At 61.3% G+C, this 229950-nt stretch carries 207 protein-coding genes, 4 tRNA genes and 5 pseudogenes (2 of these 216 cut by a window edge); 104 read left to right on the top strand and 112 right to left on the bottom strand.

Annotated elements, in window-relative coordinates:
• Both ACIQAL_RS06075 and ACIQAL_RS06070 read right to left on the bottom strand, forming a co-directional pair.
• On the bottom strand, positions 1–4 hold the 5' end (the start) of the coding sequence (locus ACIQAL_RS06075; protein ID WP_401143558.1) for an MDR family oxidoreductase. Its footprint begins 980 nt before the window's first position; the window shows 4 of its 984 coding nt (coding positions 1–4); it begins with the start codon at positions 2–4; its stop codon lies off the left edge, out of view.
• 47 nt (positions 5–51) lie between these two features.
• Positions 52–690, bottom strand: a complete 639-nt coding sequence (locus tag ACIQAL_RS06070; RefSeq protein WP_401143556.1) for a TetR/AcrR family transcriptional regulator — start codon at positions 688–690, stop codon at positions 52–54.
• A gap of 163 nt (positions 691–853) precedes the next feature.
• Between ACIQAL_RS06070 and modA the strand changes: the two genes are divergently transcribed.
• The 8 genes from modA to ACIQAL_RS06030 all read left to right on the top strand — a co-directional run bounded on the left by modA (position 854) and on the right by ACIQAL_RS06030 (position 8200).
• The gene (modA, locus tag ACIQAL_RS06065) at positions 854–1621 is read left to right on the top strand and encodes a molybdate ABC transporter substrate-binding protein (protein ID WP_401143553.1); all 768 of its coding nucleotides are present in this window, start codon (positions 854–856) and stop codon (positions 1619–1621) included.
• Positions 1622–2302, top strand: a complete 681-nt coding sequence (gene modB, locus ACIQAL_RS06060; RefSeq protein ID WP_401143550.1) for a molybdate ABC transporter permease subunit — start codon at positions 1622–1624, stop codon at positions 2300–2302.
• A 6-nt stretch (positions 2303–2308) separates the two neighbouring features.
• Positions 2309–3397 carry a molybdenum ABC transporter ATP-binding protein gene (modC, locus tag ACIQAL_RS06055; protein ID WP_401143547.1) on the top strand — a complete coding sequence of 363 codons (1089 nt, stop codon included), beginning with the start codon at positions 2309–2311 and terminating at the stop codon, positions 3395–3397.
• Positions 3398–3495: 98 nt separating this feature from the next.
• Positions 3496–4554, top strand: a complete 1059-nt coding sequence (locus ACIQAL_RS06050) for a DNA topoisomerase IB (RefSeq protein ID WP_401143544.1) — start codon at positions 3496–3498, stop codon at positions 4552–4554.
• Positions 4551–4715, top strand: a complete 165-nt coding sequence (locus tag ACIQAL_RS06045; protein ID WP_166594671.1) for a hypothetical protein — start codon at positions 4551–4553, stop codon at positions 4713–4715. The genes ACIQAL_RS06050 and ACIQAL_RS06045 overlap by 4 nt, the downstream gene beginning before the upstream one ends.
• Before the next feature lie 42 nt (positions 4716–4757).
• Positions 4758–7322, top strand: coding sequence for an excinuclease ABC subunit A (locus ACIQAL_RS06040; protein WP_401143540.1), 2565 nt, complete (start codon positions 4758–4760; stop codon positions 7320–7322).
• A 344-nt stretch (positions 7323–7666) separates the two neighbouring features.
• Positions 7667–7873 carry a DUF6434 domain-containing protein gene (locus ACIQAL_RS06035; protein ID WP_401143537.1) on the top strand — a complete coding sequence of 69 codons (207 nt, stop codon included), beginning with the start codon at positions 7667–7669 and terminating at the stop codon, positions 7871–7873.
• A 93-nt stretch (positions 7874–7966) separates the two neighbouring features.
• The gene (locus ACIQAL_RS06030) at positions 7967–8200 is read left to right on the top strand and encodes a hypothetical protein (RefSeq protein WP_401143760.1); all 234 of its coding nucleotides are present in this window, start codon (positions 7967–7969) and stop codon (positions 8198–8200) included.
• Positions 8201–8376: 176 nt separating this feature from the next.
• Here the strand turns inward: ACIQAL_RS06030 and ACIQAL_RS06025 are convergent.
• From ACIQAL_RS06025 to ACIQAL_RS05985, 9 genes are all read right to left on the bottom strand, one after another.
• A tRNA-Leu gene (locus ACIQAL_RS06025) sits at positions 8377–8463 on the bottom strand.
• A 311-nt stretch (positions 8464–8774) separates the two neighbouring features.
• Positions 8775–9296 (bottom strand): hypothetical protein, encoded by a 522-nt coding sequence (locus tag ACIQAL_RS06020; protein WP_401143534.1) that lies wholly within the window; start codon positions 9294–9296, stop codon positions 8775–8777.
• Entirely contained in the window at positions 9254–9538 is a 285-nt protein-coding gene (locus tag ACIQAL_RS06015) for a DUF1778 domain-containing protein (protein WP_166594724.1), read from the bottom strand. The genes ACIQAL_RS06020 and ACIQAL_RS06015 overlap by 43 nt, the downstream gene beginning before the upstream one ends.
• 394 nt (positions 9539–9932) lie before the next feature.
• Positions 9933–10006: transfer RNA gene (locus ACIQAL_RS06010), tRNA-Cys, on the bottom strand.
• 45 nt (positions 10007–10051) lie between these two features.
• Positions 10052–10127: transfer RNA gene (locus tag ACIQAL_RS06005), tRNA-Gly, on the bottom strand.
• 61 nt (positions 10128–10188) lie between these two features.
• Positions 10189–10749 (bottom strand): CDP-diacylglycerol--glycerol-3-phosphate 3-phosphatidyltransferase, encoded by a 561-nt coding sequence (gene pgsA, locus ACIQAL_RS06000; protein WP_166594725.1) that lies wholly within the window; start codon positions 10747–10749, stop codon positions 10189–10191.
• A 32-nt stretch (positions 10750–10781) separates the two neighbouring features.
• On the bottom strand, positions 10782–12605 hold the full coding sequence (gene uvrC / locus ACIQAL_RS05995; RefSeq protein WP_401143757.1) for an excinuclease ABC subunit UvrC: 1824 nt from the start codon (positions 12603–12605) through the stop codon (positions 10782–10784).
• 1 nt (position 12606) lies between these two features.
• The gene (gene uvrY / locus ACIQAL_RS05990; RefSeq protein ID WP_341958204.1) at positions 12607–13251 is read right to left on the bottom strand and encodes a UvrY/SirA/GacA family response regulator transcription factor; all 645 of its coding nucleotides are present in this window, start codon (positions 13249–13251) and stop codon (positions 12607–12609) included.
• 191 nt (positions 13252–13442) lie between these two features.
• Positions 13443–13808: a helix-turn-helix transcriptional regulator gene (locus tag ACIQAL_RS05985; RefSeq protein ID WP_341958206.1), complete on the bottom strand. Its 366-nt coding sequence runs from the start codon at positions 13806–13808 to the stop codon at positions 13443–13445.
• An 82-nt stretch (positions 13809–13890) separates the two neighbouring features.
• On the opposite strand from ACIQAL_RS05985, the gene ACIQAL_RS05980 reads away from it, so the two are divergent.
• On the top strand, positions 13891–14118 hold the full coding sequence (locus ACIQAL_RS05980; protein WP_401143529.1) for a DNA-binding protein: 228 nt from the start codon (positions 13891–13893) through the stop codon (positions 14116–14118).
• A gap of 18 nt (positions 14119–14136) precedes the next feature.
• Here ACIQAL_RS05980 and ACIQAL_RS05975 read toward each other — a convergent pair whose 3' ends face one another.
• On the bottom strand, positions 14137–14598 hold the full coding sequence (locus tag ACIQAL_RS05975) for a GNAT family N-acetyltransferase (protein WP_401143526.1): 462 nt from the start codon (positions 14596–14598) through the stop codon (positions 14137–14139).
• On the bottom strand, positions 14599–15372 hold the full coding sequence (locus ACIQAL_RS05970; RefSeq protein ID WP_401143523.1) for a carbon-nitrogen hydrolase family protein: 774 nt from the start codon (positions 15370–15372) through the stop codon (positions 14599–14601).
• A gap of 669 nt (positions 15373–16041) precedes the next feature.
• Here ACIQAL_RS05970 and ACIQAL_RS05965 point away from each other — a divergent pair.
• A complete protein-coding gene (locus tag ACIQAL_RS05965; RefSeq protein WP_401143520.1) occupies positions 16042–17127 on the top strand; it encodes a 3-deoxy-7-phosphoheptulonate synthase in 1086 nt (361 codons plus the stop codon).
• Here ACIQAL_RS05965 and ACIQAL_RS05960 read toward each other — a convergent pair.
• On the bottom strand, positions 17118–17261 hold the full coding sequence (locus ACIQAL_RS05960; protein ID WP_401143517.1) for a hypothetical protein: 144 nt from the start codon (positions 17259–17261) through the stop codon (positions 17118–17120). The two genes, ACIQAL_RS05965 and ACIQAL_RS05960, sit on opposite strands and share 10 nt — an antisense overlap.
• Before the next feature lie 167 nt (positions 17262–17428).
• Between ACIQAL_RS05960 and ACIQAL_RS05955 the strand changes: the two genes are divergently transcribed.
• From ACIQAL_RS05955 to ACIQAL_RS05915, 9 genes are all read left to right on the top strand, one after another.
• On the top strand, positions 17429–18313 hold the full coding sequence (locus tag ACIQAL_RS05955) for an esterase/lipase family protein (RefSeq protein ID WP_401143514.1): 885 nt from the start codon (positions 17429–17431) through the stop codon (positions 18311–18313).
• A 105-nt stretch (positions 18314–18418) separates the two neighbouring features.
• Positions 18419–18700 carry a peptidylprolyl isomerase gene (locus tag ACIQAL_RS05950; protein WP_166594734.1) on the top strand — a complete coding sequence of 94 codons (282 nt, stop codon included), beginning with the start codon at positions 18419–18421 and terminating at the stop codon, positions 18698–18700.
• Between the two features lie 325 nt (positions 18701–19025).
• A complete protein-coding gene (locus ACIQAL_RS05945) occupies positions 19026–20894 on the top strand; it encodes an extracellular solute-binding protein (RefSeq protein ID WP_401143510.1) in 1869 nt (622 codons plus the stop codon).
• Positions 20894–21958, top strand: a complete 1065-nt coding sequence (locus ACIQAL_RS05940; protein WP_341958217.1) for a microcin C ABC transporter permease YejB — start codon at positions 20894–20896, stop codon at positions 21956–21958. Before ACIQAL_RS05945 ends, ACIQAL_RS05940 begins: the two co-directional genes overlap by 1 nt.
• Positions 21958–22980: an ABC transporter permease gene (locus ACIQAL_RS05935; RefSeq protein WP_401143507.1), complete on the top strand. Its 1023-nt coding sequence runs from the start codon at positions 21958–21960 to the stop codon at positions 22978–22980. The genes ACIQAL_RS05940 and ACIQAL_RS05935 overlap by 1 nt, the downstream gene beginning before the upstream one ends.
• Position 22981: 1 nt before the next feature.
• Positions 22982–24565, top strand: coding sequence for an ABC transporter ATP-binding protein (locus ACIQAL_RS05930; protein WP_401143504.1), 1584 nt, complete (start codon positions 22982–22984; stop codon positions 24563–24565).
• 70 nt (positions 24566–24635) lie between these two features.
• The gene (locus tag ACIQAL_RS05925) at positions 24636–26054 is read left to right on the top strand and encodes a sigma-54 interaction domain-containing protein (protein WP_401143501.1); all 1419 of its coding nucleotides are present in this window, start codon (positions 24636–24638) and stop codon (positions 26052–26054) included.
• 395 nt (positions 26055–26449) lie between these two features.
• Complete coding sequence (locus tag ACIQAL_RS05920) at positions 26450–27841, top strand: GntP family permease (RefSeq protein WP_401143498.1); 1392 nt, start codon at positions 26450–26452, stop codon at positions 27839–27841.
• A gap of 10 nt (positions 27842–27851) precedes the next feature.
• Positions 27852–28622 carry a 3-hydroxybutyrate dehydrogenase gene (locus tag ACIQAL_RS05915; RefSeq protein ID WP_401143496.1) on the top strand — a complete coding sequence of 257 codons (771 nt, stop codon included), beginning with the start codon at positions 27852–27854 and terminating at the stop codon, positions 28620–28622.
• Positions 28623–28778: 156 nt separating this feature from the next.
• Here ACIQAL_RS05915 and ACIQAL_RS05910 read toward each other — a convergent pair whose 3' ends face one another.
• Positions 28779–29945, bottom strand: a complete 1167-nt coding sequence (locus ACIQAL_RS05910; protein ID WP_166598663.1) for a PilT/PilU family type 4a pilus ATPase — start codon at positions 29943–29945, stop codon at positions 28779–28781.
• 180 nt (positions 29946–30125) lie between these two features.
• Between ACIQAL_RS05910 and ACIQAL_RS05905 the strand changes: the two genes are divergently transcribed.
• Entirely contained in the window at positions 30126–30401 is a 276-nt protein-coding gene (locus ACIQAL_RS05905) for a peptidylprolyl isomerase (protein ID WP_401143492.1), read from the top strand.
• 75 nt (positions 30402–30476) lie between these two features.
• On the opposite strand, the gene ACIQAL_RS05900 is transcribed toward ACIQAL_RS05905, so the two are convergent.
• The 8 genes from ACIQAL_RS05900 to ACIQAL_RS05865 form a co-directional block, all read right to left on the bottom strand.
• Positions 30477–31418 carry a sugar kinase gene (locus tag ACIQAL_RS05900; RefSeq protein ID WP_401143490.1) on the bottom strand — a complete coding sequence of 314 codons (942 nt, stop codon included), beginning with the start codon at positions 31416–31418 and terminating at the stop codon, positions 30477–30479.
• Between the two features lie 12 nt (positions 31419–31430).
• Positions 31431–32654: an amino acid deaminase gene (locus ACIQAL_RS05895; protein ID WP_401143487.1), complete on the bottom strand. Its 1224-nt coding sequence runs from the start codon at positions 32652–32654 to the stop codon at positions 31431–31433.
• Between the two features lie 42 nt (positions 32655–32696).
• Positions 32697–33461: an IclR family transcriptional regulator gene (locus ACIQAL_RS05890; RefSeq protein ID WP_166598660.1), complete on the bottom strand. Its 765-nt coding sequence runs from the start codon at positions 33459–33461 to the stop codon at positions 32697–32699.
• 137 nt (positions 33462–33598) lie between these two features.
• Positions 33599–33991: a RidA family protein gene (locus tag ACIQAL_RS05885; RefSeq protein ID WP_166598659.1), complete on the bottom strand. Its 393-nt coding sequence runs from the start codon at positions 33989–33991 to the stop codon at positions 33599–33601.
• Positions 33992–34015: 24 nt separating this feature from the next.
• Positions 34016–34807 (bottom strand): amino acid ABC transporter ATP-binding protein, encoded by a 792-nt coding sequence (locus tag ACIQAL_RS05880; protein ID WP_341958237.1) that lies wholly within the window; start codon positions 34805–34807, stop codon positions 34016–34018.
• Positions 34804–35466 carry an amino acid ABC transporter permease gene (locus ACIQAL_RS05875; protein WP_341958239.1) on the bottom strand — a complete coding sequence of 221 codons (663 nt, stop codon included), beginning with the start codon at positions 35464–35466 and terminating at the stop codon, positions 34804–34806. The genes ACIQAL_RS05880 and ACIQAL_RS05875 overlap by 4 nt, the downstream gene beginning before the upstream one ends.
• A gap of 9 nt (positions 35467–35475) precedes the next feature.
• Positions 35476–36138, bottom strand: a complete 663-nt coding sequence (locus ACIQAL_RS05870; RefSeq protein ID WP_166598656.1) for an amino acid ABC transporter permease — start codon at positions 36136–36138, stop codon at positions 35476–35478.
• A 65-nt stretch (positions 36139–36203) separates the two neighbouring features.
• Positions 36204–37052 carry a transporter substrate-binding domain-containing protein gene (locus ACIQAL_RS05865; RefSeq protein ID WP_401143482.1) on the bottom strand — a complete coding sequence of 283 codons (849 nt, stop codon included), beginning with the start codon at positions 37050–37052 and terminating at the stop codon, positions 36204–36206.
• A gap of 508 nt (positions 37053–37560) precedes the next feature.
• Here ACIQAL_RS05865 and ACIQAL_RS05860 point away from each other — a divergent pair.
• Both ACIQAL_RS05860 and ACIQAL_RS05855 read left to right on the top strand, forming a co-directional pair.
• Positions 37561–37929 (top strand): NUDIX hydrolase, encoded by a 369-nt coding sequence (locus ACIQAL_RS05860; protein ID WP_401143479.1) that lies wholly within the window; start codon positions 37561–37563, stop codon positions 37927–37929.
• Between the two features lie 58 nt (positions 37930–37987).
• Positions 37988–39004, top strand: a complete 1017-nt coding sequence (locus ACIQAL_RS05855) for a hypothetical protein (RefSeq protein ID WP_401143476.1) — start codon at positions 37988–37990, stop codon at positions 39002–39004.
• Between the two features lie 36 nt (positions 39005–39040).
• Here ACIQAL_RS05855 and ACIQAL_RS05850 read toward each other — a convergent pair whose 3' ends face one another.
• From ACIQAL_RS05850 to ACIQAL_RS05825, 6 genes are all read right to left on the bottom strand, one after another.
• Positions 39041–39331 (bottom strand): DUF6388 family protein, encoded by a 291-nt coding sequence (locus ACIQAL_RS05850; RefSeq protein ID WP_166598652.1) that lies wholly within the window; start codon positions 39329–39331, stop codon positions 39041–39043.
• A 145-nt stretch (positions 39332–39476) separates the two neighbouring features.
• A tRNA-Asn gene (locus tag ACIQAL_RS05845) sits at positions 39477–39552 on the bottom strand.
• A 115-nt stretch (positions 39553–39667) separates the two neighbouring features.
• Positions 39668–40372 (bottom strand): tRNA (adenine(22)-N(1))-methyltransferase, encoded by a 705-nt coding sequence (locus tag ACIQAL_RS05840; protein WP_401143473.1) that lies wholly within the window; start codon positions 40370–40372, stop codon positions 39668–39670.
• A 107-nt stretch (positions 40373–40479) separates the two neighbouring features.
• The gene (locus ACIQAL_RS05835) at positions 40480–40716 is read right to left on the bottom strand and encodes a hypothetical protein (RefSeq protein WP_401143470.1); all 237 of its coding nucleotides are present in this window, start codon (positions 40714–40716) and stop codon (positions 40480–40482) included.
• Positions 40717–40757: 41 nt separating this feature from the next.
• Positions 40758–42059, bottom strand: coding sequence for a translesion error-prone DNA polymerase V subunit UmuC (gene umuC / locus ACIQAL_RS05830; RefSeq protein ID WP_401143467.1), 1302 nt, complete (start codon positions 42057–42059; stop codon positions 40758–40760).
• The gene (locus ACIQAL_RS05825) at positions 42046–42477 is read right to left on the bottom strand and encodes a S24 family peptidase (RefSeq protein ID WP_341958256.1); all 432 of its coding nucleotides are present in this window, start codon (positions 42475–42477) and stop codon (positions 42046–42048) included. The genes umuC and ACIQAL_RS05825 overlap by 14 nt, the downstream gene beginning before the upstream one ends.
• Before the next feature lie 97 nt (positions 42478–42574).
• Between ACIQAL_RS05825 and ACIQAL_RS05820 the strand changes: the two are divergent.
• Positions 42575–43258, top strand: a pseudogene (locus ACIQAL_RS05820) (SOS response-associated peptidase); the annotation flags it as partial.
• Between the two features lie 18 nt (positions 43259–43276).
• Here ACIQAL_RS05820 and ACIQAL_RS05815 read toward each other — a convergent pair.
• On the bottom strand, positions 43277–44299 hold the full coding sequence (locus tag ACIQAL_RS05815) for a hypothetical protein (RefSeq protein ID WP_401143465.1): 1023 nt from the start codon (positions 44297–44299) through the stop codon (positions 43277–43279).
• A 189-nt stretch (positions 44300–44488) separates the two neighbouring features.
• Complete coding sequence (locus ACIQAL_RS05810; protein ID WP_401143462.1) at positions 44489–44917, bottom strand: hypothetical protein; 429 nt, start codon at positions 44915–44917, stop codon at positions 44489–44491.
• Between the two features lie 491 nt (positions 44918–45408).
• Between ACIQAL_RS05810 and ACIQAL_RS05805 the strand changes: the two genes are divergently transcribed.
• Positions 45409–46995, top strand: a complete 1587-nt coding sequence (locus tag ACIQAL_RS05805; RefSeq protein ID WP_401143460.1) for an ABC-F family ATPase — start codon at positions 45409–45411, stop codon at positions 46993–46995.
• Positions 46996–47130: 135 nt separating this feature from the next.
• On the opposite strand, the gene ACIQAL_RS05800 is transcribed toward ACIQAL_RS05805, so the two are convergent.
• The 6 genes from ACIQAL_RS05800 to ACIQAL_RS05775 all read right to left on the bottom strand — a co-directional run bounded on the left by ACIQAL_RS05800 (position 47131) and on the right by ACIQAL_RS05775 (position 56748).
• Positions 47131–48549 carry an efflux transporter outer membrane subunit gene (locus ACIQAL_RS05800; RefSeq protein WP_401143458.1) on the bottom strand — a complete coding sequence of 473 codons (1419 nt, stop codon included), beginning with the start codon at positions 48547–48549 and terminating at the stop codon, positions 47131–47133.
• Positions 48549–51737, bottom strand: coding sequence for an efflux RND transporter permease subunit (locus tag ACIQAL_RS05795; protein ID WP_401143455.1), 3189 nt, complete (start codon positions 51735–51737; stop codon positions 48549–48551). The genes ACIQAL_RS05800 and ACIQAL_RS05795 overlap by 1 nt, the downstream gene beginning before the upstream one ends.
• Positions 51738–51749: 12 nt before the next feature.
• Positions 51750–52994: a multidrug efflux RND transporter periplasmic adaptor subunit MexE gene (mexE, locus tag ACIQAL_RS05790; protein ID WP_401143453.1), complete on the bottom strand. Its 1245-nt coding sequence runs from the start codon at positions 52992–52994 to the stop codon at positions 51750–51752.
• Positions 52995–53157: 163 nt separating this feature from the next.
• Positions 53158–54093 carry a LysR family transcriptional regulator gene (locus ACIQAL_RS05785; RefSeq protein WP_401143450.1) on the bottom strand — a complete coding sequence of 312 codons (936 nt, stop codon included), beginning with the start codon at positions 54091–54093 and terminating at the stop codon, positions 53158–53160.
• Positions 54094–54490: 397 nt separating this feature from the next.
• Positions 54491–54688: a YbdD/YjiX family protein gene (locus ACIQAL_RS05780; protein WP_166598714.1), complete on the bottom strand. Its 198-nt coding sequence runs from the start codon at positions 54686–54688 to the stop codon at positions 54491–54493.
• Positions 54688–56748, bottom strand: a complete 2061-nt coding sequence (locus ACIQAL_RS05775) for a carbon starvation CstA family protein (protein ID WP_401143446.1) — start codon at positions 56746–56748, stop codon at positions 54688–54690. The genes ACIQAL_RS05780 and ACIQAL_RS05775 overlap by 1 nt, the downstream gene beginning before the upstream one ends.
• 421 nt (positions 56749–57169) lie before the next feature.
• Between ACIQAL_RS05775 and ACIQAL_RS05770 the strand changes: the two genes are divergently transcribed.
• Both ACIQAL_RS05770 and ACIQAL_RS05765 read left to right on the top strand, forming a co-directional pair.
• The gene (locus ACIQAL_RS05770; protein WP_401143754.1) at positions 57170–58528 is read left to right on the top strand and encodes a cache domain-containing protein; all 1359 of its coding nucleotides are present in this window, start codon (positions 57170–57172) and stop codon (positions 58526–58528) included.
• 33 nt (positions 58529–58561) lie between these two features.
• The gene (locus tag ACIQAL_RS05765; protein WP_166598717.1) at positions 58562–59194 is read left to right on the top strand and encodes a response regulator transcription factor; all 633 of its coding nucleotides are present in this window, start codon (positions 58562–58564) and stop codon (positions 59192–59194) included.
• Between the two features lie 305 nt (positions 59195–59499).
• Here ACIQAL_RS05765 and ACIQAL_RS05760 read toward each other — a convergent pair whose 3' ends face one another.
• Positions 59500–60993 carry a sensor histidine kinase gene (locus ACIQAL_RS05760; protein WP_401143442.1) on the bottom strand — a complete coding sequence of 498 codons (1494 nt, stop codon included), beginning with the start codon at positions 60991–60993 and terminating at the stop codon, positions 59500–59502.
• A complete protein-coding gene (locus ACIQAL_RS05755) occupies positions 60990–61706 on the bottom strand; it encodes a response regulator transcription factor (RefSeq protein ID WP_341958283.1) in 717 nt (238 codons plus the stop codon). The genes ACIQAL_RS05760 and ACIQAL_RS05755 overlap by 4 nt, the downstream gene beginning before the upstream one ends.
• A 177-nt stretch (positions 61707–61883) precedes the next feature.
• Here ACIQAL_RS05755 and msrB point away from each other — a divergent pair, with 177 nt between their 5' ends.
• The 5 genes from msrB to ACIQAL_RS05730 all read left to right on the top strand — a co-directional run bounded on the left by msrB (position 61884) and on the right by ACIQAL_RS05730 (position 67973).
• Positions 61884–62402: a peptide-methionine (R)-S-oxide reductase MsrB gene (gene msrB, locus ACIQAL_RS05750; protein ID WP_401143439.1), complete on the top strand. Its 519-nt coding sequence runs from the start codon at positions 61884–61886 to the stop codon at positions 62400–62402.
• A gap of 151 nt (positions 62403–62553) precedes the next feature.
• A complete protein-coding gene (locus ACIQAL_RS05745) occupies positions 62554–64374 on the top strand; it encodes a cytochrome c biogenesis protein DipZ (protein ID WP_401143437.1) in 1821 nt (606 codons plus the stop codon).
• Between the two features lie 81 nt (positions 64375–64455).
• Positions 64456–65127, top strand: coding sequence for a peptide-methionine (S)-S-oxide reductase MsrA (gene msrA, locus ACIQAL_RS05740; RefSeq protein ID WP_341964557.1), 672 nt, complete (start codon positions 64456–64458; stop codon positions 65125–65127).
• 357 nt (positions 65128–65484) lie between these two features.
• On the top strand, positions 65485–66921 hold the full coding sequence (locus tag ACIQAL_RS05735) for a catalase (RefSeq protein ID WP_401143434.1): 1437 nt from the start codon (positions 65485–65487) through the stop codon (positions 66919–66921).
• Positions 66922–67022: 101 nt separating this feature from the next.
• Positions 67023–67973 (top strand): VTT domain-containing protein, encoded by a 951-nt coding sequence (locus ACIQAL_RS05730; RefSeq protein WP_401143431.1) that lies wholly within the window; start codon positions 67023–67025, stop codon positions 67971–67973.
• Here ACIQAL_RS05730 and ACIQAL_RS05725 read toward each other — a convergent pair whose 3' ends face one another.
• Positions 67974–68960, bottom strand: a complete 987-nt coding sequence (locus tag ACIQAL_RS05725; protein WP_401143752.1) for a zinc-dependent alcohol dehydrogenase family protein — start codon at positions 68958–68960, stop codon at positions 67974–67976.
• Between the two features lie 133 nt (positions 68961–69093).
• Here ACIQAL_RS05725 and ACIQAL_RS05720 point away from each other — a divergent pair, with 133 nt between their 5' ends.
• Entirely contained in the window at positions 69094–69987 is an 894-nt protein-coding gene (locus tag ACIQAL_RS05720; protein WP_401143428.1) for a LysR family transcriptional regulator, read from the top strand.
• Between the two features lie 203 nt (positions 69988–70190).
• Here ACIQAL_RS05720 and ACIQAL_RS05715 read toward each other — a convergent pair whose 3' ends face one another.
• Genes ACIQAL_RS05715 through ACIQAL_RS05695 form a run of 5 tightly spaced genes read right to left on the bottom strand, consistent with a single transcriptional unit; the run spans position 70191 to position 74646 of the window.
• Entirely contained in the window at positions 70191–70931 is a 741-nt protein-coding gene (locus ACIQAL_RS05715; RefSeq protein WP_306167766.1) for an amino acid ABC transporter ATP-binding protein, read from the bottom strand.
• Complete coding sequence (argH, locus tag ACIQAL_RS05710) at positions 70928–72430, bottom strand: argininosuccinate lyase (protein WP_401143425.1); 1503 nt, start codon at positions 72428–72430, stop codon at positions 70928–70930. Before argH ends, ACIQAL_RS05715 begins: the two co-directional genes overlap by 4 nt.
• Positions 72431–72441: 11 nt before the next feature.
• Positions 72442–73119, bottom strand: a complete 678-nt coding sequence (locus ACIQAL_RS05705; RefSeq protein ID WP_401143422.1) for an amino acid ABC transporter permease — start codon at positions 73117–73119, stop codon at positions 72442–72444.
• Positions 73120–73125: 6 nt separating this feature from the next.
• The gene (locus ACIQAL_RS05700) at positions 73126–73788 is read right to left on the bottom strand and encodes an amino acid ABC transporter permease (protein ID WP_166598726.1); all 663 of its coding nucleotides are present in this window, start codon (positions 73786–73788) and stop codon (positions 73126–73128) included.
• 12 nt (positions 73789–73800) lie between these two features.
• Positions 73801–74646: a transporter substrate-binding domain-containing protein gene (locus tag ACIQAL_RS05695; protein ID WP_401143419.1), complete on the bottom strand. Its 846-nt coding sequence runs from the start codon at positions 74644–74646 to the stop codon at positions 73801–73803.
• A gap of 219 nt (positions 74647–74865) precedes the next feature.
• Here ACIQAL_RS05695 and ACIQAL_RS05690 point away from each other — a divergent pair, with 219 nt between their 5' ends.
• Positions 74866–75771 carry a LysR substrate-binding domain-containing protein gene (locus ACIQAL_RS05690; protein ID WP_401143416.1) on the top strand — a complete coding sequence of 302 codons (906 nt, stop codon included), beginning with the start codon at positions 74866–74868 and terminating at the stop codon, positions 75769–75771.
• A 233-nt stretch (positions 75772–76004) separates the two neighbouring features.
• Here the strand turns inward: ACIQAL_RS05690 and hemB are convergent, their stop codons facing one another.
• Complete coding sequence (gene hemB, locus ACIQAL_RS05685) at positions 76005–76979, bottom strand: porphobilinogen synthase (protein WP_401143413.1); 975 nt, start codon at positions 76977–76979, stop codon at positions 76005–76007.
• Between the two features lie 232 nt (positions 76980–77211).
• On the opposite strand from hemB, the gene ACIQAL_RS05680 reads away from it, so the two are divergent.
• Positions 77212–78468, top strand: a complete 1257-nt coding sequence (locus tag ACIQAL_RS05680) for an MFS transporter (RefSeq protein ID WP_401143410.1) — start codon at positions 77212–77214, stop codon at positions 78466–78468.
• 6 nt (positions 78469–78474) lie between these two features.
• On the opposite strand, the gene ACIQAL_RS05675 is transcribed toward ACIQAL_RS05680, so the two are convergent.
• Positions 78475–79005: a GNAT family N-acetyltransferase gene (locus ACIQAL_RS05675; RefSeq protein WP_401143407.1), complete on the bottom strand. Its 531-nt coding sequence runs from the start codon at positions 79003–79005 to the stop codon at positions 78475–78477.
• A gap of 106 nt (positions 79006–79111) precedes the next feature.
• Between ACIQAL_RS05675 and ACIQAL_RS05670 the strand changes: the two genes are divergently transcribed.
• Positions 79112–80050 (top strand): class I SAM-dependent methyltransferase, encoded by a 939-nt coding sequence (locus ACIQAL_RS05670; RefSeq protein ID WP_401143404.1) that lies wholly within the window; start codon positions 79112–79114, stop codon positions 80048–80050.
• 84 nt (positions 80051–80134) lie between these two features.
• Here the strand turns inward: ACIQAL_RS05670 and ACIQAL_RS05665 are convergent, their stop codons facing one another.
• Positions 80135–81754 (bottom strand): methyl-accepting chemotaxis protein, encoded by a 1620-nt coding sequence (locus tag ACIQAL_RS05665; protein WP_401143401.1) that lies wholly within the window; start codon positions 81752–81754, stop codon positions 80135–80137.
• 566 nt (positions 81755–82320) lie between these two features.
• Entirely contained in the window at positions 82321–83160 is an 840-nt protein-coding gene (locus tag ACIQAL_RS05660; protein WP_401143398.1) for an IclR family transcriptional regulator, read from the bottom strand.
• A gap of 261 nt (positions 83161–83421) precedes the next feature.
• On the opposite strand from ACIQAL_RS05660, the gene ACIQAL_RS05655 reads away from it, so the two are divergent.
• The 10 genes from ACIQAL_RS05655 (at position 83422) to moaA (ending at position 93893) form a co-directional block, all read left to right on the top strand.
• The gene (locus ACIQAL_RS05655; RefSeq protein WP_401143396.1) at positions 83422–84450 is read left to right on the top strand and encodes an ABC transporter ATP-binding protein; all 1029 of its coding nucleotides are present in this window, start codon (positions 83422–83424) and stop codon (positions 84448–84450) included.
• The gene (locus ACIQAL_RS05650; protein ID WP_166597740.1) at positions 84447–85310 is read left to right on the top strand and encodes an ABC transporter permease; all 864 of its coding nucleotides are present in this window, start codon (positions 84447–84449) and stop codon (positions 85308–85310) included. The genes ACIQAL_RS05655 and ACIQAL_RS05650 overlap by 4 nt, the downstream gene beginning before the upstream one ends.
• Positions 85311–85313: 3 nt before the next feature.
• Positions 85314–86108, top strand: a complete 795-nt coding sequence (locus ACIQAL_RS05645; RefSeq protein ID WP_401143392.1) for an ABC transporter permease — start codon at positions 85314–85316, stop codon at positions 86106–86108.
• A 43-nt stretch (positions 86109–86151) separates the two neighbouring features.
• Positions 86152–86442 (top strand): (2Fe-2S)-binding protein, encoded by a 291-nt coding sequence (locus ACIQAL_RS05640; RefSeq protein ID WP_401143389.1) that lies wholly within the window; start codon positions 86152–86154, stop codon positions 86440–86442.
• Positions 86439–87800, top strand: coding sequence for an FAD-dependent oxidoreductase (locus ACIQAL_RS05635; protein WP_401143386.1), 1362 nt, complete (start codon positions 86439–86441; stop codon positions 87798–87800). Before ACIQAL_RS05640 ends, ACIQAL_RS05635 begins: the two co-directional genes overlap by 4 nt.
• The gene (locus ACIQAL_RS05630) at positions 87797–88993 is read left to right on the top strand and encodes an NAD(P)/FAD-dependent oxidoreductase (protein WP_401143383.1); all 1197 of its coding nucleotides are present in this window, start codon (positions 87797–87799) and stop codon (positions 88991–88993) included. Before ACIQAL_RS05635 ends, ACIQAL_RS05630 begins: the two co-directional genes overlap by 4 nt.
• A 5-nt stretch (positions 88994–88998) precedes the next feature.
• Positions 88999–90051 (top strand): ABC transporter substrate-binding protein, encoded by a 1053-nt coding sequence (locus ACIQAL_RS05625; protein ID WP_401143749.1) that lies wholly within the window; start codon positions 88999–89001, stop codon positions 90049–90051.
• Between the two features lie 326 nt (positions 90052–90377).
• A complete protein-coding gene (locus ACIQAL_RS05620) occupies positions 90378–91727 on the top strand; it encodes a cation:proton antiporter (protein WP_401143380.1) in 1350 nt (449 codons plus the stop codon).
• Positions 91728–91989: 262 nt separating this feature from the next.
• Positions 91990–92817: a formate/nitrite transporter family protein gene (locus tag ACIQAL_RS05615; protein ID WP_401143377.1), complete on the top strand. Its 828-nt coding sequence runs from the start codon at positions 91990–91992 to the stop codon at positions 92815–92817.
• Between the two features lie 77 nt (positions 92818–92894).
• Complete coding sequence (gene moaA / locus ACIQAL_RS05610) at positions 92895–93893, top strand: GTP 3',8-cyclase MoaA (RefSeq protein ID WP_401143375.1); 999 nt, start codon at positions 92895–92897, stop codon at positions 93891–93893.
• On the opposite strand, the gene ACIQAL_RS05605 is transcribed toward moaA, so the two are convergent.
• Entirely contained in the window at positions 93890–95176 is a 1287-nt protein-coding gene (locus ACIQAL_RS05605) for a nitrate- and nitrite sensing domain-containing protein (protein WP_401143372.1), read from the bottom strand. The two genes, moaA and ACIQAL_RS05605, sit on opposite strands and share 4 nt — an antisense overlap.
• A 398-nt stretch (positions 95177–95574) precedes the next feature.
• Between ACIQAL_RS05605 and ACIQAL_RS05600 the strand changes: the two genes are divergently transcribed.
• Both ACIQAL_RS05600 and ACIQAL_RS05595 read left to right on the top strand, forming a co-directional pair.
• Positions 95575–96672, top strand: a complete 1098-nt coding sequence (locus ACIQAL_RS05600) for a tetratricopeptide repeat protein (RefSeq protein WP_401143369.1) — start codon at positions 95575–95577, stop codon at positions 96670–96672.
• Between the two features lie 369 nt (positions 96673–97041).
• Entirely contained in the window at positions 97042–97404 is a 363-nt protein-coding gene (locus ACIQAL_RS05595; protein WP_166597733.1) for a histone-like nucleoid-structuring protein, MvaT/MvaU family, read from the top strand.
• Positions 97405–97873: 469 nt separating this feature from the next.
• On the opposite strand, the gene ACIQAL_RS05590 is transcribed toward ACIQAL_RS05595, so the two are convergent.
• Positions 97874–98425, bottom strand: coding sequence for a DUF4946 domain-containing protein (locus ACIQAL_RS05590; RefSeq protein WP_401143365.1), 552 nt, complete (start codon positions 98423–98425; stop codon positions 97874–97876).
• 148 nt (positions 98426–98573) lie between these two features.
• Between ACIQAL_RS05590 and gloA the strand changes: the two genes are divergently transcribed.
• Complete coding sequence (gene gloA / locus ACIQAL_RS05585) at positions 98574–99101, top strand: lactoylglutathione lyase (RefSeq protein WP_341958332.1); 528 nt, start codon at positions 98574–98576, stop codon at positions 99099–99101.
• Positions 99102–99255: 154 nt separating this feature from the next.
• On the opposite strand, the gene ahpF is transcribed toward gloA, so the two are convergent.
• Positions 99256–100818 carry an alkyl hydroperoxide reductase subunit F gene (gene ahpF, locus ACIQAL_RS05580; RefSeq protein WP_401143362.1) on the bottom strand — a complete coding sequence of 521 codons (1563 nt, stop codon included), beginning with the start codon at positions 100816–100818 and terminating at the stop codon, positions 99256–99258.
• Between the two features lie 146 nt (positions 100819–100964).
• Positions 100965–101528: an alkyl hydroperoxide reductase subunit C gene (ahpC, locus tag ACIQAL_RS05575; protein ID WP_166597729.1), complete on the bottom strand. Its 564-nt coding sequence runs from the start codon at positions 101526–101528 to the stop codon at positions 100965–100967.
• A gap of 313 nt (positions 101529–101841) precedes the next feature.
• Between ahpC and ACIQAL_RS05570 the strand changes: the two genes are divergently transcribed.
• Positions 101842–102558, top strand: coding sequence for a DNA-binding protein (locus tag ACIQAL_RS05570; protein ID WP_401143359.1), 717 nt, complete (start codon positions 101842–101844; stop codon positions 102556–102558).
• Here ACIQAL_RS05570 and ACIQAL_RS05565 read toward each other — a convergent pair.
• From ACIQAL_RS05565 to galU, 3 genes and pseudogenes are all read right to left on the bottom strand, one after another.
• A pseudogene (locus tag ACIQAL_RS05565) lies at positions 102555–104189 on the bottom strand (response regulator); the annotation flags it as partial. The gene ACIQAL_RS05570 and the pseudogene ACIQAL_RS05565 overlap by 4 nt on opposite strands.
• A gap of 170 nt (positions 104190–104359) precedes the next feature.
• Positions 104360–105715, bottom strand: coding sequence for a glutathione-disulfide reductase (gene gorA, locus ACIQAL_RS05560; protein WP_401143356.1), 1356 nt, complete (start codon positions 105713–105715; stop codon positions 104360–104362).
• Positions 105716–105824: 109 nt separating this feature from the next.
• Positions 105825–106694 carry a UTP--glucose-1-phosphate uridylyltransferase GalU gene (galU, locus tag ACIQAL_RS05555; protein WP_401143353.1) on the bottom strand — a complete coding sequence of 290 codons (870 nt, stop codon included), beginning with the start codon at positions 106692–106694 and terminating at the stop codon, positions 105825–105827.
• Between the two features lie 363 nt (positions 106695–107057).
• On the opposite strand from galU, the gene ACIQAL_RS05550 reads away from it, so the two are divergent.
• Together ACIQAL_RS05550 and ACIQAL_RS05545 are read left to right on the top strand one after the other, a co-directional pair.
• Positions 107058–107243: a hypothetical protein gene (locus ACIQAL_RS05550; protein WP_401143351.1), complete on the top strand. Its 186-nt coding sequence runs from the start codon at positions 107058–107060 to the stop codon at positions 107241–107243.
• A gap of 161 nt (positions 107244–107404) precedes the next feature.
• Complete coding sequence (locus ACIQAL_RS05545) at positions 107405–107686, top strand: hypothetical protein (protein ID WP_401143349.1); 282 nt, start codon at positions 107405–107407, stop codon at positions 107684–107686.
• A 36-nt stretch (positions 107687–107722) separates the two neighbouring features.
• On the opposite strand, the gene ACIQAL_RS05540 is transcribed toward ACIQAL_RS05545, so the two are convergent.
• Positions 107723–108079, bottom strand: a complete 357-nt coding sequence (locus tag ACIQAL_RS05540; protein ID WP_401143346.1) for a hypothetical protein — start codon at positions 108077–108079, stop codon at positions 107723–107725.
• Between the two features lie 169 nt (positions 108080–108248).
• On the opposite strand from ACIQAL_RS05540, the gene ACIQAL_RS05535 reads away from it, so the two are divergent.
• From ACIQAL_RS05535 to alkB, 3 genes are all read left to right on the top strand, one after another.
• Entirely contained in the window at positions 108249–108554 is a 306-nt protein-coding gene (locus tag ACIQAL_RS05535) for a DUF1883 domain-containing protein (protein WP_166597721.1), read from the top strand.
• Between the two features lie 81 nt (positions 108555–108635).
• On the top strand, positions 108636–108815 hold the full coding sequence (locus ACIQAL_RS05530) for a hypothetical protein (protein ID WP_166597720.1): 180 nt from the start codon (positions 108636–108638) through the stop codon (positions 108813–108815).
• Between the two features lie 16 nt (positions 108816–108831).
• Positions 108832–109509 (top strand): DNA oxidative demethylase AlkB, encoded by a 678-nt coding sequence (gene alkB / locus ACIQAL_RS05525; RefSeq protein WP_401143747.1) that lies wholly within the window; start codon positions 108832–108834, stop codon positions 109507–109509.
• Between the two features lie 91 nt (positions 109510–109600).
• On the opposite strand, the gene ACIQAL_RS05520 is transcribed toward alkB, so the two are convergent.
• The 4 genes from ACIQAL_RS05520 to gnd form a co-directional block, all read right to left on the bottom strand.
• Complete coding sequence (locus tag ACIQAL_RS05520) at positions 109601–111421, bottom strand: glycoside hydrolase family 15 protein (RefSeq protein ID WP_401143342.1); 1821 nt, start codon at positions 111419–111421, stop codon at positions 109601–109603.
• Positions 111422–111510: 89 nt separating this feature from the next.
• Positions 111511–112329, bottom strand: a complete 819-nt coding sequence (locus ACIQAL_RS05515) for an HAD family hydrolase (protein ID WP_401143339.1) — start codon at positions 112327–112329, stop codon at positions 111511–111513.
• The gene (zwf, locus tag ACIQAL_RS05510) at positions 112326–113849 is read right to left on the bottom strand and encodes a glucose-6-phosphate dehydrogenase (RefSeq protein ID WP_401143337.1); all 1524 of its coding nucleotides are present in this window, start codon (positions 113847–113849) and stop codon (positions 112326–112328) included. Before zwf ends, ACIQAL_RS05515 begins: the two co-directional genes overlap by 4 nt.
• Entirely contained in the window at positions 113849–114826 is a 978-nt protein-coding gene (gene gnd / locus ACIQAL_RS05505) for a phosphogluconate dehydrogenase (NAD(+)-dependent, decarboxylating) (RefSeq protein WP_401143335.1), read from the bottom strand. The genes zwf and gnd overlap by 1 nt, the downstream gene beginning before the upstream one ends.
• A 314-nt stretch (positions 114827–115140) precedes the next feature.
• Between gnd and ACIQAL_RS05500 the strand changes: the two genes are divergently transcribed.
• The gene (locus ACIQAL_RS05500; RefSeq protein WP_401143333.1) at positions 115141–115311 is read left to right on the top strand and encodes a DUF6026 family protein; all 171 of its coding nucleotides are present in this window, start codon (positions 115141–115143) and stop codon (positions 115309–115311) included.
• Positions 115312–115654: 343 nt separating this feature from the next.
• Positions 115655–117400 (top strand): phosphoethanolamine transferase CptA, encoded by a 1746-nt coding sequence (locus tag ACIQAL_RS05495; protein ID WP_401143330.1) that lies wholly within the window; start codon positions 115655–115657, stop codon positions 117398–117400.
• Positions 117401–117478: 78 nt separating this feature from the next.
• Here ACIQAL_RS05495 and ACIQAL_RS05490 read toward each other — a convergent pair whose 3' ends face one another.
• Positions 117479–119038, bottom strand: a complete 1560-nt coding sequence (locus tag ACIQAL_RS05490; protein WP_401143328.1) for a transporter associated domain-containing protein — start codon at positions 119036–119038, stop codon at positions 117479–117481.
• A gap of 466 nt (positions 119039–119504) precedes the next feature.
• A complete protein-coding gene (locus ACIQAL_RS05485) occupies positions 119505–119996 on the bottom strand; it encodes a GNAT family N-acetyltransferase (RefSeq protein WP_401143326.1) in 492 nt (163 codons plus the stop codon).
• Between the two features lie 600 nt (positions 119997–120596).
• Between ACIQAL_RS05485 and glgA the strand changes: the two genes are divergently transcribed.
• From glgA to glgX, 6 genes and pseudogenes are all read left to right on the top strand, one after another.
• Positions 120597–122183, top strand: coding sequence for a glycogen synthase GlgA (glgA, locus tag ACIQAL_RS05480; RefSeq protein WP_401143323.1), 1587 nt, complete (start codon positions 120597–120599; stop codon positions 122181–122183).
• Positions 122184–122209: 26 nt separating this feature from the next.
• Positions 122210–124024: a malto-oligosyltrehalose trehalohydrolase gene (treZ, locus tag ACIQAL_RS05475; RefSeq protein ID WP_401143320.1), complete on the top strand. Its 1815-nt coding sequence runs from the start codon at positions 122210–122212 to the stop codon at positions 124022–124024.
• Positions 124014–126086 (top strand): 4-alpha-glucanotransferase, encoded by a 2073-nt coding sequence (malQ, locus tag ACIQAL_RS05470; protein ID WP_401143317.1) that lies wholly within the window; start codon positions 124014–124016, stop codon positions 126084–126086. The genes treZ and malQ overlap by 11 nt, the downstream gene beginning before the upstream one ends.
• Positions 126083–128881, top strand: coding sequence for a malto-oligosyltrehalose synthase (locus ACIQAL_RS05465; protein WP_401143315.1), 2799 nt, complete (start codon positions 126083–126085; stop codon positions 128879–128881). The genes malQ and ACIQAL_RS05465 overlap by 4 nt, the downstream gene beginning before the upstream one ends.
• Positions 128882–128898: 17 nt before the next feature.
• A pseudogene (locus ACIQAL_RS05460) lies at positions 128899–129291 on the top strand (DUF2934 domain-containing protein); the annotation flags it as partial.
• Positions 129292–129476: 185 nt separating this feature from the next.
• Positions 129477–131663, top strand: coding sequence for a glycogen debranching protein GlgX (glgX, locus tag ACIQAL_RS05455; protein ID WP_166597706.1), 2187 nt, complete (start codon positions 129477–129479; stop codon positions 131661–131663).
• Between the two features lie 367 nt (positions 131664–132030).
• Here glgX and ACIQAL_RS05450 read toward each other — a convergent pair whose 3' ends face one another.
• From ACIQAL_RS05450 to ACIQAL_RS05435, 4 genes and pseudogenes are all read right to left on the bottom strand, one after another.
• On the bottom strand, positions 132031–132294 hold the full coding sequence (locus tag ACIQAL_RS05450; protein WP_371928607.1) for a hypothetical protein: 264 nt from the start codon (positions 132292–132294) through the stop codon (positions 132031–132033).
• 294 nt (positions 132295–132588) lie between these two features.
• Positions 132589–133416: pseudogene (locus ACIQAL_RS05445) on the bottom strand (methyl-accepting chemotaxis protein); the annotation flags it as partial.
• Positions 133417–133579: 163 nt separating this feature from the next.
• The gene (locus tag ACIQAL_RS05440) at positions 133580–134548 is read right to left on the bottom strand and encodes a threo-3-hydroxy-L-aspartate ammonia-lyase (RefSeq protein ID WP_401143313.1); all 969 of its coding nucleotides are present in this window, start codon (positions 134546–134548) and stop codon (positions 133580–133582) included.
• A 209-nt stretch (positions 134549–134757) separates the two neighbouring features.
• On the bottom strand, positions 134758–135390 hold the full coding sequence (locus ACIQAL_RS05435; protein WP_401143310.1) for a transcriptional regulator: 633 nt from the start codon (positions 135388–135390) through the stop codon (positions 134758–134760).
• A gap of 656 nt (positions 135391–136046) precedes the next feature.
• Here ACIQAL_RS05435 and ACIQAL_RS05430 point away from each other — a divergent pair.
• Positions 136047–136376: a hypothetical protein gene (locus tag ACIQAL_RS05430; RefSeq protein WP_341958372.1), complete on the top strand. Its 330-nt coding sequence runs from the start codon at positions 136047–136049 to the stop codon at positions 136374–136376.
• A 60-nt stretch (positions 136377–136436) separates the two neighbouring features.
• On the opposite strand, the gene ACIQAL_RS05425 is transcribed toward ACIQAL_RS05430, so the two are convergent.
• The 10 genes from ACIQAL_RS05425 to ACIQAL_RS05380 all read right to left on the bottom strand — a co-directional run bounded on the left by ACIQAL_RS05425 (position 136437) and on the right by ACIQAL_RS05380 (position 147532).
• Entirely contained in the window at positions 136437–137009 is a 573-nt protein-coding gene (locus tag ACIQAL_RS05425; RefSeq protein WP_401143307.1) for a GNAT family N-acetyltransferase, read from the bottom strand.
• Positions 137009–137641 carry a LysE family translocator gene (locus ACIQAL_RS05420; protein ID WP_401143305.1) on the bottom strand — a complete coding sequence of 211 codons (633 nt, stop codon included), beginning with the start codon at positions 137639–137641 and terminating at the stop codon, positions 137009–137011. The genes ACIQAL_RS05425 and ACIQAL_RS05420 overlap by 1 nt, the downstream gene beginning before the upstream one ends.
• Before the next feature lie 92 nt (positions 137642–137733).
• On the bottom strand, positions 137734–138519 hold the full coding sequence (locus ACIQAL_RS05415) for a sulfite exporter TauE/SafE family protein (RefSeq protein WP_166597700.1): 786 nt from the start codon (positions 138517–138519) through the stop codon (positions 137734–137736).
• A gap of 473 nt (positions 138520–138992) precedes the next feature.
• Positions 138993–139496: a cupin domain-containing protein gene (locus ACIQAL_RS05410; protein WP_401143302.1), complete on the bottom strand. Its 504-nt coding sequence runs from the start codon at positions 139494–139496 to the stop codon at positions 138993–138995.
• A gap of 100 nt (positions 139497–139596) precedes the next feature.
• The gene (gene tam, locus ACIQAL_RS05405; protein WP_401143299.1) at positions 139597–140361 is read right to left on the bottom strand and encodes a trans-aconitate 2-methyltransferase; all 765 of its coding nucleotides are present in this window, start codon (positions 140359–140361) and stop codon (positions 139597–139599) included.
• A gap of 147 nt (positions 140362–140508) precedes the next feature.
• Complete coding sequence (locus ACIQAL_RS05400) at positions 140509–142167, bottom strand: GMC family oxidoreductase (RefSeq protein WP_401143297.1); 1659 nt, start codon at positions 142165–142167, stop codon at positions 140509–140511.
• Positions 142168–142216: 49 nt separating this feature from the next.
• Positions 142217–143434 carry a mandelate racemase/muconate lactonizing enzyme family protein gene (locus tag ACIQAL_RS05395; protein ID WP_401143295.1) on the bottom strand — a complete coding sequence of 406 codons (1218 nt, stop codon included), beginning with the start codon at positions 143432–143434 and terminating at the stop codon, positions 142217–142219.
• A gap of 1 nt (position 143435) precedes the next feature.
• Positions 143436–144755: a nitrate/nitrite transporter gene (locus ACIQAL_RS05390; RefSeq protein WP_401143294.1), complete on the bottom strand. Its 1320-nt coding sequence runs from the start codon at positions 144753–144755 to the stop codon at positions 143436–143438.
• 278 nt (positions 144756–145033) lie between these two features.
• Positions 145034–146458, bottom strand: a complete 1425-nt coding sequence (gene aldA, locus ACIQAL_RS05385; RefSeq protein ID WP_401143292.1) for an aldehyde dehydrogenase — start codon at positions 146456–146458, stop codon at positions 145034–145036.
• Between the two features lie 132 nt (positions 146459–146590).
• Positions 146591–147532: a LysR substrate-binding domain-containing protein gene (locus ACIQAL_RS05380; RefSeq protein ID WP_166597693.1), complete on the bottom strand. Its 942-nt coding sequence runs from the start codon at positions 147530–147532 to the stop codon at positions 146591–146593.
• Between the two features lie 194 nt (positions 147533–147726).
• Here ACIQAL_RS05380 and ACIQAL_RS05375 point away from each other — a divergent pair, with 194 nt between their 5' ends.
• Complete coding sequence (locus tag ACIQAL_RS05375; RefSeq protein ID WP_401143289.1) at positions 147727–148905, top strand: hypothetical protein; 1179 nt, start codon at positions 147727–147729, stop codon at positions 148903–148905.
• 11 nt (positions 148906–148916) lie between these two features.
• Here the strand turns inward: ACIQAL_RS05375 and ACIQAL_RS05370 are convergent, their stop codons facing one another.
• On the bottom strand, positions 148917–149324 hold the full coding sequence (locus ACIQAL_RS05370; protein WP_401143286.1) for a hypothetical protein: 408 nt from the start codon (positions 149322–149324) through the stop codon (positions 148917–148919).
• A gap of 98 nt (positions 149325–149422) precedes the next feature.
• Positions 149423–150505: a glycoside hydrolase family 3 N-terminal domain-containing protein gene (locus ACIQAL_RS05365; protein ID WP_401143283.1), complete on the bottom strand. Its 1083-nt coding sequence runs from the start codon at positions 150503–150505 to the stop codon at positions 149423–149425.
• Between the two features lie 463 nt (positions 150506–150968).
• Here ACIQAL_RS05365 and ACIQAL_RS05360 point away from each other — a divergent pair, with 463 nt between their 5' ends.
• The 4 genes from ACIQAL_RS05360 to ACIQAL_RS05345 all read left to right on the top strand — a co-directional run bounded on the left by ACIQAL_RS05360 (position 150969) and on the right by ACIQAL_RS05345 (position 154385).
• Complete coding sequence (locus ACIQAL_RS05360; RefSeq protein ID WP_166597689.1) at positions 150969–151304, top strand: hypothetical protein; 336 nt, start codon at positions 150969–150971, stop codon at positions 151302–151304.
• Positions 151305–151436: 132 nt separating this feature from the next.
• A complete protein-coding gene (locus tag ACIQAL_RS05355) occupies positions 151437–152000 on the top strand; it encodes a type 1 glutamine amidotransferase domain-containing protein (protein WP_166597688.1) in 564 nt (187 codons plus the stop codon).
• A 305-nt stretch (positions 152001–152305) separates the two neighbouring features.
• Positions 152306–152971, top strand: a complete 666-nt coding sequence (locus ACIQAL_RS05350) for a glycosyltransferase (RefSeq protein ID WP_401143279.1) — start codon at positions 152306–152308, stop codon at positions 152969–152971.
• Positions 152972–153110: 139 nt separating this feature from the next.
• Entirely contained in the window at positions 153111–154385 is a 1275-nt protein-coding gene (locus ACIQAL_RS05345; protein ID WP_401143744.1) for an Nramp family divalent metal transporter, read from the top strand.
• A gap of 58 nt (positions 154386–154443) precedes the next feature.
• Here the strand turns inward: ACIQAL_RS05345 and ACIQAL_RS05340 are convergent, their stop codons facing one another.
• The 3 genes from ACIQAL_RS05340 to ACIQAL_RS05330 all read right to left on the bottom strand — a co-directional run bounded on the left by ACIQAL_RS05340 (position 154444) and on the right by ACIQAL_RS05330 (position 156033).
• A complete protein-coding gene (locus ACIQAL_RS05340; protein ID WP_401143277.1) occupies positions 154444–154935 on the bottom strand; it encodes a copper chaperone PCu(A)C in 492 nt (163 codons plus the stop codon).
• Positions 154935–155543, bottom strand: coding sequence for an SCO family protein (locus ACIQAL_RS05335; protein ID WP_401143274.1), 609 nt, complete (start codon positions 155541–155543; stop codon positions 154935–154937). Before ACIQAL_RS05335 ends, ACIQAL_RS05340 begins: the two co-directional genes overlap by 1 nt.
• A gap of 112 nt (positions 155544–155655) precedes the next feature.
• The gene (locus ACIQAL_RS05330) at positions 155656–156033 is read right to left on the bottom strand and encodes a DUF2946 domain-containing protein (protein WP_401143271.1); all 378 of its coding nucleotides are present in this window, start codon (positions 156031–156033) and stop codon (positions 155656–155658) included.
• Between the two features lie 229 nt (positions 156034–156262).
• Between ACIQAL_RS05330 and ACIQAL_RS05325 the strand changes: the two genes are divergently transcribed.
• The 3 genes from ACIQAL_RS05325 to ACIQAL_RS05315 are packed head-to-tail and all read left to right on the top strand — an operon-like array spanning position 156263 to position 158657.
• Positions 156263–157294, top strand: coding sequence for an acyl-CoA dehydrogenase family protein (locus tag ACIQAL_RS05325; protein WP_401143268.1), 1032 nt, complete (start codon positions 156263–156265; stop codon positions 157292–157294).
• Positions 157291–158058, top strand: a complete 768-nt coding sequence (locus ACIQAL_RS05320; protein ID WP_401143266.1) for a PIG-L deacetylase family protein — start codon at positions 157291–157293, stop codon at positions 158056–158058. Before ACIQAL_RS05325 ends, ACIQAL_RS05320 begins: the two co-directional genes overlap by 4 nt.
• Positions 158055–158657 carry a class I SAM-dependent DNA methyltransferase gene (locus tag ACIQAL_RS05315; RefSeq protein WP_401143263.1) on the top strand — a complete coding sequence of 201 codons (603 nt, stop codon included), beginning with the start codon at positions 158055–158057 and terminating at the stop codon, positions 158655–158657. Before ACIQAL_RS05320 ends, ACIQAL_RS05315 begins: the two co-directional genes overlap by 4 nt.
• A gap of 75 nt (positions 158658–158732) precedes the next feature.
• Here ACIQAL_RS05315 and ACIQAL_RS05310 read toward each other — a convergent pair whose 3' ends face one another.
• The 5 genes from ACIQAL_RS05310 to ACIQAL_RS05290 form a co-directional block, all read right to left on the bottom strand.
• Positions 158733–159413 carry a GNAT family N-acetyltransferase gene (locus ACIQAL_RS05310; protein ID WP_401143261.1) on the bottom strand — a complete coding sequence of 227 codons (681 nt, stop codon included), beginning with the start codon at positions 159411–159413 and terminating at the stop codon, positions 158733–158735.
• A gap of 718 nt (positions 159414–160131) precedes the next feature.
• Positions 160132–161136, bottom strand: a complete 1005-nt coding sequence (locus ACIQAL_RS05305; RefSeq protein ID WP_401143258.1) for a succinylglutamate desuccinylase/aspartoacylase family protein — start codon at positions 161134–161136, stop codon at positions 160132–160134.
• 82 nt (positions 161137–161218) lie between these two features.
• Positions 161219–162529 (bottom strand): MFS transporter, encoded by a 1311-nt coding sequence (locus tag ACIQAL_RS05300; RefSeq protein WP_401143255.1) that lies wholly within the window; start codon positions 162527–162529, stop codon positions 161219–161221.
• Positions 162530–163420: 891 nt separating this feature from the next.
• On the bottom strand, positions 163421–164320 hold the full coding sequence (locus ACIQAL_RS05295; RefSeq protein WP_401143252.1) for a LysR family transcriptional regulator: 900 nt from the start codon (positions 164318–164320) through the stop codon (positions 163421–163423).
• Positions 164321–164431: 111 nt separating this feature from the next.
• Positions 164432–165337: a LysR family transcriptional regulator gene (locus tag ACIQAL_RS05290; RefSeq protein ID WP_401143249.1), complete on the bottom strand. Its 906-nt coding sequence runs from the start codon at positions 165335–165337 to the stop codon at positions 164432–164434.
• Positions 165338–165434: 97 nt separating this feature from the next.
• Between ACIQAL_RS05290 and ACIQAL_RS05285 the strand changes: the two genes are divergently transcribed.
• Positions 165435–165641 (top strand): hypothetical protein, encoded by a 207-nt coding sequence (locus ACIQAL_RS05285; RefSeq protein ID WP_401143247.1) that lies wholly within the window; start codon positions 165435–165437, stop codon positions 165639–165641.
• A 37-nt stretch (positions 165642–165678) separates the two neighbouring features.
• Here the strand turns inward: ACIQAL_RS05285 and ACIQAL_RS05280 are convergent, their stop codons facing one another.
• Entirely contained in the window at positions 165679–166515 is an 837-nt protein-coding gene (locus ACIQAL_RS05280; protein WP_401143244.1) for a hypothetical protein, read from the bottom strand.
• 408 nt (positions 166516–166923) lie between these two features.
• Here ACIQAL_RS05280 and ACIQAL_RS05275 point away from each other — a divergent pair, with 408 nt between their 5' ends.
• A complete protein-coding gene (locus ACIQAL_RS05275; RefSeq protein WP_401143742.1) occupies positions 166924–168150 on the top strand; it encodes a carbohydrate porin in 1227 nt (408 codons plus the stop codon).
• A gap of 176 nt (positions 168151–168326) precedes the next feature.
• On the opposite strand, the gene ACIQAL_RS05270 is transcribed toward ACIQAL_RS05275, so the two are convergent.
• Positions 168327–169688, bottom strand: a complete 1362-nt coding sequence (locus ACIQAL_RS05270) for a 2-hydroxycarboxylate transporter family protein (protein WP_401143241.1) — start codon at positions 169686–169688, stop codon at positions 168327–168329.
• Between the two features lie 60 nt (positions 169689–169748).
• Positions 169749–170612, bottom strand: a complete 864-nt coding sequence (locus ACIQAL_RS05265) for an HpcH/HpaI aldolase/citrate lyase family protein (RefSeq protein WP_401143238.1) — start codon at positions 170610–170612, stop codon at positions 169749–169751.
• Here ACIQAL_RS05265 and ACIQAL_RS05260 point away from each other — a divergent pair.
• From ACIQAL_RS05260 to ACIQAL_RS05240, 5 genes are all read left to right on the top strand, one after another.
• Complete coding sequence (locus ACIQAL_RS05260; protein WP_401143236.1) at positions 170611–170763, top strand: hypothetical protein; 153 nt, start codon at positions 170611–170613, stop codon at positions 170761–170763. The genes ACIQAL_RS05265 and ACIQAL_RS05260 overlap by 2 nt on opposite strands.
• 51 nt (positions 170764–170814) lie before the next feature.
• Positions 170815–171690 carry a LysR family transcriptional regulator gene (locus tag ACIQAL_RS05255; RefSeq protein ID WP_401143234.1) on the top strand — a complete coding sequence of 292 codons (876 nt, stop codon included), beginning with the start codon at positions 170815–170817 and terminating at the stop codon, positions 171688–171690.
• A gap of 131 nt (positions 171691–171821) precedes the next feature.
• Positions 171822–173012: a CaiB/BaiF CoA transferase family protein gene (locus tag ACIQAL_RS05250; RefSeq protein ID WP_401143232.1), complete on the top strand. Its 1191-nt coding sequence runs from the start codon at positions 171822–171824 to the stop codon at positions 173010–173012.
• Positions 173013–173249: 237 nt separating this feature from the next.
• The gene (locus tag ACIQAL_RS05245; protein WP_401143230.1) at positions 173250–174614 is read left to right on the top strand and encodes a short-chain fatty acid transporter; all 1365 of its coding nucleotides are present in this window, start codon (positions 173250–173252) and stop codon (positions 174612–174614) included.
• 159 nt (positions 174615–174773) lie between these two features.
• Positions 174774–175607, top strand: a complete 834-nt coding sequence (locus tag ACIQAL_RS05240) for an amidohydrolase family protein (protein ID WP_401143228.1) — start codon at positions 174774–174776, stop codon at positions 175605–175607.
• Positions 175608–175766: 159 nt separating this feature from the next.
• Here the strand turns inward: ACIQAL_RS05240 and ACIQAL_RS05235 are convergent, their stop codons facing one another.
• Positions 175767–176651: a LysR family transcriptional regulator gene (locus tag ACIQAL_RS05235; protein WP_401143225.1), complete on the bottom strand. Its 885-nt coding sequence runs from the start codon at positions 176649–176651 to the stop codon at positions 175767–175769.
• A gap of 118 nt (positions 176652–176769) precedes the next feature.
• Positions 176770–177426, bottom strand: coding sequence for a peroxiredoxin-like family protein (locus ACIQAL_RS05230; RefSeq protein ID WP_401143222.1), 657 nt, complete (start codon positions 177424–177426; stop codon positions 176770–176772).
• A gap of 339 nt (positions 177427–177765) precedes the next feature.
• Between ACIQAL_RS05230 and ACIQAL_RS05225 the strand changes: the two genes are divergently transcribed.
• Positions 177766–178617, top strand: coding sequence for a CAP domain-containing protein (locus tag ACIQAL_RS05225; RefSeq protein WP_341958414.1), 852 nt, complete (start codon positions 177766–177768; stop codon positions 178615–178617).
• Between the two features lie 389 nt (positions 178618–179006).
• On the opposite strand, the gene ACIQAL_RS05220 is transcribed toward ACIQAL_RS05225, so the two are convergent.
• Positions 179007–179591, bottom strand: coding sequence for a cell wall hydrolase (locus ACIQAL_RS05220; protein ID WP_341964563.1), 585 nt, complete (start codon positions 179589–179591; stop codon positions 179007–179009).
• 500 nt (positions 179592–180091) lie between these two features.
• The gene (locus tag ACIQAL_RS05215; protein WP_401143218.1) at positions 180092–181246 is read right to left on the bottom strand and encodes an ABC transporter ATP-binding protein; all 1155 of its coding nucleotides are present in this window, start codon (positions 181244–181246) and stop codon (positions 180092–180094) included.
• 232 nt (positions 181247–181478) lie between these two features.
• On the opposite strand from ACIQAL_RS05215, the gene ACIQAL_RS05210 reads away from it, so the two are divergent.
• The 6 genes from ACIQAL_RS05210 to ACIQAL_RS05185 all read left to right on the top strand — a co-directional run bounded on the left by ACIQAL_RS05210 (position 181479) and on the right by ACIQAL_RS05185 (position 187864).
• Positions 181479–182510 carry a zinc-binding dehydrogenase gene (locus tag ACIQAL_RS05210; RefSeq protein WP_401143215.1) on the top strand — a complete coding sequence of 344 codons (1032 nt, stop codon included), beginning with the start codon at positions 181479–181481 and terminating at the stop codon, positions 182508–182510.
• Between the two features lie 68 nt (positions 182511–182578).
• Positions 182579–183925 carry an ABC transporter substrate-binding protein gene (locus ACIQAL_RS05205; RefSeq protein WP_401143212.1) on the top strand — a complete coding sequence of 449 codons (1347 nt, stop codon included), beginning with the start codon at positions 182579–182581 and terminating at the stop codon, positions 183923–183925.
• Positions 183926–184157: 232 nt separating this feature from the next.
• Positions 184158–185063 carry a carbohydrate ABC transporter permease gene (locus tag ACIQAL_RS05200; RefSeq protein ID WP_401143208.1) on the top strand — a complete coding sequence of 302 codons (906 nt, stop codon included), beginning with the start codon at positions 184158–184160 and terminating at the stop codon, positions 185061–185063.
• 1 nt (position 185064) lies between these two features.
• Positions 185065–185931, top strand: a complete 867-nt coding sequence (locus ACIQAL_RS05195) for a carbohydrate ABC transporter permease (RefSeq protein ID WP_401143206.1) — start codon at positions 185065–185067, stop codon at positions 185929–185931.
• Positions 185932–185962: 31 nt separating this feature from the next.
• On the top strand, positions 185963–186943 hold the full coding sequence (locus ACIQAL_RS05190; protein ID WP_401143203.1) for a sugar-binding transcriptional regulator: 981 nt from the start codon (positions 185963–185965) through the stop codon (positions 186941–186943).
• Between the two features lie 201 nt (positions 186944–187144).
• Positions 187145–187864, top strand: coding sequence for an SDR family oxidoreductase (locus ACIQAL_RS05185; RefSeq protein WP_401143200.1), 720 nt, complete (start codon positions 187145–187147; stop codon positions 187862–187864).
• Here the strand turns inward: ACIQAL_RS05185 and ACIQAL_RS05180 are convergent.
• Positions 187851–189383 carry an FGGY-family carbohydrate kinase gene (locus ACIQAL_RS05180; protein WP_401143197.1) on the bottom strand — a complete coding sequence of 511 codons (1533 nt, stop codon included), beginning with the start codon at positions 189381–189383 and terminating at the stop codon, positions 187851–187853. The genes ACIQAL_RS05185 and ACIQAL_RS05180 overlap by 14 nt on opposite strands.
• Positions 189384–189897: 514 nt before the next feature.
• Complete coding sequence (locus tag ACIQAL_RS05175; RefSeq protein ID WP_401143194.1) at positions 189898–190356, bottom strand: REP-associated tyrosine transposase; 459 nt, start codon at positions 190354–190356, stop codon at positions 189898–189900.
• Positions 190357–191074: 718 nt separating this feature from the next.
• Here ACIQAL_RS05175 and ACIQAL_RS05170 point away from each other — a divergent pair.
• Positions 191075–191488: a PaaI family thioesterase gene (locus ACIQAL_RS05170; protein ID WP_401143192.1), complete on the top strand. Its 414-nt coding sequence runs from the start codon at positions 191075–191077 to the stop codon at positions 191486–191488.
• 19 nt (positions 191489–191507) lie between these two features.
• On the opposite strand, the gene ACIQAL_RS05165 is transcribed toward ACIQAL_RS05170, so the two are convergent.
• From ACIQAL_RS05165 to ACIQAL_RS05145, 5 genes are all read right to left on the bottom strand, one after another.
• The gene (locus ACIQAL_RS05165) at positions 191508–193964 is read right to left on the bottom strand and encodes a TonB-dependent siderophore receptor (protein ID WP_401143189.1); all 2457 of its coding nucleotides are present in this window, start codon (positions 193962–193964) and stop codon (positions 191508–191510) included.
• A 240-nt stretch (positions 193965–194204) separates the two neighbouring features.
• Positions 194205–195167, bottom strand: a complete 963-nt coding sequence (locus ACIQAL_RS05160) for a FecR domain-containing protein (protein ID WP_401143186.1) — start codon at positions 195165–195167, stop codon at positions 194205–194207.
• Positions 195164–195700: a sigma-70 family RNA polymerase sigma factor gene (locus tag ACIQAL_RS05155; protein WP_401143183.1), complete on the bottom strand. Its 537-nt coding sequence runs from the start codon at positions 195698–195700 to the stop codon at positions 195164–195166. The genes ACIQAL_RS05160 and ACIQAL_RS05155 overlap by 4 nt, the downstream gene beginning before the upstream one ends.
• 263 nt (positions 195701–195963) lie before the next feature.
• The gene (locus ACIQAL_RS05150) at positions 195964–196686 is read right to left on the bottom strand and encodes a dienelactone hydrolase family protein (protein WP_401143181.1); all 723 of its coding nucleotides are present in this window, start codon (positions 196684–196686) and stop codon (positions 195964–195966) included.
• Positions 196687–196847: 161 nt separating this feature from the next.
• Entirely contained in the window at positions 196848–197387 is a 540-nt protein-coding gene (locus ACIQAL_RS05145) for a sterol desaturase family protein (RefSeq protein WP_401143178.1), read from the bottom strand.
• 492 nt (positions 197388–197879) lie between these two features.
• Between ACIQAL_RS05145 and ppnN the strand changes: the two genes are divergently transcribed.
• The 5 genes from ppnN to ACIQAL_RS05120 all read left to right on the top strand — a co-directional run bounded on the left by ppnN (position 197880) and on the right by ACIQAL_RS05120 (position 205905).
• Positions 197880–199253, top strand: coding sequence for a nucleotide 5'-monophosphate nucleosidase PpnN (ppnN, locus tag ACIQAL_RS05140; RefSeq protein ID WP_401143175.1), 1374 nt, complete (start codon positions 197880–197882; stop codon positions 199251–199253).
• Positions 199254–199384: 131 nt separating this feature from the next.
• Complete coding sequence (locus ACIQAL_RS05135; protein ID WP_401143172.1) at positions 199385–199978, top strand: GNAT family N-acetyltransferase; 594 nt, start codon at positions 199385–199387, stop codon at positions 199976–199978.
• A gap of 78 nt (positions 199979–200056) precedes the next feature.
• Positions 200057–204823 carry an AvrE-family type 3 secretion system effector gene (locus ACIQAL_RS05130; protein WP_401143169.1) on the top strand — a complete coding sequence of 1589 codons (4767 nt, stop codon included), beginning with the start codon at positions 200057–200059 and terminating at the stop codon, positions 204821–204823.
• A 45-nt stretch (positions 204824–204868) separates the two neighbouring features.
• Positions 204869–205282, top strand: coding sequence for a type III secretion system chaperone (locus ACIQAL_RS05125; RefSeq protein ID WP_401143167.1), 414 nt, complete (start codon positions 204869–204871; stop codon positions 205280–205282).
• Between the two features lie 176 nt (positions 205283–205458).
• Complete coding sequence (locus ACIQAL_RS05120; protein ID WP_401143165.1) at positions 205459–205905, top strand: CBS domain-containing protein; 447 nt, start codon at positions 205459–205461, stop codon at positions 205903–205905.
• Positions 205906–205974: 69 nt separating this feature from the next.
• On the opposite strand, the gene ACIQAL_RS05115 is transcribed toward ACIQAL_RS05120, so the two are convergent.
• Positions 205975–206724 (bottom strand): hypothetical protein, encoded by a 750-nt coding sequence (locus ACIQAL_RS05115; RefSeq protein ID WP_401143162.1) that lies wholly within the window; start codon positions 206722–206724, stop codon positions 205975–205977.
• Positions 206725–207228: 504 nt separating this feature from the next.
• Here ACIQAL_RS05115 and ACIQAL_RS05110 point away from each other — a divergent pair.
• The 4 genes from ACIQAL_RS05110 (at position 207229) to ACIQAL_RS05095 (ending at position 210929) form a co-directional block, all read left to right on the top strand.
• Positions 207229–208386: a murein transglycosylase A gene (locus ACIQAL_RS05110; RefSeq protein ID WP_166597017.1), complete on the top strand. Its 1158-nt coding sequence runs from the start codon at positions 207229–207231 to the stop codon at positions 208384–208386.
• Between the two features lie 6 nt (positions 208387–208392).
• The gene (locus tag ACIQAL_RS05105) at positions 208393–208998 is read left to right on the top strand and encodes a GNAT family N-acetyltransferase (RefSeq protein WP_401143159.1); all 606 of its coding nucleotides are present in this window, start codon (positions 208393–208395) and stop codon (positions 208996–208998) included.
• A gap of 103 nt (positions 208999–209101) precedes the next feature.
• A complete protein-coding gene (locus ACIQAL_RS05100; RefSeq protein ID WP_401143156.1) occupies positions 209102–210316 on the top strand; it encodes an MFS transporter in 1215 nt (404 codons plus the stop codon).
• A 133-nt stretch (positions 210317–210449) separates the two neighbouring features.
• Positions 210450–210929: a MarR family winged helix-turn-helix transcriptional regulator gene (locus ACIQAL_RS05095; protein ID WP_401143738.1), complete on the top strand. Its 480-nt coding sequence runs from the start codon at positions 210450–210452 to the stop codon at positions 210927–210929.
• Positions 210930–211015: 86 nt separating this feature from the next.
• On the opposite strand, the pseudogene ACIQAL_RS05090 reads toward ACIQAL_RS05095, so the two are convergent.
• The 4 genes and pseudogenes from ACIQAL_RS05090 to ACIQAL_RS05075 form a co-directional block, all read right to left on the bottom strand.
• Positions 211016–211147 (bottom strand): annotated as a pseudogene (locus ACIQAL_RS05090) (DUF2934 domain-containing protein); the annotation flags it as partial.
• Between the two features lie 223 nt (positions 211148–211370).
• Complete coding sequence (locus ACIQAL_RS05085) at positions 211371–211724, bottom strand: hypothetical protein (RefSeq protein ID WP_401143154.1); 354 nt, start codon at positions 211722–211724, stop codon at positions 211371–211373.
• 110 nt (positions 211725–211834) lie between these two features.
• Positions 211835–212416, bottom strand: coding sequence for a DapH/DapD/GlmU-related protein (locus tag ACIQAL_RS05080; protein WP_401143152.1), 582 nt, complete (start codon positions 212414–212416; stop codon positions 211835–211837).
• A 186-nt stretch (positions 212417–212602) separates the two neighbouring features.
• Positions 212603–212896: a DUF6021 family protein gene (locus ACIQAL_RS05075; RefSeq protein WP_166596985.1), complete on the bottom strand. Its 294-nt coding sequence runs from the start codon at positions 212894–212896 to the stop codon at positions 212603–212605.
• 332 nt (positions 212897–213228) lie between these two features.
• Here ACIQAL_RS05075 and ACIQAL_RS05070 point away from each other — a divergent pair, with 332 nt between their 5' ends.
• Positions 213229–213432: a hypothetical protein gene (locus ACIQAL_RS05070; protein WP_401143150.1), complete on the top strand. Its 204-nt coding sequence runs from the start codon at positions 213229–213231 to the stop codon at positions 213430–213432.
• 33 nt (positions 213433–213465) lie between these two features.
• Here the strand turns inward: ACIQAL_RS05070 and ACIQAL_RS05065 are convergent, their stop codons facing one another.
• Complete coding sequence (locus ACIQAL_RS05065; protein WP_401143147.1) at positions 213466–214569, bottom strand: alkene reductase; 1104 nt, start codon at positions 214567–214569, stop codon at positions 213466–213468.
• 110 nt (positions 214570–214679) lie between these two features.
• Here ACIQAL_RS05065 and ACIQAL_RS05060 point away from each other — a divergent pair, with 110 nt between their 5' ends.
• Together ACIQAL_RS05060 and ACIQAL_RS05055 are read left to right on the top strand one after the other, a co-directional pair.
• Positions 214680–215591, top strand: a complete 912-nt coding sequence (locus ACIQAL_RS05060; protein ID WP_401143145.1) for a LysR family transcriptional regulator — start codon at positions 214680–214682, stop codon at positions 215589–215591.
• Positions 215592–215715: 124 nt separating this feature from the next.
• Positions 215716–216945 carry an MFS transporter gene (locus ACIQAL_RS05055; RefSeq protein ID WP_401143142.1) on the top strand — a complete coding sequence of 410 codons (1230 nt, stop codon included), beginning with the start codon at positions 215716–215718 and terminating at the stop codon, positions 216943–216945.
• Between the two features lie 9 nt (positions 216946–216954).
• Here ACIQAL_RS05055 and ACIQAL_RS05050 read toward each other — a convergent pair whose 3' ends face one another.
• Positions 216955–218139 (bottom strand): M20 aminoacylase family protein, encoded by a 1185-nt coding sequence (locus ACIQAL_RS05050; RefSeq protein ID WP_401143139.1) that lies wholly within the window; start codon positions 218137–218139, stop codon positions 216955–216957.
• A 48-nt stretch (positions 218140–218187) separates the two neighbouring features.
• Positions 218188–219513, bottom strand: coding sequence for an MFS transporter (locus tag ACIQAL_RS05045; RefSeq protein WP_401143136.1), 1326 nt, complete (start codon positions 219511–219513; stop codon positions 218188–218190).
• 163 nt (positions 219514–219676) lie between these two features.
• Here ACIQAL_RS05045 and ACIQAL_RS05040 point away from each other — a divergent pair, with 163 nt between their 5' ends.
• The 3 genes from ACIQAL_RS05040 to ACIQAL_RS05030 all read left to right on the top strand — a co-directional run bounded on the left by ACIQAL_RS05040 (position 219677) and on the right by ACIQAL_RS05030 (position 222991).
• A complete protein-coding gene (locus tag ACIQAL_RS05040; RefSeq protein WP_401143133.1) occupies positions 219677–220585 on the top strand; it encodes a LysR family transcriptional regulator in 909 nt (302 codons plus the stop codon).
• A gap of 109 nt (positions 220586–220694) precedes the next feature.
• A complete protein-coding gene (locus ACIQAL_RS05035) occupies positions 220695–221663 on the top strand; it encodes an aliphatic sulfonate ABC transporter substrate-binding protein (protein WP_401143130.1) in 969 nt (322 codons plus the stop codon).
• Positions 221660–222991 carry an LLM class flavin-dependent oxidoreductase gene (locus tag ACIQAL_RS05030; protein ID WP_401143127.1) on the top strand — a complete coding sequence of 444 codons (1332 nt, stop codon included), beginning with the start codon at positions 221660–221662 and terminating at the stop codon, positions 222989–222991. The genes ACIQAL_RS05035 and ACIQAL_RS05030 overlap by 4 nt, the downstream gene beginning before the upstream one ends.
• A gap of 22 nt (positions 222992–223013) precedes the next feature.
• On the opposite strand, the gene ACIQAL_RS05025 is transcribed toward ACIQAL_RS05030, so the two are convergent.
• Positions 223014–223931 (bottom strand): LysR family transcriptional regulator, encoded by a 918-nt coding sequence (locus ACIQAL_RS05025; RefSeq protein ID WP_401143124.1) that lies wholly within the window; start codon positions 223929–223931, stop codon positions 223014–223016.
• A gap of 350 nt (positions 223932–224281) precedes the next feature.
• On the opposite strand from ACIQAL_RS05025, the gene ACIQAL_RS05020 reads away from it, so the two are divergent.
• Genes ACIQAL_RS05020 through ACIQAL_RS05010 form a run of 3 tightly spaced genes read left to right on the top strand, consistent with a single transcriptional unit; the run spans position 224282 to position 227586 of the window.
• A complete protein-coding gene (locus ACIQAL_RS05020; protein ID WP_401143121.1) occupies positions 224282–224536 on the top strand; it encodes a DUF485 domain-containing protein in 255 nt (84 codons plus the stop codon).
• Positions 224529–226112: a sodium/solute symporter gene (locus ACIQAL_RS05015; RefSeq protein WP_401143118.1), complete on the top strand. Its 1584-nt coding sequence runs from the start codon at positions 224529–224531 to the stop codon at positions 226110–226112. Before ACIQAL_RS05020 ends, ACIQAL_RS05015 begins: the two co-directional genes overlap by 8 nt.
• A gap of 19 nt (positions 226113–226131) precedes the next feature.
• On the top strand, positions 226132–227586 hold the full coding sequence (locus ACIQAL_RS05010; RefSeq protein ID WP_401143115.1) for a CoA transferase: 1455 nt from the start codon (positions 226132–226134) through the stop codon (positions 227584–227586).
• Positions 227587–227611: 25 nt separating this feature from the next.
• Here the strand turns inward: ACIQAL_RS05010 and proB are convergent, their stop codons facing one another.
• Together proB and phnN are read right to left on the bottom strand one after the other, a co-directional pair.
• Positions 227612–228709 (bottom strand): glutamate 5-kinase, encoded by a 1098-nt coding sequence (gene proB, locus ACIQAL_RS05005; protein ID WP_401143112.1) that lies wholly within the window; start codon positions 228707–228709, stop codon positions 227612–227614.
• Between the two features lie 48 nt (positions 228710–228757).
• Positions 228758–229950: the 3' portion of a phosphonate metabolism protein/1,5-bisphosphokinase (PRPP-forming) PhnN gene (gene phnN, locus ACIQAL_RS05000; protein WP_401143110.1), read on the bottom strand. 853 nt of this gene lie beyond the right edge of the window; 1193 of the gene's 2046 nt are visible here — the last part of the coding sequence; its start codon lies off the right edge, out of view — the gene reads right to left on this strand; it ends in the stop codon at positions 228758–228760.

The following is a 229950-nucleotide window of genomic DNA, read 5'->3' as shown; positions in this document are numbered from 1 at the left end:
ACATGCTCTTCTCCCGTATAGACCGATCGTCTATAAATAGAGCCGAAGAAATCAGCGTGGCAGCCCACGCAGAAATCCGGCGATGAATGTATTGAGGGGGGTGTCGCTCTGAACGAGCCGTGCGCGCAACACGGCGCCTTCCCAACCGATCCAGAAATACGCGGCCAGCTCGCCACAATCCGCACGCCCTGGCAGTTCTCCAACGGCCTTTGCCGCATCGAAGCAAGCACACAAGCGCCGTTGCCAGTCGAGGAACGTCTGCTCCAGCGCGTCGCGAAATCCTTCCGGCAGCACGCTGACTTCCTGGCCCATGTTGCCCACGAGGCAGCCGCGCCTGAAATCATAGCGGGCCATGCTCGCCTTGGAGTGCTGTACGAAACCGGCCAGGCGTTCCAGCGGCGACAGCGACTCATCCAGCAACCAGCGGTCCAGGCGCCTTGCGAAATAGCCTGCATAACTGTCCAGCACAGCGAGCCCGAACGCCTCTTTACTGGCGAAGTAATGGTAGAACGAGCCCTTGGGCACGCCCACGCGTTTGAGGATGCCGTCGATGCCTGTGGCCATGAAGCCCTGCTCGGTCAGCACTTCCACGCCGCAGCGAATAAGGGCTTCACGGGTGTCGAAGTCATCGGGGCGGGCCACTTTCGGAGGACGCCCTGGGCGTCGGGGCTTTGCGTTCAGATCAGTCATGGGGTGCCATATTAGACCGACCGTCTAATAAATCAACCGAAACCGAACAACGCAATCTGGCTTCCTTGCCACGCGCTATCGCTATATATTCCGCTGCATAGCGTTTGGCCGGTATGACCCGGGCCTGCGCTCACTCACATAAAAACCATCATGGAGCTGCTTCATGCCCGCAACGTCCCTCCGCGTCACCCTGAAATCCCTGGCCCTCGCCGTCGCGGCCCTGTCCGCAAGCGGTGCGTTCGCTGATGAAGTGCAAGTCGCCGTCGCAGCCAACTTCACCGCCCCGATCCAGGCCATCGCCAAGGATTTCGAAAAGGACACCGGCCATAAACTGGTCGCATCGTTTGGCGCCACGGGTCAGTTCTACACGCAGATCAAAAACGGCGCGCCTTTCGAAGTGTTCCTCGCCGCCGACGACACCACCCCGGCCAAACTGGAAAGCGAAAACGAAATCGTCAAAGGCTCGCGCTTCACCTATGCCGTCGGCACGCTGGCCCTGTGGTCGGCCAAAGAAGGTTATGTCGATGACAAGGGCGAAGTGCTGAGAAAGAACGCGTACCAGCACCTCTCCATCGCCAACCCGAAAGCGGCGCCTTATGGCCTGGCTGCCACTCAGGTGCTGGAAAAGGAAGGCCTGACTGAAGCGACCAAGGCCAAGATCGTCGAGGGCCAGAGCATCGCCCAAGCGTTCCAGTTCGTGCAGACCGGCAACGCCGAGCTGGGTTTCGTCGCGCTGTCCCAAGTGTATAAAGACGGCAAATTGACCAGCGGCTCCGCGTGGATCGTACCGGCCAACCTGCATGAGCCGATCAAACAGGACGCGGTCATCCTCAACAAAGGCAAGGACAGCGCCGCCGCCAAGGCCCTGATGGACTACCTGAAAGGTCCAAAAGCAGCTGCCGTCATCAAATCCTACGGGTATCAGCTGTAAATGCCGCTGGGCAGTGCCGACCTCGCGGCGATCTGGCTGACGCTGAAGCTGGCGTCGTTGACCACCGTGATTCTGCTGATCGTCGGCACCCCCATCGCGTTGTGGCTCGCCCGGACGCGTTCATGGCTCAAGGGCCCGGTGGGGGCTATCGTCGCCTTGCCGTTGGTGCTGCCGCCCACGGTCATCGGCTTCTACCTTTTATTGCTGCTGGGGCCGAATGGCGCGTTTGGACAATTCACCCAAAACCTTGGCTTGGGCACGCTGACGTTCAGTTTCAGCGGCCTGGTACTTGGTTCGGTGCTGTATTCAATGCCCTTCGTGGTTCAGCCGCTGCAGAATGCGTTCGTGGCGATCGGCCCGCGCCCGCTTGAAGTCGCCGCCACCCTGCGTGCCACCCCGTGGGACACCTTCTTTTCCGTCGTCCTGCCCCTGGCTCGCCCCGGCTTCATCACCGGTGCCATCCTCGGCTTCGCCCACACCGTGGGTGAGTTCGGCGTGGTGCTGATGATCGGCGGCAACATCCCCGAAAAAACTCGCGTGGTCTCGACGCAAATCTACAACCACGTCGAGTCCATGGAGTACGCGCAGGCCCATTGGCTCGCGGGCTCCATGCTGGTGTTCTCTTTCCTGGTTCTGTTGGCCCTTTACTCCAGCGGCAAGACCAAAGCGACCTGGAGCTGATCCGTCATGACCTCGACCATCGACGTCCGCCTGAACGTGGACTTCCCCGACTTCACTGTGAACGTCGATCTGTCCCTGCCAGGACGCGGCGTCACGGCGCTGTACGGCCATTCCGGCTCCGGCAAGACGACCTGCCTGCGCTGCATCGCGGGGCTGGAAAAAGCCTCGACCGGCTTCATCTCGATCAACGGCGAGGTGTGGCAGGACAGCGCCAACGGCGTCTTCCTCCCGCCGCACAAACGCTCGCTGGGCTACGTGTTCCAGGAAGCCAGCCTGTTCCCGCACCTTACCGTCCGGGGCAATCTGGAATTCGGCCTCAAACGCATTCCGGCCCGGGAACGTCATGTGAATCTGGAACAGGCGACCACCCTGCTCGGCATCGATCACCTGCTCGCCCGTCAACCGGACAAGCTGTCCGGTGGCGAACGGCAACGAGTCGGTATCGCCCGGGCCCTGCTGACCAGCCCTCGCCTGCTGCTGCTCGATGAACCGCTCGCTGCGCTGGACGCCCGGCGCAAGGGCGAAATCCTGCCATATCTGGAACGCCTGCACGACGAGCTGGACATTCCGATGCTGTACGTCAGCCACTCGCAGGACGAAGTCGCTCGACTGGCCGATCATCTAGTGCTGCTCAGCGGTGGCCAGGCGCTGGCCAGCGGTCCCATTGCTGAAACCCTGGCGCGACTCGACCTGCCACTGGCCATGGGCGATGACGCGGGCGTGGTCATCGAGGGTGCCGTAGTCGCCTACGATGCCGCCTACGACCTGGTCACCGTCCGCCTTCCCCGTAGCGATCTCACGATCCGCGTCGCCCATTCCGTGCTGGAAATGAGCAAGCCCCTGCGCCTCAAGGTGCAAGCGCGGGATGTCAGTCTGACCCTGCAAGCCGACGACCAGACCAGCATCCTCAATCGTCTGCCGGTCACCGTCATCAGCGAAGTGCCTGCCGACAACACGGCCCACGTGCTGGTCCGTCTGGACGCGTCGGGCACGCCGCTGCTGGCGCGCATCACGCGTTATTCGCGGGATCAGTTGCACCTGCACACGGGCCAGACGCTCTGGGCGCAGATCAAGTCGGTGGCCCTGCTGGCTTGAGCTGCGCCTGAGCCGTGCGCTGATCGCCGAAGCAAATAATCGGCACGACTGTGCAGTGGGAAGGTCAATGCAAAGACCAGCCCTCAGGATTGCCCTTCATGTCGGACGCCCTTACCCGCGAAGACCTTCCCAAAGACCTGCATTATGTCGATGACAGCCAGCCGGGCTTCACGCGCAAGATCCTGCGCGGCAAATTCGCCTATTTCGATACCGACGGCGAACGCATTCGCGACGAGGCGGAAATCAAGCGCATCAACGCGCTGGTGATCCCGCCCGCGTACGCCGACGTGTGGATCTGCGCAGACCCGCGAGGCCATCTACAAGCCACCGGCAAAGACGCCCGAGGCCGCAAGCAATACCGCTATCACCCTCGTTGGCGCGAGATTCGCGACGAGAACAAGTACGCGCGCATGATTGCGTTCGGCAAGGCATTGCCCAAGGTGCGCAAGCAACTGGAGGCGCAACTGGCCGCCCCCGGCATGGGCCGCGAAAAAGTCATGGCGGCGGTGGTGTCGCTGCTGGACCAGACCCTGATCCGCATCGGCAACAGCCAATACGCCCGGGACAACAAGTCCTACGGGCTGACCACACTGCGCAACAAACACGTGGATGTTCATGGCAGCAAAATCCTGTTCCAGTTTCGCGGCAAAAGCGGCGTCGAACACGAGGTCAGCGTCACCGACCGACGCCTGGCGAACATCATCAAGCGCTGCATGGAGTTACCGGGGCAGAACCTTTTTCAGTACCTGGACGAAGACGGCCAGCGCCACACCGTCAGTTCGTCGGACATCAATCACTACCTCCACGACCTGACCGGCGCCGACTTCACGGCCAAGGACTACCGCACCTGGGCCGGCAGCGCCATGGCACTGACCACCCTGCGCAAACTGGACTGGGAGCCCGAGGCTGACGCGAAGAAACACATCGTCGCGATGGTCAAGGAAGTCGCCCGGCTGCTCGGCAACACCCCAGCGGTGTGCCGAAAATGCTACATCCACCCCGCCGTGCTGGAGGCCTTTGTCGTGGGCGAACTCGCCAAGCTGCCTCGTTCGCGTCAGCGCCAGGGTTTACGACTTGAAGAAGCCGCATTGGCCGGATTTCTCAAAGGCTTGCAGGCTGCCGAAGCCCTGCGTGACGTCACAGGAGACAAACCATGACCGCCCATACCCCCGGCGAAAAAATCAACGACCCTGACGCCAAACCCGCCGATGTGGCGGATGATCGCGACCGCACCCAGGAAACCCGCAAAGAGCAGCCCTTGACCGGAGGCGAGCACGACGACGCAGGCCATACCCCCAAAGTCCCTGATGCCCGGTAAGCTCTGCACCCAGACCGATTCGAATCACGCCAAGGCCCGCCCATGACCACAGCGCCACACCCTCCGCAAGACGCCGACACCCAATCCCCTGTTTCCTTCAAAGTCGCGCCGGATCAACCCGGCTTTGTCAGGGTGCGCGGCGCGCGTGAACATAACCTCAAGGACGTAGATGTGGACATCCCGAGGGATGCCTTGGTGGTGTTCACGGGGGTGTCGGGTTCGGGCAAATCCTCCTTGGCATTCTCGACGCTCTACGCGGAAGCCCAGCGCCGGTATTTCGAATCGGTCGCGCCCTATGCTCGCCGCCTGATCGACCAGGTTGGCGTACCCAACGTCGATTCCATCGAGGGCCTGCCGCCCGCCGTCGCCCTGCAACAGCAGCGGGGCACGCCCAGCACACGCTCGTCGGTGGGCAGCGTTACTACTTTGTCGAGCCTGATTCGCATGCTGTACTCGCGGGCCGGCCACTACCCGGACGGCCAGCCCATGCTGTACGCCGAGGACTTCTCGCCCAATCTGCCCCAAGGCGCCTGCCCCGAATGCCATGGTTTGGGCCGCGTGTATGAAGTGTCGGAAGCGCTGATGGTCCCGGACGACTCGCTGACCATCCGCCAGCGCGCCGTCGCCTCTTGGCCGCTCGCATGGCAAGGGCAAAATCAGCGCGACATCCTCGTGACCCTGGGCTATGACGTCGACATCCCTTGGCGCGACCTGCCGAAAAAACAGCGGGATTGGATTCTGTTTACTGAAGAGCAGCCAACCGCACCGGTGTACGCCGGGCTCACCCCGGAAGAAACCCGCGTCGCCGTCAAACGCAAGCTGGAGCCAAGCTATCAGGGCACGTTTATCGGCGCCCGACGCTACGTGCTGCACACCTTCACCCACTCCCAAAGCGCGCTGATGAAGAAACGCGTGTCGCAGTTCATGCGCGGCAGCCCGTGCCCACTCTGCGACGGCAAGCGCCTGAAACGTGAAGCCCTGTCGGTGACCTTCTCCGGTCTGGACATCGGCGAGCTGTCGCAGATGCCGCTCCTGCGCCTGGCCAACGTGTTGAAGCCGGTAGCTGATGGGTCGACCAAGGCCGACATGTCTATCGAAAAACGCCTTGCCGCCCAGCGCATCGCCCAAGACTTGCTGGCTCGCGTAACGACCCTCACCGACCTCGGCCTCGGTTATCTGGCACTGGAACGCAGCACGCCGACCCTGTCGTCCGGCGAACTGCAACGCCTGCGCCTCGCCACGCAACTCGGTTCGCAGCTGTTTGGTGTCATTTACGTGCTGGACGAACCGTCCGCTGGTCTGCATCCCGCCGACAGTGAAGCCCTGTTCGCCGCGTTGCAGCAGCTCAAAGCGTCGGGCAACTCACTGTTCGTGGTCGAACACGACCTGGAAACCATGCGCCGCGCAGACTGGCTGATCGATGTCGGCCCTGCGGCGGGCGAACAGGGCGGACGCGTACTGTACAGCGGTCCTCCCGAAGGGCTTGCGCAGATCGAGGCGTCTCGCACTCGTCAGCACCTGTTCGCGGAGCACAACGATTTGCGCATCGAGCGCCGCACACCCTCAGGCTGGCTGCGCCTCGAAGGCATCACCCGCAACAACCTCGACAACCTGAACGCAGAGTTTCCGCTGGGGTGCTTCACGGCCGTGACCGGCATTTCCGGCTCCGGCAAATCAAGCCTGGTCAGTCAGGCATTGCTGGAACTGGTGGGCGCCGATCTGGGTCGTCCCACCGCCGCAGGCGATCAGGACGAGCCGAGCCTCGAAGACGACGCCCCGCAATTCACCGGCGGGCGCATCGCCAGCGGGCTGGAAACGATCAAGCGCCTGGTGCAAGTGGACCAGAAACCCATCGGCCGCACCCCGCGCTCGAACCTCGCGACCTACACGGGACTGTTCGACAACGTGCGCAAACTGTTCGCCGCCACCGAGGACGCCAAAACAGCCGGCTACGATGCAGGACAATTCTCCTTCAACGTCGCCAAAGGCCGCTGCGATGTGTGCGAAGGTGAAGGCTTCGTCAGCGTCGAATTGCTGTTCATGCCAAGCGTCTACGCACCCTGCCCGACCTGCCACGGCGCCCGCTATAACCCGCAAACACTGGCCGTTAAATGGCAAGGCCTCAGCATCGCTGAAGTGCTGCAACTGAACGTCGATCAGGCCGTTGAAGTGTTCGCCGAACAACTCACCGTCCTTCGCTCATTAACCGTGCTACGGGACATCGGCCTCGGCTACCTGCGTCTCGGCCAACCCGCCACCGAACTCTCCGGAGGCGAGGCCCAACGCATCAAACTCGCCACAGAACTGCAACGCAACGCCCGTGGCGCCACCCTCTACGTCCTCGACGAACCCACCACCGGCCTGCACCCCAGCGACGTCGACCGCCTTCTCGTTCAACTGAACGCACTGGTCGACAACGGCCACACCGTCATCGTCGTCGAACACGAAATGCGCGTCGTGGCCCAGAGCGACTGGGTCATCGACATTGGGCCTGGTGCAGGTGATCGAGGCGGAAAAATCGTGGCCAGCGGTACGCCGGAGAAAGTCGCCAAAGCGAAGGCAAGCCGGACCGCGCCGTTTTTGAGGAAGGTGTTAACAGGGTTCTAACTTCACCTTGATCGAAGACAAGGCCGCGAGCAGACTACGCCCTCCCAACAAGGACGAATCTATGAAAACAGGACTCGTGATACTGCTGGCTGGCCTGATCGGTGGATGTGCGAACTACACCGACCGGGGAACTGGCGAGGGTGGGAGGGAAACAGGCAAAAACGGCTACACCGTCCGGTGCGACGCCTCACCGCCGAATCAGCCAGGCTGCTATTCGCCACCGCCGTCATGGTCGTGGGGCTTTCTGGACAGGGTCAAATTCGGAATTGGCGCGAAGTAAGGCGAGGCAATCTCGAAAAGGGTGCTCAAGTGGTGCTCTCACTACCCTGATCAAAGGAATGACCATGGCACTCGATTGGCACTCAGCCCCCCTCACCCGGGCCACAGCGCTAGACAAACACTACCGCAACACCCAGAACGTTCGGCGCTTCCTCATTTCGCAATGTGGAGAGGCGTTCAAATTCGATCGAGCATTCATGGCTTGGATAAAAGAACAATCCTCGCTGACGCTGGGCGACGTGGCGGATGAATGGTTGCGGCGGAATGCGTAAGCGGAAGATTTTCGGAACCGGTTGGCGGCCCACTACAAAGCCACGCACGAGTGTCACATCACGGTGGCGCTACTTAGTAAGGATTAACGAATGCTGCAAGAACGAATCGCTGCACTGCGCCTCTCGAAACCCCTGCAAGGGGAAATCGATGACCTGGTGCGCGCACTTAACGCGGCGGATGGGAAAGAATCGGTCGAACGCGAGGGGGAAATGCAGATCGCGTTCATTCTCGCGCTGGAGAAAACGAAGAAAATGCGCCCAGCGGACATTGAGGCGCTCTACATGATGTTCGACGACGCGGTGCAGGAACGGCTGGCCAATCTGTAGGTTTCGCAGTGTCCGCTACGCGGTATTGAAATGGATGCCGGAGCGACGCTACAGCGCGTGGCCGAGGACGCAAAAGCACGAAACCACATTGAGGGGTGAGTTGCGGAAAATGCGGGTTTTCAGAGCGCTAGAACGACTCAGGCGCTTCGGAAGATTCCGTAAGCGCCTGATCTATATGGTGCCCCGAGCCGGAGTCGAACCGGCACATCCTTTCGGACGACGGATTTTAAGTCCGGTGTGTCTACCAATTTCACCATCAGGGCGGTGTTGCAGTTTCCAGTCCGACCGCGGCCTTTGGAAGCAGGCAGGCCGACAAGAGGTGGGAATATATACATCCCTACCCTGTGAAGCAAGCGCGAAGCGTTGCAAAAGGCGTGAAAAATGTAACTGTGGGCTCTGTGAAAAATCTCGATAAATCATGGGCCTGCGACATTCGCATCACAGATATTGCGAACATCAGGGCGATACGACCGTCCTCTTTACGGGTCGCTGCGGTGGCAACGCTGATGATGCTCCGTTTGCCACGCACCTCTAATCATCATGAAGCCCGCAGCTGCGGGCTTCTTGGTTTTTACTATCTAAGCGAAAGCATCATGGTCATCGGAGAAAGGTCTGGGCACGGAATAAACCCAGCGTGCTTGGCATAGTAAGCCGCGAGCCTTTCGTTCAACGGATGCACGATGATTGCCACGGATCCGATGACTTCGGAGGCGATTATGCAACGCTCAATCGCGTCAGCCAGCAATCCAAGCGATAGACCCCGCCCGCTAGCCTTAGCGGTGACCCCCATGCGCCCCAGAACGGTTACAGGCAACGGGTCGGGCGCATTACGTCTGAGCTTCGCCGTCGCGCCGTGCCGCCGATCTACGGCGCTGTTAGATAACGTGTAGTAGCCCGCGATAACATTCGTGTCTTTGAAGCAAACGACATAAACCACCGCATGTTTTGCCTGCTGTGCCTTTAAAGCCTTGTTGCGTATGTAGTCGTCGATTGAATTTTCACCGGATTCAAATTCATTGGCTACGTGACGCACCTCCAGCTTTTCCGGAGGACTCAGCTCCAAGGTTTCGGCTTTGCAAGCAGTTTCCTGACGCATTCGTTATTCCCTAATGAATTGTCGTTGAGCGCCTGCTCAAATCGGTCAAAGGCTTCATCACTCAACAAGAACAGTCTGCGATCCAAAAGCACTTCTTCGGCGCGTTTGCACGCAGCCTCAAGGATGAAGCTGGTCCGGTCTGTTCCAAGTATCTCGACAGCGGCGTCAATCAAGCTGCGTTTTTTGGTATCGACCCGCATGTTGATCGGAACGGGTTTATCGCGTTCTAAGATTTGGTTCATGTCACGGTCCCTAAATATTGATTGCTGAGCCTTGCCCACCAGGTGGGTCCATGGCCCGAGAATGTTGGTTCGCTGTCACAAAAATAGTGCCTCCAGTCCTTGGTTTCTTCGACGGTGAGCGTACCCAATGCACCCGAGAAGCCTATCACTCTGTATAGCTAACGTATAGTCGTATATCTAATGCACTTACACAACTCAGATTGGCACGGTGGCGCGTGCGCTCTCCTGAGCGATGACTGCCTCAAACGAGGACCGAGAAGAGACAGTGCTTGGAGAATAGATCTGCGAGGCAACGAGCTTAGGTTGCGGAAACGATCTTGAAAGTTGCGGAAACTTTGGCGTTTCAAAAAGCACAAAAAAACCCGCAAGACGTTGATCTTGCGGGCTTTAAATGTGGAGGCCGAGGTCGGAATCGAACCGGCGTAAGCGGATTTGCAATCCGCGGCATAACCATTTTGCTACTCGGCCCCAAACGTCCAGCGCCCCTACAACTGACCCTGAACGCGTACAAACTGGAGCGGGAAACGAGACTCGAACTCGCGACCCCGACCTTGGCAAGGTCGTGCTCTACCAACTGAGCTATTCCCGCTTGGTGTGGGCGCCATTCTATAGATTCAAATGACCCCGTCAACCCCTTGATTTAAAAATACTTATTTTTGCTCTGTGGTAGTGCGCAGATGCGGCCACGCCGCTCTGAGGTACTGGACCATCGACCACAGGGTCAGCCCCGCCGCGACCATCAGCAACACATAACCCAACACCACCCAGAAGGTGAAAGCGGGTGGATTGGCCAGCAGAATCACTAACGCCAGCATCTGCGCGGCGGTTTTCCACTTGCCCAGATTGGACACAGCGACCTGAGCACGGGCGCCCAACTCGGCCATCCATTCGCGCAAGGCCGAGATGACGATCTCTCGCCCAATGATGACCGCCGCCGGCAAGGTCAGCCAGAAATTGGCATGGGCCTGCACCAGCAGCACCAGCGCCACGGCCACCATCAGTTTGTCCGCGACGGGGTCGAGAAACGCGCCAAATGGCGTGCTTTGCTCCAGGCGTCGGGCGAGGTAGCCGTCCAGCCAGTCGGTGGCGGCCGCCAACGCGAAAACCGAACTGGCAGCGGTATAGCTCCAGTGATAAGGCAGATAAAACAGCAGAATGAAGATCGGAATCAGCAGGACACGTAATACGGTGATCAGATTAGGGATATTCATCGGCACAACTGGCTACGAGGTGAGCGGGCATTCTACTCGCTGTGCAGGCTGGCATAAATCGACTCTGCGAGCTTTTTACTGATTCCGGGTGCCTTGGCGATTTCTTCGATGCTGGCGCGGGACAATTCCTGCAACCCACCGAAGTGCTTGAGCAAGTCGCGACGCCGCGTCGGGCCCACGCCTGCCACGCCTTCGAGGGTCGACGTGCGGCGGGTCTTGCCACGCCGGGCGCGGTGGCCGGTGATGGCGAAGCGGTGAGCTTCGTCCCGGATCTGTTGAATCAAGTGCAACGCAGGCGAATCGCCCTTCAGCGTGAATTCGTGAGCAACGTCGTTTAAATACAGGGTTTCGAAACCGGCCTTGCGGGTCGTTCCTTTTGCCACGCCGAGCAAAATGAGGTCCGGCACGGCGAGCTCATTGAGCACATCACGCGCCATGTTCAACTGGCCTTTACCACCGTCCACCAACAGGATGTCCGGGAGTTTGCCGGCACCGTCGTTGATTTTGCTGAAGCGTCGGGTCAGCGCCTGATGCATGGCGGCGTAGTCGTCGCCCGCCGTCACGCCTTCAATGTTGTAACGGCGGTAATCGGACTTGATCGGACCTTCCGGGCCGAACACCACGCAGGACGCAACCGTCGCCTCACCACTGGAATGGCTGATGTCGTAGCATTCGAGCCGCTGCGGTGGTTCATCCAGCTTGAGCACCTCGGCCAGCGCTTCGAAACGCGCCGCGACGTGCTGACGGTTTGCCAACCGCGCCGCCAATGCCTGTTCAGCGTTGGTCACGGCCAACTGCTGCCAGCGCGCCCGGGTGCCGCGCACCCGGTGGCTGATGGTGATTTCCTTGCCGCGAGAGGCATCGATGGCATCGATCAGCGCCGGGAAGTCGTCGTTGACCACGTTCACGATCACTTCGCTCGGCAACTCGCGTTCGCCGCCCCCAAGGAAATACTGGGCCAGGAACGCGGACATAACCTCCCCGACCTCCTCCTCGATCCCGACCTGAGGAAAGAAATTCTTGCTGCCCAACACGCGACCGGCACGGACGCTGATGAGATGAACACAGGCGCCGCCAGGGTTGACGAAAGCCGCGACCACGTCGACGTCGCCACTTCCGCCTTCCATGCTTTGCTGGTCCTGAACCCGCCGCAGCAGGCCGATCTGATCACGCAATTCGGCGGCCTGCTCGAAATTCAGCGCCATCGCTGCCTTTTCCATGAGCATGTTCAACTCATCGGTCAACGCATTGCTGCGCCCTTCCAGAAACATCACCGAGTGACGTACGTCCTCGGCATACACCTGAGGTTCGACGAAATTCACGCACGGCGCTTTGCAGCGTTTGATCTGGTATTGCAGGCACGGACGGGTGCGGTTTTTGTAGAAGCTGTCCTCGCACTGACGCACGTGAAAGGTCTTTTGCAGGATGCTCAGGCTTTCGCGAATAGCCCCGGCGCTCGGATACGGTCCGAAATACCGGCCTTTGGCCTTTTTCGCCCCGCGATGAATGCTCAGACGTGGAAACTCACCGTCTGACAGGTGCACGTAAGGGTAGGATTTGTCGTCGCGCAGCAAAATATTGTAGGGCGGCCGCGATTCCTTGATCAGCGTCTGCTCCAGCAACAGTGCCTCGGTTTCGTTGGCGGTGATGGTGGTTTCGACCGACGCGATGCGCGCGACGAGTGCGCCGGTCTTCGGCGCATGGCCGGTCTTGCGGAAATAACTGGCGAGGCGTTTTTTCAGGTTTTTGGCCTTGCCGACATAAAGAAGCCGCCCGTCGATATCGAACATGCGATAGACACCGGGACGGCCACTGCAGGTGGCAAGAAACGCGCTGGGATCGAACGGTTGGGTCATTTCAGGCGCTGGCATCGACCATGCCGTGACGAACGGCCAGCAAGGCCAGCTCGACGTCGCTGCCGATCGAAAGCTTCTCGAAAATGCGATAGCGGTAGGTGTTGACGGTTTTCGGCGACAGACACAGCTTGTCGGAGATGGTTTGCACTTTCTGGCAACCGACGATCATCAGGGCAATCTGGATTTCCCGCTCGGACAGCAGGTCGAACGGCGAATTGCTGGTCTGCGGCTGGAACGATTTGAGTGCCAGTTGCTGGGCAATCTGCGGGCTGATGTAGCGCTGCCCTGCGAAGACCAGCCGAATGGCCTGAACCATTTCAGTCAGGCCCGCACCTTTAGTCATGTAGCCCGCCGCGCCCGCTTGCAGCAGACGCGTCGGAAACGGATCTTCTTCGCAGACAGTGACCGCCACGACCTTTATGTCAGGGTGACTGCGCAGCATTTTGCGCGTGGCCTCAAGGCCGCCGATACCCGGCATCTTGACGTCCATGAGGACGACGTCGGGCTTGAGCTCTCGCGCCTTCTTCAAAGACTCTTCGCCGGAGTCGGCCTGGCCGACCACCTGCAGACCGTCGATGTCGGCAAGCATGCGTGTGATACCTGTCCGAACCAGATCATGGTCATCGACAACCAGCACCCTAATCAAGCAGACACCTCACAAAAAACAATTTATGGCGATTGCCCGCCACCTTAACAAAAAGAAAGCGCATGACCTAGGACGAAGCAACGTTCGAACGGCCCTGACAGAGAATCGATAACGAGACCGACACGCTATCATCATCGGCCGGGAAACTTGCAAAAAATCTTGAGGCGCACGCTCACACGTGCAACGGAAGGTCAATCTTCTTGCGGGGCGGATTTCTTTTCAACGGCGTAGGTCGCCTTGTATTCCGCCAACGCAGTCGTCAACCGGAGAATGGCATCCTGATCTTCCTTGACCAGTGTTCTGTAGCTGCCCAGCACCCACTCTTCAACCTCACTGAGGTTTTCGATCGGCACCGGGGTGGGCGAACCGGTCAACACATAGAGCACGTCTACACCTTTGGCAGCCACTGCCGCCAGGTAATCGGCTTTCGGCGTACGGTCACCGTTTTCGTACTTTCCTTGCGCATTGGGTTCGACACCACCAATTTCGCCGAACGCTCGTTGCGACAGCCCCAAGCGCTCGCGTTCTTCCCTAAGCCGGGCACCTATTCCACTCATTTGAATGCGTAACCTTGTTGACCCCATCCTTACGAATGGTAGAATCCAGATAAATTTGTACAGACTTGAACGGTTTTGAACTATGCCCGGAATACGCACCGCAGCACAAGCCAAGGCCTGGCTCGAAGAGCAAGGCAAATCCGTTCAAGAATTTGCCCGAGAAAATTGTGTGGACGCGGCCACGACCTATCAGATTCTCTCCGGCCGAAAAAAAGGTCGACGCGGCGAGTCCCACAAGGTGGCGGTGCTGTTGGGGATGAAAATCGGGGTGATTCCGGACTCGGTTTCGCCCGCTGAACCCAAGATATGAAAAGCGCTGGGGCCAACTTCACGTCTCCAGCACATACTCCATCCAATACAGTGCAGGCTCCTCCCCCACGTGGCGATAACCGAGCCGAAGGTACAGGCCTGTCGCCGGATTATTCTTGAACACTTTCAGCCGAACCCTCGTACCCCCCCGCGCCCTGGCCAGTTGCAACACCCACACCATGACCCATTCCCCCACGCCTTCGCCGCGATAGGCTTCGATCAGTTGAATGTCGCGGATATAGAGGTAATCACTCTCCAGGGTCAGACTGAGAAAGCCGATCGCCTTGCCCGCCTGCTCCACCACATAACTCTCTCGGCTGGGCCATTCCGTGTCGAAGGCTTCGGGCTGCCAGACCAGACCGTAGTGGCTGTAATAGTCACGCATGTTGACCCGCGTCAGCTCTCGAGCGAACGCAAGCGTCTCATCGGTGGCGGGCTGCAGCTGTAACCGTTTGCCCTCGGGCGCGATGAGCGGCGTCATCTACAGCGCGACCCGGTGTGAACGGGTCTCCCACCCGCTTCCCGAACGCTGCGCAACCAATAGCCCCTCTTCCGCGTCAGGGAGGGCAGCTACTTGCTCGCCCTGTTCATCCCACAGCGCGCTGCGCCCTCCGGAATGCCAACCGCCGGTGACGCCCGCATAGTTGGCCATCAAAACAGCCATCCGATAGGTGCGGGCATGGCCGCTGAGCAACGCAGCGTCGTGTGCGTACCCGCCTTCCGAGATCAACACGCTGGCCGCGTAAATTGACGCGCCTGCCTCGGCGGCCCGCCGTGGGTGAGAGGCCTGGCTGAAATCGGCACAGATCGCCAGCCCAAAGCATTCACTCCCCAAGTTGAACGCTTCGCCGCCCGCTCCGGCCGTAAAGACCGCTTCCTCGCCACTGTGCAAATGCTGCTTGTGCTGGACGGTCATGCCGCCGTCGGGATGAAGAATGAAGGCAGCGATCGATAGGTCGTCACCGGCGGATGAACGGACTGGCGCGCCCACAACAGTGGTCATGCCCCATTCACGCGCCTTCGCCAGCAACGGTCGCAGCCGAGTATCATCCGAAGTGATAGCCATCCCCCAGGCCGATTCGGGTTCATAACCGGTCAGCGACAGTTCGGGAAACATCAAGAAACTCACCCCGAGCCCCGCCGCCTGCTCCATGAACGCGAGGTGCCGAGCGATATTGGCGGCGATATTTCCCGCGTCCGACCGGGACTGAGCGACGGCCAGCACCGCTGCACCGGGTGTTTCATTGACATGCATGGCTGTTCCTCCTGAGCGCCGTTTCTTCGATGATTGATGCGCCGGGGCATTCTACGTGAAGCGTTCGCCGCGCCCGTATACGCCAATCGTCAATGGCTGCCCGAAATCGACACGATTGAAATTTCCAATTGAATAGACGCTTAAGCCTGAAGTAAGCTCGGCGACATTCCACGGAGACGCATCATGTTGCCATCCATTCATACATCGCTTATGCGCACTGCCGACGTCTCGCGTCAGGTAGCGGGCATGACTATGTGGGATGCAACGACGATCGCCTCCCCGGCTTCTTATTTTTATGGGTATTGGTTTAGCCACTGGCGCGCCTGATACCCAACCGGCGCCCACGAATCACGGGACGCCAACCAGAGATAACTCTACCCCCGGTCGGCCTCCCGACCGGGGGTTTTGTTTTTTAGCCCCTTTGGTTTTCGCCCGTTTGAAAAACCGACTAACGCTTCGAATCGAGGAACACGACATGAACTACAGCACCTATTACCGCAACGACATCGACTTCGCCTGGCGATTTACCACCCTCCGTTCGGGACAGCCTGCCGCCTCCGATCGGTCACTGACAGGTGGCGCATCAACACTCACGGCCAGTACGGCCCTTTGTCGAACACCCCAGTAGGTCCGCGCGGGAAAATGCCCGCCGACCAGGAAGCCCGAACCATGAATTCGTCCGTCGCCGCAACACACCTGTCCGACATGCCGTCCAGCCCTGTGACCCTGATCGACAGCCACCCTGCCCCACAACGGCTGCCCAGCACCCTGGCATTGAAAAACCAGTTGCCGCTGAGCCCGGCCCTCGCCGCCCAAGTGGCTGCTCATCGCCAATCGGTACGCGCCATCCTCAACGGCGAAGACACCCGCCTGCTGGTGGTCGTCGGCCCCTGCTCCATTCACGACCCGAAATCCGCGCTGGAATACGCTGAACGCCTGGCCAACCTCGCCACCGAAGTCAGCGACCAGATGCTGCTGGTGATGCGTGCATACGTGGAAAAGCCCCGCACCACCGTGGGCTGGAAAGGCCTCGCCTACGACCCGCATCTGGATGGCAGCGACGACATGGCCGCGGGCCTGACCCTGTCCCGACATTTGATGCGCGAGATGATCAGCCTCGGCCTGCCAATTGCCACCGAGCTGCTGCAACCGATGGCCGCCGGTTACTTCGATGACCTGCTGAGCTGGGTCGCCATCGGCGCCCGCACCACCGAATCGCAGATTCACCGGGAAATGGCCAGCGGCCTGCACATGCCGGTGGGCTTCAAGAATGGCACCGACGGTGGCATCGCCGTGGCCTGTGACGCGATTCGTTCGGCCGCTCACGCCCATCGTCACTTTGGCATCGACCGCCACGGTCATCCGGCGATTATCGAGACCCAGGGCAACCCGGACACCCACATCGTGCTGCGCGGTGGCCACGCCGGTCCCAACTACCACCAGGCCAGCGTGGCCACGGTCAACGCCAGTCTGGACAAACACCGCATGGCGGCCCGGATCATGGTCGATTGCAGCCACGCCAACAGTGGCAAAGACCCGCTGCGTCAGCCCCACGTCTTCAACGACGTCCTGCAACAGCGGCTGGCAGGTGACCAAACGCTGATTGGCATGATGCTGGAGAGCCATCTTTTCGAGGGTTGCCAGCCACTGAGTGATTCAATGCGTTATGGCGTATCGGTCACTGACGGCTGCCTGGGCTGGGACGGCACGGAACAGCTGCTGCGTGACGCCGTGAACAAACTCCGTTACAGGTAAGTGATCCGTGTGGGAAAGCTGGCTCGCATTCCGCGGCTGGCTTCCCATAACCGCGTCATCATTGACAGCACGCCGTTGTCGATTTCCAGAGCGATGCCGTAGGAAATGCAGGCGATGCCCATCGGATCGGTCATCTCATCTTCAGCGCCCTGCGGCAGCCCCCTTTAATTCGAGGGTTTCGGACGCTCGCCACCAAATTTCAGCCTTGCATACCCCGCCTCAATCGCCTCAGATGGCGTTGCTCACTGATTCATTTGACTGGCTAACCTCGCTCGTCTCATCCAGCGACGGGCTGCCTGCCATGAATGACCTACGCATCACGACCAAATATCCGCTTCTCCTGATCCACGGGCTGTTCGGGTCTGATCGCATCGGTGCTTTCGACATATTTCACAGTATTGTTCCGGCATTGGAGAACGCCGGTTGCCGTGTATACGTACCCGTGTTGTCCGGCGTGTTTGAAAACGAGGCGCGCGGCGAACAGTTGCTCGATCAAATCGAGCGCTTCATGAAACGCACGGGCTACTTGAAAGCTAATCTCATCGGTCATGGGCAAGGGGCGCTGACCGCTCGTTATGCCGCAGCCATTCGCCCGGACCGGGTGGCGTCGGTGACATCGGTGTGTGGTCCGAATCACGGCTCTGAAGCCATCGACGCCCTCGCTCTCGCCATGACCCCAGGTGAGTTGCCTGAGCCTCGCTCAATCCAGATGTTGGCCGACTACGACCGCTTGCTCAGGCTCATCAACCTGGAGTCACGAGGTTCCGGAGCCTCTCTGTATTTACTGAGAGAGCTTTCAACCTATACGGTTGCGCAATTCAATCGTCGCTACCCGCAGGGGCTGCCCGCCGAATGTGGCGGCGAAGGTGCCGAACAGGTAAATGGTGTGAATTACTATTCCTGGAGCGGGTGCCTTCAAGGGGCATTGCCTGACGAAAGGCAAAACACGGTCGACGCACTACACTTGGCACTGCGCAGCCATGCACAGCTTTTCGAGCGGGAAATCGAACAGAACGACGGCCTCGTCGGCCGCTACAGCTCCCATCTGGGCAAGGTTATCCGTTCCGACTACCCGCTTGATCATCTGACTGCCATCCACCCGACAGCAGCAGGGGTGCGCAGCGGTATCGATCCCGTACAGCTTTACGTCGATCATGCAGGCTTGTTGTTTCGCAAAGGCTTGTAGTTTCCGTGACGGCTCACCCGCTCACCCTGCGAGCCGGAACTTTCTCGGGAAAAGCGTCCCTTAATCCGGTAGGCTCGTTCCTTTTTTTGACAGGAGTACTTTCAAATGGCTAAAGCCACTGCCCGCCACATCCTTGTTTCCAGCGAAGCGAAATGCAACGAACTCAAGGCAGAAATCGAAAATGGCGCTGACTTTGCCGAAGTCGCAAAAGCCAATTCCAGCTGCCCTTCCAGCCGTCAGGGCGGCGACCTGGGTTCGTTCGGTCCCGGCCAGATGGTCAAGGAATTCGACACCGTGGTCTTCAGCGCGCCGGTCAACGTCGTTCAGGGTCCAGTGAAAACCCAGTTTGGCTACCACCTGCTGGAAGTGACCAGCCGTCAGGACTGATTCTGAAGGTTGTCTCTTCAAACGGCTCGCCTTCTAAAGCGGGCCGTTTGCGTTTAATGCCCTCAAAAAAAGATTCTTGCCTATTCCGGCAAAGAAATTGCTTCGTTTTGTCTGGTTCACGGTGGTGCACAGGCTTGAGCCCCGGCCGCCCGCGCCGCACTGTAGAGATGTCATCAACCACAGGAATAGTGCGGTTACAAAGATCACAGCGTTGCGGTACCTTGCCACCGGAGGTAACGAATAAAAACCACAGGACAGACAGCACCTTCCCGTCCATGACCTTCAACCCTGACATTGCCCGCCAATGTCAGTCAGGATTCGTGTAATGCGTTTTGTTTTTTCATCGCTGATCGTTGCAACACTGGTCCTTGTCTCAGGTCTTCAATCCCTGTCCGCTGCACCTCAACACGCCCTGACCGTCTACGGTGAAGCTCCCCGCTACCCGGCCGATTTCAAACACTTCGACTACGTGAACCCGGATGCCCCAAAAGGCGGCAGCATGCGCCGGTCCGCACAGGAAATCGGTCAATACGATCACATCATGCCGTACCTCGACAAAGGCACCGGCGTGTCGCAAGTCAACGGCCTGCTCTACTCCCCGTTGGCGGTGAAATCCCTGGACGAGCCTTACACGGTGTACGGCCTGATCGCGGAAAAAATGGAGCGTGCACCGGACGGCATGTCGCTGCGTTTTTTCCTCAATCCCAAGGCACGTTTCTCCGACGGCACGACCATCACCGCTGAAGACGTGCGCTTTACCTATAACCTGCTGATGACTCAAGGCAGCCTGTCCTACCGCACCGAGTTCGGCGACGTAAAAGGCGTCGAGGTGGAATCGCCCACCCAGATCCGCTTTGACTTCAAGAGCAATGAAAGCCGGACCTTGCCGCTGGACCTGGCCTCGTTGCCGGTGTTCCCCGAGCATTACTGGAAAGACAAAGACTTCACCAACGGCGGCGGTTTCGATGTTCCCGTCGGCAGCGGACCGTATCGGATCGGCAAAGTCGATCCAGGCCGCAGCATCACCTTCGAGCGGGACCCTGACTGGTGGGCGAAGGACCTGCCGGTGAATCGCGGGGTTTATAACTTCGATCACTTCAGCGTCGAGTATTTCGGCGACATCGACGTCGCCCGCCAAGTGCTGCGCGGCGGCGGCTACGACTACAACCGCGAATATTCGGCCACTGGCTATTCCATCCTGTATGACAGCCCGGCACTGACCGAGGGTCGCCTGCAACGCGCGCACCTGGCCAGAGGCGCCGTTCAGAGTTCGCAAGGCTTCGTGTTCAACCTGGACCGGCCGAAATTCCAGGATCGCCGTGTACGCCAAGCGCTGGCGATGCTGTGGGACTTCGAATGGACCAACAAGCAGATGATGCGCAACGTCTACGTGCGCCAGAACAGCTACTTCTCCAACAGCGACCTGGCTGCCACCCAGCTTCCCACCGAGTCTGAGCTGAAAATTCTCGAACCGTTGCGTGGCCAGGTTCCTCCGGAAGTCTTTACCACGGTGTTCCAGACGCCCAAGACCGACGGCACCGGTTTCATCCGGGACAAACAGTTACAGGCGTTGGCGTTGCTGGAAGAAGCCGGCTGGATGCCGAAAGGCGACAAGCTGGTCAATGCCGAAGGCGAGCCGCTGAGTTTCACCTTCCTCAACGGCCAGAGCGGGTTCGAGAAGATTCTGCTGCCTTATAAGCGCAATCTGGCGCAGATTGGCGTCGATTTCGAGATCCGTCGCATCGATTCCGCGCAATACCTGAACCGGGTCATGGCGCGGGACTACGACATGATCGTGACCGGCTACGGCGTCTCGACCTCCCCCGGCATGGAGCTGTACAACAATTTCGGTTCCAGTGTGGCGCGCGATTCCGGCTCCAGCAATTACATGGTGTTGCGTGACCCGGCGGTCGACACTCTGATCAACGGCCTCGCCAAAGCCGACACCAAACCGGCGATGGTCGATTACGCCCATGCGCTGGATCGTGTGCTGCAATGGGGCTTTTACTGGATTCCCAACTATTATCCGCCGGGCTCCTCAACCGTCTGGTGGAACCGCTTCGGCATCCCCAAGGTGCAAGCCAGCAACAGTGAAGCCATAGAAACCTGGTGGGAAATCAGCCCGCAGGCGCTGACCACCGAACAGTTCGCCCAGCAACGGGGCGCCTCGGCCATTCCTTCGGAGGTGAAGTAATGCTTGGCTACCTGACGCGACGCCTGCTGCTGATCATCCCGACGCTGCTGTGCATTTTGCTGGTGAACTTCTTCATCGTGCAGGCTGCGCCCGGCGGTCCGGTGGAACAGGCCATCGCCAAGCTGCAAGGCGTGGCGGGCGGCACCATCGGCGCGGGCCACACCGAAACCATGAACGTCGGTCAATCCCGCGCCAGCCGGGGCCTGGACCCCAAGCTGATCAAGGAAATCGAGCACCAATACGGCTTCGACAAGCCCTTGCATGAGCGTCTGTGGCTGATGCTGTCCAACTACGCGCGGCTGGACTTCGGCAACAGCTTCTTTCGCGGCGCCAAGGTCACCGACCTGATCCTGCAAAAGATGCCGGTGTCGATTTCTCTCGGCCTATGGGCGACGCTGATCACCTACCTGGTGTCGATCCCGCTGGGCATTCGCAAGGCGGTGAAACACGGCAGCCATTTCGACATCTGGAGCAGCACCGCGATCATCATCGGCTACGCGATGCCCGCATTCCTGTTCGCCATGTTGCTGGTGGTGTTGTTCGCGGGAGGCACGTACCTGAACTGGTTCCCGATCCGGGGGCTGGTGTCGGAAAACTTCGATCAGATGACCACCTTGGGCAAGATCGCCGATTATTTCTGGCATTTGGTGCTGCCCGTCGCGTCGCTGGTGATCGGCGGTTTCGCGACGCTGACCATTCTCACCAAGAACTCGTTTCTCAACGAAGTCACCCGCCAATACGTGGTCACGGCTCGGGCGAAAGGCCTGAGTGAACGCCGCGTGCTGTACGGACATGTGTTTCGCAACGCCATGCTGCTGGTGGTCGCGGGCATACCACAGGCGTTTATCAGCGTGTTCTTTGCGGGTTCATTGATGATCGAGGTAATTTTCTCCCTTGATGGTCTCGGCCGCATGAGTTACGAGGCGGCTGTGTCGCGGGATTACCCGGTGGTGTTTGGTTCGCTCTTCATCTTTACCCTGTTCGGGCTGCTGATCAAACTGGTCGGGGACATCTGCTACACCCTCGTGGACCCCCGAATCGACTTCAGCGCGAGGAATGCCTGATGCGCAGACTGTCTCCGGTGGCTCGCCGACGTTTCGAGCATTTTCGCAATAACCGCCGTGGCTGGTGGTCGCTGTGGCTGTTTTGCGGCCTGTTCGTCATTAGCCTCTGTGGCGAACTGGTCGCCAACGACAAACCGTTGGTGCTCAGTTATCAACACAGCTTGTACTTTCCTGCCTTCAAACGGTACACCGAGCAGGCGTTCGGCGGTCAACTGCCCTTCCAGCCGGACTACCGCAGCGATTACGTGCGCCAGCTCATCAGCAAGGGCGACGGCTGGATGTTGTTCCCCCCCATACCGTTCAGCGACGACACGCCGAACTATGACCTGAACAAACCTGCCCCCAGCCCGCCGTCGGCGATCAACTGGCTGGGGACCGACGATCAGGCGCGGGACGTGCTGGCGCGGGTGATTTTCGGGGCGCGGGTGTCGATTCTGTTCGCACTGGCGTTGACCGTCATCAGCGCATTGATCGGCATCGCCGCAGGCGCGCTGCAAGGCTATTACGGCGGCTGGGTGGATTTGATCGGTCAGCGCTTGCTGGAAGTCTGGTCGGGACTGCCGGTGCTGTACCTGCTGATCATCCTGTCGGGGTTCGTCGAGCCGAATTTCTGGTGGCTTCTGGGCATCATGGCGCTGTTTTCATGGCTCGCACTGGTGGACGTGGTGCGCGCCGAGTTCCTGCGCGGGCGCAACCTGGAATACGTCAAGGCGGCACGCGCGTTGGGGCTGGACGATCGCAAAGTCATCCTGCGCCACATTCTGCCTAATGCCATGAACGCGACCCTGAGTTACCTGCCGTTCATCCTCACCGGGGCGATTTCGACGCTCACCGCCCTCGACTTCCTCGGCTTCGGCATGCCCGCAGGCAGCGCCTCGTTGGGGGAGTTGATCGGTCAGGGCAAACAGAACCTGCAAGCCCCTTGGCTCGGCTTCACAGCCTTTTTCACGCTGGCACTCATTCTCTCGTTGCTGGTGTTCATTGGCGAGGCGTTGCGCGACGCCTTCGACCCGAGGTCCTGACGTGGCTGAAAATCTCATTGAAATCCGCGACCTGTCGGTGTCGTTCAGCGGCAATACCGTGGTCAAGCACCTGAGCCTCGACATTCCGGCCGGAGAATGCCTCGCGCTGGTAGGCGAGTCCGGTTCGGGCAAGTCGGTGACGGCGCATTCGATCCTGCAACTGCTGCCCCAGGCGGGCACGGTTAGCACCGGCAGCATCCGTTATCGCGGGCAAGAATTGCTGGGTGCCGATGGGAAGACGATGCGGCAGATTCGCGGCAACCAGATCGCGATGATTTTCCAGGAGCCGATGACCTCGCTAAACCCGTTGCACACGGTCTCCAAGCAGATTGGTGAAACGCTGTTGGTGCACAAGGGCATGACGGGCAAGGCGGCGCAGGCACGCATTCTCGAATTGCTGGAACTGGTGAGCATTCAGCACCCGAAGAAGCGCCTGAAGGCCTACCCCCACGAATTGTCCGGCGGCCAGCGGCAGCGCGTGATGATCGCCATGGCGCTGGCCTGCGAGCCGGAACTGTTGATTGCCGACGAGCCCACCACCGCCCTTGATGTCACGGTCCAGCGCAAGATTCTGTTGCTGCTGAAAGAGCTGCAACAGCGCCTGAACATGTCGCTGCTGCTGATTAGTCACGATTTGAACCTGGTGCACAGCATCGCCCAAAAGGTCTGCGTGATGCGGGCCGGAGAAATCGTCGAGCAGTCCAACTGCCACACCCTGTTCAAACACCCGCAGCACCCGTACAGCCAGCTGTTGCTCGACGCGGAGCCTGCGGGCGAGCCGCTGCCTCGGGACACCCGCGAGAAGGTCCTTGAGGTCGAAAACCTGCGGGTCTGGTTCTCGCTGGGCGGCGGCATCTTCAACCGCCACCACGAATACCTGAAGGCGGTCGATGACATCAGCCTGAGCATCGAGCGTGGCAAGACGCTGGGGATCGTCGGCGAATCGGGGTCGGGAAAATCGACACTTGGTCAGGCAATTCTGCGCTTGCTGGAATCCCGTGGCAGTATCCGCTTCAAGGGTCACGCGCTTGACTGCCTGAACCAGAAGCAGATGCGCCCATGGCGCAAGCAGATGCAGGTGGTGTTTCAGGACCCTTACGGCAGCCTCAGCCCGCGCATGTCGGTGGCGCAGATCATCAGCGAGGGGCTGGAAGTGCACAGCGAACTGGACAAGGTCCGCTGCGATGCCGAAGTGATTCGCGCCCTGGAGGAAGTCGGCATCGATCCGCTGAGCCGGCATCGCTATCCCCACGAGTTTTCCGGCGGGCAACGGCAACGTATCGCCATCGCCCGCGCCCTTGTGCTCAAACCTGCCTTGATTTTGCTCGATGAACCGACGTCGGCACTGGACCGTACCGTGCAGAAACAGGTGGTGGCGTTGTTGCGTCAACTCCAGGAGAAACACGGGCTGACGTACCTGTTCATCAGTCACGATCTGGCGGTGGTCAAGGCCCTCGCCCACGACCTGATCGTGGTCAAGGACGGCAAGGTGGTCGAGCGCGGCGCGAGTCATGATGTCTTCGATGCCCCGCAACACCCCTACACCCGGGAGCTGCTGGCAGCGGCGCACCCTGGTTACAACTGATGGGTTACAACTGATTGGCAACAGCAGTCTGAGCGGCCAGATGCCCGGGACGGAAACGACGGAACAGTGCATGAAAGACAGTGACAGCCTCAAGGATTACCGACGCGTTCGGCGCTTAGCGATCCGTTCGTTGTTCGAAATCATCGAGCAGTCCAGTGAAGGTACTGTGATCGTGGACAAGGACGCACGGATCGTCTGGATCAACGAGCGTTACGCGCGCCGTTTCGGTCTCGAAGATGCCAGCCACGCGGTGGGTCAGCCCTGCGAAAAGGTGATTCCCGGTAGCCTGCTGCGGCAGGTGGCAAGCAACGGCCAGCCCATCTTGCTGGACATGATGGACACCGCCAAGGACCCGCTGGTGGTGATGCGTCTGCCGATCCACGACGACGTGGGCGGCGTGATCGGCGCCATCGGCTTTGCACTGTTCGACGAGCTGCACGCCCTCTCCCCCTTACTCAAGCGCTACCTGAGCATGCAGCAGGAACTGGCCTCGACCCGCTCGCTGTTGCGGGCGCGACAGGCCAAATACAGTTTTGCGCAGTTCATTGGCACCAGCGCCGCGAGCCTGGAAGTCAAACGCCGTGCGCGTCGCAGCGCCAGCACTGACTCTCCCGTTCTGCTGATGGGGGAGACGGGCACCGGCAAAGAGCTGCTCGCTCATGCGATTCACAACACCTCGCCCCGGGCGCACAAACCTTTCGTCAGCATCAACAGCGCGGCCATCCCGGAAACGCTGCTGGAAGCCGAATTTTTCGGCACCGCGCCTGGGGCGTTCACCGGCGCAGACCGGCGCGGGCGTCAAGGCAAGCTGCGTTTGGCCGAGGGCGGCACGCTGTTTCTCGATGAGATCGGCGACATGCCGCTGCCCCTGCAAAGCAAATTGCTGCGGGTGTTGCAGGAAAAGGAGTACGAACCGGTCGGCTCCAACGAGATGATCAAGACCGACATCCGGCTGATTGCGGCAACGTCCATCGATCTTGAGGCGGCGATCAAGCGCGGGGAGTTTCGCGCCGATCTGTATTACCGCCTGAGCGTGCTGCCGATTGAAGTTCCGCCCTTGCGCGACCGGCTGGATGACATGCCCGCGCTGACCGAAGCGATTCTCGAAGAGTTGCACAGCCAGCACGAGCTGGAACCCGGGGCGATGACGATGCTCGGTCACCATGCCTGGCCAGGAAACATCCGCGAATTGCGCAACGTGCTGGAACGGGCGGCGCTGCTCAGTGATGACACGCAATTGACTGCCGACGACATTCGCGTGGCCATTGGCACAGTCGTTCCTCATAGCCCTGCAGCCTCTCAGCGGCGGACGGCGCCGGTCCTCAACGAAACCTACAACGACGCACGGCAGCGGTTCGACCGGGAATTGATCCAGGCCAAACTGGCGCAATGCCGGGGGAACGTGATCCTCGCGGCCCGGCAATTGGGGTTGGGGCGCTCGACGTTGTACAAGAAGATGGCGGCATTGGGGATTGCGGAGTCTCAGTAAAGAGACAGGCTGTCTCTGAACGAGGACGTCGATGGCTGCATTGCCATAGCTCGGCGCACCGCACTCCTGTGGGAGCGAATTCATTCGCGAAACGGTATTCCAGACGACACATTTTCAGTGCCTGCACTGGCCATTCGCGAATAAATTCGCTCCCACAGATCTTGCGGCGCTCAAAAATATGGCAATCGCCTCGGGACTTCTGAGCACAGTTCGCGGATGGAGGGTTCTGTGCGGCTGTCCGATGTCTCAAAAGCGAGACACGCGAACACCCGACACCGCTTTGAAAATAATTAAAGCCATACAATTCAACCAGTTATGCATATGGCACGTTAATCGCTATAGCTCCTGCCAAGCGGCTCGACCGCGTCGATAACAAAAACAACAGGAGACACTCGATGAGTGTGATCATCGCCTTGGCAGCCCTCGCGCTGTTGATGCTCGCGGCCTACCGTGGTTACAGCGTCATTCTTTTTGCCCCCATCGCCGCCCTTGGTGCGGTGTTGCTCACCGATCCGTCTGCCGTGGCCCCCGCGTTCACGGGGGTGTTCATGGACAAGATGGTGGGCTTCGTCAAGCTCTACTTTCCCGTGTTCTTGCTCGGCGCCGTGTTCGGCAAGCTGATCGAGTTGTCCGGCTTTTCCCGTTCTATCGTGGCCGCTGCTATCAAACTGCTGGGTACGCGTCAGGCGATGCTGGTGATCGTGCTGGTTTGCGCGCTGCTGACCTACGGCGGCGTGTCGCTGTTCGTGGTGGTGTTCGCGGTCTACCCGTTCGCCGCTGAGATGTTCCGCCAGAGCAACATCCCGAAACGGCTGATCCCGGCGACCATCGCGCTGGGCGCGTTTTCGTTCACCATGGACGCTCTGCCCGGCACGCCGCAGATCCAGAACATCATCCCCTCGACCTTCTTCAACACCACCGCGTGGGCGGCGCCTTGGCTGGGATTGATCGGCACGGTGTTCGTCTTCTGCGCAGGCATGCTGTTCCTGCAACGCCAGCGCAACAAGGCGCAGCGTGCAGGTGAAGGCTACGGCACGGAATTGCGCAACGAACCGGAAACGCCTGCTGACATTCAACTGCCCAACCCGTGGATCGCCCTCGCGCCGCTGCTGTTGGTTGGCGTGATGAACCTGCTGTTCACCCAGTGGATTCCCCAGTGGTATGGCAAAACTCACACCCTCTCGCTGCCCGGCATGGCGACGCCGGTGCAGACCGAAATCTCCAAGATCACCGCCATCTGGGCGGTGGAAGCCGCGTTGCTGGTGGGGATTGTCTTCGTGTTGCTGTTCGCGTTCAGCGCCGTGAAATCCAAACTCGCTGAAGGCAGCAAGGGCGCGGTCAGCGGCGCGTTGCTGGCGGCGATGAACACCGCGTCGGAATACGGCTTTGGTGCCGTCATCGCTTCGCTGCCGGGCTTTCTGGTGTTGGCAGACGGCCTCAAATCGATCCCCAACCCACTGGTCAACGAGGCGATTACGGTCACCCTGCTGGCGGGCATCACCGGCTCGGCCTCAGGCGGCATGAGCATCGCGCTGGCGGCGATGTCAGACAGTTTCATCGCCGCTGCCCACGCGGCCAACATCCCGTTGGAAGTCCTGCACCGGGTGGCGGCGATGGCCAGCGGCGGCATGGACACCCTGCCCCACAACGGCGCCGTCATCACCCTGCTGGCCGTCACCGGCCTGACGCACCGCGAGGCGTACAAGGACATTTTCAAGATCACCCTCATCAAGACCCTGGCGGTTTTCGTGGTGATCGCTACTTTCTATGCAACCGGCATCGTATGAGGAATCCAACATGAGTCTGCACGGTAAAACCGCACTGGTCACCGGCTCCACCAGCGGCATCGGCCTGGGCATCGCCCTCACCCTGGCGAAAGCGGGCGCCAATCTGGTGCTGAACGGCTTTGGTGACGCCTCGGCCGTGATCGACCAGGTCAAGCAGTTCGGTGGCAAGGTTGGCCATCACCCGGCGGACGTCAGCGACGTGGCGCAGATCGCCGACATGATCGCCTATGCCGAGCGTGAGTTTGGCGGCGTGGACATTCTGGTGAACAACGCCGGGATTCAACACGTCGATGCGGTGGAAGATTTCCCGGTCGAGAGCTGGGACAAAATCATTGCGATCAACCTGTCGTCGGTGTTCCACAGCACCCGTCTGTGCCTGCCCGGCATGCGCGCCAAGGGTTGGGGGCGGATCGTCAACATTGCCTCGGTACACGGGCTGGTGGGTTCGACCGGCAAGGCGGCGTACGTCGCGGCGAAGCACGGCGTGATCGGGCTGACCAAAGTGGTGGGGTTGGAGACGGCGACCAGTAACGTGACGTGCAATGCAATCTGCCCGGGCTGGGTACTGACGCCGTTGGTGCAGAAGCAGATTGATGATCGCGGCGCGGAAACGGGCGACATCGAACAGGCCAAGCATGACCTGCTGGCGGAGAAGCAGCCGTCACTGGAGTTCGTCACCCCATCTCAACTGGGCGAATTGGCACTGTTCCTGTGCAGCGAAGCCGGTGCGCAGGTGCGTGGCGCGGCGTGGAATATTGATGGGGGTTGGTTGGCGCGGTAACGACGTGCGAGTGGGTCACACTGTGGGAGCGAACTCATTCGCGAAAGGATCGGCAGGCGACACAGCTGCGTCGGATGTACCGCCTTCGCGAATAAATTCGCTCCCACAGGGATCGTGACAGTCTTGCGAAATGTGTTCGACGCTCACACCAGGACTTCAGGCGCCCGGCTCATCCCGCTCATCTACCAGCCCCCAATCCTTGACGTTTGCTTTCGCGGCGGGCTGTGGAGGCGGCGGAGGCGTCGAGATCGTGTTCGCGTCGCCCTCGGCGTGCAGTTTCAGGCGCAAACGTACGTTGTTTGCCGAGTCAGCATTTTTCAGCGCCTCTTCTTCGGTGATCGCCCCCTCCACCGCCAGGTCGAACAGCGCGTTATCAAAGGTCTGCATCCCCAGGTTCACGGATTTCTCCATGATGCCTTTGAGCTCAGTCAGTTCGTTGCGGTGGATCAGGTCGCGGATGGTTGATGTGCCGAGCATCACTTCCACGGCCGCTCGACGCTTGCCATCCGTGGTCTTGACCAGCCGCTGGGAAACGAACGCCTTGAGGTTGTTGCCCAGGTCATGAAGCAACTGCGGGCGTCGTTCTTCGGGGAAGAAGTTGATGATGCGGTCCAGCGCCTGGTTGGCGTTGTTGGCGTGCAGGGTCGAAATCGCCAAATGCCCGGTGTCGGCAAACGCCAGCGCATGCTCCATGGTTTCCCGGTCGCGGATTTCGCCGATCAGGATCACGTCTGGCGCCTGACGCAGGGTGTTCTTCAGGGCGGCGTGAAAGCTGCGGGTGTCGACCCCGACTTCCCGCTGATTGATGATCGAGCGCTTGTGTTTGTGGATGAACTCCACCGGGTCTTCAATGGTAATGATGTGCCCGCTGGCGTGCCGGTTGCGGTGGTCGATCAGCGCGGCCAGCGAGGTGGATTTGCCCGAGCCCGTGGCTCCGACGAACAGCACCAGCCCGTGCTTTTCCATGACCACGTCGAGCAGGATCGGTGGCAGGTGCAGGTCTTCGAATTTCGGGATGTCGAGCTTGATGTTCCGCGCCACGATGGACACTTCGTTGCGCTGTTTGAAGATGTTGATCCGGAACCGTCCGACGCCTGACAAGGAGAACGCCAGGTTCATCTCCAGCTCACGCTCGAAGTCCAGACGCTGCTCGGCGTCCATGATCCCGTCGGCAATCAGCGCGACGTCGCCGGGTTTGAACGCCTCAGTGCCCAATGGCTTGAGGACGCCATTGAATTTCGCGCAGGGCGGCGCACCGGTAGACAGGTAGAGATCCGATCCATCCTGGGTGGCCAAAACCTTCAACAACGCCGGAAAATCCATAAATCACACCGCACATAAAGGTTTAAGAAGACTGCAGGTCGACATTAAGTGCGACCATCGACCCGTACCAACGTTCGCTTGAAGGCCGCGCAACGCTCGTCCGACCAAGTGAAGGAAATTACCTGAAATTCTGTGACAAAGGCATAATGCGCGGCTTTTTTATCGAGGGGTTCATTCCGCATGAAGGCTCAAGCCCGCCATATTCTGGTCAAGACGGCCGAAGAGGCCGAACAGTTGAAGCAGCGCATCGCCAAGGGTGAGGCATTCGACGTGCTGGCGAAGAAATATTCCACGTGTCCGTCAGGCAAGCGCGGCGGGGATCTGGGAGAGGTTCGGCCGGGGCAGATGGTCGGAGCAATTGATCAGCTGATCTTCAAAAAGCCGCTGCGCACGGTGCACGGGCCGGTGAAGAGCAAGTTCGGCTATCACCTGGTGCAGGTGTTTTATCGGGATTAAGGCGGATGCCGGGTTAAGCAATTCCCGTAGAAGCTCACGAGCCGCGCGAGCTCCCACAGGAATCGTGTAGGTGATTCAGACCGGCATCACGCTCCGTGGAATCACTGCCCCCGGATGCTGAATCACCAGCCCCGCCAAGCGATGCCCGGCGTCCGCTGCCTCTTCCGGGCTGCCGCCACGCAGACGTTTCGCGAGGTACGCTGCGCTGAATGAATCCCCCGCCGCCGTGGTGTCCACGACCTTCCGCACCGCATGCGCCGACACCTCATAACGCCGCTCGCCCGCACGCACTAGACAGCTTTGCGCACCCCGCTTGATCACCACTTCGGTCACACCCAGTCCGCGATAGGCGTCCATGATCTGCTCGCTGTCGGTGTAGCCGAACAATGCCTGTTCGTCGTCCTCAGTGAGCAAGGCAACGTCCACTTCATGCATCACGGTCCGATACGCCTGTCGCGCCTGATCCACGCTACGCCACAGCCGCGGCCGGTAGTTGTTGTCGAACACCACCCGTGCGCCGCGATCACGGGCATCGCCGAGGCTCGACAGCAACCGCGCACGGCCCACCTCCCCCAGCACCGCCAGGGTGATGCCACTGAAATACAGCACGTCGTATTCCGGCAGCGCTTCCAGAATCGGGTCGGCCGATGGCGTTGTGAAGCACTCGCGCACCGCCGCTTCGTTGCGCCAGTACAGGAAACGCCGCTCGCCGTTGGCGTCGGTCTGAATGCAATACAACCCCGGCAAGCGGCCCGGCAGACGCTGGACCCGGCTCAAGCCGATGCCTTCGTCCGCCCAGATGCCGCACATGGCGTCGCTGAAGCTGTCATCGCCCAGTGCCGTGACGTAATCCACCTGCGCCGCCGAACCCAACAGGCGCGACAGATACACGGCCGTGTTCAAGGTGTCGCCGCCGAAGCTCTGCTTGAGCGCACCGTCGGCGTGCTGTTGCAGCTCGATCATGCATTCGCCAATCAAGGCGACGCGGGGATGACTGTGGCTGACCAGTTCGCTCATCACAGGCTCCCGTCAGAAAAAGGTTTCGAAGGTTTCGATGACACTCAAGTCGTCGCCCACCAGACAGCCGGCGCGCCACTTGTCGAAGGTCAGGCAAGGGTGCGAGGTGCCGAAGGAAATGATGTCGCCGATCTTCAGCTCGACGCCTGGCGCGACGGTCATGAATGCGTGCTGGTCCATCACGGCAGTGACCTTGCAGGCACTGACGTCATCGCCTTGCGCGGGCACCACGCCCGGTGCGTAGCGTTTGATCGGGTTGGGCATGCCAGCGTCGAACGCCACGTCACGCTTGCCCAGCGCAATCACGGCAAGCCCCGGCTCCGGCATCGATTGCACGTGGGCCCAGACTTCCAGGGCCGGTTGCAGGCCTTCGCTCAGGTCGTGGCGGCGGTCCAGCACGCAGCATTGGGCTTCTTTATAAATGCCGTGGTCGTGCACCACATAGCTGCCAGGGCGCAAAACAGCGAGGAAGCGGTCGCGCACCTGCTGTTTGTCGAACTCTTCGGCGATCAGGTCGTACCAGGCCGAACCCGAAGCGGTGACGATTGGGCGATCCAGCGCGAACGCACCTTTGTCTTGCAGGGTTACCGCCAGACGCACCAGCGAGGCGGCAAATGCGCGAATACCGGCGATGGCCTTGTCGCCATGAATCACGCCCTCATAGCCTTCAATGCCAGTGAGCTTGAGTGCCGGTTGCGCGGCAATCGCGTCGGCCAGGGCCATGACTTCTTCTTCACTGCGGCACCCGCAACGGCCGCCGACCACGCCGTATTCAATCATCACGTTGAGGTGCAGGCCTCTGGCAGCAAAGAACTCGCCGAGGGCTTTGACGTTGTCCGGATGATCGACCATGCAATGGAAGTCGAACATCGAGTCGCTGAGCATCTCTGCGATGATCGCCATGTTCGGCGCGCCCACCAGTTGGTTGGCCATCAGCACCCGGCGCACGCCGTGGGCGTAGGCTGCACGAGTCTGGGTGGCGGTGGCCAGGGTCATGCCCCAGGCGCCGTGCTGCAGCTGACGCTGAAACAGCGCGGGAACCATGCTGGTCTTGCCGTGGGGGGCCAGCTCGGCGCCGCTGTCACTGACGAATCTCTGCATCCAGCGCAGGTTGTGTTCCAGCGCTTTATCGTGGATGACCAGCGCGGGCAGGCTGACGTCGCGAACCAGCTGGTCGCCCGGGTTGGCGGCGCCTTTCTCGACGACGGCGTCCTTGTTTATGGTGGCAGTGGTCATGTTTGTTCTCCGGAATTCTTGTGTGTGTGAAAGGACGAACCGTCAGTCGTTGACCCGGCGGGCCAGGCCGTTTGCGCTGTCGATCAGCACGCGTCGGTAGTCGTCGTAATGCGCGGTCGCGTCGGCCCGTGGCGCGACGATGCACAGGGTGGCGATGCAAATGCCCTGCTTGTCCTTGACCGGCGCGGCGAAGCAATGGGTAAACGTGTCGGCGATGCTGTTGAAGGAAAAGAAGCCTTCTGCATGGGCCTTGCGGATTTCCGCGAGGAAGGTCTCCAGCGGCAGTCGCGTGCCGTCCGGCAGGATGAAATCCTCGGGGTCGATCAGGTCGGTGATCGCCTGATCGCTCAGGTGGCCCAGCAGCAGGCGGCCCGAGGCGGTCCACGGGATGGGCGCGTCTTCGCCGATGTCCGAGGAAATGCGGAAATGCCGGGCGCCCTCTTTCATCAGCGCGACGGTGTATTTGCGGCCGTTGAGCAGGCACATCTGCGCGGTTTCACGGGTCTGGTCGACGATCTCGCCCAGGCTGGTTTCGGCCTCGCGGGTGAAGTCGAAATGCCGCAAATGCGCCTGCCCGAGAAAGTACAGCTGACGCCCCAGATAGACGTGGCCGTCCTTGCCGACGTTTTCCAGAATCCGCCGCTCCAGCAGGGACGCGACCAACTCATAGACCGTCGATTTCGGGCTGCCGATGCCGCTGGCAATTTCGTTCGGACGCAGGGGCGTGCCCGTTTCCTTGAGGAAATCGAGAATATCGAACGCCCGGTCCAGACCACGGGCCCGGCGTTTGATGGTGTCTTCGGTCATAAGAGCGGTTCCGAGCTGAGCGGCGGGGGTGCACAGCACACCGCACGCCTGTAAAAAGAGGCGCCAGTTTCAAGCTGCAAGCGCCGAGCTGCAAGTGGCGCAACGACGCGCTCAGCTTGCCGCTTGAAGCTCACCGCTTATAGCTGCTTCTTCTTGTACGCAATGCAGTCGATCTCGACCTTGCAGTCGACCATCATGTTGGCCTGTACGCACGCGCGAGCCGGGGCGTGTTCGGGTTTGAAGTATTCGCCGAACACCTTGTTGAAGCTCCAGAAATCCCGTGGGTCTTCCAGCCACACGCCGACGCGCACGACATCTTCCAGACCGTAACCGGCCTCTTCCAGAATCGCCACCAGGTTCTGCATCGTCTTGTGGGTCTGCTCGACGATGCCGCCGTTGATAATTTCGCCATTCTCGGCGGGCACCTGACCGGACACGTGCAGCCAGCCATCAGCCTCTACAGCGCGGGCGAAAGGACGTGGCTGGCCGCCACCTGCGGTGCTGCCTGCGCCGTAACGAGTAATGCTCATGAAATATCTCCTTCGGTTGAGCGTTTAAAAACGGATGTTCTTGAGGAATTCTGCCAGACGCGCCGATTTCGGCTGCTCGAACAGGGCTTTGGGAGGGCCTTGTTCCTCGATGCGGCCCTGATTCATGAAAACGATTTGGTCGGACACTTCATAGGCGAAGCGCATTTCGTGGGTCACGAGCAGCATGGTCATGCCCTCTTCGGCCAAGCCCTTGATCACGCTGAGCACTTCGCCGACCAGTTCAGGGTCCAGCGCCGAGGTCACTTCGTCGAACAGCATCAGGCTCGGGTTCATGGCGATGGCGCGGGCGATGGCCACACGCTGTTGCTGACCGCCGGACAATTGCCCCGGATAGTGATTGCGACGCTCCAGCAACCCCACCCGCTCCAGCCATTTTTCGGCCAGCGCAACGGCCTGATCCTTGGGCAGCTTCTTCACTTTCAACAGGCCCAGGGTGACGTTCTGCAACGCCGTGAGGTGCGGAAAAAGGTTGAATTGCTGGAACGCCATGCCAGTCATGGCACGGTGCTGGGCGATGACTTTTTCAGGGTGGCGCACGCGCTTGCCGTTCACGTCGCTGTAGCCGATGTCCTGGCCTTCAAGGCGAATGTGCCCACCCTGAAACTCTTCCAGCAGGTTCACGCAACGCAGCAGCGTGGTTTTGCCCGAGCCGCTGGAGCCGATCAGGGTCACCACGTTGCCCTTGTTCATTTTCAGGTCCACGCCCTTGAGCACCTCAACGGGGCCGTAGGATTTGTGCAGCCCTTCGATGCTCAGCAGAGCCGGGGCGGCGGTCGCGGTTTGAGTCTGTGTCATGGCAAGGCCACCCGTTTTTCGATTTGCCGCCCGAGAAGCTCGATGGCGTAGTTGATGACGAAGAAAAGGAATCCGGCGAACAGGTAAAACTCAAGGGTCATGAAGTTGCGGGCGATCACCTGTTGCGTGCTGAGCAACAGCTCCGCCACGCCAATCACCGACAGCAACGTAGAGGCCTTGACGATTTCGGTGGACGAGTTGACCCAGGTCGGCAGGATCTGGCGCAGGGCCTGAGGCAGCAGCACGTAGCTCAGCGATTGGCTGAACGTCAGGCCAATGGCCTTGCCCGCTTCCAGTTGCCCGCGAGGAATCGCCTGAAGCGCGCCGCGCACGATTTCCGCGACGTGGGAGCCGCAGAACAGCGTCAGGCCCAGTGCCCCGGCGTTGAAGGCGGTGATCTGCCAGCCCATGGCCGGTGCCATATAAAAGCAGGCCAGCACCAGCACGAAGACCGGCGTGCCGCGAATCAGATCGACGTAGGCGCGAAACGGCAAGCGTGCCCACCATTTGCCGTAGGTCAGGATCAGACCGGCGAACACGCCAATCACGGTGCCGCAGATGATGGCAAGGCCCGCGCACTGCACGCTGGTCAGAAAGCCGTTCCACAGGGCTTCGCGGGCGATCCACAGTTCATGCAGCCAGGTCGGTTGTTCGTACATGTCGGCCTCCTAGCGGCGAATCGCCAAGCGCTGTTCGAGGTAGCGCAAGAGCATGGCGATGAGGTAACAGGCCGCGACATACAACGCCGTGGTCACCATCCAGGTTTCGATCACCCGGTAGCTCTCGACGTTGATCTTGCGCGCGTAATAGGTCAGTTCCGGCACAGCGATGGCGGCTGCCAGCGAAGTGTCCTTGAACAGCGAAATGAAGTTGTTCGACAGCGCCGGCAGCACGTTGCGCAGCATCACCGGCACGATGATGTACGCCCTCACCTGCCATTCGCCCAAGCCAATCGCCAATCCCGCTTCGCGCTGGCCTTTATGAATGCTCAACAACCCGGCGCGAAACACTTCGGTCAGGTACGCCCCGGCGTACAGCGACAGGGTGACGATGAACGAAGGGATCTTGTCCAGGCGAATCCCCAGGCTTGGCAAAGCGAAGTAGATCAGCAGGATCAGCACCAGAATCGGCGTGTTGCGGATCACCGTGACGTACACCGACGACACCACCCGCAGCGCGCGGTATTTCGACAACATCGCAAACGCCGCCATCAGGCCAATCACGCAGCCGATGGCGATGGAGATCAGGGCCAGCTCAAGGCCCAGACCCAATCCCGCCAGCAGGCTGGGGAAATCCCGCCAGACTGCCGCAAAATTCAACTGATAATTCATGGTCAGGAGTACCTGGGACAGGAAGGCGCCATGGCCTCCCCTGCCCCGTCAATTGCCGGTTGCGTTTACTTGTATTCCATCGGGAAACCGATTGCCGGGCTCGGCAGATCGACGCCGAACCACTTCTTGAAGGATTCCGCGTAGGCCGGGAATTCCACGCCGGTCATGGCTTCATGCAGCGCGGTGTTGACGAAGTTCAGCCAGTCCTGATCGCCACGTTTGACAGCACAGGCGTAGGTCTGCGGGCTCCAGGCAAAGGCTGGCGAGCGATAACGGCCAGGGTTCTGCACCATCAGGTATTTGACCGAAGACTGGTCGGTGGCTGCGGTGTCGGCGCGACCGGAGTTGATGGCCTGGTACATCAGGTCAACGCTGTCGTATTGATCGACCTTCGCTTTGGGCAGCGCCTGGTGCACCAGTTCTTCGGCGTACACGTTCTGCAGCACGGCCACGGTCACGCCATCGCCCGCGGCTTTCAGGTCGTCGATTTCCTTGTACTTGCTGTTGGCTGGCAGCAGTAGCGCCACGCCTTCGCGGTAGTACGGCAGGGTAAACGCCACCTGTTGCGCCCGGCTGGCGGTGACGGTGATGAACTGGCAGCTCATGTCCACTTTGTCGGTGAGCAGGTTGGGAATCCGCGCATCGGAAGACTGCACCACGAACTCGACTTTGCTCGGGTCATTGAACAGACCCTTGGCGACGATGCGCGCAATGTCGATATCAAACCCCTGCAATTTGCCGTCCGCGCCCTGAAAGTGCCACGGGGCATTGGTGCTGCCGGTGCCGACGACCAGATGGCCACGTTGCAGCACGCTGTCGAGCTTGCTGTCAGCCGCTTGCGCGGTGGTCGCCAGTGTCGCCGTCGCTGCCAGGACGAATGCACAAGCTTTCAGAAAAGAAGGTCCGCGATGCATGTGATGAACTCCGCCGAGAAAGTATTGATTCCGCTATACCGGAACCGTGTATGTAACAACGGAATGAACAGCAGAAAGTGTGCCACAGAACCCTGATGAAATCCCAGTGGCAAAAAAGCAACGAATATCAAAGGGCTAGCAATGCGTGTCGAAGCGGAGAAAGTGAAGGGACGTAGCCTTGCGCGCTACCGATCACCCCAAGTGCTGTGTATCCAGGCCCCACGTGCGTGCACGCCGCGCCACAACCGTGCACTGAAGGCGCAACATCACGCCGCACGCTTGAATAAGGTGGGGGGCAATAAAAACGTAACGGGATTGCAGCCTTAGACTCGCGGCGTTTAGCTACGCTCCACAGCATCCAGGACGGACCTGCCCCTACCCGCCTGACAGATCAGGGGAACATTGGCACCGTAAGTGCTTCGAAGCTGTATATGAAGCTTTTATGACAACCACGTGACCAAGCGTCCATGGGACGCATCTCACCGGTTGTGCGGTGGAGGAACAGCCAATGAAAGAACGCGCCACAGTCATTTGCCGACGGGAAGATCAGATCCTGTACGTGCGTAAACCCAACGCCCGCTGGACGCTGCCCGGTGGCAAGGTCGAAGCCAATGAATCCCCGGCTCAGGCTGCCGTGCGTGAGTTGCGCGAAGAAACCGGGCTCATCCTCAATGAACTCTCCTACGTCAGCCGTTTCGAAGGTGGAAGCGTGTTGCATCACGTGTTCGAAGTCTCGGTGACCTTTATGGCCACCCCGACACCTAAAAACGAAATTGCCGATTGCAAGTGGTTCACCGCCAAGCAGCTCAATGCGCTGAAGGTCAATCCCTCGGTGAAGTCCATCGTCAAAGCTTTCCTGAGCGATGCGATTCCCTAGCCTCCGCTGGCAATCGTGCCCCTGACCGAGCCGCGAGGCTTCGGAAGGAGTCATGACCATGTCACTCGATCCCATTTTTCTCGTCGGCGGTTCAGGCGTCGTTGGCCGCCAGACTGCTCGCTGGTTGCGCGAACGACGTCCTGAGCTCCCCCTGTTGATCGGCGGCCGTAACCCCGTAACCGCCGCCGAGGTCGCGACGCTTGTGGGCGGCGCGCACCCTGTGGTGGTCGATTTAGCGACATCGGGCCTTGGCTTGGCGCAAGGGCAACGTGTCAGCGCGGTGGTGATGCTGGCACCGGATGACGGGCTTCATGGCCTGAAACTTGCGCAAGGACAGGGCGTTCCGTACCTCACTATCGTCAATGGTGTGGTGGAAGTCGGCCCCGAGCTGGCTTTTTTCGCCCACCACCCAAGCCAGGCGCCGATCATCTTTGCCAGCCACTGGCTGGGCGGCGCGGCCACATTTCTGGCGATAGACGCCGCGCGGCGCTTCGACACCGTGACCTCGATCCGGCTCGGCTCGATCATCGATGATCAAGACCTCGCAGGCCCCACCGCGCTGGAAGACATGGAGCGCGTTCACGACACCGCCCCCGCCGCGCTGGCCATCGCCAACGGGCGCCGCACCTGGCTGATCAATGACGCCACCGACGGGACGTTTCGGACCATTGATGGGCGAACACTGGACGCCAAGGCGTTCTCGACCTTCGACACCGCCAGCCTTTACGCCCTCACCGGCGCGCCGGACATTCGCTTCGACCTGGCGACAGGCGCCTCGTCGAGCCGGCTTGGCGGCGGCCGCCCCGCGGCTGAAATCGTGGTCGAGGTGGAAGGCGAAAAGGCGGGCCAAGCGCTGCATGCCCGCTCGACCCTATCATTCGAGGAAGGCCTGGCATCGCTGACCGGGCTGTGTGTCGCGTTGCTGCTTTCCCCCGCGTCGGGTCAGAGTGGGCGCCCGCTTCCAACGACGGGCGTCCTGCTGCCGGAGTTCCTGTGGGAGGCCGACGCCTTTCTGGATCAACTGTCTCGATCGGGCGTGGTATTGACCCGGCAGGATCCCCGCCCTGCCGGCTGATGCCCGGTAGGGCAGTGATTCATGGGCTAGCGCTTTTCAGGCATTCAGCGTCTGGGTTTGCTGGCGCAACTCATGCCGACGCTCTTCTCGCATCGCCTCCAATTCCGCTGGCGACCGGGCCAGGAATCGAAGCGCAAAGTCATAAGGGTTGGTGCCGTGGTCCTCGACTGCGTTCAGATACGCGGTCTGCGCGTGCTGCTGACGGCGCTCTTCCACATACAGCCCGCCCGGATGCTGACTCAGGCTCGCCAGCTCTCGCTGCAGTTTCTCGTTGCGATGGATAAAGATTTCAAGCGCCTTGGCGACGCGTTGATCGTTGAAGGGCATGGGTTTCTCTCCTTGATTTGCCTGCGACCGTATCGGCCGCCTTCCTGAAATGTTGCGCGCAGTTCGTCGCTTTTCCGTTTTCGCGACACAAAACCCGCACACACAAAAAAGGCCAGCGATACGCTGGCCTTTTCGATGTTTCGTATGGCTCCACGACCTGGACTCGAACCAGGGACCCAGTGATTAACAGTCACTTGCTCTACCAACTGAGCTATCGCGGAATGCGAGCTATCTTACTGATTGAAAAAGAGAAGTCAAGCGAGCGGATAAAAAAATCTTCTATTCCACCGCCGTCCAGTGCAACTCCCTTTTCCTACACTTCGTGGCGGAATGGACCTACGACGACTCCGCGAGCAACGCCGTGATCCAGGTCACCTGACGCTCAAGCTCCTGCACCTTTTCAGCGGGTAAGGCCTGTCTCGCCCGAGCAAGGTTGAGTAATGTCCGCTGTTTGAGATTAAGAAGGCGCTCCCATTTAGCCAGAAACGCGGCGCTACGGGCCTGCATCAGCAAGGGACCGAAGAACAGTTCTTCCTCGCGATACGCCACCGGGCCACTCCGTTCCGCCACGATGATTTCGTAGTCGAACCGGTTCTCCCGCAACACCTCTTCGCTGAGAATCCGGTAGTCGTGCTCCATCAACCATCGACGCAGAGGTTGCTCGCCGCCGTTGGGTTGCAGGATCAGACGCTCTTCACCGGTCAATCGCGACTGGCCGCTCTCCAGAATGTCGCGAATCGTCTCCCCGCCCATGCCGCACAGGCTGACAGCAGTGATGCGGTCGTGGGCTTCGATAGCCTGCAGGCCATCGGCTCGGCGCACGATGATCCGTTCGCTGAAATCGTTTTCACGCACCGTACGCGTCGCGGCCTGAAACGGCGTCAACGCCACCTCACCCGCTACGGCGAATTGGATCAGGCCACGACGCATCAGCGCCACCGGCAGATAAGCATGGTCCGAGCCGATATCAGCCAGCCGCGCGCCTGTCGGCACATGCGCCGCCACGCGCTCAAGGCGCTCGGACAATGTCTGTTCGTTCAATGTCGGCCTGCTTCGTACGTACTTCCGGCCCCCATGAGCCGGATTGGGGCGCGATTGTGTCGGGTGTGACGTTGTATTTCAAATGCAGACGCTGGTGACGCCGTGAATCAGTCTGCCCCGTCAACGACATGGATGTCTCTCAACCCTACGCGTGCAGCCTGCCCGATAATCTCGTCAGGCGACGCCTCACCGTTGGGCATGAACAGGCTGTTTTCAGCGTAGCCGAAATGCAGTTGAAGCAGATGCATCGCGGCCTCATGGACCGGCAGACGGGCCTGTTTGAGCTCGAACCGATGGGTCCGGGCCTCGTCGCTGAAAACATATTGAACCGTGTAAATACGCATAGATGAGCCCTCGTAAAGAAAGAATCGGCGAACATCCTGACTTAATAGTCAGTTTTTAGTTCAGCCTTATTCCCGACTTTCCACAACTCATCGAGCTTGGTCGTGTAGCTCTGACTCATCATTTCCCGCCGCATGGCCCACCCCGGGTCCTGCGGAACACTGGCGCAGCGCAACGTGCCCCTGCCCCATCGGCCGTTGATGGCATCCAGCACTTCCATCACCTTGCTCGCGGTTGCCGGTTGCGGGGCGGCGAACAGGTCGTCGGTAAACTCCCCCGGCTGCCGCAGGTCCATCAGCAACACTTCGGCCTTGCTGTAGCGATACCCTGGCCGAAACAGGCGATTGACCGCTTCGGTCGCCGCCTTGCTCATCAGGCGCACGTCATTGGTGGGATAGGGCAATTCCACCAGCGCGGCATTGGCGTAGCGGACCTCATCGGGGTTGAACATGCCCGTGCGGATGCTGACCCGAATCTTCTTGCACAAGGAATTCTGAGCACGCAGCTTTTCCGCCGCTCGCTGGGTGTAAGCGGCCACGGCTTGCTGGATCGACTCGATGTCGGTGACCCGGTCACCGAACATGCGGCTGCAGCAGATTTCCTGCCGGGGCGCTTCGGTTTCCTCCAGCGCCAGGCATGACGTTCCAGCCAGCTCCCGGGCGGTCTTTTCGATCACCACGCTGAATGTCTGTCGCAGCATCCAGTAATCGGCCCGCGCCAGGTCCATGGCCGTCTGGATACCTATCGCGTTCAAGTGCGCCTTCATTCGCTTGCCGATGCCCCAGACCTCGCCGACATCGCTGGTGCGCAGCACCTTGTCCCTCAACGACGGGTCGCACATGTCGAACACGCCTTCGTTACGTCCCACACGCTTCTTGGCCACATGATTCGCCAGCTTGGCCAGCGTCTTGGTGCGCGCAATTCCGATTCCCACCGGCAGGCTGGTGCGCTTGAGAATTGCCTCGCGAATCTCACGGCCAAATGCCGTCAGGTCGCCGGGGATGCCGGTCAGGTCGGCGAACGCCTCGTCGATGCTATACACCTCAAGGGCGGGCACCTTCGACTCGATGATGGTCATCACCCGCTCGCTCATGTCGCCGTACAGCGCGTAATTGCTGCTGAATGCCACCACCCCGTGACGCCGCAGTTCGTCCCTTATCTTGAAATACGGCGCGGCCATCTGCACGAACGGCTTGGCGTCATAACTGCGCGCGATCACACAGCCGTCGTTGTTCGACAGCACCACAATCGGCGTCTTGACCAGATCGGTGCGAAACACCCGCTCGCAGCTGGCGTAAAAGCTGTTGCAGTCGATCAGCGCGAAAACCGGCTCAGGCTTTGCCATGGGCGCGAATGCTGTGCTTGACGACACCCCAGATCATCAGGTCATCGCTTTCCAGCACGCGACGAGGCGGATAACTCGGGTTTTCCGACTTCAGCATGACGTCCGCCCCGCGCATGTGCAGGCGCTTGCACACGGCTTCGGTATTGAGCGACGCCACCACGATGTCACCGTGTTCGGCGTAAAGGCTTCGGTCGACGATCACCAGGTCGCCGCAGAAAATCCCGGCACCCTGCATGCTGTCGCCTTCGATCCTGACCAGATAGACGTGGGGCGCACGGATGTCGAACAGCTCGTCCAGCGACAGGTGTTTTTCAATGTGATCGGCCGCAGGCGACGGGAATCCCGCAGCGGCATGGGAAGAAAAATAGGGCAAGCGTTCGCCGCCAGCCTTCAACGGACCCAGTACGGTAAGACTCATGATGTGTGCCTTGTTTGAATAACTGTATGCATATACAGTTAACGCCGTGACCGAGCTTTTGGTCAATCTCACGACACAACATTTCGACGGGTGACACATGTGCGGGCGATATTCGATTTACGAGTCGATGGATCACTACCTCAAGGAGCTGGCGCCCACGCAGTTGGTGATCAATGGCTACGACCTCTGGCCCATCGAACGCTACAACGTTGCGCCGACCAGCCGGGTCGAAATCATTCGGGCCACCAATGACGGGCTGAAAGTGGACAAGGTGCGCTGGGGATGGTCGCCGTCGTGGGCCAAAGGCAAACGGCCCGATCCGTTCAATGCCCGGATCGAAACGGTTTTGGAGGGTACATTCTTCAACACGCTGTGGCCGAAACGGCGCGTGCTGGTGCCCGCCAATGGCTGGTTTGAATGGGTGAAGGATGCACAAAACCCGAAAACCAGACAGCCCTTTTTAATCCGGCTGAAAAACTCGGCGCCGCTGTTCTTTGCCGGTCTGGCGGACGTCGAAGAAGGCCCGAACGCCGATGAATACAACGGTTTCGTGATCCTTACTACCGCCAGCGATCCAGGCATGATGGCCTTGCACGACAGACGCCCTGTCGTGTTGACACCGGAGCATGCACGGGAATGGATCGACCCGGCGACCTCCAGCGAACGGGCCGAACAGCTCGCCCGAGAAAGCTGCCGCTCGACCGACGACCTGACATGGGACGCCGTCAGCAAGGACGTCGGGCGCTCGGACGCTCAAGGCCCGCACCTGATCAAACCGCTTGGGAAATGGCCACCTGCTTCATACGACGTCCCCAGCCACAGGCGGGACGCCAACCAGCTCGACTTTGTGTTCGATGACGGTGCCCATGTCATTGGTCGCGAAAATCACACTGCCGTGGCTCAAGCCTTCACGGACGTCACCCTTGAACAGGATTTCGAAGCTGCGCCCCTGCGCATCAACGTCCAACGAGCGAAGTGAGGTCTGATTTCCTGCCGCATTGACGCTGAGCTTCAAGGTGCCGTGATGGCCGTCGCCCAGACCGCTAAACCCCAGCAGCGACAAGTCGACCAGATCACCGTCGGCGGCGTTGAAGTCAGTGACGACATCGCGGTTGCGCACATCGGTGCCATCGACGCGGTAGCTGTCCTCTGCATGGGCAAAAAAGAAGATGTCCGCGCCGCTGCCGCCGGTCAGCGTGTCGCCGTCTTCCCCACCGTCGATGCGGTCATCGCCGCCCGCACCATTGAGGGTGTCGCGCCCTATGTCACCGAACAGGGTCTCCTGCCCCGCGTCAGTGCCGGTTAACGTGTCGTCAAAACGGTCGCGGGCTTCGAGGTTCCAGAAATTGGCGTTGGTCAGGCTCGTGCGGTAGTCGCCTTGCAGCGCCACCTGAAAATACTTGAGGTCCTCGCCGGGAATGAACGGGTGTTCGTAGCTTCTCAGGTAAGTGCGGTCGAGGGTCTCGTTGTAAACCACGTCGACTTTTCCGCCGTACCCCTGCCCTATGCCGTCCAGCCCCAACGTCGTCAGATCGAGCATGTCATGCGCGGGATCGAAGCCCACGATCAGGTCACTGTGGCCACCCGTGCTGTCGACGTAGCTGTCGCTTTCGGTGACGTACCGAAACGTATCGCTTTGGCTGCCGGCCACCAAACGGTCCTGCCCTTCGCCGCCGACCAGCACGCTGACACCCTCACCGCTACCTGCGGTGAGCACGTCGTTGCCCGCATTGCCGAACAACATGTTGTTCCCGTCCCCGCCCGTGATCGCATCACTCTTGGCAGTGCCGTACCAATCGGTTCGTTGGACTGATGAAGTCATCCTGGCTTCCCCTCGATCAATGTGATTGAGGGGGCAAGGGTAGAAAATGACAGGGATATCGCCAGAAGGAATGGACGAATGGTGCCCACGAAACGAAGGGCGACCCAGTACAAACGAGGCTCGCCTGCGCTGATTTGATGCCCTCGCAGGGATATCAAATGCTCCCTCTTTCCCTTTACAGAGGGCAGATCACGCGTCTGATGGGGTAACGCGATTCAACTCGGCAGACACCTTGTCCGGCAGCGAAAACATCGCGCCCGTGACCGGATCGATGATGAACAACCCGATCACGCCACCGACCAGGATGTTTCCCCAATACCAACCGTCGATGCCTGAATCCAGCACCTGCGTGCTTGGGGCGTAACCGTCCTTGCGAAACGCCACTTTGTACGTTTCACCGTCGAAATAGCCCGCGCCAGCGTCCAGGGTCACTTGAGCCGGGGTCTGCCCCTGCATCACGCGAAATCCGTTTTGATCAATGATCTCGTAAGACGCGCCCGGCGGGTTCGACTGGATCGACACCGGGTACCGAGACTCGCTGACGATGCTCGCGCAACCGGTGGCAGTTATCGCGGCAACGACGGTCAGGGCGAGTTTGAAAGGTGTGGCGAAAGGCATTAAGCAGCTCCATGGCTCGATGAATGTCGGGCCGGAGTCTAGTGAGATCACCCCCGCAAATCTGCGCGCAAAGCCGATAAATACGGGGCTCTACGACTAATCCCTACAAATCGGAATCGGCGTTTGGGTTACCCCGCGCGAGCGCTTTCTCATCTTCTTGTAGGAATGATGAGTTATCGACAGAAAGGTCCGTTTGAACCGCTGCCCGCTGAGAAGGACAGGGCCCGATTGATCACCACAGGATTTTCGACCGGCCATAGGTCCGCCATACAACTGTCGTCCGACTTATGCGACAATGCGCGCCAATTCCGGTCTGAATCCCGCGTTCAATTCCCCAGCAGCTCTGCCCACCCGCGCAGACGTTGCTGTTTACGTATGCGTGTTGAGTCGACTCCCTCCGTGATCAGCGCGTGACGGGAGCGACCGGCATGGGTCGAACTCTGGTCCAAGACCCAAACCAGTAACCTGTAACTCCTTGATAGGTAAACGCTTTGATTTCCACAGCTAACATCACGATGCAGTTCGGCGCCAAGCCACTGTTCGAGAACGTTTCGGTCAAATTCAACAACGGCAATCGCTATGGCCTCATCGGCGCCAACGGCTGTGGCAAATCCACGTTCATGAAGATCCTCGGTGGCGATCTGGACCCATCGGGCGGTCAGGTGATGCTTGAGCCGAACGTGCGTCTGGGTAAATTGCGTCAGGATCAGTTTGCCTATGAAGAATTCACGGTCATCGACACCGTGATCATGGGGCACGAGGAGCTGTGGAAGGTCAAGGCCGAGCGCGACCGCATTTATTCGCTGCCGGAAATGAGCGAAGACGACGGCATGGCTGTGGCCGAGCTGGAAACCGAGTTCGCCGAGATGGATGGCTACACCGCCGAGTCCCGTGCCGGTGAGCTGTTGCTGGGTCTGGGCATTCCGCTGGAACAGCACTTCGGCCCGATGACCGAAGTCGCGCCGGGCTGGAAGCTGCGGGTGTTGCTGGCGCAGGCGCTGTTCTCCGATCCGGAAGTGCTGCTGCTCGACGAACCGACGAACCACCTGGACATCAACACGATCCGCTGGCTGGAAACGATTCTGACGGCGCGTAACAGCACCATGATCATCATTTCCCACGACCGTCACTTCCTGAACAGCGTGTGCACCCACATGGCTGACCTGGACTACGGTGAGTTGCGTCTGTTCCCGGGCAACTACGACGAGTACATGACCGCCGCGACCCAGTCCCGCGAGCAGTTGCTGTCGGACAACGCCAAGAAGAAAGCCCAGATCGCCGAATTGCAGACCTTCGTCAGCCGCTTCTCGGCCAACGCCTCGAAAGCCAAGCAGGCCACCTCCCGCGCCAAGCAGATCGACAAGATCCAGCTGGCCGAGGTCAAGCCGTCGAGCCGAGTCAGCCCGTTCATCCGTTTCGAGCAGACCAAAAAGCTGCACCGTCAGGCCGTGACCATCGAGCACATGTCCAAGGGCTTCGACGGCAAGACGCTGTTCAAGAACTTCAGCTTCACCGTCGAAGCCGGCGAGCGCGTCGCGATCATCGGCCCGAACGGTATCGGCAAGACCACCCTGCTGCGCACGCTGATGGGTGAGCTGACCCCGGACGCCGGTTCGGTGAAGTGGACCGAAAGCGCTGAGTTGGGCTACTACGCGCAGGACCACGCCCATGACTTCGAAGACGATGTCAGCCTGTTCGACTGGATGGGTCAGTGGACGTCGGGCGAGCAGATCATCCGTGGCACCCTGGGCCGGATGCTGTTCTCCAACGACGAGATCCTCAAGTCGGTCAAGGTCATCTCCGGTGGTGAGCAAGGGCGCATGCTGTTCGGCAAGCTGATCCTGCAAAAGCCGAACGTACTGGTGATGGACGAACCGACCAACCACCTGGACATGGAATCCATCGAAGCGCTCAACCTGGCGCTGGAGAACTACCCGGGCACGTTGGTGTTCGTCAGCCACGACCGCGAGTTCGTGTCCTCCCTGGCCACGCGCATCATTGAGCTGAGCCCGAACGGCGTGACCGACTTCAGCGGCACGTACGACGATTACCTGCGCAGTCAGGGCGTCGTGTTCTAAACTGCCCAGCGTGATCCAAAGCCCTGTCCACGTGACAGGGCTTTTTTGTGGGCGGCAAAAATCCCGAGGAAGACGCCGTTACCTCTGACGTCTCCTACAGGGTTGATGGGGAGAACAGACAGGCCGTGCCCAACGTTATTTCTGCGCCACCTGAGGACTCTCGGTGGCATCCCAACCGCCGCCCAGTGCCTTGTAGATCGCCACGATTCCTCGGTACTGATCGGTTTCGCCCTGGGCCTGTGCGTCTTCGGCCGTCAGTCGTTCGCGTTGCGCGTCGAGCAGCACCAGGTAATCGGCGGTGCCTTCGCGGTACTGAATCGCGGCGAGGTCTGCGGCCTTGCGGCTGGAGTCGCTTTGACGGACCAGTGACAGCAACCGTTGTTGGCGCTTGCTGTAATCGCTGAAGGCATTGTCCGATTCTTCCAGCGCCAGCAACACGGTCTGCTCGTAGGTCGCCATCGCGCCTTCGGCGTTGGCCTTGGCCCCGCGCAACCGAGCCCTGACGCTGCCCAGGTCGAACGCCGCCCAGCTGATTTGCGGCCCCAACCCCCACGCTTGCGCCGCCGACGACCCGATCTGCGAACCACGGGCAGCCGTGAAACCGAGGAAGCCGCTCAGGCTCACCCGGGGAAACAGATCCGCCGTGGCCACGCCGACGTTGGCCGTGGCCGCTGCCAGTTGCCGCTCTGCGCTGCGCACATCGCTGCGCCGTTGCAGCAGTTGAGCGGGGTCGCCAATGGGCAAATTCTTCGAGATGGCGGGCAGGTCTTTCGGCTGCAAATCCACGCTCAACTGGTCAGGGCGCTCCCCGAGCAAGGTCGCGATGCGATTGCGCTGATGCACCTGTTCGGCCTGCAACGCGGGAATCGTCGCTTCCACCGCCGCCAGTCGTGCGTCGGAGCGGACCACGTCGATTTCGTTGCCCAGGCCTTCGTCTCGCAACTGCGCCGTCACGCCTCGGGAATCCTGCTGATTCTTCAGGTTGTCCCGGGCAATGCGCTCACGCAGTTGCGCGCCTCTCAGTTGACCGTAAGCGTCGGCCAGTTCGGCGATCATGCTCACTTTCAGCTGTTCAAGATCGGCCAGCGCCGCGTCCTGTTGCGCCGTACTCGCTTCCAGTTCGCGCTGGATACGCCCGAACAAGTCAATCTCCCAAGCCATGTCCAGGCCCAGGTCATAACGCTCGATGTTGACACGGTGCTCGGTCTGGCCCGGCACTTGCGCCCGGCCAAGGTCGCTGCTGGCATGGCTGGTGACCACCGGCAGCGCGTCGTTGCTGATGTCGTCGCGAATCGCCCGGGCGGATTTCCAGCGGGCAAAAGCCACGCGCAAATCCCGGTTACCTTGCAGCGAACGACTGACCAGTTGATTAAGGGTCGGGTCGTCGAATTGCTGCCACCAGACGCTTTCGAAATGGCTGCGGTCGTACTGGCCGACTTGCGCCGACGTCACGTTGGCGGCCGCCGTTTCAGGCGTCTTGTAATCCGGGCCGACCGCACAGGCCGCCAGCGCCAGAACCAACAGGCTTGGCATAAACAGTTTCAAGGTTTTCATCAATGGGCCTCCGGTTTCAGCGAGCGCACGGCATGAGGCCGGGCCGCCTTGCGCGCTTTGCCACGCTCGACGAAGTTACGAATCAGGACGAAGAACACCGGGGTCAGCAGCAGCCCGAAGAAGGTCACGCCGAGCATGCCGGAGAACACCGCGACGCCCATGGCATGGCGCATTTCCGAACCCGCGCCCGTGGAGGTCACCAGCGGAATAACGCCCATGATGAATGCGAACGAGGTCATCAGAATCGGCCGCAGACGCATGCGGCAGGCTTCCAGCACGGCGTCCAGCGGCGAAAGCCCTTCATCCTGTTTGTCCTTGGCGAACTCGACGATGAGGATCGCGTTCTTACACGCAAGGCCCACCAGTACGATCAGGCCAATCTGCGTGAAGATGTTGTTGTCGCTCCCGGCGATGATCACCCCGGCAATGGCCGACAGCAGCGTCATGGGCACGATCAAAATCACCGCCAGCGGCAGGCTCCAGCTTTCGTATTGAGCGGCCAGCACAAGGAACGCCAGCAGCACGCAAAGCGGGAAGACGAACAGCGCGGTATTGCCCGAGAGGATTTGCTGATAAGTCAGGTCGGTCCACTCGTACGTCATGCCGTGGGGCAGTTCCTCGGCCAACAGTTTTTCCATCGCCGCCTGGGCCTGGCCCGAGCTGTAACCCGGTGCGGGGCCGCCGTTGATTTCGGCGGTGATGAAGCCGTTGTAGTGCATCACGCGGTCTGGTCCCGACACGTCGCTGACCTTAACGAAGGTCGCCAGCGGGATCATCTCGCCTTTGTCGTTGCGGACCTTCAACTGGCCGATTTGCTCAGGGTCCTGACGGAATTGTTGTTCGCCCTGAACGTTGACTTGATAGGTGCGGCCAAAGCGGTTGAAGTCGTTGGCGTACAGCGAACCGAGGTACACCTGCAGCGTGTCGAAAATGTCGCTGATCGCCACGCCGTGGGTCTTGGCTTTTTCCCGGTCAATGGCGGCGTCCACTTGGGGCACGTTCACGGTGTAACTGGTGAACAGGTTGGCCAGTTCCGGGATGCTGCGGCTCTTGCCGATGATGTTCATCGTCTCTTTGTAGAGCTCTTCGTAGCCCAGGTTGCCCCGGTCTTCGATTTGCAGGCGGAACCCGCCAATCGTGCCGAGGCCCATGACTGGCGGCGGTGGGAACACGGCCGTGTAGGCTTCCTGAATCCCGGCGAATTTGTGGTTCAGCGAACCGGCGATGGCGCCAGCGGACATGCTTGCGTCTTTACGCTCGTCGAACGCACTCAGGCCAATGAACACCACGCCGTTGTTGGGGCTGTTGGTGAAGCCGTTGATCGACAGGCCGGGGAACGCCACCGCGCTGTCGAAGCCCGGTTCCTTCATGGCGATGTCGCCCATGCGCTTGATCACGTCTTCGGTGCGGTCGAGGCTCGCGGCGTCCGGCAGCTGGGCGAAGGTCACCAGGTATTTCTTGTCTTGGGTCGGGACGAAGCCGGTCGGTGTCGTGGAAAAACCGAGGTAGGTCAGCGCGATCAGCCCGGCGTACACCACCAGCGCGACGCCACTCAGGCGCACCACCCGTTTGACGGTGCCGACGTAGCCGTGGCTGGCCTTCTCGAAGACCCGGTTGAATGGCCGAAACAGCCAGCCGAACAGCGAGTCCAGCACCCGCGAGAAGCGGTCTTTCGGCGCGTCGTGGCTTTTGAGCAACACGGCGGCCAACGCAGGCGACAGAGTCAACGAGTTGAAAGCCGAGATCACCGTCGAGATGGCAATGGTCAATGCGAATTGCTTGTAGAACTGCCCCGTCAGGCCGGAAATGAACGCCGCCGGGACGAACACTGCGCACAGCACCAGCGCCGTGGCGATGATCGGGCCGGTCACTTCGCCCATGGCCTTTTTGGTCGCGGACACAGGGTCCAGACCGAGTTCGATGTTTCGCTCGACGTTCTCCACCACCACGATGGCGTCGTCCACCACGATGCCAATGGCGAGGACCAGCCCGAACAGCGACAGCGCATTGAGCGAGAAGCCGAACGTGTGCATCACGGCGAAGGTGCCGATCAGCGACACCGGCACGGCCACCAGCGGAATGATCGAGGCGCGCCAGGTTTGCAGAAACAGGATCACCACCAGCACGACCAGAATCAGCGCTTCGAACAGCGTGTGCACCACCGCTTCGATGGAGCTGCGCACGAAGATCGTCGGGTCATAGACGATGCTGTAGTCCATGCCTTCGGGGAAGCTTTTCTTCAGCTCGGCCATCTTCGCGCGAACCTGATTCGACACGTCGATAGCGTTGGAACCGGGGCGCTGGAAGATCGGCATTGCCACTGCCTGTTCGTTATTCAAGCGGGAACGCAGCGCGTAGGCACTGGAGCCCAGCTCGACCCGGGCGATGTCTTTCAGGCGTGTGATTTCGCCATTGGCACCGGCGCGGATCACCACGTTCTCGAACTCTTCTTCGGTGACCAGACGGCCTTGGGTGTTGATCGACATCTGAAAGCTGGTGGCGCTCGGCGACGGCGGCGCCCCCAGTTGCCCGGCCGCGACCTGACGGTTCTGCTCACGAATCGCGTTGACCACGTCGGTGGCGGTCAGGTTGCGCGAGGCGGTCTTGTTCGGGTCCAGCCAGACCCGCAGCGAATACTCGCCGAGACCCCAGACCTGCGCATCCCCTACCCCGTTCAACCGCGCCAGTTCGTCCTTGACGTTCAGCGTCGCGTAGTTGGACAGGTAAAGCATGTCATAGCGTTTGTCCGGCGAAGTCAGGTGCACCAACAACGTCAGCTCCGGGGACGCCTTGTCCACCGTGATACCGATGCGTGTCACCTCTTCTGGCAATTTTGGCTCGGTGCGGGTCACGCGGTTCTGCACCTGCACCTGCGCGTTGTCCAGGTCGGTGCCCAGCGCAAAGGTGATAGTCAGGGTCAGCTTGCCGTCCGCCGTGGATTGCGAGGACATGTACAGCATGTTCTCGACGCCGGTGATCGCCTGCTCCAGCGGTGCGGCCACGGTTTCACCGATGACCTTGGGGTTGGCGCCGGGGAAGTTGGCTTTGACCACCACAGTGGGCGGCACGACTTCGGGGTATTCGCTGATCGGTAACTGGAACAGCGAGATCGCACCCGCGATCAGGATCAGCAGCGACAGCACCGCTGCGAAGATCGGGCGCTGAATGAAGAATTGGGAGAATTTCATCGTCGTCGGCCTTTATCCGCGTGGGCCGGAAGCGCTGGCGATTTTCGCCGGCGCTGCGGATTTGGCCGAGGGCTGATTGCTCGCTTCCAGGGCCTGACGTTGTTGCGCAAGGGCGGCGAGGGTTTCGTCACTGGCCATCGGGCGGTCCTGAGGGTCGATGGGCGAACCCGGACGCACGCGCTGCAGGCCGTTGATGACGATGCGATCGTCTTTCCCCAGACCGCTGCGCACGATGCGCAACCCTTCCAGCTTCGGCCCCAGTTCGACGCTGCGGTAGGTAGCCTTGTTGTCCTTGTCGACCACGAGCACAAATTTCTTGCCAAGGTCAGTACCGACCGCCTCGTCCTTGATCAGCGTCGCGGCGTAGGTCCCGCTTCCGACCAGCTTCAGACGTGCATACAGGCCGGGGGTGTAGCGCCCGTCGGCGTTGTCGAACACGGCGCGACCGCGAATGGTGCCGGTGCGCGGGTTGACCTGGTTGTCGACGAAATTCATCTGGCCGAGGTGTTTGTTGTCCGCTTCGTTGGACAGGCCCATGTACACCGGCGTCGAGGCACCGCGCTTGCCGTCGCGGGAGAGCTGGTTGTATTTGAGGAACACGCGCTCGTCGGCGTCGAAATAGGCGTAGACCTTATCGGTGGAGACCACACTGGTGAGGATGCTTTGGTCGGCGGTCACCAGGTTGCCGGCGGTGATCTCGGCGCGGCTGACACGGCCGGTGATCGGCGCAGCGACATGGGTGAAACTCAGATTGAGACGCGCCAGGTCCAGCTGCGCCTGGGTTGCCGCCACAGCGGCCCGGGCCTCTTGCGCGGTGGTGGTGCGCGACTCGGCGATCTCGGCGGAAATCGCGTTGTTGGTGCGCAACCGCTCGCCGCGCTGGGCTTCGGCGTCCGTACGCACGACGGTGGCTTTCACCTGTTGCAACTGCGCTTCGAGGCGATGCACTTCGGCTTCGAACGGACGCGGGTCGATCTGGAACAACAGGTCGCCCTTCTTCACCAATGCCCCATCGACGAACGCCACGGAATCGATCTGCCCGGAGACCCGAGGCCGCACTTCGACGGTTTCGGGGGCTTCGAGACGGGCGGTCACTTCGTCCCATTCGATCACCGGTTGCTGCAGCACGTTGGCGACATCCACCTTGGGCGCACTCGGCGCCTGGGCTGTGGCCGCGGGGCCTTTGTCGCAGGCGCTGAGTAATACGAGCGCCAGTCCGGCAAGGGGATAACGAAAACGGGTCAATGGCTGTTGCATGGGAAAAATCCGCCGAAGGTTATAAGAATTGCCGCGGAGTGTGTGGGACGCCACACCGGTCCACGAATTGAATGGATTCAATGTTGATATCAACTCAAATGATAGTTGTAATATTAATTGACGAAACGGGATTAGACGCTCTGTCACGGGGCTTACAGACGATTCAAGAACAAGGGCCTGACACGTGGGTGGACGACCCGTCGCTGAGAAACAGGCCGATTCGCGAACGCAACCACCGTTCGGATTCGTCGTTGTCCTTGGCCGTGGTCCAGACCATGTGCAGCGGAAAATCAGCCAGTTGCACCGGCAACGGCTGGCTGCGTAACCGACCACTCGCGGTCAGCACATCGGCGGCGTATTCCGGCACGGCCGCCACCAGATCGGTGTCCTCCAGCAGCGCGCCAAGGCTGTTGAAATGCGGCACCGCGAGGACCACTCTGCGCTGACGCCCGATCAGACGCAGCGCCTCATCGACGAACCCCACCGTGCCGCCACCAAACGACACGAGGGCGTGTGGCCGTTCGCAAAAATCATCCAGGCTCAAGTCGCCAGGCACGTCATCACCGCGCAATAGCACGATGCGGGTGCTGAGCAAGGTCCGACGTTTGGCGTTGGCCGGCAGCTCAGTGGTGAAGCCAACGCCCACGGTCACCTCGCCGCTGGCGAGCAACCTCGGCATTTGCAGATAACTTGCACGGCGAACCACCAGCGACACCCCCGGTGCTTCCGCCCGGATACGCTTGAGCATCGACGGCAGCAAGGCAAACTCAACGTCGTCGTTCAAACCGATGCGAAACACTCGGTCGCTGGTCGCGGCATCAAACGCCTTGGGCCGCTTGACCGCCATGGCGATGGATTCGAGCGCGGGGCCAAGCAGCAACGCAATTTCCTGCGCCCTCGGCGTTGGCTCCATGAAACGACCGGCACGCTGGAACAGCGGGTCGTTGAACAGCAGCCTCAATCGGCCGAGCGCAGAACTCACGGCGGGCTGGCCGAGGTACATGCTTTCAGCGGCCAGACTCACGCTCCGGGCTTTCATTAACGCTTCAAAGATCAACAACAGATTGAGGTTGATATGGCGCAGGTCGCTGCGATTCATGGGGGAGAAACCTGCTTTAGATTACATGTGTAATACTTGCAAATTCCAAGTCGTTAAGTCAAAGGTTAAAAGCGGTGGGGTTGGCTTTGGAGAGTGACTCTGTTGCCCTGCCGGGCCTGATCACGGGCAAGCGCGCTCCTATCTCTTTTGCAATGTGCCGCATCCTTGGAGACCGAGTGTGCAGCCTTAGATGCAGTAGCGGGAAAACCTGAGTCAAGCAACAGGGCTACCAACGCGGTCCATCAGGCCATTGCACGTTTCAACAAATGTAGGAGCGCGCTTGCCCGCGATCAGGCCCGCCAGGGCAACAGAGTAGCCATCCAGAGCCAACCAAAAAAAAACGCACCAGGGATCACCCATGGCGCGTTTTTACGATCAAAAGCTCTGGCTCAGCAGCTCAACAGCACTTAGGCCCGGCCTTCCCGCCATAACGCGCATCCTGGCGCTCCCGAAAGAACACCTCGTACGACATCACCGGCTGGTCCGGATGGGTCTTCTGCATGTGCTCGACGTAATTGTCGTAGTCAGGCATGCCCACCATCAGGCGGGCGGCCTGCCCGAGGTATTTGCCGAGGCGACTCAGGTCATTGAACATTAGTGCGCTTCCGGCATCGCCTGGAACGGCGCTTCCTTGTCGCTACGCTCTTTCTTGACCCACGCCGCACGGCCCACTTTCACGGCGTAGAACAGAATGCTCAGCACCACGAACAGGAACAATGTGGTCAGCGCTGCGTTGGTGTACGCGTTGAAGATCACGTGCTGCATCTGATCCACCGTCTTCGCCGGAGCGATGACCTGGCCAGCCTCAGCCGCTGCACTGTATTTCTTGGCCAGGGCCAGGAAGCCAACGGCCGGGCTCGGGTCGAACAGCTTGATGAAGCCTGCGGTCACGGTGCAAATCAACAGCCAGGACGCTGGCAAGATCGTCACCCACACGTACTGCTGACGCTTCATTTTGATCAGCACGACGGTTGCCAGCATCAGCGCGATACCCGCCAGCATCTGGTTGGAGATACCGAACAGCGGCCACAGGGTGTTGATGCCGCCCAGTGGATCGATCACGCCCTGATACAGCAGGTAACCCCACAACGCCACGCAGCCGCCGGTGCCAATCACGTTGGCGGTCCAGGATTCGGTGCGTTTCAGTGCAGGGACGAAGCTGCCCAGCAAGTCTTGCAGCATGAAGCGACCGGCGCGGGTACCGGCATCGACAGCGGTCAGGATGAACAGCGCTTCGAACAGGATCGCGAAGTGGTACCAGAACGCCATGGTGTTCTGGCCTGGCAGCACTTGGTGCAGGATTTGCGCGATACCCACGGCCAACGTTGGCGCACCACCGGCGCGAGCCAGTACGGTGTTTTCGCCGATGTCCTTGGCCACAGCGGTCAACGCTTCAGGCGTGATGGCAAAGCCCCAACCGGTGATGGTCTGAGCGACTGCAACGACGTCGCCGCCGACCACTGCCGCCGGGCTGTTCATGGCGAAGTACACGCCTGGGTCGATGACCGAGGCCGCGACCATCGCCATGATAGCGACGAAGGATTCCATCAGCATGCCGCCGTAACCGATGTAACGGGCGTTCTTCTCGTTATCCAGCAGTTTCGGCGTGGTGCCCGAGGAGATCAGCGCGTGGAAACCCGACACCGCACCGCAGGCGATGGTGATGAACAGGAATGGGAACAGCGCGCCTTTCCAGACCGGACCGGTGCCGTCGGTGAACTGAGTCAGGGCTGGCATTTTCAGCTCAGGCGCGAGAATCAGGATGCCGATCGCCAGGGCGACGATGGTGCCGACTTTCAGGAAGGTCGACAGGTAGTCGCGTGGCGCGAGCAGCAGCCAGACCGGCAGCATCGCCGCGACGAAACCGTAGCCGACGAGCATCCAGGTGATCTGCACACCGGTGAAGGTGAAGACGTGCGCCCACTCAGGGCTGGCAGCCACCTGGCCACCGGCCCAGATCGACAGCAGCAACAGCACGACGCCGATGATGGAGATCTCGCCAATGCGGCCCGGACGGACATAGCGCATGTACACGCCCATGAACATCGCAATCGGGATGGTCGCCAGCACAGTGAACATGCCCCACGGGCTTTCAGCCAGAGCCTTCACTACGATCAGCGCCAGCACCGCGAGGATGATGATCATGATCAAGAAGCAGCCGAACAAGGCGATGGTGCCGGGAACGCGGCCCATTTCCTCGCGGACCATGTCGCCCAGCGACCGGCCGTTACGGCGAGTGGACAGGAACAGGATCATGAAATCCTGCACCGCACCGGCCAGGACCACACCGGCGATCAGCCAGAGCGTGCCGGGCAGGTAGCCCATTTGCGCGGCGAGCACCGGACCGACCAGCGGACCTGCGCCTGCAATGGCTGCGAAATGGTGACCGAAAAGGATGTGTTTGTTGGTGGGGACGTAGTCCAGGCCGTCATTGTTGATCACCGCCGGGGTGGCCCGGGTCGGATCGAGTTGCATGACGTGATTGGCGATGAACAAGCTGTAGTAGCGGTACGCAACCAGGTAAATGGCGACGGCAGCGACGACGATCCAGAGAGCGTTAATGGCTTCGCCGCGACGCAGCGCGACGACACCCAAGGCGCAGGCCCCAAGGGCTGCAACGGCGAACCAACCCAGATGTTTGGTCAGTCGGGTCATTGTGGGTCTCCTGCCGAAGCTCATGGCTTGCGGCGTAATTGTTATTGTGTGATCCGGGGTAACGGAGCGTTGCCACTATCCGCGCAGTTGTCAGCAAGAGAAATTCGTACTACTACGGTTTCGTCTGCGTAGTTCTACGCAGAGGCGAGTTCGCTACGCGTTTGTGATTCTGGCCGCAGGTCGTGGGAGCTGGCTTGCCTGCGATCTGCCGGGAACCGGCAGCAAACCCTGTGCATGCGGTCTGCCTGAGACAACCTATTCTCTGGTTTGGCTGCCGCTGCGCGTCAGATCGCAGGCAAGCCCGCTCCCACGGCCTGCGGCCAGAAGCGTTTGCGCTTGAACATGAGGGATGCTTCTGGCCACCAATACCGTGTCTAATACCTCCCACAACAACACCCGCTCCCGCCGGACATCCCACGCCATGCAACTCAAACACAAGATCGTCGCCCTGGGCATCCTGCCGCTGATCCTTGCCGTGTGCGTGATTTGCGCGCTGGTAATCGTGCAGAACCAGCGTCTGGGCGAGCAGCAGGCGCAGTTGATCGAGGACAGCATTCTGTCCAGCAAGCGCGCCGAGTTGAAGAACTACGTGGAGATGGCCATGAGCGCCCTCGCCCCGATCTACGACAGCGGCCGCAATGACGAACAGACCAAGCAGCAGGTATTGGAAGAACTGGCCAAGCTCAGCTTCGGCATCGATGGCTATTTCTTCGTCTACGACCAGAGCGGCCGCAACCTGATGCATCCACGGCAGGCGGCGCTGGTGGGCAAGGACTTGTGGAACATGACCGACCCGCAAGGGCTGCTGGTGATCCGCGCACTGCTGCAAAGCGCGGAATCCGGCGACGGTTTCCAGCATTACGCCTGGGAAAAACCGTCCACCGGGCAGATCACCGACAAACTCGCCCATGTGGTCATGCTCAAGCGCTGGGGCTGGATGCTCGGCACCGGGATCTACCTGGAAGACGTCGAACGGGCCACGCAACAGGCCCGACAGGAAGTCGCGCGGGGCATCTACGCGACCATGCTCGACATCGGCGCCGTCGCCCTGATCGCCGTGCTGCTGGTGTTCGTCTGCGGCGTCACCCTCAACGCCAGCGAACACCGCCTGGCCGACCGCAAGCTGCAAATGCTCAATCAGCGCATCATGAACCTGCAGGAAGAAGAGCGCTCGCGGCTGTCACGGGAGCTGCACGACGGGATCAGCCAGGTGCTGGTGTCGATCAAATTCCAGTTCGAGCTGGCCGGCCTGCAACTCGAAGGCCACGACCCGCTCGGCCTGGAGACCCTGCGTCACGGCACCGAACGGCTCGGCGAGGCCATCGGCGAAATCCGCACCATTTCCCACGACCTACGCCCCTCCCTGCTCGACACCCTAGGGCTGGCAGCGGCGGTCACGCAACTGGTGGCCGAGTTCGAGCAACAGACCGGGCTGACCATTCAGTACACCCATAACCTCAGCAAGTTGAAGCTGGCAGAAGGTGCACCGGTGGCGCTGTTCCGGATTCTGCAAGAGGCGCTGACCAACATCGAACGTCACGCCCACGCGCAGAACGTCTACATCGACTTGCGCAACACGAAAAAACAGGTGCAACTCACTGTGCGCGACGACGGGGTGGGCTTCCGGGTCGATGTCGAACGCTTGCAGGAGATACAGGGTGGCATCGGTTTGCGTAATATTCGCGAGCGCGTCGAGCATTTCCAGGGCCAGCTCAATCTCTACTCGGTCCCCGGCCACAGCGAACTGACCGTGACCATGCCCATTAACGTCGCCGCCTGACCCTTCATTTCAGACAGGAACCCGCACCCCATCATGAGCGCCAGCCAGACCATCCGCATTGCCCTGGTCGACGACCATTCGCTGGTCCGCGACGGCGTGCGCGCCCTGCTCGCCACCCGCCCCCTGTTCGAGGTGGTGGGCGAAGCCGAGAACGCGGCGCAGGGGCTGAAGATGTGCGAAGAGGTCAAGCCGGACATCCTGTTGGTGGACATCGGCCTGCAGGACATGAACGGCCTGGAACTGACGCAACTGATCCGCCAGCGCTGCCCGGCGATCAAGATTCTGATCCTGAGCATGTACGACAATCAGGAATACGTCGCCACGTCGATCCGCGCCGGGGCCAGCGGTTACGTGCTGAAAAACGCACCGTCCCGGGAAATTGTCGCGGCCATCGAGGCGATCGCCACCGGCGGCACGTTCTACAGCGCTGAGGTGACCCTCAAGCTGGTGTCGAAGAAGACCGACGAAAACGAACTCACGCCCCGTGAAGTGCAGGTGCTGGTGGGTCTGGCCAAGGGGCTGGACAACAAGACCCTCGCCCGCGACCTGGCGATCAGCGTCCGCACCGTCGAAACCCACCGCCTGAGCATCCGCCGCAAGCTGAAAGTCGACAAACCGGCGGGACTGGTGAAATACGCCATGGAGCATGGGTTGTTGTTGCCGTGACCCTGTGTCGCCGCCGCTGAACCTGTGGAGAGGTCCTTCATGCCGCCGCCGAACCTGTGGGAGCGAATTCATTCGCGAGAGGCCTCCACAGACGACGCATCTCCAGCGTCCGATCAATCTTTCGCGAATAAATTCGCTCCCACAGTTCATTCCGCGCCAAATGAAACATTGCGTGGCGACTCAGAGTCCCTGTGGGAGCGAATTCATTCGCGAAGGTGGGTCAGGCGACACAGCTCTATCGACCGGACGGGCCTCTCGCGAATGAAATCCCTCCCACAATGGATAGGCATTGGCCACGAAGCTGATCACTCCCTCGGCAACACCCGCTCCGCCGTTTCCTGATCCACCGGCAGCGCAAATCGGAATGTCGCGCCCTGCCCCGGTACGTCGATCAGCTCGATCCGGTGCCCGTGAAGTTGCAGGATCTGGTGCACGATGCGCAACCCCAGCCCGCCATCTCGCCGTGCACCGCCAATATTGAACGGACGCAGAAACAGCCCTTCGCGCAATTCAGCGGCAATCCCCGGCCCGGTGTCGCTGATGGTCACTTCGACGAACCGCCCCTTCGGCAACAACGCCACTTTGATCTCGCCGCCCTGGGGCGTGTGCCGCAGGGCGTTGTCCAGGAGGTTGGTCATCACCCGCTCGATCAGCCCCAAGTCGGCATGCACGCCGGGCACCGACGGCGGAAAGCTCGGGGTCAGGGTCACGGCCTTGGACTCGGCGCCCAGCTCGAACTTCTGAAAAATGTCCTGCACCAGATCGGTCAGCGAAAACCGCTCCACCACCGGCACCACGAAACCATGCTCCAACCGCACCAACTCCAGCAGCGACTGTGCCAACCCGCCTACCTTGCGACTCTGGTCCAGCGCGATGCCCAGATAACGCCGTCGCTCCTCGGGCGTGAGGCTGGCGTCTTTGACCGACAGCACCTCCAGATAGCCGTGCAGGGAGGCCAACGGGGTGCGCAGGTCATGGGAAATGTTCGCCACCAGCTCACGGCGGTCCTGGCTTTGGCGGGTCAGGGTCTGCCATTGCTCGCTCAGGCGGTTCTGCATTTGCTTGAACGTCGCGTCGAGCACGGCGATTTCGTCGTGGCCCTGCCGAGCCGATTCGGTCGAAGACGCGGGCAACGGCACCGGCGCAGCATTGATGTCGAAGTGGCTCACCGCGTCGGTCAGGCGTCGCAGCGGCCGGGTGATCCAGCCGAACGCCGTCAGACCCGCCAACAGGCACAGCAAGGCAATCAAACCAATCGACCACAATGCCGTGTTCAGGGCCTCACTGGTGGCGCCGCGCTCGGCAAAGCGGTCATGGGCCTCGCCCAGCAGCACCACGTACAAAAAGCCCGCCGGTTTGCCCATCACCATCAACGGCGCGGCGCTGAACACCTTGCGCGTGTCCATGCTGCGCGGGTCATCCCCCAGAATCGGCAGCGGCTCTCCGGCCAGCAGCTTGCGCACGGGCGCCAGATCGACACGGTCCCGCAGCATGTGATCCTTGGGCGCGGCGTCGCCGACGATCTTGCCGTCGCCGTCGAGCAGGTACACCTCGACGCTGGGGTTCACCAGCATCAACTGGCTGAACAGCTCGCGCACGGCATCGGGTTTCAGGCCGTTGGCGTCCATCAACTGGGTGTCGCGGGCGATGTGCTGGGCGAGGTCGCGGGACAGGCCCTGCACCACTTCCAGCTCATGCATTTTGTTGGAGCGCACCTGCAACAGCACCGACGTGCCGCAGCAGATCAGCAACAGAAACGCGAAGACCAGAGACAGCCGCTGGGTCAGGGTCATGTTCACGACGCCTCTCCCGCATCGGCGAATTTATAGCCGCGCCCCCACACCGTCAGGATGCGCAACGGCTGGGCCGGGTCGTTCTCGATCTTGGCGCGCAAACGGTTGATGTGAGTGTTAACGGTGTGCTCGTAGCCTTCGTGGTTGTAGCCCCAGACCGAGTTCAGCAGGTCCAGCCGCGAGAAGACCTTGCCCGGCTGACGGGCGAAGAAATACAGCAGGTCGAATTCCCTGGGCGTCAGGTCGAGCAAGCGGCCTTCCAGCGAGGCTTCGCGGGTCAACGGGTCGATGAACAATCCGGCGCTGTCGAGGCTGCCGGTGTCCATCTTCAGGTTGCGCGCCATCGCATCGACCCGCCGCAGCAGCGCCTTGACCCGCGCCACCAGTTCCATCATCGAGAACGGCTTGGCCAGGTAATCGTCGGCCCCCAGCTCAAGGCCAAGAATCCGGTGCATCTCACTGGAGCGGGCGCTGGTAATAATGATTGGCGTGTAGCGGGTCATGGCCCGGGCACGGCGGCAGATCTCCAGTCCATCGACGCCGGGCAGCATCAGGTCGAGGATCAACGCGTCCCAGCCGCCCTGCTCCAAAAGGCGCAAGCCTTTTTCCCCGTCGGCGCTGTGCACCACGTCGAAATGTTCGTCCCGCAGGTGCAGGCAAATCAGGTCGGCGATATGGCTATCGTCCTCGACCACCAGAATGCGTTTGGGCTGATCCATGGAAAGCAAACCTTGCCAGTGCTGAATGCGCGATGCCGCCATTGTGCCGATTTTGCGGTCGATCAGTTATCACGAATTGTTTAACTCTCGGTGAGGATTCCGGGAACAGCCCCGCCCTACTCTGGCGCCATCACATGACAAGCCTGCCCCGTGCAGGCGGTGCCAAGGAGACACCTCATGCTTTCGAGAAGACAGTTCATGGTCCTGAGCAGCAGCGCTGGCGTCGCGGCCATCGCCTTGGGCGTGCTGCCCAAGTTCGCTGACGGCGAAACCCTCGTACCGGCGGATTCGGCCGTGGGCACGTTCGAAGTCAGCCACAGCGACGCCGAATGGCACGCGTTGCTCAGCGACGACCAGTTTCAGGTGTTGCGCCGCGAAGCCACCGAGCGCCCGTACAGCAGCCCGCTGAACGACGAACACCGCACCGGCACGTTCGCCTGCGCCGGTTGCCAGTTGAAGCTGTTTTCGTCGACGACCAAATTCGACAGTCACACCGGCTGGCCGAGCTTCTGGCAGCCGCTGGACAACGCCACCGCCATCCGCACCGACACGTCCTTCGGCGTGCTGCGCAAGGAAGTCCATTGCCGCCGCTGTGGCGGGCATTTGGGGCACGTCTTCACCGACGGGCCGAAGCCGACCGGGTTGCGCTATTGCATGAATGGTCTGGCGATGACGTTCGCCGAGCAGAACACCTGAGCACGCTTTACCCCTGTGGGAGCGAATTCATTCGCGATGCGGTCGTTCAACGACATAGATGTGTCGCCTGAAGCACCGCCTCGCGAATGAATTCGCTCCCACAGGTGACGCACCCTTTTCCCAGATCGTTAATCTGAACGGACCCACTCCCATGCTCCTGATCATCCTTGCCTACCTCGGCGGCGTTCTGACCATCGTCAGCCCATGCATTCTGCCGGTGCTGCCGTTTGTCTTCGCCCGCACCGGCCAACCCTTCGTCCGCAGCGGCCTGCCGTTGCTGGTGGGCATGGCCGTGACCTTCGCGCTGGTCGCCACCCTCGCGGCAGTCGGCGGGGGGTGGGTCGTGCAGCTCAACCAATATGGCCGTGGCCTGGCGCTGATCTTCGTCGCGCTGTTCGGCCTCACCTTGCTGCTGCCGAAACTGGCCGAGCGCTTGACCCGTCCGTTGGTGGCCGCAGGCAGTCGACTGTCTGAAAACGCAGGCGTGGAGGCCAAACCCAGCCCGTGGGCCTCGTTCATGATCGGTGTTGCAACGGGCCTGCTCTGGGCGCCGTGCGCAGGCCCGATCCTCGGTCTGGTGTTGACGGGCGCGGCATTGCAAGGCGCGAGCGTCGGCACCACCTTGCTGCTGCTGGCCTACGCCGCGGGCGCCGCCACGTCACTGGCACTGGCGTTGTTGCTGGGCGGCAAGGTGTTCAGCGCGATGAAGCGTTCGCTGGGCGCTGGCGAGTGGATTCGCCGGGGGCTGGGCGCCGCGATGCTGGCGGGTGTCGCCGCCATTGCACTGGGCCTGGATACCGGGATTCTGGCCCGCGTTTCGACCGCTTCCACCGGAGGCCTTGAACGATCGCTGGTGGGTCAGCTCACCGGCAAGGGCAAAGACAGCAACGTGATGCAAGGCGGCGCGATGATGGCGCAAAACATCCCCGGCAAGGATGAAGCGGGCGCGAGCATGCAAGCTTCTGGCGCGATGATGATGGCCGCGAAAAACAGCACATCGAGCCTGCCGGTCGAAGGCCAGCTGCCGTCGCTCGCCGGGGCAGTGCAATGGCTGAACTCCGCCCCACTGACCGCCGAACAGCTGAAAGGCAAAGTGGTGTTGGTGGATTTCTGGACCTACTCCTGCATCAACTGCCTGCGCACCCTGCCCTACGTCAAAGCCTGGGCCGACAAATACCGCGATCAGGGCTTGGTAGTGATCGGCGTGCATGCCCCGGAATTCGCCTTCGAGCGCGACGTGAAAAACGTCACCAAGGCCATGGCCGATCTGGGCATTAATTACCCGGTGGCCATCGACAACGACTACAAAATCTGGCGAGCCTTCGACAACCAGTACTGGCCTGCCCATTACTTCGCCGACGCCAAGGGTCAGATCCGCTATCACCACTTCGGCGAAGGCGCCTATGACGAATCCGAGCGCGTGATTCAGGAGCTGTTGCGCGAAGCAGGCAATACTCAGATCACGACCGACCTGATCGACGCCAACGGCAATGGCGTGCAACAGGCGGCGAACATGGGCGACGTCAAATCGCCAGAAACCTACCTGGGCTTCGAGCGCGCCGAAAACTTCGTGTCGCCGGGCGGCGCCAAGGCTGATCGGGTCGCCAGCTACAGCACCCCGCAAAGCCTGTCGCTGAACAACTGGGGCCTGGACGGTCAATGGAACATCAGTTCCGAGCGCGCCAGCCTGAACGCGCCCAACGGCAAGATCGTCTATCGCTTCCACGCTCGCGACCTGCACCTGGTGCTCGGCCCTGGCAGCAACGGCAAGCCGGTGCGCTTCAAGGTCTCCATCGACGGCAAGGCGCCGGGGGATGCACACGGCACCGACATCGCGCCCGACGGCAATGGCACCGTCACAGAACAACGCCTGTACCAACTGGTGCGTCAGCCCGGCGACGTGACGGACCACACCTTCAGCATCGAATTCAGCGATCCGGGCGTGTCCGCATACGCCTTCACCTTCGGTTGATTCCACCCCGTTTCAGGAGTGTCAGATATGAAAAAATTCAACGTTTCCACCCTTCGCGCCGCGCTGCCTGACGGCCGCCGCATGGGCCTGCGCGTGCTGCTCGGCGCCGCTCTGTTGCAAACCGCTGCGTGCTCGTTCGCCGCCGAAGACGCCGTGAGCATCGCCCCGCCTATAAAGGATGAAGCCGTGAAGACCGCCGGGACCGAGACCGCCGTGTTTGCGGGAGGTTGCTTTTGGGGCGTTCAAGGCGTGTTTCAACACGTGCAAGGGGTGAAGAAAGCCGTGTCCGGGTACGCCGGGGGCAAGGCCGACACCGCGCAGTATGAGCGCGTAAGCGAAGGCGACACCGGGCATGCCGAGTCAGTCGAAGTCACCTTCGACCCGTCGCAGGTCAGCTACGGCACCCTGTTGCAAGTGTTCTTCTCCGTGGCCCACAACCCGACGGAACTCAACCGTCAGGGGCCTGACCGTGGCACTCAATACCGCTCGGCGATCTTCCCGGAAAGCCCCGAACAGCAAGCCGTGGCCCAGGCCTACATCGCGCAACTGGACAGCGCCAAATCTTTCAATGCGCCCATCGTGACCAAGATCGAGACCTACAACGGCTTCTACCCGGCGGAGGATTATCACCAGAATTTCCTGACCACCCACCCGACCTACCCGTACATCGTGATCAACGATTTGCCAAAAGTCGGGCAGCTCAAGCAACTGTTCGCCGACCGCTACAGCGAACAGCCGGTGCTGGTGAAATAACCCGCAGCAATGGCTCCAGCGGGCCGCACCGCCCGCAAACCCTGCGCAGATACCCCGAACTCTCCTCGTTTGGCGCCCTTAACGGGCGCCTTTTTTTGTGCGTGTAAAAATCGTCATCGTTTTTTAGCCCGTGACATCCGTCTGTCGCCAAAGCCGGGCTACGCTGATTCAGCCTTCGCCGCCGCACGATCCCTTGCCTGCCTGGAATGTATTCGAAAGCGGGCCGGTCGAAGCGCTCTGGATGGCGCGTTACAGCCAGTCGCACTGTCCATTCCCACGTCAAAAGAGGCGCACGAGCGTCCAATACAGCCGTGACGTATTCAGCAAGACTCACTGTTCAAAAACCGGAGCCTGATCATGAATAAACTGACTACCGTGGCGGGTGCACCCGTCGTCGACAACCAGAACTCGCAATCCGCCGGCCCTCGTGGGCCGCTGATGCTGCAGGACGTCTGGTTGCTGGAAAAGCTGGCGCACTTCGACCGTGAAGTGATCCCGGAGCGTCGCATGCACGCCAAGGGTTCGGGCGCGTTCGGCACCTTCACCGTGACCCACGACATCACGCGCTACACCAAAGCCAGGCTGTTTTCGGACATCGGCAAGAAGACCGATATTTTCATCCGTTTCTCCACCGTGGCCGGTGAGCGCGGTGCGGCCGATGCCGAACGTGACATTCGCGGCTTTGCGGTCAAGTTCTACACCGAGCAAGGCAACTGGGACCTCGTCGGCAACAACACCCCGGTGTTCTTCCTGCGCGACCCACTGAAATTCCCCGACCTGAACCACGCGATCAAACGCGACCCGCGCACCAACCTGCGCAGCGCCGACAACAACTGGGATTTCTGGAGCTCGCTGCCTGAGGCGCTGCACCAGGTAACGGTGGTCATGAGTGACCGTGGCTTGCCGAAATCCTATCGCCACATGCACGGGTTCGGCAGCCACACCTTCAGTTTCATCAGCCCGCAGAACGAGCGCTTCTGGGTCAAATTCACCCTGAAAACCCAACAGGGCATCGAGAACCTGACCGATCAGGAAGCCGCTGATCTGGTGGCCAGTGATCGCGAAACCCATCAGCGTGACCTCTACGACAACATCGAAAACGGTGACTTCCCGCAATGGAAGCTGTTCGTGCAGGTGATGCCGGAGCAGGACGCCAACACTTACAAAATCCACCCGTTCGACCTGACCAAAGTCTGGCCGCACGCGGACTATCCGTTGATCGAAGTCGGCACGCTGGAGCTGAACCGCAACCCGGAAAACTATTTCCACGACGTCGAACAGGCCGCGTTCAACCCGGCCAACGTGGTGCCGGGCATCAGCTTCTCGCCGGACAAAATGCTGCAAGGCCGCCTGTTCTCCTACGGCGATGCGCAGCGTTATCGTCTGGGGGTCAACCATCACCAGATCCCGGTCAACGCCCCGCAATGCCCGGTCAACAGCTACCACCGCGATGGCCAGATGCGGGTCAACGCCAACGCAGGCGGCACCATCGGCTACGAGCCCAACAGCAAGGGCGCGTGGGTCGAGCAGCCGGATTTCTCGGAGCCACCGCTGGAGCTGCACGGGGCGGCAGCGAACTGGGATTTCCGCAAGGACGATGACGATTACTACTCCCAGCCTCGTGCCCTGTTCCGCCTGATGACGCCAGCGCAACAGCAGGTGCTGTTCGACAACACCGCACGGGCCATCAGCGGCGCGTCGGCGCTGGTCAAACAGCGTCACATCGGCAACTGCACCCAGGCCGATCCGGCGTACGGCGCGGGCGTGGCAGCGGCCATCGAGAAGCTTGGCTAACGCAACGTCAGCGTTGACAGAAAGGGGTGTTCAGGCCACGGTACTGACACCCCTTTTTTCTTGAGTGCTGCCCGTCAGCGCTCTGTGACCGAGCTTTCGCCATGAACGAACTCCAGCAATTGAATGAAAGCCACGGCCTGCTGCTGGTGTTCGTCAACGTGCTGCTGGAGCAGATTGGTCTGCCGGTTCCGGCGTACCCCACCCTCATCGTCACAGGTGCGTTGGCCATGCAAAGCAAACCACTGCTGGGCGCCGGAGTGCTGGTGGCGATGTTCGCCTGCCTGATCGCCGACACCCTCTGGTACTTCGCGGGCAAGCGCTATGGGGGCGTGCTGTTGAAGTCCATCTGCAAGATTTCCCTTTCTCAAGACACCTGCATCCGTCAGGGCCTGAACGTCTACGACCGGGTCGGACCCCGGGCGATGCTGCTGTCCAAATTCCTGCCCGGTGCGGGCGCGCTGGTGACAACCGTCGCGGGCATGAACGCCACGCCGTTTGCGCTGTTCATGCGTTATTCGCTGGCGGGGTCGTTCATCTGGGCGGGGTCGGCGCTGTTGCTGGGCATGCTGTTTACCGATGCGATCATCCCCTTGCTAGGGTGGTTGACCGGCTACCTGCCCCTGGCCATCGGCAGCGTTTTGCTGGCGTTGGGACTGTTCATCGGCTGGAAATACTGGAAGCGCCGTCGCCTGATGAAGCGCACGTCGAAGGTGCCACGCATCACCGTGCCGCAACTGCTGGCCCTGCGTGACACGGACGACATGCCGCTGATCATCGACGTTCGCCCCAAATTCCACACCGCCGTGGTCGAAGGCATCCCCGGTGCGCTGTCCATCAGCCTCGAAGAACCCCTGGACCCGTGGCTCGATCAGTTGAGCGATGTCGACATGGTGTTTTATTGCGCCTGCCCCAACGAGCTGTCAGCGGCGCTGTTGGCGGAAAAGCTGCGGGCACGCGGGCTGACACGGGGCAAGGCGCTGATAGGCGGTCTGGACGCCTGGCGCGAGGCGCACCCTGACCAGGACATCCCCGGACAGGCCGCCACCGCCTGATCATTCGGCGATATCAATGATCACCTTGCCTCGCTTGCTGCCTGCGCTGACCCGCGCGTAGGCGGCGTTGACGTCAGCGAGCCCGAAGCGCTGATCGTCCAGCAACACCTGCAACTGCCCCGCTTCGGCCATCCGCGTGGCTTCGGCCATGATCTCACCGTGGTGCTTGCGGCCTTTGCCGGTCAACAGCGGCAACAGGGTAAACACGCCCGAATAGGTCGCGCCCCGGAACGACAAAGGCGCCAGCGAATGCTCGCCCCAACCGAGGCAGCTCAGGACATGCCCGGTGTAGCGCCGCACAGCGTTGAAGGAAGCGTCCAGCGTGCTGCCGCCAACGGTGTCGTAGACGATGTCGAAACCTTCGCCTTCTGTGTGCAGCGCCACGTAGTCGTCGACGCTGCTGGCGCGGTAATCGATGGCCGTCGCGCCCAAGCGTTCGAGGGTCGTCAGGCTGTGGGCTGAGCCGGTGGCGAAGACCTTCGCCCCTCGGGCTTTGGCGATTTGCACCGCCACATGGCCGACACCGCCTGCGCCGCCGTGAATGAGAACGGTCTGGCCACTGCGCACGTTGGCCCGGTCCACGAGGCCTTCCCACGCGGTGATGAAAATCAACGGCAAGGCCGCGGCTTCGCGCATGCTCAAGTTGGCGGGCTTGCGCGCCAGCAGGTCGGCGTCGGTGACGATGTACTGCGCCAACGCGCCCTGATTGCCGCCGATGCCACCGGCCATGCCGTACACCTCGTCGCCTGCTTCGAAGCCGCTGACGCCTGCTCCGATCTTATCGACGACACCTGCCAGGTCCATGCCCAGCACAGCCGGCAGCGGCTGGCGCGCATGACCGCCCTTTCCCGCTGCAATCTTGGTATCCAACGGGTTCACTGCGCTGGCCATGACCCGCACGCGCACCTGCCCGGCACTCGGTTCAGACAGCGGCAGGGTTTGCACGTCGAGGGGGTGTTGGTGGGCGACGGCTACGGCGGCGTACATAGTGGTCATGGCGTTCTCCAGGGTAGGTCGCCCATGGGTGGGCGATGGACAGAGCATGCACGCTACCGCCGATTCCGATAAGACGACAAATACCTATAGTATTCATTCCAAGTCACCACTGAATGGAGGGTTCATGGATACGCTGGAAGCCATGTCGGTGTTCGTGCGCGTGGTCGAGCGTGGCAGCTTTTCTGCGGTGGCCCGCGAACTCGGCACCACTCAACCGACCGTCAGCAAGCAAATCAGTGCCTTGGAGCAGCATCTGGGGGGACGTTTGATTGCGCGCAGCACGCGCCAGTTGTCGTTGACCGACGAGGGCCAGCGCTATTACCGCCAGTGCCGGGACATCCTCGCCGCCGTCGATAACGCCGAGCACAGCTTCCAGACCGGCCGGGAAGCCGTGGCCGGGCCGCTCAGGATTGCGTCATCGGTCAGTTTTGGCCGCCTGCAGATCGCGCCGCGCTTACATGGGTTTCTCCAGCGTCACCCTGACGTGACCATCGATCTGCTGCTCAACGACCAGAACGTTGATCTGGTGAGCGAAGGCGTGGACGTAGCCATCCGCATCGGTGATTTGCAGGACAGCAGCCTGCTCGCACGCCAGATTGGCCTGACCCGACGGTTGATCGTCGCTGCCCCGGCGTACCTGTACGCGCACCCCGCACCCCGAACCCCCGCTGATCTGGCGCAGCACAACTGCATCCTCTTCAACTTGTTGGCGCGTTTCGACACTTGGCGTTTCGACGACGGCGCCCATGAGGTGCAGGTGAAAGGCAACGTGCGCAGCAACAACAGCGAAGCGATTCGTCAGGTGGTCCTCAGTGGGCTGGGCATCTCGCTGTCGCCCTCGTGGCTGTACCGCGAGGACATGGCCGCCGGACGGGTCCAACAACTGCTGCCGACGCACACCCCCACTGCCCTGCCCATCCACGCCGTCTACCCGGTGAATCGCCGGGAATCAGCGCGCGTTCGGGCGTTCGTGGATTTTCTAGCGGAAGGGTTTGCTGCGGATGAAGACCTTCGTTAAGGCGGTGTTCTACGGGCAAACCGAGGACAAATCTGTGGGAGCGAATTCATTCGCGAAAATAGTTCAGGCGATAGATATGTATCGCCCGTACCGGACCCATCGCGAATGAATTCGCTCCTACAGAGGTATGCGCCGAGCCTTGAGCCACCCAAAACGGTGCCAGATACCATCAAGCCGTCAGGGCTTATTGAATCGCGCCGACCTCAATGCAACACACTCTGCAAAAACTGCCGGGTCCGAGGATGCTCCGGTGCAGAGAATATCTGCGCCGGAGGACCCATTTCGACAATTTTGCCGCCGTCGAAAAACACCACGCGGTCGGCCACTTCACGGGCGAAGCCCATTTCGTGGGTGACGACGATCATGGTCATGCCTTCCGCCGCCAGGCCCTTCATCACGCTCAGCACTTCGCCGACGGTTTCCGGGTCCAGCGCGGACGTCGGCTCATCGAACAGCAACAGGCGCGGCTTCATCGCCAGCGCGCGGACGATCGCCACCCGTTGTTGCTGCCCACCGGACAACTCGCTGGGGTAGCCGTCGGCCTTGTGCTTGAGGCCCACCCGGTCCAGCAACGCCAGCGCATTGGCCTGAGCGTCGGCCTTGCTCACGCCCTTGACCTTGACCGGCGCCAGAATCATGTTGGCCATCACCGTCATATGCGGGAACAGGGTGTAATCCTGAAACACCATGCCGATGTCCTCGCGCAGCCGGGCCATGGCCTTGCGGTCATCTGCCCGCACCGACTCGCCACCGCCGACCACCACACTTCCCGCAGACGGCGCTTCCAGGCTGTTGAGGCAGCGAATGAACGTGGACTTGCCCGAACCGCTGGGGCCGATGATCACCACCACCTCCCCTTGCGCCACATCCAGATCGACGCCCTTGACCACTTCCACCGACCCGAAGTGTTTATGCAGTCCACGGACTGTCAGCATGCTCTTCATAGGCCGGCCTGCGCACGGGTGGCCGCCTGGAGTTTTTCCTGCGCGGCCAACAGACGATCACGGCGCGCCTGATTCGCCTGGCGTTCCACCTGCAACCGCGCATTGGCGCGCAGCAGGCTCGGGCGCAGGGACGACAACGCCGGGCCACCCGCCGAATCCCGGGACTGCACGTTGGCGGTCGGGTCCAGGCATTCGCGCACCTTGTCGGCGGGCAGGTTCAGTGCGTGCCCCAGTTGCTCCATCGCGCAGATGTCGACCATGTCGGTGTCAATCCGGTGGGCGGGCAAACCGGCGTCCATGGCCATGCGCACCGCCGCGCCGACGATGTGATGGGCCTCGCGGAACGACAGGTCGGCTTCGCGCACGATCAGGTCAGCCAGCCCCGTTGCCGTGGAGAAGTCTTCACCGGCGCGCTTCACCGCCAGCTCGACATTCGGCGTCGCGGTGCGCAGCACCAGGTCCAGCAGTTTCAGGCAGCGCAGGCTTTCTTCCGCCGCTTCCCAGAACCCCCGAGTGCCTTCACGGTTGGCGTCGCCGGTGTGGGAGAAGTTGCTGCCCTTGACCGTGACGCTGGCCGCCATCAGCAACCCGATGATGTGCCCGCTGCGGCCTTTGAGGTATTCCAGCACGGTGGGGTTTTTCTTCTGCGGCATGATGCTCGACGTCGCCGCGACGCTGTCGGGGAAGTCGATCAGGCTGAATTCGTGGGTGCTCCAGACGAAGTAATCCTGCGCCACCCGGCTCCAGAACACCGACAGCAAACTCAGGTGCGACAGGCTTTCGAGGATGAAATCCCGCGACCCCACGGCGTCCAGCGCATTGTCGAGGTAGCCGTCAAAACCCAGCAGTTCGGCCGTGCGTGCCCGGTCAATGTCGAACGGCGTCCCGGCAAAGGCCGCCGCGCCCAACGGGCTCTGGTTCATCGACGCCAAGGTCTGGGTCAGGCGCTGGCAATCACGGGCCAGCGCCTGTTCCACTGCCGACAGGTAATAGCCATACGTGATCGGCTGCGCCGGTTGCAGGTGGGTGTAACCGGGCATCACCACTTCGGCGAAGACCTCGGCGTTAGTGAGCGCGGTCTGACGGGCCTGAATCAGCGCGTCGATCAACGCCATCAACACCTCGCGGCAGCGCAGCCGGTCGAGTGTGGCGAGGATGTCGTTGCGGCTGCGACCGGTGTGCAGGCGGCCGCCGACGTCGGTGCCGATCTGCTCGATCAAATGTGCTTCGTAATTGAAATAGGCGTCTTCGCGGGACGGGTCGAGGGTGACCACGCCAGGCCCCGCCGCCTCCATGTCCAGCACGCCCTTGGCCAGGGCGGTCGCGTGTTCGTTGCGAATCAGGCCCTGTTCGGCGAGCATCACAATGTGCGCCTTGTTGACGTTGCCCAGGTTGAGGAAGCCATCGGCAAATCCTTCCAGACGGGGCCGGTAAATGTACTCGTTGACCTCGGGGGCGGTGGCTTCTTTCAAGCGACGACTGACTTTGGATTCTTGCATGATCACATCCCTTAACGAGTGGTGCGCATCGCCGGGCGACCCAGGCGACGTTCGAGATAACGGCTGAGCCAGCTCAGCAATGAACAGATGACGAAGTACACCAGCAGCACCGCGCCGTAGACCGCGAAGGCGGGGCTGACGCCGGTCATGACCGTGGAGCGTTCGACGATGATCTGCCCGACTTTGAGAAACTCGCTGACGCCCACCAGTGCACCCAGCGACGTGGCTTGCACCAACATCGTCAGCAGCCCGGTGTACGCCGGCAAAATGGCCTTCATCGACTGCGGCGCAATGACGTGCAGGTAGATCTGCCAAGGGCGCAAGCCCAGGGTCCAAGCGCTTTTCCACTGGTGCCGGTTCACCGACTCCAACCCGCCACGCACGATTTCGATGCCATTGGCGCTGCCCCATAACGTCAGGCCCGTGACCACCGCCGCGAACGGACTCAGGTCGAGGCCGAACATCGGCGCACCGAAGAAAATGAAAAACACATTCACGATCAGCGGGATCGAGCGGAACAGCTCGACGTAGCCGTGGATCGTCCACCACAGCACTCGGTTCTTGAGGGTGGCGAGCACCCCGAACACCGTCGAGATAAGCGTGGTGAACAGCAGGATCACCAGCGCCAGGCGCACGGTCATCCACAGGCCCTTGAGCACGAAGCCCCAGTTTTCGATCAGAAAGTTCATGGGGCCTCAGTGCCGGAAAGGCCGTTGCAGGTGAGCGGACAAGCGACCCGTCAGCAAGGACAGGATCGCCACCAGAATCAGGTACATCACGCAGATCGCACTGAACATCTCGATGGCCCGGAAATCCGTGGCGATGCGGTCCACCGCCACGAACGTCAACTCCGCCAGACCGATGGCCTGCAAGTACGACGAGTTCTTCAGCAGCGAAATCGAGGTGTTCAGCACGGCCGGCAAGCTGGTACGAAACGCGATCGGCAAGGCCACGAGGTAAAAATACTGATGAGGCTTGAGGCTCAGGGCCATGCTCGCTTCACGCATCTTGTGCTCGACCGTGGCCAGTCCGCCGCGCATGTTCTCCACCTGATACGCCCCTGCCCACAGCGACAGGCAGACCACGCCGGACCAGAACAGCGACAGCTCCAGGCCGATGGCTGGCAGGCCGTAGAAGATGAAGAACAACTGCACCAGAATCGGAGTGTTGCGAATCAGCTCCACGTACAGCACCACGATCTGCGACAGCAGCGGGATGCGGAAGGACCGCACCGCGCCGCCGAGAATGCCGATCAGCAGCGACGCCCCGATGGCCAGCAGCGAAACCCGTAGCGTCATCAACACGCCGTCGAGCAAGGCTGGCCATTGCGCCACCAGGTAATTGAAATCGAAGTCCATGGGGGCGCCCGATCAGAGTTTTTCTTCAGGCTTGGCCTGTTCGAACACGCTCAGGTAGTAGCTCTGGATGTTTTCTGGCACGTATTGCTGGACCCAACCACGGAACAGTTTTTCTTCGTGCATCCGGGCGACCGCCGCGCTGAGGTAATCGCGAAACGCTTCGTCGTTCTTGCGCACGCCAATGGCCGCGTCGGAGATCTGGAAGGGTTCGTTGATCAGCCGTGCATCGCCGTCGTTGGCCGCGACCACCACCAGCGTGGCGGCGTCGTGGGTGTAGGCGTCGGCGCGGCCCTGACGAAAGGTCTGCAAGGCGTCGGCGGCGCTGTTCATGCGCAGGGTCTTGACCTCGGGCATGTGGTCCTCGAACCACTTGGCCTGCACCGAGCCTTTGAGTGTGGCGAGGGTCTTGCCGTTGAGGTCTTTGATCGACTTGATCGGGCTGTCCTTCTTCACCACCACGTCGCTGGCGCCCCAACGGTACGGGGTGGTGAAGTCGATGACGCGCTGACGCTCAGGGGTGACGCCGAGGGTCGCGATGAGGAAGTCGACCTTGCGCCCCAGCAGCTGCGGCACGCGGTTTTCAGCGGTGACGCAGGTGAACGTCACTTTGTCCTTTGAGCCCAGCGCCCACAGGGCAATCTGCCTGGACATCTCGACTTCGACGCCCGCGAAGTCGCCGTTGTTGTTCTGGAAGCCATACGGTGGCTGGTCGCAACGGACCCCGGCACGCAATTGACCGGCCGCTTTGATTTCATCGGGCACCGGCGGCAATTCAGCGGCATGGACCTGCGCCATCCCTGCCAGCGAGACACACGAAAGAGCCATGACACGAACGAGGGATTTCAACGAAAACGACATATTGCCTCCTGGTTAACTACCAGCGCAGGGACGAGCAAAGGCGTCACCACGCAACGATTTCAAGGGCAGAGGATTCAGCGAGAATGCGGCGCCTGAGGACGCCGGGGCATCGTGTCCGTCTGCGCGAACTGTCGATGTCGAAAACAGTTATAAAGCCTCTGGCTCATGCCAACAAATGACAATACAGTGGTCGTCCATACCGAATTGATATGGTCAGCCATGAACTTCAAACAAGTCGAAGCCTTTCGCGCCGTGGTGTTGAGCGGCTCGATGACCGCCGCCGCCGAGTCGCTGCACACCTCACAACCCAACATCAGCCGTTTGATCGCGCAACTGGAGCGGGCCAGTGGTTTCAAATTATTCGAACGCGTGGGAGGCCGTCTGTTGCCTACGGATGAAGGCGCGGCGCTGTTTGTCGACGTGGAGCGTGCATTCGTCGGGCTGCAAAGCCTGGAGCATTCGGCGCAGAACATCCGACGTGGCGGCACGGGGCAATTGCGGATTGCGGCGGTGCCATCGCTGTCGTTGACGCTGTTGCCGAGGGTCATTCAGCGTTTTCGCCAGGAAAACCCCGAGGCGGCGATTTCCATCCACACCAACGATTCACCCATGGTCGCGCATTGGGCCGCGTCGCAGTTTTGTCATGTCGGCCTGGCGTCTTATGTCGGCGATGACATGCCGGGGGTGCGCACGCGCAAGATCTGCGACGTGCCGGGGGTGTGCGTATTTCCCAAGGGGCACCGGCTTTCGGCGCTGGCGGCGGTCAAGCCTGAAGACCTGTACGGCGAAGAGTTCATTTCACTGTCATTGAACGATGGCTCGCGCACCCGCGTGGACCGGGCGTTCGCGGGGGACAAGGAGCATCGCAAGCTGAACCTGGAGACGCCGTATGCCGCGACGGTCTGCTCGCTGGTGGCGTTGGGACTGGGGGTGAGCATCGTCAGCCCGATGGTGGCGCAGGAATACCTGCACATGGGCATCGACACCCGGCCCTTCGCACCGCAGATCCGGTTTTCCACCTACCTACTGCTGCCCGAAGACCGGCCACAGAGCGTGTTGAGCCAGCGATTCAGCGTGCTGATCGAAGAGATGCTCACCGAGGCGAGCAAGGCGTGGCAGGTGTGAATGAAAAGCCCGCACGGCTGAAGCCGTATCAAGACGCACCCTTCGCGGCACCACCGCGCACCTGTGGGAGCGAATTCATTCGCGAAAAACAGTCCAGGCGATAGAGATGTATCGCCCGTACCGGACCCTTCGCGAATGAATTCGCTCCCACAGCTGATACCGCGCCGTACCGCACCTTACGCGGGCTCCCACAGGGTGGCGTACACGTCAGACGTATCGGTGAACCCGCTGGATCAAATCCCCTGCAACGCCAAATCCATCGCGAAATACGTGAAGATCAGGTCCGCGCCTGCCCGCTTGATCGCGCCGAGGGTCTCGCGCACCACGCGGCCTTCGTCGATGGCCCCGGCCTGGGCGCCGAACTTGATCATCGCGTACTCGCCACTCACCTGATACGCCGCCAGCGGCAGGTTCGAGGCTTCGCGGATGTCACGGATGATGTCCAGGTACGCGCCCGCCGGTTTGACCATCAGCGCATCAGCGCCTTCAGCTTCGTCCAGCAGCGACTCGCGCAGGGCTTCGCGGCGGTTCATCGGGTTCATCTGGTAGGTCTTGCGGTCGCCTTTCAGCGCCGAACCGCCCGCTTCACGGAACGGGCCGTAGAGCGACGACGCGAATTTGGTCGAATAGGCCATGATCGGCGTGTTCGTGAACCCGGCCGCATCCAGCGCAGCGCGAATCGCCCGCACTTGCCCGTCCATCGCCGCCGACGGCGCAATCACGTCGGCACCGGCGCGTGCGGCCATCACCGCTTGTCGGCCGAGGTTTTCGATGGTCGCGTCGTTATCGACGTGGCCGTTGTGCATCACGCCGCAATGGCCGTGGTCGGTGTATTCGCAAAAGCAGGTGTCGGACATCACGATCATTTCCGGCACGACATCCTTGATGGTGCGGGAGATGCGCGACACCAGGCCATTTTCCTGCCAAGTGTCGCTGCCGCTGGCGTCCAGATGGTGGGAAACACCAAAGGTCATCACCGACTTGATCCCGGCGCGGGCATAGCGCTCAACTTCCTGGGCCAGCTTCGACTCTGGAATGCGGCTCACGCCCGGCATGCTGTTGATCGGCACGAAGTCATCGACTTCTTCTTCGACGAAGATCGGCAGCACCAGATCGTTCAGCGTGAATTCGGTTTCCTGGAACAGCGCACGGAAGTTTGCGTGGCTGCGCAGGCGACGTGGACGGGCGGCGGGAAACAGACTGGACATGGCAGTTCCTGAACAAAAATGGCGGAAAACGGCACACAACGAGGCGTGACCGTCATCAATGGCGCGAAGCTTATGCCTGCCTCGCTCCGGATTCAAATATCGGGGCGATAAAGACAATTGTGGTGCGTGTAACAGTCCGGCACCTTGGGTCGAACGAATTCAGCGCTCGACAGGTCATTAATCGTGAGCAGCATGCACGCCCGGCTGCGCGACCCACTTGGCGAGGCCGGCCTTGAACACCCCTTCCGATCTTCGTAACAACCGCTCACTGGACGGCCTCAATTTCTTTCTGGCCGACGTGCGCGACGGACTCGGTCCATACCTCGCGATCTACCTGCTGGCGGTGCACAAATGGGACCCGGCCAGCATCGGCCTGGTCATGACGCTCGCCGGTATAGCCGCTTTGGTCACCCAGACGCCAGCGGGTGCGCTGATTGACCGCACCCGCAGCAAGCGCCTGGTGGTGGTCATCGCCGCGCTGCTGGTGACCGCCAGTTGCGTGATTCTGCCGTTCATCCACAGCTTTACCTGGGTGGCGATCACCCAGGGGCTGGGCGCCATTGCCGGTTCTGTGTTCGCCCCCGCCATTGCAGCGATTTCCCTCGGCATCACCGGTCCGAAAGCCTTCACTCGCCGAACGGGCCGCAACGAAACCTGGAACCACGCGGGCAATGCCTGCGCCGCGCTGCTGGCGGGCGGCCTGTCGTGGGCGTTCGGGCCGATTGCGGTGTTTTACCTGATGGCGTTCATGGCGATAGCCAGCGTGGTCGCCGTCAGCTTCGTTGATGGGTCCGCCATCGATCATGAAGTGGCACGGGGTTTCGACCCTCGACAGGAGAACGGCGCCGAACAGCCCAGCGGCGTGTCCGTGCTGATCCACAACCGCCCCCTGCTGGTATTCGCTATCTGCTGCGGCCTGTTTCATCTGGCGAACGCTGCGATGCTGCCGCTGGTCAGCCAGAAGCTCTCACAGATCGACCTCAACCTCGCCACGCCCCTGACCTCGGCCTGCATCGTCGCCGCACAACTGGTGATGGTGCCGGTGGCCTGGCTGGTGGGCACGAAGGCTGACAGTTGGGGGCGCAAACCGTTGCTCCTGGCGGGCTTCGTCATCCTGCCGCTGCGGGGCGTGCTTTACGTGCTGTCGGATAACCCTTACTGGCTGGTGGGCGTGCAACTGCTCGACGGCATCGGCGCAGGGGCGTTCGGGGCGCTGATGCCGTTGGTGGTCAAGGACCTGACCCAAGGCACGGGCCGCTTCAACGTTAGCCTCGGGGCGATTTCAACGGTGTTCGGCCTCGGCGCCGCGCTGAGCAACGGCCTGGCCGGGCTGGTGATTCGCGAGGCCGGTTACAACGCGGCGTTCCTGACCCTGGCGGCGATTGCGGCGGTGGCATTCGTGCTGTTGTGGGTGGCGGTGCCAGAGACCTCGGACATTTCCGACCGCCCGGTCGAAACTTCGTTACCCGGGGCCAACCCGAGCGTTTGAAAGAAGCTACCGGTGAGGCGTGCTGCTCGCACCCTCTCCCAGCTCGCGCTGCATGATCACGGTGTCGAGCCAGCGGCCGTGCTTGAAGCCTACCGATTCGAACACCCCGACCTTGCGAAACCCCAGGCGCTCATGAAGCCGGATCGAGGCCACGTTTTCGCTGTTGCCGATGATCGCGACCATCTGCCGCCGGCCGTCGTCGGTGCAGCGCTGAATCACCGTTTCCAGCAACTGCTGGCCAATCCCCAACCCGGCCATGCCCTCGCGCACGTACACCGAATCTTCGACGGTGAAGCGATACGCCGGACGCGGCCGGTACAGCGTGGCATAGGCGTAACCCACGATTTCGCCTTCGTGCTCGGCGACCCGATACGGCAGGCCGTTGGCGCGGATGTCGGCGCATCGCTGGAGCATCTGTTCCAGGGTCGGCGGCTCCAGCTCGAAACTGGCCGTGCCATGCAACACGTGGTGGGCGTAAATGGCCTGCACGGCAGGCATGTCGTCGTCGCGGGCGTCGCGCAGGATCAGGTCGGTCATCAGCGGTCTTCTTGGCTCATACGGTGTGCGGCACAGGATAATCATTCATGGCCGCCTTTTGGGTTTAGAATGCCGCCCCTTTCCACTGCCGACCCGCCGCCACCCGATGAATCCCGACGCGCTGAACACCCTCAACGAGCACCTGCTCACCGCCCTCGCCCCTGCGCCCACGGAAACCCGTCGGCTGTTCCATGGCCGTGGCCGCCGTTGGCCGGGCCTTGAGCAACTGACGGTGGACTGGATGCAGGGCGTGGTGCTGGTGTCACTGTTCAAGGAACCGACGGCTGACGAGTTGGAGGGTTTGAAGCGTCTGTTGGCGGAGCTGATTCAGACGCCCGTCTGGAAAGACAGCCAAGCCCACACCCTGCTCCTGCAACACCGCTATCTGCCCGACAGCCACACCGAAACCCTGCTCGGCGAGATGCCGGACGAGTGGACGCTGACCGAAGGCGGCCTGCGCTACCTCGTGGATTTCGGCAAGAAACAGAACACCGGGCTGTTTCTCGACATGCGCTACGGCCGTGATTGGGTGCGTGCGAATGCGGACGGGAAGCGAGTGCTGAACCTATTCGCTTACACCTGCGGTTTTTCAGTCGCCGCCATCGAGGGCAGCGCGGCGTTCGTCGTCAACCTGGACATGTCGCGGGCGGCGCTGAGCCGGGGGCGCGACAACCATCGCTTGAATGGCCACGATTTGAGCAAGGTCAGCTTTCTCGGCCACGAGCTGTTCAAATCCTGGGGCAAGGTGAAGAGCAGCGGGCCGTACGATCTGGTGATCATCGACCCGCCGTCGTTTCAGAAAGGCAGTTTTTTGCTGACCAAGGACTACCAGCGCGTGCTGCGCAAACTCCCCGAGCTGCTGACAACCGACGGCACCGTGCTGGCCTGCATGAACGACCCGGCGCTGGGCGCGGATTTCCTGATCGAGGGCGTGACGCGAGAAGCGCCGGGGTTACGCTTTGAACAGCGGCTGGAGAATCCGCCAGAGTTTGCCGACATCGAGCCCGATGGCGGCCTCAAAGCTCTGGTGTTCTGTCAGGCCTGACGTTCCTGCGAAAATCGGCACCTCACCCGACGGCGAGATGCCCACGCCCACTTGCAGCTTGACGCTCGACACTCGCCGCTGCTTCTAGGCGCTGAGGCGCGAAATCACGTCGTTCAACCCCACCGACAACTCATGCAGGTCCTGGCTCGCCGTCTGGGTGCGCTGCACGTTGCTCTGGTTGGTGGTGGCAATCGCGGTGATTTCGGTCAGGTTGCGCGAGATGTCCTCGGCCACGGAGGTCTGCTCTTCGGCTGCCGTGGCGATCTGACGGTTCATGTCGCGAATCGCTTCCACGGCGGTAGTGATGCGAGCCAGCGACGAACTGGCCAGGGCGACCTGATCGACACTCTCCTGGCTGCGCGCCTGACCGCTCTCGATGGCCTGCGCCGCGTCGATGGCGCCGGTCTGCACCGAATTGATGATCTGGTTGATCTCAGCCGTCGACGCCGCCGTGCGTTGGGCCAGGGTGCGCACTTCATCCGCCACGACCGCGAACCCACGTCCGGCATCCCCGGCCCGCGCCGCTTCAATGGCCGCGTTGAGGGCCAGCAGGTTGGTCTGCTCGGCGATGCCGCGAATCACTTCCAGCACCTTGCCGATGCGCCCGCTGTCGCTTTCCAGACGACGAATCACGTCGGCGGTGTTGCTGATCTCGGTGCGCATCTGGGTGATCACGGTAATGGTCGCGCTCATCACCTTGCCGCCGTCCTGAGAGCTGCGATCCGCTTCATCAGCGGCATGAGCCGCTTGTGCCGCATGGCGCGCAACTTCCTGGGCCGTGGCCGACATCTCGGTCATCGCCGTGGCCACCTGATCGGTGCGTTCGAACTGCTCGTGAGTGCCTTGAGCCATCAGCGACGCAATGGCTTTCAACTCACCGCCCGCGCTGTCCAGGTCGGTGGTGCTGCGCTTCAGGCGTGTGAAGGTGTCCGCGAGGAAATCGCGCAAGGTGTTCGCCGCCACCGCCAGACGTCCGAGTTCGTCCTGGCGGGTCACGCTGACCCGGTCGCTGAAGCGCCCGTGGCTCAGTTGCGCGACGTATTCGATCAACAGGCTGATCGGGCCGACGATGTTGCGATTGACCATCCACAGTGCCAAGACACCGACCAGCAACGCCGACGCCAGCATGACGAGGGTGCCGATGAGAATGGTCTGATCGGCCGTGCTGCTGATCGCCTTCGATTGTTCGTCACTGAGGGCGCGCAGGTTGCCTACCAGTTCAGTCATTTGCTCGCTGGCGGCACGGTCCACGCCCTTCACCGCCTGATCACCGGCCACCGGATCGCCGCCCGCCGCCACGAACGCGTCGCGGCCCTTGCGATAGGCCACGCCCAGCGCACGGTGCTCGTCACGCAGCTTGTCGACCTGGGCCTTGCTCGCGGCATCCAGACCGGCCATCCCGCTGAGCTGACCCAGCGTGGTCTGCACCAGACGCTCCTGCTCCTCGAACTGGCCCCAGAACTTGTCCCGGTCCGCAGGCTGTTTGCCGCGCAGCAGAACGTTTTTCCATTCCTGAACCTGAATCTTGAATTGAAGGTTGGCCTGATCGACCCGTTGCGAGGCCTGCAGCGGACCGTCCAAAAGGCCGCGGTACGCGTGAACGTTGCTGGAGAGGAACTGGAAACAGGCCAGTGCGATCAGCAGCACCAACGCCAGGCTGCCGCCCAGCAGCGCCAGAATCTGCAATCTCAGGGACTTGGACATATGGAAATCTCATCAGGGGGGACTGCGGTTTTCGGGATTGCCCGAAAATGCCTGCTTGCCACATCCCTGTGCCGCCGTGTCAAAAACGGAGGGCTTACACAGCCTGATTCGACCCCGCGAAGCGCTTCTTTAAACGCCATATCGACGGCCCGACGAGTGGTCAAAAAACGTCAAGCCGGTGACGAAACAGAGGGTCAATAAACTGACAAACAGGCACCTAACCCCTTGAATGCACGTATTTTTTCTGAATACGTATTCAGTTGGCCACATCTCTTAGTGACCTCCCTGAACACAGGCCTTACCCTGCCCGCCGTGCTGCTACAGAGAATGGCGGAGCGCCGGGATCTCGGATACACCTCCGATCTCCTGTGGGAGCGAATTCATCCTGGGCGGCATTCCGACGAAAGGGTCGGTACAGCCTGCACACCTTCAGCGCCTGGAAGATTTCGCGAATGAATTCGCTCGCACAGGAAATCTCCAGCGAACACCCTGTACCGGAACGCCGCAAGACCCGTGGGAGACGCCGGAGGTTACGACGGCAGCGAAAGGGGCATCGCTGACACCCCTCACCCCTCCTTCTGCCCAAACACCTGCGAAGGCCGGCGCAACACCGGGTCGAAAGGGTTGATCCTTTGCCCGATGGCAGCCGCTTCGCGCTTGAGCATGTCCACCACGGTGGGCATGCGTTCGGCGTTGAGGCGGTCGCTGATGGTGGCGACGCTGAGGGCCGCAACAGCCCGGCCTTCGCGGTCGAGGATCGGCACCGCGAGACCGGCCATGCCTTCCAGCACACCGGTGTTGCGAGCGGCATAACCCAGGCGCCTGACGTTGTCGATTTCCGAGCGCAGCATCACTTCGTCGTACAGATGAAAATCTCGCAGGCGCGGCAGGTTGTAACGGATCACCGTGTCGCGCTCGTCTTCCGGCAAGAACGCCAGGATCGCCAGACTGCCCTGCCCCACGCCCAACGCCACGCGGCCGCCAATGTCGCCGGTGAACGTCCGGATCGGGTACGGCCCTTCGCTACGGTCGAGGCACACCGCGTCAAAACCGCTGCGCGCCAGCAGAAACAGCGAATCCCCCAGCGACGCCGACAGCCGCAGCAAACTCGGCCGCACCACGTCGCGCAAGTTCCCGGTCTGCCCCGCTTTCGCCGCCAGCGCAAAGAACTCCAGGCTCAACCGGTAGCGTTTGCTGCGCGCATCCTGCTCGACCATGCCTTCGTCCATCAGGCTGCGCAACAGCCGGTGAGTCGTCGGCTGGGACAAGCCCACTTGCTGCGCCAGTTGCGTCACCCGTTCACCGCCTTCAGGGCATTCACCCAGACAGCGCAGCACGGCAAACAGTCGAGACACAGCGCCAACGCCTGTTTCTTTTGTCGTTTCATTCCGCTCAGTGGAATCCACTATCTGTATTTTCCTATCTACATTCACTGATCGAATAAATCTGAAAATACTACTCGCTCAATGAAATTCATCGTTGAGCCCATCCTAGTCTTCGGCCTAGGATCAGTCCACCAGGGCGATTTGAATAACAGCGGCAGCCGACACCGATCGAGCGCCAGCGTCCATTGAGCATGCCGACACGCATCGGCACGCCGCCTCTCTTCGCATCTGCCCATAAAAAACGCATGCCCCCGGCGTGCACAAAAAAGGTGGAACGCACCCATGGCATTTCTTCAACTCCAGGCACTCTGCAAACGTTACGGCCCGGTCGATGCGGTGGTCGCCACTGACCTGTCGGTGGAAAAAGGCGAATTCGTGTCCCTGCTCGGCCCGTCTGGCTGCGGCAAGACCACCACCCTGCAAATGATCGCCGGGTTCGTAGATGTTACCTCGGGCAAGATCCTCCTTGATGGACGCGACATCACCCACGCCAAACCCGCCAGTCGTGGCCTCGGTGTGGTGTTTCAGTCCTACGCGCTGTTCCCCCACATGACCGTGCGCGACAACGTGGCCTTCGGCCTGAAGATGCGAAAAGTCGCCGCCGACGACATTCAGCGCCGCGTCGCCCGCGTGCTGGAGCTGGTGCGCCTGCATCAACACGCCGACCGCTACCCGCGTGAACTCTCCGGTGGCCAGCGCCAGCGTGTGGCCCTGGCCCGTGCCTTGGTCATCGAGCCGCCGGTCCTGCTCCTCGACGAACCGCTGTCCAACCTCGACGCCAATCTGCGCGAAGAGATGCAGTTCGAGATTCGCCGCATCCAGCGCGAAGTCGGCATCACCACGCTGATGGTCACCCACGACCAGGCCGAAGCCCTGTCCATCAGCGACCGCGTGGTGGTCATGCAGGCCGGGCGCATCACCCAGATCGACGAACCGTACAAGCTCTACGAACACCCGCGTACCCGTTTCATATCCGGGTTCGTCGGCAAGGCCAACCTGTTGCGCGGCGACCGTGATTCGAGCGGCGTGGCTCAAGTACGTCAGGCACAGGGCGACGGCGAACTGACCCTGAGCCTGCGCCCGGAAAAGATTGACCTGCTGAACGCCGGTGAAGGCCGTCTGCAAGGCCGGATCATCACCCGTTATTTCCTCGGCAGTCAGTGGCTGTACCGCATCGACACGCCGATTGGCGAGTTGACCGTCGTGCGCCGCAACAACGGCGATGCGCCGATGAACGAAGGCACGGCGGTGGGGCTGGACTGGCCGTCTGAATTGCTGCGCGTGCTGGCCGCTGACGAGGTGTCGGCATGAGTGTGCTGCGCGACAGCGGTCGCGGTTATCTGCTCTCGACCCCGGCGTTGGTGCTGTTCGTCGGCCTTCTGGTGGTGCCGTTGCTGTTAACGCTGGTGCTGTCGTTCAACGTGTTCGACTACACCGTGGGCGTCAAAAGCGGCAGCTGGACCTTCGCCCAGTACGTGAATCTGGTCACCGATTCGTACTTCTACGAGATCTTCTTTCGCACCTTCTGGATCAGCGCGCTGGTCACCCTGTTGTGCGTGGTGATTGGGGTGCCCGAAGCCTACATCTTGAGCCGCATGGGCACCCCGTGGCGCTCGATCTTTCTGATTTTGATCCTCACGCCGCTGCTGATTTCGGTGGTAGTGCGTGCCTTCGGCTGGAGCCTGCTGCTCGGCGCCGACGGGCTGGTGAATCAGGCGATCCAGGCCCTCGGTGGCCGGCCGATCAAAATGCTCTACACCCCGTTCGCGGTGGTGCTGGCGCTGGTCCACGTGATGCTGCCGTTCATGATCATCCCGGTGTGGACCTCGCTGCAGAAGCTGGACCGCTCTGCCGAACAGGCCGCGCTGTCGCTGGGGGCGAGTCAGGCCAAGGTCATGCGTCTGGTGGTGCTGCCGCAGGTCATGCCCGGCGTCCTGTCCGGCACCTTGATCGTCTTCGGGCTGTCGGCCAGTTCGTTCGCCATCCCCGGCCTGCTGGGCGGACGCCGCCTGAAAATGGTCGCCACCACGGTCTACGACCAATACCTCTCGGAACTCAACTGGCCCATGGGCGCCGCCATTGCCGTCGCGCTGTTGCTGATCAACCTGCTGGTGATGCTGTCGTGGAACCGGCTGGTCGAAGGCCGCTATAAAAAATCCCTGGGGGAATGATCGATGTCCAAGAATGGTCCTCTGGCCCTGTCGTTTCACGCCCTCATCGTGGTGTTCATGCTGGCGCCGCTGGTGGTCGTGTGCCTGGTGGCGTTTACCCCGGAAAACACCCTGAGCCTGCCGTGGCACGGTTTTTCCCTGCGCTGGTTCACGGCGGTATTCGAGCGCGCCGACTTCATTCAGTCCTTCTATAACAGCCTGATTCTGGCGGTGGTCGCGGCCACCCTTGCGACCCTGATCGCCGTGCCCGCCGCGCTGGCAATCACCCGCTATCAGTTTCCGGGGCGCAACTTCCTCAACGGCCTGTTCCTGTCGCCGATCATCATTCCGCACCTGGTGCTCGGGGTGGCGATGCTGCGCCTGTTCGCACTGATGGGGGTCAACGGCAGCTTCGTCTGGCTGATGTTCGCCCACGTGGTGGTGATCACGCCGTACGTGCTGCGGCTGGTGATCGCGGCGGCGATTGGCGTGGATCGCAGCGCCGAGCAGGCTGCGGAATCCCTGGGCGCCAGCCGCTTCACGCTGTTTCGCCAGATCACCCTGCCGATGATCCTGCCGGGGGTCGCCGGAGGCTGGCTGCTGGCGTTCATCAACAGCTTCGACGAAGTGACGCTGTCGATCTTCGTCACCTCGCCCTCAACCCAGACCCTGCCCGTGCGCATGTACGTTTACGCCACCGAATCCATCGACCCGATGATGGCCGCCGTGTCGGCACTGGTGATCGCGCTGACGGCCATCACCATGATCATTCTCGACCGGGTTTACGGCCTGGATCGCGTGCTGGTGGGGCGCCACTGATGCCTTTGATTTCAATCACCGAACGCCTTTCAGGGAACGCACCATGGCTTTGCTGAAACGACTGGCCGAACACGACCGCGAGGTTCTGCTCTTCACGCTTGACGGCCAGCCCGCCAGCGGTCTCGCGGGCGACACCCTGCTCACGGCGGTGCTGACCACCTCGGACCACCTGCGTGGCAGCGATTTCTGCGCCGAACCCCGCGCCGGTTTCTGCCTGATGGGCGCCTGCCAGGATTGCTGGGTCAAGCTGGGCGACGGTCGCCGGGTGCGGGCCTGCGCGACGCTGCTGGAGCCGGGCCTGAACGTCAGCCGCGAACCGGGGCGCAGCCTATGAAACAGAACGACATTGTCATCGTAGGCGCAGGGCCTGCCGGTATCCGTGCCGCGCAAACCCTGGTGGCCTACGGGCTGCAACCCTGCCTGATCGACGAAAGCCTGCGGGGCGGCGGGCAGATTTATCGTCGTCAGCCGGAGAACTTCAAACGCTCGGCGAAGGCCTTGTATGGCTTTGAAGCGTCGAAAGCCCAGGCCGTGCATTCAACGCTGGATCGCCTGACAACCGACATCGATTACCGCCCCGAAACCCTGGTCTGGAACGCGGAATCGCACATGCTGGACACCCTGTGCAACGGCGTGGCGGCGCAGGTGCGGTACAAGCACCTGATCGTGGCGACCGGCGCCACAGACCGGATTCTGCCAGTGCCCGGCTGGACGTTGCCTGGTGTTTACAGTCTGGGCGCCGCGCAGATTGCGTTGAAGTTTCAGGGCTGCGCCATCGGCGAGCGCGTGGTCTTTGCGGGGAGCGGGCCGTTGCTGTATCTGGTGGCTTATCAGTACGCGAAGGCCGGGGCGAAGGTGCTGGCCGTGCTCGACAGTTCGCCGCTGTCGGCCCAGACCCGCGCCCTGCCCGCCCTGCTCGGTCAGCCTGCCACCCTGGCCAAAGGGATGTTTTACCGGGGCTGGCTAACGGCCCGTGGCATTCCCGTGCATCAGGGCGTCGCGCTGGACAGCATTCACGGCCAGCAACGGGTAGGCAGCGTGCAGTGGCGCGACGGTGCGCACCTCAAGCGGCTCGACTGCGACGCCGTCGCCTTCGCCCACGCCTTGCGCAGCGAAACCCAATTGGCCGACCTGCTCGGCTGCGACTTCGACTGGAGCGCGCTCAACCGCGCATGGCTGCCGGTTCGGGACGCCAGCGGTCGTAGCTCTGTCGAGGGTGTGTATCTCGCAGGCGACGGCGCCGGAATCATGGGCGCCGACGCGGCAGAAATGGCCGGAGAACTCGCGGCCTTGACGCTGCTGAGCGACACAGGGCATCAGGTTGATCCGAATCGCAGTGGCGAGCTGCAACGCAAACTCGACGGCATTCAGCGCTTTCGCCACGGCCTGGAAACCGCGTTCCCATTCCCCGAACACTGGGCTGCCACCGCGCCAGACGAAATGACCGTCTGCCGATGCGAGGAAGTCAGTGCGGGGGACATTCGCCAGACCGTGGCCGAGGGGCACTGGGAGATCAACCGGGTCAAGGCCATGTGCCGGGTCGGCATGGGCCGCTGTCAGGGACGCATGTGCGGGCTGGCGGCGACCGAACTCGTCGCGCACGCCTCAGGTCGCGACATCGCCAGCGTTGGCCGGTTGCGGGGTCAAGCACCGATCAAGCCCCTGCCCTTCGGCGTGGAGATCGAGCCATGAGCCTGCCTGTCGAAGTGGATGCCGTGGTCATCGGCGGCGGCATCGTCGGTGCCTCCGCCGCACTGTTTCTGGCCAAGGCGGGCAAACGCGTGGCGCTGCTGGAGCGGGATTTTTTCGGCTCGCATTCCAGTGGCGTCAACTACGGCGGTGTGCGACGTCAGGGCCGCCCCCTGTCTCAATTGCCGTTGTCACAGCGGGCCCACGGGATCTGGAGCGACCTGAAAAACCTCATTGGCATCGACGGCGAATACCTGCGTTCCGGCCATTTGAAGCTGGCGCGCAGTGATCAGGACATGGCCGCGCTGGTCGCCTACGAACAGGCGTCTCGGGGCTTTGGGCTGGACCTGCAATTGCTCGACCGTGCGCAATTGCGCGCCCGTTTTCCGTGGGCGGGGGATGTCGCGGTGGGCGCCTCGCTGTGCGCCGACGACGGCCACGCCAACCCGCGTCTGGTCTCTCCGGCGTTCGCTTTTGCCGCCCGCCGCGCCGGCGCCGAGGTGTTCGAACAGGCGCAGGTCAGCCAGGTGAGTCACGACGGCCAAGCCTTCGACGTACAGACCTTCGGCGGCCACCGGTTTCAAGCGCCGTGGCTGCTGAACTGCGCCGGGGCCTGGGCAGCGGCGCTGGCCGAACAGTTTGGCGAGCCGGTGCCGATGCGCGCCGGGCACCCGGCGATGCTGGTGACCGAGCCACTGCCCATGTTCATGGACGTCAGCACCGGCGTCGAAGGCGGCGGGATTTATGCCCGTCAGGTCGCACGGGGCAACTGCGTGCTGGGCGGCGGACAGGGCTTCCCCCTCGACCCGACCACCGCGCGTCCCGGTCAGGCCGCGATCCTCGACATCCTGCGCAACGCCGTCGAACTGTACCCGCCGCTGGCCGGTGCACAGGCGATCCGCACGTGGAGCGGCACCGAAGGTTATCTTCCGGACCGCGAACCGGTGCTCGGCGCAAGCTCGACCCAACCGGGCCTGTTGCACGGGTTCGGCTTTGCGGGGTCCGGTTTCCAGATCGGCCCCGCCGCCGGGGAAGCGCTGGCGCAGATCGTCTGTCACGGCGCACCGGCCATTGCGCTCGACGTTTTTTCCATCCGCCGTTTTCAACCCGCTTCACAGCCTGTACAGCCCCCCACCGCCGTGCCCAAGGGCGCGGTCAACGTTATCCCTTTGTTCAGAGGAAGATCACACCCATGAAAACCATGAACAGCGTCAAACGTTTTGCCCTCACCGGGCTGTCTTGCGTCCCGCTCGCCGCGTTATTGGCGTCGGGCAGCGCACAGGCTGAAACCACGCTCTACCTCGGCATGAATGGCGGGACCATGGAGCGCTTGTACGCCGATCAGGTGCTGCCAGCGTTCGAGAAGGCCAACAACGTCAAAGTGGTGATCGTACCCGGTACGTCGTCCGACATTCTGGCCAAGGTGCAGGCGAGCAAGGACAACCCGCAGATGCACGTGATGTTCCTCGACGACGGCATCATGTACCGGGCCATTTCCATGGGCCTGTGCGGCAAGCTGAAGCCCAGCGCGACGCTGGCGGACATTCCGGACAAGGGCAAGATCAAGGACGAAGCGGTGGCCGTGAGCCTTGGCGTCACGGGCCTCGCGTACAACACCAAGATGTTTCAGGAAAACGGCTGGAGCGCCCCGACGTCATGGGGAGACATGGCCGACAAACGCTACAAGGACAAGCTGGTGTTCCAGTCCCTGGCGTCCTCGACCTTCGGTCTGCATGGCTTCCTGATGTTCAACCGCTTACAGGGCGGTGACGAGACCAACGTCGAACCGGGCTTCAAGGCCTGGCCGAAAACCGTCGGCCCGAACGTGCTGGAATACATCGCCAGCTCGGCGAAGATTTCCGAGATGGTGCAGACCGGCGAAGCTGCTTTGTTTCCGTTGACGCCGACGCAGGTGACAGCGCTGAAACTGAAGGGCATCCCGGTCGAATACGCCCCGCCGAAAGAAGGCGCCGTGGTGTTGAACGTGGCTGAATGCACCATCGCCAACAACGATCAGCCGGAACTGGCGCAGAAGCTCGCGGAATTCCTGCTGACCCCGGAAGCCCAGGCCCCGGCGCTGGAATTGGGCGACCAGATCCCGTCCAACCCGAAAACCCCGACCAGCGACCGCACTCGTGGCCAGGTCGAAGCGATGAACAAATACCTGGAAACGGCCGTGACCATCGACTGGGACAAGGTCAACCTGATTCGGCCCGAGTGGAACGCACGCTGGAGCCGGACGATCGAGCGGTAAAACAGGCTGACAGCGGAGCGAGGGTCAGCCTGACCCATCGCTTTCGCTGCCGTCGTCCCTCCGGCGTCTCCCACAAGGTATGTTCAAGTCTTCAGGATCGTGATGCATGCCCCTTTCGATATGAGGGATTCAAGGCGATCACTGCATGGCGAAACGCTACAAAACCTGTGGGAGACGCCGGAGGGACGACGGCAATGAAGACGTTGGATCGGGCAACGTCCAGGCATCAGGCCAACCCCATCTTCTGCCCCTTAACATTCTTTATAACTATCCCCCACCCGCACAGTCACACAAAGAACCCACTCCTTCACGCTCGATGAGGCCGGATGAGTTTTATTCTTTGCATGACCGTGCTGGGCGTCCTTCTGATGCTCCTGGCGTTGACCTCTTCTTACCTGCGCTGGCTGCCCGTCACCACGTCGGCGGTGTGTCTGGCGTTCGGGGCGTGCATCGGCCCGTGGGGGCTGGATATAGTTCAGCTTGACGTCCGTGAATCCCGGCACTGGCTGGAGCGCCTGACCGAAGTCGCGGTGCTGTTTTCGCTCTTCAATACCGGCATCAAACTGCGCTTGCCACTGCACCGCTCGGCCTGGCATTCGGCCTACCTGCTGGCGGTGCCGGTGATGCTGGCGACCATCGTCGGCGTCTGCCTTGCCGCGCACTTCCTGTTGGACCTGCCTTGGGCCGTGTCGCTGCTGCTGGGCGCCATGCTCTCCCCGACCGACCCGGTGCTCGCCGGTCTGGTGCAGGTCAACAACGCTCAGGATTTTGACCGCGTGCGCTTCGGCCTCTCGGGGGAAGCCGGGCTTAACGACGGCAGCGCGTTCCCCTTCGTGATCTTCGCCCTGCTGTTCCTCACCCACGGCACCGCCGATTTCAACTGGGTGCAGGGCTGGCTGCTGAAAAACATTCTGTGGGGCGTGCCCGTGGGCCTGTTGCTGGGCTACGGATTGGGGCGCGGCGTCGGTCACCTGATGATCTACCTGCGTATAAAGAACGCCGACAGCACCACCTCGCCGAACGATTTTCTCGCGCTGGCGCTGATCGCCATGGCCTACGCCATCGCAGAAGCATTGGGCGCGTATGGGTTCCTGGCCGTGTTCGCCGCCGGATTGGGCCTGCGCCGGGCCGAAGTGCGGATCACCCAGTCGGAAGTCCCGTCCGAACACGTGGCCAAACCGGTGCTCGGACACATGGACAGCGACCCCCAGGCCGCCACGGTGACCGACCACGAAGAACTGTCCGAATCGCAACTGGCGGCCGGGGTGATGATGGGCGATATGCTCGCGTTTGGCAGTCTGGTGGAACGCGCCATGGAGGTGCTACTGATCACCCTGCTCGGCGCCGCCATCGCCTTTTATTGGGACTGGCGCGCGCTGGTGCTGGGCCTGGCATTGTTCTGTGTGATCAGGCCGTTGAGCGTCTGGCTGCTGATCAGCCGACGCCTGCTCAGCCGTCCGCAAAAGGCGCTGGTGGGCTGGTTCGGCATTCGCGGCATCGGTACGCTGTACTACCTGTGTTACGCCCTTTCCCACGGCCTGCCAATGGACGCGGTGCCTACCACCATTGGGCTGACGCTCTCGGTCGTGGCGCTGAGCATTCTGTTGCATGGCATCAGCATTCAACCGTTGCTCGAACGCTACGAGCGCAGCATGGCGCAAACCGCTGATCCATGACGCGATAGAGCCGGTCGATCAATTCATCAGAACAAGCGATTGGACGCTCTGGCACGGGATCGGTAGCTTGCTCATCAACTGAATACGTCTTTCCTGGCGATTCTGCCACGCGGCCTGGCGTCGCACCGTTGCCCCACAAGGACTGGCGCCCGTCCCCCGAGACGTGACGCATCAAGACCGGACGCTTGAACACTACCCTGACTATTTTGCGTGGCGCGCGACGGTGTGTCGTGGTGCTGGCCTTTGCGTGCGAGTCTTTCACATGTCCATCAACACCCCTCAACAGATCGCTGACATCACCGTCGAAGCTGGTGTGAAGAAATCACACCTGCCGACGCTGTCGGTGATGATCCTGGGCTTCCTCGCGGGGGCCTTCATTTCCCTCGGTTTCCTGCTGGACATTCACGTCAGCACCTTGATCCCCGCGCCGTGGGCGTCGTTTGGCAACCTGGTCGGCGCCGCTGTCTTCCCGATTGGCCTGATCCTGACGATCCTTGCCGGTGGCGAACTGCTCACGGGCAACATGATGAGCCTGCCAACGGCCATGTTCGCCGGACGTATCAGCGCCGGGGCCGTGGCCCGCAACTGGCTGCTGGTGACCCTCGCCAATCTGCTGGGCGCACTGTTTGTGGCGTATTTCTTTGGCCACGTGCTGGGCCTCACTGAGGGCGCGTTCCTGGCCAAGACGGTGGCGATCGCCAAGGCCAAGGCCAGCGCTGACTTCGGCCAGGCGTTCATCTCCGGCATCGGCTGCAACTGGCTGGTGTGTCTGGGCGTCTGGCTGTCGTACGCCAGCAAGGACATGATTGGCAAGATCGTCGGCATCTGGTTCCCGATCATGGGCTTCGTCGCCATCGGCTTCCAGCACGTGGTCGCGAACATGTTTGTGATCCCGGCCGCGATCTTCGTCGACGCGCTGACCTGGAGCGATTTCATCGAAAACTTCGTGCCCGTCTTCCTCGGCAACGCGGTGGGGGGTGCAATTTTCGTCGGGCTGGCGTATTACGTGTCTTACTCGAAGGCCACTGAAGCCTCGGCGACGGATGCCAAGGCCACTCGCCTTGAGCAACCGGCCAGCCAGAAAATTTAACGATTCCTGCGTGCGACGATCCGAATGGACTGACGCACGTTTTGCTTCTGCCACGCCACACGCTGTCGAGAAACGCAATGTCTGATCGGGTTCTGCTGGACGGGTTTTCACGCAAGGTCGATTACGTTCGAATGTCGGTGACGGATCGCTGCGATTTCCGCTGCGTGTATTGCATGGCCGAGGACATGACCTTCCTGCCCCGTCAGCAGATTCTCTCGCTGGAAGAAATCCAGCAGATCGCCGAACGCTTCGTCGAGCTGGGCACCAGAAAAATTCGCCTGACCGGTGGCGAGCCGCTGGTGCGTGCGGGCATCGTGGGTTTGTGCAAGAACATTGCCGCCCTGCCCGGCCTGCGTGAACTGTGCATGACCACCAACGGCTCGCAGCTGGACAAACTGGCGGCGCCGCTGTTCGAAGCCGGACTCAAACGCCTCAATATCAGCCTCGACAGCCTTGACCCTGCGCGCTTCAAGGAGCTGACCCGTACCGGTGACTTGAGCAAAGTCATTGCCGGCATTGATGCGGCCAACGCAGCCGGGTTCACCCACACCAAGTTGAACTGCGTGGTGATGCAAGGGCGCAACGATCACGAAATCAATGATCTGGTGGCCTTCGCCATCGATCGCGGCCTGGACATCACCTTCATCGAAGAAATGCCGCTGGGCATCATCAGCGAACACAGTCGTGCCGAGTCGTTTTTCTCCAGTGATCAAGTGCGCGAGCGGATTGCCGAACGCTACACCCTGATCAACTCCACGGAATCGACCCAAGGCCCTTCGCGCTATTGGCGCCTGGCCGAAGCCCCGGACATCCGCGTCGGCTTCATCTCACCCCACAGCCACAATTTCTGCGCCACCTGCAACCGCGTGCGGGTGACCGTGGAAGGCCGCTTGTTGCTGTGCCTGGGCAACGAACACTCCGCCGACCTCAAGGCCGTCCTCCGCGCCAACCCCGGTCAACCGGAAAAGCTCGAAAGAGCCATCGTCGAAGCGATGAAACTCAAACCGTATCAGCACAATTTCGAAATCAACGATGACGTGCAGGTGGTCCGGTTCATGAACATGACCGGCGGCTAACGCCTTACCGACCGAGCGGCTACCCGATCCAGCAACGCCTGCGCCACATCGACCATCCGTTGCCCGCGATCCATGGAAGACACGCGCAAGCGCTCGTACGCATCGTTCTCGGTCAACTGGAATTCATCCATCAATAAACGCTTGGCCCGCTCCACCACTTTCCGCTCGCTCAACGCTTTGCGCGCCTCGTCGCGCTCGTCGTTGGCGCTCATCAACCGTTGGGTCTGGGTCTGCAGCATATCGAGGACCGAACGCCCGACTTGATGCCCCAAGCCGTCTTGCGGCGGGCTGTCCAGCTCAACCGCCTGTACGTTGAACAGCACGGCCTGATCCAGGCAACCGGCCGTTTCCAGACTGATCAAGCGGTTGAGCAAGGTCCGGTGATTCTCCAGATCAGCGCGCGCTTGCTTGATGCTCGCCTGACAACTCTGCAACAGGACCTCCGCCAGGCGGGTCTCCACGGCGCGCATGGCATCGATGCGCAAGGTCGCGAGCTCAAACCACATCGGCGACAGCGCGGGGTCAACGCGTTGGCTTTCCGATGTTTTCAGCGCCACGCCTCGCAAACGAGACACCTGAGCAGTGGTCTCACCCGCCTGTTGGTTGCGCCACAACGTCGCGGCCTCATTCTCGCCAAACTTGATGAACGTCTGGAAACACCGTTCCTGACCGTGCACCAGGTGCTCGATCCGCCCCCGCAACGTCGCGTCGAAGAAGCCCGCCGAGAACCCGGCCACCCCGGCTGCCCGCTCTTGCCCAGCCAGTTCCTTGCCTTGCATGAAATTGAACAATGCCACCAGCACCCGTGTGATCTGCGGATCGACCGCCGTGTCTGCCGCTTCGAACACCACGGCCAGTAAGCCGCCGATCAGCCGGGTCAACGCCGTCGTGGCATCCACCGCCGTCAACCGCTGATCACGAATACGCCGACGCAAACCGGGCAACTCATCCAGCGCATGCATCACGAACGCCAGCCGGTTGAACAACCGCGCGCGATCAGACGCCGCGTGCGGCTCCAGGTCGATACCTTGAAAAAACGTCACCACTTGGTGCTCGATCGCTCGGGCTTCGGCACTCAGCGCATCAAGTTGGGGCAGATGGTGCGCGTCAGGGCACCCGAGATACACATTCGAATACCCGCGCTCGCGTTGAAGCACATGGACCAGCCTGCTGATTGACGTCACCAGCTCGCAGGTCTGCGCCAACCCTTCGAGCCCCGCCAGCTCACTGCGTCGGGCAGCCAGCATGAAACGCAGGGCGGGAGGCATGTGGGTGTCGGTCATGGGCATCGGGGTCTTGAGAGGACGATGATGGGGGCTATGCAAGACCGGGGCCTTCGAGGTGATGCGCTGCTTCGGGCGAACACTCCTAATATGAAAGGAGCCTTCTTCGAATGGCCTCGGTACCCCGCGGTCATTGTGGGAGCGAGTTCATTCGCGAAGGCCAGTGCAGGCCCATACATCTCTATCGGCTTACCCATTTTCGCGAATAAGTTCACTCCTACAGAAGTGCGTGGGTTGCCTGGGTTCTGCGAATGACGCGAATCTCGTAGCCGCCCGGCTTGCCGACGATAGCGATCACGGAAGTCGCGGTCGGGAAAGACCGGGGGTAAACACCATTCCCGTTTGACACCCGCCCACGACTCCCCGAAGCTGCTGTCCACGCAGAAACGGAAATCGGTATGTCAAAAGCGTCTTCGCAGCACTCTCCACGGCATCCGAACGCCCGGCGCCGCTGGAAGATAGCGATTACAGCCGCCATCGTCGCGACCATCGTCGCCCTGGGATGGCTCGTGCGCGCTTGGCATGCACCGCCCCCGCCGCCCGTCGTCAATCACAGTTACGCCGAAGCCCTTGAACAGGCCCATGACGGCAAGCCCGGCGCAGCTCGCGTCCTTTATCAGCAATTCAGCCGCACTGACCTGTCCGATATTCGCAGGGCGGGTCTGCTCGTTGAGCTGGCGAATTACCCCAGCGCACAAGCCTTAAAAATTCTCGATGCGGACCTCAAACGTCAGGTGCCACTGGTCCAGCAGGCCGCCATCGACACGGTCACCGCCATCGTCCCCGAAGCCCAGCGCAGCCTGCTGATCGGCCCTTTGCTGGACGACCCCGACCAAGGCGTTCGCTTCAGCGCCGTTCGCGCCTTGCAGGGCCTGACGCCTGACGATATCGGGCTTTATTACGGCGCCCTCCAGGAAGCCGCCGAGCAGTACGAAAGCACCCTCGCCTCTCAGCCGCCCAGCGGCCAGAGCCAGTTGCAACTGGCGAAACTGTTGATCAATCGGGGCGATATTCGTCGGGCCGCAGACGCCCTCGATCTGGCATTGAAACTGGAACCCAATAACCTCCAGGCGGGCCTCGCCCAAGTGCAACTGCTGGACCAACAAGGGGAAACGGACCGTTCCCGGCAGCTGTTGGCGTCGCTGCAAGAAAAACACCCGCAATCCTCGCTGTTGCAGCATGCACTGGGCCAGTGGCTGTTGCGTCACCACCAAAATGAATACGCATTGCTGGCATTGGCCAAAGCGGTGGAGCTGGAACCCGAAAACACCGCCTATCGGTTCGAACTCGCGGTCGCGCTGCACGACTTACAGCAGGTCGAACCCGCGCAACGACAACTGGAAGACATCCTGCAACGTCAGCCCGCGAATCGCAGCGCGAGGATATTGCTCATCCGCTACTGGAAGGAAACAGGGCAATTGCAGAAAGTACAGGTATTGCTCGCCGAGCTGGAGCAGTTGAACCCTGATGATCCGGCGCTTCAACAGGGGTTATAGCGAACAGGGCCACTTGTGGCCGTCGCTGCCGGACTGTTTCCAATAGCCGCGTAGTTTGAGAAATTACTTACAAAGATAAGCGTCGCTCGCGCGTCAATTGTCAGACGTGATTGTTGTGCGCCTGAAGTTTCATATAACAAATGCACGTTGCCTATTTTCCAACTCGGAAAAAACGTGCATTATTTACCCCGTAGCGAATCACAACTACCCCGTGGTCCACGGAACGCTGACTGCTCAACGTTAGTTTCTTCATCCGCAGACATTGTCAAGGCGCAGAGGGGTAGTCACACAATGAGCACAAGGCCTTTAATAACGTCTATGTTGCTTGCGTCGGGCTGACAACAGCCATTTACCGCCGGAGTACTATTTTTGTCCAGACTTGCCGAGTTTCGCGCAGCAGAAAAAGCCCTTCAGGAGCAACTGGCTCAGCTGGAGAACCTGAAGAATGATGCCGGGCTGAAAAAAGAGATCGAATTCGAGCAGAAGCTCCAGGCCTTGATGAGCACCTACGACAAGAGCCTGCGTGACGTCATTGCCATTCTCGATCCAAATCCATCTGCCACCGCCGCCGCACCTGCGGGCCCTAAACGCCGCCGTGCCCGCGTAGTCAAGGTTTACCAAAACCCGCACACCGGCGAATTGATTGAAACCAAGGGCGGCAATCACCGGGGACTCAAATCCTGGAAAGAGCAATACGGTGCCGAAACCGTGGACAGCTGGCTGCGGGGTTGATCGATAACGCACTCAGCCGTTGCCTTATAAGAAGCCCCTTCCCAGGGGCTTTTTTTATGGCCGCCTGTTGCACAAAAGCAGGGCTTGCTCACGGATTCAGCGTGAATACCGTGAACACTGCCGCCGTGCCCAACATCGTTCAATATCGTTCCAATGGGTGATAACGCCCAGCCGATTACATACACCGGGCACTCCGCGCTGTGCCCATGCCGACATCGATATAAAAGAGTAATGCGTGAGTGTTATTACTGACATCGATAGTACAAGCTGAACTAAGCCTGTACAGGATTCAGATCAATCTATTCTCAAAATAGCGGGCTGAGGGGTGAAGCGTGTAAATGTCTTCACGTTTTTTTCACACCCACTTCTACAGGATGAAGACTGCTAAAGGATTAGCGCCCCATGCCCGCTTCGGCGGGCTTCTTTATGCCTGTCTTTTATGCCCGCCATTTTCGTTACGAGGGGGGCCTCATGGCACTGCGTTCAGTCGCAAGCTGTCCCTGATACGCAGGACCTCGTCCTTGTTTGCGGCATAGCCATCGGCCGAACCTGCGTAGGACAACGACCACGCCATTTCTTTATTGGCCGCCGCCACCAGCGTCTGCGTCATGACATGGGCACCGTTCTGCGTAATGGTGCAGGTCGTTTCCATGGCCGGAACGTCGCTCAAGGTGCTGTCTTTCATCTTCGTGCAAACGCTCTGAAAGCCACCCCGCACAAAATTGACCTGAACCGCCTTGCGCATCTCCAGCAGCACGCCTTCAACGTTGACGTCGTGTCCGGGTTGCAAGCGGGTCTGAGTCAACTCGACGACCATGGCGGGATCACCGTTGTCATCGTTTTTCACCGCCCGCTGACGGATCTGGACCGATGGCCGGTCAGGGCTGGACTCCGGCTGTGGAAGGGCTTCGACTTCCCAGTCACTGGGCCAGACGATCATGGCATCCGCGGCCAGCGCGGCGTTCGCACCCAAGGCCAGACACAGACCTGTCAAAGCAAACATACGGAACATGGAAAACATGAGCGATACCTGAACGTCGAGCCCGAAAGTTTGAGCCACGCTCGCCATGCCGACAAGGCCCGCGACACTGAAGACGCACTTTCGGGTTTGGCTCGGCGTCTGCGTCCCGTATCATGGTGCAACATTTACAGGATTACCCGGAGTCATCATGAGTCTGCACGAACTGAACACATTTCCCGGCGTCACTGCTCAGCCGGACGCCGCCACGGCCCAATTCGTGTTCAATCACACCATGTTGCGGGTCAAGGACATCACCGCTTCACTGGACTTCTATACCCGCGTTCTGGGTTTCAGTCTGGTGGAGAAGCGCGACTTTCCCGAAGCCGAATTCAGCCTGTACTTCCTCGCTCTGGTGGACAAGGCGCAGATCCCGGCCGACGCCGCTGCCCGCACTGTCTGGATGAAAGGCATTCCCGGCATTCTTGAATTGACCCACAACCACGGCACCGAAAACGACCCCGCTTTTGCCTACCACAACGGCAATACTGACCCGCGCGGTTTCGGCCACATTTGCATTTCCGTACCTGACGTTCACGTGGCCTGCGCCCGTTTCGAAGCGCTGGGCGTGGACTTCCAGAAACGCCTGACCGATGGCCGCATGAAAAGCCTGGCGTTCATCAAAGACCCGGATGGCTATTGGGTTGAAATCATCCAACCGACGCCGGTTGCCGAATAGTCATTCGCCGGGCTGGACACGGATTCTGGCCGAAGGCCGTGGGAGCCGGCTTGCTGGCTCCCACAGGTTCAAAAGCATGCGAATCGGCTGAACACGAAAAAACCTCATGATCGCTCATGAGGTTTTTTGGTTTTGCGGGTGATTCAGTCAGCCATCACGCCGGAGCGCTGGTGCGGATCAAGTGATCGAAAGCGCTCAGCGAAGCTTTGGCACCCTCGCCCAACGCGATCACGATCTGCTTGTACGGCACGGTGGTGACGTCACCGGCAGCGAAGATACCGGGGATCGAAGTTTCGCCGCGGTTATCGACCACGATCTCGCCACGGGGCGACAATTCGATGGTGCCTTTCAGCCATTCGGTGTTCGGCAGCAAACCGATCTGCACGAAGATCCCTTCCAGCTCGACATTGATCTCTTCGCCGGTGATGCGGTTTTTGTAGCGCAGGCCGTTGACCTTCTGCCCATCGCCGGTCACTTCACTGGTCAGCGCGCTGGTCAAAACGGTCACGTTCGGCAGGCTGTGCAGTTTGCGTTGCAGCACGGCGTCCGCACGCAGCGAGCTGTCGAATTCCAGCAGGGTGACGTGAGACACGATCCCGGCCAGGTCAATCGCCGCTTCCACACCGGAGTTACCACCGCCAATCACCGCTACGCGCTTGCCTTTGAACAGCGGGCCGTCGCAGTGCGGGCAGTACGCCACGCCTTTGTTGCGGTACTGCTGCTCACCCGGCACGTTCATTTCGCGCCAGCGAGCGCCGGTCGCCAGAATCACGGTTTTGGATTTCAGCACACCGCCGCTGGCGAACTTGACTTGGTGCAGCGCGCCATCCTTGCCCGGAATCAACTGATCGCCGCGTTGCAGGTTCATGATGTCGACTTCGTATTCCTTGACGTGTTCTTCAAGGGCAACGGCCAGTTTCGGACCTTCGGTGTGTTGGACCGAGATGAAGTTCTCGATGGCCATGGTGTCCAGCACCTGACCGCCGAAACGCTCGGCGGCCACACCGGTGCGGATGCCTTTGCGCGCGGCGTAGATCGCTGCTGCGGAGCCGGCCGGGCCACCACCAACCACGAGCACGTCGAAAGCGTCTTTGGCGTTCAGCTTCTCGGCCTGACGATCACCGGCACTGGTGTCGATCTTGGCCAGAATCTCTTCCAGATTCATGCGTCCCTGGGCGAACAGTTCGCCGTTCAGGTAGATGCTCGGCACCGACATGATCTGACGGTCAGTGACTTCTTGCTGAAACAGACTGCCTTCGATGGCCACGTGCTGCACGTTTGGATTCAGCACGGCCAGGAGGTTCAGCGCCTGAACCACGTCTGGGCAGTTCTGGCAGGTCAGCGAGAAGTAGGTTTCGAACTTGAAGTCACCGGTCAGGGCACGGGCCTGTTCGATGGTTTCCTCGGTGGCCTTTGACGGGTAGCCGCCGACTTGCAGCAGCGCCAGCACCAGCGAGGTGAATTCGTGACCCATCGGCAAACCGGCGAAGCGCAGCTTGATGTTCTGGCCCGGGCTGTTCAGGGCGAAGGACGGCGTGCGGGCATCGCTGCCATTGGTGTCGAGGGTGATCTGATTGGAGCTGCTGACGACGTCGTTCAGCAGGGCCAGCATTTCCTGGGATTTAGCGCCGTCATCGAGGGACGCGACGATCTCGATTGGGCGAGTGATACGCTCCAGGTACGATTTCAATTGAGCTTTAAGATTGGCGTCCAACATGATTCGGCTTCCTTTTCTTCACATTCAGGGTCTGAACTGCAGTGCTTGAAATAAAAACGCCCAGGCGTTGACCGCCCGGGCGTTTTTTGGGGGCGATGCGGTTTACGTGCTTATGGGCTCATCGCCCCCGGTCCTGACATGAGGACTTAGATCTTGCCGACCAAGTCCAGGGAAGGTGCGAGAGTGGCCTCGCCTTCTTGCCACTTGGCTGGGCAGACTTCGCCTGGGTGAGCAGCGACGTACTGAGCGGCCTTGATTTTGCGCAGCAGCTCGGAAGCGTCACGGCCAACGCCGCCGTCGTTCAGTTCAACGATCTTGACCTGACCTTCTGGGTTGATCACGAAAGTACCGCGGTCAGCCAGGCCAGCTTCTTCGATCAGCACGTCGAAGTTGCGGGAGATGGTCAGGGTTGGGTCACCGATCATGGTGTACTGGATTTTGCCGATGGCTGGCGAGGTGTTGTGCCAGGCAGCGTGAGCAAAGTGGGTGTCGGTGGACACGGAGTAGATTTCAACGCCCAGTTTCTGGAACGCGTCGTAGTTGTCAGCCAGGTCTTCCAGTTCAGTCGGGCAGACGAAGGTGAAGTCGGCTGGGTAGAAGAACACCACAGACCATTTGCCTTTCAGGTCAGCATCCGAAACTTCAACGAAAGCGCCGTTTTTGAAAGCAGTAGCTTTGAACGGTTTTACTTGGCTGTTAATGATAGGCATCGGGTGGATCTCCTTAGGGTGGTTGAATAACTGCATTTGAATTCGATGGGAAGGATCTTACGCACAACCACCGATTAAGGCTCATTGGCAAACCTGATGTCGGCGATTGGTTTTCGCTATGAAGGCACACTATAAATAGAAGAAATCAGTGACACCTTCGCGAACCCCGTTCGTGGATTCTTTGTCCAGCCTACCCAGTTCCTTCGACGATGTTCAACCCACCGCAGACATCCTTCATGGAATGACGCAAAATGCGGCGCTTTAGTGATACGTAATCCGTGATACGTACTCATTCCACTGTTCAGGAGTCGTCATGTCCCGTAGCGGCATCAACAAGGCAGATGTGCAGGCTGCACGTCTTTCGATCATCGCTCGAGGCGAAAACCCCAGCATCGATGCAATACGTATCGAACTGGGTAACACCGGCTCCAAATCCACCATCCATCGCCTGATGCGTGAACTCGACGGACCGACAAACGTCCCTTCTCCGGCACCAATCGATGACGAGCTGAACAGCCTTGTCGCACGGCTGGCGCAACGTTTGAGAACGCAGGCGCAGGAACAGCTCGACGAAGCGCAGGCCCGACTCGACGCTGAGAAGAAGGCCATGCAGGACGACTTGAACAGCGTTGAGCGCCGCCTTGCCGACTTGATCGAGCGACACGCTGCCCAAACGACGAAACTCGGCACCCAGACCGCGACCCTGCTGGCGAGTCAGAAAGCCCTGCAGACGGAACAGAAAGAGAACGCGCGACTGACCCAGGCAGCCCACGACAGCGCTGCCAGGCTGCAGGACAAGGACGATCAGATCCAGGCGCTGAAAGACCAGCACTTGCAAGCCCACACTCAATGCGCGCTGTTACAGGAGCGTCTGCAGAATGCGCTGAGCGAGAGCGAGAAGATTCAGTCGCGCCTGACCGAGCGCGATCAACAGAATCGCGTGCTGGAGCTGATTCTGATCAAGACCGAAGTCGCGCTGGAGAACTCGCGCGCCGGGCGTCCAGACGGACAGGAGACGCCCCAGACCTAAGGCGCCTCGATCAGCCCGCGAACCCGTTGCGCCAGGTCGTCGATGCTGAACGGCTTGGTCAGCATGTCCATGCCCTGCTCCAGAAAATCGCCACGCACCTGGGCGTTTCGAGCGTAACCGGTCATGAACAGCACGCGTAACTGCGGCCGGTGCTGGCGAGCGATTTCTGCCAGCTGCCGACCGTTCATGCCGGGCAAGCCGACGTCGGTGACGAGGAGATCGATGCGCCCCGCGTCTTGCAGATACGGCAATGCCGAGGGGCCGTCAGCCGCGACCTCCACCGAGTAACCCAACTCACGCAAGACATCGACCACCAGCATGCGCACGTCGGACTCGTCCTCGACCACCAGCACCCGCTCACCCTGCCCGGCCCTCGGCGTCGCGGCATCCTCAGCCGGCGGCAGGTGCCGCCCGGCCGATTCAAAATGGCACGGCAGATACAAATCGATCCGCGTGCCCCGGCCTTCGACACTGTCGATCTGGACCTGCCCGCCGGTCTGGTTGATAAAGCCGTACACCATCGACAAGCCCAGCCCCGTGCCCTGCCCGATCGGCTTGGTGGTAAAGAACGGGTCGAACGCCCTGGCGATGACCTCGGCCGACATGCCGGTACCGGTGTCCTGCACGCTCAGCCGCACGTAGTCCCCCGGCGTCAGGGCGTCATGCAAGACAGCGACATGAATGACCTCGGTCTGGATCAGCAAACGCCCACCCTCGGGCATGGCATCCCGTGCATTGATCACCAGGTTCAGCAACGCGTTTTCCAGCTGGTGCTCATCGGTGTTGGTCAATCGCAGCGCGCTGTTCAGGTCGATTTCCAGCTCGATGCTCTCGCCCACCGTCCGGCGCACCAGTTCTTCCATCGACACCACCATCTGGTTGACGTCCACGGGGCGCGGGTCCAGTGACTGGCGACGGGCGAACGCCAGCAGCCGATGGGTCAAGGACGCGGCGCGGTTGGCCGAACTCATGGCCGCTTCGATATAGCGGTCGATTTCCGACACCCGCCCCGCCGCCACCCGACGCTGAATCAGGTCCAGCGCGCCGAGCACACCGGTCAACATGTTGTTGAAGTCATGGGCGATGCCACCGGTCAACTGGCCGATGGCGTCCATTTTTTGTGCATGACGCAAGGCTTCTTCGGCCTGCGCCCGTTCACTGATTTCCACTTGCAGGCGCTCGTTGATCTCGGCCAGCTCACGGGTGCGCTCTGCCACGCGCCGCTCCAAGCTTTCGTTCAACTCGCGCAACGCGTCTTCGGCGCTGACCTGCGCCGTGATGTCGGTGCTGGTCCCGAGCCAATAGGTGATATTGCCCTGCTCGTCGCGGATCGGCAGCGCGCGGCACAGAAACCAGCGGTACAACCCGTCCTTGCCCCGCAGTGGAAAGGTGTCTTCCCAGATTGAGCCCGTGGCGAAGCAGCGGCGCATGCGGGTGTCTACGCGTTCCAGGTGGTCAGGGTGATGCAGTGAACGCCAACCGAGGGCCATCATCGCTTCGTGGGAGGTGCCGGTGTAGCTGTACCAGCGGGCGTTGTACCAATAGATCGTGCCGCTGGGGTCGGCGATCCAGGCCAACTGGCTCATGTTGTCGGCCAGGGTACGGAACTGACGCTCGCTCTCGCCCAGCGCATCAGGGCGGGTCGACGCCTGATCGTGAGGGCCTTGGTCGTCAGTGGTTTGGCCGTCAGGCGCGATGGGATTCAGGGGCATGGATGCCGGAAAACTCTTGCTGGTCAAAACGGGTCCATCCTTCAACGATTGCAGGTCCGTGCCTCATCCATGAGGCCGGGAATCAAACACTAACGGGTAACGGTGCGCATAGTGACGAACTCTTCGGCGGCCGTCGGGTGCACACCGATGGTGTCGTCGAAAATCTGCTTGGTGGCGCCAGCCTTGATAGCGATGGCCATGCTCTGAATGATCTCGCCAGCATCCGGCCCGACCATGTGGCAGCCCAGCACGCGGTCCGTCTTGGCATCGACCACCAGCTTCATCAGCGTGCGCTCCTGATTGTCGGTGAGGGTCAGCTTCATCGGACGGAAACGGCTCTCGAAGATCTGCACATCGTAGCCACCTTTTTTCGCTTCTTCCTCGGTCAGCCCGACTGTGCCGATATTGGGCAAGCTGAAGACGGCCGTGGGTATGTGACGGTAATCGACCGGACGGTATTGCTCCGGCTTGAACAACCGCCGAGCCACCGCCATGCCTTCAGCCAGGGCCACCGGCGTCAGCTGTACGCGGCCAATGATGTCACCGATGGCGATGATCGACGGCTCGCTGGTCTGGTAGTTGTCATCAACATTGATGAAGCCTTTGTCGTCGAGCTCGACGTTGACCGTCTCCATGCCCAGATTGTCGAGCATCGGGCGCCGGCCGGTGGCGTAGAACACGCAATCGGTGTTGAACGTGCTGCCATCGTTGAGGGTCAGGTCCAGCGTGCCGTCGGCGAGCTTCTCGATCTTTTCGATCTGCGAATTGAAGCGCAGCGCCATGCCGTGCTTGGTCAGCTCCTCGCGCAGATGCTCGCGCACGCCGCCGTCAAAGCCGCGCAGGAACAGCTCGCCGCGGTACATCAGCGTGACGTCGCTGCCCATGCCATTGAAGATGGAACCGAACTCGACGGCGATGTAGCCGCCACCGACCACCACCACCCGCTTGGGCAGCGTGTCGAGGAAGAACGCTTCGTTGGAGGTGATGGCGTGCTCACGGCCCGGAATGTCCGGAATCTGCGGCCAGCCACCGGTCGCGATCATGATGTGTTCGGCGGTGTGCACCTGGCCGTTGATTTCCACCTCATGGGGCCCGCGCAATTTCGCGTGGCCTTCCATCAGCGTCACGCCGCTGTTGTTCAGCAGGTTGCGATAGATACCGTTGAGGCGGCTGATTTCCTGATTTTTGTTGGCGATCAGGCTGGCCCAGTCGAATTCAGGCTCGCCAAGCGTCCAGCCAAAGGCTTTTGCGTTTTCGAAATCTTCGGAAAAATGCGCGCCGTACACCAACAGCTTCTTGGGCACGCAGCCGACGTTGACACATGTGCCACCCAGATAGCGGCTCTCGGCGACCGCAACACGGACCCCGAAACCTGCTGAAAAACGCGCGGCGCGCACACCACCGGAACCGGCACCGATGACGAAAAGGTCGAAGTCGTAGCTCATTAATTTCTCCTTGGCAGGAGGGCTAGCATAACCACTTCGACGCGCTCGGCAAGGGTTGGCGCGCAGAAACGACAAAGCCACCCGAAGGTGGCTTTGTGCTGCGATACAGTTACTTGGCCTTGGTCGGCACAACCACTGGATCCAGGGACGTGCCCGTCTTGTAGAAGTGCTCGAAGCAGAAGTTGGTGGCTTCGACGTAGCCTTCTGCACCACCACAGTCGAAACGACGACCTTTGAACTTGTAGGCCAGCACATTACCTTCGGCAGCCTGCTTCATCAGCGCGTCGGTAATCTGGATTTCGCCGCCTTTGCCTGGCTCGGTCTGTTCGATTTTTTCGAAGATGTCCGGGGTCAGAATGTAACGACCGATGATCGCCAGGTTAGAAGGCGCGTCTTCCGGTTTTGGCTTCTCGACCATGTCGGTAACGCGGAACAGGCCCGGCTTGATTTCTTCACCGGCGATCACGCCGTACTTGTTGGTTTCGTTCGGATCGACTTCCTGAATCGCCACGATCGAGCACTTGTACTGCTGGTGCAGCTTGACCATCTGCGCCAGCACACCGTCGCCTTCCAGGTTCACGCACAGGTCGTCCGCGAGTACCACAGCGAACGCCTCGTTACCGATCAGCGGACGCCCGCTCAGGATCGCATGGCCCAGGCCCTTCATTTCGGTTTGACGGGTGTAGGAGAAACTGCACTCATCGATCAACTGACGAATACCAACCAGGTATTTCTCTTTGTCGGTGCCTTTGATCTGGTGTTCCAGCTCGTAGCTGATGTCGAAGTGGTCTTCCAGCGCGCGCTTGCCGCGACCGGTCACGATGGAGATTTCGTTCAAACCCGCAGCCAGTGCTTCTTCCACGCCATATTGGATCAGCGGCTTGTTGACAACGGCCAGCATCTCTTTGGGCATGGCTTTGGTCGCTGGCAAGAAGCGAGTGCCGTAACCGGCTGCAGGGAACAAGCATTTCTTGATCATATAAGTCCTTGATGGGGCTGGGGGTGTTGCGGCGCAGTCTAATCAGGAGGCGATCACCTTACAATGCCCCTGCCACTGGCCGATTCGATGTCTTGGTAGAGGAACAGCCGCTGAGATAGTTCCGTTCAGTTTTCGATATTGCGACCACCGAACGTCCAGAGACCTGTCGCGGACGTCGCGCAAACGATCAACCGCGAGGCGCTCCGCTCTCCCTCTGTCATGTCATCCGTACGCGGGCATCCGGTCCCGCGAAACGACCGTTAAATGACAGGCTCAAGCGTAGCCGCGATCATTCGTTTGCGTAGGAAAATAATGCCATTACGCCGTATCATGGGCGCCTGAATCACTTGTCGAGATGGATCGATGTCGGAAGTCAAAAGCGGAAACGGTTACCAGATCAAGAAACTGCAGGATGGCCAATGGTGGCTGGTAGGTCACGATGAGGAAGCCGTGGCAGGGCCTTTCACCAGCGAAAGCAGCGCCATCGAAGTCGCATCGGTCTTTCAGGACACCCCGGCACCCCGTCGTCGCGCCGACAAGAAGTCCTGACTTCGTGGCCAGGTTCAGGCCTTCGCAATGAGGCCTGAATCTTTACTGAACCGCTCAGGCTCCGAGAAAAAAAGGTTCAGTGATGCCGGAACGATGGCACAGCAGCCCAGTCTCAGAAAGGCTGATTATTCAACCCCGGCCCTCATCGTGAAGCATTCGAAATGACCAAGATCCTGTTCGTCCTCGTCGTACTGGGCCTGACTGGCTGCGCGACCGCGCAAAGCACTTATCTAAAAAATGGCAAGCAGGCCCTGAGCATCGATTGCTCGGGCGAGGCCATGTCGTGGGCGGCCTGCTATGAAAAGGCCGACGCCTCCTGCGCAGGCACCGGCTATAACATCGTCAGCACCAACGGCACACCGCAACCCAAGGAAGCCGACAAGACCCTGGGTGTCGACGTCGGCAACTATAAGACTCGCACTGTGCTGGTGATGTGTAAATAAACGCGCCCTGCCTTTCCCCTGTCACTCGCCTGCTTCTTACTCACCCGAGATACAGGCCGTGACGGCGTGCTGAATGTCCTTGGGCCGCAAAGGGTTGTTGCCACCGCTCTCGAATAGCTTGATGGAGCTGCCGCCTGAGCGTTTCTCGATGACGACAATGGCGGTCGGCGTCCCGCTGGAAAATTTCTGTGGCACGATCACACGCAAGCCTTCCTTGTGAGGTTCAATCTGGGGCGGCATGCGACTGTCATTGATTCTGGCGACGAAGCACTCGGCGTACTCCTGCGGGTTTTTCCCTGACATCACGCTCATGGTCGCGGGCGAGTGTTCGATGTCAGCGACACTGGCGCAGCCTGTCATCGCCAACGCCAGCATTACAACAGCCAGTTTCATACAATCCCTCCAGTAAAGGTGCTACGACACGTCGACGCTCGATTAAATCCCGACGCTCGCGCTTTTTTCGTCACGCACCCAGCAATAAAAATCCGCACGGCCATCAACCCAGGGGTCGTCCGTGCTATCGTTTCGGGTTTTCGAGAATGCCCTGTCTCCGGAGACATCCATGAAATTCGTACACCAGCGCGAGCACCTCAACGAAGACGACATGGTCGTCATCGAGTGCTCCCAGCTCTGCAACATCCGTCTGATGAGCGATGCGAATTTCCGCAGCTTCAAAAACGGCGGCCGCCACACTTACCACGGCGGCGCATTCGACCGCTTCCCGGCCAAGATCACTGTGCCCAGCACCGGTTTCTGGAACATCACCATCGACACCGCTGGACGCAAGATGGACAGCCACGGCGGTCGCAAGACCACGTTCACCCATTCGATCAAGATCGTGCGACGCACTTCCTCGCGCTTGAGCTGATCACTTCATCACAGGCTGCGTGAACGTTTCGTGGTTTCGTCCAACCGCCTGTGACCTTTGCCGATTTCAAGGAATTCTATCGTGAGTACGTCCGCGCCCGTCGTGAAATATGCCATCAGTTACAAGCTCAACGGCGAACGCCGCTTCGAGTTCGCCCTGCTGCAATCCCCGTCCGCTGAAGAAGCGCTGGCCGCGTTGCAGAAAATGCACAGTGGCAGCGATGATGTGATCAGCGACGTGAAAGTCAGCAAGGCGCTGTGACCGGAAGACCGTGATGATGCACCGCAAGGGCACTACCCCCGCAACGCTGGACCTGTTCGCGGAGGACACACCACAACCGCAGGCCAACGAACAGATCGGCCCTCGTTCGTGGGTCCTTCGCGGGTTCGCCCTGCCCTGGGTGGACCGGCTGCTGCCGGCGCTCGACAGCGTGCTGACCCAGGCGCCGTTTCGCCAGATGGTCACCCCCGGTGGACACGTGATGTCGGCGGCGTTGAGCAGTTGCGGGCGTTACGGCTGGATCACCGATCACCAGGGCTACGCCTATTCCCCCATCGACCCGCAAACCGGCGAACCCTGGCCTGCCTTGCCCGAGGTTTTTCTGAAACTGGCGCAACAAGCGTCGGACGAAGCGGGTTTTCAGGATTTCGTACCTGACACCTGCCTGATCAACCGCTATATCCCCGGCGCGAAAATGTCGCTGCATCAGGACAAGAACGAACGGGGGTATGAATGGCCGGTGGTCTCAGTTTCGCTGGGCATCCCGGCGATGTTTCTGTTTGGTGGACACGCGCGCAGCGACGCCACGCAGCGGGTGCCGCTGTTTCATGGGGATGTGGTGGCCTGGGGCGGCGAAGACCGCTTGCGTTTTCATGGGGTGATGCCGATCAAACAGGCTGAACACCCGCAGTTGGGCGAGCAGCGGATTAATTTCACGTTTCGCAAGGCGCGCTGACGACAGACACGAGGACGCCAACCTTGCCCGAGACGTTCGAGGCAGTTCACTTTGAGGGAGACATCCGGCGCCATTCTGCAATGCCTCCCGCTTAATCAACCAGCACATCCGGTTCCGACGCCGCGCGGGTTTTGACCGGACACACGACCCGGTGCAGGTTCAGCGCGGTGTTGATGATGCCAATGTGACTGAACGCCTGCGGAAAATTGCCCAGCATGCGTCCGGACCGTGTGTCGTATTGCTCCGCCAACAGACCCACGTCATTGCACAGCCCACACAACCGATCAAACAGGTCGCTGGCCTCCTGATCGCGCCCCTGCAGCACGTACACATCGGCCAGCCAGAACGAGCAGACCAGAAACGTCCCTTCACTCCCTGAAACCCCGTCGGTGCTGCGCTCGCTGTCGTAGCGCAGCAGCAAGCCGTCCTGCATCAAGGCTTTTTCGATCTGCGCCACGGTGCCGGTCACCCGCGGGTCATCCACTGGCAGGAATCCCGTCAGCGCGATCTGCAACAGGCTGGCGTCCAGCTCCTTGCCGCCGTAGGTCTGCACGAAGCTCCCCAGATCAGCGTCATAACCGTGGGCGCAGACGTCTGCGTGAATTTCATCGGCGATTTCCCGGTAGTGGCGCCCGCGCTCGCGGTCTTCCGGGTGGTCGCTCTTGGCCAACACCCCCGCATTGCGGTCAAAGGACACCCACGCCATGACTTTGGAGTGGGTGAAGTGCCGAGGCTCGGAGCGAATTTCCCAGATACCCGCATCAGGCAGATGCCAGACCTTTTCCAGAAACGGCATGATCACCTTCTGGATTTCCGTGCTGCGCGGCAGCCGAGGCAGGCCGCTTTTCAGGGCCTGGGTCATGGCGTCCGCGACTTCGCCGTAGACGTCCAGTTGCATCTGCGTCGCCGCCGCGTTGCCAATGCGCACGGGACGGGAGTTTTCATAGCCGCTCAGCCAGGGCAATTGATATTCCGGCAACCGCCGCTCGCCACCCAGGCCATACATGATCTGCACTTGCTCAGGATTGCCCGCCACCGAGCGCAGCAGCCAGTTGCGCCAGGCCGTGGCTTCTTCGTAATAGCCGAGGTTCATGAACGCCAGCAGGGTCATGGTGGCGTCACGCAGCCAGCAGAAGCGGTAATCCCAGTTTCGCTCGCCGCCCAGTTGCTCGGGCAGCGAGGTGGTGACGGCAGCGACGATGCCTCCCGTGGGCGCATAGGTCATCGCTTTGAGCGTGACCAGCGAGCGCTTCACCTGAGCGGTCCAGGGACCAACATCAGGGCAGCGGTCCGAAAACTCACGCCAGAAATTTTCGGTCTGTTCCAGCGCCTCCTCAATGTCGAACGCGTCCCGAACCGGCTCATGGGACGCCTGCCATGACAAGCCGAACCCCAGGCGCTGGCCAGCTTGCACAGTGAATTGGCTTTCCGTGTGATGGTCCAGCGGGTGCAACTCGGAGGGCGTGTGGAGCACCAGCATTTCCGGCCCCGCAACGGCGGTCAGCACATGGGGCTCGCGCTTTTCGACCCACGGCACGGTGCTGCCGTAGTCGAAGCGAATGGCCAGGTCCATGGCGAAATCGACGCGGCCTTCCAGACCGATCACCATGCGCACCACGCTGCTCTCTTCGGCCATCGGCATGAAGTCCACCAGTAGCGCTGAGCCGGTGTCAGTGGTGAAGGTGGTCTCAAGAATCAGTGTCCCCTCGCGGTAACGGCGTCGCGAGGTGGCATTGGGGTCAGTGGGGGCAATCTTCCAGCGACCGTTGTCGCTGTCGCCCAGCAGGGCGGAAAAGCAGGCGGGGGCGTCGAAGCGCGGGAAACACAGCCAGTCCAGCGACCCGTCGCGGGCCACCAGCGCTGCGGTGCGGCAGTTGCCGAGCAGCGCGTAATCTTCAATCAGTACAGCCATGGGGTACAGGTCCCTTCTGGTGTCTTTGAGGTAATGAACCCGCCTGGCGGACGATGAATCTGCCCGCCAAGGGGCCATGCAACGCCAAATCAGCGCGGCAGGATGTAACGTTCGATGGCCGTTGCCAGCCCGTCCTCCAGATTGCTGCCCGTCACATAATGAGCGTGGGTCTTGACCCCGGTTTCAGCCTGCCCCATCGCGATCGACAGTCCTGCGCGCAGGAACATCGCCACGTCGTTGCCAGCATCGCCAATGGCCGCCGTCTGGGCCAGCTCGACCCCCAGCGTTTGCGCGAGGGTTTCCAGCGCCGTGCCCTTGTTGGCGTCCAGCGCCGTGACATCCAGGTAGTAGGACTGCGAACGCGCCGCCCGTGCCGTCTGGGCGATCAGCGGATTGAGCTGGACTTCCAGCCGCTTGAGCAGCTCGAAATCCTTGCTGGCGGCGACTATCTTGTCGATCCGGTCGATGTAACCATCGAAGTGATCGACTTTCACGAAGTCGTAACCCAGTGTGTTGCGCTCGTGCTCGACGTAATCCCCTTGCGGGTCGACGAGCAGCCACTGATCGTCCGCGAACACCCACACTGACACCTTCTCTCCGGCGAACAGCTCAAGGCTGATGCGCGCGGCCTCAGGGTCGATGCGGTGGGCTTTTAGCAGACTGCCGTCCGGGTTGATGATGTTCGCCCCATTGAACGCCACTGTTGGCAGATCGATGCCGAGGGCCTCGATCTGCTGACGCATGGCACGGGGCGGACGGCTGCTGGCCACCGAGAAGCGAATCCCGGCGGCCTGCAATTGGCGAACGGCATCGATGTTGGCCTGACTCAGGCTGTGATCGGGCCGCAGCAGCGTGCCATCGATGTCCGACAGCATGAAACGGATGAGGGGGAGCGGGGCTTCACTCATCCGAGGCGTTGCCAGCTGTGACCGTCGCGAGCCAGCAGCTCATCGGCAGCCGCCGGGCCGTCTTCACCCGCCTGATACGTCTCGACGTGAGCATCTTTGGTCCACGCATCAATGAACGGCTGCACGGCCCGCCAGCCGTTTTCGATGTTGTCGGCGCGCTGGAACAAGGTCTGATCCCCGGTCAGGCAGTCGTAGATCAAGGTTTCATACCCGGTCGACGGCTGCATCTCGAAGAAATCCTTATAGGCAAACCCCAACTCGATGGTCTGCATGTCCAGCGTTGGCCCTGGCTTCTTGGCTTGCAGGTCGAACCACATGCCTTCGTCCGGCTGAATCTGGATTTTCAGGAAGTTCGGCTCAACCTTGTCCACGTCGGTGTCCCGGAACTGGGCGTACGGCGCGGGTTTGAAACAGATGGCGATCTCGGTGTCACGCACGCTCATGCGCTTGCCGGTACGCAGGTAAAACGGCACGCCGACCCAACGCCAGTTATCAACCATGACCTTGAGCGCGACGTAGGTTTCCGTGGTGCTGTCTTCGGCCACACGGTCTTCCTGGCGGTAACCGGGGACTTTCTTGTCGCCCACCGTGCCCTCGGTGTATTGACCGCGCACGGAGTTGGCCAACGCTTCCATTTCTGACCACGGCCGAATGGCGCCGATGACCTTGGCTTTTTCACCGCGGACCGCATCCGCGCCAAACGCCGCGGGCGGTTCCATGGCCACCATCGCCAGCAACTGGAACAGGTGATTGGGCACCATGTCGCGCAGCGCGCCGGTGGTTTCGTAGAAACCGCCACGGGTTTCGACGCCCACAGTCTCCGCCGCCGTGATCTGCACGTGATCGATGTAATGGTTATTCCAGAACGACTCGAACAGGCCGTTGGAGAAACGGCTGACCAGAATGTTCTGCACCGTTTCCTTGCCCAGATAGTGGTCGATCCGGTAGATCTGCTTCTCGCTCATCACCTTCAGCAAGCACGCATTCAGCGCCACCGCACTGGGCAGGTCGTGCCCGAATGGCTTCTCGATCACCACGCGACGGAAATGATCGTCGCCTTCCGTCATCAGTCCGGACGACCCCAGGCGCTTGGTCACTTCACTGAAGAAACGCGGCGCAGTGGCCAGATAGAACACAGCGTTTTGGGTGCCGGTGCTCTTGATCTTGTCGTCGATGGCCGCGTAGGTACCGTCGTCGAGAAAATCGCCAGTGATGTAGGTGATGCGCTTGGCCAGACTGCCCCACAACGCCGGGTCCAGAGGCTCTTTTCCGCCTTCGGCGACCTTGCTGGCGGCCTCCTGGCGAATGAAATCCTCTAGCTTCTTGGCGAAGTCGGCGTCACTGACGGTGTTGTGGTCAACGCCGACGATGTGCAGGTCCTCACCGACCAGTCCGTCACGGAACAGGTTGTAGAGGGCCGGCATCAACAGCCGTTTGACCAGGTCGCCGTGGGCGCCAAACAGGAACAGAGTGGTCGCCGGAGCGACCGCAGCCTTTTGCTTGCTTCGGGTTAAACCCATTATTTTGGTTCCTTATGACCACCAAAACCGAAACGCATGGCGGAGAGCATCTTGTCGCCGTACGTGCTTTGTTGACGGGAGCGGAAGCGGGCAAACAGAGAAGTGGACAGCACCGGGACCGGTACGGCCTGCTCCATCGCGGCTTCGATGGTCCAGCGGCCTTCACCGCTGTCGGCCACAGAGCCGGAATAGGCATTGAGCTGAGGATCGGTCGCCAGCGCGTCGGCGGTCAGGTCCAGCAGCCAGGAGGAGACGACACTGCCGCGACGCCAGACTTCGGCGATGTCGCCCATGTTCAGATCGAAGCGCTGATCTTCAGGCAGGTTTTCCGAGTTCTTGGTCTTGAGAATATCGAAGCCTTCGGCGAAGGCCTGCATCATCCCGTACTCGATGCCGTTGTGGATCATCTTGACGAAGTGACCGGCGCCCGGGGGGCCTGCGTGGATGTAGCCCTGCTCGGCGCGAGGGTCAGCGTCCTTGGCGCGGTCCTTGGTGCGGGGAATGCTGCCAATGCCAGGGGCGAGGGTCTTGAACAGCGGATCAAGGCGGTTCACCACCTCGGTTTCACCGCCGATCATCATGCAGTAGCCGCGCTCCAGGCCCCAGACACCGCCGGACGTGCCAACATCAACGTAGTGCAAGCCTTTTTCCTTCAACGCATGGGAGCGGCGCACGTCGTCTTTATAAAACGTGTTGCCGCCGTCGATGATCACGTCATCTTTATCGAGCAGGTCAGCCAGCACGTTGATGGTGTCTTCGGTCGGAGCGCCCGCTGGCAGCATCACCCAGACGGCTCGCGGTTTATCCAGCGCAGCGACCAGTGACTTGAGGTCTGTGGCCGGCGTCGAACCTTCGTTGGCGAGCACGGTGCGAGACTGCTCATCGCGATCGTAAACGACTGTCGTGTGGCCATTGAGCATCAGTCGACGTGCGATGTTGCCGCCCATGCGGCCTAGTCCAACAATCCCGAGTTGCATGTAGAGGTGCTCCTTAATTCGTAAACAGGGTGGCCCATTTTATAGCCCAGTGCCGCTTGTAGGGTTAGTCCGGGGAGGCAAACGAAGGTTTCCCGGTGAAAATAGTTTCATGTTGGTGCGTCAAGGACGGGCTTTTTACGCCGTTCGTCGCCAAGAGGAAACGACAGTGACAATTAAAAATAAAAAAGTTCCATTTTTCTTTAAAAGAAATCAGAATCCGCGCCGACAAAGGTAGGAAGCATGGACAAGTCGGGTAGCGATCGCGTCATTGCTTGAACCTTACGAAGTTGAATCCGCCATTTGCGAGGTGAGCAATGGGCACAGTACTACCGGCAAGCATTCCACAGACTCTGTACGTTACCGTTCGTCGCGATGAGCTGCGTCAGCTCCGCGAAGAACGTGACCAGCTGCAAAAGAAAGTCGCCCAGATGGCCCTGATGCTGCAACACGCTCAGCTCGCCAGCGGCACGGCCCTTCACGCCTGATCCCCCGCGCTTCACCCAATAAGGCAAGCCCGATTTGCTGGCTTGCCTTCACGCTTGATCCCTTCGCCTGACCCTTCCCCGCCTTACGTCTTCTCAGTCGACGAACTTTCCGTCATTTTTCCGACCCGACACATTCCGTAACGTTCCAACCCTGCTCAAAATCCCCGTCCTGACCGGGTTTACATGTCGTCTCCCGCTGTCTCACATTTTTTTCACCTCACCCACACCATACTCCCGCACCTCTGCGGAACGTACGCCGGTCGTTCATGGCCTGCGCGACGCCCCGCTGCAAAAACGAGGCGGCCCATCGCGCCGCTCGACAGATCCATAGCTGGAGCGCCTGATGGCAACGATGAAACGGAGCACCCCCACTCCGAAGGGTTTTGATTGGGCCGGCGTGGCCTGGCTTTTCCTGTTCTTCTGGTACTTTTCCGGAATCACCCAACTGCTGATCCAACTGACCGGCATCACTGGCTTCGCGGGGTTTCGCCAAGCGTTCCTGATGAGCGGTATCTGGCTGGCGCCGATGTTCCTGTTCCCTGGCAAGACCCGTGTCATGGCTGCCGTCATCGGTGTCGTGCTGTGGGCCTGCTCCATGGCGAGCCTGGGCTACTTCTTCATTTATCAGCAAGAATTCTCGCAAAGCGTCATTTTCATCATGTTCGAGTCGAACATCTCTGAGGCGGGCGAGTACATGACCCAGTACTTCGCCTGGTGGATCGTACTGGCGTTCATCGCCCACACCGCCTTTGCGATTTTCCTCTGGACCCGCCTGCGCCCGGTGTACATGCCCCGTGGCCGTGCCTGGGTCGTGGCCACTGCGCTGTTGGTGGCGATCATCGGCTACCCGCTCGCGAAACAGATGTCACGCTTCGACACGACGGCTGCCGGCCTTGAAGCCTTCGAATCACGCATCGAACCCGCCGTGCCCTGGCAGATGCTGGTGGCGTACCACCGCTACACCCAGCAACTGGACAGCATGCAGGACATGCTCACCACCAGCAGCAATATCCCGCCGCTGAAAAACCTCAAGGATCAACAGGCCGGCCTGCCGACCACGCTGGTGCTGGTCATTGGCGAATCGACCAACCGTGGCCGCATGCATCTGTATGGCTACCCACGGCAGACCACGCCGAACCTGGACGCCATGAAAAGTGAGCTGCAGGTCTTCGATAACGTCATCACCCCGCGCCCGTACACGATCGAAGCGTTGCAGCAAGTGCTGACCTTCGCCGACGAGGAAAACCCGGACCTCTACCTGAAGACCCCGTCCATCGTCAGTGTGATGAAGCAAGCGGGTTACAAAACCTTCTGGATCACCAACCAGCAGACGATGACCAAGCGCAACACCATGCTCACCACGTTCTCCGAGCAGGCGGACGAGCAGGTCTACCTGAACAACAACCGCAATCAGAACGCTCGCCAGTACGACGGCGACGTGCTGGAGCCGTTCGCCAAGGCCCTCACCGATGCCGCCCCGCGCAAGTTGATCGTTGTTCACTTGCTGGGCACGCACATGGCCTATCAGTACCGCTACCCGGAAACCTACGAGAAATTCACCGGTCGTGACGGCGTGCCTGCGGCCATCGATGACAGCAAGCTGGAGATGTACAACAGCTACGACAACGCGGTGCTGTACAACGATTTCGTGGTGTCGAGCCTGATCAAGACCTACAGCAAGGCGGACCCGAACGGCTTCCTGCTGTACCTGTCCGACCACGGCGAAGACGTTTACGACTCGCCAGGGCACAACACGCTGGGCCGCAACGAGGGCAAACCGACGATTCCAATGTACACGGTGCCGTTCATTGCCTATGCGTCGCCAAAATGGCGTGAAACCCACAACTGGAGCTTCGACAGCATCCACAGCCGTCCTTATTCCAGCTCGAACCTGATCCACACCTGGGCGCAACTGGCGGGCCTGAGCTTCGACGAGCTGGACTCGACGAAGAGCCTGGTCAGCCTGGACTTCAAGGCGCGCCCTCGACTGATTGGCGACCCTTATGCGCAGAAAGGCTTGAGTGACTTCGCCGGCATGGAAAAAGCCGCGACTCAAGAGGCGCCGATGCCGGAAGTGGCGAACAAGTAACCACCGTTCAGAAAAAAGGCCTGCGCAATGCAGGCCTTCTTTTTATAAGCGTTATAAGCGTCTATTCAAACGCCCTGATCAGACGGACGTCTTGCGCATCAGCACGCGGGTCACCCGCCGCTCTTGCACCTCAACCACCTTGAGATTCCACCCCTCCCACTGCACCTCGTCGCCCATGACCGGCAACCGGTCAAGCAGGCTCATGATCAGCCCGGCCAGCGTTTGATATTCCTCGGTAGCACGTGCCTTGAAACCGGTGCGTTCGCGCAGGTGAGTCAGGTTCATGGCGGCGTTCACCAACACGCCCTCGCCCTCCTCGACCAGGCCCGGCCCCTCGGCCTCGGTCGCGTCCGGCAGTTCGCCTGCAATGGATTCAAGGATGTCGGTCATGGTGAGGATGCCGACGAAGTCGCCGAACTCGTTGACCACGAATGCAATGTGAGTCGATTGCGCACGCATCTGATCCAGCGCGTTGAGGACCGAAAAACTGTCGAGCACGCTGAGGGCCTGGCGCGCCGCGCGTTCCAGGTTCGGCACTTCTTCGGCGAGCAACGCGTTAAGCAGTTCCTTTTTATGCACGAAGCCCAGAGGTTCTTCTACGCGCCCCTCACGAATCAGCGGCAGGCGCGAGTAGGACGACGCCATCAGGCGTTGACGGATAGTCGCTTCGTCATCCGACAGATCGATCACGTCAACGTCGTTGCGGGCGGTCATGGCGCTGCGGACCGGCTTTTGCGCGAGCTGCAACACGCCGCTGATCATCACCCGCTCACGGCGGTCGAAAATGGCTTCGTCGACATCGCCATCACCGTCGAGCATGTCGGCGATGTCCTCACCCACGTCTTCGACAGCGGGTTTGCGTCCCCCCAACAGCCTCAGCACGGCGTGGGCCATGCGCTGGCGGCGCGGCAAGTTGCCTTTCAGGCTGCGTTTGCGACGCGAACGCGCGACCTGGTTGAACACCTCGATGAGGATCGAGAAACCGATCGCCGCGTACAGGTAGCCTTTCGGGATATGAAACCCAAGGCCGTCGGCGGTCAGGCTGAAACCAATCATCATCAGGAAACCCAGGCACAGCATGATCACCGTCGGGTGTGCGTTGACGAAGGCCGTCAGCGGCTTGCTGGCAATGATCATGATGCCGATGGAGAACACCACCGCGATCATCATCACCGACAACTCGTCCACCATGCCGACCGCCGTGATCACCGCGTCCAGGGAGAAGACGGCGTCGAGCACGACGATCTGCGCGACGATGGGCCAGAACAGTGCGTACGTCGTGCTGCCCGAATGCTGAGCGACATGGCCTTCGAGTCGTTCGTGCAGTTCCATGGTCGCCTTGAACAGCAGGAACACCCCGCCGAACAGCATGATCAAGTCGCGGCCGGAGAAGCTTTTGCCGAACACATCGAGCAGCGGCTCGGTGAGCGTCACCATCCACGAAATACTCGCCAGCAGACCCAGGCGCATGATCAACGCCAGGGACAGCCCCAGCACCCGTGCCTTGTCACGCTGTTCGGGGGGCAATTTGTCGGCGAGGATGGCGATGAATACGAGGTTGTCGATGCCCAATACCAGTTCAAGGACGATCAGGGTCAACAGGCCCAGCCAGGCCGTGGGGTCCGCAAGCCATTCCATGGGTCAATGGTTCCTTTTCAGCGGCTGAGCGCCGGACACGACGACACCCGGCGTCAGCGTGAGGGAGCCGAGACAAATGAAGGTCTTTGAAAACAGGCGCCGGTCGGCGCAGAGAAACGAGTGACGAAGATCCGGGTTCAGGGAGCGGGATCGGCAACTGGGAGGTTCCAGTGAGAGTGACATGAGTATCCTGAAATCAATACGGGAGGCGATCCTACATCGCTCGCTGAATTGTCTTACAGGATAGAACTGTTACAAATGTTTTGGATGGTGTTGCCGGGGCAACACCTTGCACACGATTTAAACCTGCGACCGGATCGGCATCGGCCTGGTCATCGACAGACCTGTGGGAGCGAATTCATTCGCGAAACGGTGGTACAGCCGACACATCCGTGTTGAATGTACCGGCCTATCGCGAATAAATTCGCTCCCACAGATGGGTATCCGGCGAGGGCTTGCAGAGTGCTTACAACGCTTTCTGCCAAAACAGCGCCTTGCCCATCTTCGGATCGAGCTGATAGTCCGAGAACCCCAGCTTGCGGTAAGCACCCTGCGCGACTTCATTGCCCTCCAGCACTTCCAGCGTCATTTTGCAGCAACCGCGCTGGCGGGCGATTTCCTCGACCTTGGCCAGCATCTTCTGGCTGATGCCCAGACCACGGGCAGACGCGATGACCACCACATCGTGAATGTTCACCAGCGGACGGCAGGCGAAGGTGGAGAACCCTTCGAAGCAGTTGACCAGCCCAACCGGCTCGCCAGAGATGAACGCCAACACGCTGAACGCGTGAGGACGCTTGGCCAGTTCGAGCGCCAGCTGTTCACGGGCGTCCTGAGACAGCGACTCGCCGCCGCCCATGGCGTCTTCGGCATATTGATTGATCAGGAAACCGATGGCTTCTGCGTGGACCGGATTGGTATAGCTGGCTTGCAGGACCAGAACCTCAGGGGCTTGCATTGACTTCCTCTACAACTCAGGGGGGAACAGACAGAAGATCGAAGGCCTTCTGCCGCGTGGGTTGGATTCTACCGTGCAGCGCACCAAAAATTCCCGGTACAAAAGTAGGATTTTTCTCAATTACGCACGAGATTCGGGCTGTGTTGCACCGAGAAATGGCGACAACAAAAACTTCATGAAGCGCGGTCGCTAAAAATCACCGCGCGGCTATGCTTCCAAGGCGCCGCAGAGGGATTGTCGAACAATCCGACCAGCGGTCGTCGGTACTGTTCAGGAGAAAAATGTGCGCCAGAACGGCGCATTCCGCGGTCAGGGAATTTCTGTAGCGAGGTGAAATTTTTCCTACAAAAAGCTGCCATCCCGCAGGCCAGACATTTCCCGGAAAAAAAGTCGAAACTTCTACAAATGCCCTGGGTCAGCTGATTAGAGCGCCTATGCTACCGGATGAAGCCCAAACAGAGGCCGCTTTCACCCTGTCCTTACTTATGCAGTCGGTAAATGGGTATCGATTTTGCGTAGGTCTTGTGTGCCTGGCCATAGGACATGGCCTTTTACAACTCAAGTGCTGTACCAACACTGCGTATCGAATGGGAGAAAACGATGATTAGTGCCGCTGTCAAAACCCAGAAGGGAGAGAGTTTTAATCAGCCGGCCAGCGAGCTGACCCATCTGCCGGTCTTCGCAACGACGAGCGCACCTGTGCTGCAACTGCCCCCTGTACAACCCGGGATCTCCATGGCGAACAGGAAAAAGATCCTGTTCGTGACGTCGGAAATGGCCGACTTGGTGAAAACCGGCGGTCTGGGCGATGTGTCTGCTGCACTGCCGCGCGCCATGCGCCACCTTCACGATGTACGCGTGCTGATTCCCGGCTATCCACAGGTCATCAATAGCGGTAACCCGATTCACATCATCAGCGAACTCAGCGGGCACGCCGCGCTCCCGCCTTGCAAGATCGGCCGGATGGACATGAAAGACGGTCTCGTCATTTATGTATTGATTTGCCCGGAGCTGTACGAGCGCGAAGGCACGCCTTATGGCGACAATCACGGGCGCGACTGGTCCGACAACCATATTCGCTTTGCCCGTCTGGGCCTGGCCGCTGCCGACTTCGCCGCGGGCGCGGTGAAAACCCAGTGGTGCCCGGAACTGGTCCACGCCCACGACTGGCCTGCGGGTCTGGCACCGGCGTATATGAAATGGCGCGGCCAGACCACGCCAAGCATCTTCACGATTCACAACCTCGCGTATCAGGGTTTCGTCAGCGTGGCGTCGAGCCGCGAGCTGGGCATTCCCGATTCCGCGCTGGGTCCGGATGGCATGGAATTTTACGGCCAGCTGTCGTTCATCAAGGCGGGTATGGCGTATTCGAGCCACATCACTACCGTGAGCGCGACCTATGCCAAGGAAATCACCACCCCGGATTTCGGTTGCGGTCTGGAAGGCTTCCTGCAAAGCAAGGCCAATCGCGGCCAGCTCAGTGGGATTCCCAACGGCATCGACGAAAGCTGGGATGCGGCCACCGATGAACACCTGATCTGCCGCTTCGCCCCGAATGAATGGACGCGCAAGGAGATCAATGCCGACTACGTCCGCGAGCTGTTCGAGCTGGAGCCATCAACGGGCCCGCTGTTCGCCGTGGTCTCGCGTCTGGTGTATCAGAAGGGTTTGGACCTGACCATCGGCGTGGCCGAATACATCGTCAACAACGGTGGACAGATCGCGATCATTGGTCGCGGCGAACCGGATGAAGAAGACGCCATGCGCGCCCTCGCCGCCCGCTTCCCGGGCCAGGTCAGCGTCCGGGTCGGTTTCAACGAAACCGACGCCCGTCGCATGTTCGCGGGCAGCGACTTCCTGCTGATGCCGTCGCGCTATGAGCCGTGCGGTCTGAGCCAGATGTACGCGCAGCGCTTCGGTTCGTTGCCGGTGGCACGTCGTACCGGCGGCCTCGCAGACACCATCGAAGACGGTTGCACCGGTTTCCTGTTCGACGAATCCACGGTGGAAAGCTACACCGAAGCGCTCACCCGCGCCTTTAACGTCTTCGCCAGTCCTACATTGCTTAACGCGATGCGCTGCCGTGCGATGGCTGCGCCGTTCGACTGGCACAAAGCGGTCGAACCCTACGCCGACCTCTATCAGGAGTTGTTGAAGAAAAACGTGGGCGCTGCACTGCATTACTGATCGATGAATTGAAAAAGGGGTAACGGATGCCTTCGCGCACGGATGAGAACTGGCGCCACGGCGCCGTCCTGCTAGATCCCGAACACACTCGGTTTGCCCTTTGGGCTCCGGATGCCTATTACGTCAGCGTCGAGATCGAGGATGGGCCGTCACTGGCCCTGCTGCCTCAAGAGGACGGTTGGTTCGTCCTCGAAGCTCGATGCCCGGCGGGCACGCGCTATCGCTACACCATCGACGAAGACCTTCATGTGCCTGACCCGGCCTCCCGGGCTCAGGTCAGCGAGGTGCATGGTTACAGCCAGGTGGTGGACCAGAATGCCTACCGCTGGCGGCACGATGCCTGGCGCGGACGGCCCTGGCACGAAGCCGTCATCTATGAATTGCATGTCGGCGCGCTCGGCGGCTTCGCGGGCGTCGAACAACGCTTGCGGCATCTGGCCGACACCGGCGTCACCGCCATCGAGCTGATGCCCATCGCACAGTTTCCCGGCAATCGTAATTGGGGCTATGACGGCGTGTTGCCCTACGCACCCCAGTCGTCCTATGGCACACCGGAACAACTCAAGCACTTGATCGACACGGCCCACGGTCTGGGTCTGGCCGTGATTCTGGACGTGGTCTACAACCACTTCGGTCCGGATGGCAACTATCTGGGTGCGTATGCCAAGCATTTTTTCCGCAGCGACAAGAAGACACCGTGGGGCGACGCCATCGATTTCCGGCGCCGCGAAGTCCGGGACTTCTTTATCGACAACACGCTGATGTGGCTACAGGACTACCGCTTCGACGGCCTGCGCTTCGACGCTGTGCACGCCATCGAAGACCCGACCTTCCTCAAGGAACTGGCCGAACGGGTGCGTCAGGCAACCGCGCCTGACCGTCACGTGTGGCTGATGCTGGAAAACGAATTCAACGAAGCCCATCGCATGGATCAGGGCTACGACGCACAGTGGAACGACGACGGCCACAACACCTTGCACGTGTTGCTGACTGGCGAAACCGACGCGTACTACACCGACTTCGCCGAACAGCCAACCCACAAGCTGGCACGCCTGCTGGGCGAAGGCTTCGTCTATCAGGGCGAGCCCACCCGCCACGGCCACGCCCGGGGCGAACCAAGCGCGCATTTGTCGCCGACCTCGTTCGTGTTGTTCCTGCAGAACCACGACCAGATCGGCAACCGTGCGCTGGGCGAGCGCCTCGTTCAGTTGAGCCCTCCACACGCGCTGCGAGCGGCCACGGCGCTGTTGCTGTTGTCGCCGATGATCCCGCTGATGTTCATGGGCGATGAATGGGGCGCGAGTGAGCCGTTCCTGTTCTTCACTGACTTCCACGACGAACTGGCCGACGCCGTGCGCGAAGGTCGCCGGGGGGAGTTCGCGGACTTCGCGGCGTTCGCCGACCCGGCCAAGCGTGAGCAGATCCCTGATCCGAATGCGCTGAAGACCTTCGAGGCCTCGCGCCCGGCTTTCGACGCCTTGCTGCTGGAAACCGACAAGGGCCAGGATCACCGCAGCTGGCTAGCGTTGTACCGCGAGCTGTTGGCGATTCGTCGCGAGCACATCGTGCCTCGGCTGGAGGGCGCCAAAGCCCTGGGTGCAGACGTGCTCGCCGACAAGGCGGTCAGCGCACGCTGGCAACTGGGCGACGGACAGGTCCTGCGCATCGACCTGAACCTGAGCGAGCACGCGGTGCAAGTCGACGAATACAGCGTGCAGCACGTGCTGCATGAGTCCCACCCAAAATCGGCAGAACTTTCCTCGCGCGGCACCCTCAATCCCTACACGGCCATTGTCAGCCTGATATCGCGTGACGTTGTGGAGGAACAGGATGAGCAATGAGCAACTGGAAATGCTGGCAGCCGAAGCCGGGCTGTCAGTCGATTGGAAGGACGCCAACGCACGACCGCAGCGCGTCAGCCCCGAGGTCCTGCGCAAGGTCCTCGACGGGCTGGGTTACCCCGCCGAGAACGACGAACACATCGCTGCCAGCCTTGAACGCTTGCAGGCACAAAGCCTCTCCACCACCCCGCCACCGCTGTTGACCGTCGACCACGGCAGCAACCTCGACCTGTCGGCATGGTTCAAGCCCGAAACGCCGTTCGTGCTGGAGCTGGAAGACGGATCGCGTCTGGACGCCAGGCTCACCGCCAAGGCCGAACTGCCCGCGCTGGCCACGGTGGGTTACCAGCAGCTGGCGATTGCAGGCCAACACCTGACGATCGCCGTCGCGCCAAAAACTGCCTACACCCTGGCCATGGCGGCGGACGTCAGCGTCCCTCGTACCTGGGGCCTGACCTTGCAGCTGTATTACTTGCGCCGCGAAGGCGATGGCGGCTTCGGCGACACCCAGGCGCTGGAAACCTTCGCCCGCTCGGCCGGTGAGCGCGGCGCCGCAGCCATCGCCATCAGCCCGGTGCACGCGATGTTCTCCAACGACAGCGAGCGTTTCAGTCCCTACTCGCCGTCCAGCCGCCTGTTTCTCAACGCACTGTATGCCGCGCCGGGCACGATTCTGGGCGAGCGTGCCGTGCGCGCAGCCCTGGAAGAAACAGGGCTGGCGGATGAATTCAAGCGTCTGGAGGACTTGTCACTGATCGACTGGCCCGCCGCAGCGGCGGCCAAATGGAAACTGTACCGAGCGTTGTACGCAGCGTTCATCGCCAGCGACCACCCGCTTCATCAGGACTTCAACAGCTTTCGCCACGCGGGTGGCGAAGCGCTGGAAAACCACTGCCGCTTCGAGGCCCTGCGCGACCAGTGCGACGTGCTCGGCATCAGCGGCAATTGGCATGAATGGCCGGACGATTACAAGAATCCGCGCAGTGGCGTCATTGAGGCGTTCGCCGCCGACCATCGCGAACAGATCGGCTTTCACGCCTTCGCCCAATGGCTGATCGCCCGTGGCCTCGAACGCGCCCAGACGGCCGCACGCAGCAGCGGCATGAGTGTCGGCCTGATCGGTGATCTCGCCGTGGGCGCCGACGGTGCGGGCAGTCAGGCCTGGAGCCGTCAGGATGAATTGCTGTCGTCTCTGACCGTCGGTGCGCCCCCGGACATCCTCAACCGCGCAGGACAAAGCTGGGGTATTTCCGCGTTTTCGCCCACCGGTTTGAAACGCAACGGTTTCCGCGCCTTCATCGAAATGCTGCGCGCCAACTTCGCCCACGCCGGTGGCCTGCGCATCGACCACGTCATGGGACTGCAACGCCTGTGGGTCGTGCCCGAAGGCTCTCCGCCCAGTGAAGGTGCCTACCTGAATTATCCGATCGACGACATGCTGCGCCTGTTGTGCCTGGAATCGTGGCGCCACAAGGCCGTGGTCCTCGGCGAGGACTTGGGCACCGTGCCTGATGGCCTGCACGAAAAACTCTCGACCCGCGGCATTCTCGGCATGCGCGTGCTGTTGTTCGAACAGGACAACGCGCACTTCAAGCCCATCATCAAATGGTCCGACGACGCGCTGGCCACCACCAGCACCCACGACCTGCCGACGCTGACCGGTTGGCTCAGTGAGCTGGACATCGAGTGGAACAAGACCCTGGGCCATATCGACGACGAGGCCGAGCGCCGCTGGCGGGGTGAGCGCGAGCGTGAACGCGAAGGATTGCGTGCCGCGTTGAAGCTTAACTATGAGCACGCCCCGCTCGGCAATGAAAGCGATGTGATCGATGGCAGCGTGCGCTATTTGGGCCACACCCGTGCCCCACTGGTGTTGCTGCCCATCGAAGACGCTTTGGGTATCGAAGAGCAGGCCAACTTTCCGGGCACCATCGACAGCCACCCCAACTGGCGTCGACGCTTGCCCGGCGACACCGCCTCATTGCTGGACAACGCCAACGCGGCGCGTCGTCTGGAGATCCTTGCCGCAGCACGTCAACAGGCCGCGGAGCGCGATCAATGAATCACCCAGTCAACTCACCCCTCAAATCACTGCGCGCGACCCAGCGACTGCAATTTCACAAAGACTTCACCCTCGATGACGCGACCGCACTGGTCCCCTACTTCGCCGAACTGGGCATCAGCCACGTTTACGCCTCACCTTTGCTCAAGGCCCGCGCCGGTTCGATGCACGGCTACGATGTGGTCGACCCTCGCGTCATCAACCCCGAACTCGGTGGCGAGGCGGCGCTGCGGCGTCTGGTGGCCGAGCTGCGCAAGCATGGCATGGGGCTGATTCTCGACATCGTCTCCAACCACATGGCCGTTGGCGGCGCCGATAACCCTTGGTGGCTGGACCTGATCGAATGGGGGCAACGCAGCCCCTACGCCAAGTTCTTCGACATCCAGTGGAATTCCCCCGACCCGCTGCTCAAAGGCCAATTGCTGCTGCCCTTCCTTAGCACCGATTACGGCACCGTGCTGCAAAACGGTGACGTGCCGTTGCTGTTCGATGCCGAGCACGGCAGCTTCCGTGTCGAGCACTATCAGCATCACTTCCCGATCAATCCGGGCACCTACGCGCCGCTGCTGAAGGCGGCCGAACGCCCTGAACTGGACGCCCTGGCCAGCCGCTTTTCTGCACTGGATGAAAGTCGCGACGCCTACGATCTGGCCGTGGCTGCCAAAGCCGAACTGGCGGTGCTGGTGAAGGAAAAACCCGACCTGATCCACGCCATCGAACACGGCCTGAAGCAGTTCGATGGCAAGGACCCGGAAGGTTTCAAACGGCTTCATCAGTTGCTGGAACGCCAGGACTATCGCCTCGCCAGTTGGCGTACGGCGGGGGACGACATCAATTGGCGGCGTTTCTTCGACATCAACGAGCTGGGCGGCCTCAAGGTCGAGCGCTCGCAGGTGTTCGAGGCCACCCACGGCAAGATCTTCCAGCTGATCGCAGAGGGCCTGGTGGACGGCCTGCGCATCGACCACATCGATGGCCTGGCCGACCCTCGGGGTTACTGCCGCAAGCTGCATCGCCGCGTCGAAAGCCTGCTCAGCCAGCGTCCGGCAGGCACCGAGCTGAGCCATGTGCCGATCTTCGTCGAGAAGATTCTCGGTTCCGACGAGCAGGTGCGCACCGACTGGAACGTCGACGGCACCACCGGTTATGAATTCATGAACCAGGTGTCGCTGCTTCAACATGATCCAAAGGGCGAAGAAGTCCTTGGCGAACTGTGGAGCCGCATCAGCGGCCGTACGGCGGACTTCAATCAGGAAGTGCTCGAAGCGCGGGACCTGGTGCTGCACGGCACCTTGGCGGGCGATTTCGAGAACCTGGCACAAGCGCTGTTACAGGTGGCCCGCAGCGACGTGATGAGTCGCGACCTGACCCTCAACGCCATCCGCCGTGCGCTGCTGGCGCTGGTGGGCAATTTCCCGGTCTATCGCACCTACATCACCGCGTGCGGACGCTCGGCCGAGGACGAGCGGTATTTCCAGCAAGCCATGACCGGTGCACGTGAAATGCTCAACGAGGGCGACTGGCCGGTGCTGGATTATCTGGCCCGCTGGCTGGGTGGCGAGAGCCTGCGGGATTACCCGAGCGGGCCGTTGCGTGAGATGCGCCGCAAGGCCTGCAATCGCTTCCAGCAACTGACTTCGCCGGTGGCTGCAAAGTCGGTGGAAGACACCTCGTTCTATCGTTCCGCCGTGCTCTTGTCGCGCAACGATGTGGGCTTTCATCCGCAACATTTCAGTGCACCGCCCGAAGCCTTTCACGAGGTGTGCATCACTCGCGGTGCAAGCTTTCCGGACAATCTCTTGACCACTGCGACCCATGATCACAAGCGCGGCGAAGACACCCGGACTCGTCTGGCGGTGCTCAGCGAAGTGGCGCCTTGGTATGCCGAACAGGTGGAGCGCTGGCAGCAGTTATCGACACCCCTGAAGCAGGGCGATCAGGCGATCAGCCCCGGCGACGAGCTTATGCTTTACCAAGCGATTCTGGGCAGTTGGCCGCTGAACATGGAGGGTGAAGACGCCTTCGAGGACTACGCCAAACGCCTCACGCAATGGCAGGAAAAAGCCCTGCGGGAAGCCAAATTGCAGAGCAGTTGGAGCGCGCCGAACGAGCCCTATGAGAGCGCCTGCCGCGAGTTTCTCCAGCAGTTGCTGCTGAGCCCGGACACCGTCGCCTTGCGTCAGTCCATCGGTGCCACCGCCAACCGCATCGCGCCTGCCGGGGCGTTAAACAGTCTGGCGCAAACTTTGCTGCGCATGACCGTGCCCGGTGTTCCTGATCTGTATCAGGGCACTGAATTCTGGGACTTCAGCCTGGTGGACCCTGACAACCGTCGTCCGGTGGATTACCCCGCTCGCCAACGCGCGCTGAGTGACTTCACGACGTCCGCCGAGCTGCTTGCCCAGTGGCAGGACGGTCGCATCAAACAGGCGTTGATCGCGCAGGTGCTCAGGTTGCGCAATCTCTATCCGACACTGTTCACTGAGGGCCGCTATCAACCGTTGGAAGTGGTCGGCGAACACGCCGCACACGTCCTTGCATTTGCCCGGGAAAAGGAGGATTTGCGGGCTATCGTTGTGATACCACGTTTGCCGGCTGAACTATTGGGCACTGCGCAAACTCCATTCATCAATGCAGCACATTGGGGCGATACACGAATCCTCCTGCCGTTCGCTGATTCAAATCCAAATTGGAAGGGACTTTTCGCGCAAGCTACAGTCACAGACAACAAGGAATTGTCGCTCAGCGCAGCGCTCAAGGAATTTTCCGTCAATCTGCTTATTCAAACCTTGTAATACCCGGGAGTGTCGAGATGAGTGCCGACGAAAAACGAATCAAAGAGCTCGCCCATCAGATCTGGGAATCTGAAGGCAAGCCTCACGGTAAGGACGCCGTCCATTGGGAACAGGCCCGCAAACTGGCGGACGCCGAAGCCAAGGCGCCTAAAAAAGCGGCTGCCCCCAAGGCAGCGGCCAAATCCAAGGCTGAACCCAAGGCCGCTGCGGCCAAACCTGCTGCAAAGCCTGCCGCCAAGCCTGCTGCGAAAGCCGCTGAAAAACCGGCGGCAAAGCCTGCGCCTAAACCGCCGGCCAAGGCCCCGGCCAAACCGAAAGCCGCTGCGGCTGACGGCGCGCCAGCTGCGAAGCCCGCTGCCAAGCCTGCCGCAAAACCAGCGACCAAGAAAACACCCGCGGCTGCCAAGCCACCCGCGCCATGAGTCTTCGGTAATCCGAAGACTGATCGCGTAGCAAACCTCGACCGCAGGGATCGCCTGAAAACGATGTTCCCCCTGCGGTAATCCCTTTGCCTGTTTTCACCAATGGCGCAGTCCCAGCCTGCGACAAAGGCTTTGTTCGCCTTCAGGAAATCATTCGAACGTCAGGAATCCCCATGAGCAAGCAAGAAAACACCACCGCCCCCAAGAATGAATCCAGCAAGGCCGACAGCCCGGAAGTCACCGCGTCGCGCATCCGCGAAGGCCTGCCCTTCCCGCTCGGCGCGAACTGGGACGGCCTGGGGGTTAACTTCGCGATCTTTTCCGCCAACGCGACCAAGGTCGAGCTGTGCCTGTTCGACTCCACCGGCGAGACCGAGCTGGAACGTATCGAACTCCCCGAATACACCGACGAAATCTTCCACGGCTACCTGCCCGACGCCCATCCTGGGCTGGTTTACGGCTACCGCGTGTACGGCCCGTATGACCCGAAAAACGGTCACCGTTTCAATCACAACAAACTGCTGATCGACCCCTACGCCAAGCAATTGGTCGGCGAATTGAAATGGTCCGAAGCGCTGTTCGGGTACACCATCGGCCACCCCGATGACGACCTGAGTTTCGACGAGCGCGACAGCGCGCCCTTCGTGCCGAAGTGCAAGGTCATCGACCCCGCGTACACCTGGGGCCGTGATCAGCGGGTGAACGTGCCGTGGGAGAAAACCATTTTCTACGAAACCCACACCCGGGGTTTCACCATGCGTCACCCGTCCGTTCCCGATGAACTGAAGGGCACGTTCTCCGGCCTGATGGTCGATGACGTGATCCAGCACATCAAAGGGCTGGGCGTGACCTCGATCGAGCTGCTGCCGATCCACGCCTTCGTCAACGACCAGCACCTGCTGCAAAAAGGCATGACCAACTATTGGGGCTACAACACCATCGCGTTCTTTGCCCCTGATCCGCGTTTCCTGGCCCACGGCAAGATCGCCGAGTTCAAGGAAATGGTGGCGCACATGCACCACGCCGGTCTGGAAGTGATTCTGGACGTGGTCTACAACCACACCGCCGAAGGCAACGAACGCGGCCCAACCCTGTCCATGCGCGGCATCGACAACGCCTCGTACTACCGCCTGATGCCCGATGACAAACGCTTCTACATCAACGATTCCGGCACCGGCAACACGCTGGACCTAAGCCACCCGTGCGTGCTGCAGATGGTCACCGACTCGCTGCGCTACTGGGCCAGCGAGATGCACGTCGACGGTTTCCGTTTCGACCTCGCGACCATTCTCGGTCGTTACCACGATGGGTTCGAAGAGCGTCACAGTTTCCTCGTCGCCTGCCGTCAGGACCCGGTGCTGCGTCAGGTCAAGCTCATTGCCGAGCCGTGGGACTGCGGCCCCGGTGGCTATCAGGTCGGCCACTTTGCGCCGGGCTGGGCCGAGTGGAACGACAAGTTCCGCGACACCGTGCGTGCGTTCTGGAAAGGTGACGAAGGCCAACTGGCTGACCTCGCCAGCCGTCTGACCGCGTCGGGCAACATGTTCAATCAGCGCGGTCGTCGGCCGTATGCGTCGGTCAACTTCGTCACCGCCCACGACGGCTTCACGCTGCACGACCTGGTGTCGTACAACGACAAGCACAACGAGGACAACGACGAAAACAACCAGGACGGCAGCAACGACAACCGCTCGTGGAACCACGGCGTTGAAGGGCCGACCGAAGACCCGGAAATCAATGCGCTGCGCCTGCGGCAGATGCGCAATTTCTTCGCGACCCTGCTGTTCTCTCAGGGCACGCCGATGATCGTGGCGGGCGACGAGTTTGCACGCACCCAGCACGGCAATAACAACGCCTATTGCCAGGACAGTGAGATCGGCTGGGTCAACTGGGATTGGGACGAAGACGGCAAGGCGCTGCATGCGTTCGTGCAACGTTTGATCAAGCTGCGTTTGAAATACCCGATCCTGCGCCGTGGCCGTTTCCTGGTGGGCGAGTACAACGAGGAACTGGGTGTCAAGGACGTGACCTGGCTGTCGCCAAGCGGCGAGGAGATGACCACCGAGCAATGGCACGACGCCAATGGCCGTTGCCTGGGCATGCTTATCGACGGTCGTGCGCAGGAAACCGGGATTCGCCGTCGCGGTGGCGATGCGACCATGTTGCTGGTGGTCAACTCGCACCACGAAGGCGTCAACTTCACCCTGCCGGAAGTCCCGGAAGGCCTGAACTGGGTCAGCCTGGTCGACACCAACCAGCCGGACATCAAGGGCAAGGAGCACTTCGAATTCGGCAACGAATACACCGTGACCCCGCGTTCGTTGCTGCTGTTTGAGCTGCACAAGGAAGAGCAGGCGTAAACCGCTGTGCAATCGCCGTCGGGATCAACCCTTGATCTCGACGGCGCCTTATTCTCCTGTGGGCGCGAATTCATTCGCGAGACATTGGAACAGCCGACCAAACTGTGTCGGTTGTTCGAACGCTTCGCGAATGAATTCGCTCCCACAGTTATTACGCGTACACCCGCGGAATACGACGAACCCCGGTCCTTAGATGCGGAACCTTCAAACACCGCAGAACTCACGCTGGCAACACCACCTGTGGGAGCGAATTCATTCGCGAAGGCGGTACAGGCAACTCATCTCCGTCGCCTGGAGAGGCGCTTCGCGAATGAATTCGCTCCTACAGGTTCATCAGCGTTCCTGACAGCCCTTCTCTGACCGCCCTTCACATCAACGCCGACAACCTCACGTCCGCCGCCAGCACCCTGTGCAACTGCCCGTTCGCGGCAAAGATCGGAACTGACACGGTGATGCAAAACGCGTCCGTGGCCGAAGAGCGGTAGACCGGTGTGATGTAGCTGGTCAACTGATCCGCGACCTCTTTGAACCACGGCCTCTGCGCCCAATTCCGCCCCTTGCAGCTTGGCGCCTTGTCGTCGGTGTCCAGCCCGATGTTTTCGGTGATCTGATTGCCGTTGCGGTCGACCATGTAAAACAGTTCAAACCGCGAATCCCGGCGCAGGGTGTCGAGCATGAAACGCTCGGCCATCTGCAGATCGGCGTGCATCGCCGCTTCGCTGCCGAGGCTTTCGACGCTCGCCTGAATTGCCTTGTGCATCTGTAACCGAAACCCGCCCAACCCGTTCAACAAATGATCGCCACTGTTGCGCACGGCGTCGCTGTGGGTCAGGACCTGCCCGGCGTTGCCCAACAGCTCCGAGGCGACCCCGGCAATGTTCTGCACGTCGCGGTTGATCGCATGCACCGCGATGCCGATGTGCTCCGTGCCAGAGGCGATGTGGCCGACCCGCTGATCCAGCTGATCCATCGCCGATTGGGTGCTGAGCAAGTCCTCGCCCATGCGGGTCATGCTCGCACGGCCCTCGGCCACGGCCGCGTGCATGATGCTGCCCGCAGCGCCGAGCTGATCCATGTCTGCCCGAAAGCGCTCGATGATCTGGCTTACCCGCGCCGTGGACTCGGTGGTGTGCCCGGCGAGCCGTCGCACCTCATCGGCCACCACCGCGAAACCTCGACCATGCTCCCCGGCGCGAGCGGCTTCAATGGCCGCGTTAAGCGCTAGCAGGTTGGTTTGCTGGGAGATGCTGGCGATGACGCCAAGGACCTGACTGACTTCCTCCAATTGCCCAAATAGCTGGCCAATCACCGCTTCCAGCTTCTGTTCGCTGGAACCAATGGCCTCGACTTGCCCGAGCACCTGTTCGCCGGTCTGCTGGCATTGGCGCAGGGTCAACGTCACCTCGCTCGACAGCCTGGCCACTTGCGCCGCCCCTGGCACCAACTCGGTGTCCAGCGACGTGCTGACCTGCTCGCTGGCGCTGGCAATCAGTTCCGAGGCCTGAGCCAATCGCTGCCCGCTCTGTTCGGTGACGCGGGCGATGCGCGCCAACTCAGGGGCGTGGGCCGCGATGTCAACAGAGGCAGCGAGGCTCTCGGCCAGCCGCTGGTGCAGGGTCTGGCTGAAGCCGTTGAGACGCGCATTGAACGGCGAAGGCCCGGACAGCTGCACCGTCAGGTCAAGATCGTCGAACAACAGGTTGAGGGCATCATCGTCTTGAGCCCGGTGTTTGTTGGCGCGCAATGAAAACATTCGGCATCTCCGTCCGTGTGTGCGGAAGATGCTGCAAGCACAGTGCCATCAGAGCCGAGCCGGAGCGCCACGCCATGACAGAGAGAAAGGGTCAGCGCACGCACCAAATCGGGCGATTCAGGACGCGAGCTGACCCTTTTGGTGCGGTCGATTCACGGATCGCTCAGCGCGCCAGCAGCTTCGCGTACGTGTTCAGGTCGATGTTTCCGCCACTGATGATCACCCCCACCCGCTGCCCTTTCAGTTCAGCCGCCCTTTCACGGGCAGCTGCAAAGCCGAGACATCCGGTCGGCTCGACCACCATTTTCATGCGCTCGGCGAAGAAGCGCATCGCTTCCACCAGTTGCGCATCGCTGGCGACGAGGATGTCGTCCACGTCACGCTGGATGATGCCGAAGGTGTAATTGCCCAAATACTGCGTCTGGGCGCCGTCAGCGATGGTTTTCGGTGTGTCGATTTTGATGATGCGGCCGCTGCGCAGTGACTGCTGACCGTCGTTCCCCGCTTCAGGCTCTACCCCATACAGCGTGCAGTTCGGCGCCAGCGCCCGGGTCGACAGCGCGGAGCCGCTGAGCAGCCCGCCGCCGCCGAGGCAGACGAACAAGGTGTCCAGAGCGCCCACGTCCTCAAACAGCTCCTTGGCGGCTGTCCCCTGCCCCGCGAGGATGTCCGGGTGATCGTAAGGCGGGATCAACGTCAAGCCGTGCGCTTCGGCCAGCGTTCGACCAATCGCTTCGCGGTCTTCCTTGTAGCGGTCATACACCACCACGGTTGCGCCGTATTCCTTTGTCGCGGCCACCTTGGCGGCCGGAGCGTCGTGAGGCATGACGATGGTCGCGGGAATGCCCAACAGTTGCGCGGACAAGGCGATGCCTTGCGCGTGGTTCCCGGAGGAAAATGCCACCACGCCATGCTTGCGTTGCGTGGCGTCGAACTTCGACAACGCATTGAACGCCCCGCGAAACTTGAAGGCCCCCATGCGCTGGAAATTCTCACATTTGAAAAACACCTCGGCGCCCAGCTCGCGGTCCACGGTGCGCGAGGTCAGGACCGGTGTTTTGTGGGCGTGGCCTTCAATACGTTTGGCAGCAGCGACCACATCGTCGTAGGTCGGAAGTACGAGCGTTTCCATAGGCACCCTCAAAGGTTCGATTCAACAAACGCCCCCGTCTGCCGGGGGCTGACAAAACCGTGTCGTGTGAGTCAGCCGGGCATCAGCGCCATGGCTTCCACCTCCACCGCCAGGCCGTAATGCAACTGCGCAACACCGGCCACTGCTGCATGTCCGTCACATAGACCCGAACCTGCACCACGATGGCCTCAGGCATCAGGAACTCCTCGTCACTCATTTTTGATGTAGCTGTAGGCCGCAGCGCGGGAAACACCCAAGTGCTGTGCCACCACTTCCATGGATTTGCGAATGTCCAGGTAGCCAGCCTCTTTCAGCGCCTGCAGCAACTGCCGCCGCTCAAGGGTTTTAAGCGCACGGGGGCTGCTCGCCAGACTCGCCGCGAACTGGTCAATGCGCTCACGGATGCTGTCGGCGCTGCCGGTGTCCAGGGACTCATCGACCTTGGCCTCGACGCGGGTGAATTGGGCCATGGCCGATTGCAGGTTCTGAAACAACGTCAGGTCAAGGTTCAGGCACAGCGCCGCCACGTACTGACCGCTTTCATTCTTGATGCCAATGGACGTGCTCTTGGCCTGTCGTCCGTCCGGAAAACGATTGGCATAGTTGGCGATGATTTCCGGGTACTCAGGGTCGGCGATACGCGCCAGGCCAAGCTCGGTAGTCGGGTCGCCGGGTTGGCGGCCTGACAGGTTGTTATGGATCGCCTGAATCGAATGCTCAGCGTCCTTTAAGTCGTGCACCACCACTTCACAGAACGGCGCGAACGTTTCCGCCAGGCCCTCGGCAATCCGCTTGATTTGCTGGAGCAGATGATCGTCATTGAGCAGGTATTTCGTGGACATCGCGACGAGATTCCGAAGGCCGATTTCGGACACATTATCTAAACATTGTCATTTAGTCCAGATGGTGACGTTCTGTCTGATACACGGCAGCTTTCGTCGACACCACAGGCACTGGAGTTCTGAAAGCCCCGTAATCACTGACTTTGTAGTCACGAACGGACCTTTGTGTATCGGCACTACAAAAAATGTAGTCCACGAAAATAATCACTACAAAACAGTTGACGAAGTGTTTCGGCGATTGCATAGTGAGGCCGTCTCCCTGATCGGGAGAGCTGGCAAAAGTATTCCGGGCCCGTTCGACAAAGCCGTCGAACAACCTCTGGATGTGTGCTGCCCACAAGGCAGATTGATGAAGCTGAACCGGCATGATCGACCCATAGGCCGAGCGCTGGCGAAACGTCCTCAAGACACTTGTGGCCGACCACGATACGTCGCCAGTGTCCTTACGACGCCCGCCGTTTCTCTCCTGCGATTCGACCCATTCCGTTTCAGCCTCTCATCAACACCACCTCCTGCCCGGCAACGGCTCCGGCTCTGTTGTGTTTGACGGACCTTGTTTGTCAGCGTGTGAAAGGACTGCGGATCGATGGACGATCTGCCATTACGTTTGAACTAACCAGATAGATTAACGACAGGCGATAAAGGGGTATCCAACCATGAATCTGAACAATCAACCCACCATTGATCAATTGGCTCGACTGTTCGCGGCGCAGAAGGACTCCCTCGATAGCCACATTCTCTGGGTCTGTGAGAAAGGTGATGTGCACATGGACGGCCTGGGTGCCTGCACCGAGGAACAAGAGTTCGACGAACAACGTCCGCACATGCGTGCGCGCTTGAAGATGTACCGCAAAGGCCACGGCTACGTCGGCAAGAAGGCCGCCGCCGACAAACAATTCCTGGGTCAGGTGCTCGACACCCTGAGCAGCGAATGGGGCAGCGCGCAAAAAGAGCCGGGCCTGCGCGTCATCGACAAACTTTGCTGAACCTTGCCACGCCGCTGGCCACTCGTTTGAACAGGTGGGCAGCGGCGTTTTTGCAGGTGCTTACGAAAGCCCCGGATTGACCAGAGCCGTCAGCACATGGTCCGCCCATTCGCCATTGATCTTCAGATAGGCCCGGGCGAAGCCTTCCTTCTCGAATCCCAGTGTCTCCAGCACGCGACCGCTGCGTTGGTTTTCCGGCTTGTAGTTGGCCATGACCCGGTGCAACCCCAGGTCGTCGAACACATGGGCAATGCCCCGGCGTAACCCTTCAGTCATCAGCCCCTGTCCTTGGGCGGCCTTGGCCAGCGAATACCCCAGGTGACACGCCTGAAATGCCCCCAGCACGACGTTGCTGAAATTGCATTCGCCCACCATCTCTCCGCTGGCACGATCAAGCATCAACAGGTGCAGACAACGTCCCGCCAGCCGCTCGCGCTCAACGTAGGCAATGCGCATCAGAATGTTGTCGATGTCGAAAAAACCGGCGGGACGCGTCGGCTGCCACGGTTGCAAGTGCTTGTGGTTGGTCAGGTTGTACGCCCGGATCTGCGCTGCGTCCCCAGCGAGCGCGGGCCGCAGGATCAAACGCTCCGTGACCAGCCGGATCAACTGCGGCTCAGCAATGATCTCCATCAATCGCGCCCGACGAGCGCCAGTCGGCACGCCAGGCCGAGAAAGACAGTGCCGAGGATCTTCTGCATCCAGCGCGCCGCCCGCTCACTGCTGCCGACCCGTTGACCGAGACGGCTGGCCATGACAATCACTGCGCCATTGGCGATAACACCCACGGCGTTCAACACCGTTGCCAACAGCAACATCTGCACGACGATGGACCCCGCGTCGGGATCAATGAACTGCGGGAACAGCGCGAGCACGAACAGCGCCATTTTGGGATTGAGCACGTTGGTCAGCAGGCCCTGGCGGAAAATCTGCGCCCGCGAATAGCGGGGCAACGACGCATTGGCGGACAGCGCGGTGCCGGTCGAGCGGAAGGTTTTGAACGCCAGATACAGCAGATACGCCGCGCCGATGAAGCGCACCACGTCGTAGGCCACCGGCACCGTGACGAACAGTTGGGACAGCCCCAACGCGGCCGCCAGCGCGTGGCAATAGGTGCCGAGCTGGATGCCTGCGAGTGAGGCAAAACCCGCCGCCCTACCCTGGCTGGCGCTGCGCGAGGCGATGAGCAGCATGTCGGGGCCAGGGGTGAGCGCCAGCGCGAGGCAGGCGCCCGAGAACAACGCGAGGGTGGATAAGGCGAGCATGGGACGTCCCTTTAGTGGCTGGCACATGAGGCGTCAGTTTACGGAGCTGCCGAGTTTTTGACGAGCGTACTGATTGGGTCTGCCTGGCCGATTCAGAACGCCAGCTTGTACCCGATAGCGATCAGCATCAACGCCAGGCACGGCCGCAGCACCGCGTCGGGCACACGCCCGGTCAACTGGCTGCCCAGATAGATTCCCGGCAACGACCCCATCAACAGAAAGCCCAGCATGGGCCAGTTCATGTTGCCCATGCTGGCGTGGCCGAGCCCTGCAATAAGCGTCAGCGGCACAGCGTGGGCGATCTCGGTCCCGACCAGGCGGCGCGTAGGCAGAAACGGATAGAGGATAAACAAAGCCACCGTACCCAGCGCGCCAGCACCGATAGACGTCAACGCGACCATGACGCCGAGGATCACGCCGGTGAGCACCGTCAGACTGTTCAAGCTTCGATCACTGAGGCGGTAGTGATCCCCGGCGTGGCGCTGAGCGAACGCCAACAAACGCTGTTTGAAGAAGATGGCCAATGCCGTCAGCAGCAGAACAACGCCCAGACCCTGCTTGATCACCGCGTTCATCGCGTCCGGCGCGGTGTGCAGGCTGCTCAGAAACCACAGCGTCAACCCGGCGGCAGGCACGCTGCCCAGCGTGAGCCAGCCAGTGATGCCCCAGTCGATATTGTCGTTCTTCCTGTGCACCAGCACGCCACCGCTTTTGGTGATGGCCGCGTACAGCAGATCGGTGCCCACGGCGGTAGCGGGATTGATGCCGAACCACAGCAAGATCGGAGTCATCAACGACCCGCCGCCGACACCTGTCATGCCGACGATGAAACCGACCACCAGGCCAGCCACGACGAAACCTATATTGCCAAAATCCATTGTTCTGCCTGACACGCGGGAAAAAGCTGGCGCGCAGGATAACGATTTTTCATCTAAGGACCGCTGTTTTTCTTATATGGGGCGTAGATCAAAAAGGTCTATGGTTATAACCAAACCTGTCCTTGCGACCGTGTTCCAGACGACACCGCCGCATTGCCCGGTCAATCTTTCGCGAATGAATTCGCTCCCACAGGGGCCCCGCGTCGCCGCAAATGTGTCGCCCGACGCCGTTCCTACAGAGGTCCGGTGTCGCCGCAAATGTATCGCCCGACGCCGTTCCAACTGTGGGAGCGAATTCATTCGCGAAGGGCCGGTACAGCCGACACATCTCCGTCGTCTGAGCGATTTTTCGCGAATGAATTCGCTCCCACAGGGGGACGCGTTGCCGCACAAGTATCGCCTGATGCAGTTCCCACTGGCGCGCGGCATTTCAAAAAACCGGACTGCGAGTCACGTCACAGACACGTCGACGCTCACGGCTCCCCCTCCCAATAATCCAGCGTCGCCTCCGGACGTTGCACGGCTTTGAACGCCCTCGCCCCATTTAGGGTGACCATCGCCTGATACTTGCCGGAATCCGGGTATTCGCAGACTTCCGGCGTTTCGCGGGTGCTGATGGAGAGGTATTTGAGCGGCGCGTCGGAGGTGTTGATGATCTGGTGCGGGTATTCCGGGCCAGGGGGAATGAAGATCACATCGCCCGTTTTGATCGGCAGCATTTCCCCCGCGACGCGCAGGCTGCCCTGCCCTTCGATGACCACGAACATTTCTTCCTGGGCGTAGTGGAAATGGTAGGGGCAAGAGCGTTTGCCCGGCGCGACGATGTCCACGGAGGCGCCGAGCTTTTGGGCGGCGGTGCCGGTGCCGAGTCTTGCGGCCTGACTCTCGTAGAGCGGGTCGCGACGTTCAGCCTCCAGGGATACTTCGTTGAAGTTGCGGATCAGGCGAGATGCCAGATCCGCTTTGGGGTTGTTCATTGTGTCCTCCCGGGTTTGCTTTCAAGCAGCACCGTTTACCGGCGGGCGTGTTTGGGATTGCTATCGCCCGCAAGCGAGGCTGCTAGAGAGTGCGCGGAGGTCAGCGCGTGGCAACGACGAACAACCGCGGGAACGGCAGCAACACGGAGCCGTCCGCCAATGCCGGATACGCCTGTGAAATTGCGTTCAAGTAGGCATCGAGAAACGCTTGCTGCTCGCTGTCATCAAGCTTTTGCAGATACGGACGCAGTGCCGAGCCCTTGAACCATTCGACCACCGCCGCATGCCCACCGGCCAAGGGGTGGTGGTAGGTGGTGCGCCAGACATCGACTTCCGCTGCGTGCGGTTGCAGCAGCTCAAAGTAATACGCGGCCGGATGACGATCCGGGTGTTTGACCGAGGCGATCTTGTCGGCCCATGGCCCGTTCGCCGCGATGTCGCGCGCCAGCCGGTGGGCGGGTTCTTCAAGGTTGTCCGGGGTCTGGACGGCCAGGCTGCCACCAGGATTGAGCAGGCTGACGAGGCGCGGGTACAGCTCGGCGTGGTTCGGCACCCATTGCAGCGAGGCGTTGGCGAGAATGACGTCGTAGCGTTGAGCCGGTTTCCAGACGCCGATATCCGCCAGTTCGAACGTGATGTTCGGCAGGCGCTGACGGGCGTCGCCCAGCATGTCATCGGAGCTGTCGAGACCGGTGACCAGCGCGTCGGGGAAACGCTCGGCCAACACTTCGGTGGAGTTGCCCGGACCGCAACCGAGGTCGATCGCAGTCTTGACGTCTTGCGTGGGAATGGCGGCGACCAGGTCACGAACCGGGCGGGTGCGTTGCTGCTCGAACATCGAATACTGCTTGGCTGACCAACTCATCAGGCATTCCTTCTGTCATGAAAGGCATGCCGTGGAGGGTAAAGCCTGCCGCGCGGGAGTACAAATGAAGAGCTATGGGCACCGCACGACGACGGTGAAAGTGAGCGTGTTCACTCCCGCAGGGCCATCGCGCTCGCCTCTGATCTATCAAGCCGCGTGAATGGCAGCCTGCGCGACCTCACTGACCGCGACCACCGCATCTTCCAGAATCAGATCAGCGCCCTTCTCTGCCACCATCAAGACCGCCGCATGGGTGTTGCCTGAGGTGATGTTGGGGAAGACCGACGCGTCGACAACGCGCAATCCCGCCACCCCGTGCACCTTGAGGCGCTTGTCGACCACCGATGTCGAGGCGTCGACGCCCATCGTGCACGAGCCGCAGAGGTGATAAATCGAGCCGCTGTTTTCGCGGAAGTATTGCAGCATTTCCTCATCAGTCTGCACCGCCGAGCCTGGCAACACCTCGTCCACGGTGATGCCTTTGAGTGCGGGCGCCCCCATGATTTTGCGCATCAGGCGACTGCCCTGAATCACCTCATCGATGTCCTTTTGGGTGCTCAGGTAATTGGGGTCGATCAACGCCGCATCGCGAGGATTGCTGGACGCGATTTCCACGTAGCCACGACTGGTCGGGCGGCACGGGTTGAAGCACAGCAGAAACCCTGAATACGGCTCGGGCTTGAGGCTGGCCTTGTTGTTCTTCGGAATCTGGTACGACAGCGGGTTGAAATACAGCTGCAGGTTCGGGTGGCTCTGCTCGTCGTCGCCACGAAAGAACCCGCCCGCCTGATTCACGCTCATCGCCAGAGCGCCCTTGCGGGTGAACAGGTATTTCAGGCCCAGCTTGAACTGGCCAAACAGCGAGCTGAGCTGGTCGTTCAAGGTCGGAATGTTGGCCTTGTAGTAATAGCTGGCGCAGAGGTGGTCCTGCAGATGCTGGCCCACGGCTGGCAAGTGCTTCACCAGCGGAATGCCATGCTTTTTCAGCAACGCCTGATCGGCCACGCCGGACAGTTGCAGGATTTTCGGCGTGTCGACGGCGCCTGCGCAAAGGATCACTTCCTTATTCGCCATGAACGTGCGGTTCACACCGTTCTGACTGACCTCGACGCCGACGGCGCGAGTCCCCTGCTCATCGAACAGCACGCGGTCCACCAGTGCGTAATGTTCGAGCGTCAGATTGCTGCGCCCCAGGGCCGGGTGCAGGTGCGCGAAGCTGCTGGAGCAGCGCTCGCCGTTGCGGGTGTTGACGTCGTATAGGCCTGCGCCTTCGAATGTCGGTCCGTTGAAATCCTCGCTGCGCGAATAGCCCAGTTGCTCGCAGCCTTCGAGGAACACGTCGCAGATCGGGTGTGTCTGGCCCTTCATCGGGGTGATACTGATCGGACCGCTCCCGCCGTGGTATTCGGTGTCGCCGAGCGGGTGGTTTTCCAGTTTGCGGAAGTACGGCAGCACGTCCTTGAAGCCCCAGCCATCGTTGCCGTCCGCTGCCCAGTCATCGAAGTCGTGGGCCTGGCCGCGGACGTAGATCATCGCGTTGATCGACCCGGAGCCGCCCTGCACTTTGCCACGCGGGGCGTAGATGGCGCGGTTGGCCAGTTGCTTCTGTGGCTGGCTGTAATACATCCAGTTGAAGGTCGGGTTGTAATACATCTTGGCGAAGCCGACCGGAATCTTGAACCACAGCGAACTGTCTTTGCCGCCTGCTTCGAGCAGCAGCACCGTGTATTTTCCGGACGCTGAAAGGCGGTTGGCCAGAACGCAACCTGCGGCGCCAGCGCCAGCGATGATGTAGTCGTATGTCATGCACGGTTACCGCGTAAGTCATTATTCAAAAGAGGCATTGGCGCCGGCTTCAGCCCCGCGCCGGTGATGTGTCTTTCACATCCGCCGGGGTCGGCGCCATTTGCAGGTGCAAACGCGAACCGGTGTACGGCGTGTGCGCGCGCACCACGTCCATGTTCAGCTCCACACCCAGGCCTGGCTCGGTGGACGGGATGATGTAGCCGTCTTCCCACTGCAAGGGCTTTTTCAGGATCTCGGCGTGGAAGCCGCCCCAGGTCTCGATGCTTTCCTGAATCAGGAAGTTCGGCGTGCAGGTCGCCAGCTGGAAACTCGCCGCCGCGCCAATCGGGCCGTTGTACAGGTGCGGAGCGATCTGCGCGTAGTAGGCCTCGGCCATGCTGGCGATCTTCTTGGCCTCCAGCAGACCGCCGCAGCGCGCGACGTTCATTTGCAGGATCGACGCACCGCCCGCCTGCAACAGCTTGAAGAATTCGTACTTGGTGGTCAGGCGCTCGCCGGTGGCAATCGGGATGCTGGTCTTGGCCGCCACTTGCGCCATGGCCTCTTCCTGCCCCGGTGGCACCGGCTCTTCGAACCACAGCGGATCGTACTTTTCCAGGCGCTGTGCCAGACGAATCGCTGAGGACGGCACCATCTGCCCGTGGGTGCCGAACAGCAGGTCGCACTTGTTGCCCACGGCTTCACGAATCTTGCGGCAGAAGGTTTCGCAGCGCTCCAGCACTTCCAGGGAAATCTGGTGGCCGGAGTACGCGGTGTAAGGCCCGGCAGGGTCAAATTTCACGGCGGTGAAGCCTTTTTTCATGTTCTCGACCGCACAGTCGGCCGCCAGGTCCGGGTCGTCGTAGTCGTACTCGCCCTGGCTGTTGACCGGGTACAGGTAGGTGTAGGAGCGCAGACGCTCGTTGACCTTACCCCCCAGCAATTCGTACACCGGCTTGTTCGCCGCCTTGCCGATGATGTCCCAACACGCCATTTCCAGGCCGCTGACCACGCCCATCATCGTCAGGTCCGGGCGCTGGGTGAAGCCGCTCGAATAGGCCTGACGGAAGAAGCGTTCGATGTGGTGCGGGTCATGATTCAGCAGGTAGCGCTCGAACACGTCTTCGATGATCGGCAGCATGGCTTTGGGGCCGAACGTGGCGGCGTAGATTTCGCCGACGCCTTCGATGCCGCAATCGGTTTTCAGTTTGACGAACAGCCAGTACATGCCACCGATGTGCGGTGGCGGAACGGCGACGATATGGGTTTCCAAGGCGATGATTTTCATGTCAGGCACCGTGTGCGTTGAAGGTTTTGCGCTTGACCCGCGCCCGCAGCGCCAGGGCTGTGAGGGTGCCGATCAGGCCGATAAAGGCGATGTAGCTGAAATAGAGCTTGTAACCCAGGGCACCGGGAAACTGCTCGGTGAGGTAGCCATTGATCAATGGAATGAAGGTGTCCGGCAGGTAACCCACCACCGAGACGATGCCGATGGCCAGGCCCGTGATGCGCAGCGGGATGTTGCACGTGTCGAGAATCGCCCAGTACAGGCCGCGAATGGCGTAGGTCATCAGGCCGATGAAGATTACCGTCACCACCAGCAGACCGAGGTTGTTCAGCGCCGGGAACAGCACCAGCCCGACCATCGCCAGTGACGCCAGCGCCAACGCCACGATCAGCACCGAGATGTTCGAATACTTGTCGCCCAGCCATCCGCCACCGATGCCGCCCACCGGACGCATCCACAGTTTGATGGTGGTGATGGTGCCGGCCATGACCGCGGTCATGCCGCTGCCTTGCAGGTAATCCGAGAAGCTGTAGGTGGCCCAGAAGATGTGATAGCCGCAGAACACAATCGCGGTGACCAGCCACAGTTCCGGGATTTTGATCAGCGTCGCGAGGTCGCTGAGCAGGTGGTGCTTTTCTCCGTTTTCGGCGTTTTCAGCGGCGACTGATTTAGGGTCTTTGACCAGCACCAGCAGAAAACCCAGGCCGATGCAGATGAACGAATACAGGTACACCACATGACGGAAACCCTCGGCTGCGGTCTGCCCGCCCGTGCCGATGGCGTAAGCGAAGATGCCCAGCGCAACGGTGGCCAGCAGCGCTTCGACCAACCCGCGACCGCCGTCCAGGATGCCGAAGAACCGGCCCTGCTCGGCGTGCTGCGCAATCATTTTCACGCGCTTGAGCACCGAGGCCCAGAAGGTCAAACCGGTGGTGAGCCCCCAGCAACCGAAGATGATCATCAGGCCGGTCATCGACGGCACGGTCGAATACCACAGCCCCAACGCACCGGTAGCGAGCAGGGAAAAGAAAATCAGAAAACGCGGCGCGATACGGTCCGCCAGCCAGCCGCTGGGCAGGTAGCTGAGCAGGAAAATCGTGCCCAGCATCGAATACAGATAGCCCAACTCGCTGTGGCTGATCTGAAACACGTCGAGCATGGTGGTCTGGTAGACCTGACGCAGATAGAGAATCGGGTAGATCGCACCAGCGGCGAGCACCAGCAGCATCAGCTGGATGTAACGGCTGGCCTTGTCGCTTTTCGCGACAGACACGGCAGCGGACGACTGAACAGCGGCCGCAACAGAAGCAGGCTTCGACATGGGAAAGACCTCAGCGCCCCCGGATTCCGAGGCGCTTTTTATATTGTTGTTATGGGCGCAGAGGCGAGTTTCGAGCGTCAAGCGGCAAGTAAAAGCGGTACGCGGTGCGCTTTAGTCTTGTGGCTTGCAGCTCGGGACCTGCCGTTGCTTCAAAGCAGCACGCGGTCTGCTTTTGTCTTGTAGCTAGGAGCTCGACATCTGCCGCTGCTCCAAAGCAGCACGCGGTTTGCTTTTGTCTTGCAGCTTGAAGCTCGCCGCTTGCCGCTTGAAGCTCGCCGCTAGAACTTGAGGACAACGAGCCGGGTCTGGGTGAATTCGAGCATGCCGTGCTTGCCGTCATCGCCCCCCAGCCCCGAGCGCTTCCAACCGGCGTGGAAGCCCTGGTACGGGTCGGCCGGGGTGCGATTGACGTACAGCTCACCGGCTTCGATGGCGTTGGCGACTTTCATCGTGGTGCGGTAGTTCTCGGTGTACAGCACCGACGACAGGCCGAACTGATGGTCGTTGGCCTGGGCCAGCGCTTCGTCGATGTTTCGGTACTTGAGCACCGGGAGCACCGGGCCGAAGATTTCTTCCTGAACGATTTCCATGTCCTGGCGGCAACCGCTGAGCAGCGTCGGCGGGTAGAAATGGCCTTTGCCAACGGGCAACACGCCGCCGGTCTCCAGCACTGCACCTTCGCCGATGGCACGCTCGACCATGGCGTGAATGTTCTGTTGGGCACTGGCACTGACCAGCGGGCCCATGCGCGAGGCGTCTTCGGCACGATCACCAATGGCCACTGCGCTGATCTTGGTTTTCAACAGACCGAGGAAACGCTCGTAGACACTCTCGTGCACATACACCCGCTCCACCGCCGTGCAGAGTTGGCCGCAGTGGGTGGTCTTGGAGGCGACGATGTCGCTCGCGGCTTTTTCCAGATCGGCATCGGCCTCGATGATCGCAGGGGTCTTGCCCCCCAGTTCCAGCGACGGCTTGGCGATGTTTTCCTTGCAGTAGTCCAGCACGATGCGCCCGGCGTTGACGCTGCCGGTCAGGGTGATCATGCCCACGGCTTTATGGGTGCAAACGCTCGCAGCGGTCTTGTGGTCCATGGTCAGGATGTTGATCACCCCGGCCGGAATACCGGATTGCTGTACGGCCTTGGCGATTTCAAAGGCTGAAATCGGCGTGTTGTTGCTCGGACGAACCACCACGGTATTGCCCGCGATCAGCGCCGGGGCGATCTTGCGCAGCAGCGTATAGACCGGGTAGTTGAACGGAATCAGGCACGCCACCACACCGATCGGCTGACGCTGCAGCAGAATATTTTCGTTGGGCGTGTCGCTGGGAATGATTTCGCCTTCGATACGGCGCGCCCACTCGGCATGGTAACGGGTGATTTGCGCGGCGTAGCGAGCCTCGTTGCTGGCGTCGGCGACGCTTTTGCCAGACTCGGCGGCCAGTGCCTGACCGATGTCTTCGGCGCAGGCTTCAAGGGCGTCGGCCAGGGAACGCAGATGGTCACCGCGCTCGATGCTGGTCAAACCGCCCCAGACTTTCTGCGCCGCAGCGGCGGCGTTCACGGCCGCCACCGCTTCCTCGGCGGTTGCCGCCGGGACATGTCCAACCAACGCTTCGGTGGCCGGGTTGTAGACCGCAATTACCGCATCATGGGCAGGCTCGGCAAACTGGCCGTTGACATAGTTTCGTTCGAGTCGCATGTGGGACGTCCACCGTTGTTTTTGTAAGAATGACGATCAGTCTTGTCATCGAACACGGTGGCGACAAACGATTTATTGATCCGACAAACATTCCAAAAACGCACGTTACTGTCCTACCCCATCGTTGGGCGGTCAGGGAATCGCTGTCAGGGCCGCCGTAGAGGGTTCGAGCTGACGCTGCGCCAGCCAGATTTCTTCCTGCAACCACTGGCTGAAGACCTGTAATTGCGGCAAATCCTGCTCCGGGCGCGTTACCAGCCAGTACGATTGGTGGCCTTCGACGTGCACGTTCATCACTTGAGTCAGGTGTCCGGTGGCCAATTCAGGAGCGACCATGTGCCAGTCGGCGATGGTGATGCCCAGCCCGTCCACTGCTGCACGAATGGCCAGGTCGAGCAGGTCGAACTCGTACCCGCCCTGGGTATCGACGCCCTGGATGCGTGCGGCGTCGAGCCAGTGTTTCCACGTCAGGTAGCGCTGGTCCTCGTTGGCCAGCACGTGCAGCAGCGTCAGGCGATTGAGGTCGATCCCCTCGTCGCTCGACTCCCGCGCATACAGCGACGGCGCGCAGACCGCGATGTGCCGCTCCTGAATCAGCAGTGAACTGTCCAGCCCGTCCCACTCGCCGTTGCCAAACCGGATTGCGCAATCGAGGGTGCTGGTCTCGGCCAGGCTGTCCTGCAAACGGGTGCTGATGCTCAACTCCAATTCGGGATGCTGCTCGCGCAAGCGCCCCAGGCGCGGCATCAGCCAGCGATGGGTGAACGTCGGCGGCGCGTTGATCCGCAGACGATTGGAGTGGGATTTCTGCTGAAGGCTGCGCACGGTCATTTCGATTTTGTCGAAGGATTGATGCAGCGCCCGCAGCAGCACCCGACCGGCACTGGTCAGGTCGAGATGGTGATGGCGACGCTCCAGCAGCGTCTCACCCAGTTGCTCCTCAAGCTGGCGCACCTGGCGACTGACCGCGCTCTGGGTCACGTTCAACAGCTCGGCTGCGCGGGTAAAACTGCCGGTGCTGCCGGCCACTTCGAAGGCTTTCAGGGCATTGAGGCCGGGCATTTTGCGTTTCATGTGAAGCTCTCTGACCGCCACGTGGAAGGCGCGAAGCATCCCACGGTACGACAGGTGTCGACTACGGCCGTTGGAGAATGTTCTGGCAGTAACATGCATTTGCCGAAGGTTTGGCCGGACAAATAATCGTTTGTCGATTGAAGCGCGGATCACAAAACTGCGCGCCATCTAATAAAAACAACCGAGACGTACCCATGCCTTCCTGCGCTTCCCTGCGGCTGTCTGCTTCGTGCCTCACCCTTCTCTGTGCCTGCTCCGCGCCTGCCATGGCCGTGCAAGTCACCGACCACCTCGACCTTGGCGGTGCCATCCGCGCGCGCTGGGATTACGACCCGGATCGAGACATCCAGAAATTCAATTTCGACACCGTGTTCCTCACCGCCAAATACACCTCCGACAGCTGGATCGGTGCCGCGAAATACCGCTTCTACGGCCATTCGTACCCGTACAAATACACTCAACACGTGGGCGATGTTTCGTTCCCCGAGTACGCGTGGGTCGGCTATAAATTCAACCCGGATCAACAGATCCAGGTGGGCCTGAACCAGATCCCGTTCGGGTTGCAGCCTTACTTCGGCAGCACCTTCTTCGAGACCCTCGGCAACGTGGTCGGCCTGGAAGATGTCGAGGAAATGGGCGCCAAATACATTCAGCAAACCGGCGACTGGAACATTCAGGCAGGCTACTACCTGCGCCCGGCATGGCAAGGCAAAGGCACCAGCAAAGGCCGTACGTATTCCAGTGTCGTGTCGCAAGCGGACAGTTACGTCGCCAACGGCAGCGACAATCAGGAGCGCAACACAGTCGTGCTGCGGGTGGCCAAGGCGCTCGACCTCGGGCCATGGAAATCCGAAGTCGGCGTCTCGGGCCTGACCTCTTCGCTGGAAAACAACGACACCGACCGCGATGGTCGACGCAACGCGGTCGCCATTCACTACATCGGTAAAAACGGCCCGTGGGGCGTGCAATTGCAGGCTGCCCGCCAACAAATGTCACCACGCAACCCCGGCACTGACGAACTGGTCACCTTCGGCGGTTACGACGGCACCTACAACGTCGCCAGCCGCGCCAACCTGTACGTTGCCGACCTGAGCTACGACGTCGGCGGCAAATACCTGTTCGACCAGATCAGCGGCATCAAACTCTACGCCAACTACAGCGCCTACCAGAAATCCGCCGCCGGCTTCGACGACTCCCAGCGCGTGATCCTCGGCTCCTCGTTCTCGGTCAGCAAACTGTGGGTCGCCACCGAATGGCTGATCGGCAAGAACGACCCGTACATCGGCGGCAGCGATTACAGCCAGAGCCTCGGTGCGGGCGGCAGCAATCAGTGGGAGAACCAGTTGTATGTGAATGTGGGGTATTACTTCTAAGTGTGGATGCGCTACGCCCGCCCAACTCCCTCAAACGCCACATCCACCAACAACCTCGGATCGAGACTGCGAATCCGCTGCTCGATGTGGTACGCCCCTGCCTCGGCATAGCGCAGGTACACGCGGCCGCAGGTCACGCATTCGCAGACCTTGCAGCGGTTGTAGGGAAAGAATTGTGGGGCGATGGGGGCGTCGGGTGACCAATAGGAGGTGTTGGCGGGGTGGTATTCGTCGAGCGTGAGGTCTTCTTCCTCGGCGGCGATCAGGGAGCCAACGTCCCGCAGTTGGCTTTCTTTGAGCGAGACGGGAAGCCCTTCCCAGCCCGCAAAGGATTTGGACTGGCACGTGCAAGGCTGATTGATGGCGTGGGAGCGTTGGGCGAAACGCATGAGTTCGGCGTAGGCGAGAGGCGTGAACATGGGCGGCAGACTCTTGGCAGATGAGGTCTTTCGAGGCCGTTGCATTGTGCTATGCCGCTCGCCTGCCTGCCTACTGCCCCTGCAACGAACGTGTGCGGTCAGCGAACGACGCGCCGGGTGAGCTGACCGCCCGGAATCGGGTAGGACACGTACAGCCCGGATTCGACCTGGTCTCTGGATGCTTGCGCCAGGCCTCGCACCTGATTCGACGCTGTCATCAAGCGCTGGCGATCAAGCCGGCCATTTTCCACCGCATCGACGATGGCCTGAGCGATGTCGTCCAGACCCGAGTCACTGGACACCAGCAAAAGATGCGCGCCCGCTTCCAACGCTGTGACGGCCGTGTCGGTGATGCTGTTGTCGCGCAGGATGGACACGGCGTCCAGGTCGTCTGAAATGATCAGCCCGTCGAACCCTAACTCCTCGCTCAACAGCCCAATGACCTTGCGCGATGTGCTGGCGGAGTGCTGCGGGTCGAGTGCGGGAAACACCGCCGGACCGGGCATGATCGCTTTCACGCCGGCCGCGATCACTTGGCGGAACACGTCCAGCCCCTCGTTCAGCGCTTCAAGGTTGTGCGGTACGGACGCCCTGGCCACAGCAGGGTCGTCCTGGGTTTCATAGTGGCCGGGGAAGTGCTTGGCCGTGGCGATCACCCCTGCCCGCTGCACGCCCCGGATGAACGCGCAGGAAATACGCGCGACTTGAACGGCATCCGGCCCCAAATGCCGATTGTGCAACCAAGGGTTGTTGCCGGTGACCACATCGACGATCGGGGCCAGGAACATATTGACCCCCATGGCCCGCGCCGAACTTGCCATCTCATAGCTACGCGCCTCGATGTCTTCGCTGCTGAGCGTCTTGAGCTCGTCTGCCGACGGCATACCGGGCACCAGCCGATGCAACCGTTGTATGCCTCCAAGTTCCTGGTCAACGGCCACCAATACCGGGCCACCTGCACAGTCCGCGGCATGCTCGACAATACGGGAGAAATCTGCCTGGGCTTCAGCGCGGCGCCGCTCGAAGGTCATCTTGCGTGCGAGGTATTCGTCGCGGGTTTCGCCCAACAAAATGGAAACGCCCCCGTTTTTCAGGAAACGACGCACACCCTCATCAAGCGTGAGTCCGCTGAAAGCCGGTAGCAAGACGGAATAGGCTGCTCGGTGCAGTTCGGTTATCATGCTCGTTCTCATCAATAAAATGAGCATTAATGCTCGTTGTCGCTCACTCTATGCTCATGAAACGCACTGTCAAGCCAAAAAGCCTTCAAATCGAGCGCACACTTCTTATCTGAGTGAGCACTGAAATGACCATCCGTCCTGCGACTCTTCGCGATGTACACGCTTCATCACCGCTCGAAACGCTTCTGTTGCTGCATATCCGCTGCCCAGATCAAGGGCGCGGGGAATATTTACGGGACGCTCTTTTCATTTAGCCGTTTGCTCGTCAACATACGCGGCAACTGATGAAGGGGGCGCTAAACGCTTTAATGAGAATCGATACCGTTCCCCAACTTCTCTCTTTCAAGTCGAGATAAAACATACACGTGCGAGCCCACTTAAGATCGAAAAATGATATCGGATTGATATTAATTTCTCGGCAGTGGCTTCACGTGATCTCACGCTTAGTTTCAGGATGAACTCGATGCGTCATTTACTGCTGACGGCTACGCTGGCCGTGTCGCTTTATGGCTGTGGTTCCACGCCGAACAATCCATCTGTCGATCTGGAAACCACCAAAGCCCCGGCGGACTACGCGCAATGCGTGTTCCCCAAGTGGCAGAAAATCAAACCCGAAACGACGATGACCGAAGGCAAGAACCACTTTAAGTTGCTGGTCTCCAGCAAAGTGTCTCAAGACGACATTCTCGAAGTGTTCAAAGGCAACCCCAACACCCGCGTGTTCTTCTATCAAAGGGCACCCCTCTCTGCCGCGTTCGGTCGCAGCGCGCTGGAAAAAGCCGCTCGGGAATGTTTGTGAGTCCAGCCTGACCCTCCATTAGCGCGAATGGCCGACGGTGCAATCAGGCTGAACTTTCGTTTTTCCGATTCCCTCTGAGAACCGACACGTCCGATTTATCGGGCACGGTATCCACTTGGAGGCATCACCACCATGAGCACCACACTGAACGGCAAGAAAGTCCTGATCATCACCGCCAACACCGGGATCGAGCGCGATGAGTTGCTCAAGCCGCTGGAGGCGTTGAAAGGCATGGGGGCAACTGTGACTCATGCGACCATCAAGGGCGGCGCCGCCCAGACGTTCCTGCACGACACCGAGAAAGACACCAGCGTCACCTCGGACGCCCGCCTGGCGGGGTTGTCCGCTGATCAATTCGATGCGCTGATCATCCCGGGTGGCACCGTCAACGCCGACACCCTGCGTCAGGACGCCGATGCCCAGCGTCTGGTCAAGGCCTTCGCTGATGCGGGCAAACTCATTGCCGCGATCTGCCACGGCCCATGGCTGCTGATCGATGCCGGGGTTGTGGAAGGCAAGACGCTCACCTCCTATCCTAGCGTGCGCACCGACCTGCTCAACGCCAAGGCGGCAGGCTGGGTCGATGCCGAGGTCAAGCAATGCGGCGCCAACGACTGGACGCTGATCACCTCGCGTACCCCGGACGACCTGCCAGCCTTCAACGAGGCCATCGGCAAGGCGCTGCTTGCGGCATGAAGCCAGTGGCGTAGCCCGAAAGCAAAACGCACCGACGCCGCTTTTATAGCGGCGTCGGTGCGTCTTGAAGAAGAGTAACCCCAGCGGAAGACAGCGACGTACAGTCCGCCAGGGGAGTCTCGCACTCACGGGTAGGAACGATTGTTCGGCGACTAATTCAATCTTTTTTCGTTTATTGCGTTAAAAACCCGCTTTTACGACAGTCTGTCTTCGAAAACGAAAATACTTGCAACTCTTGTTTGATCAGCCGCGTCGACATCGAAAGGCCTACGCGATGACCGCGGGTGCCCTGACGAGAATCGCCCATGATTGGAATCATTGTCCCCGCACACAACGAAGAACTGTATCTGGATGACTGCATCAAATCGCTGATCGCCGCTGCCGGTCATGAAGACCTGGGCGGCGAGGCGGTCGAGATTCTGATCGTCCTCGACGACTGTTCCGACAGTTCGGCGCAGATTGCACGCGCCCATGGCGTACACACCCATCCGTGCAACCACCGCAACGTCGGCATGACCCGCGCAGCAGGCGCCCGGCGCATGCTGGACCGAGGCGCGCGCTGGCTCGCGTTCACCGACGCCGACACGGTCGTGCCGTACGCGTGGCTGGCTGAGCAAATCGCGTTCGGCGCTGATGCAGTTTGCGGCATCGTGCAGGTGGACGATTGGTCCGAACACACACCGCAGGTGCGTGAGCGGTACGACGCGCTTTATCGCCCGGTGGATGATCACCGCCACATTCACGGCGCGAATCTGGGCGTGTCTTCCGAAGCCTACCTCCGAGCCGGAGGATTCAAGGCGCTGGCCGCCCATGAAGACGTGCATTTGGTCGCGGACCTCGAACGCATCGGCGCCCGCATCGTCTGGACAGCGCGCAACAGCGTGACCACCAGCGCCCGTAAGCATTGTCGATGCAAGGAAGGCTTCGGCGATTACCTGAATTCACTGGCGACCCAGACGTTATTAGGCTAACCCTCATAACGCATGCCGCCAGAATGCTCTGTTCGGCGCCTACCCTCGCATGCGCAGAACCCAGACCTCGGCGGGACCGCAATCGATGCAACCCTTGAAAAACCGGGCCAACCCCGGTGACGACACACTGGGCGGCGGCATGCCCAGTGCCAGTGTCGCCCTGCCAAAATCGGGTAACTGGTTCAAACGACTGTTGGCGTTTACCGGGCCGGGCTACATGGTCGCGGTGGGCTATATGGACCCCGGCAACTGGGCGACGGATCTGGCCGGTGGCTCGCAGTTCGGTTACCTGCTGCTCTCCGTCATTCTCTTGTCCAATCTCATGGCCATCGTCCTGCAAGCGCTGTCGGCGCGGCTGGGCATCGCCACCGGCTGGGATCTGGCGCGTGCCTGCCGCGAACGCTACAGCCGTCCGGTGTGCATCGCGCTGTGGCTGGCCTGTGAAATTGCGATCATCGCCTGCGACCTGGCCGAAGTCATCGGCACCGCCATCGCCTTGAATTTGCTGTTCGGCATTCCGCTGGTGTGGGGCGCGGTGATTTCGGCCATCGACGTGTTTCTGATCTTCCTGTTGATGGGCAAAGGCTTCCGGGCCCTGGAAGCGTTCGTCATTGCCCTGCTTTTAATCATCTTCGGGTGCTTTGCAATACAGATGGTGCTGGCCCGCCCTGACATGGCCGAGTTGTTCGCCGGGTTCATTCCCAAGGCGGAAATCGTCACCAACCCCGCCGCGCTGTACCTGGCCATCGGGATCATCGGTGCCACCGTGATGCCCCATAACCTGTACCTGCACTCCTCCATCGTGCAGACCCGCGCCTACCCGCGCACCGACGAAGGCCGTCGTATCGGCCTGCGCTGGTCGGTCACAGACAGCACCATCGCCCTGACCCTGGCGCTGTTTGTCAACGCTGCGATCCTGATCACGGCGGCCACGGTGTTTCACAAGGCGGGCAAGACCGACGTCGTGGAAATCGAGCAGGCCTACCATTTGCTGTCGCCCATGCTCGGTGTCGGCATCGCTTCCGCGCTGTTCGCCATCGCGCTGCTGGCGTCGGGGATCAACTCCACGGTGACCGCGACTCTCGCCGGGCAGATCGTCATGGAAGGCTTTCTGAAGCTGAAGTTACCGGGCTGGGTGCGACGCCTGTTGACCCGAGGGCTGGCGATTATTCCTGTGATCGTCGTGACCAGCATTTACGGCTCGGAAGGCACGGCGAAGCTGCTGGTCTTGAGCCAGGTGATCCTGTCGATGCAACTGCCGTTCGCCATCGTGCCGCTGGTGCGTTTCGTCTCCAACCGCAAGCTGATGGGCAATCTGGTGGCCGGGCCGCTGCTGACATCGGTGGCGTGGGTGATTGCACTGCTGATCATCGGTCTGAACGGGGTGTTGCTGGTGGGGATGTTTGGGGCCTGAGATTTGGCACGCGAGGTACAAGGAACGCCGGCCATTGCGGCCGGCGCGCTTCCTCAGATCAATGGCTGTCGCCGTGGTCGTGGTCCATGTCCATGCTCTCGGCCATCGATTTCGCCGGGGCATCGACGTGTACAGTCTCGCGCTCACCCTTGGCGTTTTCGATGGTGAGCGTCAGCGGCACGTGGTCCCCTTCCTTGATCTGCCCCACCAGGCCCATGAGCATGACGTGGTATCCGTTCGGCTCCAGCGCCACGGTCTTGCCCGCTGGCAGCGGCACCGAGTCCACTGGCCCCATGCGCATGACGTCGTTGGTCATGCTCATCTCGTGGACTTGCACGTGAGTGGCTGCCGGTGACGCGACGCTCAACAGCTTGCTGTCGCTGTCTGCCGTGATGCGCATGAACGCGCCGGAGGACGGCTGACCCGGCACGCTGGTGCGGACCCACGCGTCTTCTACTTTGGTTTCTGCCACCGCCGACAGGCTGATGCCCGCCAGCAAAGAGACGGCGAGCACGCGGCGCAGGGCCGGAATACGAAACAGAGCGGTCATCAGCAGACCTCCATGACAGTGAGCAAGTCTTCGGCGCATTGCTTGGCGGTCAGCGAAGGACCGAGGCCCAGGCGCAAATTGCCTCGGGTGTCGAACACGTAACTGGTGGCGGAATGGGACATGGTGTACGTGTCGCCAATCGGCACCTTTTCATAGAACACCCCAAACTCCTTGGCTACCTGCTGCGTTTGCTCCAGCGTGCCACGCAAGGCGACGAAGCTCGGGTCGAACTGCTTGACGTAAGCGTCGAGGATTTCCGGCGTGTCCCGTTCAGGGTCGATGCTGATGAAGATCACCTGCATGATCTTGCCTTCCTCGCCCATCATCTTCTTCGCCTGAGCCGCTCGGGCCAGGGCCGTTGGACAGACCGACGGGCACTGGGTAAAGCCGAAGAACACCACCGGCATCAGCCCGCGAAAGCTGGACAGGGTCTTGGTTTCGCCCTGGGTGTCGGTGAGCTTGAAGGTACGGCCCATGATCTTGTTGCTCAGGTCCTTGCCGTACTTGAAATCCAGGGCGGTGGTCGAACCGTCGCAGCCCGCGAGCAGGCCCAGGCCCAGAATGCCCATGCCGGTCATCATTTGACGGCGGGTCAATAAATCATTCATCTGACGAACTCTCTGAAGCGGCCAGCGTTGGCGCCAGCTTTTGATCGCCCTCTGCGAATGCCGGTTGGCATAAAGGGCGACACCCATCGGTACGCGAGTATGGCACGCCGGTTCAGGGTGCCTGAGGCGACAATCCGGGGAGGCAATGTCGGGGTGGCTTGCGCAGCAGGTAATCGGAACGGGGGATGAGCTTGCGCCGGCTGCGCGCCATCCAGCCGAGGCCAATGAAAAACACCAGCGACAGCGCCAACGTGCCCGCAAAGGCGCAGTCGGCCATGGACAGCTTCATGAGTTGGGCATGCTCGCCCATCTGCGCCATGTCCATGTGCCCGGACAGATCGTGCTGTTCGCTGCAGTCCACGCCGGGATTCGTCTGATTGAACGCCCGCAGCATCTGGCCGTGGCTCAGGCTGCACACAAGCCCACTGAACAGGATGAAGCCATACAGCATCCAGGCAATGAGCGATTGATGGGTTCGGACGAATTTCATGGGGCGCCATTCTACATCGTTGCCCCCGCACACACGTTTCGGCGCCGGACTGTCGGGTGCGACAAAACCGCGCAGGCCCTGAAGAACTCGCAGCACGCCACTGCGCGCACGGCGACAGACCCGCCAGGGTCCGCAAATTGTTTGAACCCCCAGCCGCCCGGAGTGCCGAATCCCATACGCAGCCTGCGCAGAACGTGCCGGCCAGAATAACAACGGGAGCACGCAACCCATGGGCCATGACGCACAAGGCATTGACGCGGTGCTGGCGGATTTCGCCCGCCGTCCCAATGTGCCGATGATCGATGACCACCTGCGCGAGGCCATGACGCTGTGCATCGAGCGCGGGCTGGATCGCCTGCCAATGCCCGGCAGCGGGCAGACCCTGTTGCGCTGGCAGCAACTGGCGGCAGTTGGCGGCATCGATCTGGCGCTGCTCAAACTGTACGAAGGTCACACCGATGCGTTGGCCATCTTGCAGGAACTGGCGTGCGCGCCGTTTACCGAGCCGGGCATCTGGGGCGTGTGGGCCGCTGAGCCGCCCTCGGCGCGAGTCGGGGTCAGCGCACGCAATGGCGAGGAGGTTCGCCTGAATGGCCGCAAAGCCTGGTGTTCCGGCGCGCAGCAGATTGACTACGCGCTGATCACCGCCTGGACCGCCGATGACCAGCCGCAACTGGTGGCCGTCCGACTCGATCAGCCTGGCATCACCATCGACGCGCAAGCCTGGCAGGCCGTTGGCATGGCCACCACCGCCAGCGTGGATGTGCATTTCGACAACGCTGTCGGGCATTGCGTCGGTGAGTCGGGCGCCTACCTGTCGCGGCCCGGGTTCTGGCAAGGCGGCGCTGGCATCGCCGCTGCGTGGTACGGCGCAGCGGCGTCCCTCGCACGAACGCTTCACCGACAGCGACAACAGGGTCGGCCCGATCCTCATGCAGATGCGCACCTTGGCTCGGTAGACGCCGCGCTGCATGGGGCATCCGCAGCATTGCGCGCTTGCGCGGCGTGGATCGACGTCCACCCTGAAGCCGACGCGCGTCTGCCGGTGCAACGGGTGCGGGCACAGGTCGAGATGGCGGTCGAGCACGTCTGTCGGCACGTAGGCCGCGCACTAGGGGCGACGCCGTTCTGTCGCGATCCGCAGTTCGCCCGTCTGGCCGTGGACCTGCCGGTGTTCATTCGTCAAAGCCATGCCGAGCGTGATTTGGCGCAACTGGGCGAACTGCTCGCCGCACGGGAAACGGAGGATTGGTCGTTATGAGTCAGGCGCAACCTTTTGGCGTCGCGGGCACGCCCCTGAGCCAATGGCAAGACAGCACCGCCTTGCGCGGCGCCCAGGCCATCAGCCTCGAAGCGCTGGTGCCGCCGGGTTCACGGTTGGTGGTGCTGGCCCCTCACCCGGACGATGAAGTGCTGGCCTGCGGCGGGTTGCTGGCGGCGATGGCGATGGCCGGTCGGGAGCAGGAAATTCAGCTGATTTCGGTCACCGATGGTGAAGGCAGCCACCCAGGTTCATCGCAGTGGCCGCAGGCGCGGCTTCGCGCGCAGCGTCGTCTGGAAAGCGAGTACGCGGTCGCCGCGCTGGGGCTTGATGAGTCCCGCCTGAGTTGGCATCGCCTGAGCCTCGTCGATGGCGGCGTGGCCGAAGGCTCCGAAGCGTTGATCGCGCTGCTGAGCGAGGACTTGCGCCCCAGCGACGTGTTGCTCAGCACCTGGCGGCACGACGGCCACTGCGATCACGAAGCCGTCGGCCATTGCGCTGCCCAAGCCGCCGCCAGCACCGGCGCAACACTGGTGGAAGTACCGATCTGGGCCTGGCACTGGGCCGAACCCAATGACCCGCGCATCCCGTGGGAACAGGCGCGCAAGCTGATGCTCAGCGACGAACAGTTGGCGCGCAAACGCCGCGCCATCACCTCTCACGCCAGCCAGCTGCAAACCGACACCAGCACCGGCGCCCTGCCCGTGCTGGACGCCGTGACCCTGGACCGTTTGCTCCAGCCCTTCGAACTGGTGTTTTTGTGAGCCTGCCTGCTGATTACTTCGATGAACTGTTTGCCGACAGCGATGACCCGTGGGCCTTTCGCACCCGCTGGTATGAACAGCGCAAACGCGACCTGACCCTCGCCGCCCTGCCCCGTCAGCGCTATGAGCGGATTTTCGAGCCGGGTTGCGCCAATGGCGAGCTGAGCCTGCGTCTGGCCCAGCGATGCGATGAGCTGGTGTGCATGGACATGAGCGCCCGAGCGGTGGAATTGGCGCGTAAACGCCTGAAGCCCTTCGCTCGCTCGACGGTGATCGAAGGGTGCCTGCCGGAGGATTGGCCTGAGGGAACGTTTGATCTGATCGTCGTCAGTGAGTGGGCGTATTACCTGGCGCCTGCGTTGTTTGTGCAGGTCATCGAAAAGATCGTTGCTCATCTGACGCCGAATGGCACCGTGCTGGCCTGTCATTGGCTGCACCCCATCGACGGTTGCCCGATGGAGGGTCGCGACGCCCACGGTCTGCTTGATCAGCACCTGAAGATGCCACGCACATTGCAGCATGAAGAGCAGGACTTTTTGCTGGAGATGTGGAGCCGGCAGCCGGGTGGGATTGATCTGGATGAGCAGGTGCGGCCGTAGCCTCACGGCCGCTGGCGATGGGGTCTTAGAGATCGCCACGCTGGCAAGCCAGGCTGCTACGGAAGCATCCGCGTATCAGGCCAGTCGCTCCTGCACAAACACCCGCGCTTGCCGCGTCATCTGGTCCAACTGCCGGTCCCGCTGTTTTTCGGCGTCGGTCATCGCCCGTTTCCCGTGCTGTTTCAGCAAATAAGCATGGATCTGCCGCACCTCGACAGATTGGTAGATCGGCAGGGTGTCGATCACGCCCAGCAGGCCTTCGGTCTGGTGATCGCGGGTGTTCATCAGCACTTGCGGGCCGCGTGCGCCAAGCACCTGAAACCCCATCGTTTCGAAATACGGCACCTTCCCGACGAAACACGCGAGTTCGGCGTGGGGGTAGCGCGCCAGCATTTTCTGCACCATGCCACGGGCAATGCCGTGACGGCGCTGGTCGGCCTTCACCGCCATGTACGCCACCGAACAGGCGTCGGCATCGCCCTGTACCGGGAGGTAGAGCAGGAATCCCGACACGACTGACGGATCTTCGTCGTCCAGCGCCACGATCAGTTCGACGGGAAAGCCTCGGGAACCGTCCATGGCCTGCAAATATTGATGCACCTCATGCCCCACCCCGAATTGATACAGCGGATACAGCGGGTTGCTCGGCGCGATGCCGACCATGCTGATGTCAGTGACGTAATCGACCACCATCTGCATGATCTGGCTGTCGATGGATTCGGGTGGCGTATTTTCGAGGCGTGTGAGGGTGAACATGGCGATCCTGGGTCGGGGTGAAGGCTGCGCGGCGATGGCGTTCAAACGCCGAACTCGCGCATCATACCCGTTCTGGACTCAGACCTCGCCTGGCGCCTTTTCAGGTTTCGTCAGAGTCTGAGCGAACCCCTTCAAGGAATTCAGCCCTGATCGACTGGCGAACGCCAAACAACCTGTGGGAGCGAATTCATTCGCGAATCGTCGGTTCAGGCGACACATTTCCTCCGTCTGAAATGCCGCCTTCGCGAATGAATTCGCTCCCACAGGTTGAGTCGGCGCCAGACCGCAAGTGCCGCGGCGACGCGGGGTTTCTGTGGATTGAGTCGGTGCCAGACCGTAAATGTCGCGGCGACGCAGAACTCCTGTGGGAGCGAATTCATTCGCGAAGGGTGGGACAGGCGATGCATCTCCTCCGTCTGAAATGCCGCCTTCGCGAATGAATTCGCTCCCACAGGTTGAGTCGGCGTCAGACCGCAAGTGCCGCGGCGACGCGGGGTTTCTGTGGATTGAGTCGGTGCCAGACCGTAAATGTCGCGGCGACGCAGAACTCCTGTAGGAGCGAATTTATTCGCGAATCTCCGGGACAGGCGACACATCTCCTCCGTCTGAAATGCCGCTTTCGCGAATGAATTCGCTCCCACAGGTTGATCCGGTGCCAGACCGCAGAGGTTGCGGTGTGACGCTCCCACAGGTTTGGAGATCCGGTCCGCGATGGGACTCAGAACGACAATTGGCGCGGGTTGACGTCCAGGATCTTGGCCAACCGCACCACGGTTACGCCCACGCCGAGGTGGCGCAGCGACGGCTGCACCAGCACGCAGTGGTCGTGGGGGGTGACGATGGGGGTGTCGCCGTCATGGGCGATCACGGTCCCGGCCTTTTCGATGACTTCCAGTCCCCGAAAATCCTCGGCAAACGAGAAGGCCATGCTGCGGGCGACCACCGGGCTGGTGACCTCTAGAAAGCGTTGCGGCTGTGAGGCAGCCGGGCGAATGAACTCCGCGACGTCCTCCTCCTTCACCGCCCCCGTCGTCACCAGAAAACGCGCTGCGGTGTCCAGCGCCACCTCCCGGCTGCGTCGGGAAAAATGCTGCCCGGTCTCGATCAACAACGCGTTCTTCGCGCTGACCGGGTCGTCAAACCCGCCAAAATCACGCAGGCGACGGCCATTGGCGTGCCCTGCATCCACCACCACGGTTTGCGGCACGCCCAAGGTCGCCGCGAAATCCAGACCCTTGGATTGCGCGCCGCACATCATCACCGGCGGCGCTTCTTCGTGCATCGAGTGAATGTCGAGCAACAGATCGACTGTCTCCACCACCGGGCGCAACTGCCGCGCCCGGCGCAGTTCAACCGAGTCCAGATCACCGTCCAGCTTGTCCGTCAGCCAGACCCGGTTCATGTCCTCGTCCAGATAACGGGTCGCGTCGATGTTCTGCGGATCGAAGCGGTGGTACGCCTCGACATTGCCGAACGCCAATGTTAGGCGTCCACGCACCGGGCGCAGTTCACACTTCAGAAACGCGTCCACGGTGATCGCTCCACTGACTTCGTTGCCATGGGTCAGGGCCATGATCATCACGTGGGGGCCGGGCACGCCGCTGTCGAAACTGTGCACGTACTCCACGCCGTCGGTGCCGGCCTGCCAGCGGCGGATGTCCGGAAATTCGACTTCGATGGGATACGGTTTCAGGGCGGCGCGGACTTGCTCAAGGGTTTTCATTTCAGTCTCCAGCAGACAGTGGCGTACGCAGGCCGGGGCTCATTCGAGACGCGGCAACAGGTGCTTCGTTGGAAGGATTGGATCAGGCAGGCGTGCTGTTTCGCATGCGCCGCCCCAGCAGAATCACGGCGATGACGCTGACCAGCGAGGTGGCGACCACGTAGAAACTCGGGGCCAACTTGCTGCCGGTGGCGTCGATCATCCAGGTCACGATCAGCGGCGCAAAACCGCCGAACAGCGTCACCGAAAAGTTGTAGCTCAGCGCCAGTCCCGTGCCCCGCGTTCGGGTCGGGAAGATGTCGGCGAGCATCGCGGGAATCGGCCCCAGGCACGCAGCGATCAACACGCCTACTACCGCCTGCACCATCAGTAACGTCGAAACACTGGGGAAGTGATTGAGCCAGACGAACATCGGATAGGACGACAGGCCGGTGATCAGCAACGCGAGGGTCAGCACCCGGAAGCGGCCGTAACGGTCGGACAGGCTGCCAAACACCGGCGCCATGATCATCAGCGTGATGCCCGTGACCAGCGCTCCCAGGTACGACGACGTGGCCGCGATGTTCAGTTGTTTAAGGGCGTAGGTCGGCATGTACAGCTTGTGCACGTAGTTGAACGCGGTGGCGCCCGCAACCACGCCGATGGCCAGCAACAGGCTGACGCGGCCCTTGATCAGCACGTCACGCAGCGGGGTTTTCTCTTCCACCTTGGCGGCGACTTTCTGGAAATCCGGGGTCTCTTCGATCTGGCTGCGGATGTAGAAACCCACCGGCCCGATGAGCAATCCGACACCGAACGCCACGCGCCAGCCCCAATCGCTCAGCTGTGCGTCGGTCAGCACATAGCTCAGCAAGGCGCTGACGCCCGCGGCCAGTACGGTCGCCAGCCCTTGGGTGGAGAGCTGCCAACTGGCGAAAAAGCCACGACGGCTGGCATCGGCGTGCTCGACCATGAACGCCGTCGCCGCGCCAAATTCGCCCCCAGTGGAGAAGCCCTGAAGCATGCGAGCGACAATGATCAGCAGCGGCGCGGCGAGACCGATCTGTTGGTACGAGGGGGTGAAGGTGATCAAGGCCGTGCCGATCAGCATGATAAGAATCGACAGGGTCAGCGAGGCCTTGCGCCCTGCCCGGTCGGCATAGGAGCCCAGCACGATGGCGCCAAGTGGGCGCATCAGGAACGAAATCCCGAAGGAGCCGACGGCCAATAGCAATGAGGTGGTTTCGTTGTCCGAGGGGAAGAACAGCTTGCCGATGACCACGGCGAAATAGCCGTAGATCAGCAAGTCGTAGAACTCCAGTGCATTGCCGAAGCTGGCGGCGACGATCTCTTTCCACGGGCCTCGTCGGGCGGTGGCCGGGGCGGCGATCACGGTTGATGAATGAGGGGTCATGAAGAATGGCTTCCGGGTCTGTTTCACAGTGGGCGATCACGTTCGCGAGCCATGGCGGGCGAACTCGACGGCAGTCTTTTTTATTGGGTGAAAACAACCGGGCAGTGACTGAAGGTCTTCGCCTTCATGACTGCCCGGCCCGGTGTAAAGGTGGATCAGGTCGGCGGGTTGGACAATTGCTGTTTGGGCACAGGGTTGAGCTTATTCGGCACAGGGGCGTGAGGTCGGGGGTTTGACGGCGGGACGATGCGTTGATTATTCGCCGACTGCCCATAAACGGTGCGGTAGAACTGGGTCTGTAGCGGCACGTGTCTGGCTCAGACTCCGCAACACAGATGAACCTCTGTGGGAGCGAATTCATTCGCGAATCGTCGGGACAGGCGACGCATCTTCTTCGTCTGAACTACCGCTTTCGCGAATAAATTCGCTCCCACAGTTGAGTCTGTGTCTGGCTCAGACTCCGCAGCGCAGATGAATCTCTGTGGGAGCGAATTCATTCGCGAGGCGTCGGTACATCCGACAGAGATATGTCAGGCATACCGCCTCTTCGCGAATGAATTCGCTCCTACAGTTAAGTCCGTGTCTGGCTCAGACTCCGCAGCGCAGATGAATCTCTGTGGGAGCGAATTCATTCGCGAGGCGTCGGGACGGGCGACGCATCTTCTTCGTCTGAACTACCGCTTTCGCGAATGAATTCGCTCCCACAGTTGAGTCTGTGTCTGGCTCAGACTCCGCAGCGCAGATGAATCTCTGTAGGAGCGAATTCATTCGCGAGGCATCGGTACATCCGACAGAGACATGTCAGGTATACCGCCTCTTCGCGAATGAATTCGCTCCCACAGTGCAGCCCGCGTCGGGTCGAAAATTCATGCAGACCTGAAGACCAAGCAATCAATCCGGAGCCAACCCCTCCCAAATGCGCATCACCCGTTCGCTGCGATTGGCGCGCAAGCGGTGCAGCGAGATGTCGAAACCGATCTGCATTTCCGGCCCGCCCGCGATCACCAACTCCCCCGCTGCCAGCGCCTCTTTGACCACCATGCGCGGCAACCAGGCCAGGCCACTGCCGCGCTTGGCCATTTCCAGAATGGCCTCGTAAGAATCTGCCTGATAGATCATGCGCAACGCCAACCGGTGAGGCAGCCGCGCCAGATGCTGGGCCAACACGCCGCGCAAGGACAATGTCGGGGAAAACCCCAGCCACGGAATGCTCGACACATCACTGCTGGCGTCGATCAGAAACAGCGCTTGCCCCTGAGCATCCGGCGCGCTGACCGGGAGCAATTCTTCCCGGGCCAGCACCCGTGAATCGAAGCGCTCGCTGTCGATCAGAATGCGCGTCAGTGGGCTTGAGAAAATCAGCTGCAAGTCCACTTCCCCCGCGCTCAATTTGGTGATCGCTTCCTGCGCTCCGCCCGTCACCAGCGACACCGGAAACGCGCCGAACTGCGCATGCAGCGACTGATACCAGTCCGGGAAAAACACACTCGCCAAGGTGCGGCCCGTGGCGATGCGCAGCGGCTCGTCGCGGTTCATGCCGAGGTTCTGAAATTGCGCGCGGGCGGCCAGCAGCAGCTCCATCGATTGCGTCGCGGCGTCGAGAAATAGCAAGCCGGCCGGGGTCAGCGACAGCGGCTGTTTGCGCTCCACCAACGGCACGCCGACCCAATCCTCCAGCGCACGAATTCGTCGCCCGAACGCTGGGTGGGTCACGCAACGATTTTCGGCGGCCCGGGACAAGCTGCGGGTGCGCGCCAGCTCAATGAAATCTTCCAGCCATTCCAGTTGCATCGAGTGTCCTGTTCAGCATTGTCGGCAGATGAAGCATTTGCGCACAAGCGCCCGCCGTTGTCATGGGGGGTCGCGTAAAACACGGGCGGGCAATCCGTCCGACGCTGCGCCTTATGTGAGCCGCGTCGATGCCCAAGCCCGCACGGCGTCGGCGAATAACCGCAAGGCCATGGGCGGGTGCCGGTTCGCCGGGTAGTACAAGCAGGTGCCGGGATAGACCGGGCCCCATTCGGGCAGAAGATGCACCAGCCTGCCTGCTTGCAGATGCTCTTCAATTTGACCCAGCGGCAACCAGGCAATGGCGATGCCCGCCAGCGCCGCCTCAATCATCACGTTGACGTTGTCCATGGTCAGCGGGCCATCGACATCGATGCTCGCGCTCTGACCCAAATACTCGAAATCCCAGCGAAACAGCGCACCGCTGGCAAACTTGAAACGGACACAGCGGTGTTGCTTGAGGCCATGGGGCACATCGGGCGCGGGGTGGTGCTGCAAATATTCGGGCGACGCCACCGCACCAAAATGCACGTCGGCGCCAAACCGCACGGCGATCATGTCCTTGGGCACGTCTTCGAACACCCGGACACCGGCATCGAACCCCTCGCCGACGATGTCCACGAAACGGCTGTCCGCCACGAATTCGATGTGGATCTGCGGATAGGTTCGCAGGAAATCCGGCACCACATGGCGCACCAACAGCTTGATCGACGACTCCGAGGCACTGATGCGGATCGACCCCGACGGGGTGTTCCGCGCCGAGGTCACTTCATTGACCACGTTGGTCAAATCGTTGAGCAGTGGCCTCACGCCCTGCAACAGTTGCTCACCCGCTTCGGTCAGGGCCACCGACCGCGTGGTTCGGTTGAACAAGCGCATCTCCAGCCGCGCCTCCAGGTTGCGCATCGAGTGGCTCAATGCCGAGGGCGAGACCCCGAGCACCCGTGCTGCGCCGCTGAAACTCTGGTGTTCGGCGATGGCGATGAACGCCGTCAATTCAGGCAAATCGGCGCGGATCACTTGTGAATTCTCCTCAGTTAGTCATGCAACGGTTGGCAGATTGTTGAGAAGCGTACAGGAATATAAGGTGGGTTGATCGTCACTGAGGAGACACACCATGCAACAGCGCACATTGGGCAACAGTGGCCAGACCGCGCAACTGACCTTGTACCTCAACCGCGCCATAGACAACGGCCTGACCCGTGAACAGGCCGCGGAAGTGGTGACCCGCTTAGTGTTTTTACGTCGGCTGGCCAAAAGCGATGTCAGCCGTGCCGGTGCTCAAGGAGGTCTTCGCGTCGCGCGGTTGACGCGCCAACACTGAAATCATCGATCCCTCTCCTTCGCTTCCCACGAAAGGCTCAAAGACGAAATCCTTTCCAACTGAGCCATGCCCAATGGGCAGCAACAGGAATGCAGGACGCGGGCAGCCAATAGATCGAAGGTGCCAGCACCGCAACACCCCCACCGTAACCGATCAATACGACCAACGCAGTCGCCAACGCCAGTCCCGACCACACTGCCTTTCCGGGCCGGTCCCACTTACCGGCAAACCTGTAATGGAGCACCAGCAGGGCGCCCAGTCCCCACCAGCTGATGATCATCATGATCATGACGGGAGGAGCGAAGACGGCGACAACCGTAAAAATGGCTGTAAAGACCATATTGGGCCAGACGATGAGGTACAGAGACAGCTTGACCACTGCCCCATGAAAGGATGACCTCATCTCCCCCGATACGTCTTGCACAGACTTAACAAGCGCCGCTCTTGCGCGCGCCTCGGAGATGGGCCTCAGGACAGGGTCCGAGTCCTGGACATGGATGTACACCCACCAGCGATCAGGCGGGCTGCGCAAAATCAGGTGCACCGTGAAGGGACGTCCATGCGATCCGGTCACGCCGGGAATGGTGCTGTCCCGAAGTATTTCCACTTCGCGTATCTCGTGTTGTTCCAGGACACTCCGGAACAGTGGGTCGTTGCGCTGATGAAGCAGATGGATTTCGGTGCGGGTCGCCTGTTTGAGAGCAGCGACCACAGCCCACCCGCCGAGGGTGAGCAACAGAATGATCCAGCGGTAGTCGTAGAGCCCGTGCAAAACTTCCATGTTCTTTCTTATCGAGAGGACGTCAGGGTGACGGGCGTAGTTGCAAACGCCCGCCTTGGCAGAGAGAAAGCGATGGCGCGGAGTATCGAACATTGTGCCTCCCCTGAAAAGTTTCACGCACTGAGTCGGTCTGCGCAACGCACGCCCACATCACGAGGCGTTGGGCAGAGTCCTTCTTTGTAGCCTTCTGGCTGGTCGGCGGCAGCGTGTCGAAGTCCGACGCCGCCAACGTGCAGGCCGGCGCCGTAATATCAGCCTCTCTTCATGACCTGCGACGATAGTCACCATCGCTAAAATGAATTAACCAGTTGGTACATGGATATGTTTTCATGTCGTCCGCTTGTGAGCGCCCCTCCCGCGCATGCCCTTTTTGCCGCCCTCATCCACGAGTCCGGTTTTTCGCATTCAGGTTTTTTGATGAGCAATCCTTCGCAATACCCCGCAAACCCCGGCGCCCGCCGTGGGCTGTCGACCGCGCTGGTCGTTGGTTCCGTCGTGGCGATGGCCGTCTCCTCGCCCACGCAGGCCGATGACTGGCTCGACCGTTCCACCCTGACCGGCGACTGGGATGGCAATCGCAGCCGCCTGGCGGCGCAAGGGGTAAAAATCACGGGCGATTACAGCGGTGAAACGGTCTACAACGCGCACGGCGGCGAGCAGCGTGGCACGCGGTATTCGCAGAACGTCAAACTCGGCGCGCAGTTTGACCTCGGCAAGGTGCTGCACCTGGACAGCGGCGGCAAGGTACAGCTGACAATCAACGACAGGCGCGGCAACGACGGCTCGGGCGATCTGGTCGGCAACCGTCTGCCGGTGCAGGAAAACTACGGCGGCCTCTACACCCGCCTCACCGAGCTGAGCTACGAGAACACGCTGTTCACTCCGGCGCTGAGCGTGAAGCTCGGCTACATGGCCATGGGCAACGACTTGGGCGGGTTGAGCAGTGGAATCTTGTGCAACTTCATGAACGCCGGGTTTTGCGGTCATCCCTTGGCGATGTCCGGGGGCAGCGGCTGGGGCAACTACCCCAACGCGCACTTGGGTAGCGTGGCCAAGTATCGCTTCAACCCGAATTTCGCGGTGCAGGTCGCGGCGTTCAAGGTCGACGCCGCGAGCAACGGCAATTCCAGCCGGGCATGGCATGTCACGCCCAAGGACAGCACGGGCAACATCCTGCCGGTCGAAGCCATCTACAACGTCCTCGGCGACCTGCCCGGCGAGTACCGCGTCGGCTATTACTACGACACCTCGGACGTGCCGCGCATCGGCACACGCAAAGAGGTCGCAGGCCGTGAAGGCTCGTATTTCCTGATGGATCAGGCGGTGTGGAATTCGGACGCAGTCAGTGGCCGCCACGTACGCGTGTTCGGGCAGTTCTCCAATGCCAGCGCAGCGGCGGCGCCGTTTCGTCGTTGGTATTCGGCGGGTTTTGCGTTGAAAAAGCCGTTCGTGTCACGCCCCAACGATACGATTGCCGTGGGTTACGGCCGCGCGGTGTTCAACTCGCGCAGCCGTGATGTGCAGGAGAATGCGGCCTTGGCCCGAGGCGAAGACTTCCCCGATCTGGCCAGCGGTGAGGGATTGGTAGAGATGACCTACGGCGCGCAAGTGGCGCCATGGCTGACGATTCGGCCGTCGGTGCAATACATCATTGAACCGGGGGCGTTTTATGGGGAGGACATCGAGAACACCTTGATTGTCGGGTTGCAGGTCAAGGCGACATTGTGAGCGAATGGAAACAGGTAGGCCGATGGCCTGGACCTACCTGTGGGAGCGAGTTCATTCGCGAATTGGCCTTGCACTCGACACTGCTCTGTCGCCTGAAAGATCGTTTCGCGAATGAATTCGCTCCCACAGGGGACCTCGCTGGCTATGCGAATCTCCTCCCGTCGTAACGCTGCCCGCTATACCGGCGGCAAATTCGCCAGTATCAGCAACGCACCCATCACGGTAATCGCCCCGCCGATGCGGGTGGATATCTGTGCGAACGGCAGCAGTTGCATGCGGTTCGCGGCCGTCAGGATGGCGATGTCGCCAGTGCCGCCCAGGCCGCTGTGGCAGCCGTTGACAATGGCGGTCTCGATGGGAAACATGCCCATTTTCCGGGCGATCACCAACCCTGTCAGCACCAGTGTCAGGACAGTTGTGGTGATGGTCAGCACGTTGCCGATGTGGAACGCCGCCGTCAGTTCGCTCCAGTGAGTCACGGCGATGGAGTTGGCGAACAGCAGCGGGTACGTCACGCAGGTGGTGAAGAACTTGAACAGCACCTGCGCCCCGGCTTCCAGACGCTGCGGCACCGCATTACAGAGTTTCAGCAGCACGCCGATGAACAGCATGCACACCGGCCCCGGCAGGCCGAACAGCGCATGCAATAGCACACCGGCCAGGTACAGCGTGATCGCGCACATGCCCGCCGCGATCACCTGATTGACCGTGTCGCTGTCGAAGCGCGTTTCCTTTTCTGCGCCAGGCGCGGTGTCGTCCTGAGGCAGTTCGATCATCTGCAACCGCCCGTTGCCGGTCAGGTGCGGAAAGCGTTTGCCCACCAGATCCAGGGCGCCGCAGGCCATGATCGCGACGAGGTTGCCCAGCAGAATGATCGGCAGAAATTGCGCCAGTATCTTGCCGGAATCCATGCCGAGGATTTCGCCATAGCCCACCGACAGCGGAATCGCGCCCTCGCCCAGCCCGCCACCCATCACCGGCACGATGACGAAGAACAGCACCTGACGCAGTTCCAGCCCGCACAGCATGCCCACGGCGATCCCCGCGAGCAGCGCCAGCACCGAGCCCACCAGCAGCGGCACGAAAATCTTGGCGAAGCCTTTGATGATCAGGTTGCGATCCATGGTGAAAATGCTGCCGACCACCACCGCCGAGACGAACAGGTAAATGAAGTTGCTCGATTTGGTGAAGGTCGTGACCGGCGTGATGATGTCCTGCGGCACCCAGCCGAGGCTGACGATGTAGGACGGCAGGAACGCCGAGACAATCGCCGCGCCGCCGATCTTGCCGAAGAACGGCAGGCGCTTGCCAATCTCGCCACAGGTGGCCCCGCCCAGGCCGATAATCGCGATCATCGTTGGCAGGTCGGCCTTGATTTCCTTGGTCAGCAGCAACCCGGCCACCAGCCCCAACAGCAGCAGGTAGACCGGCAATGGAATGAAGCTGATGCGGATGTCCATCAGGCGCCAGAACAGCGCATTACGGCGTGGCTCGGACCCGGCCACGGCGGGCCGTGCCAGCGATTCGGCGTTATGCATGGGGAAACCTCGTCTTCTTTTATTGTTGTAGAGCGGTGTTGCCGGAGGTGTCCAGGGCGGTCAGTGGGTCAGCAGCCCGGCCTGACGCGCCTGTTCCAGCACTTGCCGTGCGCGGATCACGAACGGCGCATCCACCATTTGCCCGTCAACCGTGTAAGCCCCGACGCCAGCGGCATCCGCTTCGTCGGCGGCTGTCACAAAACGCTGGGCGCGGTCGATCTCTTCGGGGGACGGCATGAACGCTTCGTTCGCCATGTCGATCTGGGTCGGGTGAATGCACGACTTGCCTGTGAAACCCAGCCGTCGGGCGTAACGGGCCTCTTCGCGATAGCCCTCCGGGTCCTTGATGGCCGCGAACGCCGCGTCGTAGGCGGCGACGTTTGCTTCCCCCGCCGCCATCCGAACGCTCAGTTGAAGCTGCCGGATGACGGCGGTGTCGCGACGGTCGATGCCCAACGGCTCCAACAGGTCGGCGAAGCCCAGTTGCAGGCCCATGACCCGAGGGTGGGCACTGGCAATCTCGGCGGCCAGACGCAAGCCACGGGGGGATTCGATGTTGGCGAGGATGCGGATGTTGGCCGCTGACGGGTGCTGACGCTCCAGCCGCTCAAGGTCCGCCACCAGTTGCAAAATCTGCTCGGGGCCTTCGACTTTCGGCAGGTTAATGATGTCCAGCCGTGTGCCGACCAGCGCTTCGAGGTCAGCGGCGTAATGGGCCGAATCCTGACCGTTCACCCGCACGACGATGGTTTTCCCGGTCGTCGGCAGATGCGCCAGAAACCCCGCCAATTGCGCGCGGGCCTCGGACTTGGCGCTTTCAGCGACGGCGTCTTCCAGATCAAAGCTGACGCCGTCGGCGCGAGAGGACAGGGCTTTTTCGAAGAGTTCGGGACGGGAACCGGGGACAAACAGTTTGCTGCGCATGGGCGATTCACTCGATGACAACGGCGGCCTGAAAGGCATCGCAACGTCGCGCCGGATGACAGGACCACGCCCCATACCCGGCATTATTCTTGAAAGCCAGGTGCATGGCCCCGGCGCTATTGAAAGCCGGGTCCATATTGCAAAAGCGTAAAAGCTAACTAAAGTGCGTATTTCTACGTTTAGAATCCAGAATTTTTAGACTATGGACACGCGCTACCTCGACAGCTTTCTTCAAGTCGCCCAACTCGGCTCCACCGCAGCCGCCGCGCGCAAACTCAACCTCACCCCCACCGCCGTGGCGCAACGGATCAAGGCGTTGGAGCACGAAATCGGCCAGCCCTTGCTCAGCCGCACCGGGCGCAACATGCAACTGACCGCCGCCGGTTCCGCGCTCTTGGGCCCCGCCAGTGAATTGTTGGTGCGCGCTCGCGACCTGCGCGCCATCGCCGCGCTGGACGCTGTCGCTGGAGAGCTGCGCATCGGCTGCATCACCACCGCCCTGGCCTATCTCGTACCCGACGTACTGGCGACGCTGATCGCCAATTACGAGCACCTGCGCCCCCACGTGGAACCGGCGTTTTCCACCGACCTGTACCGCAAGGTGCTGTCCGGCGAAACCGACATCGCGATGATGGTCGCGCCGCAATTCGAGCTGCCGAAAGAGTTCGTCTGGCGCCCGGTGCGCGATGAGCCGTTCGTGGTCCTTGCTCCCCGTCACCTCGCCGACGAGCACCCGCACAGCGTATTGCGTAGCCAGCCGTTCATTCGTTACCACCGCCGTTCATGGGGCGGCGTGTTGGCGGACCGCTACTTGTTGCAGGCAGGCATTCAGCCCCAGGAGCGCTTCGAAATGGACGCGCTGGACGCCATCGCCGCGATGGTCAAGGGCAACCTCGGCGTATCGCTCGTGCCGCAATGGCGGCCCATGCACGCCCAGCTGGGTGAACTGGCACAGATCCCGTTGCCCGGCGCCGGACTGTACCGACCGATTGGTCTGTTGTGGAAACGCAATTCGGCCAAGGAGCGTTTGATCGAGGTGTTCTGCAAGGTGTTGTTCGAGCAACTGAGCGCGCCATAAATCCATTTTTTATGGATTCTAAAGCTAGCTAAAACGCATTTTATTTCTCCATTACGCTGACCAGAATGGCTCCCATGTGCTGCATCGGAGCCTGCGTTGCCCGTCCAGCGATAACAAGATCGGAGAAACCCATGTCGCACCCTCGCCCCTCCACCGGCCCGCTCGCCGGGATTACTGTCCTCGACCTCAGCGCTTACATTGCCGGCCCGTATGGCTGCTCGCTGCTGGCCGACCAAGGCGCGACGGTGATCAAGATCGAGCCGCCCACCGGCGACAACCTGCGCAAATACCCGTCCACGCTGGCGTCTGAAAGCCGCGCTTTTCTGGGCGTGAACCGCAGCAAATCCGGCGTGGTCCTGGACCTAAAATCCCCCGGTGGTCTGGATGCATTGTTGACCCTGGTGCGTGAGGCCGATGTGCTGGTGCACAACTTCCGTCCCGGCGTCCCGACGCGGCTCGGCATTGACTACGAGCAGTTGAAAGCGGTGAACCCGCGATTGATTTATTGCGCGGTGACGGGTTATGGCGAAGAAGGTCCGCTCAAAGCCAAGGCCGGTTACGATCAGGTGCTGCAAACCATGACCGGCATGTGCGCGGCCCAGAGCAAGCCCGACGGCCCGCCTGAAATTCTTTACGGTTCAGTGGTCGATTACTACGCCGCGTCGCTGGTGGCAGGCGGTGTGTCCTCAGCATTGTTCGAACGCGAACGCACCGGGCTCGGCCAGTCGGTGGGTGTGTCGCTGCTACGAAGCGCGCTGGCGATGCAGTCCGCACGCCTGATCTGGGCAGACAGCGAACCCCGCTCACTGGACCGCGACATGCGTTCCGGCGGCATCACCGGCATTCACCCGACTCGCGAAGGCTATTTGTACCTGTCGGCCAACACGCCGCATTTCTGGACCGCCTTGTGCGAGTTGACCGGGCTGGGGCATCTGGCGAACGACGAGCGTTTCAGCACCGTGCGCAACCGGGCGACTCATCACGAAATCATCGTCCCGCAACTGCACGAAGCCCTTCAGCAGCACAGCGCGCTGGAATGGGAAACGCTTTTCGGCGAGGCCGTGCCGTGCGCCGCTGCACGTCGGGTCGAGGACATGTTCGACCACCCGCAGTGCGAAGCGGAATCGCTGATCACCGAGTTCGAGCACCCTGTCGTGGGACGCTATCAGGGCTTCACCCGCGCCGTGACCTTCAGCCGCACGCCCGGCTCCGAACCCTTCGCGGCGCCGGTGTTTGGCGCGGACTCGGATCGCGTGATGGCCGAGCATGGGTTTACCGATGAGCAGATTGCCCGGTTGCGGGCCAACGGAGCGCTGCACTGATCCGATACACCTGCACAACCCTGCGGGAGCGAATTCATTCGCGATGCGGTGGTACAGCCGCCAGAAGGGGAGTCGGAAGTACCGGCCTTTCGCGAATGAATTCGCTCCCACAGGGGACCCGCGTCCAGGCTCACGGCCCGAGCGTTTGATTCAACCGATTTCCCACAACCACAATAAAAGGGATCACCCCATGAACAGCACCACGCAACCCCTCCGTCTGCACGGAGGCCCTCGCACATGAACACTGCGATCACGGCCCCGCGTAGCCTGCGCACCCGTTTCACCGACAGCACGATCAGTCTGTTCGAGCGGACCATTCCCGACCCGTTCGTGCTGGCGATTTTCATCACGTTCATCGTGGCCGTCGTTTCGTTGCTGGTGGCCCCGAACGCCTCTCTCGATGCGCTGTTGGGGGGCTGGTACAAGGGCTTTTGCAACATCTTCACGTTCGCGCTGCAGATCACGCTGGTGCTGGTGCTCGGCCACGCGCTGGCCCACGCGCCCATCGTGCAGCGTTTTTTCACTCGCCTCGTTGCCTTTGCACGCACCCCTGCGCAAGCCGGTGCGATGATTTTCCTGTGCGTGGCGGTCACCTCGTTTTTCAACTGGGGCTTCGGATTGGTCCTCAGCGCCCTGCTCGCCCGGGAAATCGCCAAACGCATGCGCGTCGATTTCGCGTGGCTGGTGGCGGCCGGATTCTCGGGTTGGGTGGTCTGGGCAGGCGGGCTGTCCAGCTCCATCGTGCTGGCCCAGACCACACCGGGCAACCCGATGAACGTCGTGGAAAAACTCACCGGCCATGTCCTGAGCCTGGGTGACATGGTGTTCGTGCCTTACAACATGGTGCCGACCCTGGGGTTGCTGGTGATCATGCCGTTCGTCCTCGCGGCCCTGCGCCCCAAGGATGAAGACGCGGTGTGCCTGGACATCACCCAACACCCGGACCCGGAACCTGCCAAACGCCCCGAAGGCAAACGCAGCTTCGCGCAATTCCTCGAATATTCGCCGCTGGGCAGTGTGATCATGGGCGCGCTGGGCATTGCCATCGTCGCGTATTCGTTCACCGGGCATCTGCAATTGTCCGGGGTCAACGGCGTAATCGCGATCATGTTCACCCTCGGCATCATCCTGCACGGCTACCCGCTGGCTTACGCCAACGCGGTCAAGGGTGCGGCCAGACAAAGCGGCTCGATGATCCTGCAATACCCGCTTTACGGCGGGATCATGGGGATGATGGAGGCCACCGGTCTGCCGGGGGTGATCGCCAAGCTGTTCGTGGCGATTTCCACCACCCACACCCTGCCGTTCTGGAGCTACGTGTGTTCGCTGCTGGTCACCTTCCTGATCCCCAGCGGTGGCGGACATTGGGCGGTACAAGGGCCGTTCGCGATTCCAGCGGCGGTGGAGTTGCACGCCTCGCTGTCCGCCACCACCATGGCAGTGGCCATGGGCGAGCAGGTGTCGAACATGATGCAGCCATTCTGGGCCGCGCCCGTCGTGGCCATGGCGGGCGTCGGTGTGCAGCGGGTGCTGGGCTTTACCTTTGTCACCTTTCTGGTGGCGATGGTGGCGTACGGCGCGGCGTTGTTGTTGCTGGTGTAAAAACTCACCACACGCCCCCCCCCTGTAGGAGCGAATTCATTCGCGAGACGTCGGTGAAGTCAATCGCAATTCATCGCCTGTCACGCCGCATCGCGAATGAATTCGCTCCCACAGAAATGGATGTATGCCCTGAAAGCGAGCCTGAAGAGCCAGGAACCTATGAAAACTGCTGACCTGAAAACACCCGCTAACAGCTGCGACGCGCACATCCATATCATCGACCCGCGCTTCGCCCCGACTGACCCTTCGACACCGCCTGCCCACGGGCAATCGATCACCGACTACCACAAGGTTCGCGAATCCCTCGGCCTGCGTCGTGCGGTGATCGTGCAACCGAAGTATTACGCCACCGATAACCGCTGCACCCTGGACGCCATCGCACACATGCGGGGGCAGGCGCGTGGCATTGCGGTGGTCGACACCCGCGTCACCGACAAAGAGCTGATCACGCTGCATGAGGGTGGTATTCGCGGCCTGCGCTTCAGCCTGTGGAATGCGGGCAATCAGGTGGTCAGCGTCGAGATGATCAAACCTTTGGCCGAGCGCGTCGCCGAGTTCGGCTGGCACCTGCAGATCCATATGGCCGCGGAGCAGATTGTTGAACAGCAAACGCTGCTGGCGAACCTGCCGGTACAGATCGTCTTCGATCACATGGGGCGGATGCCCGTGGGTTCCAACGCCAGCCACCCGGCATTTCGGTTTATCGCGCGGCTGATCGACGCCGACAAGGCCTGGGTCAAGCTCAGCGGTCCCTACCTGAATACCGCGCAGGGCGGACCGCGTTACGCCGATGTGCGCTCGCTGGCCCAGGACTTCGCCACACTGGCACCGCAGCGCATGGTCTGGGGCAGCGACTGGCCCCACGTCACCGAAGCCCATAAACCCGATGACGCCGACCTGCTGGACCTGTTGCTGGACTGGACCGACAGCGACGCTGCGCGGCAGGCCATTCTGGTGGACAACCCGGCGCAGCTTTACGGGTTCGATGAGTGAGAGACAGTCGCCACATCAGCGGCTCTCGACTGTGTAGGTGAGTTCATTCTGGGCAGCACTCGACGAGAAGTCGGCACATTCGATCCATCGGTGTTGGATTGGCCTCCACATCGCGAATCGATTCGCTCCCACAGGTCGAGTGAGGCGCCTGAGGTTTTGTCAGTGCGCCAGCAATGCCGCCACGTAATCGACGAACGCCCGGGCCTTGACGCTGGTCATGCGCCCGGCCGGGAAGACGGCCCACAGGTCGATGGAGGGCAACGTCCAGTCGTCGAGCACGGTCACCACTTCGCCGCTGGCCAGCTCCGGAGCGAACATCCATTCCGAGGCCATGACCAGGCCGAGGTTGGCCTTGACCGCCGCCCTCACCCCTTCCGCTGCCGACACCCTTAGACGACCGGCCACCGAGGCGCTGAACACTTCGTCGCCCTTGCGCATGGCCCAGGTATCGCCGCCCCCGCTGCGGTTGTAGATCACCCCTTGATGGCTGACCAGGTCACGCGGATGTTTCGGCACACCGTGGGACTGGAAATACGCGGGGGTGGCGATGATCCGGCGACGCCCTTCGGCAATCTTCCTCGCCGTCATCGACGAGTCTTCCAGGGCGCCCATGCGCAACGACACGTCGATCCCCTCTTCGACCAGATCGACGCTGCGGTCATCCAGCACGACTTCGATGTTCAGCTGTGGGTGCTGTTTGAGCAGCGGCCCGAGGTACGGCACCACGTGCAGGCTGGCGAAGGTCACTGCCGCGCTGACCCGCAACCGCCCGCTGAACCCGGCGCCCGCACCCTGCACGGCGGCGTCGGCTTCGTTGGCCTGATCCACCGTGCGCCGGGCGGCCTCGTAATAGGTCTGCCCTGCTTCGGTGGGCGTCAGGCCGCGGGTGGTGCGCAATAACAGGCGCGTGCCGAGGGCCTCTTCCAGCGCGGCGATGGATTTGGAGACGGCAGGCTGACCGACGCCCAGCCGCTTGGCCGCCGCCGAGAACGAGCCGGTTTCGACGGCGCAGATAAAGGTTTCCATCGCGGCGAGACGGTCCATCGGGGTTCCTTGTCAATCGAGGCAGTGCGCGCAGCATCGCCGATCATTCAACGGGCTGCAAAACCTGTGAACGCAAAAAGCCGCCACACAGGGTGACGGCTCGCTTTGCACCGATGACTCAGCCGCGCAAGGCAGGCAACAAATCGGTCGGTTCAGGGCGCTGGGTGTAATCCGGGTTGACCTCGGCGTATTTGATCAGCCCGTCCTGACCGATGACGAAGCGCGCAGGCATCGGCAGCACCCAGGCCGGGTCATCGTTGAAGGCCGGCAAGTCATTGCCGAAGCCTTTGTAGAGGTCGACCAGATAATCCGGAAGCGCGAAGCGCAGGCCGAAAGCGTCCGCGACCTGGCTTTTCTCGTCGCTGAGGATCGGGAACGTCAGGTTGTTCTGACGCACGGATTTGCGGCTGTTGGCTTTGATTTGCGGCGAGATCGCCACCAGGCTCGCGCCCAGCGCCTGGTACTCCGGCAGCGTCGCTTCGAGGGCTTGCAACTCCATGTTGCAGTAAGGGCACCAGACGCCACGATAAAAACTGATCACCAGCGGCCCCTTGGCGAGCAGCTCGGTGGAGGACACCGGGTTGCCGTCAGGATCGTTGAGCGTGAAGACCGGCGCCTTGTCGCCAACCTTCAGCGTGCGCTCGGCCTGACCAGAGGCGATCAGTTCATCGGTGGCGCGCTTCATGATGACGTGCACCTGAGGCGGCGCGTTGTAAGGCGGTTTACCGGCGACGAAATCAGCTTTGAAGGCGTCGAGGGTGGCTTGCAGGGTCATGGCGGTAGTCCTTGTGAGTGATGAACATTGGGTGAGCTCATCCTCTCAAGTCGCGCCGAGGCCCAGTAGACAGGGCGTGGCGATAACAACTATGCCGTCCAGGAATGGGCCGTCAATGTACGGCCTCTCGTATTGAACGGGGCTCGATCCCTGCGGCTGACGGGGGTCCACTCTTACAGCGCCGGGAGCCCTCGGTGTTGCCCCACCCGACAGTTTTTCCCTTTTGCCATTGCAAAAACCTGTCACGGCACTGCAACCTCCGTGGATTCTTCGGCTCAGACTATTTCGAAACAGGCAAAATCGCGCATCATGGCCGCAGTCAGCTCAAGGGAGATCTTCATGCGCTTCACAACTTTCACGCGTCTTGCGGCCATTTCAGGGCTGCTGATGTTGACCGGGACGGCGCTGGCCAGCGAAGAAACGCAATTGATCCAGTCCATCAACACCTACCGCAGCGAGGCGCAGCCCTGCGCCAATGTCGTGTCTCAGGAGCTGCCGCCACTGAACACCGACCCGCGCCTGAACCTCCCGGCCAGTGGCGCCGTGGACCTGCAACCGATGCTGGCCCGGGCCTCGTACCCGATGGTCTCCGTGCAGGCGATCAGCCTTTCCGGCCCCCGGGACGCGCAGTCGGCGATGAAAGCGATTCAGGAGAGTTTCTGTCAGGTGGTGCTCAATCCGCAGTTCGTCGACGTGGGCGTGAGCCGCAATGACCGCGACTGGCGCGTCGTGCTGGCGCGTCCGTTGCTGGCCGGTGGTCTGGGCAATTCACAGGCGGAAGGGCAAAAAATGCTCGGGCTGATCAACGCCGCCCGCAGCGTGCCTCACCAGTGTGGTGGCCAACCTTACGGCCCTGCTTCGGCGCTGACCTGGAACGACACCCTCGCGACCGCCGCCGAAGGTCACACGCGCTCCATGGCCAACAACAATTATTTCGACCACAAAGGCCGTAACGGCGGCACGCCAGGCGACCGGGCAGAACTGGCGGGTTACATCGGGCAGGCGATTGGCGAGAACATCGCGGCAGGCCAGGACAGCGCCCGCAAAGTGGTCGAAGGCTGGCTGGCCAGCCCCGGGCACTGCGCCAACATCATGAACCCCGCCTTCCGCGAACTCGGCGCCTCGTACGCAGTGGACCCGAAGAGCGACGCAGGGATCTACTGGACAGCGATGTTTGGGGTGCAGCAGTAACAGGCGTGCTGCGGTTCGGGGCGTTTGACTCTGGCCTAAGGCCGTGAGAGCTGGCTTGCCTGCGATCGGCCCAGGGTCGCGCCCGACCGCAGCAGTCGCAAATCCTGCGCATGCGGTCTGCCTGGCACAACCAAGGTGTCCGAATTCGCTGCCGCTTCGCGCCAGATCGTAGGCAAGCCAACTCCTACGCCTTCGGCAGAAGCAGATTGGCAGCGCTGTCGAGGCTTTTGATTCTGGCCGAAGGCCGTAGGAGTTGGCTTGCCTACGATCGGCCCGGGGTCGCGCCCGACCGGAGCGGCAGCAAATCCGGTGCGTGCGCTGTGTCATCTGTACCGGGGATCAGGTTTTACTGCTGCTTCGCCGCATAAGCGGGCGGTGAACCGGATCGATCACTTCGCCTTGCCATCCTTCGGCTTGTAAAACAGAAACTTCCCGGTCTCGGCGGTGCGCAGGTATTCCGACGCCCACGCCGGTTTGACGTTGCGGTCGTGGAAATACATGGCGCCTTTGGTGCGGTCGGTGAGCTGCTGGTTCAGGGCCTTGCGGGCGATTTCTTTGGAGGCGGCGTAGCGGTCGTCTTCTTTGACCTGATCAGAACGCCCATCACACCACCAGGAAAACTGGCAGGCCTTTTTCTCGACGCCCTGCTTCACCACGCCGCAAATGGTGTCTGGATAACCCTCATGACCGAGGCGATTGAGCACCACGTCAGCCACCCCTTCCATATCAGCGTCCGTGCCGCCCTTGGCTTCCCAATAGATGGTCCGCGACAGGCAGACCAGCGCATCGTCCACCGACGCCACGCCCGCCGGGTCCACCGCCTGAGCTTCGGATTTGGTGATGATCTGACTGCTGGGCACCGCTGGGGTGGGGCCGTCCTTTTCGGCGGCTTTTTCTTCGAGAACCTGAGCTTTACTGACCACCGCTTGAGGCTCTGGCGTGGCTTCAGCGGCCACGGTCTGGCCGGCGAACATGATCGCGGTGAGACAGATCGAAAGGGAAAAGAGGCGCATCGTCGAACCTTCTGCTGAGGCCGATCGGTCCTGCACCCGCGTCACCGTCGATGGCCGTTTCCAAGGGCGCCCATCGGGTGAATCGGAACGTCGCAAGCTGTCGTCGACTGGTTATGGATTGTTAGGGGGTAGAGACGCCGAGGTACAACAGCAACCTTCAGCATAGCTCGCCGAAACAGCAGCATAGTGGCATTTTAACTTTACGCAATAGGCGCCGTGAGCCGGGGGTATTGACCTGTTTGCAGACCCTTGCGAAGCGCCCGAAACATGATCAGAACACGCACGTTTTTTATGCGGCTGTGGTTGCTCGCACCGATGGCCGATCTGAGGTCACACTGACCATCGCTGGCGTCGCAACCTCCGGCGTCTCCTACAGGTGATGGGGTCTGCGGGGAAGTTCCGACCGACACCTAACCTGTGGGATCTGCTGGAGCTGTGCGACCGTCGCGAATGCGGTAGGCCTACCTCGCCACCGCCGCCGGGCCGGAAGCCTGCCCATTCGCCTCAGCCGCCAGCGCCGTGTAATGCCGCCGATGAGCCAATGCCTGCCCCTGTTCATCGAACAAATGACACCGCGCACCCGACACCCCAATCGACAACGCCTGCCCGGCTTTGACCGAGGACAAACCGTCGCCCTTGATCATGAGGTCGCTGCCGTCGTCGGTTTCAGCGTGGGTGAAGGTTTCACCGCCGAGGTGTTCGACGACCCTGGCATGCGCAGGAATTTGCGCTTCGCCTGATCCTTTTTCGGACAGGTGTTCCGGACGCAAACCCAGCGTCAGCGGGTCGCCGGGTTTGACGCCCTCACCGTTGACCGGCACCCACAAGGTCCCGCCGCCTGGCAAATTCACCTGCACGCCGTCGGCGCTGACCGCTGCTGCCGAGACCTGGAGAAAGCTCATCTGCGGAGAGCCGATGAACCCCGCGACGAAGCGGTTGCGCGGGTGGTGGTACAGCTCCAGCGGCGAACCGACCTGCTCGATGCCGCCCTTGTTCAGCACCACGATTTTGTCGGCCAGGGTCATGGCTTCGACCTGATCGTGGGTGACGTAGACCATGGTCGCTTGCAGGTCGGCGTGGAGTTTGGCGATCTCGATGCGCATCTGCACCCGCAGCGAAGCGTCGAGGTTGGAGAGCGGCTCGTCGAACAGGAACACTTCCGGCTCATGGACGATGGCGCGCCCGATGGCCACCCGCTGCCGTTGTCCGCCGGAGAGCGCCTTGGGTTTGCGGTCGAGCAAAGGTTCGAGCTGAAGGATACGGGCGGCGTTGCGCACTTTGGCTTCGATCTGATCCTTGGGCAGTTTCTGCATCTTCAGGCCGAAGGCGATGTTGTCGTAGACCGACATGTGCGGGTACAGCGCGTAGGACTGGAACACCATGGCCACGCCGCGATCGGCCGGTTCCAGGTAGGTCACATCCCGCGTGCCGATGCGAATCTGTCCCTGGGTGATGCTTTCCAGGCCCGCGATGCAGCGCAGCAAGGTCGATTTGCCACACCCGGACGGCCCGACGAAGACCACGAACTCGCGGCTTTCGATACTCAGATGGATGTCATGCAACACCTTGATGTCGCCATAGGCTTTCTCGACGCCACTCAAACTGAGCTCAGTCAAAATCGTATCCCCTGAAATTATTGTTGTTGTGGTCTTGGCAACACCGATCAATTGTAGGAGTGAGCTTGCTCGCGATGGCGGACTGTCGGCCTCCATATTCATGACAGATAGAACGCCATCGCGAGCAAGCTCACTCCTACAGGTGCTTGTTCATTCCGGAACTTGACAGCCATTCATTTCGCTCTACGATCATTTGTAATTCTAAAAATACAAATGTCAAGGAGCACACCGAATGCGGGCTGCGTATATCCATGGCATCCGGGACATCCGCATCGGTGAAAAGCCCGTGCCGGTGCCGGTGGGCGACGAGGTGTTGCTGCGCGTGAGCGCGGTCGGCGTCTGCGGCAGCGACCTTCATTACTTCAAGGAAGGCGCCATCGGCCACGCCAAAATCACGCAGCCGTTCATCGCCGGGCATGAGTTCGCCGCTCGCGTCGTCGACGATCAACCCGCCCTCGGACTAAAGGCTGGCCAACTGGTGGCAGTCGATCCGGCCAAACCCTGCGGCCAATGCGAATGGTGTCATCGCGGCCACGTCAATCTTTGCCCCCACGTTCAATTCCTTGGCGCTCCCCCGCACACCCACGGCGCGATGACCGAATACATCGTCGTCTCGCCAAGTCAGATCTACCCCGTCCCTGACCATTTCACCCCGGTGCAGGCGGTGATGTTGGAGCCATTGGGCGTGGCGATTCACGCCATGGACCTGGCAGGCACGAAAAAACTGTTCGAAACCGTCGCCATCATCGGCTGCGGCCCTATCGGCCTGTGCCTGCTGCAACTGGCACGAAGGCTGTGCAAGAAAGCCATTTACGCCATCGACCCGATCAACTACCGCACTGAAAAAGCCCGGCAGTTGGGCGCCGATGAAGTGGCCGCCGATCACGCGGCGATTGCCGAATGGACCCAGGGTCGTGGCGTCGATCTGGTGCTGGAAGCCACCAATTCCCCGGAAGGTTTTCAGATCGCCGCGCAGTCCGCGCGCATCGGTGGGCGCGTGGTGCTGGTGGGCATTCCCGATGGCGATCAATACACCCCGCTCAGCGCGTCGTTGCTGCGGCGTAAGGGGCTGGACATCCGCATGTCACGGCGCATGGGCCATGTGTACGACCGGGCGATTCAACTGGTGGCTCAAGGGACGGTGGACGTCGACTGCCTCGTCACCCATCGCTTCGATCTGCAACAGGCGACGGAGGCGTTCAGCTACCCCTCGGAATTCCTCGACGGCGCTTTGAAAACCATCGTGCTGCCGCACCCGGATTAGATGACTTAGACACGCGCAGCCGCGCACACCGCGTACTCCTCATCCACAACAATAAAAGAGGTCACGTCATGAAGAAGCTGGTATGGAACGCCCTGGCCCTGTCGGTTGCGCTAGGGTCCGCCCTGGGGTCGAGCGCAGCGCAGGCCTGGACCCTCGAAGAAGCCTCGGCCCCTTACAAGGGCACGGAAATCAAGGCGATTTTCCTCGACCGTCCGGGATACGCCGCCGCCATCAAACTGCTGCCGGAATTCGAGAAGAAAACCGGGATCAAGGTCAGTTACGAAACCATTCCCTACGAAAACAGCCGCGAGCGTCAGGTGCTGAGTTTCACGTCCGGCGAACAGCTCGATGTGGTGCTCACCGACGTGGTATGGATCGGCGAATTCGCGGGCAACGGCTGGCTGGAACCGATCACCACCTTCACCAAGGACAGCAAGCTGGCGGACCCGGATTTGAAGCTCGACGGCTTCTTCCCGATCCTTCTCAAATCCTTCGGCGGCTGGGGTGATGAAACCTATGGCCTGCCCTTTGATAACTATTCGGGGCTGCTGTTTTACAACAAGTGCATGCTCAAGGACGCCGGGTTCGACAAGCCGCCTGCGACGTGGGAGGAAGTGCTCAAGGACTACGGTCCGAAGCTTACCGACAAGGCCAAGGATCGCTACGCCTACGCGCTGCAATCGCGACGCGGCGAGACGCAGTCGGCGGACAGTTTCATGCGTTTCCTCTGGCCGTTCGGCGGGTCGCTGCTGGACGCCAACTTCAAGTCCAACCTGAATTCGAAAGAGTCGCAACAAGGCCTGCAATTCCGTCAGGACCTGATGAAGTTCATGCCGCCGGGCATCGTCGATTACGACCACAACGAAGCGGTCAACGCCCTCGCCCAAGGCAAGGTGGCGATGATTACCGAGTGGTCGGCGTTCTACGGCACCCTGGCCGACCCGAGCAAATCCAAGATCACCGATTGCCTGGCCGTGGCCACCGAACCCAAAGGCCCGGCCGGTCTGAAGCCTGCACTGGGCGGGTTCTCGCTGGGGGTCAATTCCAAATCCGAGGACAAACAGAAAGCTGCCGCGTGGCTGTTCATTCAGTGGGTGACGTCGGAAGCGATGGCCAAACCGTACCTGGAAGCAGGTGGCGTGAGTGGCCGGATGTCGGTCTACAAAGACCCGGACGTGCAGAAGAAGTACCCGTTCGTGCAGCCGATGGTGACCTCGTGGGAAGGCGGCGTGCCGGACTATCGCCCTCGTTTCCCGCAATGGCCTGAAGTGTCCGAAGTGGTGGGCGAAAACGGCACCGCGATCATGCTCGGCAAGTCGAGCGTGGCGGACGGCGCCAAGGCGATCGGGACCAAAATGGAGGACATCCTGAAAAAAGCCGGTTACTACGATGGCAAGGTGAAGTTACTGAAGTAACAGACCTACACCGCTCTTGATTCTGGCCGGAGGCCGTAGGAGCGTGGCTTGCCCCGGGCTGCGATCAGACGATCTGGCGCGAAGCGTCAGCAAAACCGGCCTACACGGTGTTTCAGGTATACCGAAGGCACAGGTTTTACGGCCGGTTCCCAGCCGATCGTCTGATCGCAGCCCGGGGCAAGCCTCGCTCCTACGCCTCCGGCAGAAGCAGACCTCCAGAGACTCACGCGCTATGTCCAAAAACAAAAAACCGGTGTTCCCCACCCTGTGGAACAACACCCGTGCAGCCTTTTCCTTCCTCGCCCCCGCTACTGTGGCGCTGGCGTTGATCGGGATTTTCCCGACGGTGTTCGCGCTGGTGAATTCCTTTCGCCAGTACAACCTCGCCCGTCCCAAGGACGCGACGCCGTTCATCGGTTTCGACAATTACCTCAACGTCCTCAACGACGCGTCGTTCTGGGCGGCGCTGGGGCGAACGGGGCTGTTCCTGATCACGGTCGTCCCGATTCAACTGGCCCTCGGCCTGGTCATCGCCCTGCTCCTGCACAAACCCGGCCTCTCAGGGTTCAAGCTGTTGGCTCGGATGAGCCTGGTGATCCCGTTGGCCACAGCACCTGCCGTCGCCGGGCTGATCGGGCGGCTGATTTTCAACCGTGATTTCGGTGTTGCCAATGCGCTGCTGGCGATGCTCAACGTCGGCCCCGTGGAATGGCTGGGCGACACCACCAACGCCTTTATCGCCGTGGCGCTGATGGACATCTGGCAATGGACGCCCTTCTGCGCCCTGGTGCTGCTCGCCGGGCTGACCATGGTGCCCAACGAAATCGAAGAAGCCGCGCGTCTCGAAACCCGCAGCCGCTGGCAGATCGTGCGCTATGTGCAGCTGCCATTTTTGCTGCCCAGCGCCACGGTGATCCTGATCCTGCGCACCGCCGACATCCTGAAAATGTTCGACACCGTGTTCACCATGACCCGTGGCGGCCCGGGCGCGGCCACCGAGCTGGTCAGCGTCTACATCCAGCGCGTCGGCTTCCGGGTGTTCGATCAGGGCGTGGCGTCGGCGCAGGCGATTCTGCTGCTGATCCTGACCATCGTGCTGGCGCGGCTGTACATCAAATTCGTCTACCGGGAGATCTGACATGGCCACCGTTTCCGCTGCAAAAGTCGTGGCCGCCCCCGTGCGGATCAAACCGAAGATGAAGGTCAACGCCTGGCATTTCGTGGGCTTGCTGGCGATCTTCCTGTTCGCCGTATTCCCCTTCTACTGGATGGTGGCGACCAGTATGAAGACCCAGGCCGAAGCCCTCGCTTCACCGCCGATCTGGGCCTTCACCCCGCACCTGGATAACTACGTGAAAGTGCTGTTCGAGCGCGACGTGCTGCACAGCCTCGGCAATTCGCTGATCGTCGCGGCGTGCACCACGGTGCTGTCGGTCGGCCTCGGCACCCCAGCGGCGTATGCTTTGGCGCGCTTTGAATTCAAAGGCAAGGAAGACCTGTGGTTCTGGTTCATCACCAACCGGATGCTCAGCCCGATTGTCGTGGCGCTGCCGATTTTTCTCATGGCGCGCAACCTCAGCCTGATCGACACCCACCTCGTGCTGATTCTGGTTTATCTGACGTTCAACCTGCCCATCGTGGTGTGGATCTGCACCGACCAGTTTCGCGGCGTGCCGAAGGACCTCGACGAAGCGGCGCGACTGTCCGGCGCCTCGCGCTTCACGATCTTCTGGCGCATCGCGCTTCCGTTGGCGATGCCGGGGGTCGCGGTGTCGGCGATCTTCTCGTTCATCTTCTCGTGGAACGAGCTGTTGTATGCGCTGGTGCTGACCCGCAACGCCGCCCGCACCGCGCCGGTCACGGCCACCAGTTTCATGAGCGGCTACGATTTGCCCTGGGGCGAGATCATGGCCACCGGCACGCTGATCGTGTTCCCGGTGATCATTTTCGCGTTGATGGTTTCAAAGCATCTGGTACAAGGTCTGACCATGGGCGCCGTAAAGTAGGCGCGTCGCTTCCCGCGCCAAGGACACTGCCGTGCAGAACCGCTATCCCGAGTTCTCCCCCGACACCGACCCGGTGAACGCGGAGGACCAACTGAACATCCGTATCGCCTGGTACTACTACGTCAACAACATGACCCAGCAGCAGATCGCCGACCGCCTCGGCATCACCCGTCTGCGGGTCAACAAGGCCCTTGCCACCTGCCGCGAAACCGGCGTGGTGCAGATCCGCATCAACTCGCCGCTGGCGTCGTGCATCGCGCTGGAAGACCAGTTGCAGGAGCGATTCGGGCTGGAACGCGTGACCGTCGTGCCCTCCCCTGACGACCCGTCGACCATCTTTCGTGTACTCGGCGTCGGGGTGGCGCCGAGCATCGAGGAATACCTCGTCGACGGCTCGATCATCGCGGTCGGTTGGGGTCGCACGCTGCGTCAGGCGGTGCGTGAACTGCAAGGCCGCACGCTGCCGAACATGACCGTGGTGTCGCTGCTCGGCGGTTTGCATTACGGCTCGGCGAACAACACCGTGGAAATCGCGTCGAGCCTGGCCACGCTGTTCGGCGGCTCCTATTACTACCTCGCGGCGCCGCTGTTCGCGCCGTCCGAGCAGTACCGCAGCATGATCCTCGAAGAAGCCTCGGTGCAGGACGTGTTGGGCAAGGCGCGCCAGGCTGATCTGGCATTGCTGACCGTGGGGGATTTGAGCGAACGCTCGTTGATGCTCGAACTGGGGTTGGTCAACCCGAAAGACGCCCGCTCCCTGCGCGCCGCCGGTGCGGTGGGCGATTTGCTTGGCCGTTGGCTGGACCGCGACGGCATCGAGGTCAATCACCCGCTGAACCGACGGGCCATCTCGCTGGACCCCGATGACCTGCGCAAGATCAAGAAAGTGGTGCTGGTCTCGGGCGGCCCGTACAAGGCGGAAATCATTCGCGCCGTGCTGCTGCGCAACGTGGTCCATGAATTGGTGATCGACGAAAGCGCCGCCCTTGAATTGCTGGCCCAGGACAACTGACCGTTCGCAGGCGATCACTCGTCAGACGGCAAAACACTGACCCTGTGGGAGCGAATTCATTCGCGAAAGCCTCAATACATACGAAGAAAATTGACCGGCTGTACCCACACCTTCGTCGGAATGCCGCCCAGAATGAATTCCACAGGTTTGGCCGCGTAAAAGAATCTGTGAATCACTTTACCTTTGATGAGAGCGCACACCATGGCCACCCACGACTTCCTCGGCAAACGCATTCTGGTCACTGGCGCGGGCAAGGGCATTGGCCGCGAGACCGTGCAGTGGCTGACCCGCTGCGGCGCGGAGGTGATTGCCTTGGGGCGCAACCCGGACGACCTCAATTACTGCGAACAGACGTTGGTGGTGGACTTGGCCGATGCAGCGGCGACCCAAGCCGCTGTGACCACGATGCTGCCCATCGACCTACTGGTGAACTGCGCCGGGGTCGTGGAGCTGGAGTCGATCCTCGACACCTCGGTAGAGACCTTCGATCACCTGATGGCTGTCAACACCCGGGCGCCGATGGTGATCGCCCAAGTGGTGGCCCGAGATTTGATCACGCGCGGCGTGCCGGGGGCCATCGTCAACGTGTCGAGCCTGGCCGCAGCGGTGGGCACGCGCGATCACCTCGCCTATTGCGCGTCGAAAGCAGCGCTGGACGCCATGACGCGGGTGATGGCCGTGGAACTGGGTCCGCACGGGATTCGGGTCAACAGCGTTAACCCGGTGGTGACGCTGACGCCGATGGCCGAAAAAGCCTGGAGCGACCCGGCCAAGTCCGCGTCGATGCTGTCGCGCATTCCGCTGGGGCGTTTCGTTCAGCCCAGCGAAATCGCCTCGACCATCGCTTTTCTACTGAGCGACGATGCGGCGATGATCAACGGCGTGACGCTGACCGTGGACGGGGGTTTCAGCGCGGGTTGAAACGTGAACCGAGCTGGGCCAGACGCGGGTACAAATCCCGCAGGCGGGGATAGAGTTCGCTGTACAGCGCAAATAGCTCGCGATGGAAGTCCCGCAGCGCCGGGTTGGGCAGAAAAGTCTCGCCGTCCTGAGTCATCACCTGCGCGGCGCTGGCGAAATCTTCGTACCAACCCGCTCCGACGGCCGCCGCAATGCCCGCGCCCAGACTTGATGCTTCTTGCGTCGTGGCGCGAATCACCGGCCTGTCGGTGATGTCGGCGATGATCTGGCACCACAACCGGCTCGCAGCGCCTCCGCCAATGGCGACGAAGGTGTTCACCGGCTCGCCGGTCGCCTGCACCATGTGTTGAGTGGCGACGGCCTGTTCCAGCGCGATGCCTTCCAGCACGGCGCGGTAGATTTCCGCGCGGCCGTGGTCCGGCGACAACCCCAGCAGACAACCCCGTGCGTCCTGATCCCAGTAAGGGTTCATCACGCCGTTCCAGTACGGCAACAGCATCAGACCCGCGCTGCCAGGGGCTACCCGCGACGCGTCGATTTCCAGACGGATCAAGCTGTCGGGCTGGGCCACGACGTCGATCTCGAAAAACTGTTTGAGCAGGCTGTTGATCAGCAAGGTGCCGGAGCGCAGCGAGGTTTCCAGCACGTAGCCCTGGCGATCGATGGCGCACAACGTACGAAAGGCGTCGTGGACGCGGGGCGTTTTGGCGTAGACACCGGAGACGATGGCCGTGCCCAGATTCAGGTAGGCCGTGCCTGCGCTGACCACGCCAATCCCCAACCCGCCCGCCTGACCGTCGCCGCCGCCTGCAACCACGGGCGTGCCGGCGGGCAGACCGGTGAGGGTTTCGGCATCGTCCGTGACTGCGCCCAGCACCGAGCCAGGAGCGAATGCCGTGGGGAAGCAGTCGCTGTCGAGGGGGATCGGCAATGCACTCAGTACGTCATCCGCCCAATGATGTTGGTGAATGTCGAAGGCGCCAAACGGGTCGGCGCTGGCCCAACTGGTGACGAACTGACCGGTGAGTTTGCGCACCAGCCAGGCGTGGGGTTCGTAAACGTGGCGAATCTGCCGGAACAGTTCCGGCTCGGCATCGGCCAGCCACGCCAGGCTGTAAATGGCCGGCGCCCAGTCGTGGGGTTTGCCGGTGATGCTGTGCAGACGTTCGTGGCCAACGCGATGACAGAGGGCGGCGACCTCGTCTTTGCGACGCTCGTCGAGCCAGAGAATGGCGGGCCGCAGTAGGCGATCCTCGGCGTCAGTGACGGCCACGGTTTCCCGTTGATTGACGATGGAAACGGCCGCGATGGCCGAGCCTTCGACCAACCGCATCAGCGCCGTGACCGCCTGTTGCGTGGCCCGCCACCAGTCTTCCGGGTCCTGCTCATACGCATTCGGCGCCGGTCGCGACAGCCCCAACGGCGCCCGCGCCTGGGCCACCAACACGCCCCGCGCGTCCCAGGCAATGGCCTTGCAGGTGGTTGTGCTCAGATCGATACCGATAACCAGCTTATGCATGCGCGCCCTGCTCCATCACCGTCCGTGACCTGAAGTCGAAGGGCAAGATTAGTTCAGGATGTGTGGCGTTGTCTGGTCGGCGTGATGCCCCTATGGCCGTTCGGCATGAGCCCGATGGCGTTCACAAGGCCCCAGGGTGGGCTTTCATGCCGAAGATCGAAGCCTCTCTTCAGCCAGCCACTCCCCCTGTGGGAGCGAATTCATTCGCGAATCGTCGGCCCAGGTGCTGCATCTTCTTTGCCTGAAAGTCCGCTTTCGCGAATGAATTCGCTCCCACAGTTAGAGTCTTCGGCCAGTCAGAAATATTTCCGCAGCACTCGCGATGTCAACAACGAGCACCACCTCCCTATCAGGCAAAACACCGCCCCCCCTGTGGGAGCGAATTCATTCTGGGCGGCATTCCGACGAAGATGCCGGTACATCCGATGCATCTCCATCGGCCATCACCCCCTTCGCGAATGAATTCGCTCGCACAGTGAAGATCGCGCCGCCCCTACTTTCTTCATCCAGCCCGTCAGACCCACATGCAATCCCACAGCGGATAGTCTCCAACACGCTGAACCAAACCGGCCCTGACCGGGTTCAGCATGATGTATCGTGCGGCAGCCTTCAGATCCTCGTCATACCGCAGCGCCCGCTCGTGATAACCCTGTTGCCAGACCCTTCCTCGGCGGTGAGTCGTTCGATTCACAGCGATCGCGCTTCTCGCCTTGACCTGCTTTACCAATTGATCCAGTGATCCGCTTTTTAGCTCCGCTAGCCAGTGAATGTGATCAGGCATCACCACCCATGCCACCGAAGCCGCGATCTCCTCTCGGTCAGCGCGGCGAAACTCATCCACCACCAGACGCCCCAGGCAAAAGCGCGAAAAAACCGGATGACGCCCTTCAGTTGCCGAGGTGATCAAATACACCCTGCCGGTTTCAGAAAATCGCCCTGAGCGAAGACGATGGGATTGCGATGGGTTAAGCACGCTCGACCTCTGATAGTGATTAGTACCTACTCACCCTAGTCGTGCGTGTGAAGATCGTACGCTTCGGTATTTTTCCAAATATGACCATCGCCAACCGCATAGACCCCGCTGACTCAAGTCGCACACCGTGCCCCCTGTGGGAGCGAATTCATTCTGGGCGGCACTCCGACGAAAAAGCCGTTACAGCCGACAAATCTCCATCGACCACACCCCCCTTTCGCGAATGAATTCGCTCCCACAGGTTGAGTCTTCGGCAAGCCTAAAATGTCTCCGCAGCACCCGCGAGGTCAACTAAGGGCAACACATCCCTATCAGGCAAAACACCGTCCCCCTGTGGGAGCGAATTTATTCTGGGCGGCATTCCGACGAAGAGGCCGTCACAACCGACGCATCTCCATCGACCACACCCCCTTTCGCGAATGAATTCGCTCCCACAGGTTGAGTCTTCGGCCAGCCAGCAACATCTTCGTAGCGCCCGGCATCAACTACGGCCAACCTCCGCCGTTCAGACGGAACACATACTCCCCTGTGGGAGCGAATTCATTCGCGAAGAGGCCGGAACATCCGATACATATCCATCGTCTGATACATCTTTCGCGAATGAATTCGCTCCTACAGAGAACGGCCACTGAACGAGGCAGCGGCTTGGCCGCATTGCTCCGTTGACAATCCCCGCCCGCTCGTCAAGTCTTGCGCTGCCCATCACTCAGGAGTCGTCATGGCCAGCAAAGAACAGATTGCGGCGTTTATCGCGCAGGAGTTTCCGCAGACGCGGATCGTGATCGAAGCAGTTGGGGAGAAGACCGCGACGGTTTCTCAGGCGGTCGATGAGTCGGACTTGCGGCCCGGCGGGACGGTGTCGGGGCCGACGTTGATGGCGGTGGCGGATGTGGCGCTGTACGTCGCGGTGTTGGGGGCAATTGGCATCGTGCCGTTGGCGGTGACCACCAGTTTGACGATCAATTTCCTGCGTAAACCCGAGGCCGGGCGGCGGATCGTGGCCGAGTGTCAGTTGCTGAAGGTCGGCAAGACCCTGGCCATTGGTGAGGTGTCGCTGTATTCCGAGGGGCTGCCGGACGCAGTCGCCCATGTGGTCGGGACCTATGCGATCCCGCCCAAACGTCCAGCCTGAGCCGTTACGCCACTGTCCTTCAGAATTTCCAGCGAGCGTTGATCACCGCATTGCGCGGGTCGCCGTAGGACCCTGAGTTGAACGTGCCCAGCCCGTCGTAATACTTCTTGTCGAACAGGTTGTTCACGTTCAAACCCACGCTCAGGTGCGAGTCGACTTCATAGTTGGCCAGCAACCCGACCACGCCGAACGGCCGTTGATGAGCCTTGGTGCCGAAGTCTTCGTTGACCGCGTAAATGTCGCTCTGCCAGGTCATGTTGCCGCCCACCGTCAGCTTGTTCAGTTCGCCCGGCAGGCGATAGGTGGTGCCGAGTTTGAACAGGTTCATCGGTTGGTTGGTTTCGACGCGATTGTCATCCTTGTCGTGGGATTCGCGGTAGGTGTAGCCGCCGATGACGTTCCACCCCGGCAGCACTTCGCCGGAGATTTCCGTCTCGATGCCCCGCGTGGTGGTGCCGCTGATGGCTTCATACACCTCACGGCCGTCTTCGCCGGTGTCGACGAATTGCGGCGTGTTCTTCTGCTTCACCTCAAACAGCGCAACGCTCGCGTTCAGCGCGCCGTCGTAGAACGAGCCCTTCAGACCCACCTCGTAGTTGTCGCCTTCCAGCGGTTTGAGCGAGGTGTTGCTTGCCGTTTTGTAGAAGGTCTGTGGCAGGAAAATGCTGGTCCAGCTGGCGTAGACCGAGTAGGTGTCGTTCAGGTCGTAGATGACGCCCGCGTACGGCGTGACCACGCCAGTCTTTTTGGTGCGGTCACGGCTGGTGGATTCGCCGGTGAAGTCGTCGCTGCTGTCGTCCTTTTCCGTCCACGAACTGACCCGCGTGCCGAGGATCACCGACAGCGCATCCGTCGGTTTCAAGCGCACGGCCCCGTAGACGCCGTTCTGACTCAGGCGCGTCAGGTTTTCACCGGTTTTGCCCAAGTGCGGCTTGCCACCGGGGTTGCCATCGTAGGTGTAAATATTGTCGACCGAGGGCGTCGCACGCTCATAGTCCGGGTAGTTGAGGTGGGTGTACGCCACGTTGGCGCCGAACACCAGCTCATGCTCGCGGCCACCCAGTTCAAACGGCCCGGTCACGTACAGGTCGCCGTTGTCCTGGGTCTGGTAGCTGTCCAGCCGGTTGACGTACATGCGCACGCCCCCGCCGGTTTCGAAGTCCGGCGCACCGGCACTGGCCGAGCCGACCACGCCGTGGCGGTAGCCGTACTGATGGGTGTAGGCGGCTTTGAGGGTCCAGTCGTTGGCAAGTTTCTGTTCCAGCACGGTGCTGAAGTTGTACTGCGTGTTGTCCAGATAGCTCCATTTCGCGCCGGGGTTGAACGAGCGGGAAAAATGGGTCGCGGTGCCGTTGCTGTTGAATAACGGGATGTGGCCGAAGCTGACGCCGTCGGAGTCGTTATTCTGATAATCGAGGCTGAAGCGCAGCAGCGTGTCTTCGCTCAGGTCCACGTCCACCGCGCCGTACATCACGCGTTTCTCGGTCTTGTACGCGTCGATGAAGGAACCGGCGGTTTGATACACGCTGACCAGCCGCCCCCGCACGTTGCCGCTGTCGGTCAACGGCCCCGCCACATCGGCCTCGGCGCGGTAGCGGTCCCAGGCACCGGCCTCGCCGTACACATAGCCCTGAAACTCCGAGGTCGGGCGTTTGCGAATCAGGTTCAGCGTCGCCGACGGTGTGCCCGCCCCGCTCAACAGGCCGGTGGCGCCGCGCACAACTTCCACGCGGTCGTAAATCGCCATGTCCGCGAGGGTGCTGGTGTACTGCTGGGATTCATTGGCGGTCTGCGATGGAATGCCGTCGTATTCGAAGTTCTGGATCTGGAACCCGCGTGAATAAAAGGTGTAGCGATCACTGTCGCGGTGGTTGCTGGACAGGCCCGGTGTGAACTTGACCACGTCGTCCAGCGACGCCAAGTGGTGATCGGTCATGACCTGACGCGGGATCACGGTGACGGACTGCGGGGTCTCTTTCAGCGACAGCCCCATCTTGGTGGCGGTGCTGGTCTGGCGCGGGGTGTAGGTGCCGGTGTTCTCGGTGGTCTCATCGATTCCCGCGCCGACGACGCTGGTGGCGCCGAGTTGCAGGGCCGAGGTTTTCTCGGCGCGGTACAGCACGTAAACACCTTGGGCACCGGGGGTGGCGATCAGGTCCGAGCCCGCGAGCAACGCCGCAAACCCCTGTTCGACGCTGTAGGTGCCGTTGAGTCCGGCGCTTTGCTTGCCATCGGTCAAACCCGTCTGAAACGACAACACCACCCCCGCTTCATTGGCGAACCGCCCCAACACCGCGCCCAGCGACCCCGGTGCGATGGCGTAGTTTTTCTGCACGCTGGCCGCCTGCGCGTACGCCCCACCCAGCAAGACCGGCTCCAGCCACGCGAGGGAAGCCCCGAGCACGGCGAGTCTCAAGGTGTTGCGCGGCGTGAAGGCAAAGGGATTTCGGGTGGCGGGTGTCGACGGGGTGCGCATGCTGGCTCCTGGTGCCCTTCTAGGGCGTTGTAAGGGTTTCTTACAAGGAGTCGCGCGAGCGTGCGCAAATCGACAATGCCACCTTGAAAAAAATAAAAAAAATCAGACGGACCAGAGTGTGTAAAAACGTCACGAGCGAAGATGAGGCAAGGCAAAAACAGGCGAAAAAGCGGAGTCTAGGTGTTCTAAATGAGCATTTTTCGCCTGTTTTTAACGCAGCATCATCGAGCGCAGTAGTTTTTACGCAGTCTGGGACGCTTGATGCCCCACCAGACGCATCCAGAAATCGGTGTAGCGCACCACCTTGACCGGCAACGAGCGGGCAATCGCTGACAGCGCCAGATCGATGTCATCCAGTGGATAGGAACCCGAGACCCGAAGGTGCGCAATCTCTGGCGCGCAACCGAGGTATCCGCTGCGATAGCGCTGCAATTCAACGATGAGACGGTCCAGCCGCCAGCCGTCGACCACGAGTCGCCCGCTGATCCACGTGTCAGCCAGCGGGTCCAGCGGGTGACGGTCGAACAGCGTGCGGGCGTTGAAGCTCACGGCCTGGCCGCTGTCGATGATCGTCTGCTCCCCCGGCGCACCTTCAGGGCGAACCGCGACCGCATGCTGAAACACGCCCAACTGCGTGACGCCGTCTCGCTGCCGCACGCTGAAACGGGTACCCAGTGCCTGCATCTCACCCTGTGCGCTGCGCACGATGAAGGGTCGGGCATCCTTGGCGGTCTGGACGAAAATTTCGCCCTCACGCAGCAGGATCAATCGGGCCTCGGCGTTGAACACAATGTCCACGGCGCTGGCCGTGTTCAGGACAAGGGTGCTGCCATCGGCCAACGTGCGGGTCAGGCGCTCGCCAGTGCCGGTGCGCAGGTCGGCGAGCAACACGGGCGCTTCACGATACCCCGCCCAGCCAAGCGCGCTAAGACCGACACCCAGCGCAACCGTTTTAAGCACGCCACGTCGCCCGAATGAAGCGCGACCTGCGCGATCCAGCACCTGATAACCCAGCGCGCCCTTGGCATTGCCCAGTTGCGCCTGCAACAGCGCGACCCGCTGCCAGGCCCAAGGGTGCAAAGGGTTTTCGTCGTGCCAGCTCTGGAACTGGCGCTGCATCGTGGCGTCACCGGGCGTAGCGCCCATTCGCGCAAACCAGTGGGCCGCTGCGCTCAGAGCCTGATGTTCGGGGGAACGGTTCACGCGCCGTGTTCCAGCTGGAACAGCAGGCAGTGCTCGGTGGCGCGGGCGATGTATTTGGTCACCGAACTTACTGATACGGCCAGTTGTTCAGCAATGTCCTTGTAACCCAAGCCCTGCAACTGCGAGAGCAGGAAGGCTTCTTTCACCCGCTTGCCCAACCCGCTGAGCATCGCGTCCAGCGCGTGCAGGGTTTCCAGCAGCATCAGGCGTTCTTCCGGGGCGACGGCGTAACGTTCGGGCTGTTCAGCGAGGACGTGCAGATAGGCCTCTTCCACCGACCGACGCCGAAAACTGTCGACCATGACCCGTCGGGCAATGGTGACCAGAAAGTGTCGGGGCTCGATCAGTTCATGGGTGATCGGTTGGTTGCGGTCCGCCAGCAGCACGCGCATAAACGTGTCTTGCGCCATATCGGCGGCCTGATGGGAACAGCCCAGACGACCCCGTAGCCAATTCACCAGCCAGCCGTGATGAGCGCCATACAGGATGGCAACGCCTTGGTGGGAATGGGAGGAAGAGCAGGAAACGGGCATGGTGAGAAACGCAAGCAAATGGGAATGGTTCGCAATATATTTCAAACGGAAACATTCGGCAATGTGCGTTCGCCATCGCGGCCGTCGTTCCTCCGGCAGCCACAGGGTGGGTGCAGTCCACACATCCCGGGGCAAACCCCATCCCGTGGGAGACGCCGGAGGAACGACGGCAGCGAATAGGTGTTGTCTGACACACCCCTTCCGCGACTGTCGTAACCTCCAGAACCTCCCGCAGCGTTTGGCGGTGTGATGGGATTAAATCATCAACCCCACAACGTCCGACCAAAGAAGGTCAAGGTCCGGTCCCACGCCAGTTGCGCCCAGACCGGGTCGTACTGGGTGCCGGGAATCCGGCCGTGGCCCACGGCGGTTTCGTTGGTGAACGCGTGGTGCGCGAGGTAGCGATGGAATTCGAGGTCTACCCCGCCGTCGCCGAGTTTCTTTTCCAACTCGTCCACGGTTTCGATCGCGAAGAAGTCGTCCTGCGTCGCCCAGTGCGCCTGAACCGGCACCTTGATGGCGTTCGGATCGAGGTATTCCAGCGGCGGGAACCCGTAGAACACCACGCCTGCCGACAACTCGGGAATGAAGTTCAAGGACAGGAAGGTCAGCGCGCCGCCCATGCAGAAACCGGTCACGCCGACTTTTTGCGCATGACCTTTCAGGTATTGCACCGCGCCGCGAATGTCCTGGGTGGCGGCATCGGCGAAGTCGAGTTTGCTCATCAGGTGATGGGCCTCCTCTTCCTCGACCGTGGCTTCGCCGCGATACAAGTCAGGCACCAGCGCCAGATAACCTGCGGCTGCCAGACGGTCGGCGACGCCACGGATCTGATCGTTGAGGCCCCACCATTCCTGGATCACCACGATGGCCGGCGCGCCTTCGGTTTTCTCAGGGGTGGCCAGATAGCCGCTGACGTCTTTGCCGTCAGGGCGTTTGAAGGTAATGGTTTTGCCTGTTGCGGGTTGTGCGATGGATTGCGTCACGTGTATCTCCCGGGCGTTTTAGGTGTCTGAGACGCTGACCTTGGGCATCCTCGGACAGCGGAGCCCTCTGTTCTACGACACTTGCACGCGCCTGAAAAGGGCAAATAACGGCCATTGCATGAAAGTTGCCATCAAATGGCAGAAATGAGCGATGTCAAGGCTCAGCCGTTTTGCAGATCGGAGTTGATCGAGGTCCCGCAGAGGTCGGTCAGGGAAGTGTCGCGATCCCGGGCGCGCTCGGCGTCGCGCATGTCCCGCAGTTGTTTTTGCAGCGTCGGCACTGACGGCGAATAGAGAAAACCGAACGACACGCTGTTGCGTCGACCCTTCACTGCGTGGTGCATCAGGTGGGCTTGATAGAGACGGCGCAGGTAGCGATTGCGCGGTTGCGGCCGCATGGGCCAGTGGCGATGAACGATGCCGTCGTGCACCAGCATGTAAATCAGGCCGAACGCCGCGACACCGGCCCCCACCCATTGCAGCGGGTCGTAGCCGTTAATGCCCAGGACAATCAAGCCGACTACCGCCATGCCCAGCGCCAGCAAGTAGAGGTCGTTGGTTTCCAGCGCGCCGAGGTGTTCTTCGTGGTGGGAACGGTGCAGAAACCAGCCCCAGCCGTGCATCACGTACTTGTGAGCCAGAAAGCCGACACCCTCCATGGCGACCAGGGTGCAGAGGAAAATCGCGAAGTTGAGGATCATGGGGATGGCGTGGTCACGGGCTGGTGGACATCGACGTGCAGCATACCGGGGCACGCGGGAAAATCAAAAGCGGGCAGGCGAACGGAGGTCACGGCGCCGCACGGGATTCCCTGCGGGAGCGAATTCATTCGCGAAAGAGGGCATGGCCGATGGAGATGCGTCGGCTGTACCGGCCGTTCGCGAATGAATTCGCTCCCACAGGGGTTTGTGTTCAGGCTGATCGGGTGTAGTTGCCCTTGGTCGATGTCAGTGGCTGCCTAGGTGTTTCTGCCGGTCCAAATGGTCAGGGAATAGGCGTCAGCTGCAAAGCCATCGTCAGCACGCCAAGACCCCACCCGTTTCACGCCTCCGCCAAACATTTCACTCACAACGTTTGCTTTCCTGACTGAGCGATGTAAAAAATGGCCCCCATGGGTGGGCGGAAATCTGGCCCACTGTATTAATGCCGGTCATCGACACCCGCTGGCCAGCATCGCTTTCAAGGAATTCAGAATGGCTCCAAGACATGTAATCAACGCTTCGGTCAGTCCTAAAGGTAGCCTGGAGACGCTGTCACAACGTGAAGTGCAACAGCTCAGCGCCGCAGGTTCCGGCAGCATCTACACCCTCTTCCGCCAGTGCGCCCTGGCCATCCTCAACACCGGCGCCCATGTCGACAACGCCAAAACCATCCTCGAAGCCTACAAAGACTTCGAAGTCCGCATTCACCAACAGGACCGGGGCGTGCGCCTCGAATTGCTGAACGCCCCTGCCGACGCCTTCGTCGATGGCGAGATGATCGCCAGCACCCGGGAAATGCTGTTTAGCGCCCTGCGCGACATCGTCTACACCGAGAGTGAACTGGACAGCCAGCGCATCGACCTCAGCTCGTCCCAAGGCATCACCGACTACGTCTTCCACCTGCTGCGCAACGCCCGCACCCTGCGCCCGGGCGTCGAGCCGAAGATGGTGGTCTGCTGGGGCGGCCACTCGATCAACACCGAAGAATACAAATACACCAAGAAAGTCGGCCACGAACTGGGCCTGCGCAAGCTGGACATCTGCACCGGCTGCGGCCCTGGCGTGATGAAAGGCCCGATGAAAGGCGCGACCATCGCCCACGCCAAACAGCGCATCAACGGCGGCCGCTATCTGGGCCTGACCGAGCCCGGCATCATTGCTGCCGAGGCGCCGAACCCCATCGTCAACGAGCTGGTGATCCTGCCGGACATCGAGAAACGCCTGGAAGCCTTCGTGCGCGTGGGTCACGGCATCATCATCTTCCCGGGCGGTGCCGGTACGGCGGAGGAGTTCCTTTATCTGCTGGGCATCCTGATGCACCCGGACAACCAGGGCCTGCCGTTCCCGGTGATCCTGACCGGGCCGAAAAGCACCGCGCCGTACCTGGAGCAGTTGCACGCATTCGTCAGCGCGACCCTGGGCGAAGAGGCACACAAGCATTACACGATCATCATCGACGACCCGGCGGAAGTTGCCCGGCAGATGACCGAAGGCCTGAAAGCCGTGCGCCAGTTCCGTCGTGAACGGGCCGACGCGTTCCACTTCAACTGGCTGCTGAAGATCGAAGAAAGCTTCCAGCGTCCCTTCGACCCGACCCACGCCAACATGGCGAGCCTGCAACTGCGTCGTGACCTGCCACCCCATGAACTGGCGGCCAACCTGCGCCGTGCGTTTTCCGGGATCGTGGCGGGCAACGTCAAGGACAAGGGCATCCGCCTGATCGAAGAACACGGGCCTTACGAGATTCACGGCGACGCCGAAGTCATGCAGCCGCTGGACAAGTTGCTGCAAGCCTTCGTCGAACAGCACCGGATGAAATTGCCGGGCGGCGCGGCTTACGTGCCGTGTTATCGCGTGGTGTCTTGAGGCACACAACCCTGTAGGAGCGCGCTTGCCCGCGAAAGGGGTGAGCCTGCGACACATTTACGCGCTGACACACCGTCATCGCGGGCAAGCGCGCTCCTACCCTTCAACTCTCTGGTCTCCAACGGTTCCTCATGATCCACATCCGCCCCATGACGCCCGAAGATTTCGAACGCTTCTGGCCCACCTTCCAGGCCGTGGTCCAGGCGCAGGAAACTTACGCCTACGACCCCGCCACGACCTACGAACAAGCCCTGCACCTCTGGCTCGACTACCCGCTGCACACCCTCATCGCCGAGGAAGACGGCGTGTTGCTCGGCAGCTATTACCTCAAGGCCAACGCCGTCGGCCCTGGCAGCCATGTGTGCAACTGCGGTTACATGGTCACGCCTGAGGCTCGTGGCAAAGGCGTCGCCCGACTGATGTGCGAACACTCCCAGCAACTGGCCGTGGACAGCGGTTTCTCGGCGATGCAGTTCAACTCGGTGGTCGCCACCAACGAGGTAGCAGTCGCGCTGTGGGGCAAACTGGGGTTCGAGACCGTTGGCCGCCTGCCCCGCGCCTATCGTCACGCCCGCCTCGGACTGGTCGACTGCCTGGTGATGTACAAATGGCTGGCTGACATGCCTGCGTCCCGCAAAGCCAAAAGCCCGCTGCTGATCGGCCGCAAGAACATCGAGTCCGTGGTGTCGCGCCCGCGACGCAAGGCCCCTGACGCGCCCGCCTGATTTTTTCGATCGGCGGGAACCGGTCACCGTCTGACGCCACTCAGTCCGCACAGTACCCACTGCATGGACGGCGTCAGCATGGCCTTACCCCCGAACCTTTTTCACCGAACCGCCCCCACGGGCAATGTGGCGCGGACGGGACACGCCGATGGAGCAGCCCCCGCCGAAGGACCGCGCCAGCGCTCAGGCATCATGGGCCGCATGGCCACCCTCAGCCAGTCGGCGGTCACTAAGGGCCGCAACCTGAGGGACGGGCTGTTCAGGGCGCGACCGGGCGACGCCGCTTCCGTGCCCCGCAGTTCCCCCGCGCCCACGCCTGACCCGGGCCTGGCCGATCCAGGCCTGGCACCGCCTCCGGTGGCCCTGCCATTGATGCCCAAACTCACCATGGCGCTGGACAACCAGAAACTGGTGTTCGGCGCGGACGGCCACACGACCCACACCGAAAAACTCCTCGACGGCATCCTCAACACGCCTGCCGACCGTTACAAAAGCCTCGCGCACCTCGGCACCCATGGCGATCAGAGTACCTATGCCCTGATCGACGCCCGTGATCGGCTGATCCATGCCCAGGCGAGCAACCTCTCGGTGTCCGTCTTCAAAAGCAGCGGGACACACGTCAACCCGGCGAGCCTGACCATGCCGGATCACGCGCACAGGGCGCAGGTCACCGGGGTCCACGTGGGGGACGACGGCCAGGCATGGCGGCTGCACGAAAAGAAACTCTACGCGCTGGAAAACGGCGAATGGAAAGAACGCACCCACGTCCGCCACCTGAAAAGCCTGCACAGCGTCGGCGACGGCACGGTCTACGCCTTGGGCGAGGACGGCAAGGTACGCTCGCTGAAAGATCCCCGCACGCCGCTGGAATTCACCCACAAGGTGTCTGCGCTGGGAAGCGCCACGGGCGGTGGGCTGATCGCGCTGTCCGAAGACGACGACCACACCCCGACGCTGGAGCGGCTGCACGTGTTCGGCGACGGCGTCCACGACATTCAGCCCCTGCGCCTGCCCACCGGCACGCCCAACGACGAGGCCCTGAAGCCGAAATCCGTGACCATCGCCGGTAACACGCTGCTTGCCACCAGCGCGTCGGGCAAGTTGCTGCAGGCGCACATCAGCGACAACGACCTCATGCCCTCGCTGGACCCTGACGCCCCCGAAGGCTCGATGGTCCCGCGCCCACCCTTGATCGGCCTCGACCTGCACCTGAGCGAGAAAACACCCGACGCCCGCTTGCAAAACGCTTTCGGCGAGCACACCGTCAGTGACTTCTTCCACGATGATCAGGGGCAGTTGCACGCCAGGGTCAAGGATCAGAAAGGCGCTGAACACAGCGCCCAATGGGACCCGCACCGTCAGGATTTCAAACCCGGCTGGAACATGGCACCGCTGATCATGGACCGGCAGAAAGGCCTGCCGACGTTGACCCCGGACGCCCAGTCGCAGATTCGTCTGCCGCGCGGCAACATCGCGCTGAGCGGCAATGACTTGCTGGTGCAGGACCCGCGCACCGAGCAATGGAAGAAAGGCAGCGAAAAAGACCTCAAGGCCTTGCAGGCGGGTCAGGACGGCTGCGCGTATCTGGTCGACAAGGACGGCAAGCTCAAGCAACTCAAAGTCGCGCCGCAAGCCGCCGCCCACGAAATGGGCAAGGGCGCGGACCTGGCGTTGCCGGGGCGCGGGACCGAGGCCAAAGGCACGGTCATGCGCGGCGCCGAACACCTCACCGTGGACAAAGTCGCGGTGCAGAACGATCAGAAATACGTGACCCTCAGCAGCGGCCAGTTGCGCCTGCACGACCAGAACGGTGAGCGTGCGTTCCTGCCCTCACCGCCCGGCACCGGGCCGATTCAATCCCTGAGCAGCGGCGGCAAAGACTGGTACGCGCTGCGCAACGATCAGCTGTTTCGCCTCCCTGGCGACAGCACCGACCCAAAAAAAATGAGCACCGAAACACCTCGCTGGGACCCCGTCACCGTGGACGGCCCACTCGCAGGCGCGACCCTGCAAGACCTGCGACCGGATCACGACGGCAAGCTGCTGGCGAAAACCGACCGGGGCGATTTCGTTCGAAACGGTGACGGCACCTGGGCAGCTGCCACGGCGCCCGCCGACCCCGCACGCAAGGCCCACGAACGTTTCGACCAACTGGTGGCCGGTGAGCCGGATTTCACTCGGCGTGGCAACGTCAAAGCCAGCCTTAACGTACTGGGCCGTAGCAACATCGAGACGATCAAATCTGAACAATTCGCCCCCGCACGCTGGAATCAGAACTACCTCACGTCTCACCTGTCACCGACCGGCGCTGTCAAGGTGCCTGCCGACAGCGTGCAGCACGCCTGGAAAGGCCGCGAAGGCCTGAAACCGATCTACACCGGTGAAACCGACGCCTTGCAAACCCTGGCCGAAAAATCGACCGCCGCGATGAGCGCTGTCAACGCGCCCACGGCGGCCTCTCGTATCGACGCGTTGAAAGCCATCCCGATCCCGGCCCAGACTCCAGCGCTCACTGAGCTGACCGAGCTGTTCGACTGGTTCCACAAAACGGTGGCCGACGACCTGCAACACACCCTGCGCGAGCTGGCGGAAAAGGAGAACGCGCTGCTCAAGAACGGCGAGGTCAATCCGGCGTATCAAGGCAAGCCCCGGGCCAACGACATGCTCACCGAGGTGGCGCAAGTGGCGCGCAACAGCGGGATCAACGACACCCACCCGCTCGGCAAACTGCTCAATTCGCTACAGGACCAACACTTCACGCTGGAGCATCGCACCTCGCAAACCGGACTCGATGCCTCGCGCAAACGCGGTGATGATCAAGCGCTCTTGCGTGCGCGCCTGGCACTGGACATCAACGTGCTGGACGACATCAGCAAAAAGCTCAGTGAATTGGTCGCGGAGACCCAAAAAACCGGCCCGCAGAACCTCGATGCCATCGCCAGGTCACTCGCCAAACTGCACAACGACGCCTACGAAGGCAGCCCGATCAAGCGCTACACCGACGCCGGTTTCCGCAATCATGCCGCGCTGGAAGCCAGCTACGACGCGACCAAAAGCCTGCTCAAGTACATGCGCAAGGACAACCACCCGGTCAAACGCAGCGTGCTGCAAGGTCTGGAAACCCGGCCCGATGCGTTGGTGAGCAACCTGACCAATGCCCTGCGCGATCTTGAACCGAGGGAAAGCCTCAAGCTCAACCGCAACTACGGTGGCGGCGTCACGGGTGGCGTCTCTGGTCCGGAAGGCAAGGCGTTTCTCGGTTTTCGCGGCAGCATCGACCCCGAACGCACGTTCGGGCTGACGTTCACCCGCTTCGATCGCGGCCTGAAAGTCGCGCTCAATCGCGAGGGCGCGGTCAGCGGCACCGCCAGTTTCGGCTTCGGCAACGGCATCAGCGACACCCGCACCACGCCCGGCGACAGCCACCAGAACATTCAGTCCAACGGCGGGTGGTTCGGCGGCAGCCTCGACGGCAAGTACAAATACACCGACAACACGGCCTTGAGCTTTTTCATCCGCGACGACGAGCTTGAAGCCTTCATGAAGGACCTCATGGAAGAGCCACTGCACACCAGCAAGCAACCCGACGCGGGCGGCTTGAAGCCCATGGCGTTGATGGACCGTGGCGTGGAAAAAGAGGTTCGCGAAACCACCAAGCACAACTTCGACCTCGACGTGGGCCTGAACATCGAGTCCCGTACCAACAAGGGCCAGACCGACGCCGAGCCGGTGGCCGGGTTCATGCGTTTCGGCGCCGGGTTGCTCGCCAGCCTGTCCCTGCTCAGCGCCGAGCGGGAACGGACGGAGGGCCACGGCAGCGATGGCCTTTCCACTGACATCTACAGCAGCAACCGGGCGCGCTTCCTCGAAAAGGGCTCGGTCTCGGGGTACGCGCGGATGTTCAGCACCGTGTTCAGTTCGCGTCCCAGCAACCTGTTCATCGCCGGCGGGGCGCCAATGGGCGTCACGGCGAGCCTGTCCTTCGATAACAAGACCGGCAAAACCTACGACGTGCGTTTCAAGCATGCGTTACCCGTGCAAAACAACGACCTGAAAAGCCTGGCCGAAACCCTGGAGAAGGCCTACCCCGCCCTGCCCAAAAACCAGCCCACCGAGGGGCATCCGGCAGACCGCACCCTGCTGCTGCTCAAAACCAAATACCTCAGCGCCGGAGCACCGAAGAACGACGCGCAATTCGCCGCGCTCGCCAGCCTGCGCCAGCTGGACCGGCAGAACACGGCCGCCAAACAGGGGTCGAGCCTGATGTCCCTGATGGACATGGTGGTCAAGCACAACAACGTCAATCGCGTCGATCAGGCGGCGCTGTCGAAACGCGGCATCGACTGGACCAAGGAATTGCTGGGCCTGGACGTCAACCCCGGCAACGCCGAGCACATCCACGACCTGATGAGCAATGACCCGCAGCTCAAGGGCCTGCTCGATGAACTGAAACGCACGAAAGGCACCACCCGCGCCGAGTTGAAGCTGGAGGTGCGCGACGACATCAAGCAGCGCATCGAAGAAGGCGCGCTGGCCGGGACCCTGACCGACAAGGACCTCAAGGAGATGCTCGCCAACAAGGACAACCTGCGCATCAAGAGCATCGCGATCTTCCGGACGGCGGCGAAGGACGATTCGCTGGCGATCCCGCTGCCCTATGTCAGCTTCAAGAGCGGCAGCAACCTGAGCATCGAGCGCCTGCGCGGCGAGGTCACGTTCGATTACGGGCTGGATCAGACCCAACCGAAGAAATTCACCCTGGACGGCGAGCAGGCGGATCAAAGCGACCCGCAACCGGCCCGCGACCTGGCCAGCGACGCCCAAGGCGTATTCCGGCCCGCGTGATGCGAGACAGGATTGCGCGACGACATTCATTCGAGGAGCTAACCCATGGCAACCGCCACCAACCTGATAGACGCCCTGGCCAAACAGATGGGCATTGCGCTGGCGCTGGAAAACGGCGTCTGCGCCCTGTTCGACCAGCAACGCGAAGTGGCCATCATTGAAATCCCGACGGCGGGGGATGTCGCGATTTTGCATTGTCGGCTGGCACTGCGCCCCGACCCCGCGCTGCATGAAAAGCTGCTGCGCCTGAACTTCGACTCCAGCGCCATGAGTGGTTGCTGGCTGGCGCTGGACGACCGCAATCAGGTGCGGCTGTGCGCCGAGCTGCCGCTGGACGGCTTGAGTGAGTTGGCGTTCGTGCATTGGGTGCAAGGGTTCGTCAAGCAGACCCAGGAGGTCCCCGCGCTGTTGCGTCCTTCGGCTCCGGCTGCGCCGGTGATGGCTCGACGGTTCGTCTGATCGATCGTCCCGCGAGCCGCAAATACGGCTAAAAACGTCAATGCTTGGCTCAGCTGACGTTTTTCGCCATCTGCACGGCGCTTTCAAAAACTTGCCGGAATGCCATCTCTCTACGATTCTCTACACACGGCCCGACCACGGTGGCCGGGCTTACAATACGTGCCGGAGAGGCCACCATGACGACCGTAGCCGAGTTACTGAAGCTCAAAGACGAACAACATCGGGTTCCACATACCGTCAGGCCGGACCAGATGGTCTTTGAGGTGATCACGTTGATGGCGGAAAAAAACATCGGTGCCGTGCCGGTGGTGCAAGACGGCAAGGTGGTGGGCATCGTCAGCGAGCGGGATTACGTGCGCAAGATGGAGCTGAAAGGGCGCGCTTCGGTGGGCACCCCGGTCAGCGAGATCATGACCCACGAGGTAAAGACCGTTGCGCCAAGTGACAAGGTCAGTGACTGCATGGCGATCATGACCAACGGGCGGCTGCGGCATTTGCCGGTCGTCGACAACGGCGAGTTGGTGGGGCTGTTGTCGATTGGTGACCTGGTGAAAGAAGCGATCGCCGAACAGGCGAGGCTGATTCAGAAAATGCAGGAATACATTCGCGGCGAGAGTTATTGAAGTCCGGGGTGGGTCAGGCAGGTTTCAAGACGCCTGACCCGCCCCTGCGTCCGACCGCGGCCTGTGCCGTTACTGCACCGGCAAGAAATTCAGAAACAACAAGCTCTGCGCGTAATTGAGGCCGATCCGTCGGTAGCGCTCGTCGAGCATCTGGGTCAGCAGGTCCAACCGGGCCACAATCTTGCCGAATTCGGTGGCGAAACTCAGGTTGCTGCCCTCCTCTGAAATCTCGTTCGAAAACAGCATCAACTCGCCATTGGCGTTCTGCCGCTGGCTCAGCAGCCACGTGGCCTTTTCGATGTTGCGGGCGGCGTTGCTGACGAATTTGGGGTTGATCTGGTCGGTCATGAAGAACTCCATCCGTCCACCGTGGGCCGTCACCAGCATGCTGCCGATGGCGTAGATAAACGCCCCGACCCGGTCGCCGAGAAATTCTGGACTGAGGGCGTAGCTCAGGGCGGCCAGATCCCGCCGATTGCCCAACTGCGCCAATGGCTTCTGCTGCTCGATGGCGTTACGCACGTTGCGTTCGGCCGAGCGCGCATCGACGAACCCGGACTTGCGCCACTCGGCGGGGTTGCGCAGGTAGAGCTTGTTCATCAGCAGGTAGAGGCTTTCCAGGTTGTCGTGCATGGCGAGGGTAGCCATGCGGTCGACGCTGGTCTGGAAGAATTCCTGAGGGCGGGTATTGCCGAACTGCGTCGCCACATCCTGCCCGTCCTGACGGGTGCAGCCGAGGGTGCAGATAGCTGTCAGACACACCACGAGCCAGCCGCGAACGCGGTGGCGTGCAAGGAATGGAAGGCGCAGTGGAACCATGTTTCAAGGGCTTCGACGATCTGGACCCCACGCGAATCGCGGCGTCCCGGCCATGCATAGAGCGGCAAATCGCTGAAAAGTGCGGAAACGGGGGTGAAATGACGCGGATGGACCTAAGCAATTTGAAATCGCTGATATCTGCTTTTGGCTAAGTTCGGTGGGCTCTGCGATCGCGCTTCTGCCGAAGGCGTAGGAGTGCCGGGGTGACGCTCCACCTTGCCTACGATCTGCTGCGCAGCGGCAGCCAATCCCGCGCACGTGATTAGCCTGAGACCCCGAGGTGTCTGATTTCACTGCCGCTACGCGACAGATCGTAGGCAAGCCAACTCCCACGGCCTGCGGCCAGAATCAAAAACCTGAACCGCGCTAGCCCGACACGCTCCCGGCCTGCGGCCGGAAGCGCTACGGCGATCGACTGCATTTTTCACCCTCACACATTTGACGTCGCCCTCGCCTTTCACCAAGCTAGCGGACTTCACTTGCTTTCAGGAAACACCCCGCGTGATGACCCCAAGCCTGCACTGGCGCCGCTTTCTGTTTTGCCTCGCTCCCTTGATCGCCCTGCTTGCGGCCTGTGACGGGGGGGCGCCGAAGACCAAGCCCTCCGAAGCCACGACCTACGTCAGCGTCGAATGGGACAAGCTGCCTGCGGTCAGTGATCAGGACTTGATGGCGGGGTTCAACAGCTGGTTCTCGGCGTGCAAGCGTCTGGCCAAGGACCCGGTCTGGGGCACGACCTGCGCAACAGCCGCTCAGGTGCCGTTGAACCCGCCAGCGGTACGGGACTTTCTCAAGAATCAATTGCAGGTCTACAGCCTGCGCTCGTCCGAGCACGGCGCCAACGGCTTGATCACCGGCTACTACGAGCCGATCTATAAAGGCAGCGAAGCCCATAACGATCAGCATCCGGTGGCCATCTACGGCGTGCCGGACGATCTGATCATCGTCAATCTCGACAGCATTTACCCGGAACTCAAGGGCAAACGCTTGCGTGGTCGTCTGGATGGCCGCGTGTTGCGCCCTTACGACGACGCGTCCACGATCAACGAGAAAGGCGTCAACGCCCCCGTGCTCGCCTGGCTGGAAAACCCCATCGACCTGCAATTCCTGCAAATCCAGGGCTCGGGACGGGTGCAGCTGGAAAGCGGTCGGCAACTGCGCATCGCCTACGCCGACCAGAACGGCCACCCGTACAAACCGGTGGGCCGCTGGCTGGTTGAACAGGGTCAACTGACCAAGGACGAGGTCTCCATGGGCCGCATCCGTGACTGGGCCATCGCTCACCCGGACCGCGTGCATGAACTGCTCGGCAGCAACCCCAGCTATGTGTTCTTCACCCTGCGCCCGGACAGCGACGAAGGCCCTCGCGGTTCACTTAACGTGCCGTTGACTGCGGGCTACAGCGTGGCTATCGACCGCAAGGTCATCCCGCTCGGCAGCCTGTTGTGGCTGTCGTCGACCCGTCCCGACGGCTCGCCGCTGGTGCGGCCGGTCGCCGCCCAGGACACCGGTGGTGCCATCGCCGGTGAAGTCCGCGCCGACATGTTCTGGGGCACCGGTGACGCGGCGGGCGAACTGGCCGGCAACATGAAACAGCAAGGCCAGATCTGGATGCTGTGGCCCAAAGGCGCAGCATTGCCCAACGCAAAACCCAAGGAATGATGCGGCATGAGCAGTGAAGTGATCGCCACCGAACAGGTCACCTTGAACGGCAACACCGTGACCCTGCTGCCGTTGCAGGCCGGGCACGCGGAGCCACTGGTGCAGGCCGCTGAAGACGGCGAGTTGTGGAACATGAAAGTCACAGTCATTCCGGGGCCTGCAACCGTCGAGACGTACATCGCCACCGCGCTGGCGGGACGCGCGGCCGGAACTGTCATGCCCTTCGCCATCGTGCACCGCGCCACCGGCAAGATCGTTGGCAGCACCCGGTTCTGGAAGATCGACCGCAAGCACCGCAAGCTAGAGATCGGCCACACCTGGCTCGGCCAGTCGGTGCAGCGCTCGGGGCTGAACACCGAGATGAAATTCCTGCTGCTGGAATACGCCTTCGAGGTCATGCAGTGCGTGCGGGTGCAGTTCACCACCGACGAACTCAACGAGAAGTCCCGCGCCGCCATCCTGCGCATCGGCGCGAAACAGGAAGGCATCGTGCGCCACGAGCGGATCATGCCCGACGGCCGCAAGCGCAATTCCGTGCGGTTCAGCATCATCGATGACGAGTGGCCCGAGGTGAAAGCCATGCTGCGGGCGAACATGGCGCGCTTCAACTGAGGTTTAGTCGCTTCCCATGACACGCCCGAGCCGGTTGCGGGTTGATCTGAAACCGGTTTCAGGTATAACAGGATGTTTCTTCTCTCAAGCGCCGCGTTCCCCAATGACTCACACCCCTGACACCCCACACGACTTTCACATGGGCTGGCTGTTGTTCGCGCTGGCCATGGGCGCGTTCGCCATCGGCACCACCGAATTTGCTTCGATGACGTTGTTGCCCTTCATCGCCGGCGACTTCCAGACCACCCAGCCGCTGGCCGGCCACGCCATCAGTGCCTATGCCCTGGGCGTGGTGGTGGGCTCACCGGTGATCATGGTGCTCGGCGTCCGGTTGCCACGGCGTGCGCTGCTGGTGGGCCTCGCGGCGTTCATCGGCATCGCCAATGCCCTGAGCGCCATCGCCCCCTCGCTGCCTTGGCTGGTGTTCTTCCGGTTTCTCAGCGGCTTTCCCCATGGCGCGTATTTCGGCGTCGCCATGTTGCTGGCCGCGTCCCTGGTGCCAAAAAATCAGCGTGCACAGGCGGTTTCACGGGTGTTTCTCGGCCTGACCATCGCCACCATCGTGGGCGTGCCGTTCGCCACCTGGATCGGCCAGACCGTGGGCTGGCGTTGGGGCCTGGCGGTGGTCGCGATACTTGCCGCGATCACTGCCGTGCTGATTCGCACCCTCGCCCCCGCCTCGCCCGCCCAGGCCGACGCCAGCCCGCTGCGTGAGCTCGGTGCGCTGCGTTCACGTCAGGTATGGCTCACGCTGGGCATTGCCGGGATTGGTTTTGGCGGCGTGTTCTGCGTCTACACCTACCTGGCCGCGACGTTGATCGAAGTCACCAAGACCTCGGACTTCATGATCCCGGTGGTGATGGCTGTATTTGGCGTGGGCACCACGGTCGGCAATCTGGTCTGCGGCTGGGCAGCGGACCGCGCCACCATGCGCTCGGCGGGCATCTCGCTGGGTTTCACCGCATTGGTGCTGGCGCTCTACCCCTCGGCCACCGATAACCTCTGGCTACTGATCCCGCTGGTGTTTTTCATCGGCTGTGGCGTCGGGCTGGCGGCCATTCTGCAAACCCGCCTGATGGACGTCGCGCCCCACGCGCAATCGTTAGCAGGGGCATTGGTGCAGAGCGCCTTTAACCTGGCGAACGCCATCGGCCCGTGGGTCGGCGGCTTGGTGATTTCAGCGGGAATGGGACTCCCCGCCACCGGCTATGCCGCTGCGGCGCTGACGCTGGGCGGTCTGGGGATGTGGTACTGGGCAATTACCGATGCCCGCGCCAGCGCGCAGCGATTCGACCGCCAAGCGGCCGGGGAATCGTGATTCGGCAAGCCCCCGGTCACGACCGTGCGTCATCGTGTCACCGCCCGGCGGGCTGAAAAACCTTGTCCGCCTCGCTCGCGCAGGCATAATCGGTCCACCCTTTGCATTGAATGAGTACCCCGTATTGAAACGCGTGACCTCCTGCTCAGATACCGTTGCGCCCAGCAGTTGTGCCAACGGCTCGGTGCGCCGGGCTTCCCGCCGTCTGGGGCAGATCTATGACGAAGCCTTTACTGACTGCGGCCTGAAAGCCACTCAGTATTCCCTGCTGTCGCAGATCGCACGCAGTGGCCAGCCCAAGATGCGCGACCTTGCGCAGGCGCTGGTCATGGACCTCTCCGCCCTGGGCCATACGCTCAAGCCGCTGGTGCGCGACGGTCTGGTGGAATTGCAGGTGGATGAGACGGACCGCCGCAGTCGCCGGGTGCTCCTGACCCAGGCCGGTCAGGAAAAGTACGCACAGGCGCGCAAGGTTTCGGAGCGGGTTCAGCAGGTTTTCGACAAGACCTTCGGCGTCGAAGAGACGGTAAAGCTGCGTCAGGCGCTGGACTTCATCGCTTCAGAGAGCTTTGCGCAGTCGTTGCTGGGCGAATTGCAGGCCAGCGAAGTCTGACGGCGCACTCACCGCCGTCATGGGTCCTCTGGCTCATCCGGGGTCGGGAACAGGGTATCGACCTTGTGCCGGTTCGACACCCGTACCGGCGCCATCGCGGCGGACTCGGCCAGCTTGGTGGCCATGTCCCAGTGACGGGCCTCCTGCCCCTCGGGTCGGCCCTCTGTCTCCCAAATCAGTTGCGCCAGTTGACGAACAGCCTCTTCGTCGACATTCATGCACCGCCCCCCTAGATATTTCTGCAGTTCATCGCCCGGCGTCAAATAGACACCGAGGCCTCCCGCGGTGACCACACTGGGCGAGCCATAGACCAGCCAGTATCGGGGAGAAAATAGCCGCGCGCCCTCACACCGTTTGTAGGCGTTGGACAGCGAAAATCGGCCTCCTGGCCCTCTGCGCATTGTTGCGATACCGCGACCACGCATCACGACAGATCTCCTTTCAGGGTTGCCGGCGGTTGAGCAAAATGCTCACGACCAGACCAACACCTGCCGCCGCCGCAACCGCCGCCCAAGGGTTGGCCTTAACGAACACCTTGGCTTCATCGAGCGCACGGGTCAGCGGTGGCCGCTCCGGCAAGAAGTCACGTTCAGACACGGTTTCACCGCGTGTGGCAGCGTCTTTGAGGAACGCGATCAAACGGGCGTGGGCCTGACTCGTGCGGTCTTCGTGCAGGGCATCACCCGCCGCGAGCAACGCATTGGTTTCATTGATAAAGGTGTTGAGCTGCGCGCGGGTCTTCTCATAGAGGTCCTCGCTCAGGGTTTCGGTAAGGTTATCGATCATCTTGCTCATGGACGTTCCGTGTTCAAGGGGGGTGAAAAAGGTTGACCGGTGCTCGGGATAATTCGTTCCGAAAGACTGAACAACCGTCGACACGTGTACAGGTTTAACGTGTCGAGGGCTTATCCGGGTGTCGCGTCGTCGTTCAAAACGCGCTTCGGCTCTGTGAATGGATCGCCGTTTTCCCGACTCGAATCCTGCGTCAGCCATTTCTTGAACCGGGCCGGACTGCCGGTATACAGCGCATTCGCCGGAACGTCCGTGTTCACCACGCTGTTGGCGCCTATCACGCTGTTCTCGCCGATGCTGATCCCCGGCAGCACCACCGTACCCGCGCCAATCCACGCGTTCGCGCCGATGCTGATCGGTGATGAACGGGTGTGGCTGTGGCGAAGCGCAGGGTTCAAGTCATGGGTGGTGGTGCAAAGACGCACGTGCGGCCCGAGCATCGCGTCGTCGCCGATGGTAATGCCTGCCTGATCCAGAAAGACGCATCCGGCGTTGATCAAAACGTTCTTGCCCAAGCTGATGCGGCCGCGTTCGAAGTAGAACGGCGGGCGGATCACCGCATTGCCCGCCGTCACGACGCCCGTCTTGCTTAAAAGACGATTGCTTTTCTTCTTGCCGAGGTCGTGAGTGCTGAGCAGCCGTGTGTACTCGGCCGGTTTGAGATGTTTTTTGAGGTTATACAGCCACAGCATCATGGGGGTTCGGTCACGTGAGAAAGGGGATCGCCTGCCCGGTATTGAGCGCCGTCGTGATTCTAGCGCGTTGCCGAAAAGCCGTATGGAATGCTTGCGCGTTGCCGCTGTACAGAATGAAAAAGCCCGACACAGGGGTCGGGCTTCACTGTGCGCTGCCAAACCGCGCAACGCCAGGCGCGGTTCGGACTAGATACCCCGACCGCCCAGGGATGGTTTCGAATCATCGCGGTTCGACCGATCCGCCGACGGCACCGGGTCATTGCTGGTCCGGGCCGGATGCAATGGGTCAACGGCGGGATCGGAAGCGTCTGGGGATTCTGGATCGAATCCCAGATCAGGGTCGATCTTGCGCGGTTTTTCACCTGAAGTGGGTTCAGCCGGCCGAGTGCCAGCGCGATGATCGAAACCCGTCTCGTTGTCGGCCTGGCTGTTGACGCCTTTCTGCGAAACATTGCCTGGCGCGTCTGGATTCATCTCCATCTCGATTCTCCATCCTCACGGCATGGGATATCCACGCTCATACCTATCGGAAACGCCCGGCATCCAGGAGTGCCGCAAGATGGACGAATGGCACCGGCAAGCCCGAAAGGTCGCAAACCGGCACGTAAGGGTCGGCCCTGTATCCTTAAGTATGATGGCGATCAGCTACGCTCCCGGTCACTATGGAGGCTGGCTGTGAGCTAAGCCAACCGATGTGTCGTCAAACCGAGGATGCCCACGGGACACGCTGGTGCTGTGAAAGCGGACGGACGTAGAGGTCAACGGATCGGTGACCACTGACTGCTTCAGAACGTACACACCAGAGGCCCATAGTGCTCGTACCCCTACCCGCGATCAAACGCGACCTTGAAGAAACCGCCGTTCATCTTGAACGCCTGTCTCAGTCGATGGCGGGCCATCTGGCCTACGCCACGTTTCGTCAGCCCCACCAGACCCACACGGAAATCGCCGGGAATATTCGGGGCATTCATTCCTCTGTTCAACAGCTGAAAGCAGCGGCTGCGCGCATCGAATAGCGCCCTGCCGCTGCCCGTCAGACATCCTGCGTTTTACCTGGCTGCGGAAGGGTAATCGCTGTAGCCCTGCGCCGCGCCGCCGAACAACGTGGCGGGGTCGAGTGCCGCCAAGGGCAAGTCGTGCGCCAGGCGTTGCGGCAAGTCAGGGTTGGCCACGAACGGTCTGCCGAACGCCACCAGATCGGCATACCCCTGAGCGATCACCCACTCGGCACGAGCGACGTCGTAGTTGCCTGCGACGATGATCGGGCGAGTGAACCGTTCGCGAATCGCCCGACGGAACGCTTCAGTGAACACCGGCGCATCGTCCCAATCCGCTTCGACGAGGTGCAGGTACCCGATGCCCTTGCCTTGCAGGTATGCGGCGGCTTCGAGGATGGTCGGCAGGATGTCGGGGCAGTCCATGCCCCGGGCCGTCAGAAACGGCGCCAGGCGAATGGCCGTGCGTTCGGCGCCGATCTCGTCAACGACCGCATCGACCACTTCCCGGAGAAACCGCAGACGGTTAGTGCGGGACCCGCCGTATTCATCAGTGCGTTTGTTCGACGTGGTGCGCAGGAACTGATCCACCAGGTAGCCATTGGCGCCGTGAATCTCTACCCCATCGAAACCGGCGCGAATGGCACGGCGGGCCGCCTGACGGAAGTCGTCGACGATCTGGGCAATCTCGCTGCGGCTCAACGCCCGTGGTGTCGGTGAATCGACCATCGCGCCCTGCCCGGTCGCCGGGTCGACTTTCCAGATCTGCCCTTCGAACGGTTCGGCGGACGGTGCCACCGGCAACTCGCCCTGATGAAAGTCCGGGTGGGACATTCGCCCCACGTGCCAGAGTTGCAGGAAGATCCGGCCGCCTTCGGCGTGCACCGCTTCCGTCACCCCGCGCCAGCCTTCCTGCTGGGCGTCGTTATAGATGCCGGGCGTGAAGGAGTAGCCTTTGCCCTGGGTGGAAATCTGCGAAGCTTCGGTGACAATCAGCGCCGCCGAGGCACGCTGGGCGTAATACTGCGCGTTGAGCGCGTTGGGGATGTCGCCGGGCTGGGTGCTACGAGCGCGAGTCATCGGGGCCATCACCACACGGTGAGGGGCACTCAGGCCCGCGAAGTCGATCGGCGTGAACAGGTTCGAAAAGGTCGTCATGATCGGTGTGTCCTGAGCCAGTAAGAGAAGATGGGCTCAGTCTGCGATCAGCGACTGCATTTGATAATTGGGCTAGTCTTTGATGGATTTTCAAAAATAACGGAAGAATCATGGACAACCTGGAAGCGATCCGCCTGTTCGTCGAAGCCGCTGAATTGGGTGGTCTTTCTGCCGCAGGCCGCAAACTGGGCCTGTCCCCCGCCGCTGCCAGCGCCCGCCTGCTCAAGCTCGAAAGCTCACTCGCGACCCGTCTCTTCGAACGCACCACCCGCCAGCTCCGGCTCACCGATGAAGGCCGACTGTATTTGCAGCACTGCCGATTGGCCTTGCAATCGCTGGATGATGCCCGCGCCGCGCTGTCCGCTGAAAAAAAGGAAATACGCGGCAAGGTTCGTCTCTCCGCGACCTCGGATTTCGGCCGCCACGTGCTCAATCCCTGGCTCGATGAATTCACCAGGCTTTACCCGCAGGTCGTGCCCGCGCTGCTGCTGTCCGATTCCCTGTCGCACCTGATCACCGACGATGTCGATCTGGTGATCCGCTTCGGCGTGCCACCGGACAGCTCGCTGATCGCCCGCCCCTTGGCCGCCAATCATCGCGTGCTGTGCGCCGCGCCCGGTTATCTGGAGCGTAAAGGCGTGCCGACGCACCCGAACCAACTGTCGGATTTCGACCACATCGTCTCCGGCCAGTCGGGGTGGTCGAGCGAGTGGCGCCTGCAACGGGAGGATGAAACCGCGCTGTTCAAGGTGCCACTGGAAGCGGCGCGTGAAACCAACGACGGGGCGGTCGCTCGGCAGTGGGCCATTGATGGACACGGCATCGCCCTCAAGTCGATCTGGGACATCCGCGCCGACCTCGCCGCCGGGCGCTTGATACGGGTGATGCCGGAATGGCAAACCGCCGAAACCCCGGTGTACGCGCTGTACCCGCGCAACCGGTATCTGGCGCCGAGGGTGCGTGCGTTGCTGGACTTTCTGAGCGAACGGTTCCAGCAGGCGGCGCCCGCGAAGGGCGTTTGAGCGGCGAGCGTCGAGATTGATCGGCATCGTCGCACAGGCCGCCTGCAGGCATAATCCCGTCGGCGGTTGAGGGAGGGCCCTTCCGAATCGACCCGCCCGCGCTGCTCACCACCAGGAGGTCACTGTGCGCAAGGATTACCTCGCCTTTTTCATGTCGCTGTTTCTGTCTCGATTGGCGGATCAGATTCTGCTGTTCATCGTGCCGCTGGTGGTGTTCCAGACCACCCAAAGCGCCGCTTGGGCCGGGCTGGCGTTTTTCGTCGAGTCGCTGCCGCGTTTTCTGGCGTTTCCCGTGTGCGGGGCGCTTTGCGATAAATACCCTCCGGTCAGAATCCTGCACATCAGCCAGGTGTACCGCGCGGTGCTGTGTTTGCTGGCGATGGCGCTTTACGGGGTCTTCGGCGGGATCGGCTGGCTAGTGGCGCTGTCGGCACTCTGCGGGGTGCTGACGACCCAGGGGATCATGGCGCGGGAAGTGCTGATGCCTCACATTTTTCAGCACTACCGCTACACCCAAACGCTGTCTTACTCGCAGATCGCCGACCAGACGGGGCTGGTCCTCGGGCCTCTGCTGGCCGCTTTGATGCTCGAAGTCTGGCCCTGGCATTGGGTGGTGCCGGGCATCGCCGGGCTGTTTCTGCTGGCCGACCTGAGCATGCTGATGTGGCAGCGCCTCAGCCATGTCACCCTTGAGGTGTTCGAGCCCACTCAAGGCCTCTGGCTGCAACCGTTGAGAGTGGCCTTCGGGCACATCCGGGATCGGGCGGAACTGAAGAAAATCATCACGCTGGCCGTGGGCGTCAACCTGATCGTCGGCGTGACCCTGGCCACTTCGGCGGCCATGGTGATCGGCGAGTACGGCGCCGACAAGGACCACTACGCCGGGTTGCAGGCGGCGGGTGCGGTGGCCACGATCCTGATTCTGTTCGTGCTGGCGCGCGTTTCGCTGCCCTTGCGGCTGTTGGGCGGAGCCGGGTATTCGATGATCGCCGTGGGCGCTTTCGTCTGTGCACTGAGCCCGAATCTGCTGGGCTACGGCGTGGGGTTTCTGCTGATCGTCGCGTTCGACAAGGTCTTCAACGTCTACATGCGCACCACCCGCCAGCGCGTAATTCCCGCTAAGGACTTCGGCAAAACCGTGGGCGTGATCACCCTGCTCAACAACCTCTCGCAGCCGTTTTCCGGTCTGCTGGTGGCGCTGCTCGCGGCGCCGTTGGGCACGCAACCGGTGGTTCTGATCCTCGCGGTGCTGGCGAGTCTCTTGGGCGGCGGTGCATGGTGGTGGTTTGCCGAAGGACGTCGCCCCGCCGCCGTGACCTCGATCCTTGAGGCCGATCAGCACGCGGGGAAATGAACCGGGGACTCAGCTCAAATACCGCTCCACCAGACGCGCCCAATACGCCGCGCCAATGGGCAGGTTCTTGTCATTGAAGTCGTACGCCGGGTTGTGAACCATGCAGCCGTCTTCTCCCACGCCATTGCCCAGCCGCAGAAAACATCCGGGCCGCTGCTCCAGCATGTAGGCGAAGTCTTCGCTGGACATGAGCTGGTCAGCGTGGGAAATGATGTGCGCGTCGCCCACCAGTTCACGGGCAACCTGCAAGGCGAACTCGGTTTCAGCGGGCGTGTTGTCGATCACCGGGTAGCCTTCCATATAATCGATGGTCGCCGTGGCCCCGTAGCTACTGGCCTGCGCGTGAACCAGCGCTTGCACCCTTTCCTTCAACAGCGCGCGCACGGGCTTGCTGAACGAACGAATGCTCAGCTCCAGATAGGCGCTGTTGGAGATGACGTTGTTGGCCACTCCGGCCTGCAACAAACCTACGGTGACCACCGCAGGTTCTACCGGATTGACGTTGCGCGCGACGACGGTCTGTAACGCCATGACGATGCTCGACGCCACCACGATCGGGTCCACCGTCAGGTGTGGTCGGGCCGCGTGACCACCGTGGCCGTGCACGGTGATCGCCACTTTGTCGCTCGCCGACATGAACGCACCACTGCGAAACAGAAAGGTGCCCGGCGCCTCCCCCGGATGGTTGTGAAGGCCGAACACGGCATCGCAGGGAAAGCGCTCGAACAGCCCGTCGTTCACCATACGCTGCGCGCCGCTGTCGAAGCCCTTCTCCTCGGCAGGCTGGAAATACAGATGCACCGTTCCGTTGAAATTCCGGGTGCGCGCCAGGTATTCAGCCGCCCCTAACAACATGGTGGTGTGGCCGTCGTGACCGCAGGCGTGCATGGTCCCCGCATGAACACTGGCGTAAGGCAGGCCAGTCTGCTCGGTCAGCGGCAAGGCATCCATGTCCGCCCGGAGGCCGATACGCTTGCCGTTGCCCACCGTCAACGTGCCGACGACGCCGGTTTCGCCTACGCCTTCAGTGACGTCATACCCCCATGCTCGCAACTTGCCGGCCACCAGCGCGGAGGTTTCGAACTCTTCATAGGCCATTTCAGGGTGCTGGTGAATGTGGCGGCGTATCCGGGTCAGCTCATCCGTCATGGGCTGGAGGTCTTCGATTTCGCAGTAATGGGGTTCAGTGTTCATCCGAAACATACCTGACGATAAGAAATGAAAGTGCGTGAATCATGCCGATCACGGCCCATCGGGTTGAGGTATCACCGGCGCTGGCAAACGCAGCGCCAGCGTGCAGACACCCCCAATGACCAACAGCGCGGCCATCGCGGCCATCCCTGTGACAAACGAACCCGTGAGGGTTTTCAGGAAACCGATGATGGACGGGCTGACGAAGCCGCCGAACGCTCCGATGCTGTTGATCAACGCAATGCCGCCCGCCGCCGCAGTGCCTTTCAGGTAGGTCGAAGGCCTCGCCCAGAACACGGCATAAGCGGCATAGGTCGATAAGGTCGCCAGCGTGATGCTCCCCAGAGCGAGTGGCAGGTTGCCGCTGCTGAAACCGGTCAGGACCAGACCACCGGCCCCCATGAACGCTGGCACCGCGCCGTGCCAGCGGCGTTCGCTGAGCCGGTCGGAACGCCGGGCGTTGATCATCATTGCCACGATGGCGGCGCTGTACGGAATGACCGAGTACAGCCCGATGTCGAAAATCTCCTTCACACCCGCATCCCGCAGCAGCGTCGGCAACCAGAAGCTGACCGTATAAAGCCCGCAGATGAGGCAGAAGTAAATCAGCGCCATCACATAAATCCGCCAGTCCTTGAGAGCCGCAGCAAAGGTGTGCTGTTTCGACGGCGGCGTCTGTTCGAGATCGTTCGCCAACCACTGCTTTTCTTCTGTGCTCAGCCACGGCGCCTGGGCGGGTGAATCACTCAAAAAGAAGTACGCGACCACCCCCAAGAGGATGCATGGCGCGCCCTCCAGGATGAACATCCATTGCCAGCCTTCGAGCCCCTGGGCCCCGGCGAACGCTTGCATGATCCAGGTGGACAACGGCCCGCCGACGATATTCGACACCGGCCCCGCCAACAACACGCACGCCATGACCTGCGCCCGGCGTTTGCCCGAAAACCACAGCGTCAGGTAGAGGATCATGCCGGGGGCGAATCCGGCCTCGAACACCCCGAGAAAGAAACGCAATACGTAAAAGGTGGTGCTGTCATGGACGAACAGCATCGACGTCGAGGCCACGCCCCACAACAGCATGATGCGGCTGAGGGTCTTGCGAATCCCCACCCGCGCCAACCACAGGTTGCTCGGCACTTCGAACATCACGTAGCCGATGAAGAAAATCCCGGCGGCCAGCCCGTAAGCGGCATCGGTGAGACCGAACTCCTGCTGCATCGCGATCTTGGCGTAACTGATGTTGACCCGATCCAGATAGGCCAGCGAATAACACAGCAACAGGAACGGCAGCAGCCGCCAACTGATCTTGCGGTACATCTTGCCCAAAGCCCCGTCATCCGGGGGTGACACGGTAATCAGCGTTGCGGCGTAAGCCATGGTGATGTCCTCGAACACTCTGCGTTGTTGTTCTTGTTGTCTGGAACCGATGAGCTTGGCATCGCCCGATTGACACAAAGTATGAGAAGGATGAAGACTGCGAGCAATAGCAATACTCGCTGACGAGCGTTGCCTTTTAGTCAACGGTAAGGAGACGCCGACAGTGCAACGAATTGGCCTGAGTGAACGACGTTTGCACTACTTTCTCGCCGTGGCAGAAACCGGCTCGATACGCGGTGCGGCAGACCATCTGAATGTCGAAGCGTCGGTGGTCAGCCGGCAAATTCATCAGTTGGAAAGCGAGCTAGGCGTGCAACTGCTCCAACGCCATGGCCGAGGCGTCATTCCGACCGAAGCCGCCGAGCTGGTGATCAACCATTGCCGCGAACGACGCTCCAGTGAAACGCTGCTGCTGACCCAGATTTCTGAACTGCAGGGGCTGGAGCGCGGCGAAATTCATATCGTTGCGGGGGAAGGTTTTCGCGAGGAATTGGTGCGCTGGGTGCTTCAGGATTTCTGCCAGCAACATCCCAGGCTGAAGGTGACGCTGGAATTCGCCAACGCCGTGGACACCGTGCGCATGCTCGCCAACGACCAGGCCCACCTCGGCCTGGCCTATCGCCCGCCCATCGACCCGGCCGTGCGCACCGTCATGCAACGCAAACAGCCCATGTGCGTGATCGCCTGGCCCGGCCATCCCCTGACCCGGAAAAAACAGCCGCTGGCCCTGAGCGACGTTTGCCCCTATCCGGTGGGGATGATGTCCAACGGCTTTGGCCTGAGCAACCTGGTCAAACTGGCGCAGTACCACGACCGTGTGCAGTTCGAATCCAGCCTGGTAACCAACTCCATCGCCACCCTGAAAAGCTACGTGAAGGCTCAGCTTGGCGTGACTTTTCTGTCGTCCCACGCCGTGGCAGATGAAGTCGCCGACGGCAGCCTTGTCGCGCTCCGCACCCGCAGCGAGGTGTTCGAAACCGCAGAGGCGCACGTGCTGGTGCGCGCCGATCGGCAGCCATCGGTGGCGGTCGAGCGACTGTTGCAGATGCTGGAGGAGAAGGCGCTGTTTTGAGCGTTCCGGTGGTCCGTTGAACCCACATAAGCTTATGTGTATTGGGTATTTACGGTGCGTCGCCCGGACTGGATACCCTGACGCCCCTTCCCTTTCATAAGCGTGAACCATGCACATCCCTTTCAAAACAGCCGTGTGGGTAGCGGCCTTTCAGGTGGCAGGTGTGTGGGCGAGCATTGCCCAGGCCGCCGTCGAGTATCCGCAAACCGTTCGCGTCGGCTACCAGAAAGGCAACAGCCTGGTGGTCCTGAAAAATCGCGGGACGCTGGAAAAAGCCCTCGCGCCTCACGGCGTCAAAGTGGTGTGGCAAGAGTTCGCGTTCGGGCCGCCGCTGGTCGAAGGCATCAACAGTGGCGACATCGACATCGGCTTCGTGGGCGCGACCCCGCCCGTTTTCGCCCAGGCGGGCGCCGGGCCTGATGTGACGTACGTCGGCTACAGCGAACCCTATCAGGACAATTACGCGATTCTGGTGCCGAAGGACTCCACCGCGCAGTCGCTTGCGGATCTGCGTGGCAAACGGATTGCCGTGGCCAAGGGGTCTGCGGGTCAATACCTGCTGATCGCCGCGCTGGAGCAGGCCAAGCTGAAACTCGGTGACGTGGAAGAAGCCTATCTCGGTTACAGCGAAGGCCGGGCGGCGTTCGAGCGGGGCGACGTGGCCGCGTGGGTGGTGCCGGACCCGCGCCTCGCCGACACCGAACTGTCGAGTGGCGCCCGTCCGTTGATCACGGCGCGCAGCCTGCCGATTCAATACAGCTTCTACATCGCACCGCGCCCCTTTGCCAAACGCTACCCGGAAACCCTCGCTACCGTGCTGCGCGAGCTGGACAGCACCGAGCACTACGTTCAGAGCCATCAACAGGAAGTCGCGCAGCTGTTGAGCGACGACACCAAGGTGCCCGTGCCGGTGTGGATTCGGTCGCTGGCCCGCCAGCCGTGGGGCGTGCATTTTCCGCTGAGCCCTCAGGTGATTGATGCCCAGCAACGGGTGGCCGATGCGTTCTATCGCAACCAATTGCTGCCGAAGGCCGTGCACGTCGCTGACGCGGTGGTCGATCTGGAGCACCCGCAATGAGCCGACAACTGCACCTCGGTGCCTTTCTCATGGGCATCGGCCACCACGCCAGCGCCTGGCGCCTGCCCGACGCGCAACCCGGCAATCTGACCAGCCCGGCCTACTTCAAGGCCTTGGCCCAGACCGCTGAGCGCGGCAAGTTCGACTACCTGTTTTTCGCCGACCGTCTCGCCTTGTCCGACCGCTTCGGCGATAACCTCGACGCCAGCGTGCGCTACCTCACCAGTTCCCGCCTCGACCCGGTCGCGTTGCTGGGCCTGCTGGCGGGCGCGACGTCGCACATCGGCCTCGCGGCGACAGCTTCGACCACCTTCAATCACCCGTTCACCCTCGCACGCACCTTCGCCACGCTGGATCACCTCAGCGAAGGCCGCATCGGCTGGAACATCGTGACCTCCACCAACGACGGCGAAGCGCTGAACCACAGCGCCGAGCCGATCCTCGAACACGAACTGCGCTACCGGCGTGCGCGGGAGTTCGTCGAACTGGCGATCAAACTGTGGGACAGCTGGGAAGACGACCCCTTCATCCACGACAAGGTCACGGGGGAGTTTGCCCATCCCAAGCGGGTGCATTACCTCAATCACGCGGGGGAATTCTTCAACGTACGCGGCCCGCTCAACGTGCCGCGCTCGCCGCAGGGTCACCCGGTGCTGATTCAGGCGGGCTCTTCGGACACCGGCCAGGACTTCGCTGCGAGCGTCGCCGACGTGATCTTCACCGCGCAGCCCGATTTGCAAAAAGCCAAGGCGTTTTACGAGACAGTCAATCAGCGCCTGCTCGCGCAGGGGCGCGCGGCCGGTTCGCTGAAAATCATGCCGGGCGTGATGCCGTTCGTGGGCAAGAGCAAAGACGAAGCGCAGGCCCGATTCGCCGAACTGGAGGACAACGTTCACCCCCTCGCCGGGCTGGCGCTGTTGTCTGACAGCATGAACCACGACCTCTCGGTCTACCTACTCGACGAACCGTTGCCAGAGGTGAAAGAGATACGCGGCAACCAGAGCCGCTTCAAACTCGTGCAGGAACTCTCGCAACGCGAAGGCCTGACCCTGCGCCAACTGGGCAAACGCTTTGGTGGCAGTCGCTCCCATCGGGTGCTGGCGGGCACGGCCAGCGAAGTGGCCGATGATCTCGAACAGTGGTTCACGGAACGCGCCTGCGACGGCTTCAACATCATGCCGCCCTACCTGCCTCAAAGCCTCGACGATTTCGTCAACGGCGTGGTGCCCGAGTTGCAGCGACGGGGCCTGTTTCGACGGGAGTACAGCGGACGCACCCTGCGCGAACATCTGGGGCTGGCGCGGCCTGCGAACGCCCCTCGTGCCTGAGGCCCGCCATCGCCCGGTCTATTCAGTGGAGAGGCCGGGATGCGTCGGTCAGGTTGGCACTGATTGCGTGTTCCCTGGCCTTGGCCATGAAGCTCGACAGTGCAGTGGTCACGTAGGCATCCCGTCGGCGGATCAGCACCGTGTCCACCACCCCTTGCTGATCGCTCAGCCGATGCACCGACACCTTGCCCGCCGCTGCCAGCGTTTCGACGATGGCGTGCGGCAGCAGCGTGATCGCCAAGCCCGCCTGCACACAGCCAAGAATGCCATCGAGGGTGCCGAGTTCCATTCGCTGGATGGCGTGCACGCCCTGCTGAATGAGCTGCGCTTCCAGACGCTCGCGGTAGGCGCAGCCGTTGCGGAAAATCGCGATCTTCGCGCTGGCAGCGGTCGGTAGCCAGGCGGGCCGGTCCTGCACCTGCCGCACCCAGGGCGCCGTCACGATCACCAATTCTTCGGTCAGCACCCGTTCGGTGATCAAGTCTTCATGCTCGACCGGCCCCGCAACGAAGGCGACGTCCATTCGGCGTTCGAGCACGTCGTCGATCAGGCTGCGTGTGGTGCCAGTGTTGAGCGACAGGTCGACGGCGGGAAAATGCCCGCTGTAATCCACCAGCAGCGGCGGCAACCGGAACGCAGCCGTGGTTTCCATGGAGCCGATCCGCAGCTGACCGGTGGGCGTGGCGTCGTCGAGGATGACCCGGCGCGCCTCGTCGAGCATCTGGTCGATCTGGTTGGCGTAAGGCAGCAATTGAACCCCGGCGGCGGTCAGGGTGACGCCCCGGCCGTTTCGGTGGAACAACGGGATGCCCAGCTCGGCCTCCAGCCGACGTATGCGCTGCGTCACATTGGACTGAACGGTCGCAAGGTGCGTGGCCGCCTTGGAGATACTGCCGGCCTTGGCAACGGTGGCGAAAAACTGAAGGTCAGCAGAGTCCATGGCAGGCTCCTCGAATGGGCTAGCGAGGCTCATGCAACGGACACGCCAACCTGTAACGGCTGTTTATGTGATGCCAAACGGCGAAAAGCAGTCAAGGCGCTTTTATTTGGTGCAACTTGCCATCCGTTGGTGCGCGTGACATATAAACGCTGGCCTATACCCCTTTATCGACACGATCTCCCGCTATAAAACCGCTGTTCTAATCGCTGTTATTTTTGCCGCTATCACCCCCACCGATAGCTGATATCTCCCGCACCGTGCGCTGGCCCACTTGGCGCGACATCTGCACTTCTCACTCCCTGGAAAAATGCTCTGAACGTCAGAGACGTTATTCATGTGCGGAGGCGGAAATGTCAAATCACGCGGCAACTCAAACAACCGACACTGAAAATCTGAAGTTGGGTATTTATTTAGCCCTCATTCAGATTTCGGTGTTCTTTTCGTTCGTTCTTTATTGCGCCTTCCATCGATCGCCGGTTCCGCCCACGCTGAACGACGGCATTCCAACCCCGTTCATTTTTGGCCTGTTGGTCATTCTCTGTGGCGTCGTCCTCACGATCCTCTACGTACAGCTCACCAATCGCCAGGAGGACCGTCATGTCTAAGGCATTCTTACTGTTGTTCGTGGCCGCATTGCCGTTGCAGGCTATGGCTCAAGGCCCCGGCAGTGGAGGCGTTTCGAGCATTTCGATCAGTTGCTTTCTGGCAGTCATCGCCCTGACTCTGGGCATTACCTACTGGGCGGCCAAACGGACCAGAAACGCCAGCGACTTCTATAACGCGGGCGGGCAGATTTCGGGGTTTCAGAACGGTTTGGCGATTGCGGGCGACGCCGTGTCGGCAGGTGCGTTATTGGGGCTGACGGCGCTGGTCTTCAATTCGGGGTTTGACGGATTGGTGTATGCCATCGGCTATACCACCGGTTTGCCGATCGTGGTCTTTCTGATGGCGGGCAAGATGCGCCGACTGGGTAAATATACGTTTGTCGATGTGGTGTGTTCACGTCTGGAAGGCAAATCCATTCGTGTGTTTTCCGCCACCGCGTCGCTCAGTATCGTGCTGTTTTACTTAGTGGCGCAGATGGTGGGCGCGGGGCAACTCATTCAACTGTTATTTGGGATCGATTATCTGTATGCCATTGTTTTAGTCGGGCTACTCATGGTGTTGTATGTTGCCTTCGGCGGCATGATGGCGACCACTTGGGTACAAATCGTCAAGGCGGTCTTGATGATCTCGACCTGCCTGTTGATGAGCTTTCTGGTACTGCGCAGCGTCGGCTTCAGCTTCCATGAATTGCTGGAAAACGCGGTCGGGGTTCATCCCAAAGGCCTCGGCATTCTGGTCCCCAATAGCTTGCCGACCAGCCCGGTGTCCGGGATTTCTCTGGGGATCGCGCTGATGCTTGGCACTGCGGGCCTGCCCCACGTGTTGATGCGGTTCTTCACCGTGAAGGATGCCATGGCTGCGCGTACCTCTGTGCTGTGGGCGACCGTGGTGATGAATGCGTTCTACGCGATGATTTTCATCCTCGGCTTCGGCGCCCTGTACCTGCTGAGAAAAGACGGCACGTTCCTCGATGCCGCGGGCAACCTCATCGGCGGCGGCAACACGGCGGCGCTGCACCTTGCCTATGCCTTGGGTGGCGAGCCGTTGTTCGGCTTCCTGTCGGCAGTCGCGTTCGCCACGATTCTCGCCGTGGTCGCGGGACTGACCATTTCCGGTGCGTCGGCCATCAGCCACGACGTGTACGGCGCCCTGGCCCCGAAACACAGCGACAGCGAAAAGAACGAAATGCGCATCATGAAACTGTCGGTGCTGGGACTGGGCGCCCTCGCCATCGTCCTGGGGCTGGTGTTCAAGAACCAGAACATCGCCTACATGATCAGCCTCGCGTTTTCGATCTCGTGCTCGTCGACATTTCCAGTATTGATCCTGGCCATGTACTGGGACCGTCTGACCGCTCGCGGCGCAGTTTGGGGCGGAAGCGCGGGCCTGGTGTCCTCGCTGGTGCTGACCGTGCTCGGCCCTTCGGTGTGGGTCAAGGCGCTGGGCTTCGCCAGCCCGATCATCACCCTCGACCCTCCCGCGCTGGTCACCGTGCCGCTGGCGTTTCTGGTCTGCGTCGCTGTTTCGCTGTCGAGCAAACAGGAAGTCGTCACCCTTCAAAAGACATTTGGCTGAAAAGCACAGGTTGATTCCCATGAGTGAAAAAAAGCTGCACAGCGTCCTCAACAGCACCGGTTTCAAGGAGCTGATGGACATCCGCAACGGCCCTGCGCTGGCCGCCGATGAAGTAAGGATTACCGGGTCAGATCCGTTGTACACCTCGCCGTTTCGCATCGGCGAAACCGCAGCCGCCGCGCTGGCGGCGCGCGGTGTGGCGGCGAACGATCTGTGGGAGATGCGCAACGGCTACCGGCAGACCGTGAGCGTCGACGTCAAGGCCGCCGCCGCGACGTCGCTGTACGGCGGCAACATGACCCAATGTCGCGACGAACACGGCGTGTACCAGCCCATCCCCTATTCGGATGCAATGAAACACATGGTTTCGCTGACGCAACCCTGGCAAGCCAACGACGGACGCTGGCTGTTGCCCCACACCAACCTCGCGCACCTGGAGCAGCGGATTCTGGACGTGATCCAGTGCGAGAGCAGCGTGGCGTCGATTCGCGACGGCGTCGGAATGTGGCACGCGGACAAGCTGGAAGACGCCATCGCGGACGCCTTCGCCTGTGCGGGGATGGTGAGGACGCCCGAAGAATGGCTCGAACACCCTCACGGCGCCTACCTTGCCAGTCGTCCCGTGGTTGAAATCACCCGCATCGACGACAGTCCGCCCGAACCGCTGCCCCCCGGCGCCGCGCCGCTGTCAGGCGTCCGCGTGCTGGACCTGACGCGCATTCTCGCTGGGCCCACCGCAGGACTGGGCATGGCGGAACACGGCGCGGACGTGCTGATGGTGACCGCCCCGCATTTGCCGCAGGTGCCCTCCTTCGTTCGCGACACCAGCCACGGCAAACGCAGCTGTTATCTGGACATCGCCAAGGCAGAAGAGGCCGAGCGGCTGTATGAGTTGGTCAAGGAGAGCGACGTGTTCATCGACGGCTACCGGCCCCATCGTCTGGCGGCACACGGCTTCGGGGCCGACGAATTGATCGCGCGCCGGCCAGGGCTGGTGCATGTCACGGTCAACTGTTTCGGCTCCGGGGGCCCCTTCGCCTCCCGCGCTGGCTGGGATCAGGTGGCCCAGGCAGTGACCGGGATTTGCCACACCCAAGGCGAAGCGCTTGAAGCCGGCCAACCGAAACTCACCCCGGTGTTCATGTGCGATTTCCTCACCGGTTTCCTCGCCACGTTCGGGGCGATGGTGGCCTTGGCCAGACGGGCACGTGAAGGCGGCAGCTACCGGGTGCAGGTCTCGTTGTGTCAGTCAGCCATGTTCCTTCAGCGCCAAGGCCTGATCGATCACTTCCACGGGGCGCCCAACAAGCTCACGCCCGAGGAATTCGAGCCGCTGGCGGTGGTGGATGAAGGCACCGTTTATGGGGACCTGAAGACACTCGGCCCCGTGCTGAAGATGTCCGAGACGCCATGCGTGTGGTCGGGCACCACGCCCGCGTTGGGCAGCAGCAAGGCCGTCTGGCTGCCAAGGTAAGGGGCAACCGCCTAAAGGCGTCCGATCAGGGCGCCTTTACAACCACCAGATTTTCGCGACTGATGATGTCCGGTTCGGCGACATAACCGATTTGCCGGGAAAACGCTTCGACGAACTGGCCACGCAGCTTTTGAATTTCCTGCGAGCTGTAGTTGACCAGCCCCCGCGCCCACTCAACGCCGTCGGCGCCTCGGCACACCACCATGTCGCCGCGCTGAAACACGCCTTCGCTGCGCAGGATCATCAACGCGGTGATGCCCGTCGTGGCCGATGCGCTGCCGTCGATGATCTCCAGCGTCCCGCGCATGGGCAGTTGATTGGACAGCCAGCGGCCTCGGGACGCCGCCGGGTGGGTATCAGAGATCAGCAGCGTGCCGACCGATGCGCCCGCAGCGATGGCATCGAGAATGCCGTCCTGGCGCCCATCGGCGATCACCGTGTGGGCACCTGAACGGGCGGCCAGCCGCGCCGAGCGCAACCAGGAGCGCACATCGACGCCGAAGTGTTCAGTCATGTCGTGCGCGTAGCGATCCAGCGAGGCATCCCCGGCAGCGGCTTCATCGATCACCGCTGTGGCCTCATCGGTTTCAAGGCCCTGGCTCGTAATCAGGAAGCCTTCCAGCTCGGTCAGCAAAATGTACACATCCGCCTGCACCAGATTGACCACCAGCGCCCCCAGACTGTCGGTGTTTCCCGCGCGAATCCCGTGGGTGGCCAAGGCACAGTTCTCGCTGACGACCGGGATCACGCCCTGCCCGAGCAAGACTTGCAGCGTGCTGCGTGCGTTGAGGTAGTGCTTGCGGTGGGACAGGTCATCCTGTGTCAGCAGAATCTGCGCAGATTGAGCGCCCGCGTGCGCCAGCGCCTGCGCCCAGAGCTGGGTCAGCCTGATCTGATCGATCGCGGCCAGGGCCTGCGCTTGATGCAAGGGCAGCGCGACGCCCGTGGAGGCACCCGCGCCAGGCGTCGAGACCACAACGACTTCAAGCCCTCGGTGACGCAGGGCCATCGATTGAGCGGCCAGCCTGCCGATGGCATCCGGATTGAAGCCGTCGGTTGCCGCAATCAGCCGGTTGTCGACGTGGATGACCCAGCGCTGGGTGGTCGTGATCGCTTCACGCATGTCGCTACCTCACTGTTTGTTCTGGGCGCGGATGGCGGTGCATCCGGATCACGCGATTGGCGTAACGGTTACGCCGTTGCTCATCTGTGCCAACAGGCTGGCAGACTGAAGGTCCGCGCTGTTGGAGCCATGGATGACATACAGGCACTGCCCCGCCATTACCCGGTCCCCCAGCCCGACCTTAAGGTCGATGCCAGCGGATTTATCGGCCGGCGCACCGGCGCGTCGGGCCAGCTCACCAATGCGCCAGCCGTCCAGTGCACTCACCTCCCCTGCCGCGCTCGCACACACCACGAAGGTCAGCGCACCTGGCAACACGGGCGTTCGCCGACCCTGGGCGTCGATGATCCGCTCAAACGCCGCATTGGCCTCGCCATTGGTCAGCAGTTCCTCCGCGCGGCGACGACCGGCTTCCACACTGCCGATGGCCGGGTCCCACGCCAGAATCTGTCCCGCGAAAAAAAGCGCTTTATCGCGCAAGTCCTGCGCTGCCTCAGGATCGTTGGCCAGCACCGCCCGCACGTCGCGCACTTCCAGCGAAGGCCCGATGCCGCGACCGATAGGCCGGCTTCCGTCTGTGGCAAAAGCCACCACGGTCAGACCCAGCCCGGCCCCAACCCGCTCGAACAAATCGCCCAGTTCCCTGGCCTGCTCCTGCGTCTTGAGTTTGGTGCGCGGGCCGTACGGCAGATCGACCACCACATGGGTCGAGCCAGCGGTGAGCTTTTTCGACAGGATCGACGCCACCGACCATCGATTGGAATCAAGCCCCAACGGCCGGGTGATGGCGTTCATCACATCGTCCACCCGTGAGTGATTGAGTCGCCCATTCCAGGCAATGCACGCCCCCGCCTCAGCGACACAACGCTGCACGTCGGCGATGTCCAGGTCCACACGCGCCACGGACTCCATGGCGTCAGCCGTGCCCGCCGCAGACGTGATCGCCCGGGACGACGTTTTGGGCATCGCCAGGCCGTGAGCCGCGACGATGGGTACCACCAGCAAGGTGATGCGGCTGCCGGGGACCCCACCCATCGAGTGCTTGTCGACCACGATCGGACGGTCCCACGTCATCGTCGGGGAGAAGCGGCTGCGCACCCTGGCCAGCGCGACGACCTCGGCGTCGGACAGGCTGCGTGTGGCGCTGACCAGAAACGCACTGATTTCGCCATCCGTGTAACGCCCTTCGATGATGTCGCGCAGCAGCATTTCATACTCGGGTTCGCCCAGCTCTTGCCCCT

Origin of the sequence: Pseudomonas sp. NPDC088368 (genome assembly GCF_044753445.1) — a bacterium.
Lineage (GTDB): Bacteria > Pseudomonadota > Gammaproteobacteria > Pseudomonadales > Pseudomonadaceae > Aquipseudomonas > Aquipseudomonas bambusae.
This window is presented reverse-complemented; position numbering and strand designations above follow the sequence as displayed.

Excerpts from the sequence above, each read along its gene's own strand:
- hemB (WP_401143413.1), bottom strand. The coding sequence starts at position 76,979 with ATGTCCAGTCTGTTTCCCGCCGCCCGTCCACGTCGCCTGCGCAGCCAC.
- ACIQAL_RS05545 (WP_401143349.1), top strand. The coding sequence starts at position 107,405 with ATGACCAAGATCCTGTTCGTCCTCGTCGTACTGGGCCTGACTGGCTGC.
- ACIQAL_RS05910 (WP_166598663.1), bottom strand. The coding sequence starts at position 29,945 with ATGGATTTTCCGGCGTTGTTGAAGGTTTTGGCCACCCAGGATGGATCG.
- ACIQAL_RS05425 (WP_401143307.1), bottom strand. The coding sequence starts at position 137,009 with ATGGAGATCATTGCTGAGCCGCAGTTGATCCGGCTGGTCACGGAGCGT.
- ACIQAL_RS05220 (WP_341964563.1), bottom strand. The coding sequence starts at position 179,591 with ATGTTCGCCGGCCAGACCGTGGCCGCTGAAGCCACGCCAGAGCCTCAA.
- ACIQAL_RS05630 (WP_401143383.1), top strand. The coding sequence starts at position 87,797 with ATGAGCCTGCCTGTCGAAGTGGATGCCGTGGTCATCGGCGGCGGCATC.
- modC (WP_401143547.1), top strand. The coding sequence starts at position 2,309 with ATGACCTCGACCATCGACGTCCGCCTGAACGTGGACTTCCCCGACTTC.
- argH (WP_401143425.1), bottom strand. The coding sequence starts at position 72,430 with ATGCAAGAATCCAAAGTCAGTCGTCGCTTGAAAGAAGCCACCGCCCCC.
- ACIQAL_RS05885 (WP_166598659.1), bottom strand. The coding sequence starts at position 33,991 with ATGAGCATTACTCGTTACGGCGCAGGCAGCACCGCAGGTGGCGGCCAG.
- ACIQAL_RS06070 (WP_401143556.1), bottom strand. The coding sequence starts at position 690 with ATGACTGATCTGAACGCAAAGCCCCGACGCCCAGGGCGTCCTCCGAAA.
- ACIQAL_RS05050 (WP_401143139.1), bottom strand. The coding sequence starts at position 218,139 with ATGAACACTGAACCCCATTACTGCGAAATCGAAGACCTCCAGCCCATG.
- ACIQAL_RS05030 (WP_401143127.1), top strand. The coding sequence starts at position 221,660 with ATGAGCCGACAACTGCACCTCGGTGCCTTTCTCATGGGCATCGGCCAC.
- ACIQAL_RS05285 (WP_401143247.1), top strand. The coding sequence starts at position 165,435 with ATGCAACAGCGCACATTGGGCAACAGTGGCCAGACCGCGCAACTGACC.
- ACIQAL_RS05640 (WP_401143389.1), top strand. The coding sequence starts at position 86,152 with ATGGCTTTGCTGAAACGACTGGCCGAACACGACCGCGAGGTTCTGCTC.
- ACIQAL_RS05080 (WP_401143152.1), bottom strand. The coding sequence starts at position 212,416 with ATGATGCTGTGGCTGTATAACCTCAAAAAACATCTCAAACCGGCCGAG.
- ACIQAL_RS05130 (WP_401143169.1), top strand. The coding sequence starts at position 200,057 with ATGGCCTTACCCCCGAACCTTTTTCACCGAACCGCCCCCACGGGCAAT.
- ACIQAL_RS05430 (WP_341958372.1), top strand. The coding sequence starts at position 136,047 with ATGAATCTGAACAATCAACCCACCATTGATCAATTGGCTCGACTGTTC.
- ACIQAL_RS05780 (WP_166598714.1), bottom strand. The coding sequence starts at position 54,688 with ATGTTCAATGACCTGAGTCGCCTCGGCAAATACCTCGGGCAGGCCGCC.
- ACIQAL_RS05035 (WP_401143130.1), top strand. The coding sequence starts at position 220,695 with ATGCACATCCCTTTCAAAACAGCCGTGTGGGTAGCGGCCTTTCAGGTG.
- ACIQAL_RS05105 (WP_401143159.1), top strand. The coding sequence starts at position 208,393 with ATGAGCAGTGAAGTGATCGCCACCGAACAGGTCACCTTGAACGGCAAC.
- alkB (WP_401143747.1), top strand. The coding sequence starts at position 108,832 with ATGCACCGCAAGGGCACTACCCCCGCAACGCTGGACCTGTTCGCGGAG.
- ACIQAL_RS05265 (WP_401143238.1), bottom strand. The coding sequence starts at position 170,612 with ATGCGCAGCAAACTGTTTGTCCCCGGTTCCCGTCCCGAACTCTTCGAA.
- ACIQAL_RS05670 (WP_401143404.1), top strand. The coding sequence starts at position 79,112 with ATGAATCCCGACGCGCTGAACACCCTCAACGAGCACCTGCTCACCGCC.
- ACIQAL_RS05775 (WP_401143446.1), bottom strand. The coding sequence starts at position 56,748 with ATGACCCGACTGACCAAACATCTGGGTTGGTTCGCCGTTGCAGCCCTT.
- ACIQAL_RS05705 (WP_401143422.1), bottom strand. The coding sequence starts at position 73,119 with ATGAACTTTCTGATCGAAAACTGGGGCTTCGTGCTCAAGGGCCTGTGG.
- ACIQAL_RS05970 (WP_401143523.1), bottom strand. The coding sequence starts at position 15,372 with ATGCATGTCAATGAAACACCCGGTGCAGCGGTGCTGGCCGTCGCTCAG.
- ACIQAL_RS05620 (WP_401143380.1), top strand. The coding sequence starts at position 90,378 with ATGAGTTTTATTCTTTGCATGACCGTGCTGGGCGTCCTTCTGATGCTC.
- ACIQAL_RS06050 (WP_401143544.1), top strand. The coding sequence starts at position 3,496 with ATGTCGGACGCCCTTACCCGCGAAGACCTTCCCAAAGACCTGCATTAT.
- gorA (WP_401143356.1), bottom strand. The coding sequence starts at position 105,715 with ATGAGCTACGACTTCGACCTTTTCGTCATCGGTGCCGGTTCCGGTGGT.
- modB (WP_401143550.1), top strand. The coding sequence starts at position 1,622 with ATGCCGCTGGGCAGTGCCGACCTCGCGGCGATCTGGCTGACGCTGAAG.
- tam (WP_401143299.1), bottom strand. The coding sequence starts at position 140,361 with ATGAGTTGGTCAGCCAAGCAGTATTCGATGTTCGAGCAGCAACGCACC.
- ahpF (WP_401143362.1), bottom strand. The coding sequence starts at position 100,818 with ATGTTGGACGCCAATCTTAAAGCTCAATTGAAATCGTACCTGGAGCGT.
- umuC (WP_401143467.1), bottom strand. The coding sequence starts at position 42,059 with ATGGCAAAGCCTGAGCCGGTTTTCGCGCTGATCGACTGCAACAGCTTT.
- ACIQAL_RS05715 (WP_306167766.1), bottom strand. The coding sequence starts at position 70,931 with ATGAAGAGCATGCTGACAGTCCGTGGACTGCATAAACACTTCGGGTCG.
- ACIQAL_RS05645 (WP_401143392.1), top strand. The coding sequence starts at position 85,314 with ATGTCCAAGAATGGTCCTCTGGCCCTGTCGTTTCACGCCCTCATCGTG.
- ACIQAL_RS05770 (WP_401143754.1), top strand. The coding sequence starts at position 57,170 with ATGCAACTCAAACACAAGATCGTCGCCCTGGGCATCCTGCCGCTGATC.
- ACIQAL_RS05495 (WP_401143330.1), top strand. The coding sequence starts at position 115,655 with ATGGCAACGATGAAACGGAGCACCCCCACTCCGAAGGGTTTTGATTGG.
- ACIQAL_RS06015 (WP_166594724.1), bottom strand. The coding sequence starts at position 9,538 with ATGAACCAAATCTTAGAACGCGATAAACCCGTTCCGATCAACATGCGG.
- ACIQAL_RS05875 (WP_341958239.1), bottom strand. The coding sequence starts at position 35,466 with ATGTACGAACAACCGACCTGGCTGCATGAACTGTGGATCGCCCGCGAA.
- ACIQAL_RS05665 (WP_401143401.1), bottom strand. The coding sequence starts at position 81,754 with ATGTCCAAGTCCCTGAGATTGCAGATTCTGGCGCTGCTGGGCGGCAGC.
- ACIQAL_RS05165 (WP_401143189.1), bottom strand. The coding sequence starts at position 193,964 with ATGCGCACCCCGTCGACACCCGCCACCCGAAATCCCTTTGCCTTCACG.
- ACIQAL_RS05570 (WP_401143359.1), top strand. The coding sequence starts at position 101,842 with ATGTCCCGTAGCGGCATCAACAAGGCAGATGTGCAGGCTGCACGTCTT.
- ACIQAL_RS05110 (WP_166597017.1), top strand. The coding sequence starts at position 207,229 with ATGACCCCAAGCCTGCACTGGCGCCGCTTTCTGTTTTGCCTCGCTCCC.
- ACIQAL_RS05440 (WP_401143313.1), bottom strand. The coding sequence starts at position 134,548 with ATGGAAACGCTCGTACTTCCGACCTACGACGATGTGGTCGCTGCTGCC.
- msrB (WP_401143439.1), top strand. The coding sequence starts at position 61,884 with ATGCTTTCGAGAAGACAGTTCATGGTCCTGAGCAGCAGCGCTGGCGTC.
- ACIQAL_RS05795 (WP_401143455.1), bottom strand. The coding sequence starts at position 51,737 with ATGAAATTCTCCCAATTCTTCATTCAGCGCCCGATCTTCGCAGCGGTG.
- proB (WP_401143112.1), bottom strand. The coding sequence starts at position 228,709 with ATGCGTGAAGCGATCACGACCACCCAGCGCTGGGTCATCCACGTCGAC.
- ACIQAL_RS05895 (WP_401143487.1), bottom strand. The coding sequence starts at position 32,654 with ATGACCACTGCCACCATAAACAAGGACGCCGTCGTCGAGAAAGGCGCC.
- ACIQAL_RS05655 (WP_401143396.1), top strand. The coding sequence starts at position 83,422 with ATGGCATTTCTTCAACTCCAGGCACTCTGCAAACGTTACGGCCCGGTC.
- ACIQAL_RS05855 (WP_401143476.1), top strand. The coding sequence starts at position 37,988 with ATGTCACTCGATCCCATTTTTCTCGTCGGCGGTTCAGGCGTCGTTGGC.
- ACIQAL_RS05825 (WP_341958256.1), bottom strand. The coding sequence starts at position 42,477 with ATGAGTCTTACCGTACTGGGTCCGTTGAAGGCTGGCGGCGAACGCTTG.
- ACIQAL_RS05245 (WP_401143230.1), top strand. The coding sequence starts at position 173,250 with ATGAACACTGCGATCACGGCCCCGCGTAGCCTGCGCACCCGTTTCACC.
- ACIQAL_RS05380 (WP_166597693.1), bottom strand. The coding sequence starts at position 147,532 with ATGAAACGCAAAATGCCCGGCCTCAATGCCCTGAAAGCCTTCGAAGTG.
- ACIQAL_RS05365 (WP_401143283.1), bottom strand. The coding sequence starts at position 150,505 with ATGATAACCGAACTGCACCGAGCAGCCTATTCCGTCTTGCTACCGGCT.
- ACIQAL_RS05695 (WP_401143419.1), bottom strand. The coding sequence starts at position 74,646 with ATGTCGTTTTCGTTGAAATCCCTCGTTCGTGTCATGGCTCTTTCGTGT.
- treZ (WP_401143320.1), top strand. The coding sequence starts at position 122,210 with ATGCCTTCGCGCACGGATGAGAACTGGCGCCACGGCGCCGTCCTGCTA.
- ACIQAL_RS05905 (WP_401143492.1), top strand. The coding sequence starts at position 30,126 with ATGAAGGCTCAAGCCCGCCATATTCTGGTCAAGACGGCCGAAGAGGCC.
- ACIQAL_RS05865 (WP_401143482.1), bottom strand. The coding sequence starts at position 37,052 with ATGCATCGCGGACCTTCTTTTCTGAAAGCTTGTGCATTCGTCCTGGCA.
- ACIQAL_RS05355 (WP_166597688.1), top strand. The coding sequence starts at position 151,437 with ATGAGCACCACACTGAACGGCAAGAAAGTCCTGATCATCACCGCCAAC.
- ACIQAL_RS05985 (WP_341958206.1), bottom strand. The coding sequence starts at position 13,808 with ATGAGTGGAATAGGTGCCCGGCTTAGGGAAGAACGCGAGCGCTTGGGG.
- ACIQAL_RS05490 (WP_401143328.1), bottom strand. The coding sequence starts at position 119,038 with ATGGAATGGCTTGCGGACCCCACGGCCTGGCTGGGCCTGTTGACCCTG.
- glgA (WP_401143323.1), top strand. The coding sequence starts at position 120,597 with ATGATTAGTGCCGCTGTCAAAACCCAGAAGGGAGAGAGTTTTAATCAG.
- ACIQAL_RS05185 (WP_401143200.1), top strand. The coding sequence starts at position 187,145 with ATGGCCACCCACGACTTCCTCGGCAAACGCATTCTGGTCACTGGCGCG.
- ACIQAL_RS05890 (WP_166598660.1), bottom strand. The coding sequence starts at position 33,461 with ATGACCGAAGACACCATCAAACGCCGGGCCCGTGGTCTGGACCGGGCG.
- ACIQAL_RS05800 (WP_401143458.1), bottom strand. The coding sequence starts at position 48,549 with ATGAAAACCTTGAAACTGTTTATGCCAAGCCTGTTGGTTCTGGCGCTG.
- ACIQAL_RS05060 (WP_401143145.1), top strand. The coding sequence starts at position 214,680 with ATGGACAACCTGGAAGCGATCCGCCTGTTCGTCGAAGCCGCTGAATTG.
- ACIQAL_RS05135 (WP_401143172.1), top strand. The coding sequence starts at position 199,385 with ATGATCCACATCCGCCCCATGACGCCCGAAGATTTCGAACGCTTCTGG.
- ACIQAL_RS05880 (WP_341958237.1), bottom strand. The coding sequence starts at position 34,807 with ATGACACAGACTCAAACCGCGACCGCCGCCCCGGCTCTGCTGAGCATC.
- ACIQAL_RS05235 (WP_401143225.1), bottom strand. The coding sequence starts at position 176,651 with ATGGACCGTCTCGCCGCGATGGAAACCTTTATCTGCGCCGTCGAAACC.
- ACIQAL_RS05520 (WP_401143342.1), bottom strand. The coding sequence starts at position 111,421 with ATGGCTGTACTGATTGAAGATTACGCGCTGCTCGGCAACTGCCGCACC.
- ACIQAL_RS05500 (WP_401143333.1), top strand. The coding sequence starts at position 115,141 with ATGGGCACAGTACTACCGGCAAGCATTCCACAGACTCTGTACGTTACC.
- ACIQAL_RS05675 (WP_401143407.1), bottom strand. The coding sequence starts at position 79,005 with ATGACCGACCTGATCCTGCGCGACGCCCGCGACGACGACATGCCTGCC.
- ACIQAL_RS05020 (WP_401143121.1), top strand. The coding sequence starts at position 224,282 with ATGTCAAATCACGCGGCAACTCAAACAACCGACACTGAAAATCTGAAG.
- ACIQAL_RS05540 (WP_401143346.1), bottom strand. The coding sequence starts at position 108,079 with ATGAAACTGGCTGTTGTAATGCTGGCGTTGGCGATGACAGGCTGCGCC.
- ACIQAL_RS05360 (WP_166597689.1), top strand. The coding sequence starts at position 150,969 with ATGCGTCATTTACTGCTGACGGCTACGCTGGCCGTGTCGCTTTATGGC.
- moaA (WP_401143375.1), top strand. The coding sequence starts at position 92,895 with ATGTCTGATCGGGTTCTGCTGGACGGGTTTTCACGCAAGGTCGATTAC.
- ACIQAL_RS05850 (WP_166598652.1), bottom strand. The coding sequence starts at position 39,331 with ATGCCCTTCAACGATCAACGCGTCGCCAAGGCGCTTGAAATCTTTATC.
- ACIQAL_RS05100 (WP_401143156.1), top strand. The coding sequence starts at position 209,102 with ATGACTCACACCCCTGACACCCCACACGACTTTCACATGGGCTGGCTG.
- ACIQAL_RS05590 (WP_401143365.1), bottom strand. The coding sequence starts at position 98,425 with ATGTTTTCCATGTTCCGTATGTTTGCTTTGACAGGTCTGTGTCTGGCC.
- ACIQAL_RS05435 (WP_401143310.1), bottom strand. The coding sequence starts at position 135,390 with ATGTCCACGAAATACCTGCTCAATGACGATCATCTGCTCCAGCAAATC.
- ACIQAL_RS05255 (WP_401143234.1), top strand. The coding sequence starts at position 170,815 with ATGGACACGCGCTACCTCGACAGCTTTCTTCAAGTCGCCCAACTCGGC.
- ACIQAL_RS05900 (WP_401143490.1), bottom strand. The coding sequence starts at position 31,418 with ATGAGCGAACTGGTCAGCCACAGTCATCCCCGCGTCGCCTTGATTGGC.
- ACIQAL_RS05965 (WP_401143520.1), top strand. The coding sequence starts at position 16,042 with ATGAATTCGTCCGTCGCCGCAACACACCTGTCCGACATGCCGTCCAGC.
- ACIQAL_RS05980 (WP_401143529.1), top strand. The coding sequence starts at position 13,891 with ATGCCCGGAATACGCACCGCAGCACAAGCCAAGGCCTGGCTCGAAGAG.
- ACIQAL_RS05700 (WP_166598726.1), bottom strand. The coding sequence starts at position 73,788 with ATGGACTTCGATTTCAATTACCTGGTGGCGCAATGGCCAGCCTTGCTC.
- gnd (WP_401143335.1), bottom strand. The coding sequence starts at position 114,826 with ATGCAACTCGGGATTGTTGGACTAGGCCGCATGGGCGGCAACATCGCA.
- ACIQAL_RS05200 (WP_401143208.1), top strand. The coding sequence starts at position 184,158 with ATGTCCAAAAACAAAAAACCGGTGTTCCCCACCCTGTGGAACAACACC.
- ACIQAL_RS05835 (WP_401143470.1), bottom strand. The coding sequence starts at position 40,716 with ATGCGTATTTACACGGTTCAATATGTTTTCAGCGACGAGGCCCGGACC.
- ACIQAL_RS05955 (WP_401143514.1), top strand. The coding sequence starts at position 17,429 with ATGAATGACCTACGCATCACGACCAAATATCCGCTTCTCCTGATCCAC.
- ACIQAL_RS05940 (WP_341958217.1), top strand. The coding sequence starts at position 20,894 with ATGCTTGGCTACCTGACGCGACGCCTGCTGCTGATCATCCCGACGCTG.
- ACIQAL_RS05945 (WP_401143510.1), top strand. The coding sequence starts at position 19,026 with ATGCGTTTTGTTTTTTCATCGCTGATCGTTGCAACACTGGTCCTTGTC.
- ACIQAL_RS05395 (WP_401143295.1), bottom strand. The coding sequence starts at position 143,434 with ATGAAAATCATCGCCTTGGAAACCCATATCGTCGCCGTTCCGCCACCG.
- ACIQAL_RS05420 (WP_401143305.1), bottom strand. The coding sequence starts at position 137,641 with ATGCTCGCCTTATCCACCCTCGCGTTGTTCTCGGGCGCCTGCCTCGCG.
- ACIQAL_RS05755 (WP_341958283.1), bottom strand. The coding sequence starts at position 61,706 with ATGGATCAGCCCAAACGCATTCTGGTGGTCGAGGACGATAGCCATATC.
- zwf (WP_401143337.1), bottom strand. The coding sequence starts at position 113,849 with ATGGGTTTAACCCGAAGCAAGCAAAAGGCTGCGGTCGCTCCGGCGACC.
- ACIQAL_RS06045 (WP_166594671.1), top strand. The coding sequence starts at position 4,551 with ATGACCGCCCATACCCCCGGCGAAAAAATCAACGACCCTGACGCCAAA.
- ACIQAL_RS06035 (WP_401143537.1), top strand. The coding sequence starts at position 7,667 with ATGGCACTCGATTGGCACTCAGCCCCCCTCACCCGGGCCACAGCGCTA.
- ACIQAL_RS05125 (WP_401143167.1), top strand. The coding sequence starts at position 204,869 with ATGGCAACCGCCACCAACCTGATAGACGCCCTGGCCAAACAGATGGGC.
- ACIQAL_RS05305 (WP_401143258.1), bottom strand. The coding sequence starts at position 161,136 with ATGAAAACCCTTGAGCAAGTCCGCGCCGCCCTGAAACCGTATCCCATC.
- aldA (WP_401143292.1), bottom strand. The coding sequence starts at position 146,458 with ATGCGACTCGAACGAAACTATGTCAACGGCCAGTTTGCCGAGCCTGCC.
- ACIQAL_RS05250 (WP_401143232.1), top strand. The coding sequence starts at position 171,822 with ATGTCGCACCCTCGCCCCTCCACCGGCCCGCTCGCCGGGATTACTGTC.
- ACIQAL_RS05340 (WP_401143277.1), bottom strand. The coding sequence starts at position 154,935 with ATGACCGCTCTGTTTCGTATTCCGGCCCTGCGCCGCGTGCTCGCCGTC.
- ACIQAL_RS05325 (WP_401143268.1), top strand. The coding sequence starts at position 156,263 with ATGGGCCATGACGCACAAGGCATTGACGCGGTGCTGGCGGATTTCGCC.
- ACIQAL_RS05745 (WP_401143437.1), top strand. The coding sequence starts at position 62,554 with ATGCTCCTGATCATCCTTGCCTACCTCGGCGGCGTTCTGACCATCGTC.
- ACIQAL_RS05735 (WP_401143434.1), top strand. The coding sequence starts at position 65,485 with ATGAATAAACTGACTACCGTGGCGGGTGCACCCGTCGTCGACAACCAG.
- ACIQAL_RS05230 (WP_401143222.1), bottom strand. The coding sequence starts at position 177,426 with ATGACCCTGCAAGCCACCCTCGACGCCTTCAAAGCTGATTTCGTCGCC.
- ACIQAL_RS05625 (WP_401143749.1), top strand. The coding sequence starts at position 88,999 with ATGAACAGCGTCAAACGTTTTGCCCTCACCGGGCTGTCTTGCGTCCCG.
- ACIQAL_RS05280 (WP_401143244.1), bottom strand. The coding sequence starts at position 166,515 with ATGTTCGATACTCCGCGCCATCGCTTTCTCTCTGCCAAGGCGGGCGTT.
- ACIQAL_RS05205 (WP_401143212.1), top strand. The coding sequence starts at position 182,579 with ATGAAGAAGCTGGTATGGAACGCCCTGGCCCTGTCGGTTGCGCTAGGG.
- ACIQAL_RS05390 (WP_401143294.1), bottom strand. The coding sequence starts at position 144,755 with ATGTCGAAGCCTGCTTCTGTTGCGGCCGCTGTTCAGTCGTCCGCTGCC.
- pgsA (WP_166594725.1), bottom strand. The coding sequence starts at position 10,749 with ATGAATATCCCTAATCTGATCACCGTATTACGTGTCCTGCTGATTCCG.
- ACIQAL_RS05045 (WP_401143136.1), bottom strand. The coding sequence starts at position 219,513 with ATGGCTTACGCCGCAACGCTGATTACCGTGTCACCCCCGGATGACGGG.
- ACIQAL_RS05320 (WP_401143266.1), top strand. The coding sequence starts at position 157,291 with ATGAGTCAGGCGCAACCTTTTGGCGTCGCGGGCACGCCCCTGAGCCAA.
- mexE (WP_401143453.1), bottom strand. The coding sequence starts at position 52,994 with ATGCAACAGCCATTGACCCGTTTTCGTTATCCCCTTGCCGGACTGGCG.
- ACIQAL_RS05720 (WP_401143428.1), top strand. The coding sequence starts at position 69,094 with ATGGATACGCTGGAAGCCATGTCGGTGTTCGTGCGCGTGGTCGAGCGT.
- ACIQAL_RS05730 (WP_401143431.1), top strand. The coding sequence starts at position 67,023 with ATGAACGAACTCCAGCAATTGAATGAAAGCCACGGCCTGCTGCTGGTG.
- ACIQAL_RS05225 (WP_341958414.1), top strand. The coding sequence starts at position 177,766 with ATGCGCTTCACAACTTTCACGCGTCTTGCGGCCATTTCAGGGCTGCTG.
- ACIQAL_RS05935 (WP_401143507.1), top strand. The coding sequence starts at position 21,958 with ATGCGCAGACTGTCTCCGGTGGCTCGCCGACGTTTCGAGCATTTTCGC.
- ACIQAL_RS05065 (WP_401143147.1), bottom strand. The coding sequence starts at position 214,569 with ATGACGACCTTTTCGAACCTGTTCACGCCGATCGACTTCGCGGGCCTG.
- ACIQAL_RS05180 (WP_401143197.1), bottom strand. The coding sequence starts at position 189,383 with ATGCATAAGCTGGTTATCGGTATCGATCTGAGCACAACCACCTGCAAG.
- ACIQAL_RS05210 (WP_401143215.1), top strand. The coding sequence starts at position 181,479 with ATGCGGGCTGCGTATATCCATGGCATCCGGGACATCCGCATCGGTGAA.
- ACIQAL_RS05650 (WP_166597740.1), top strand. The coding sequence starts at position 84,447 with ATGAGTGTGCTGCGCGACAGCGGTCGCGGTTATCTGCTCTCGACCCCG.
- ACIQAL_RS05415 (WP_166597700.1), bottom strand. The coding sequence starts at position 138,519 with ATGGATTTTGGCAATATAGGTTTCGTCGTGGCTGGCCTGGTGGTCGGT.
- ACIQAL_RS05915 (WP_401143496.1), top strand. The coding sequence starts at position 27,852 with ATGAGTCTGCACGGTAAAACCGCACTGGTCACCGGCTCCACCAGCGGC.
- ACIQAL_RS05240 (WP_401143228.1), top strand. The coding sequence starts at position 174,774 with ATGAAAACTGCTGACCTGAAAACACCCGCTAACAGCTGCGACGCGCAC.
- ACIQAL_RS05260 (WP_401143236.1), top strand. The coding sequence starts at position 170,611 with ATGGGCGATTCACTCGATGACAACGGCGGCCTGAAAGGCATCGCAACG.
- ACIQAL_RS05450 (WP_371928607.1), bottom strand. The coding sequence starts at position 132,294 with ATGGTCGACCGCAACGGCAATCAGATCACCGAAAACATCGGGCTGGAC.
- ACIQAL_RS05370 (WP_401143286.1), bottom strand. The coding sequence starts at position 149,324 with ATGTTCACGCCTCTCGCCTACGCCGAACTCATGCGTTTCGCCCAACGC.
- modA (WP_401143553.1), top strand. The coding sequence starts at position 854 with ATGCCCGCAACGTCCCTCCGCGTCACCCTGAAATCCCTGGCCCTCGCC.
- ACIQAL_RS05635 (WP_401143386.1), top strand. The coding sequence starts at position 86,439 with ATGAAACAGAACGACATTGTCATCGTAGGCGCAGGGCCTGCCGGTATC.
- malQ (WP_401143317.1), top strand. The coding sequence starts at position 124,014 with ATGAGCAATGAGCAACTGGAAATGCTGGCAGCCGAAGCCGGGCTGTCA.
- ACIQAL_RS05810 (WP_401143462.1), bottom strand. The coding sequence starts at position 44,917 with ATGCCTTTCGCCACACCTTTCAAACTCGCCCTGACCGTCGTTGCCGCG.
- ACIQAL_RS05345 (WP_401143744.1), top strand. The coding sequence starts at position 153,111 with ATGCCCAGTGCCAGTGTCGCCCTGCCAAAATCGGGTAACTGGTTCAAA.
- ACIQAL_RS05765 (WP_166598717.1), top strand. The coding sequence starts at position 58,562 with ATGAGCGCCAGCCAGACCATCCGCATTGCCCTGGTCGACGACCATTCG.
- ACIQAL_RS05115 (WP_401143162.1), bottom strand. The coding sequence starts at position 206,724 with ATGGTTCCACTGCGCCTTCCATTCCTTGCACGCCACCGCGTTCGCGGC.
- ACIQAL_RS05310 (WP_401143261.1), bottom strand. The coding sequence starts at position 159,413 with ATGTTCACCCTCACACGCCTCGAAAATACGCCACCCGAATCCATCGAC.
- ACIQAL_RS05270 (WP_401143241.1), bottom strand. The coding sequence starts at position 169,688 with ATGCATAACGCCGAATCGCTGGCACGGCCCGCCGTGGCCGGGTCCGAG.
- ACIQAL_RS05925 (WP_401143501.1), top strand. The coding sequence starts at position 24,636 with ATGAAAGACAGTGACAGCCTCAAGGATTACCGACGCGTTCGGCGCTTA.
- ACIQAL_RS05275 (WP_401143742.1), top strand. The coding sequence starts at position 166,924 with ATGGCCGTCTCCTCGCCCACGCAGGCCGATGACTGGCTCGACCGTTCC.
- ACIQAL_RS05300 (WP_401143255.1), bottom strand. The coding sequence starts at position 162,529 with ATGACCCCTCATTCATCAACCGTGATCGCCGCCCCGGCCACCGCCCGA.
- ahpC (WP_166597729.1), bottom strand. The coding sequence starts at position 101,528 with ATGCCTATCATTAACAGCCAAGTAAAACCGTTCAAAGCTACTGCTTTC.
- uvrC (WP_401143757.1), bottom strand. The coding sequence starts at position 12,605 with ATGACCCAACCGTTCGATCCCAGCGCGTTTCTTGCCACCTGCAGTGGC.
- msrA (WP_341964557.1), top strand. The coding sequence starts at position 64,456 with ATGGGCCTGCGCGTGCTGCTCGGCGCCGCTCTGTTGCAAACCGCTGCG.
- ACIQAL_RS05195 (WP_401143206.1), top strand. The coding sequence starts at position 185,065 with ATGGCCACCGTTTCCGCTGCAAAAGTCGTGGCCGCCCCCGTGCGGATC.
- galU (WP_401143353.1), bottom strand. The coding sequence starts at position 106,694 with ATGATCAAGAAATGCTTGTTCCCTGCAGCCGGTTACGGCACTCGCTTC.
- ACIQAL_RS05485 (WP_401143326.1), bottom strand. The coding sequence starts at position 119,996 with ATGCAAGCCCCTGAGGTTCTGGTCCTGCAAGCCAGCTATACCAATCCG.
- ACIQAL_RS05870 (WP_166598656.1), bottom strand. The coding sequence starts at position 36,138 with ATGAATTATCAGTTGAATTTTGCGGCAGTCTGGCGGGATTTCCCCAGC.
- ACIQAL_RS05375 (WP_401143289.1), top strand. The coding sequence starts at position 147,727 with ATGCCTTCCTGCGCTTCCCTGCGGCTGTCTGCTTCGTGCCTCACCCTT.
- ACIQAL_RS05170 (WP_401143192.1), top strand. The coding sequence starts at position 191,075 with ATGGCCAGCAAAGAACAGATTGCGGCGTTTATCGCGCAGGAGTTTCCG.
- ACIQAL_RS05085 (WP_401143154.1), bottom strand. The coding sequence starts at position 211,724 with ATGAGCAAGATGATCGATAACCTTACCGAAACCCTGAGCGAGGACCTC.
- ACIQAL_RS05615 (WP_401143377.1), top strand. The coding sequence starts at position 91,990 with ATGTCCATCAACACCCCTCAACAGATCGCTGACATCACCGTCGAAGCT.
- ACIQAL_RS05725 (WP_401143752.1), bottom strand. The coding sequence starts at position 68,960 with ATGTACGCCGCCGTAGCCGTCGCCCACCAACACCCCCTCGACGTGCAA.
- ppnN (WP_401143175.1), top strand. The coding sequence starts at position 197,880 with ATGGCTCCAAGACATGTAATCAACGCTTCGGTCAGTCCTAAAGGTAGC.
- ACIQAL_RS05860 (WP_401143479.1), top strand. The coding sequence starts at position 37,561 with ATGAAAGAACGCGCCACAGTCATTTGCCGACGGGAAGATCAGATCCTG.
- ACIQAL_RS05335 (WP_401143274.1), bottom strand. The coding sequence starts at position 155,543 with ATGAATGATTTATTGACCCGCCGTCAAATGATGACCGGCATGGGCATT.
- ACIQAL_RS05350 (WP_401143279.1), top strand. The coding sequence starts at position 152,306 with ATGATTGGAATCATTGTCCCCGCACACAACGAAGAACTGTATCTGGAT.
- ACIQAL_RS05605 (WP_401143372.1), bottom strand. The coding sequence starts at position 95,176 with ATGACCGACACCCACATGCCTCCCGCCCTGCGTTTCATGCTGGCTGCC.
- ACIQAL_RS05465 (WP_401143315.1), top strand. The coding sequence starts at position 126,083 with ATGAATCACCCAGTCAACTCACCCCTCAAATCACTGCGCGCGACCCAG.
- ACIQAL_RS05295 (WP_401143252.1), bottom strand. The coding sequence starts at position 164,320 with ATGCAACTGGAATGGCTGGAAGATTTCATTGAGCTGGCGCGCACCCGC.
- ACIQAL_RS05600 (WP_401143369.1), top strand. The coding sequence starts at position 95,575 with ATGTCAAAAGCGTCTTCGCAGCACTCTCCACGGCATCCGAACGCCCGG.
- ACIQAL_RS05120 (WP_401143165.1), top strand. The coding sequence starts at position 205,459 with ATGACGACCGTAGCCGAGTTACTGAAGCTCAAAGACGAACAACATCGG.
- ACIQAL_RS05690 (WP_401143416.1), top strand. The coding sequence starts at position 74,866 with ATGAACTTCAAACAAGTCGAAGCCTTTCGCGCCGTGGTGTTGAGCGGC.
- ACIQAL_RS05410 (WP_401143302.1), bottom strand. The coding sequence starts at position 139,496 with ATGAACAACCCCAAAGCGGATCTGGCATCTCGCCTGATCCGCAACTTC.
- ACIQAL_RS05975 (WP_401143526.1), bottom strand. The coding sequence starts at position 14,598 with ATGACGCCGCTCATCGCGCCCGAGGGCAAACGGTTACAGCTGCAGCCC.
- gloA (WP_341958332.1), top strand. The coding sequence starts at position 98,574 with ATGAGTCTGCACGAACTGAACACATTTCCCGGCGTCACTGCTCAGCCG.
- ACIQAL_RS05515 (WP_401143339.1), bottom strand. The coding sequence starts at position 112,329 with ATGAGTGAAGCCCCGCTCCCCCTCATCCGTTTCATGCTGTCGGACATC.
- ACIQAL_RS05330 (WP_401143271.1), bottom strand. The coding sequence starts at position 156,033 with ATGAAATTCGTCCGAACCCATCAATCGCTCATTGCCTGGATGCTGTAT.
- ACIQAL_RS05155 (WP_401143183.1), bottom strand. The coding sequence starts at position 195,700 with ATGCCCGTTTCCTGCTCTTCCTCCCATTCCCACCAAGGCGTTGCCATC.
- ACIQAL_RS05550 (WP_401143351.1), top strand. The coding sequence starts at position 107,058 with ATGTCGGAAGTCAAAAGCGGAAACGGTTACCAGATCAAGAAACTGCAG.
- ACIQAL_RS05785 (WP_401143450.1), bottom strand. The coding sequence starts at position 54,093 with ATGAATCGCAGCGACCTGCGCCATATCAACCTCAATCTGTTGTTGATC.
- ACIQAL_RS05950 (WP_166594734.1), top strand. The coding sequence starts at position 18,419 with ATGGCTAAAGCCACTGCCCGCCACATCCTTGTTTCCAGCGAAGCGAAA.
- ACIQAL_RS05010 (WP_401143115.1), top strand. The coding sequence starts at position 226,132 with ATGAGTGAAAAAAAGCTGCACAGCGTCCTCAACAGCACCGGTTTCAAG.
- ACIQAL_RS05920 (WP_401143498.1), top strand. The coding sequence starts at position 26,450 with ATGAGTGTGATCATCGCCTTGGCAGCCCTCGCGCTGTTGATGCTCGCG.
- glgX (WP_166597706.1), top strand. The coding sequence starts at position 129,477 with ATGAGCAAGCAAGAAAACACCACCGCCCCCAAGAATGAATCCAGCAAG.
- ACIQAL_RS05025 (WP_401143124.1), bottom strand. The coding sequence starts at position 223,931 with ATGGACTCTGCTGACCTTCAGTTTTTCGCCACCGTTGCCAAGGCCGGC.
- ACIQAL_RS06020 (WP_401143534.1), bottom strand. The coding sequence starts at position 9,296 with ATGCGTCAGGAAACTGCTTGCAAAGCCGAAACCTTGGAGCTGAGTCCT.
- ACIQAL_RS05015 (WP_401143118.1), top strand. The coding sequence starts at position 224,529 with ATGTCTAAGGCATTCTTACTGTTGTTCGTGGCCGCATTGCCGTTGCAG.
- ACIQAL_RS06040 (WP_401143540.1), top strand. The coding sequence starts at position 4,758 with ATGACCACAGCGCCACACCCTCCGCAAGACGCCGACACCCAATCCCCT.
- ACIQAL_RS05075 (WP_166596985.1), bottom strand. The coding sequence starts at position 212,896 with ATGGAGATGAATCCAGACGCGCCAGGCAATGTTTCGCAGAAAGGCGTC.
- ACIQAL_RS05535 (WP_166597721.1), top strand. The coding sequence starts at position 108,249 with ATGAAATTCGTACACCAGCGCGAGCACCTCAACGAAGACGACATGGTC.
- ACIQAL_RS05960 (WP_401143517.1), bottom strand. The coding sequence starts at position 17,261 with ATGACCGATCCGATGGGCATCGCCTGCATTTCCTACGGCATCGCTCTG.
- ACIQAL_RS05145 (WP_401143178.1), bottom strand. The coding sequence starts at position 197,387 with ATGATCCTCAACTTCGCGATTTTCCTCTGCACCCTGGTCGCCATGGAG.
- ACIQAL_RS05815 (WP_401143465.1), bottom strand. The coding sequence starts at position 44,299 with ATGACTTCATCAGTCCAACGAACCGATTGGTACGGCACTGCCAAGAGT.
- ACIQAL_RS05400 (WP_401143297.1), bottom strand. The coding sequence starts at position 142,167 with ATGACATACGACTACATCATCGCTGGCGCTGGCGCCGCAGGTTGCGTT.